A 173,887-nucleotide genomic window follows, 5' to 3' on the forward strand; every position below is an offset into this window, starting at 1 on the left:
CCGGCGCCACCGAAAAGCTCAAGCCCACCGCGTGCCCGGGCGTCGGGTACGGGTCCTGCCCGACGATCAGCACGCGGACGTCGTGGAACGGCTGCTGGAACGCCCGCAGCACGTGTTCACCCGCCGGCAGGTAGGTCCGGCCCGCGGCGATCTCCGCGCGGAGGAACTCCCCCATCGCGGCGACCTGCGGCGCCACCGGTTCGAGGGCTTTCGCCCAGCCTGCCTCGACGATGTCCTGCAGCGGTCGTGCGGTCACGGCCCGCGAGCTTACCGGGCGTGGCCGAGGTCACCCGAGCGGGTCGAGCCGTCGCAGTTCGGTCCGGAACCGCTGGGCCCGCCGGACGTACGAATCGACGACGAGAGCGATGTTCTCCGCGCTGAACGACTTGTTCTCCCGCACCTTCCCCGGCACGCCCAGCGCGATCTCGCCGGTTTTGACGTGAGCACCGTACGAGAGCACCGCGCCCGCGCCGACCATGCCGCCGTCCTCGATCACCGAGCCGTTCAGCACCACCGAGCCGGACGCGATCAGGCAGCCCGTGCCGATCGTCGCGCCCTCGACGTGCACCGCGTGCCCGATGGCCGACGACGGCCCGAGGATCGTCGGGTGCCGTTCGGTGCAGTGCAGGACGCAGCCGTCCTGGACGTTCGAGCGCTCGCCGATCTCGATGTACCCGTGGTCGCCGCGCAGGACCGTCTGCGGCCACACCGACGCGTGCGCGCCGATCCGGACGTCGCCGATCACCGTCGCGTCCGGGTGGACGTAGGCGTCGGGGTGGATCGTCGGCTCGAGATCACCGAGTGCGTAGATGGCCATGCCGCCTCCGGGTGACTGCGGTTTCACTTCCCGTGCGATTGGATCACGCCATCGCCGCGAACCGGAACGCCAGTACTCCGAGCACGGGCCTCGTGCTCCTCCTCGGCGCGCTGACCTGGTTGCTCAGCCTGCCGGTGGCCTCGCCCGCCCTGGCGAACGGCCTGGCCGGGACGCCGCCGATGGGCTGGAACAGCTGGAACCAGGTCCGCTGCTACGACCTCACCGAGGACGTCGTGCGCGAAGCGGCCGACGCGCTCGCCGCCACCGGTCTGCGTGACGCGGGTTACCAGTACGTCGTCGTCGACGACTGCTGGCAGGCACCCACCCGGGCCGCCGACGGCTCGCTGCGGGCAGACCCGAAGCGGTTCCCGCACGGCATCGCCGACCTCGCCGACTACGTCCACTCCCGCGGCCTGCTGTTCGGCATCTACGCCGTGCCCGGCAGCCGCACCTGCGCGATGGCCAACGACGCCTACCCCGCCTCCGGCATCGGCTCGCTCGGCCACGAACGCCAGGACGCCGAGACGTTCGGCCGCTGGGGCGTCGACTACCTCAAGTACGACTGGTGCAACGCCGGCACCGTCGACGGCCTCGACCGGAAGGCCGCGTTCGAGAAGATGCGCGACGAACTGGCCGCGCTGCCCCGCCCGGTCGTCTACGCGATCTCCGAGTACGGCGTCTCCAGCCCGTGGACATGGGCGCGGCCGGTGGCGAACCTCTGGCGCACCACGGACGATCTGGTCGCGACCTGGGATTCGGTGCTGGCGACGATCGACCGGCAGGCCGGGGTCGCCGTCCACAGCGGCTCCCCCGGCGGCTGGAACGACCCGGACATGCTCCAGGTCGGCAACGGCACGCTCACCGCCGACGAGGCACGCGCGCACTTCAGCGTCTGGGCCGTGCTGAACGCGCCGCTGTTCGCCGGCACCGACCCGGCGAGGCTGAGCGGCACCGACCTCGCGACGCTGGGCAACGCCGAGGCGATCGCCGTCGACCAGGACTTCGCGGGCAGCCAGGGGCGGCGGCTCGACGCGGGTCCCGGCTACCAGGTGTGGGGAAAACCGTTGAGCGGCGGCGGTTTCGCGGTGGTGCTGCTCAACACCGGCAGCACCACCGCGACCGTCTCCGCGTCGATCCCCGGGTCGTGGGCCGTGCGCGACCTCTGGGCCCACCGGGACGTCGGAACCGATGTCTCGGCGACCCTGCGGCCCCACGCGGCGGCCCTGCTGAAGCTCACACCGAGGTGAGGTCCTTGCCGAAGCAGCGGCTTTCCGGCTCGTTCTTGTAGATGCCGAAGTGCGGGATCTCCGTGTAGCCCGACGAGGTGTAGAGCGCGATCGCTTCCGGCTGCTTCGTGCCGGTCTCCAGGACCGCGCGCTTGCGGCCGGACAGCGCCGCCGTGCGTTCCAGCTCGAACAGGATCATCCGCGCGAACCCGCGTCCGCGCGCCGCGTCGGAGACGTACATCCGCTTGAACTCGGCGTCGCCGGGCCGGAAGTCGGGCTCGGGGCCGTCGTGGGCGCGCCACGCCCCGCAGGCGACCGCCTCCTCGCCCTGGTAGCCGACGAGGAACAGGCCCTGCGGCGGGTCGAAGTCCGCGGGGCTCATCGGGGTGGCGTCCTCGCTGCCGTAGCGCTCGACGTACACCTGCTGCACCGCGGCCATCAGCTTGGCCGCGTCGGGGTGGTCGTAGGGGACTGGAACGATTCTCACGCTTCCGGAGCCTAGATCAGCGCCAGTGCGTCCATCCGCCCTCTCGCGAAAACGGTTTCCCGTCGACGGTGATCCCGGAGCCGGCCATGGTGACGACGCCGATGGTGCGCCAGCCCTCCGGCAGCTCGGTGAACGGCGGGAACGTGGCCGCCAGCGCGTGGTCCTCGCCGCCGGTGAGCACCCAGTCCAGCGGGTCCGCGCCGAGGGCGGCGCCGACCTCGGTGAGCCGGGCGGGGATGTCGAGGTCGGCGGTGCGGACGTCGATGCCGACGTCGGAGGCCTCGCCGAGGTGGCCCAGGTCGGCGAGCAGGCCGTCGGAGACGTCGATCATCGCGGTGGCCCCGGCGAGGGCGGCACGCGGGCCGGCCTCGTAGGGCGGCTCCGGGCAGCGCTGGGCGTTGACGACGCCGACCGGCGACCGGAAGCCGCGGCCGAGCACGGCCAGGCCGGCCGCGGCCCAGCCGAGCCGCCCGTTGACGGCGACGACGTCCCCGGGGCGGGCGCCCGAGCGCGTCACCGGTTCGCGGTCGCCGAGGTCGCCGAGGGCCGTGACGCTGATCACGAGCTGGTCGGCGCGGACCATGTCGCCGCCGGAGACGCCGACGCCGGCGCGTTCGGCCTCGGCCCACATGCCGTCGGCCAGCCCGGTGACGACCTCGCGCGGGGTGTCGGGCGGGCAGGCGAGCCCGACCAGGACGGTGGTCGGGGTGGCGCCCATGGCGGCGATGTCGGCCAGGTTGACCGCGACGGCCTTGCGCCCGACGTGCTCGGGCGAGGACCAGTCGAGCCGGAAGTGGACACCCTGAACGAGGACGTCGGTGCTCGCGACCACCCGGCCGTCCGGGGCCGCGACGACGGCGGCGTCGTCGCCCGGGCCGAGCAGCGTGCCCGGGGGCTGGCGCCGTCCTTCGGTGACGGCTCGGATGAGCGCGAACTCGCCGGTCTCGGCGACCGTTCCGTCGTTCGGTGACACCGGTCACCTCTGCTTTCTCTACCGGGACAAAGATCGATCACCGATAGTCGGATGCCCTATGTTTTTCCCTGAGCTGGCGATACGTTGCTGATGACGTTCCTACCTTGAGAGACAAGATCCCGACGAAAGGGCGCGCCGTGGTCCACGCATACATCCTCATCCAGACCGAGGTCGGCAAGGCGGCCGCGGTGGCTGCCGAGATCTCCAGCATCCCGGGTGTGACCAGCTCGGAGGATGTCACCGGACCGTACGACGTCATCGTCCGCGCGACCGCCGACAACGTCGACCAGCTGGGCCAGCTCGTGGTCGCGAAGGTGCAGAACGTGGCGGGCATCACGAGGACGCTGACCTGCCCGGTCGTCCACCTCTGACCCCGCGGTCCGGGGGTCGTCCCCCGTGCCAGGTCACTGTGGTGTAGTGGCCGGGTGCCTGAATCCGACACCGGAGCGCCCCCCAAGGTGGTGCTCGTCACCGCGGCCGCGCTCGCCGTGGCGCTGGCGGTCGCCGTCGCCGTGTTCGCCCTGACCCGGCCTTCCCTTCCGGACTCCGCCGGGCCGCTGCCGCTGGTCCCCGTGCCGGCGCCCGCCGCGGGGTCGCCGGGCTGCACGACGCTGCTGGGCGCGGTCCCGACCGAGCTGACGTCCAACGGGACCTCTCTGAAGGTGCGCGCCTTGGCGGCCCCGGCGCCGCCCGCGACGGTCGCCTGGGGCGACGCCGATCCGGTGGTCCTGCGGTGCGGCCTGGACCGTCCCCCGGAGCTGACGCCGACGGCGCAGCTGCGGCTGGTGAACAAGGTCCAGTGGCTGCAGGTGCCGGGCGAGGACGCGTCGACGTGGTACGTGGTGGACCGGGAGGTCTACGCGGCGCTGACGGTGCCGGACAGCGCCGGAACCGGGCCGTTGCAGGCCGTTTCGGACACCGTGGCCGCGAAGCTGGCTCCGCGGCCGCTGCGGTTCGGTTAGCGGAGGCCGGTTCCGCGGGCGATCGCCGTCTCGACGAGGGTGGTCAGCAGGGTCGGGTAGTCCATGCCGGTGACCTCCCACATCTTCGGGTAGGCGGACTTCGTCGTGAAGCCCGGCATGGTGTTGACCTCGTTGATGATCAGCTCGTGGTCTTCGGTGACGAAGAAGTCGACGCGGGCCAGCCCCTGGCAGTCCAGCGCCCGGAAGGCGTCGACGGCCATCGCGCGGAGCTTCTCGGTGAGGGCGTCGTCCAGCTTGGCCGGGATGTCGAGCTCGGCGTCGTCGCCGAGGTACTTGGTTTCGAAGTCGTACCAGGCGTTTTCGTCCTCGGACAGCACCCGGATCTCGGCGGGCAGCGACGCCTCGACGTGGCCGTCGGGGAATTCCAGGACCCCGCACTCGACCTCCCGCCCGATGACGGCGGCCTCGACGAGCACCTTGGGGTCGGTGGCCCGGGCGAGCTCGATGGCGGCGTCCAGCTCGGCCCAGCCGGTGACGCGCGAGATGCCGACGGAGCTGCCGGCCCGGGAGGGCTTGACGAACACGGGCAGGCCGAGCCGGTCCCGGCCGGCCTGTTCCAAAGTGGACTGCTCCCGCTTGAGCGCGGCGTACTCGCCGACCGGAAGCCCTTCGGCGGCAAGGAGTTTCTTGGCCGTTTCCTTGTCCATGGCGGCGGCGCTGGCGAGCACCCCGGGCCCGACGTAGGGGATGCCGGCGAGTTCCAGGAGGCCCTGGATGGTGCCGTCTTCGCCGAAGGCGCCGTGCAGGACGGGGAAGACGACGTCGACGCGGGACAGCATTTCGGCCTCCCGCCCGGGTTCGACGGCGATGAGCCCCTGGCTGGAGGGATCCCCGGCGAGGACGAGCCCCTTGCCGTCGTCGACGGACGGCAGTTCGCGGCCGCGGATGGCGAGCTGGGCGGAGTCGCCGGTGCCGAGCACCCAGCGGCCCTCGCGCGTGATCCCCACCGGCACGGCCTCGAACCGCTCGGGGTCGAGGTGCCCGAGGACACTGCCGGCGGAAAGGCACGAGACGGTGTGCTCGCTGCTGCGCCCACCGAACACGACGGCCACCCGGATCTTCTCGCTCATGGTGAGCCACCGTACCCGGTGACCTCGGCCAACAGCCGAGCCCGGTGCGCCGGGTGGGCGGTACCGGACGACGAACGCAACCGGTGACGGACCTGGCACGTCCAGTGTGTCGAGGGCACGAGTGGGGCCTCAGCGCAGCAACGCCACCAACGCCGGCAAGGCCGCCACCAACGCCTCCCGCGAACACCCGGCGTACCCGATCGCCACCCCGTGCGCCGACGGCTCGCCGGCGAAGTGCCGCGCCAGCCCGTCCAGCCGGATCCCCCGCCGCTCGGCCGAAGCGATCACCGCGGCCTCGACCGAAGCCGACGAGAACGGCACCACCAGGTGCGCCCCGGCGTCATCGCCGCGCACCGGAATGCCCGCCGACGACAGCGCCCCCGCCAGCAACGTCCGCCGCTCCGCCATCTCCCGGCGCAGTTTTCGCAGGTGACGCCCCAGATCCCCGTTCCGCGCGAACTCGTACAGCACCCGCTGCCCCGCCGGTGACGGCCGCGTCCCCGTCGAATCCCGGTAGGCCAGCACCGCCGAGGTGATCGCCTCCGGCGCCACCATCCACCCCGCCCCGAGCGTCGGCGTCAGGATCTTCGACGTCGTCCCCAGGTGCACCACGACGTCCGGGGCCAGCGAAGCCAGCATCGGCAGCGGCGCCACGTCGAACCGCAGCTCGCCGTCGTAGTCGTCCTCGATGACCAGCATCGACGACGCCCGCGCCCGCTCCACCAGCGACACCCGCCGTGCCGCGCTCAGCCTGCTGCCCATCGGGTACTGGTGGGCCGGCGAGCAGTACACCGCCCGCGCGCCCGGGGGGATCTCCTCCGGGCACAGCCCCTCCTCGTCCACCGGCACGCCCACGACCCGCATGCCCGCCCGGCGGAACGCCTGCACCGCCCGCTGGTAACCGGGTTCCTCGACCGCGACGACGTCCCCGCGCTCCAGCACCGCCGCGGCCAGCTCGACGACCGCCGCCGTCGTGCCGCCGGTCGCCAGAACCGAGCCCGCCGCCAGGCCCCGGTGGCGCAGCAGGTGCTCCGACACCGTCGCGCGGTACTCCGGCAGCCCCGCCCGGTGGGCGCGGACCAGCGGCTCCGGGTCCGCCGCGGCCCGCCAGGCGCGGCGCCAGGCCGCCCGGTCCAGCCCCGCCGCCCACGGTGTGCCCGGGCCGAGGTCCAGCAGCGGCGGCGTGGCGGCCTCGGGAGCGGGAACCGCGGGCGCCGGGACTTCGGCGGCGGAGGAAGAAGGCGGCGTCGTCACGTACGTGCCGGAGCCGTGCCGTCCGGCGATCCAGCCCTCGGCGTGCAGCTGCTCGTAGGCCGCCGACGTCACCGTGCGGCTGACGCCGAGCCGGCCGGCCAACGCGCGGGTCGAGGGCAGCCGGTCGCCGCCGCGCAGGTGGCCGCTCGCCGCGGCTTCGCGCAGCGCGTCGGCCAGCTGGACCGCCAGCGGCGTCACCGCCGAGCGGTCGAGGCTGACCGGGAGCGCGGTGTCGGCGTGGGACACGGGACCTCCTCCGAGTGGACTTCCCAAGTGTACGAGAAGTGGCCGTTTCGCGAGGCCACTGTGCCGGGAGACGCTGGTCGCATGTTGTCGACCACGCCCCGCACCACGCTCGGCCGCAAGAAGCACCGCGCCGTCACCGACCGCTCCGCGCTGCACGCCGTCCTGGACGAAGGCCTGATCTGCCACCTCGGGGTCGTCCGCGACGGCGTGCCGCTGGTCCTGCCCACCGGCTACGGCCGCGACGGCGACACGCTCTACCTGCACGGCTCGACCGGCGCGGCCAGCCTCCGCACCGCGGCGCACGGCCTCGACGTCTGCGTGACGGTGACGCTGCTGGACGGCATCGTCTACGCGCGTTCGGTGAACAACCACTCGATGAACTACCGCAGCGCCGTCATCCTCGGCCAGGCGAAGCCGGTCCTCGACGCCGAAGCGAAGACGCACGGGCTCAAGGTGCTCACCGACCACCTCGCGCCGGGCTCGTGGGAGCACGCGCGCGAGGTCAACGCCAAGGAGTTCGCCGCGGTGTCCGTGCTCGCGCTCGACCTCGCCGAGGCGTCGGTCAAGATGCGCGCCGAGGGCCCGGACGACGAGCCCGAAGACGTCGCCGCGGACACCGCCTGGGCCGGCGTGCTGCCGGTGCGGACGGTCTACGGCACGCCCGAGCCGTCCGCCGACCTCTCCCCCGCCTGGACCACGCCGGAGCACGTCACCGCGCGAGCGGCAACCGGACGGTGAACACCGTGCGGCCCGGCTCCGAGCTCACCGAGACCGTGCCGCCGTGCGCGGCGACCAGGGACTGGACCACCGACAGCCCGAGCCCGGTCCCGCCGTTGCCGCGGGTGCGGGAATCGTCGACGCGGAAGAACCGGTCGAAGATCCGCTCCTGATCCGCCGGAGCGATCCCGGGCCCGGTGTCGATCACCCGCACCTCGGCGAAACCACCCGAAACCGTCACCGCGACGTGCACCGACGTCCCGGGCGGGGTGTGCACGGCCGCGTTGGCCAGCAGGTTGTCCAGCACCTGCCGCAGCCGCACCGGGTCGGCGTCCACGAAGGCCGTCGAAAGCGCCGTGGTCAGCGGGTGGTCCGGCCGGCCGGCGGCGAACGCGTCCGCCGCGTCCCCGGCCGGCTCGGCCAGATCGATGCGCTCGGGCCGCAACGGCGTCTCGGCGGCGCGGGCGTCCAGCCGGGCCAGCAGCAGGAGGTCGTCGACGAGCACGGTCATCCGGGCGGTCTCCTCGCGGATCTTCGCCAGGTGCGCTTCGCGTTCGGCCGGCTCGTTCGCCGCGGCGTAGCGGAAGAGGTCGGCGTACCCGCGGATCGACGTCAACGGCGTCCGCAGCTCGTGCGACGCGTCGGCGACGAACCGGCGCAGCCGTTCGTTGGCCTCGGTCTTCGCGGCCAGTGACGTGTCGATGTGGGCCAGCATCACGTTGAACGCCGTCCGCAGCTCCTCGACTTCGGCGCCGCCGCCGGTGCCCGAAGCGCGCACCGGCAGGTCCGGGTTCGCCGTCAGGTCGTGGGAGGCGATGTCGTGCGCGGTACCCGCCATGTCGGCCAGCGGACGCAGGCCGCGGCGCAGCACCAGCCGTCCCACGACCACCAGCACGGCCAAGGCGAGGGCGAACGCGCCGACCTCGACCCAGACCAGCTGCCGGACCGTGCCGTCGAGGTCCTTCTGCGGCGCGGCCGACAGCAGCACCGAATCGGTGTCGACCGGGCACGCCCGCACCCGGTACGGACCGTCGTCGCGCAGGTGGATGGTCCGGGTGACGTCGCCGTTCACCGCCTCGGCCGCGATCTTCGCCAGCTGCCCGGCGTCTCCCGGCAGCTTGCCGCCGGACTCGGGGACGGCGACCCCGCCGTGGATCTTGTACAGCGCCGAGTACCACGAGTACACCGACTGCGGCGAACCGTGCGTCTCGCGCAGCAGCGGCAGCTGGGTGTTCTGGCTCTTGGACAGCTGCTCGTCGAGCCGCCGGTCGAGGTAGCCGTGCATGATCCCGACCGTCGTGACGCCGACGGCCGCGAACACCACCAGCGCGAGGGCGCCGAGGCCGAGGGTGATCCGGGTGCCCAGCCGGGTGCGCCGCCAGGCCCCGTACCACCGGCGGAGGGCGCCCGTCACCGGTGGGCCTGCCGCACGACGTACCCGACGCCGCGGACGGTGTGGATCAGCGGTTCGCCGCCGCCCGCGTCGACCTTGCGCCGCAGGTGCGAAATGACCAGTTCGACCACATTGGACCGGCCGCCGAAGTCGTACTCCCAGACGTGGTCGAGGATCTGCGCCTTGGTCAGCACCGCGGGCGAGCGCCGCATCAGGTAGCGCAGCAGCTCGTACTCGGTCGGCGTCAGCTCGGCCAGGCGCTCGCCGCGGCGGACCTCGCGGGTGTCCTCGTCCAGGGTCAGGTCGCCGACCCGCAGCACGGCTCCGCGCGCCTCGGGCTGGTGCGCGAGGCCGGCGCTGCGCCGCAGCACCGCCCGCAGCCGCGCCATCAGCTCCTCGACCGAGAACGGCTTCACGAGGTAGTCGTCACCCCCGCGGGTGAGCCCGGCGATCCGGTCGGCCGTCGCGTCCTTGGCCGTGAGGAAGACCACGGGCACCGCGTTGCCGCCCTCGCGCAGGCGGTCGAGCACGGTGAAGCCGTCGAGGTCGGGCAGCATCAGGTCGAGCACGACGATGTCCGGCCCGAACTCCGCGGCCCGGCTCAGCGCGGCCTGGCCGGTGCCGGCCGTGACCGCCTGCCAGCCCTCGTACCGGGCGACGGTGGCGACGAGGTCGGCGATGTGCGGCTCGTCGTCGACGACGAGCAGGCGCACGGGGTCGGGAGTCTGCACCCCCGCATCTTCTCCCGCCGCGCGCGGCCCGGGCGAGCGGAGACGGCGGCCGACAGGATTCCGACAGCCGGCACCCAGCCTCGCCACAGGACGGGTGGCGAGGCTGGCCTTCGTGAACCGAACCGAAGGGGGATCCGTGTGACCACCATGACGCAGACCGCCGAGGCCGCGCGCCCGGCGATCCGCCCCCGGATCGCCGCGAAATCCGGCCTCTTCCTCTTCCTCGGCGCCAACGTGGCCGCCGTCACCGTCCTGTTCGTCCAGGCCGGGGTTTCGCAGAACGTGCTGATCACGATCGGCAGGCTCGCCGGGATGTACGGCGCGCTGGCGATGGCGTTCCAGCTGCTGCTGGTGGCCCGGCTGCCCTGGCTGGACCGGCGGCTCGGGATGGACCGGCTGACCACCTGGCACCGCTGGACCGGCTTCACGATCCTCTGGACCCTGCTGGCGCACCTGGTGTTCATCACCATGGGCTACGCGGAGGTCACGGACAAGGGCGTCGTCGACGAGCTGGTCGAGATGGCCAGCACCCTCGAAGGGATCCTGCGGGCGCTGGTCGCCTTCGCCGTGATCCTCATCGTCGGTGCGGCCTCGGCGAAGTTCGCGCGCAAGCGGCTCGCCTACGAGACGTGGCACTTCATCCACCTCTACACCTACGCCGCGGTGCTGCTGGCCTTCACGCACCAGATCGCGCTGGGTCAGTCGTTCGCCGGTTCGGAGACGGCGAAGGCGTACTGGTGGACGCTCTGGCTCGGGGCCGGCGCGGCCGTGCTCGCCGGGCGCGTCGTGCTGCCGCTGTGGCGGAACCTGCGCCACCAGCTGCGCGTCACGGCGGTGGTGTCCGAGTCCCCGGACGTCGTCTCGGTCTACATGTCCGGCAAGCACCTGGACAAGATGCCGGCCAAGGCGGGGCAGTTCTTCCTGTGGCGGTTCCTGACCAAGGACCGTTGGTGGCAGGCCAATCCCTTCTCGTTGTCGGCCGCGCCCGACGGCCGTTCCCTGCGGCTGACCGCGAAGGCGCTCGGCGATTCCAGCGCCGGGCTGCGCAACCTGCGCGTCGGCACGCGGGTGTTCGCCGAAGGTCCGTACGGCGCCTTCACGACGATCCACCAGCGGCGGCCCAACGCGCTGCTCGTGGCGGGCGGTGTCGGGATCACGCCGATCCGCGCCCTGCTGGAGGACATCGACGGACACGTCGTCGTGCTGTACCGGGTGCGGTCCCAGGCCGACGCGGTGCTGCTGCCGGAGCTGAACGAGCTGGCCAAGGCGCGCGGCGCCAGCGTCAGTGTCCTCACCGGACCGGACCAGGCGGTCGGGCCGCGCGGGGTGATGCTCGGGCCGGCGAACCTGCACATGATGGTGCCGGACGTGCACGAGCGGGACGTGTTCGTCTGCGGCCCGCCGGGGATGACTTCCGCGGTGCTGCGCAGCCTGCGCGAGCTGCGCGTGCCGAACGCCCAGGTCCACGCCGAACGTTTCAGCCTCGCGGCCTAGGGGGAAGCTGCTGTGAAGAAGACCATCTTCGTCGTCGCGCTGTCGATAGCCGGGTTCATCTCGGTCTGGCGGTTCGAGCCGGGGCCGGTGCACAACACCGCCGCCGTCGCGCAGGCGCCGCCGCCGCCGAGCACCACCGCACCGTCCACATCGGCCGCTCCGGCGACCACCGTTCCGGAGGCGCCGGCCACGTCGTCCGAGTCGCCCACGCCGTCCACTTCGGACTCGCCGGCCACGAGGAACACCCCGGCCGAGACGGTGACCACCCAGGGCAGCGCCGAGTCGAGCCGGTACGGCACCGTGCAGGTGCAGGTGACCTTCACCGGCTCCCGGCTCACCGCCATCACCCTGCTGCAGGCCCCGGACAGCGGCCGGTCGCTCACCGCCCTGCCGAAGCTGCAGGAAGAAGCGATCAAGGCGCAGAGCGCCGACATCGACACGGTGACCGGCGCCACCGAGACGAGCGAGTCCTACAAGACGTCGCTGCGGGCCGCGATCGACGCGAGGGGAAACCGATGACCACCCGCGTCGAACAGGTGATGGGCCTGCCGATCTCCCTCGACCTGCGTGACGAAGGCGACTTCGCCGAGGTCGTCGACGAAGTCTTCGCGTGGTTCTCCGACGTCGACGCCCGGTTCAGCCCGTTCAAGGAGGACAGCGAGGTCAGCCGGTACGACCGCGGCGAGCTGACGGCCGCCGAGCTGAGCGACGACCTCCTCGAGGTGCTGGAGCTCTGCGCGTACTACGAGCAGCTCTCCGGCGGCGCGTTCCGCGCGCGGCTGCCCGGCCGCGGCCTCGACCCGTGTGCGGTCGTCAAGGGCTGGGCGGTGCAGCGCGCGGCCGACATGCTGAAGGCCGAGGGCGCGACGACGTTCTGCCTCAACGCCGGCGGCGACGTCGTCACCGCGGGCGAGCCGGAGCGGGGCCGCCCGTGGCGGGTCGGGGTGCGCCACCCCGAGCAGCCACTGGCGGTGTGCGCGGTGCTGGAGTCGCGCAACGGCGCGATCGCGACGTCGGCGGCTTACGAGCGCGGCTCCCACATCCTCGACGGCCGGTCCGGCGCCCCGGCGACCGGCCTGATGAGCGTCACGGTGGTGGCCGGCGACCTCGTCACGGCGGACGCGCTGGCCACGGCGGCGTTCGCGATGGGCGAGGAAGGCATCACCTGGGCGGCGGACCGGCCGGACTGCGAGATCCTCATCGTCGACGACAGCCGCCGCGTGCACCGGACGGCGGGGCTGGCACTGGCGTCGTAAAACGGTTCGCCCTCCTCGGGCGGCTGGGCCAGACTCGGCGGCACCCGACTTCGAGGAGTGCCATGCCGTCGTCCGTGCTGAACGTGTCCGTCGACTGCGCCGATCCGTACGCGCTCTGCCGGTTCTGGAGCCAGGTGACCGGAAAGCCGATGCCCGAAACCGATCAGCCCGGGGACGACGAGGTCGGCTTCGAGCTGAACGACGGGACGAACCTGCTGTTCCTCCGCGTGCCGGAGCCGAAGACGGTGAAGAACCGCCTCCACCTGTGCCTGCAGCCGGACATCCCGCGCGATGAGGAGGTCGAACGGCTCCTCGGCCTTGGCGCGACGCTGTACGACGACCTCCGCAACCCGGACGGCACGGGCTGGGCGGTGCTCGCCGATCCGGAGGGCAACGAGTTCTGCGTGCTGCGGAGCGCGGCCGAGCGCGCGGCGACGTCCTGACGGACTCGTTCGCGGTCGAGACCGGCTGAATAGGGTGGCGGCATGGCCCGTCCCCTGATCGCCGTCGCCACGCTGGGCGGCACCATCTCGATGGCCCCGGTCGACGGCGACGGCGGCGCCGTTCCGCGGTTCGGCGCGGCCGAGCTGCTCGGCGGGCTCGGCGATCTGCCGATGGACGTGCTGGCGGAAACCCTGGCCGGGATCGGCAGCGCGTCGCTGGACTTCGCGACGCTGCTGCGGTGCCGCGACTGGGGCCTGCGCCAGGACGCCGACGGGTTCGTCGTCGTCCAGGGCACCGACACGCTCGAGGAAACGGCGTACTTCCTGGACCTGCACTGGCCGTCGGAGATCCCGGTGGTTATCACCGGGGCGATGCGCAACGCCGGCCTGTTCAGCCCGGACGGCCCGGCGAACCTGCGCAACGCGCTCACGGTGGCGGCCGATCCGCGCAGCCGCGGCCGGGGCGCGCTGGTCACGCTCAACGACGACGTCCACGCCGCGCGCTGGGTGCGGAAGGCGCATTCGAGCCACCTGGACAGTTTCTCGTCGGCGCCGGCGGGGCCGCTGGGCATGGTCGTCGAGCACGCGGTGCACTGGTTCCACCCGGCACCGCCGCGGCTGCCGTCCCTCGACGGCGACGACTTCGGCGGCCTGGTCCCGGTGGTCGAAGCGGGCTTGGACGACTCGGGCGCGGTGCTCGCGTCGGTGGCCGCGCAGCCGGAGGTCCGCGGGGTCGTGGTCGCCGCGACGGGCGTGGGACACGTTTCGGCCGCCACGGCCGACGTGATCGCCCGGTTGGTGACCTCGATGCCGGTGGTCGTCGCCTCGCGGACCGGCGCGGGCCCCACGCTGCGGTCGACGTACGGCTTCCACGGTTCGGAGTCGAGCCTGATCGCGATGGGCGCGACGATGGCGGGCTGGCTGGACGCGCGGAAGTCGCGGATCCTGCTGCACGCCCTGCTGGCGTCCGGCGCGGACCGGGACCGGATCGAGCGGGAGTTCCGGGCTCGCGGCGACCTGGACTGAAGCGGTCAGTCCCGGATCGGCCCGGCCACCGGGTCGAGGTGGTACGGGCGCATCGCGCGGCCCGCGTCGCGGTAGACGTGGAGCGAGATCGCCGGGTCCGGGCCGTCGTTGCGGACCTCGTGCACGTACCCCGGCCCGAACACCCGCGACTGCCCCGCCGAAAGCGCGTGCAGCTCGGTGACCGCGCGGCCGTCCGGGGCGCGGCGCGCCACGGCCTCGGTCAGGTGGCCGGCGACCACGGTGAAGGCGCCGCTGGCGAACGCGTGGTCGTGCAGGTCGGTGCGCTGGCCGGGCAGCCAGCTCATCAGCCACACCTCCTGCTGCTCGTCCTCCGAAACCAGCGCCGCGAACCGCTCGTCGGGGTCGTAGCGCAGGAGGTGCTTCCAGCGGTCGCGGTCGGCGGCGACCTCGAGGGCGACGCGCACCGGGTGGCGCAGCGCGGGGTTTTCGGGACGCAGCAGGGTGTTGTCCGGAACGGCGAACATGAGGGTCCTCACGCAGAAGATAAGGGTGTCGAGCTGGGCCGGGGCTGGGTTCACCGACAACAGCGACACGCGCGCACGCTCGCGCGGAGGCCCATGCGGCCCCGCGGCTGAGTCATGGCGTGCGCGAACATGCGACCAGAGTCCCAGCCGCGTTCCGCCCGGTCAAGACGTCTCACCTGACGGGAGAACGCCGGGCGATCAGGACCACTCGTGCTTCTGCGACCGTCCCAGCAGCTCGGCGCCGGCCTGGCGCGGGTCGACGCCCTCGTGGCAGACGCGGTGCATGGCGTCGGTGATCGGCATGTCGACCCCGAGGCTCTGCGCCAGCGCGCGGATCGACGAGCACGACATGACACCCTCGGCGACCTGCCCACCGGCCGCGGCCTGCGCCTGTTCGAGCGTCTCGCCGCGGCCGAGGCGTTCGCCGAAGGTGCGGTTGCGCGAAAGCGGCGACGAGCAGGTCGCGACCAGGTCGCCGACGCCGGCGAGCCCGGCGAAGGTGAGCGGGTCGGCGCCCAGCTTCGCGCCGAGCCGGGCCATCTCGGCCAGGCCGCGGGTGATGAGCGTCGCCATCGTGTTGGTGCCGAGGCCGAGGCCGGCGGCCATCCCGGTGCTGAGCGCGATGACGTTCTTGCAGGCCCCGCCGAGCTCGCAGCCGACGACGTCGGTGTTGGTGTAGGGGCGGAAGTAGGAGTTGGCGCAGGCGCGCTGGACCGCGACGGCGCGTTCGTGGTCGGCGCAGGCCAGCACGGACGCGGACGGCTGCCCGGCGGCGATCTCCTTGGCCAGGTTCGGCCCGGTGACGACGACGACCTCGCCGGGGTCGATCCCGACGATCTCGCCGATCACCTCGCTCATCCGCTTGAGCGTGCCGAGCTCGACGCCCTTGGCCAGGCTGACGAGGATCGCGCCGGGCGGCAGCAGCTCGCGCCACGCCGTCAGGTTCGCCCGCAGGCTCTGGCTGGGCACGGCCAGGACGACGGCCTCGGCGTCGTGCAGTGCCTTCGCGGGGTCGCTGGTGGCGGTGACGTTCTCCGGCAGGGACACGCCGGGCAGGTAGGCGCCGTTGGTGTGCCGCTCCCGGATGTCCTCGGCGACCTGTTCGCGGCGCGCCCACACGGTGACGTCCCGCCCGGCGTCGCCGAGCACCTTGGCGAAGGCGGTGCCCCACGAGCCGGCCCCGAGCACGGTGACCCGCTGCACGTCGGCGCGCATCAGGCGGGATCCCCCGGCTTCGCGGCGGGCGGTTCCTCGTGCCGGATTTCGGCGAGGAGCCGGGTCACCTCGTCCATCATGACCTGGGTGACCTCGCGCAGTTTCGTGGCGCTGCGGGTGTTGCCGCCGCGGTAGGCGGACAGGTCGAGCGGGTCGCCGACGAGGTGGGTGATCGTCTTGCGCGGGAACGGCGTGAACTTCTTCGTGTAGCCGTTGAAGATCTGGCTGGTGCCCCACCGGGCGACGGGGATGATGGGGACGTCGTTCTGCAGCGCGAGCCGCGCGGCGCCGGTGAAGGACTCCTTCGGCCAGCCGTCCGGGTCCTTGGTGATGGTGCCCTCGGGGTAGATGACGACGATCTTGCCCTGTTCGAGCGCATCGTGAGCGGCCTTGAGGCTGTCCCCGGCGGCGGCCGACCCCCGCGAGACGGGAATCTGCCCGGACCCGGAGACGATCGGGCCGAGGATCGGCGCCCGCGTCAGGCTCTCCTTGAAGAGGAACCGCGGAACCCGCTTCTGCCGGTGCACGAAGACGGCGTCGACGGCGGGATCGAGGTGCGAGATGTGGTTCATGACGAGAAGAGCGGGCCCCTGCCGCGGGATCTTCTCGGCCCCGACGTAGACCCGCCGCGCGATGCCGGTCAGCGGGTAGAACAGTACGGCGGCGAGCCCCACCCAGAAGCCGCCCTTTTCACGCCGGGCCACGATCTCCTCCTCCACGCGTCACGTCGGGCCCTGATCCTGCCGCGCCGGGCTCGGAGCAGTCCAGGGAGGGTCGGTTGAAGGGGGGTGCGGGGGTTCTGACCTGGTCGGGGGTGGGTGCGGCAGTGAACTCGGACACCCACGCCCGGAGGCCGTCCACAACCCGCGTCGCCTGTGGACAACCCGCCCCGCCCCCGACGACCACCCCGGCTTTCGGGTAAAGATGGACACGTGGACGTGGACCTGGTCGTGCCGATGAAACACCCCCGCGACGGCAAGTCGCGGCTGCGCGGCGCCGTCGACCCCGCCCGGCACCCCGGGCTGGTCCTGGCGCTCGCCGCCGACACGCTCGCCGCCGTGGTGGCGAGTGCGCAGGTCAGGCGCGTCCTGCTCGTCGCCGCCGATCCCGCTGCCGTCGCCGAGCTGGGCGAGCTCGGGGTCGAGATCGTCGCCGAACCCGCCGAAAAGACCCTCAACGCCGCCTTCCGCCACGGTGCGGCCCTGCTCAAGGCCGACGATCCGGGCGCCGTCGTCGGTGCGCTGCAGGCCGATCTCCCCGCCCTGCGCGCCGTCGATCTCACCGCGGCGCTCGCCGAGGCCGCCGGGCGCCGGGCCTTCGTCGCCGATCGGCAGGGCACCGGCACCACCCTGCTGCTGGCCGCCGCCGGCGGGGCGCTCGATCCGCGGTTCGGGCCCGGGTCGGCGCGGCTGCACGCCGCGTCCGGGGCCGTCCCCCTGTCGCGGCCGCTGCCGACCCTGCGCGGTGACGTCGACACCCCGGATGATCTCGCCCACGTCCGCGCCCTCGGTGTCGGGAAACACACCGCCGCCCACCTCGGCGAACCGGCCGCCATCCCGCGCTGAGCTGTTCATCTGACCTTCACCACGGTCCGCGCAATTCCGCGTCACGTAGTGAAGAATGGGGGCCGTGAGCACAGAAGACGGCGGCACGCCCGCACCGCGGAGGCGACGGAACCCGGCCAACGGATCTTCGGAGGCGGCGGCGAAGAAGACGACGACCGCCAAGAAGGTTCCGTCGAAGTCGACCGCGCGCGACACCGCCGCCCGTGCCACCGCCGGCAAGGCCAGGGCGAGCAAGACCACGGCCGCCGCGGCCACGCCGCGGCGGCGCAGCGCCACGCACGGCAACGCGCGGGCGGCCGAGGAGTTCCGGGCCGTCCCGTCGGCGCCGCCCGCCGTCACCGCCGCGCCGACCGCCGTCGAGACGCTGCCCGACGACCGGTACTTCAACCGCGAGCTGTCGTGGCAGGACTTCAACGCCCGCGTGCTCGCGCTGGCCGAGGACGAGTCGCAGCCGCTGCTGGAGCGGGCGAAGTTCCTCGCGATCTTCGCGTCCAATCTGGACGAGTTCTACATGGTCCGCGTCGCCGGCCTGAAGCGCCGCGACGAGACCGGCCTGCTGGTGCGCAGCGCGGACGGGCTCACCCCGCGCGAGCAGCTCGGCTACATCGCCAAGCGCAACCAGGACCTGGTCGAGCGGCAGACCGGTGCGTTCGAGAAGCACCTGCGCCCGCAGCTGGCCGAGCAGGACATCCACATCGTCGGCTGGGCCGACCTGGCCGGCGCGGACCAGCTGCGGCTGTCGAGTTACTTCTCCGAGCAGATCTTCCCGGTCCTGACGCCCCTGGCCGTCGACCCGGCGCACCCGTTCCCCTACATCTCGGGCCTCTCGCTCAACCTCGCGGTGACGGTCCGCGACCCCGAAGGCGGCACCGAGCGCTTCGCCCGGGTGAAGGTGCCGAGCAACGTGCCGCGCCTGATGCGCGTCGAGACCGAGCGCACCAGCCGGACGGCGACGTTCCTGCCCCTCGAAGAGCTCATCGCCGCCCACCTGGGTGAGCTGTTCACCGGCATGGACGTCACCGAGCACCACGTCTTCCGCGTCACCCGCAACGCCGACTTCGAGGTGGACGAGGACCGCGACGAGGACCTCCTGCAGGCCCTCGAGCGCGAACTGGCGCAGCGCCGCTTCGGCCCGCCGGTGCGCCTCGAGGTCGCGCAGGACATGAGCGAGCACATGCTCGAGCTGCTGCTGCGCGAGCTGGACGTCGACCCGGCGGACGTCGTCGAGGTGCCCGGCCTGCTCGACCTGACCTGCCTGCACCAGCTGTCCGCTGTGGACCGCAAGGAGCTGAAGGACCGGCCGTTCGTGCCGGCGACCCACCCGGCGTTCGGCGAGCGCGAGACGCCGAAGAGCGTCTTCGCGACGCTGCGCGAGGGCGACGTGCTGGTGCACCACCCGTACGACTCGTTCTCGACCAGCGTGCAGCGGTTCATCGAGCAGGCGGCGGCCGACTCGAAGGTCCTGGCGATCAAGCAGACGCTGTACCGGACTTCCGGTGACTCCCCGATCGTCGACGCGCTGATCGACGCCGCCGAGGCGGGCAAGCAGGTCGTCGCGCTGGTCGAGATCAAGGCGCGCTTCGACGAGCAGGCGAACATCACGTGGGCGCGGACGCTGGAGCGCGCGGGCGTGCACGTGGTGTACGGCCTGGTCGGGCTGAAGACGCACTGCAAGGTGTCGATGATCGTGCGCCAGGAGGGCTCGACGATCCGGCGCTACTGCCACATCGGCACCGGCAACTACAACCCGAAGACCGCGCGGCTCTACGAGGACATCGGCCTGTTCACCGCCGACCCGAGCATCGGCGCGGACGTCACCGACCTGTTCAACGTGCTGACCGGCTACTCGCGGCAGGACACCTACCGGACGATCCTGACCTCGCCGCACGGGATCCGCCGCGGCATCGTGCGCGCGATCGGCGAGGAGATCGAGCTCGCGCGGGCCGGGCAGCAGGCCGGGATCCGGATCAAGTGCAACTCGCTGGTCGACGAGCAGGTCATCGACGCGCTCTACCACGCGTCACAAGCCGGGGTCCCGGTCGAGATCGTGGTGCGGGGCATCTGCACGCTCAAGCCCGGCGTCGAAGGGCTGTCGGAGAACATCCACGTCCGGTCGATCCTCGGCCGGTTCCTGGAGCACTCGCGGATCTTCAACTTCCGCGCGGGCGGGACGCACTGGATCGGCAGCGCGGACATGATGCACCGCAACCTGGACCGGCGGATCGAGGCGCTGGTGCGCGTCAAGGACCCGAAGCTCATCGCGCAGCTCGACAACATCTTCGATTCGGCGCTGGACCCGGCGACGCGCTGCTGGGTGCTGACCGCCAGCGGCGAGTGGTCGCCGTTCCCGGCGGACGGCTCGCGCGTGCGTGACCACCAGCTGGAGCTGGCGAAGCTGCACGGGGCCGCCGGATGACCCAGGAGGTACGGGCGGCCGGCGCGGTGCTGTGGCGCGTCGCCGGGGGCGCGACGGAGGTCGCGCTGGTCCATCGCCCGCGGTACGACGACTGGTCGTTCCCGAAGGGGAAACTCGACCCGGGCGAGACGATCGCCGAGGCCGCGGTCCGGGAAATCCGGGAGGAGACCGGTTTCACGGCGGTACTGGGCCGCTACCTGGCCCGGACGGCGTACCCGGTGCCGTCGCGCGACGGCACCGGGACGGTGCCGAAGACGGTCGACTACTTCGCCGCGGAAGCGGTGTCCGGCGGGTTCTCGCCGAACGACGAAGTCGACGAGCTGCGCTGGCTGGAGCCGACGGTCGCGGAGAAGCTGCTGACGCGCCCGGAGGACGTCCGGGTGCTGCGGACGTTCTGCGCGCTGCCGGTGGGGTCGACGACGCTGCTGCTGGTGCGCCACGCGAAGGCGGGCAAGCGCGACGGGTGGTCCGGCGACGACGACCTGCGGCCGCTGTCCGAGGCGGGCCTCCGGCAGGCGGCGGCGCTGCGCCGGGTGCTGGCGCTGTTCGGTCCGGACCGGGTGCTGTCGGCCCCGAGGCTGCGGTGCGTGCAGACGGTCCACGGGGTGGCCGAGGACGTCGCGGCGGAAGTCCGCCACGAGCCGTTGTTCTCGGAAGAGGGCTACTGGCCGGACCCGGTCCTGGGCGTCGCGCGGCTGCTGGCGGTGGCCGGGGACGGCGGAACACCGGTGGTGTGCAGCCAGGGCGGCGTGATCCCGGACCTGGTGAGCGCGTTGGCGGATCGCGACGGCGTGGAGCTTTCGGCCGCGCGCGGCGGCGTGGTGCCGAGCAAGAAGGGCTCGTTCTGGGTCTTGTCGTTCCGCCCGCCCACGGCCTCGGAAGGCCCGGTGCTGCTGGCGGCGGACTACCACCCGAGCGCGCTCCCGGCGCCCTCCCCCAGCCGCTCCTGAGCTCCGGCCCTCGCCGCGGGGACGGCGCTGTCACGACGAGACAGCGCCGTGACAGTCGATCTTGGTGTACTTACCCCGGGTCCCGCTGGGCTGCGCCGGGCTAGGGGTACGGCGCATCCCCGGGCGAGGGGGTTTCTGCCGGCACCGTGGCCAGCAGGGCCTGCACCTCCGCGGCGCGGGGGTCGCCGAGGCGCTGGCTGACGGTCAGCGCCTCGGCCCAATGGCCGCCCGCCTCCCGCTCGCGGCCCGTGCGGCGCTTCAAGCGGCCCAGGGTGATCTGAACGTCGATCGTGCCGTAGTCGGCGTTCAATTCTTTCAGTTCCGCGAGCGCGTCGAGGCCGGCTTGCTCCGCTTCGGCGTGCCTGCCCGCTCCTTCGAGGGCCTCGGCGACGTTCCCGAGCGCGAGCGCCGCGTGGTAGCGGTCGCCGAGTTCGGCGAAGGCTTCGTGGGCCGCCTGGGCCGCTTCGGCGGCGTGGTCGTAGTCACGCAGGCCGATGCGGCTGGCGCTGACGTTGAGGAGCGCGTGCGGCACGAAGGTGCGCTGGCCGTGGTCGCGCGCGAGGTGGACGGCTTGCAGCGCGTGCCGTTCGGCTTCGGCGTACTCGGCGCGGACGTAGTAGGCGCCGGCGAGGTTGGACAGGATCGCCACCGTCAGCGCGGTGCCGTCGCCGCCCTCGGACGCGGCGCGCGCTTCCTCCAGCGCCTCGAGCGCCTTGTCCGGCTGGAGGGTGCGCAGGTAGGCGGAGCCGAGGTTGTTGGCGCTGTACTGGAGACCGGTGCTGTCGCCGGCGTCGCGGGTGGCGGCGACGGCCGTGCGCGCGGTCGTGATCCAGTCGTCGCGGTCGTGGCGCTCGGCGAAGAAACCGCGCAGGAGCCACGCCAGTTTCCAGGCGTGCGCGGTCCAGCCGCGGGCGGCGGCGATGCCGACGAGCGCGGTGAGGGCCTGGCGTTCGGTGGTGTACCAGGCGATCGTCTGCTCGTGCTGTGCGAAGCGGACGGCGGGCAGCGGCGCCGGGTCGAGCGTGATGTCCTCGGTGAGCAGGTCGGGGCGGACCAGTTTGTTCGCTTCGGCGACGCTGACCAGGTACCAGTCGACGAGCCGGCGCAGCGCCGCCGCGCGCTCGGCCTCCGTCGATTCGGTTTCGACGAGTTCGCCCGCGTAGACGCGCAGCAGGTCGTGGAACTGGTAGCGGTCGGTGCCGGGCTGGTTCAGCAGGTGGGCGGCGGCGAGCTGGTCGGCGAGCTCACGGGCTTCGCGCAGGCCGGCGCCGGCGAGCGCGGCGGCCGAGGTCAGGCTGAAACCGTGCCCGGGGTGCAGGCCGAGCAGCCGGAAGAAGCGCGCCGCGGCCGGGCGCAGCGCCTTGTACGACCAGGAGAACGCGGCGCGGAGGTCGGTGCCGGCGTCCTGCGGGTCGCGCAGGGTGTCGAGCCGCAGGCGCTGGTCGCGCAGTTCCTCGACGATCCCGGCGAGCGAGACGCCGGAGAACCGGGAAGCGCGTTCCCCGGCCAGCGCCAGTGCCAGCGGCAGGCGGCCGCAGAGCTGGACGAGTTCGGCGACGGCGTCCGGTTCGGCGGCGACGCGCTGCGAGCCGACGCTGCCGGCGAGCAGCGCGGTGGCGTCGCGGTCGTCGAACGAGCGCAGGGCGATGCGGCGAGCGCCGTCGCGGGCGACGAGGCCGCGCAGCTGGTTGCGGCTGGTCACCACGACGAGGTTGCCGGGCCCGGGCAGCAGCGGCCGGACCTGGTCGGCGTCGCGGGCGTTGTCGAGCAGCATGAGGGTGCGGCTGCCGGCCAGCCTGCTGCGCAGCAGCGCCGAGCGTTCCTCCACAGTGGAGGGCAGCGTCTCGGCCGGGACGCCGAGGGCGCGCAGGAAGCCGGCCAGCGCGGCGCCGGGCGTAACCGGGGTGTCGGCGGAGTGGCCGCGCAGGTCGAGGAACAGCTGGCCGCCGGGGAAGCGCTCGCGGACGCGGTGGGACCAGTGCACGGCCAGCGACGTCTTCCCGACACCCGCGGTGCCTTCGATGACGACGATCCCGGACGCGCCGCCGGGCGGCAGCCGGTCGAGCTCGGCGAGTTCGGGGCCACGGCCGGTGAAGCCGGCGACGTCGAAGGGCAGCTGCCGCGGAACGGTGTGGACGGCCGGATCGGTGTCGGCGGCCAGCAGTTCGGCGTGCAGCCGCCGGAGGTCTTCGCCCGGCTCGACGCCCAGTTCGTCGGCCAGCAACGCCCGCAGCCCGGCGTACCGGGCCAGCGCCTCGGCGCGGCGCCCGGACCGGGCGAGGGTGCGCACCAGCCGTTCCCACAACGACTCCCGCAGCGGGTGCTGGGCGACGAGGTCGGTGAGTTCGGCGACGAGCCGGGCATCGGGGACGAGCCCGGTGTCGAGGTCGATGCGCTGCTCGACGGCGAAGAGGTACCGCTCGGTCAGCAGCGGCCCCCATTCGGCGGCGAGGGCGGGCGACCCGACACCTTCGAGCGGAGCCCCACCCCAGCCGTCGAGCGCGGCGGTGAGCAGTTCCCGGCGCCGAGCGGGTTCGGTCGCGGCGGCGGCCCGGTCGAGGGTCTGCAGGAAGCGCAGGGCGTCCACCCGGGACGGGTCGACGACGAGCCGGTAACCGTCCGGTTCGGTGACGACGGTGTCTTCGCCGCAGAGCCGGCGCAGGCGCATGACGTAGGTTTGCAGGCTGCCGCGGATGTGCGCGGGCGGAGTCTCCCCCCACACCCCCCGCGCGAGAGCATCGATCGAAACCAGCCGCCCGGCGGCGAGCGCGAGCGTGGCGAGCAGCGCGCGCTGCCGCGAACTGGTCAGCACGACCGGCGAACCGTCGACGAGCACCTGGAACGGGCCGAGCAGCCGGATGTCGATGGTGGTCGCCCCCAGGTTCGCCTCGCCCACGACCGGCCCCGCCGGACGCGGGCCCGAGGAACGCAGCGTGGCATCACTCGGCCGGGCGCTCAAGCAACTTCGCGAAATTGGGCGGTACCGGTCCCGGGCCGGGCGTTGGGCCGGCCGGGTGACCCACCGTCCCGTCCCGGCCGGCCTGGGGTAACTCTCCGCCGTACACAGGTCGGGCAGCGGGGAAGTCGGTTGGCGCGCATGGACGGTCGGCCCACGTATGCCGGCGGTCGGCCTGCGTACCCGGAGGATCGGGTGCCTTGCCGGGCGTTCTTTCGCGAACTCCCCGGCTCGGATCACTCGCCTCAGCAGTCGGTTCGCCCATGCTCTGCCTCGATCCGCGCCCCGACCGACCTTTGCGGTACACGAGCCGACCGTCCAGGTACACGCGCCGCCCTCGCGATACGCCAACCGTCCGTCCAGGCACGCGGGTCGGCGTTTCCGGTCCATGAGCCGACCGGCTGGGTAAGCGGCTTGCCCCTTCGGGCGGGTCGAGGCACTTCTGCCGCAGGGCCCGGACATGCGCCAGGGCCCCGCGCACGTCGCGCGGGGCCCTGGCGAAAAGCTGCTCGTCTAGCAGGGGGTCGCCCCCTGGGGGTCCCCCGGATTTCACGTTACCGGAGGGGTACGACAGTTTTGGGCGGGTCAGTCCTTCTTCGCCGCGGTCGAGGTTCGCCTCGCCGGGGTCTTGGCCGCGGTGGTCTTGGCCGCGGTGGTCTTCGCCGCCGTCGTCTTGGCCGCGCTGGTCCGGCCCGCCGGGGCCTTGCGGGCCGTGGTCGTCTTCGCGGCGGTGGTGGTCTTCGCGGCGGCGGTCTTCGTCCCGGTCGCCTTCGCAGCGGTGGTCTTCGCAGCGGTGGTCTTCGCGGCGGTCGTCTTCGCAGCCGGAGCCTTCGCCGCCGTGGCCGACTTCGCCGCCGTGGCCGACTTCGCCGCCGTGGCCGGCTTCGCCGTGGTCGACCTCGTCCGCGTGGTCGCCGGCTTGGCCGCCGTCGTCTTCGGAGCAGCGGTCGCCGGCTTGGCCGCCGCCGTGCGGGTGCGCGTCGTCGCCGCCTTCGGGGCCGCCGCCGCCGTCCGGGACGTTGTTGTCGTGCGCTTGGCCGGGGTCGCCTTCGGCAGCTTCTTCGCTCCGGAAACGACGTCCTTGAACGTGGTTCCGGCGCGGAACGCGGGCACGTTCGTCTTCTTGACCTTCACGGCCTCACCGGTGCGCGGGTTGCGGGCCGTCCGGGCGGCGCGGGCGCGCTTCTCGAACACGCCGAAGCCGGTGATGTTGACCTTCTCGCCCTTGTTCACCGTCCGGATGATGATGTCGACCAGACCGTCGACCGCCTCGGAAGCGGCCTTCTTGTCGCCCAGGCGCTCGGTCAGCGCCTCGATCAGCTGGGCCTTGTTGGCCATGTCCAGTCCTCCAGGAAGGCTCCACGGCCGCGTCGGCCGACTAGCGACACGGTATTACCAACGCAGCACAAATTCCAAACGGCACGCGGAACTTTCCCTTGTCCCGGGACGGGTTCCGCCTCGCGTGCCGCCCGGTAAAAGGGGCTCGCGGAGGGCCGTTCGGCAGCGGAAGAAGCAACCTGGAAAAGGGGCGGGATCCCCTGTCACACAACGGATCCCGCCCCTTTCGAACACTCAGCCGGCGGTCACCGGCGTCGTCGTCGGCTTCCACGACGGGCGGCTCGCCTCGAAGGTGTCGATCTCACCGGCATGGCGCAACGTGAGAGCAATGTCGTCGAGGCCTTCCAGCAGCCGCCAGCGGACGTAGTCGTCGATCTGGAAGGGCGCGGTGAAGTCCTTGGCCCGCACGGTCTTGGCCTGCAGGTCGACCGTGACCTCGGTGCCGGGCTCGTTCTCCAGCAGCTTCCAGAGCAGCTCGACGTCGTGCTGCTCGCACTGGGCGGCCACCAGGCCGCCCTTGCCGGAATTGCCGCGGAAGATGTCGGCGAACCGGGCGGAGATGACGACCTTGAAGCCGTAGTCCATCAGCGCCCAGACGGCGTGCTCGCGGGAGGAACCGGTTCCGAAGTCCGGCCCCGCGACCAGCACGCTTCCGTTCCGGAACGGCTCCTGGTTGAGGATGAAGTCCTCGTCACCGCGCCAGGCGGCGAACAGGCCGTCTTCGAAGCCCGTCCGGGTCACCCGCTTGAGGTAGACCGCCGGGATGATCTGGTCGGTGTCCACGTTGGACCGGCGCAGCGGGACGCCGACGCCGGTGTGCTGGGTGAACGGTTCCATGGCTGTAGCTCCTCGGGTGGGTCAGCGGGCGGCGGTCAGCAGGTCTTCCGGCGACGACAGCGTGCCCCGGACGGCCGTGGCGGCGGCCACCAGCGGCGAGACCAGGTGCGTCCGGCCGCCCTTGCCCTGCCGGCCCTCGAAGTTGCGGTTCGACGTCGACGCGCTGCGCTCGCCCGGCTTCAGCTGGTCCGGGTTCATGCCGAGGCACATCGAGCAGCCGGCCTGGCGCCACTCCGCACCCGCCTCGGTGAAGACCTGGTCGAGCCCCTCGGCCTCGGCGGCCTTGCGGACGCGCATCGAGCCGGGAACCACCAGCATCCGGACCGAGTCCGCCACTTTCCGACCGCGCAGCACCTCGGCCGCGGCCCGCAGGTCCTCGATCCGGCCGTTGGTGCAGGAGCCGAGGAAGACCGTGTCGACGGCGATCTCGCGCAGCGGCGTGCCGGGCTTCAAGTCCATGTAGGACAGGGCCTTTTCAGCGGCGATGCGGTCGTTCTCGTCCGGGATCGTCTCCGGGTCGGGCACCTCGGCGCCCAGCGGGAGGCCCTGGCCGGGGTTGGTGCCCCAGGTGACGAACGGCGTCAGCTCGCTCGCGTTCAGGTGCACCTCGGCGTCGAACTCGGCGCCGTCGTCGGTGCGCAGCTGCCGCCAGTTCTCCACCGCCGCGTCCCAGTCGGCGCCCCGCGGCGCGTGCGGGCGGCCCTTGAGGTACTCGAACGTCGTCTCGTCCGGGGCGATCAACCCGGCGCGGGCGCCGGCCTCGATCGACATGTTGCAGACGGTCATCCGGGCCTCCATCGAGAGCGCCTCGATGGCCTTGCCGCGGTACTCCAGGACGTAACCCTGCCCGCCGCCGGTGCCGATCTTCGCGATCACCGCGAGGATGATGTCCTTCGCCGTGACGCCGGGGCGCAGCTCGCCGTCGACGGTGATGGCCATCGTCTTGAAGGGACGCAGCGGCAGCGTCTGGGTGGCCAGCACGTGCTCGACCTCGGACGTGCCGATGCCGAAGGCGATGGCGCCGAACGCGCCGTGCGTCGAGGTGTGGCTGTCGCCGCAGACCACGGTCATGCCGGGCTGGGTCAGGCCGAGCTGGGGGCCGATGACGTGCACGATGCCCTGCTCGGCGTCACCCATCGGGTGCAGCCGGACCCCGAACTCCTTGCAGTTGCGGCGAAGGGTGTCGACCTGGGTGCGCGAGACCGGATCGGCGATGGGGAGCTCGATGTCGACGGTCGGGACGTTGTGGTCCTCGGTCGCGATGGTCAGGTCGGGGCGGCGCACCGGCCGCCCGGCCAGGCGGAGGCCGTCGAAGGCCTGCGGGCTGGTGACTTCGTGCAGCAGGTGGAGGTCGATGTAGAGCAGATCCGGTTCGGCGCCTTCGCCTCGGCGCACGAGGTGGCTTTCCCACACCTTCTCCGCCAGCGTGCGGGCCTTGCCGGTCGGGCTGGTCATCTCCGGCTCCTTCCACGGTTCGTCGTCGAACTCGGGCGCGCACCTGCGAGATCGGGGTGCGAGCCGCGAAGGAGGGCGCAGCTCGAGTTCAGGGTTTCCCAGATGCTGGACTTCCCAAAGTGCGGGACGCTAGTATCGGGTCGTGGGACAGCATAGCGGTATCGGAGTACTCGACAAAGCAGTGGCCGTCCTGCAGGCGGTCGCGGACGACCCCTGCGGCCTCGCGGAACTGTGCACGCGGACGGGTCTGCCCCGGGCCACCGCGCACCGGCTCGCGGTCGGCTTGGAGGTGCACCGGCTGCTGCGCCGCGGCCCGGACGGGCGCTGGCGCCCCGGTACCGCGCTGGCCGAGCTGGCGGGCGGTTCGACGGACCCGTTGCTCGACGCGGCGGGTGTGGTGCTGCCGAAGCTGCGCGACGTCACGGGCGAGAGCGTCCAGCTGTACCGGCGCGACGGCGTCCAGCGCGTGTGCGTCTCGACGGCGGAGCCGCCGAGCGGCCTGCGCGACACGGTGCCGGTGGGGTCCCGCCTGCCGATGACGGCGGGCTCGGGCGCGAAGGTACTGGCGGCCTGGGCGGACCCGCACACGCAGCGCACGATCCTGGCGGACGCGGTCTTCGGCGAGCGGACGCTGCTGGAGGTCCGGCGGCGGGGCTGGGCGCAGAGCGTGGCGGAGCGGGAGCCGGGCGTGGCGAGCATTTCGGCGCCGGTGCGCGATTCGGCGGGCACGGTGGTGGCGGCGGTCTCGGTGTCGGGGCCGATCGAGCGGATCGGCCGGAAGCCGGGCGCCCGGTGGGCGGCGGACCTGCTCGCCGCGGCGGACGCGTTGCAGGAACGGCTCTGAGGTCGCCGGCCCGGCTCCATTGCGCCGGGCAGCCGCACCTGACACGGTGACCCGATGCTGAATCAGGTGGCCGACGGCGTGTGGGTGCGGCAGAGCGACTGGGTCTGGAGCAACACCACCGTCGTGCGCACGGACGACGGGCTGGTCCTCGTCGACCCAGGGATCCACGGTTTCGAGCTCGAGCAGCTCGCCGACGACCTCGACCGCCTCGGGATGCCCGTCGTCGCCGGGTTCTCGACCCACCCCCACTGGGACCACCTGCTCTGGCACCCCCGCTTCGGCGACGTCCCCCGGTACGCCACCGCCGCCAACGCCCGCACGGCCGGGGAAGCCCGCGAACGGGCCCAGGCCATGGCGAAGGAAACCGCGCCGGACATTCCCCTTGAACCGATCGCGCTGCTCACTCCGCTCCCCGCGGACGAGAACCCGCTCCCCGGCGAGATCATCGAGCACGACGCCCACGCCGTCGGGCACGCCGCCCTCCTGCTCGCCGATCGGGGTGTCCTCGTCGCCGGCGACCTGCTCTCCGACGTCCTGATCCCGCTTCCCGACCCGCGTCGCCCCGGTCAGGACCAGGCCTACCCGGCCGCGCTGGATCGGCTGGAAGAAGCCGCCCGGCGGGTCGATGTCCTCATTCCCGGCCACGGCGCCGTCGCGCGGCACGACGAGATCGCGGCCCGCTTCGCCGTCGACCGGGCCTACCTCGAGGCCGTCGCGCGCGGCGAAGAACCGGACGACCAGCGCTGGGGCAAGCGCACCTGAGCCGTTCGGGTGACCCTGCCGGAAGTCGCGTATTCGGTGACGGCGGCCACGTCTCCTCATAGTCGGCACACTCGAGGGGGATGACCACCATGAACACCGAACTGAATCGCCGGGCGATGGCGATGCTGCGGGCCGTCGGGGCCGGGCGGGCCGAACTCACCTGCAGCTGTGAACCCGACCTGCGGGTCGACGGCCTGCCCTGCTGCGACCAGGCCACCGCGCACCAGCTGGCGCGGGCCGGGCTGATCCGGCCGGCCCGGGTCGTCGCCGTCGGGCAGTGGACGCGGGCCGAGCTCACCGCCGCCGGCCTCCGGGCGCTCGGCGGCGGTCTCGCCGCCGCCTGACGCAACCTTCCGGCCGTCTCGCGCGTTTACCGGCAAAACGCGAGGGGGAACCACCATGAAGATCGCCGCCGCTCTGCTCGGCGCCTGCCTGCTGCTGACCGCGTGCAACAGCCGCACGGGGTCGCCGCCGCCCGCCCAGAACCCGAACCCGATCACGGTCCAGACCACCATCCCGGTGTCGCCGGTCGCCGATCCGGCCGCCGTGCGCTGGATGGACGGCTTCTGCTCGGCCATCCACGGCTACCGGGAGCGCACCAACCGGGAAGCCGAGCCCAACCAGCCGACACCCAACTCGATCGCCGAGTCGCAGAAGCAGCTCAGCGCGACGCTGGGCGGCATCGCGGCCCGCACGGGCGAGGTGGTCGAGAAGCTCACCGCGTTGCCGCCCGCGCCGGTGCCGCTCGGCGAGACCGTGCGGCAGGGCTTCCTCGCGAAGTTCACCAAGGCCCGTGACCGCGCCACCGAGGCGAAGGCCAAGCTCGACCGCGCGAAGCGGGGCAACGAAGCGTCCCAGAACCCGGCCGCCGCGGCCGTCGAGCAGGCGCAGGCGGACGTCGACGGCACGTACGACCCGGTCGGCGCCGTGACGGCGTCGCCCGAACTGATGGTCGCGTCCGCGAACGCGCCCGGCTGCAAGGCCTGACGCACGAGCCGGGCACCGGCTGCCGGCTTCGTCATGCGTCGGGTCCGCTCGGCGCATGACGAAGCCCGCTCGGAGTTTCCTCGCCGCTGGCGATTGGCCTCAACCATTTCCCCGGCTCAGGCGTGGAAGGAGCACCAACGAGAGGGGACGAGCCATGCTGAAGAAAACCCTGATCGGCCTGATGGCCGCGAGCGCGGTGACGCTCACGCTGTCGGCCCCGGCGAGTGCGGCCGACGAGGTCTGGTGGAGCCTGACCCCGAAGGTCGAACCGGGCGGCCGGATCACCGCGGACGTGTACGCGGGGCTGGGCCACGGGTGCACGCCGTCCGCGCCGGTCAAGTCGGCGGGCTTCACCGCTCCGATCAAGATGGGCGGTGTGGGCAACTGGGGCCACATGAGCGGCAGCACGACGGCGATCAAGCGGCCCGGCAAGTACACGGCCTCCTTCCCGTGCTCGGACGGCCGGAAGGCGGTCGGCTCCTTCACGATCACGGGCACACCGCCGCCCACCTCGCCGAAGCCGCCCACGACGAAGCCGAAGCCGAAGCCGGCCAAGCCCGCCAAGCCCACGAAACCGCAGGTCGCGGTCAAGCCGGCCGGCGCACCGCAGACCGGGGACGGCTCGCTGGGCTGACCCTCCACACAGGACACCCCGGGGCGGCGCGTTCCCCAGCCGCCGCCCCGGGGCCCGGCGCGCGCCTGCCGCCGCCCCAGGCCCAGCGCCTGCTCCTGCCGCCGCCCCGGGTCCGGCGCATTTTCCTGAGCCTGCCGCCGCACCGCGCCCAGGCGCCTGCCCCTGGCCGCCACCCCGGACCCAGCACCTGCTCCTGCCGCCACCCCGGGCCCGGCGCGCGCTCCTGCCGCCGCTGTCGTGGCAGAGCCGGCGGAGGCGGGTCAGCGGGCCGCGGCCAGCCGTAGCGCCCGGTAGACGAACTGCTGGTCGCCGAGCCGGTGCCGCAGGTCGCGCTCGAGTCCAGCGATCGGGTAGAGGTTCTGCGGTGCCCGGGAGTCCTTGTAGGCGACCGACGCGAACCGCCCCAGCACCGACTGGGTGACGTTCGCCAGCTCGGCGACCTGCTCGCGGCCGAGGTGCGGCGCCGCCTCCACCCGCACCACCCCCGACCACGGCGGGCCGCCCACCGACGGCAGCCGCAGGTACCACGAGTGCCGGACCCACGTCGTGCCCATCAGGAACACCGGCGTGCGCTGGTGCGCACCGAGCCGGCCGACCATCGCGTTGAGCTCGCCGGGCAGGTACGTCGTCTGGTGGCTCTTGATGAACCCGACCGCCCGGTCCAGGTGCGCGCGGCCGCGCAGCGGGCCGTCCACCACGAGCAGGTCGTCGCGCACGTGGCCGTCGATGGCCGTGCGCGCCCGGATCGCCGTCTCCAGCTCCGTTTCGGCCAGCTGCTCCTGCAACGCCGAGGACAGCACCACCGGCAGCGGCTTGTCCTCCTTGGCCGCCGCCCGGTGGGCCGTGTAGATCCCGGCCGGGGTGGCGATGTCGTCGGCCTGCGGGGCGACGGTGAACAGTCCCCGCCGGACGTCGGTGCCGACGACGTGCGCCTGTCCCTCGCAGCAGCACACGACCCCCGCCGCGTAGGACGCGCAGATGCCGATGGACGCCGAGTTCGTGCCGGCCGGGTCGTCGATCCAGACGCGCGCGTCGATCCGCCGGACGCCGTCGACGAACAGCACGGCTTGCGGCGGTGTCACCGGCGACGGGTCGATCGGCGCCCATTCGGCTTCGGGGACCTCGACGTCGAGTTCGACCTCGGCCTGGGAGCGGCCGAGCTCCTCGGCCTCCATCGAGCTGCCGTAGCCCGGGTCCCAGGCGTCGATGCTGAAGTGCATCCCGGCGACCGCGGTCATGCGCCCTCCCTGGCGATGTGCGAGCCGGTGCCGTCCCGGGTGACCAGGAACCGCACCGGGACGCGCTCGGCGAGCGCCGGCACGTGCGTGATCACCCCGACCATCCGGGAGCCGGACGCGGCGAGGTTTTCCAAAGTGGACGCCACGACGTCGAGGGTGGCCTCGTCCAGCGTCCCGAAGCCCTCGTCGAGGAAGATCGACTCCAGCTTGGTCGCCCCCTCCGCCGCCATGGCCCCCAGCTGCGAAGACAGCGCGAGGGCCAGGGCGAGCGACGCCTGGAACGTCTCGCCGCCGGACAGCGTCTTCACCGGGCGCCGGGCGTCGGCCTCGTTGTGGTCCACCACCAGGAAGTCACCCTTGTCGTGGGTCAGCTCGAACTGCCCGCCGGACAGCTCCAGCAGCGACGCCGACGCCTCGGCGACCAGCGTGTCGAGCGCCCCGGCGATCAGCCAGCGCGGGAACTTGTCCGAGCGCAGCAGGTCCGCGAGCAGCCGCGCGACCTGGGCGTCGGACTCCGCGGCCGCGATGTCCTCGTGCAACCCCGCGACCCGCCCCACGCGCCGCTGCATGTCGGCGTGGTCGGCTTCGGCGCGCGCCCGTGCGGCCGCGACGGCGACCGGGACGCGGTCGCGCACCGGCCCCTCCGGCAGGACGATCCCGAGCGCGGTGACGTCGGCGGCGACCGCGCGTTCGGCCGCCTGCAACGCTTCGACGGCTTCGCGCTCGGCGGTCGTCGCGACGGCCAGGCGTTCGCGGTGGTCTTTCGCCTGGCCGGCGGCCCAATCCGTGAGCGCGGTCCAGGCGTCGAGGAGGCTCTCCCCGTCTGTGGCAACCGGGGCTTCGCCCCGGGCCGGGGGTTCCGCCACCCGGACCCCCGAAAACCCGTCGATCGGCGGGGCGCCGAGCCCCACCAGCGGGTCGCGCGCCCGGAACAGTTTCTGCCGCTCCGCCTCGACCTCCTTCGCGATCTTCGCCTGGTTGTCGGCGGCTTGTTTCGCGGTCGCGCGGGCCGTCCTCAGCCCGGCGTCGGCCGTCTTCGCGGCCTGCTCGAGTTCCGCGACGCGGGCGAGCCGCTCGGCGACCACGCCCGCGGACGGCGCGCCGTCGAGGGCCGCGGTCAGTTCCGCCTGCCGGCGCCGGGCGGTCGCCAGTTCGGTGTTCGCCGACTGCTCGGCCAGCCCCGTGTCGACCGCGCGGGTGCGCCGCTGCTCGGCGTCCCGCTCGGCGGTCCGGAAGTCTTCCGCCGCGACGACGGCTTCCTTGCCCGCGGCTTCCGCGGCCGCTTCGAGCGCGGCCACCGCGGTGCGCCGCTCTTCCAGCGCGGCGGCCGCCCAGGTGGTGAGGCGCTGCCAGCCCGCCGGGACGTCGTCGCCGTCGAGGGCGGGCGCACCCAGCTCCACCAGGGGATCGCGCGCGGCCCGCAACGCCTCCCGTGCCGCCGTGAACGACTTCGCCACGACATCGGCGGCTTGCTGCGCCGCCGCGCGTTCGGCACGGGCCGCGGCCAGTTCCGCGTCGGCGGCCCGCGCGGCTTCGGCGACGCGGGCGCGGCCGTCGATCGTCGCGGAGAGCCACTCGCCGCGTTCGCGCACGGCGGTGACCAGAGCCGCGTAGTCCTGCTCGGAGAAAGCGGCCTCGACCGGCCGCCGCAGCACGGCCGACTCCGGGGGGCCGGCGACCGCGGCGAGCACCGCGCGCAGTTCTTCCGCCTGCGCGGCCGCCGACGCGGCCGAGTCGGCGTCGCGGTCCACGGCCCGTTCCAGCTTGCGCACGCCCGATTCGGCCGCCGTGCGGCCGCGTTCGGCGTGCTCGGCGCGTTCGCGGGCCTCGGCGAGGTGGGCGTGCCCGACGGCGTCCGGCAGCGAGGCGACCTCCTGCTCGCACACCGGGCACGGGTGCCCGACGGCGAGCCCGGCCCGCAGCACCAGCGCCTGCCCGGTCCGCTCGGCCTCGGCCAGCGCGCTCTTCGCCGCGGCGAGTTCGGCGTCGGCGGCGGCGAGGGCCGCGCGCGCGGTTTCGAGCTCGGCCCGGCGAGCGGCCTGCTCCGGCGCGGCTTTGCGCTGCGCGTCGCAGATCGTGTACAGCGTGCGGGCGTCGGAGCGGGCGGCCGCGAGCGGAGCGACGTCGGGCTGCGCTTCCAGGGCCTGGCGTGCTTCGGCGTCGGCGGCCTCGGCCGCCCGCAGGCGCGCGTCGGCGGCCGCCGTGCGCTTCGCCACCCGCGCCGATTCCGCCGACAGGTCCCCGAGATCCGCCGGCGGCCGCAGGTCGGCGAGCCGGTCGCGGTCCTGCCGGGCGCGGGCGGCTTCGGCGGCGGCGTCCTCCGCCGCCCTGGCTGTCTTGTCCCGGTTCTCGCGGGCCGCGTCGAGAACCGACACCGCTTCGCTCGCTGCCGTGGCGGCAGCCTTCTTGGCCTGCTTCGCCGCTTTCGCCGCTTCGCCGAGACGCGGGAGGGCCTTCTCGGTGTCGGCGAGTTCGGTGCGAGCCGCCCGGACGCGTTCCAGCTCACCCCGGTCGGGTGCCGCCGCCAGCGCGGCGCGGGCGGCTTCGTCCGCCGTTTCCGCCGTCTCCAGCGCGGACCGGGCGGCCGTCGCCGTGTCCGCCGCGGCACGACGCCGGGTTTCGAGGTCTTCGACACCGTCCGGGCGTTCTACGGCGTCGAGGACTTCCAGCTCCGCCGTGAGCGTGGCGACGCGCCGGCGGGCTTCGTCGTGCGCGCGGGTGGCGTCGTTCAACCCCGGCAGGGCCGCGTTCACCCGCGCGTCCAGTTCTGCCAGGGCCGTCATGCGGGCGGCCAGCCCGGCGACGGCTTCCTCGGTGGCGTCGGCGTAGCTGCCGAGCTGTTCGGCGAGGACGGCGGCGCGCTGCTTCTGCTGCTCCGCCGTCACGCCGGCCCGGCGGCCGATCCGCTCGTAGACCTCCAGGCCCAGCAGCTTGATGAGGATCTTCTGCCGGTCGGCGGCCTTGGCGTGCAGGAACTCCGCGAAGTCGCCCTGCGGCAGCGCCACGCAGGTGCAGAAGTGCTTGAACGTCAACCCGAGCAGGCGTTCGACCGCCGGGGTGACCTCGGAGTCCGCGGCGACGGCTTCGGCGTCGTCCTCGGGGCCGCCGAGCGCGGCCGGGTCGATGAGCCGTTCCAGGCGGACGTTCTTGACGCTGACCGTGGGTTTCTTGCCGCCGCTGCGCCGGACTTCGCGCACCACGTGGTAGCGCGCGCCGCCGGCGTCGAAGACCAGCCGCACGGTCGCGCGGTTCACCGTCGGCGCCAGCGCGGGCGCGACGAGGCCTTCGTGGTCCCAGCGGGCGACCGAGCCGTACAACGCGAAGGTGAGCGCGTCGATGACCGTGCTCTTGCCCGCGCCGGTCGGCCCGACGAGCGCGAAGTAATCGGTGTCTTCGAAGCTGACTTCGGTCTTCTCGCGGAAGGAGGCGAAGCCGGTCATCTCCAGCAGCACTGGCCGCATGTCACACCCCGCTCGTCTCTTCGTCGTGCAGCCGCGCGAAGAGCGCCTGCACGCGCTTGTCCTCGACCGTGCGTTCCGCGCAGTAGGCCGCGAACAGCTCCCCCGGCGAACGGTCCGCGACCGCGCGGTCGCCGCCCGAGGTCGTCACCGGCGCGGCGAACTCCGGGTCGATGCGGATCTCCAGGGCGTTCGGCAGCGCTTCCTGGATCTCCTCGCGCAGCCCCGCCCTGGTCGCTTCGCGGATGTACACGCGGAGGTAGTCGTCGCCGAACTCTTCGGCGCGGCCGGTCAGCTCCGCCACTGTGCCGTGGACCGTCCGCAGCTTCCGCCCCGCCGTCAACGGGATGTCGGTGATCTTCGCCGGCGTGGTGGGACTCACCTCCACCGACAGCACCACGCTGGTGTTGTCCTGCTCGCCGAAGTCGACGGCGAACGGCGAACCGCTGTAGTGCACCGGGCACGCGGCGGGCAGCGACTGGCGCCGGTGCAGGTGGCCCAGCGCCACGTAGTGCGGGTCGGCGCCGAACGCCGTGGCGGGCACGTGGTACTCGAAGATGGACTGCGCCGCGCGTTCCCCGCCGCCCATCGTCCCGCCGGTCACCGTCAGGTGCGCCATGACGAGGTTGACCGCGCCGGGGGTGAACCCCGTCTTGAGGTGCTCCAGGATGTCGCGCACGCGCTGGTCGTACTGGCCGACGTTGTCCGCCGGGGTGCCGGCGAGCAGCTCCGCGGCGCGGACCGCGTAGCGCTGGGAAAGGAAGGGCAGCACGGCGACGTTGACGCGTTCGCCCGTCGAACGCGCGTCGAACGAGACGACGCCGCCGTCGTGGACCGGGCGGGGATCGCCGGTGAGCTGGATGCCCGCGGCCCGCAGCAGCGGCCGGTACGCCTCGAACGTCGCGGCGTGGTCGTGGTTCCCGGCGATGGCGATCACCTCGGCACCGGTTTCGCGCAGCGCCATCAGCGCCCGCACCACGAGTTCCTGCGCGGCCGCCGACGGCGCCGACGTCTCGTAGAGGTCACCCGCGACGAGGATCGCGTCGAACCGCTCGTCCCGCGCGATCCGGACGATCTCGCCGAGCACGGCCCGCTGCTCGTCGAGGCGGTTGCGCCCCTTGAGCGTCTTGCCGACGTGCCAGTCGGAGGTGTGCAGGAACTTCACACTTCGTCCTTCCGTTCGGGTGGTGGGCGGTGGGCTCAGAACGGCGGCGGGTCGTCGCCGAAGGGGTCACTGCCGCGCGAAGGGAGGCCGGCGAAGGGATCGCTCTTCTTCGACGTGGCTGTCGTCGTCGGGATCGTCCCGGCCTCGGAAAGCCGCGTGGCCCAGGCGGGGAACGGGAAGCCGACGGCGATCGGCACCGGGATCTCCGGCTGGCTCACGAACATCGTGCCCGGCGTGGCCAGGGTCGCGCGGACCCGCTGGCTGGCCGGGAGGAAGCCGTACTCGGGCCGCGATGCCTCGGCGGCGTCGAGGCGCCCGACGATGCGGACCGAGCTGTTGCTGACGATCCGGCGCTCGACCTCGCTCGCCGTCTGCTGCGCGCCGATCAGGATGACGCCGAGGGAGCGGCCGCGTTCGGCGATGTCCAGCAGCACCTCCTTGATCGGGCTGCTGCCTTCCCGCGGCGCGTACTTGTTGAGCTCGTCCAGCATGGTGAACAACAGCCCGCCGGGGCCGGCCGCCTCCTTGCGCGCGGTCTCCGCGGCGAGCGTCACGCCGACGACGAACCGCTGCGCGCGCTCGACGAGGTTGTGGATGTCCACGACGGTCACCTGCTGGTTCTCCGTGGACAACTGGCGGGCCGGGTGGTCGGCGAGGTCGCCGCGGATCAGGCCGGAGAGGGCGCGCTGGCTCGAGCGTAGGCGGCGGATGAAGGCGTTGACCGTGCCCGCGCCGGTGACCGCACCCGCCCAGCTCGCGCGGGTTTCCTCGTCGGTGACGCGCTCGCAGATGACGTCGATGAGCTCGGCGTAGGTGCGGCACAGGACGCCGTCGACGTTCGCGGCGCCGTCCTTGCCCGCCGGGGTGCTGTCGAGGCGCAGGCGGTTCGCGACCTGGTGGATGACCATCGTGTACTGGTTGCGCTCGTCCTCGGCGTCGGCGAAGACGTAGGGCAGCAGGTCCTTGGCGCAGAACTCCGCGATGGTCCACCAGAACGCGCCGACGCCCGAGGTCCGCCCGGTCACGTAAGGCTTCCCCGTGGTGTCCGACGGCGTGGGCGGCGCGTAGAAGCCGACGGACGCGAAGGGCTCGGCGGGCAGGCCCAGCCGGGCGTACTCGGCCTTGAGCTTTTCGTCGAGGTGGACGTTCGGGGTGTCGAGGAACAGCAGGTCCTCGCCCTTGACGGAGAAGACGAGGGCCTTGGCGTTGTGGGCGTTGGGCAGGGCGCCGCCGCGGAAGATCGAGTGCAGCAGGAACAACGCGAACGACGTCTTGGTGGCCACGCCGGAGACACCGCTGATGCTGACGTGCGCGCCGCGGGTGCCGTCGAGGAAGTCCATGTTGAGGTAGACGGGTTCGCCGTCCCGCCCCAGGCCGACCGCCACCTGGCGGGTCATGTTGTCGAAGTACAGCGCCTGCGCGCGATCCTCTCCCACGGCCCGCTCGACCCGGCTGCCCGGCCTCGGCGGCACGTAGCACTCGGGCTCGACGCGGGTGGTGGCGATCTCGGCGATCTCCTGCACCTGGGCGGGCAGGACCCCGTCGGAGATCAGGAAGACGTCGCTGCCGAAGCTGGCGCCCTCGTGCCGCGCGGTCACCTGCGTGACGACGCCGTAGGAGGTGACTTCGCCGAGCCCGGGCAGTTCCCGGCGCGTGACGACGACGTCGTCGAGCTGCAGGTAGGCGCCGGGATCGATGGCCACGCAGAACTGCAGCGGCGTCGAGTCCTCGGTGCCGGCCACCCGGCCGACCACGGTGGTGAGCGTCTCCTGGTCCACGGTTCTCCCTGTCCGCCCGGGGCTTCCTCCCGCGGCAGACTAGCCCGCCGGTACGACAGTCCCGCGCCCAACACGGCGTTGCCGCCGACGGCGTCGCCGCAGGCCACGACTGCGCCGAACGAGTGAGCTCACCCTTCGGGGAGGACCTTTCGCGCCCGCCGCGGACGTTCCGCTTGCGCCGCAACACCGTGCCGGTGGGGTCGCGCCGGGCGGGCGCGGCGTTACGGGCTCCGCTTCCGCCTGCCGCCACGGCGAAGCGGTGCCGGGAGGGGCCCGCGATCCCCCGCCGCTGCGCGGGATCGGGCCGGGGTGGGCTCGGACACACGCCGCGACACCCCGCTCCGGCGTGTCGCGGGAAAAGTTCTCCGGAAGGGCCTCGGGTCCTTTATGGACGACCACTGTGGACGGCGTCGGTACCGCATTTTGCCTGTTCAGAGGCGTGACGGGGGTCCGGCCCGCGCGCCGGGCGGCGTCCGGCGGTGGGCCGCCGGGGGCCGGAACCCGCCCCGGCACAAGGAAATATTTCGACCCCCGGTTGGATTTTGTGCGGTATTGGTAATACCGTGTGCAGTGTCGGCCGAGATGGGCCGTGACTAGTAGTTCCACTATGGAGGACTGGAATGACGAACAAGGCCCAGCTGATCGAGGCGCTGTCGGAGCGTCTGGGCGACAAGAAGGTGGCTTCGCAGGCCGTTGACGGTCTGGTGGACATCATCATCCGGACGGTCAACAAGGGCGAAAAGGTCAACATCACCGGCTTCGGGGTGTTCGAGAAGCGCGCCCGCGCCGCTCGCACCGCCCGCAACCCGCGCACCGGTGAGGCCGTGAAGGTCAAGAAGACCAACGTGCCCGCCTTCCGCGCCGGCACCACGTTCAAGGACGTCATCTCCGGCACCAAGAAGCTGCCCAAGGCGACCCCGGTCAAGCGTGCCTCCGCGGCCACCACCAGCACGCGGGCGACCGCCACCAAGACCGCCGCGGCCGCCGCGCCGGCCAAGGCGACGACGACCCGCACCACCCGCGCCGCGGCGGCCAAGCCGGCCACCACGCGCTCGACGACCACGCGGACCCGCGCCACCGCGGCGAAGCCGGCCACCAAGGCCACCACCGCCACCAAGGCGGCCCCGAAGACCACCGCGTCGAAGACGACGGCGGCCAAGGCCACCACGGCGAAGGCGACCACCACGCGCGCCAAGACCGCCGCCGCCAAGCCGGCTGCCGCGACGAAGACCGCCGCGGCCAAGAAGCCGGCCGCCGCCAAGGCCCCGGCCAAGCGCACCTCGGCCGCCAAGAAGAAGTAACACCGGCGACCCTCGGAAGGGCCCCGCACCTGCCTGGTGCGGGGCCCTTCCGGCGTTTGGGGGGCAGGTAGGTCGTGGCCGGCCAGGCGGGGATCGGGCCGGTGGAGTCGGCGGTGAGCTTCAGGCGGCCTCGAGCGGGCCACGGCGGTTCCGGCGGCCAGGGCGGGGGAACTCATCCGCCTGGCTCGCGGGTTTCGGCAGCCGGGCCGGGAAGACCCCACCGGACACCTGACATCCCGGCCACCGGGCCAGGGAAGCCCCTCCCAGCACCCGCAGTCCGGCAGCCGGGCGAGGAGGACCCCGCCGCACTCGCAGACCTGCAGCCAGGCCAGAGAAGCCCTCCCCGCACTCGCAGACCGGCAACCAGGCCAGAGAAGCCCCTCCCGGCACCCGCAGACCGGCACAACCAGGCCAGAGAAGCCCTCCCCGCACCGCAGTCCGGCAGCCGGGCGAGGAAGACCCCGCCGCACTCCCACGTTCCGAGGGCCGGCCACGGAACCCATCCCCGGGCCGCCGCCAAGCCGACAGCGCCCCCACCCGCCTGAGAGCCCGCTCCCGGGCTCGCCACGCGCATTCCGCCTCGCCGGACCAACGACCGGCCCCGAGCCCCCTCCGGCGACTTGAACGCCGCCCACGCCGATTCCGCCGCGGATTCCCGGAACCGGTCCCGGTCACCGGCTCACCCGATCCTCCCCCGGCCCCCGAAGAATTCACCGGCGCCACACGTTGGGGTGAACGCCCTTCACCCCTTTTCCCGCCGCGGGCCGCCGACGGTTGCCGTCGGGGCTGCGCGGGTAGCCACGGGGTGAACTCAATCCGACCCAAGGAGTCGCGATGACGGCGAACGAAAACCGGCCCGAAGCGGACCTCGCCCACAGCCGGCAGCTCATCAAAGAGGCCAAAGAAGCCGCCCAGGAGGCGCACCTGGCCGATCCCGCCGAAGGGGCCGCCGACGAGGCGCTCGCCACCGATCCGCCCTACCACCACGGCGAGCAGGGCACCACGCCGTCCGGAAACTAGATTCCCGGCCGCATTCCGCCGGTATTGCCGCTCCTCGCCGCCGCCGGGCGAAAGCCGCGAACGGCGGCGGCCCGGTCCTATCCGGACCGGCACGGGCCGCCGCCGTTCCGGCTAAGACGAGGAAATTGCCGTACGTCTCCCCGGGTGGATACACTCCACCGAAGAACGCCGACCATTGTGTAACTTGTCACACGTCGCGCGTTCCCCGCACGCACATCCAGCTGAGGAGCATTCACGTGGCCCAGAAAGTCCTCGTCGAGATCCTGGACGACATCGACGGCACCACCGCCGCCCAGACCGTTCAGTTCGGCCTCGACGGCGTCACCTACGAAATCGACCTTTCGGACCAGAACGCCGGCGCCCTGCGCGACGAACTGGCCCGCTACATCGCGGCCGGACGGCGCATCGGCGGCCGCAAGGTCCGCGTCGCCACCGGGCAGTCGACCACGACCAGCACCACCGACCGCGAGCGCAACCAGCAGATCCGCGCCTGGGCCAACGCGAACGGCTACGAGGTCTCCGAGCGGGGCCGGCTGTCCTCCGAGGTGATCGCCGCCTACGAGCAGGCCCAGGTCGACGAGACCGAGACGCCCGCCGCGCCGGCGCGCAAGCGGGCGCCGCGCAAGAAGGTCGCCGCCGCCAAGAAGTAACGCGGGTGGCCGGGAGATCACTGGGGAGAGATCACGGCACGGTCGGCGGCGAGGGCTGAACCCTCGCCGCCGGCATTCCGCGCCGGACGTGGGTGGCGTCACACCCCGCGTTGTCAGGAATTGTCAGTGCGTTTTCACGCCGCGTTTCGCGGAAAGCCTCACCCGCGCAGCGCCGGTCCGATCCAGCGGCGGACCAGAGCGCGCAGCTCGTCGTCGGTGAGCGGCGGGGTCGACGGGTACTGCAGGAACGACAGGAACAGCCGCATCAGCACCTCGGCGAGGCCTTGCAGCTCCTCGTCGGTGGCGATCCCGGCGCCCGCCCAGTCGACCGGCAGGTTGCGCAGGATCCGCGCGCCGAAGGAGAACGCCAGCGGCGAAACGACGCCGTCGGTGAAGAAGTCCGCTTCACCCGCCTGCAGGAGCAGCCCCATGCGGGGTTCCCCGGGCAGCGTGCGGACGGCGAAGACCACGGACTCCACCGCGGCTTCGGCGGCCGTGCCGAACGTGGCCAGGTGCCGCTCCATCCGCCCGGCGAACTCTTCGACGCCGGCCAGCGCGACGGCGCGCAGGATGTCCTTCAGGCCCGGGAAGTAGCGGTAAACGGTCTGCCGGGTGACACCCGCCTCGGCGGCGACGTCGGAGAGGCTCGTCTTGGCCAGGCCGGCGCGATCGAGGCACGCCGTCGCCGCTTCGACGATCCGGCGGCGTGCCGCGTCTTCGGTGCCGGGCGGGTTGCCCTGCCATCCGTGGTGCCCCATGCCACCCATCTTCCCCGAGGTGGGCACTCAGCCCGGGACAGGGGCGCGGTCCTTCCGGTACAGCGCGACCAGCAGCAGGCCGGCCCCGGCGAAGCAGGCGAGCGCGTACAGGCCGCTGCCGATCGGAGCGCCGTCCGCGGTGACGCCGTCCTTCGCGGCCAGGTACGCCGGGAGTGCCCCGAGCCAGAAGACCGCCATCCCACCCAGGTAGGCCGCGGGGTAGAACCGCGTGAAAGCCGGCAAGGGCTCGCGCGGCTCCCCGGATCGCAGGTGCGCCACGACGATCCGGACGCCGGCCAGCCACAGCAGGCCCAGTTCGACGCCGAGGACCCAGGCCCGGGCGGGGGTGTTCTCGCCGGCGAAACCCGCCGGGATCCCGGCGATCGCCATGGCCGGCGGGGTGAGGACGCCGGCCAGCAGGACGCGCGGCGTCAGCCGGCGTGGCGGAGGACCACCCGTCAGGCGGACGACGAGGTAGGTCAGCGCGGCCATCGAGACGGAAGCGAACAGCAGCATGCTGTTCAGCGGCACCGACGCCAGCGCCGGGTGGTTGACGATCGCGTTGCCGGGGTTCCAGGCCCACCACTTCAGCTGCGGGCCGAGGTGGTCGAAGACTTCGTAGAACACCTGGCAGACGAAGGCGACGGCCGCCGAACCCCGCAGCGCCCCGCGCCGGAAGAGCCCGAGCGACCGCACGACCTCGTAGGCGAGCTGGCTGATCACCGGGTAGAACGCCACGATGTAGAGCGGCAACCGGTCCGCCATGAACTGCACGGTGAACCGGTTGTGGGCGAAGATGAAGCCGTACAGCCGGTCGAGGCCGAACCACTCCGGGAAGTACAGCGGCGGCTCGGTGACGAAGAGGTAGACCAGCGAGGCCCACCACAGCGCCAGGTTCACCGGATCGCCCGCGCGGTGGCGGCGGAGTGCGTGCGCCAGAGCGAACACCGCGCCGCCGACGATCAGCACCTCCAGCAGCGGCATCGTCCAGTGGGCGAGCGCCCACGGCGGCCGGACCGACATCACCGGCGAGACGTCGTGGCAGTCGAAACCGAGGTCGCGCGTGACGGCTTCGGCGTCCGGCCCGCACGCCGTGCTCATCGCGCGGCCGCCGTGGCCGTCGAATAGTCCGTGGCCGGCGGCTCGGCCTGGGGGTCGAAGCCGGACGGGACCCGGTGCCGGCCCAGCGCCGCGCGGACGCGGTAGCGCACCAGGCCCGCGAGCACCCGCGGGTTGCGCAGCATCCGCCCCAGCGATTCGTCCAGGTTGAACACCTTGGCGAAGTGTTCGTCGACCACCTCGTCCTCCCGGGCGGCGCCGACGACGAGGCTGAACGCCGGGGCCGACACCGCCGCGACGAGACGCCGCCGCCACTCGGGCAGCTGCTCGGTGCCCACCGCGCACGCGTAACCCTGGTCCCGCGCCATCGCCAGGCGCCACGGCACGCGAAGCAACCCACGTTGCGCGGCGAAGAAGCGCGAGGAGAACTTCGCGTCGAGCCGCTCGGCGCGGGAAAGGTGCTCGCGCAGCAGCAGGGCCGAAGCCGACGCGGAACTGATTCCCTGGGCGTAGAAGGGGTTGAACGCGCAGATCGAGTCGCCGACGAAGACCAGCCGCCGCGCCCGCGTGCGCAAGCGGTCGTAGCGCCGCCACTTGTTGCCGGTCGAGCGGGTGAGGTGGACCGGCGAGACGGGCTCGCAGCGGTCCATGGCATCGGCGAACAACGGCGTCCGCACCCGGCGCGCGGTTTCCGCGAACGCGTCGGTGGTGCTGGGCATCTCCAGTCCCCACGACCCCATGCAGGCGATGACGCGGTTGCCCTCGATCGGGAAGAAGTTGACCAGGAACTCGTGCTCGGCGGGGTGTTCGCCCTTGTCCGGCGTCGGCATGATCACCAGGTGCCGCCACCACCAGGACGCGGGACGTTCGGCGGGCAGGTCGTACCAGCGCGAGATGTAGGTGACCTTGGCGTCGAGCGTCCGCACCGGCGGCTCGGGCCAGCCGGCCGCCGCGAGCCAGCCGGAGACCGGGGAACCGCGGCCCATGGCGTCCACCACGAAGTCGGCGTCGACGTGCTCGTCGCCGTCGGCGGTGAAGCGGACGCCGGTGACCTCGCCGTCGGCGGTGGTCAGGCCGCGCACCGCGACCCCCTCGCGGACGACGACGTTCGCCAGCTCGCGCACCTTGTCCCGCAGCACGCGCTCGATGAGGATCCGCGAGCCGTAGATCATCGTCATGGCACTGCGTTTGCGGGCCGACCAGCCCGCCCCGTCGAGGTAGGCGGCGTCCATGGACGGCATCAGCAGCAGCCCGCCGGCCGCGATGAGGTCGTCCTCGAACCCGGGGAACAGCGCGCCGATCGCGCGCCGCCCCGAGTTCAGCAGGAAGTGCGGGTGCTTGCTCTGCGGCACGCCGCGGCGGTGTTCGGCGCCGTCGGGCAGTTCGTCGCGTTCCAGCACCAGCACGCGACCGAAGTACGGGGCGAGCGCTCCGGCCGCGCACAGGCCGGCGGCACTGCCTCCGAGGACGACGGCGGTCTTGCCGAGCCGCATGCGGATCAACTCCCGTCATTCATACAAACACACATCGAATGTATGAATGACCACCGACGGGTGTCAAGCCCCGCCGGCGTCCACAGTGGACATGTTCGTCCGGTTCGCCGGAGATTTCCGGATGCGGCGCGGAATGCCGATCGGGAATTCGACGACGTCGGTTGCCAACCGCGGAACTCAGCGTCTAAGCTCATTCCAGCATCAATGTTAGCGTTAACACTCTGCAGTGCCGCAGGGAGGTTTTCATGCTGCTCATCGTCGCCGGTTCACCCTGAGCGTTCGCTCCGCTCCTGATCACGGGCCCGGCCCCCCGGCCCTCACCCCGCGTTCCGGCGGCCCGGTCCATTTTTCTCACCGGTATCCGGAATCGCTCCGCCCTGCGCTTTTCCCGGTCCCCACCTCGAAACGGAGAGCTTTTCATGTTCGGCGCAGCACCACCCGCGCGCTGTACGCGTCCTACAACGGTCTGCTGTACCAGCTGAAGCGGGCATCCGACGGCGCCGTCGCCAACGTCGGGCTGCTGGCCGCCGGCGGGTACGCCAACGCGGCCACGCAGGACACCTTCTGCGCCGGCAGCACCTGCGTCATCAACGTCATCTACGACCAGTCACCGCGCCACAACGACCTCTTCGTCGAACCCGCGGGCACGGCGGGACCGGCGAACTCCGGCGTGCCCGCGGACGCCCTGCCCGTGACGGCGGGCGGCCACGCGGTGTACGGCGCCTCCTTCTCCGGCCGCATGGGCTACCGGCACACCTCGGCCTCGGGAGTCGCCGTGAACGGCCAGGCCGAAGGCATGTACATGGTGACGTCCGGGACGCACGTCAACGACCGGTGCTGCTTCGACTACGGCAACGCCGAGGTGACCATCGCCGACACCGGCAACGGCCACATGGACGCGATCAACTTCGGCACCGAGTGCTGGTTCTCGCCGTGCTTCGGCCAGGGCCCGTGGGTGCAGGCCGACCTGGAGAACGGGCTGTTCCAGTCCGATGCCGGACCGAGCGGGAACAGCGGCTACACCGGCAACACCGCGCCGTTCGTGACCGCGTTGCTGAAGAACAACGGGCAGAACTTTTTCGCCACGAAGGACGGCAACGCCCAGTCCGGCGGCCTCGCCACCCGGTACTCGGGACCGGAGCCGAGCCGGCCGGGGTACTCGCCGATGCACCAGGAGGGTTCGATCGTCCTCGGCACCGGCGGCGACAACAGCAACGGCTCGATCGGGTCGTTCTTCGAAGGCGTGATGACCAGCGGTCTGCCGACCGACGCGGCCGACAACGCCGTGCAGGCCAACGTCGTTTCGGTCGGCTACGGCGGGCCGAGCCCGGTGGCCGGCGGCACGCTGAACCCCGGCTCGACGATCTCCCTGCGCGCCACGACGGCGTGCTGCACCACGCGGTACATCCGGCACCAGTTCGACGACGCCGTCACGTCGGTGGTGAGCTCCGCCAGCTCGGCCCTGGACAAGAGCGACGCTTCCTGGATCGTGCGCCGCGGCCTGGCGAACCCGTCGTGCGTGTCGTTCGAGTCGCGCAACTACCCGGGTGACTTCCTGCGCCACTACAACTACCAGCTGCTGCGTCAGCCGATGGACGGCAGCGCGACCTTCCGCGCCGACGCGACGTTCTGTCCGCAGGCGGGGAAGAACGGCCAGGGCACGTCGTTCGCTTCGTACAACTACCCCGACCGCTTCATCCGCCACTACGACAACACGGTGTACATCGCCGGCAACGGCGGGCCCAACACGTTCGACGCCCCGGCTTCCTGGGCCGACGACGTGAGCTGGGCCGTCAACGCTCCCTGGACGCCGTAACCCGGCCGGGCGGCCCGCGGAACCGTTCCCCCGTGCGGTTCCGCGGGTTTCCCGCCCCACGCGCCCGGGTAGTCACCGGCTGCGAGGAGGAGGGCGGGCCATGACCGACGACGAACCGTCCACGGCCGCGCGGATGCGTGCGGTGGCCGCGGAACTGGGGCTGCAGCCGGAGGACACGCGCTCCCACACCGGCGACTTCGCGGGCGGGCAGATCCGCTTCGCGGGCTTGGCCGGCGAGCGCGAACCGAGCGACTACCTGCTGCGCTGGACGCCCGGCGAAGGCTGGGAGCTCACCGAGGAGGACGGCTCGTCCGGGTCGATGCGGGCCGTCGCCGCTCTGCCGGGTACGCGGCCGTCCGAGGCGGTCGCCGACTTCGTCCTCACCGCCCTGTCCGGCCGCGGGGAACGCCCGGTGCGCCGCTCGGACGAGCCGGGCGTCACCGGCCTCCGGCTCAGCGACCCCGGTAGCCGCGGGAGCGCATGATGAGCCCGTCCCGGACAGTCGTCGCGTAGACCTCGCCGAACCCGAAGGTGCGGCCGGACCCCCGTCTGTTGTGGACGAAGCGCCCCGGCGGACATCCACCCAGACCGCGACCGGCCGTCCGCTGACACACCGTGACGCCTGACCGCCTCGGCCACCCCGTCGGACGCAGTGCGGGTCCGCGCGGACCGGCGATACTCGACGTGGGCGGGAGGGGATGGGCGTGGACGAAAAAGGGACGTTCGGCGGCGAACTGCGACGGCTGCGGCAGGCCGCCGGCCTCTCCTTGGCCGGTCTCGCGGCCCGCGTCCACTACAGCAAGAGCTACCTCAGCAAGATCGAGAACCAGCTGATGCCGCCGAACGCGGCGCTCGCGGAAGTGTGCGAGACCGAACTGGACGCACCCGGTGTCCTGACCGCGCTGCTGCCCGCCGAGCCGTCCCCGCGGCGGCGCCGGACGGCCCTCGATGTCACCCCCTCGGGGCTGCCTCCGGCGACCACTCTGTTCACGGGCCGGGCCGCGGAGCTGCGCGCCATCCGGGAAGCGCTCCGCGGCGAAGCCGAAATCTGCGTCGTCTCCGGGCTCGGCGGTGTCGGCAAGACGGCCCTCGCCGTCCGGTGTGCCCACCGGCTCGAAGGGGAGTTCGCCGACGGGTGCCTGTTCGTCGACCTGCGCGGGCTCGGCGAGCCCGCCGTCTCGCCGTCGGCGGTGCACGACCGGGTGCTGCGGCGCCTCGGCGTCCCGGCGGAGAGCATCCCGGCCGATCCGGAGGACCGCGCCACCGCGTACCGCGCGCACCTGCGTGAGCGCAGCATCCTGCTGGTGCTCGACAACGCCGGCAGCGCGGCCCAGGTCCGGTCGCTCCTGCCCGGCGGGCCGGGCTGCCGGGTCCTGGTCACCAGCCGCTCACGGCTGACCGCGCTCGACGAGGCCACGCACGTCCCGGTCGACGTGCTGCCGCTGCCGGCCGCCGTCGAACTGTTCGCCGTCCTGATCGGTGCGGATACGGCCGGGGAGGACGGCGTCCGGGTCGTGGAGCGGTGCGGCCGGATCCCGCTGGCCATCCGGATCGCGGCCGCGAGGCTGCGCGCCCACCCCGCGTGGGACATCGGTGAGCTCGACCGCCGGCTCGCCGACGAATCCGCCCTGCTCGGCGAACTGGACGACGGTGAACGCAGCCTCGCGGCCACGTTCCGGCTGTCCGTACGGGATCTCGAGCCCGCCGAAGCGCGGCTGTTCGGCCTGCTCGCCCTGCACCCCGGCGCGGGCTTCGACGTCGCGGCGGCGAGTGCGCTCGGCGGGCTGGCGGCCCGGGACGCCGACCGGCTCCTCGAACGGCTCTACAACGCCCACCTCCTCGTCCAGCCGGCCGCGGACCGCTACGGCTTCCACGACCTGGTGCGGGCCTTCGCCGGCACGCTGCCGGAAGCGCGTGCGGACGGCCGCGAAGCACTGCGCAGGCTGTTCGACCACTACCTGTCGACCGCCTCGGCGGCGGACCGGCTGATCACGCCCGGGCGGTTCCAGGTGGCCGGCGGGTCGACGGGCCCAAGCCTCGACGACGCTTCCTCGGCCACGCGGTGGATGCGCGCGGAGCTGCCCGCTCTCGTCGCCCTCACCCAGGTGGACGACCCCGCGCTGGACGTCCACCGCTGGCAACTCGCGTTCACCCTGCGCGGGTACTTCTACCTGGCGAAGGAACTCGACGCGTGGCTCGAGACGCACACGGCCGCCCTGGCGGCCTGCCTGCGGCTGGGCGACCGCCGGGCCGAGGCGCTCACCCGCAACAACCTGGGCATGGGCCTGACCGGAGCCCGGCGGCTGACCGAGGCCGCGGAACAGCACCAAGCGGCCCGCGCGCTGTTCGACGCCTTGGGCGACCGGCACGGCGTCAGCGACTGCCTGGCCAACCTCGCGGCGGTGTTTTCGAGACAGGGCCGGTTCGCGGAGGCGCTCGCGCACCAGCGGCAGGCACTGGAGTACTACTCGGCCGCCGGCCTCACCCGCAACAGCGGCATCACCCTGCGGAGCATGGCCACCGCCCACCTGGCCCTCGGCGAGGTGGGCGAAGCCGTCCGGTGCGCCGAAGAAGCGCTGGATCTCGCCCTCGAACGCGGGCACGACCTGGACATCGCCCAGGCCGCCAACGCACTGGGCGCCGCACGGGAGCGGGCGCAGGACCACGCGAACGCCGAGCCGGCCTGGCGCCGCGCCCTGGCGCACGGCGAGCGGTGCGGCAGCGTGCACGAGCAGGCCACCGCCCAGTGGGGCCTGGGCCGGATGGCGCTGGCAGCCGGCCGGACGACCGAAGCCGGAACGTTGCTGCGCACCGCCCGGGAGCTTTTCGAACTGGTGAAATCCCCCCACGCGGACGCGGTGGCGGAATCGCTCGCCGCACTGCGCCGTTCGTGATGACCGCATCCCCGCCGGTATCATCTCGGTGACCCGGTCACGGCGAAGATCGAAGCGGAGTTGCGCGGCAGGCACCAGCTCTTCCTGCCGGACGACGAGAGCGACGCGGTCCGCCTCGACGGCCAAGGGAAGCGCGCGAACCGGACCCGGCCCACCGGTCAGCGTTCCCATGAGCCCGGCAAGCTGGCAGTCGAGCCAAGACATCGCAGGTCTACCGCACGCTCCTGGCATAGCCACCTGCACTCACGCCGAACTCCCGCCGGAAGTGCCGGTTGAGCTGGCTCTGGTCACAGTAACCAAGCTCGGCGGCGGTCTCTGCCACGGATCGTCCCGCTGCCAGCATGGATTTGGCGCGCGCCAGGCGCAACAGGGTCCGGTAGTGGTGTGGTGGAACCCCGTAAGCCTGCCGGAAGCTCCTGATCAAGTGGCGTTTGCTGCAACCGGCGACTGCCGCGAGGTCGTCGAGCTTGATGTTGGAGTTCAGTTGACTGTGGAGCATCTCCCGTACTTGGCGAAGCGATCGAGGACGAAGTGTCGGACTCGCTGCGCCAAGAGCATCCGCATGCCGGGTGAGCAGGACGTCCAGCAGGCGGATCAGCGACGACTCGAGATCCAGCTCGTCCTCGCCGTGCGCCAAATCCCTGTGCAGCGCCGCGATGCCGTCGAAGAGGCCGCGGTCCGAATAGGTCACCCCGTGAAAGCGCGGCCGGCCTGTGCCGACCGGCATGAGGTCGGCGTCGAGGAACATCAGCTGCACGATGGCCTGGTCGTCAGCGGCGGCTTTGTCCTGTTCGAGGCAGCTCACGACCTCATGGGGCTCGATCACCGTCACCGCGCCGGGGACAGGGGGGCTCTGGGTTCGCCCGAGGTACTGAAAGGGGGGTGCGGAGCCGCCGTGCGTGATCTTGACGGTGTACCCGCCGTTCACAGCGGTCGGGAAGTCACCATCGGCAGCGCGCACAACCAGGCTCTCGACTCCGAACCGTGCTCTTCTGCGACGCCCCTCGGTTGCGGACTCAGCCATGTCACTTTCGCCCTAGTTCGGCTTGTTCGAGGGATCCTACAGTTCCGGGTAGACGCGGGACGAATACCTGACGAGATCTGTGCACCGCCGCGGAGATCGCCGTCCACACCGACCCAGGTGCCGGGCGGCCGTCCCTGTCCCATCAGGCTCGCGGCCACGACCGCCGATTCCATGCCTACCGCCAGTTACGACTGGCGCTGTATCGACACCGATCTCGAAAGGGCTCCGATGAGCAAGCCGTACAGCGACGCCGCCGACATCCCGGTCAACGCGTCGCAACCCGTCCTCGCCTACCACCCGGTCACCCTCGACGTTCCCGGACGGCCCGTGCCGCTGGCGGTCAAGGTGTCGATCCCCGCGACCGGCACCGACCTGCCGCTCATCCTCCTGTCCCACGGGCACGGGCCGGCGAACTTCCTGTCCTCCTACAACGGGTACGGGCCGCTGGCGAACTTCTTCGCCGCCCACGGGTTCGCGGTCATCCAGCCGACCCACCTGGACTCGACGGCCCTCGGTCTGCGCGACACCGACCTCAAGGACGCGCCCCTGTTCTGGCGTGACCGCGCCACCGACATGCACCACATCCTCGACCGCCTCGACGACATCGAGGCCGCCGTACCCGGTCTTGCCGAACGGCGGATCGACCGGGACCGTGTCGGTGCCGTAGGGCACTCCATGGGCGGCAACACCGTCTCCCTCCTCCTCGGAGCCCGGATGCTGGACCCGGAGGACGACCGGCCGAAGGACCTCTCCGACTCTCGTGTCAAGGCGGGAGTGCTCATCGGAGCTCCGGGCATCGGCAACGACGAGCACTTCGCCGAGTGGGCCAAGACGAACTACCCGGTGCTGTATTACACCGACTTCGAGCAGATGACAGGCACCGGCCTGATCATCGTGGGCGATCAGGACCTCAACCCCCACTTCTCCAACCGGCTCAGCTACCGTGCCGACGCCTACTCGGCCAGCCCCGGCGGCAACAAAACCATGGTGACCATGTACGGCGCTGGTCACATCTTCGGTGGCATATCCGGATATGACGCGGCAGAGACGGACGACGAGAACCCCGAGCGCGTGGCGACTCTGCGGGCGCTCGTGTGGGCCTACTTGCGCAGCCAGCTCTACTCGGGCGACCCGTCCTGGAAGGACGCGGTGAATGCTCTGGAGAACGGTGAAGACCCGATGGCCATGGTCGAAACGAGGTAGTTCCGCGAGGTGGGCGGCGGTGCGACGGCCGCCGCCCACCGCACTTCATCGCACCGGGACCTTCCACCCAGCACGGATCGCACAGGAGCAACCGCCATGTGGACCACGTTCGCCGCGACCGTCGGCGGAAGCGCAGCCGGCCTCACCGGCCTCACCTTCATCGTTGTCGCCTTCCGCTTCGACGTCGTCGCCACCTCCCGGGAATACCGCAACCGCGCCGCGCAAACCGTCTCCCTGTTCCTGACCACCACAGTCACCGCGTCGCTGGTCACCCTGCCGCAGCCGACCTGGGCCCTCGGGGTCGAGCTGCTGGTCGCCGCGGCGGCAAGCGCAAGTCTGCTCTCGGTGCTCGACTACGCAGCCCGCCGTGGCACGTCCCGGCATGCGCGGCCCGTCCTCGTCGTCGCGCTCGTCGCGTTCACGGCAGGTATCGCCGCCGCCGGACTGTTCGCCACCCTCGGCTCCACCAACGGAATGGGCTTCTACGCCGCGAGTTCGCTGCTCGGCCTCATGTGGGGCGTCTACGGGACGTGGGTCTTCCTCACGCAGGCGGGCACAGATCGGAGCAACGCGGTAGCCAACGTGCATGACCAGCCCGGCACCGTGCCGGCCGCTTGACCGGCCCCACACAGTGAGGCGGTGCGGGACGGCTGCTGCTACCAAACCAAAAAGCTCGGCTGACCTGGGTCAGCCGAGCTTTGGTGGTCACTGCTGGTACCCCCGATGGGATTCGAACCCACGCTACCGGCGTGAGAGGCCGGCGTCCTAGGCCGCTAGACGACGGGGGCTTAGGATCTTCCCTGGTTTCCCAGGGGCTTTTCGGTTTTTCTTGCTGGAGAGAACCTACCAGAAGCGATTTCCCGCTTCGCAGGGGGGTCACTCTCCGCAGCTGGGGTACCAGGACTCGAACCTAGACTAACTGGACCAGAACCAGTCGTGCTGCCAATTACACCATACCCCAGTGAGGTACCGCTCCGGCTGGCCGGTTCAGCACCGCACGAGGAGAAATACTAGAGCACGCCGTTCCGGACCGTGAACGCGGGGGTGCCACTGCGGCGCTGGGCCGGGACGCCGATCGTCGCGTACTCCGAAACCAGCAGCTCAGGCAGCTCCGCGAGGCCGGTCACCGTGTGGACGCCCTCGGGGGCGCGCTCGCCGATGCGGTCACGGTCGAGCCAGACCGCGCCCAGGCCCGCGTCGCGGGCGCCGATCGCGTCGGTGTCCAGTTTGTCGCCCACGTGGACCGCCTGGGCCGGCGCGCAGCCCAGACCCAGGCACACCGTGTGGAACATCACCGGGTCGGGCTTGGCCACCCCGAGCTCGCCGGCGATGGCGACGTGGTCGAAGAACGGCGCCAGGCCGAGGTCGGCGATCTTCTTCCGCTGGTGACCACCCGAGGCGTTCGTCACCGCGGCCAGCATCAGCCCGGCGGCGCGCAGCCACTCCAGGCAGTCCAGGACGTCGTCGAACAGCTGCCACGAGTGGTCGAGCAGCTCTCTGCGGCGCCGCTCGAACGAGCTCACCTGCTCGGCGTCGGCGAGGATGCCGATCTCGGCGAGGAAGCAGTCGGTGCGCCGCTGGTGCATCGTCGCGTAGTCCAGTTCGCCCGCGACGACGAGGGCGACGTGCTCTTCGGTGATGAGGTCCCACAGCGGCCACAGGTCACCCCGGCCGGTGAGGATGTGGAGGCTCCGGCGGATCGCGGCGGTGCAGTCGATGAGCGTGTCGTCGATGTCCAGGCACACCAGCCGGAGCTCGGGCGGCGCCCAGGGCTCGGACGCCGCCGCGGCGGGCGAAGCGGTTCGCGAAGGGGTCCGGGGTGCCAGGGCGAAATCCACCCAGTGAGGCTAGGGCAACCGCCGCGTTCGCGACGCTGCCAAAGAGGTGATTGCCGCTCCTCTGTTCCGGCGCACCGGCTCTACTCCCAGTTGGCGAACCGTCCCCGATCGGTTATCCGGCCGCACGGGCCGCCGACGCCGGCTCCACCGCCGAGGAAATCGATTCCTCGGCGAAACCCCTTGTCCCGCTTGGAAATCCGCTCCGTCCACACGGGCACCTCCCCATACCGCCGCCGGAGCCACGCGAAGCCGGAACACCTTCGACCGACTGTCGCGTTTGGACGGTACTCGGCAACCGGCTCGCGGCGACGTGACCGTCGCCCGATCAGCGTATCTCCGGTCGCACCCCTTGACGCGGATGCCGGACGGGTGCATCCTCAGGTTATTCAACACGCGATGAATAAGGGAGATGGTCGAGATGACCGAGCGCACGACCTGCGTCGTCATCGGTGGCGGGCCGGCCGGGATGGTCACGGGGCTGCTGCTGGCCCGGGCCGGCGTCGAGGTGACGGTGCTGGAGAAGCACGCCGATTTCCTGCGGGACTTCCGCGGGGACACGGTCCACCCGTCGACGCTGACGCTGCTCGACGAGCTGGGCCTCGGCGAGAAGTTCCACGCGCTGCCGCACAGCGAGCTGCACTCGGCCGGGTTCCCGCAGGAAAACGGCGAGATGATGAAGCTGGCCGACTTCACCCGGCTGAAGGTGGCGCACCCGTACATCGCGATGGTGCCGCAGTGGGACTTCCTCGACCTGCTCGCCGAAAGCGCCCGCAAGGAGCCGACGTTCGTCCAGCGGATGGAGACCGAGTGCACCGGCCTGGTCCGCGAGCACGGCCGGGTCGCGGGCATCACCTACCGCACGAGCGCGGGCGAGACCGGCGAAATCCGCGCCGACCTGGTGATCGCCGCCGACGGCCGGTGGTCGCTGGCCCGCCGGGAGGCCGGCCTGGTGCCGCGGGAGTACGACTGCCCGTTCGACGTCTGGTGGTTCCGGCTCTCGCGCCGCGAGAGCGAGGAGGGCGCCATGCTGCTGCCGAAGATGCGGGACCGCCGGTTCGCCGTGCCGCTCCCCCGCCCCGGCTTCTTCCAGATCGCCTACCTCAGCCCGAAGGGTGCCGACCTGGGCGCGAAGGGCATCGAGGACTTCCGCCACAACGTCACGCAGATCCTGCCCGAGTTCGCCGACCGCGTGCACGAGCTCGAGTCGATGGACGACGTCAAGATGCTCGACGTGCGGCTCAACCTGCTGCGCAAGTGGCACGTCGACGGCCTGCTCTGCATCGGCGACGCGGCGCACGCGATGTCGCCGATCGGCGGGGTCGGGATCAACCTGGCGGTGCAGGACGCGGTCGCGGCGGCGACGCTGCTGGCCGAGCCGCTGCTGCGGGGCCGCCCGTCGGAGGCGGACCTGGCGAAGGTGCGTGCGCGCCGGCTGGCGCCGACGATGCTGGTGCAGGGCCTGCAGCGACTGCTGCACCGGACCGTGATGCGCGCGGTGATGGCGGGCAGGCGCAACGGCCCGCCGGCGCCGATGATCAAGCTGTTCGCGCGGTTCCCGCGGCTGTCGTACTTCCCGGCCCGGCTCCTCGGCCTGGGGCTGCGGCCGGAGCACGCTCCGGCGTTCGCCCGGCGGCCGATGGAGCCGGCGGCGCGGGGTTAGACGTCTTCGACCGGGTTGGTCAGGGTGCCGATGCCCTCGATGGTGATCGAGACGCTCTGGCCGCCCTCGATCGGGCCGACCCCTTCGGGGGTGCCGGTGAGGATGATGTCGCCGGGCAGGAGCGTCATGACGCCGGAGACGAACTCGACCAGCTCGGGGATCTTGTGGACGAGGTCGGACGTGCGGCCGTCCTGCTTGAGCTCGCCGTCGACCTCGGCCCGGAGCGACAGGTCGGACGCGTCGACCGACGTCTCGATCCACGGGCCGATCGGGCAGAAGGTGTCGAAGCCCTTGGCGCGGCCCCACTGGCCGTCGGACTTCTGCAGGTCACGGGCGCTGACGTCGTTGGCGATCGTGTAGCCGAGGACGACGCTCGCGGCGCGGGCGGCGGGCACGTTCTTCACCGGCTGCCCGATGACGATCGCCAGCTCGCCTTCGAAGTCGACGCGGCCGATGCCGGACGGCCGCCGGATGGCCGCGTTCGGCCCGATGACCGTCGTCGACGGCTTGATGAACAGCATCGGCTCGCTGGGCACGTCGTTGCCGAACTCGGCCGCGTGCTTGGCGTAGTTGCGGCCGACGGCGATCACCTTGGACGGCAGGATCGGCGCGAGCAGCCGGACGTCGGCCAGCGGCCACCGCTTTCCGGTGAAGTTCGGCTGGCCGAAGGGGTGTTCGGCGATTTCGAGGACCTGGGCGTCGTCACCGTCGCCTTCGATCGAGGCGAACGCGACACCACCGGGATGAGCAATTCGGGCTAGGCGCACGTAGCCAGTCTACGTGCGCCCCTCCCGTGCTCTAGGCCACGGTGGTGCTCTTGTGCACGAGCGCGTCGCACAGGGCCAGCCAGCTGGCCTCGACGATGTTGCCGTGCACGCCGACCGTGGTCCACTCGCGTTCCCCGTCGGTGCTCTCGACCAGCACGCGCGTCACCGCGTCGGTGCCGGGGTTGCCCTGGAGGATGCGCACCTTGTAGTCGGCCAGCTCCACACTGTCCAACCAGGACAGGTGCGGCGACAGTGCCTCCCGCAGGGCGGCGTCGAGGGCGTGCACCGGCCCGATGCCCTCGGCGGTGGCGATGACGCGCCGGCCGCCGACGTGCACCTTGACCGTCGCCTCGGCCATGACCTCCCCGTCCGGGCGGTGGTCGAGCACCACCCGGTAGGACTCGAGCGCGAACGGCGCCTCCGCCGGGTCGTCGGCCTCCTGGCGCAGCAGGAGCTCCAGGGAGGCGTCGGCGGCCTCGAAGGACCAGCCTTCGGCTTCGAGCCGCTTGACCTTGGTGATGGCGCTCGTCAGCGCTTCGGGCCGGCCGGCAAGGTCGACCCCGAGCTCACGTCCCTTGAGCTCGAGGCTGGCCCTGCCGGCCATCTCGGTGACCAGTACCCGCATGTCATTGCCGACGGAAGACGGATCGATGTGGTTGTACAGCAACGGATCCACCTTGATCGCGCTCGCGTGCAGTCCTGCCTTGTGGGCAAAAGCCGACGCCCCTACGTAGGCCTGGTGGGTGTAGGGGGCGAGGTTCGCGATTTCGGCAAGGGCATGGGAGACCCGGGTGAGCTCGGCGGCGCCTCCGGTCGGGAGGACGTCGAGGCCGAGCTTGGTCACCAGGTTTCCCGTCACGGCGAAGAGGTCGGCGTTGCCGGCCCGCTCCCCGTAACCGTTGGCGGTGCACTGGACGTGCGTCACGCCGGCCTGCACCGCGGCGACGGAGTTCGCCACGGCGCAGGAAGTGTCGTCCTGACAGTGGATCCCGAGCCGGAACCCGGTCTTTTCCTTGACGCTCCGGACGGTCTCGGCCAGCCCGAGCGGCAGCTGGCCGCCGTTGGTGTCACAGAGCACGAGGACATCGGCACCCGCGTGGGCGGCGGCGTCGAGGACCCGGAGCGAAGTTTCGGGGGAATACGCGTAACCGTCGAAGAAGTGCTCGGCGTCGAGGAAAACGCGCCGGCCCTCCTTGGTCAGGAATTCGACGGTGTCTTTCACCATCGCACAGGCTTCGTCGACATCGACGCGCAGAGCGCGTTCGATGTGCCGCAGATCGGATTTCGCGACGAGGGTGATGACGGGTGCTTCGCTGTCGAGCAGGGCCCGGACCTGCGGATCGGCGTCGGCGGTGGCGCCGGCCTTGCGGGTGGCCCCGAAAGCGACGAGCGCCGCGTGTTTCAGCTTGAGCTCGCCTTTCGCGGCGCGGGCGAAGAATTCGGTGTCCTTGGGGAGCGCCCCGGGCCAGCCCCCTTCGATGAACCCGACCCCCAGCTCGTCCAGCAGCCGCGCGACGGCGAGCTTGTCCTGGACGGAGTAGGAGATGCCCTCCCGCTGCGCACCGTCGCGGAGGGTGGTGTCGTAGAGGTGGAAGGCGTCGCCGAGCGGGGTATCGGCGGGCTCCTTGCGGGTCACGGTCTTCTCCTAGCGTTTCCGAGGCAACAAAAAAACCTCCCGCATGGGTGCGAGAGGTTGCGCGCCGGGGGCTCTTGTGGAGCTATCGTCCGGCGCGCTCGTCGATAATGATGGCGAAGTTGGTCACGGTCGCATCATGCCACAGGCGTTCTGGGGAAGTCCACAAACTGGGTCAAGCTCCCACCATCCGGGAATCGGTCGTGGCCTTTCCGGTGATTCCTGATCAAGGATCTGCATCCGGCGCCCCCACCAGACATGCCCCACCGCACCCTGGGGGCTGACCCCGGTCCAGTCTATCGGCGACCACCGACGAAACCGGCCGCAAAGCCGTCCGGCGGCCGGCTTGCCCACAGCACGGTCATCTTGTGGACAAGTGGGCCGCACGGCCGACGGCACTGCCGTGAACGACCCATCCAGGGCGCCAGAGGCCCTGAACGACTCATTCAGGACACCGAAGGTACGAGTCATTCACGAGCCCCGCCCGGCGACAAAGCAACACGGCGCGAAAAAGCCCCGCACCCCCAAGGAGGGCGCGGGGCTTTCCCGAAGAATCAAGCAGTACGCACGTTCGACGAAACCAGCGCCGCCAGCCGGTCACCGATGGCCTGGGTGGCGCCCGGCGAAGCCTGGTCCCGCGTCGCCAGGTCGAACGCCACGGACGCCTCGATCCGCCGGGCCGCTTCCTTCTGGCCCAGGTGGTCCAGCAGCAGCGCCACCGACAGCACCGCGGCCGTCGGGTCCGCCAGCCCCTGGCCCGCGATGTCCGGCGCCGAACCGTGCACCGGCTCGAACATGCTCGGGTTGCGGCGGGTCATGTCCAGGTTGCCGCTCGCCGCCAGGCCGATGCCGCCCGTCACCGCGGCCGCGAGGTCGGTGATGATGTCGCCGAACAGGTTGTCCGTCACGATCACGTCGAACCGGGACGGGTCCGTCACCAGGTGGATGGTCGCCGCGTCCACGTGGGAGTACGCGACCGTCACGTCCGGGTGCTCGAGCGAGACCTCTTCGACGATCCGCGACCACAGCGACCCGGCGAACGAAAGCACGTTCGTCTTGTGCACCAGCGTCAGGTGCTTGCGCGGCCGGGCCTCGGCGCGGTTGAACGCGTCCGCGACCACGCGCCGGACGCCGAACGCCGTGTTGACGCTGACCTCTGTCGCGATCTCGTGTTCGGTGTCTTTGCGGATCAGGCCGCCGGTGCCCGCGTACGGGCCTTCGGTGCCTTCGCGCACGACGACCATGTCGACGTCGCCCGCGTCGGCCAGCGGTCCCCGGACGCCCGGGTACAGCCGCGCCGGGCGCAGGTTGACGTGGTGGTCCATCTCGAACCGCAGGCGCAGCAGCAGGCCGCGCTCGAGGATGCCGCTCGGCACCGTCGGGTCGCCGACCGCGCCCAGCAGGATCGCGTCGTGCTGGCGGAGCTCGCCGAGGACCGACTCGGGGAGCAGCTCGCCGGTCGAGTGCCACCGAGCCGCGCCGAGGTCGTAGTTCGTGATCTCCGCCGTCGGTGCTACTTCGCCGAGCACCTTCAACGCCTCGGAGACCACCTCGGGCCCGATCCCGTCTCCTGGGATCACCGCGAGCCGCATCCACACACCTCCGTCGACCGGACCACCGGCCGCACCGATGGCCCACCGCAACAAAACGCCAGCAGCCGGAAGGTTACCGGCCGTAGACAATCCGCCGTAGCCGCACCACCCTTATGCCGCATCCTCCCACGGGGTGAGACACCCAATCGGGTGAACGTGAGCGGGGCGCCCCCGGCGGAAATCCGCCGGAGACGCCCCTGGTCCTGCAGAAATCGATCTTGCGCCCGCCTAGCGGCGACCAGCCCCGATCGGCTGACGCTCGTTCCCCGGCCGGGCGCCCTGCGCGGTGTCCACCTTCACCACGTTCGCCCGGTTGCCCGCCGCGTTGTGGTGTTCGATGGCCAGCAGCCCGAGGGCGTTGTCGGCCGCGGCCGAAGCCGCGTTCCGCGTCACGACCAGCGCCGTACCCGGCTTGGCGACATAGCCCAGCGCGGCGTCGCCGCCGCCCTGCACCGCGTAGCCCGGCGCGAGCGCGTCGAACGAAAGCGGCGTGCCGACGTAGTCGATCAGGCCGTTGGTCGTGCCCGGCGCGACGTAGAAGCCGCTGACCCCCACCGTGTAGGAGATGCGGTGGCTGTCGGCGCTCGCGTCGATGCCCAGCGCGGCCAGCGAAACCGGCAGCGTGAGCACGTTCGTGTCGAACACGTTGGTGTCCACGTCGCCGAGCTGGCCGTTGACCGCCTGGACGTCGACGGTCGGGAAGCCCGGGGTCAGCGCGACCGTGTTGGCCAGGAGCACGTCGGTCGACGTCGCCTTGGTCACGTAGGTCTCGAAGTCCGGCTGCCCGTCCCCGGTCGTGTCGATGTCGACGAACGGCGAGGTGTTGCTGCCGATGTTCGCCCAGTCGCCCCAGGTGGACAGGCCGAACGCGAGGATCGCGTTCTCCGGCTCGCCCTGGGCCTTCGCCAGCGGAGCGGTCGAAGCCGCGCCGATGTAGCGGAGGTCGCCGCCCTTGGCCGTCTTGTTCAGCGTGCAGTCGGTGACCACGTCCGCGTCGCACTCGGGCAGCTGCGGGGACTCCGCCTGCAGCTCGAGCACGCTGATCAGCGAGCGGTAGCGCTGCGCGCCGGTCCCCTGGTCGACGCCCTTGCCGGTCAGGTTCAGCACGGCCTGGGTGGCGTCCGGGGCGAACTTCACCGACGGCGGCGTCGAAATCGTCGACACCGGCTTCGGCGCGGAGTAGACCGACACCCGCAGCGGCACCTTGGCCCCGCTGACCGGCGTGAAGGCGACGCGCCCGGAGGCGTCCGCGACGAACTGCCGGGCCAGGCCGGCCTGGGTGGCCTGCATGGTCGGGTCCATGACCTTGCGCAGCGCCTTCGGGTCGGTGATCTTCAGCGTCACCTTGACCTTGGCGGTGCCGCGCGGGGTCAGCTTGACCGCCGGCTTGTCCACTGTGTACTCGACGCCCGGCAGCGCGGTGACCGCCTGGTAGGCGACGGAGTACTCGGCGGGCGTGACGCCCTTGTTGACGAGCTTGATCGTCTTCGACAGCGTCACCGGACCGGCCGCCTCGACCGTGCCGAAGCTGACGCTCACCGCGCCCGGGTCGTCGACGACGTAGGCGAGCACCTGGTTGTCCAGCGCCGCCTTCGCGTCGATCCGGCCGCTGCCGACGCGCTGCGGCGCGTAGGTGTGGCCCGCGCCGTCGGAGAGGTCGTGGCCGGCGGTGTCGATGACCGACGCCTTGACCTCCTCGACCGACCAGTCGGGGTGCGACTGGCGGATCAGCGCGGTGATGCCCGCGGTGTGCGGGGCGGCCATCGACGTGCCCGAGAGCACGGTCCGGCCGTTGCCGCTGCCGCGGAACGCCGAGGTGATCGTGTCACCGGGGGCGGCGACGTCCGGCTTGACGGCCGGACCGCGGGTGCCGCGCGAGGTGAACGAGCTCGGGGTGTCCACGATCGTCTTGTCGTAGGTCTGGATCGAGGCGCGGCCGGCGCCGTAGAGCCGGACCTGCAGCGTGCCCGCGGTCAGCGCCGCGCGCAGCGTCTTCGTCGCGGACCCGGTGAACTGGAACATCGGGATCGCCGCGTTGCCCGCGATACCCGCGCTGAAGTGCTCCAAAGTGGACGAGAGCAGCGCGCCCTTGGCCCCGGCGGCCTGCGCGTTGTTGGCACGGGCGGCCGAACCGCAGGCGCGGGTCGAGTCGTTGTCGTCCCACTCCAGGAACACGAACTTGCCGGCGGCCTTCGCCTTGTCCTCGGCCGAGTACGGCGCGCAGCCCGCGGCGTTCGCCGCCGAGAGGGCCACGACCGGCACGGTCAGGTTCAGGGTGTCGTAGCCGGTGTAGTTCTGGCTGTACTGGCCGGTCTTCTGGCCCGCGGCGGTCGAGGGGGCCTTGACCTCGGCGGCGTCGCGGAGGATGCCCGCGTCACGCGTGCTGGCGACGGTGAGCGCCTCCGGGGTGTTCCCCGGGGAGCCGGCGACGTCGTTGATGTCGCCGCCGTTGCCCGCGGAAATGACCGGCAGCACGTTGTTCGCGGCGAGCTTGCGCACGAACAGCGAGTCCGGGTCGTCGGGGGCGCCGAAGTCGGAGCCGAGCGAGAGGTTGACGACGTCGAGGTGGTCGGTGAAGTCGCCGTCGCCGTCCGGGTCGAGCGCCCAGTCCAGTGCCTGCGAGGTGACGTTCGTCGAGCCGGCGCAGCCGAACACCTTGATCGCGTAGAGCAGCGACTTCGGCGCCGTGCCCGGCCCGATCCGCATCGCGTCGACCTTCTTGGCGTCCAGCTTCTTGTAGTCGCCCTTGAAGGTCTTGCCGTCCGCGGTGACGCCGAAGCCGCCGATGGTGCCGGCGACGTGCGTGCCGTGCTCGCCGCAGGCCAGCGGGTTCGGGTCCGGCTTCGGGGTGGTCTTGCCCGCCGTGGCGGCGTCGTAGTCGTCGCCGACCAGGTCGGTGCCGCCGACGACCTTGGCGCTCGGGAAGAGCGGGGTCGGCTGAGTGCTGTCGATGCTCTTGTAGGCGGCCTGCGTGCCGGGGCCGCCGAAGTCGGCGTGGGTGTAGTCGATGCCGTCGTCGATGACGCCGACGCGGACGCCGTCGCCGAACTTGCCGGTCTGCTGCCACGCGGTGAGCGTGTTGGTCAGCTGCGCGGCGCTGGCGTTGGTGCGGGTCTTCGGCACAACCGTGCGCACCGCGATGACGTCCGCCCGCTTCGCGACCTCGCGCAGCTTCGCGGCGTCGGCGGTGACGACCACGCCGGGAACGGCGTTGGCGGTCTGGGTGACGACCTGCGGTTTGGCGTCGGCCGCCCGCAGCTGCCCGAGGACGGAGTCCACGGCGGCGGCGGTGTCGGCCTTGGCGGCGCGGGCGGCCCGCTTCGCCTGCTCCTTGCCCTGCGGCTGCGTGGCGGTGAACGCGTCGACGGCCGGCTTCTTGGCCAGTTCGACGAACGCGGTGACCCGGCCCTGCGCGGCCCCCAGGCGCGGCGACAGCTTCCCCTGCAGCTTCGCGTCGTCGATCTTGGCGGGTGCGACGCCGTCCGCGAGCTGGGCGCCCTGTGTCTGATCAGGACTTGCGCTCGCGACCGGCGCCCCGAGCGCGGCCGCCAGAACGACGGCGAAGGCCGCCGTCGTGGCGCGCGCGGGGAGGCGGGATCTGCTCATGAGTCGGCCCCTTACCCGAGGTCTGGACCCGAACCTGCCTGCCGCTCCTGACACCCCCGACGGTGAAGCGCGGCACAGCGTCGTGCCCTCGACGACGCGTGGTTCAACCTCGCGCAGAGAACCTAATCCCCCAAAACACCTACTTACGTAGGCAAAGGACTCCGTTATGTAGTTGTGATTGCGCACGAGGGCCCCCTGCCGGGTGACAGGGGGCCCTCGAAAGAGTTACGTCAGTTGAAGTCGACCGCGCGGATCGTGTGCGCCCCGACCGAGGCGCCGATCGGCTCCAGCAAGTGCGCGTCGATGTGGCGGTCGACGCGCAGCAGCATCACCGCGTCGGAACCGTCCGTCGTCTGGCTGATCTGGGCGGCCTCGATGTTGATGCCCGCCTCGCCGAGCAGCGTGCCGACCCGGCCCATCACGCCCGGGCGGTCCGGGTACTCGACCAGCAGCACCGTTCCCTCGGCCCGCAGGTCGAAGCCGCGGCCGTTGACCTCGACCAGCTTCTCCACCTCGTCCAGGCCGGTCACCGAACCCGACACGGTCAGCGCCGAGCCGTCGGAGTGGACCGCGCGCACGGTGACCAGGCTGCGGAACTTCGGGCTTTCCGGCTCGGTCTCCAGCTCGACCTGCACGCCCAGCTTCTCCGCCAGCTGCGGCGCGTTGACGAAGGTGACCTGGTCCTCGACCACGCCGGTGAACACCCCGCGCAGCGCCGCCAGCTGCAGCACGCCGGTGTCCTCGTTGGAGATCTCGCCCTTGACCTGCACGGTCACCGACGTCGGCGACGTCGGGTTGAGCGCCGTCAGCAGCTGGCCCAGCTTCTGGACCAGGGACAGGTACGGGCGGACGTGCTCGCCGACCGCGCCGCCGCCGGAGACGTTCACCGCGTCCGGCACGAAGTCGCCGCGCAGGGCCAGCAGGACCGACTTCGCGACGTCGGTGCCCGCGCGGTCCTGGGCCTCGGCCGTCGAAGCGCCCAGGTGCGGCGTCACGACGACGTTCTCCAGCTCGAACAGCGGGCTCGACGTGGTCGGCTCGGTGACGAAGACGTCGACGCCCGCGCCGCCGACGTGGCCCGAGCGCAGCGCCTCGGCCAGGTCTTCCTCGACGATGAGGCCGCCGCGGGCGGCGTTGACGATGATGACGCCCGGCTTGGTCTTCTTCAGCGCCTCGGCGTCGATGAGGCCCTTGGTCTCCGGGGTCTTCGGCAGGTGGATGGAGATCGCGTCGGCGCGGGTCAGCAGCTCGTCGAGGGTGACGAGCTCGATGCCCAGCTGCGCGGCGCGGGCGGCCGAGACGTAGGGGTCGTAGGCGATGAGCTTCGTGTCGAAGGCGGCGAGGCGCTGCGCGAACAGCTGGCCGATCTTGCCGAGCCCGACCACGCCGATCGTCTTGCCCTGCAGCTCGACGCCGGAGAACGAGCTGCGCTTCCACTCGCCGCCGCGGAGGCTCTGGTCGGCGGCCGGGACGCGGCGCGCGACCGCCAGCAGCAGGGCGACGGCGTGCTCGGCGGCGGAGACGATGTTCGACGTCGGCGCGTTGACGACCAGGACACCGCGCTCGGTCGCGGCGGGCACCTCGACGTTGTCGAGGCCGACGCCGGCGCGGGCGACGACCTTGAGCTGCGTGGTGGCCGCGAAGACCTCGGCGTTCACCTGGGTGGCGGAGCGGACCAGGAGCGCGTCGGCGCTCTTCACCGCCTCGAGCAGCGCGGACCGGTCCGTGCCGTCGACGTGCCGGACCTCCACCTCGTCACCGAAGACACTCAGCACGGAGGGGGCGAGCTTCTCCGCGATGAGGACGACGGGTTTGCTGGGCTTGCTCACGATGCGGCTCCCACTATCTGGTCACATTCCAGGACGCTCTGTGTCGACAAACGGTCAAAGCACGTCGTTGTGCCCCGGGTCGAGCGGAGTTTAACGCGCTGGCGGGGCCTGTGGCTTCTCCCGGTGTTAACTCGCCCGCAATCCCTCGAAAACAAGCGCCAGCAGCCGCTGCTGCCTCCTTCGCCGGGCAGGTACCCGCCCGCCCAGGATGTCGCGTGCAGCAACAGAAGCAGTTCGTCCGCCGTGACGTCCCCGCGGAGCTCGCCCGCCCGCTTCGCGCGTTCCACCAGCTGGGAACCCGCCTCGCGCATCGTGTGGCACGACTCGTACAACCGGGACGATTCGTCGTTGAGGGCGTCGGCGGTGAGCTCGACCAGGCCGCGGAACGTGCCCGTGGCGTCCCCGAGCCCCGCCAGCCAGGTCTGCAGGGCCTGCAGCGGCTCCGGGTGGTTCAGCAGCTCCCGGGCCCGCTCGGCCTGAGCGTCGAACCGGGCCCGCAGGAGCGTCTCGAGCAGCGCGTCCCGGGTCGGGAAGTGCCGGTACAGCGTGCCGATTCCGACACCGGCCCGACGCGCGACCTCCTCGAGGGACGCCTCGACGCCGTGCTCGGCGAAGGCGCGTTGGGCCTCTTCGAGGAGGCGCTCGTAGTTGCGGCGGGCGTCCGCGCGCATGGGTTTGACGTCGGTCATCGCCCTTTCGACTTTACCCGGTAGCCAATCGGAGGCTGCCTCCGTATATTACCGGAGGCAGCCTCAACTTACTGGGAGGAACCGAGGATGACCCTGGTCGAAGACACGCGGGCCCGGCTCGGCGCCGTCGGCGCCTGGTTGCCGAGCGCGCCCCTGCAGCCACCTCCGGCCGCCGAGCGGGCAGCCACCCGCCGGCTCGCCGACGCCGGGTACCGCTCGACCTGGAGCGGCGAAGGCCCCGGCACGCGGGAGGTGTTCGCCCATTTCGGCGATCTGCTCGCTTCGGTGCCGGATATCGTGCTCGGCGCCGGCATCGCCAACCTGTGGTTCCGGCGCGGCGCGACCGCTCAGAAGGGCGGCACCACCCTCGCCCACGCCCATCCGGACCGGTTCGTGCTCGGCGTCGGCGTCGGGCCGGCCTTCCAGGCGGCGAAGCTCGGCGAGGCGTACCACCCGATCGACCGGATGCGAAGCTATCTGTCCGAAATGGACACCGAAGCGACGGAAAATCCGCCCCCGGTGGCGTTTCCGCGCGTGCTGGCCGCGGTCGGGCCGCGGATGCCGGCCCGCTGCTCGGCAGCCGCGAGGACGCCCGGGAGAGCATCCGGCGGCGGGTGGCGCTGTTTCGCGAGCACCAGGTGACGGCCTACCTCGCCGGGTGGAAGCGGCTCGGCTACACCGATTCCGACATCACCGGCCCCAGCGACCGGCTCGTCGACGACCTCGTCCTCTGGGGCGACGCCGCCACCATCGCCCGGCGCCTCGCGGAGGTCCTCGACGCGGGCGCGGACCAGGTCCTGCTCACCCCGTCGGCGCCGACGTTCGATTCCGTGGTGGACGTGCTGGTCGAGCTGGCCCCGGCGGTGCGGCGATGAGCGTCGGGATCTGGCGGTTCTTCGACGGCGCCCCGATCGGCGTCGTGCGCGAAACGGCCGAGGAATCGGAGGAGCTCGGCTTCGACGCGCTGTGGTTCGGCGAGTACGCCGGCCGGGACGCGTTCACGCAGGCGGCGCTGATCCTGGCGGCGACGTCCCGGCTGACCGTGGCCACCGGGATCGCGCGGTTCGACCGCCGCGCGCCGATCACGGCGGAGGCGGCGACCCGGGCGCTCGGCGAGGCCTACCCGGGCCGGTTCGTCGCCGGCTTCGGCGGCCACCTGCCCGGCGCGCGGCCGGTTCCGGCCATCCGCGCCTACCTCGACGGGATGGACGAGGCCGCGCTGCCCGCCCTGCCGCCGCCGTCGCCCCGGCCCCGGCGGCTGATCGCCGCGCTCGGTCCGCGAGTGCTCGACCTGGCGGCCGAACGCACCGACGGCGCCCACCCGTACTTCGTCCCGACGGAGCACACGGCGATGGCCCGCGAACGACTCGGCCCGGGCAAGTACCTCGCCGTCGAACAGGCGGTGATCCTGGACGCCTCGCCGGAGGCAGCGCGCGAAGCGGCCCGCGAGCACGTGGGCCTGTACGTCCGGCAGGCACCGCACCACCAGGCGAACCTGCGTCGCCTCGGCTTCACCGACGCCGACCTCGCCGACGGCGGCAGCGACCGCCTGGTCGACGCCATCGTCGCCACCGGCGAGCAGGCGGCGGCCGATCGGATCCGAGCCCACCTCGACGCGGGTGCCGACCACGTCTGCGTCCAGGTCCTGGCCCGCACCCCCCAGTCCTACCGCCGCCTGGCCGACCTCCGCCCCTGACGAAACGGACGACACGCGTGCCTACGCGGACGACACGCGCACCTGAATGGACGACACGAAGCCAGAAGCCCGCGCACCGTGTCGTCCAGCCAGGTACGCGTGTCGTCCGGCCAGGTACGCGTGTCGTCCGGCGCGGTACGGTGGGGACCATGGGCACGCAGCCCGCGAAACCCAGCCTGGACCAGCTGCGCAAGCGCGCGAAGGATCTCGCGCGCGCCGAAGACGTCGAGCTCGCCGAAGCGCAGTTCCGGATCGCCCGGGACCACGGCTTCCCGAGCTGGCCGAGGCTGCAGGCGTACGTCAAGCGCGTCACCGAGCACGGCGAAACCCTGCAGCACCCGTACCACCAGGACGTCGGGTACTACGCCGAGCGCGCGCTCGGGCTGCTCGCCTCGGCCGAGGACGGCACCCCCGGCTCGCGAGAACCGTTCGACCGGTGGGACCAGCCACGCACCCGCGACGGCGCCCGCGCGGTCGTCGCCCGGGAGCACGGTTTCGTTTCGTGGAAAGCACTCCGCGACCACGTCAACTCTCTTGTGGACAGTGGTGAACCGTTCGCCCGCGCGTACCGGGCGATCGAGGCCCGGGATCCGGAGCAGCTCGAAACGCTCCTGGGCGCGTTCCCCGAACTCGTCGACGCCCGCGGCACCAACGGCAACGACCTGCTCGGCATGGCCGGCGCCACGCACGACGAGCGGCTCAGCCGGATCCTCCTCGACCACGGCGCCGACCCGGGCCGCGGCAACGTCCACGGCTGGACGCCGCTGCACCAAGCCGCGTACAGCAACCTGCCGCGGCTGCTCGACCTGCTCCTGGCGCACGACGCCCCCGTCGACGTCCCGGCCCGTGGCGACGGCGGCACTCCCCTGATCGTCGCCCTGTTCTGGGGTCACCGCGAAGCCGCCGAACGGCTCGCGGAACACAGCCGCGCGCCGGGCAACCTGCGGGTGGCAGCCGGGCTCGGCGACGTCGGCCTGCTCGACGAGCTCCTGGCCACGGGCCGCGGCGGCGTCCACCGCGGTTTCTACCGTCCCCACAGCGGTTTCCCGCGCTGGCGGCCGACGGACGACCCCGCCGAAGTCACGAACGAAGCCCTCGCCTGGGCGGCCCGCAACGACCGCACCGAAGCCCTGCGCGCCCTGGTCGCCCGCGGCGCCGACGTGAACGCCGACGTCTACCGCGGCACCGCGCTGGCGTGGGCGGCGGCGCAGGGCAGGCTCGACGCCGTCCGCGTACTCCTGGACCTCGGCGCCGACGTGAACCTCCGCGGCACGTTCGGCGGCCCGCACCACGGCGAGGGCGTCACGGCCCTGCACCTGGCCGCGCAGTCCGGGCACCTGGACGTCATCCGGACGCTCGTCGAGAACGGCGCCGACCGGGATGCGCGGGACGCGATTTTCGGCAGCACTCCGGAGAAGTGGGCGGAGGTGTGCGGGCAGCCGGCCGCGCGCGACCTGCTCCGGTAGACAACCGGAGTGAGTAGTCCGTATCGTTCCAGGCGGACTACCGACTCCGGTTGCCCTCTGGGAGGACTTCATGACCACACCCCGCGACGTCTTCGCCGCGCTGTCCGACGGAATCAGCGAAGGAAGATGGGACGAGCTTTCCGCGCTCTACGCCGAAGACGCCGTCGTCGAACACCCGCAGGCCGTGCCGCGGCCGACGCGCATCACCGGCCGCGCGACCGTCCACGAGCGGTTCACCGGCGCGCTCGCCGGCACCCTGCGGCTCAAGCGCAAGAACGTCGTCATCCACGAGACGACGGATCCCGAGGTGATCGTCGCCGAGTACGACTACGACGCCGAATCGGTGACGACCGGGCGGACCATCCCGACAGCCAACATCCAGGTGCTGCGGGTCTCGGGCGGCCTGATCGTCCACTCCCGCGACTACCACGACTACCTGGGCTCGCCGTCATCCGCGACGGCGTCGACCAGCTGGTCAAGGCCTACGAGCAGGCGCCGCCGCGCGAGCTGTCCCCGGCCACGCCGGAGAGCGCGGGCACGGTGTTCGAGCGGCTCGTGCACGGCGTCGCCGGCGGGCGCTGGGACGAGCTGCCGGAGCTGTACGCCGAGGAAACGCACGTCACACACCCGTTCCTGCCGGGCTCGGGGGTGCTGCGCACCCGCGACGAGCTGCGGGCGCACTTCGCGGCGGGCAAGGCGATGAACCCGGGGTTCACCGTCGCGGACCTGGTCACCTACCAGGGCACCGATCCGGAGGTGCTGATCGGCGAATTTGCCTACCAGGGCACCTACGGCGGGAGGCCGGTCCGGATCGCGAACATCTTCGCCATGCGGATCTCGGGCGGCCTGATCGTCGAATCCCGCGACTACGGCGACCACCTCGGCATCGCCGGCGACTCCGGCCGGATCCCGGAACTGGCGGCGAAGCTCTAAGCCTCGGCGAGGTCCTCGGGCAGGTCGAACTCGCCGTCGCGGACGCCCTTGACGAACGCGTCCCACTCCCCCGGCGTGAAGACGAGGATCACGCCGTCCGGCTTCGCCGACTGCCGCATCGCCGTGTAGGTGACGCCGTCGGTGTGCTCGATGAAGGCGTACTCGACGCAGTCGTCGAGCGTGACGCCTTCGGGCTCGGCCCGGATCCACTCGGCCTTCGTGAAGTCGAGGTGGTGCCGGATGTGCGCCTTGTCGTCGACCGGCTGATCACTCATGTCACCAGCGTAGCGACCCGGGCACCGAACGCACTGAAGGGGACGCCCGCGACGGGCGTCCCCTTCAGCGTCCTGCCGGAAAAGCTCAGGCGGTTTCGGTGATCGGCCGGTCCACCCACGACATCAGGTCGCGCAGCTTCTTGCCGGTCGCCTCGATCGGGTGCTGGTTGCCCTGCTCCTCGAGCTTGGTGAAGTTCGGCCGGCCGGCCTCGTCCTCGGCGACCCATTCGCGGGCGAAGGTGCCGTCCTGGATCTCGCCGAGGATCTTCTTCATCTCTTCCTTGACCGCCGGCGAGATGACGCGCGGGCCGCGGGTCAGGTCGCCGTACTCGGCGGTGTCGGAGATCGAGTAGCGCTGGCGCGCGATGCCGCCCTCGTACATGAGGTCGACGATCAGCTTCAGCTCGTGCAGCACCTCGAAGTAGGCGATCTCCGGGGCGTAGCCGGCCTCGGTGAGCACCTCGAACCCGGTCTGCACCAGCGCGGACGCGCCACCGCAGAGCACGGCCTGCTCGCCGAAGAGGTCGGTCTCGGTCTCTTCCTTGAACGTCGTCTTGATGACGCCGGCGCGCGCGCCACCGATGGCGGCCGCGTAGGAGAGGGCGAGCGCCTGGGCGTTGCCGGACGCGTCCTGCTCCACGGCGATGAGCGCCGGGACGCCCTTGCCGTCGACGAACTGGCGGCGGACCAGGTGGCCCGGGCCCTTCGGGGCGACCATGGCGACGTCGACGTTGGCCGGCGGCTTGATCAGGTCGTAGCGGATGTTGAAGCCGTGCCCGAAGAAGATCGCGTCGCCGTCCTTGAGGTTCGGCGCGATGTCCTGCTCGTAGATGAAGCGCTGCTTGGTGTCCGGCGCCAGGATCATGATCAGGTCGGCCTCGGCCGACGCCTCGGCCGGGGTGAGCACGCGCAGGCCCTGCTCCTCGGCCTTCGCCCGCGACTTGGACCCCTCGGGCAGGCCGATGCGGACGTCGACGCCGGAGTCGCGCAGGCTCAGCGAGTGGGCGTGGCCCTGGCTGCCGTAGCCGATGACAGCGACCTTGCGCCCCTGGATGATCGAGAGGTCGGCGTCGTCGTCGTAGAAGATTTCCACTGCCATGGGGGTTACTGCTTCCTTTCCTGACTTACAAAGTTTTCAGCGAGGCGAAGTTGCGGTGATCGAGCGGGCGCCGCGACCCACCGCGACCATGCCGGACTGGACCAGCTCGCGGATGCCATAGGGCTCCAGCATCCGCAGCAGCGCGCCGATCTTGTCCGACGTCCCGGTCGCCTCGACGGTGAGCGCCTCCGGGGACACGTCCACCACCTTCGCACGGAAGAGCTGGACGGTCTCGAGGACCTGGCTGCGCACGGTGTTGTCGGCGCGCACCTTCACCAGCAGCAGTTCGCGCTGCACGGCGGTCGACTGCTCCAGCTCGACGATCTTTATCACGTTGACCAGCTTGTTGAGCTGCTTCGTCACCTGTTCGAGCGGTAGCTCTTCCACGGCGACCACGATCGTCATGCGGGACACCTCGGGGTTTTCCGTGGGCCCGACGGCGAGGGACTCGATGTTGAACCCGCGGCGGGAGAACAGGCCCGAGACGCGCGCGAGCACACCGGGCTTGTTCTCGACCAGGACACTCAGCGTGTGGACGCTCATCTCAGCGCTCACCTTCTCCAGCGGCTTCCGCGGCGGCCTCGGTCGTCTCGACCGAAACCTCGTCGTCGTCGAACAGCGGCCGGATGCCCCGGACCGCCATGATCTCGTCGTTGCCGGTGCCCGCGGCGACCATCGGCCACACCTGGGCATCCTTCCCCACGACGAAGTCGATCACGACGGGGCGGTCGTTGATTTCCATCGCGCGGCGGATGGTCGCGTCGACGTCTTCCTTCGTCTCGCACCGCAGGCCGGCGCACCCCAGCGCCTCGGCCAGCAGGACGAAGTCCGGGATGCGGTGCTTGTGCGTGCCGAGGTCGGTGTTGGAGTACCGCTCCGAGTAGAAGAGGTTCTGCCACTGCCGGACCATGCCGAGGTTGCCGTTGTTGATGACGGCGACCTTGATCGGCGCGCCCTCGATGGCGCAGGTGGCCAGCTCCTGATTGGTCATCTGGAAGCAGCCGTCGCCGTCGATCGCCCAGACCTGCTTGTCCGGGACGCCGAACTGCGCGCCCATCGCGGCGGGCACCGCGTAGCCCATGGTGCCGAGGCCGCCGGAGTTGATCCAGGTGCGCGGGTTCTCGTACTTGACGAACTGCGCGGCCCACATCTGGTGCTGGCCGACACCCGCGGCGTAGACGGCGTCCGGGCCGACGAGCTCGCCGATCCGCTCGATGACGTACTGCGGCGACAGCGACCCGTCGTCGGGCCACTCGTAGCCGGCCGGGTAGTTCTTGCGCCAGTCGTCGGCCTGGGTCCACCAGTCGGCCAGGTCGGGCCGGCCGCTGTGGTCGAACTCGGCCTTCACGGCGGTGATCAGCTCGCCGATGATCTCCTTGCAGTCGCCCACGATCGGGACGTCGGCCTTGCGGTTCTTGGAGATCTCGGCCGGGTCGATGTCGGCGTGCACGATCGCGGCGTCCGGCGCGAAGGAGGACAGCTGCCCGGTGACCCGGTCGTCGAACCGGGCGCCGAGCGCGATCAGCAGGTCGGCGCGCTGCATGGCGGCGACGGCGGCGACCGTGCCGTGCATACCGGGCATGCCGAGGTGCTGCGGGTGCGAGTCGGGGAACGCGCCGCGCGCCATCAGCGTGGTGACGACGGGGATGTTCGTCAGCTCGGCGAGCTGCTTCAGCTGCTCGTGCGCCTCCGCCTTGATGACACCACCACCGACGTAGAGCACCGGGCGCCGCGACTTCGCGATCAGCTTCGCGGCTTCGCGGACCTGCTTGCCGTGCGGGCGCAGCGTCGGGCGGTAGCCCGGCAGCCGCAGCTCCGTCGGCCAGGAGAACGAGGTCATCTCCTGCAGCACGTCCTTGGGGATGTCCACCAGGACCGGGCCGGGCCGGCCGGTGCTCGCCAGGTGGAACGCCTCGGCGATCGTCCGCGGGATGTCGATCGGGTCGGTGACGAGGAAGTTGTGCTTGGTGATCGGCATGGTGATGCCGCAGATGTCGGCTTCCTGGAACGCGTCGGTGCCGATCAGCGCGCGGGACTGCTGGCCGGTGATGGCCACGACCGGGACCGAGTCCATGTTCGCGTCGGCGAGCGGGGTGACCAGGTTGGTCGCGCCCGGGCCCGAAGTGGCCATGCAGACGCCGACCTTGCCGGTGGCCTGCGCGTAGCCGGTGGCGGCGTGGCCGGCGCCCTGCTCGTGGCGGACCAGGACGTGCCGGACCTTCGTCGAGTCCAGCAGCGGGTCGTAGGCGGGCAGGATGGTGCCGCCCGGGATCCCGAAGACCACCTCGGCGCCGACGGCCTCGAGCGAGCGCACGAGGGACTGGGCGCCGGTGACGCGCACCGGCGTTCCCGCCGGTGGGGCCGGCTTCGGACGTGCTCCGGGCGTTCCGGGCGTCGGCCCGGGCTTCGCGTCGCTGCGCGACGTCGCACTGGTCATCGGATCTGCCTCGTGGGTCTCGGTGTCACTCGTTCGGGTCGGTTTTGTGCGGTGGGGCGGGGAATTGCTTCCCTAGGGCAACAAAAAACCCTCGCCGACCGTAAGGTCGCACGAGGGTTCGCGCGTCGACGCAGCGGAAAGTCTTCCCTAAGCGTCGACGCGCTTGGGAAGTACGAGGCCGGTCAGCGGTGTCACGGCGATGACGCTAGACCGAACGCCATGCGAGTGTCAACTCTGCGGGATGGTGTGTCCGGATGGTGGACACGGGCGCGGCGCACGTCACGTCGTCGCGACCCGGGTCCGGGCCGGCCGGGCGCGCGGTGCACCATTTCCGGGTGGCCGAAAAACAGCAGGACGAGGGCCGGAAGGCCGTCTTCCGCGTTCCCCGCACGTCCTTCATGGCGATCGCTCTCCTGACGGTCTGCGTGACGCCGATCGCGCTCGGGGAAATCCCGTACCTGCAGTGGCTCTACCTCTTCCCGATCGCGCTGGCGGTGTTCGTGATCCGCCACCGCACGGTCGCCACGCGCTCGGGGCTGGCCGTCCGCACGATGTTCGGCCACCGTGACATCCCGTGGTCGGCGTTGAAGGGACTCGCGATCACGAAGAAGGCGCGGGTGCGGGCGGTGCTGAAGGACGACACGAAGGTGCCGTTGCCGACCGTGCGGACCCGGCACCTGCCGGTGCTGTCCCTGGTGAGCGAAGGGCTGGTCGCGGACCCGAGCGGGGTGCTCGAGACCGAGGACATCAAGCCCGGGACGTCGGAGAACTCGGCCGGTGAGTAACCCGGTCCCCGCCCCGCCGCCACCCTCAACGGACGGGCTTCGCCCGACTGCGTAAATTGGTCCTACCAGTTTCGCCGGCCATCCCCTGGGAGTTCCCGTGCCGCCTCTCCGTTCCCGGACCACCACCCACGGCCGCAACGCGGCGGGCGCGCGCTCGCTCTGGCGCGCCACGGGCATGACCGACAGCGACTTCGGCAAGCCGATCGTCGCGATCGCCAACTCCTACACGCAGTTCGTGCCGGGTCACGTGCACCTGAAGGACCTCGGCGAGATCGTCGCCGGCGCGGTCAAGGAAGCCGGCGGCGTCGCGCGCGAATTCCACACGATCGCCGTCGACGACGGCATCGCCATGGGCCACTCCGGGATGCTCTACTCGCTGCCCTCGCGCGAGATCATCGCCGACTCGGTGGAGTACATGGTCAACGCGCACCAGGCCGACGCGCTGGTGTGCATCTCCAACTGCGACAAGATCACCCCGGGCATGCTGAACGCCGCGATGCGCCTGAACATCCCGGTCGTGTTCGTCTCGGGCGGCCCGATGGAGGCCGGCAAGGCGGTCGTCGTGGGCGGCGTCGCGCAGGCCCCGACCGACCTGATCACCGCGATCGCGGCGTCGGCGAGCAGCGAGGTCGACGAGGACGGGCTCGCGATCGTCGAGCGTTCGGCCTGCCCGACCTGCGGTTCGTGCTCCGGCATGTTCACCGCGAACTCGATGAACTGCCTGACCGAAGCCCTCGGTTTGTCACTTCCCGGCAACGGCTCGACGCTGGCGACGCACGCCGCGCGCCGCGCGCTGTTCGAGGAGGCCGGCCGCACGGTCGTCGAGCTGTGCCGCCGCTGGTACGAGGAGGACGACGCCTCGGTCCTGCCCCGCTCGATCGCGTCGAAGGCGGCGTTCGAGAACGCGATGGCCCTCGACATGGCCATGGGCGGCTCGACGAACACGGTGCTGCACGTCCTCGCGGCCGCCCAGGAGGGCGAGGTCGACTTCACGATCGCCGACATCGACGCGATCGGCCGCCGCGTGCCGTGCCTGTCGAAGGTGGCGCCGAACTCGGACTACCACATGGAGGACGTCCACCGCGCGGGCGGAATCCCGGCGATCCTCGGCGAGCTCTACCGCGGCGGGCTCCTCAACACCGACGTGTGGTCGGTGCACTCGCGTGACTTGGACTCCTGGCTTTCGGCCTGGGACATCCGGGCTTCTTCTCCTTCCGAGACCGCCTTGGAACTCTTCCACGCGGCGCCGGGCGGAGTCCGCACGACGGAGGCGTTCTCGACGTCGAACCGCTGGTCGTCCCTGGACACGGACGCGGCGGAGGGCTGCATCCGCGACGTCGAGCACGCGTACACGAAGGACGGCGGCCTGGCGATCCTGCGCGGGAACCTCGCGGAGAACGGCGCGGTGATCAAGGCCGCGGGCATCGACGAGGACCTGTGGCACTTCGAGGGCCCGGCCCGGGTCCTGGAGAGCCAGGAGGAAGCGGTGTCGGCGATCCTGAAGAAGGAGATCCAGCCGGGCGAGGTCCTGGTGATCCGCTACGAGGGTCCGGCGGGCGGCCCGGGCATGCAGGAGATGCTGCACCCGACGGCGTTCCTGAAGGGCTCGGGCCTCGGCAAGAAGTGCGCCCTGATCACGGACGGCCGGTTTTCGGGTGGATCATCGGGCATTTCGGTGGGCCACATCTCCCCCGAGGCGGCGGCGGGCGGCCTGATCGGCCTGGTGGAGAACGGCGACCGCATCCTGCTGGACATCCACGAGCGCCGGCTGGAGCTGCTGGTCTCCCCGGACGTCCTGGCCGAGCGCCGCGCGAAGATGGAGGCGTCGGAGCGGCCGTGGCAGCCGAAGGACCGCCAGCGCCCGGTGACGGCGGCTTTGCGCGCGTACGCCCGGATGGCGACGTCGGCGGACACGGGTGCGGTTCGCGACGTGAACAAGTAGGTCCTGGCTGAGTCGAGAAGGCCGTCCCGGTGTCCGCCGGGGCGGCCTTTCGGTGCCCATCTCCGCCGCCCGGCTGCCACCGCTGATCCGGGGCGGCCACGCGGCCGGTGCGCAGCCACTCCCCGAACACCGCCCACCCCTTGGGGGACCCCCGGTTTCAACGTTACTCGCGCCCACCGACGATTCCGGCCCCGCGAACCGCAGTTGTCCACAGGCCCGCTCCGAATCCCGGAGTTGTCCCCAGGCCCCTACCGTGTCAAAACAATGACCACCACGGCGGCCGCCGCGGCGAGCAGCAGCGAAACCAGCCCCAACGGCAACGGCCGCTTCCGCCAAGGCGTGTTCCGCTCCAGCGAAATCGGCCCGGCCCCGGTGAACAGCAGGCTCAGCGCGACCGCCGCCAGCAGCAGCTCGAACTCGAACCCCTGGCCGGTCCCCTCGAAAAACCCTCCGTGGAACTTCGCGTACACGGCGTTGGCCGCCACCCCGAGCAGCCCGGCCGCGGCCAGCGGCGTGAACAGCCCGACGATCAGCAGCACCCCGCCACCGACCTCGGTGACGCCCGTGATCCACGAAAGCAGCGTCGTCTGCTTGTGGTAGCCGTACGTCTCCAGCACCCGCGCGAACCCGCCGATGCCCGGCCCGCCGAACAGGCCGAACAGGTGCTGCAGCCCGTGCGCGCCCATCGTCACGCCGAGCGCCAGCCGCAGGATCAGCAGCCCGAGCCCGAGCCCGCCCTGGCGCGGCGTGTCGTCCGACCGATCGTCCTCGACGCCCGACAGGAGGCTGGTGGGCTGCTGCGAAACGTCGTCTCCACTGCTCACCCGCGCAGGTTAGGGGATCGCCGGGGGCCTGGCGAGCGCAATGAGGCCGGAACGACCCTCAGTACTCGCCGTGCACGAGGTTGTCCGGCAGCTCGCCGCCGGCGTACCGGGCGATCTCGGCCGCGGCCACGGCGTACGACCGACCACGGACCCCGCGCACGGCCCCGCCGACGTGCGGGGTCAGCAGCAGCCCCGGCGCCGTCCACAGCGGGTGCCCGGGCGGCGGCGGCTCGGGATCGGTGACGTCGAGGGCGGCCCGCAGCCGGCCCGTGGTCAGTTCGGCGACCAGGGCGCCGGTGTCCACGACGGCGCCGCGCGAGACGTTGACCAGCACCGCGCCGTCGCGCATCCGGGCCAGGAACTCCGCGTCGGCCATCCCCCGCGTCCGGGAGGTCAGCGGCACCATCAGCACCACGACGTCGTGCAGCTCGAGCAGCCCGGGCAGGTCCCGCACGCCGTGCACGCCCTCCCGCGCGGTCATCCCGACCATGGTGCAGCGCGCGTCGAACGGCTCGAGCCGCCGCCGCAGGTGCCGTCCGAGGTCGCCGGCGCCGACGATGAGCACGCGCTTGCCCTGCAGCGTCTCCGCCGTCTGCCGTTCCCACCGGCCTTCGCGCTGCGCCGCGGCGAAGACGTCCAGCTTCCGGTAGATCGACAGCAGCGCGGCGACGACCCATTCGGCCGTGCTCCCGCCGTGCGCGCCGCGGCAGGTGGAGAGCAGGACGCCGTCGGGCACCTTGCCGACCCAGTCCTCGGCGCCGGCGGACAGCAGCTGGATCAGTTTCAGGTTCGGCAGCGTGCGCCACAGCTGCTCCCCCGGCGGGTGCTTGCCGGGGATGAGCACCTCGGCCTTCGAGGCCTCGGGCGGCACCGGCTCCCCCCACTGGTAGCGCACGGGCAGGACCCGCGGAACCTCGGCGAGCACGGTCATGCCCTCGTCGTCGGGCACCAGCACGGTCAGCGTCATGATCCCCAACGTAATCGAGGAGTACTCACCCATGGTTCACGCACCGGCCCCTAGGCTGGGGGATCATGCGTACCCGCTACCGCTCGGCCCTGCTGGCGATCTTGGCCTGCGGCGTCCTGCTGCCCGCCGGGTGCGCGCGGTTCGACGACACCGCGGCGGGCCAGACGTTCACCCCCGCGCCCGTCGCCAGCCCCGAGTCGCCGCCCGAGGTCCAGGGCCCCGGCGCGGAGTCCGGCGGCGACGGCAAGCAGGCGCGGCCCGGCTCGCCGACCACCCCCGTGCCGCCGCCGCAGGGCTGCAAGGACTTCGACCCTTCGGTCATCACGACCTGCCTGGACACCGTCGCCGCGGTGGCCGGCCTGCCGGGCGACGGCTCCGCGCCGAGCGCGCTGGCCGGCGAGCGCAAGAGCGGCCGGGTCATGCTGGCGACCGGCGGCAAGGACGCCACGGACTTCGCGAAGCTCGACGTCCAAGCGGCCGGGGACGGTGGCCTGACCGGCCTCGCGGTGTCCCCGTCGTACGTCGAGGACCAGCTGGTCTTCGCCTACATCACGACCCCGGCCGACAACCGGGTCGTGCGGTTCGCCAAGGGCCAGTCGCCGAAGCCGGTGATCACCGGGATCCCGAAGGGCGCGTCCGGCAACCGCGGCACGATCAGCGCGGACAACCGGGGCGCGCTGCTCGTCGCGACCGGCGACGCCGGCAACCCGACCGCCGCGGCCGACCCCAGCTCGCTCGCCGGGAAGCTGCTGCGGATCGACACCTCCGGCAAGGCCGCGGCCGGCAACCCGGGCGGCTCGCTGGTGGTGGCGGCCGGGCTCCACGCACCGGGCGGGGTGTGCGCGTCGGCCGACGGCGGCCGCGTCTGGGTCACCGACCGGCTCGCCGACAAGGACGTCCTCTACCGCGTGCAGGCCGGGCAGCCGCTGACGACGCCCGCGTGGACGTGGCAGGACAGGCCCGGCGTCGCGGGCTGCGCGGACTTCGCCGACGCGAGCGGCTTCATCTCGGTCGCCACCTCAGTGGCCGGCAACCTCCAGGGCGTGCCGGTGTCGAAGGAAGGCGCCGTCACCGGGCAGCCGCAGGTCCGCCTGGACGGGAGGACCGGCACGCCACCGGTGACGTTCGGGCGGCTGGCCGGGATGAGCATGATCAACCCGCAGCTCGCGGTGGTCGGCACGATCAACAAGGACGGCGGCTCGCCGGTGTCGAGCGACGACCGCGTCGTGCTGATCGCGCCGACGACGTCCGGCGGCAGCGACGGCAAGGACTGACGCCCGGCCTGCCGCGCTGCCGGCCGGCCCGGCTCAGGCCAGGGGTTTCAGCTCCACCCGCCGTCCCTCGGCCGACGACGTCAGCCCGGCCTCGGCCACCTGCAGCCCACGGGCGGCCGAGAAGAAGTCGTAGCGGTGTTGCCGTCCGGCGACCACGTCCCGCACGAACTCCTCCCACTGCGCCTTGAAGCCGTTGTCGAACTCGGCGTTGTCCGGCACGTCCTGCCACTGGTCGCGGAACGGCTCGGTCGCGGGCAGGTCGGGGTTCCAGACCGGCTTCGGCGTCGCCGAGCGGTGCTGGACGCGGCAACGCCGCAGCCCGGCGACCGCGCTGCCCTCGGTGCCGTCGACCTGGAACTCGACGAGCTCGTCGCGGAAGACCCGCGTCGACCACGACGAATTGATCTGCGCGATGACCCCCGACTCCAGCTCGAAGATGCCGTACGCGGCGTCGTCGGCCGTCGCGGCGTACGCCTCGCCCTGCTCGTCCCAGCGACGCGGGATGTGCGTCACGGCCTTGGCCGTCACCGCCGAAACGCGGCCGAAGAGGTTCTCGAGCACGTAGTTCCAGTGGCAGAACATGTCGAGGACGATCCCGCCGCCGTCCTCGGCGCGGTAGTTCCAGCTCGGGCGCTGCGCCTCCTGCCAGTCGCCCTCGAAGACCCAGTAGCCGAACTCGCCGCGCACCGACAGGAGCCGCCCGAAGAATCCGCCGTCGATCAGCCGCCGGAGCTTGAGCAGCCCGGGCAGGAACAGCTTGTCGTGCACGACGCCGTGGCAGATGCCGGCGTCCCGCGCAAGCCCGGCCAGCTCCAGCGCCGCCGGCAGCGTTTCGGCCAGGGGCTTCTCCGCGTAGACGTGCTTGCCCGCGGCGATCGCCGCGCGCACCGACGGCTCGCGCGACGACGTCAGTTGCGCGTCGAAGTAGACGTCGACGTCCTGGAGCGCCGAGTCGGCGTCGGTGGTCCACGCGGTCAGGCCGTGCCGGTCGGCGAGGTCCTTGAGCTTCGCGGCGTTGCGCCCGGCGAGGATCGGCTCGAGTTGCACGCGGCTGCCGTCGGGCAGGGCGACACCGCCCTGTTCGCGGATCGCCAGGACCGACCGGAGCAGGTGCTGCCGGTAGCCCATCCGGCCCGTCACGCCGTTGAGCAGCACTCCGATGCTGGACTGGTTCATCTCTGCAAGCCTTCCTGGTCGAGCGGGATGTCGTATTCGGTGCGGCGGCCACACATGCCGTAGCCGTCCGCGTTCGACGGCGTCGCGACCCGCAGGCCGGACTCCTCGAGGTGGCTCCCGTCGCCGTCGGCGAGTGCCTTGAGGTGCGCACCGGTCAGTTCGGCGGCCCGCAGTGCCCCGGCCCGCCAGCGCGGTACCCACTCTGCGACCTTCGGCGCGACGAGCGCGACGGCCGCGCGGTGGAACGCCCGCAACGGCTCCGGATCGCCGTCCTCCAGGGCCTCGCGCAGCGGCAGGAACCCGCGAATCGCCAGATCACGACGTTGCCGCGCGGCATCGTCGGTTTTCGGCAACGCCGCCGCCCCGGCGTAGGCGGCCGCGTCGGCGAGCACGTCGGGCGGGAACGTGAAGACGGCGTCCCCGACCTCCGGCAGCCCGCTGTTCTGCATGAGGACCGTGACGCGCAGACCGTCCTCCTGCACCATCCGGTGCACGGTGCCGGGCGCGAACCACGCGATCACCCCGGCTTCCAGCGGCGTCTCGGCGTAGCCGTCGACGCTCAGCGTCTGGACGGCGCCCCGGCCCCCGGTGACGACGTAGGCCTCGGTGCAGGCGAGGTGGACGTGCGGGCTGCCGCCGCAGACGCCGTCCTCGGCCGCCCAGTCGTAGGCGCGCAGGTGCGAGACGCCGATGCCACCGGGGAGTGGAAAAGCGGTCATGACCAGCCATGCCCTTCGAGGTAGCGGGTCACCCGGTCGCGGTCCCAGGCCCCGTCGGCGACGACGATCCGGTAGCGGTAGGCGAAGCTCTCGCCCGGCGGCAGCTCGAACTCGTCGAAAAACGCCCACGAGAAGGCGACCATGGGTGTCTCCCGCGAGCGGACGAACCAGTGCGACTCGTGGATCGCCTTGTCGTTCTCGGGCGCGTGCGCGAAGACGAGCGTCGAATGCGCGTCGACGCCGTCGTGCTCACCGACGAACGCCAGCCACGGCGCCTGCGCGCCCATCATCGCTTCGCCCTCGAGCTCGCCGGGCCCGAACACCTGGCCCCCGCCGAAGTCACGGGGACCTCGCCAGTGCAGGCCGGTGTAGCCGGCCCGCTCGCGGCCGGCGGTGGTCGGGCTGCCGAACACGAGCGGGACCTCGCGGAGGTTGGCCAGCTCGATCGCCCAGTCGAGCGCCCAGGAGCCCTCGTCCGGCTCGACCGAGTGGACGACGATGTCACGCCGCTCCCGCGCCCATTCATCACCGCCGTTGGCGACCCAGGTGAGGTCTTCGGCGAAGCCGAGCCGATCGCGCTCGACGGTGAATTCGGCGAACCCGTCGTGCCGCATGGAGCCGACGCGGTCGGGCAGCTCCTGGTACCAGTCGCCGGGGACGTAGGTGTGGCCGCCCCAGAAGTTCTGCCCGGACAGGTGGCTCGCCGTCATCTGCAGGCCCTTGTGCCACCGGTGGTCGGCGGGCCGGTACCCGCTGACCGGCCGGCCGCCAAGGGTCCGCAGCGGGTGGGCGTAGGGCTTGCGAGCCTCGTAGGCCGCCGGGTCGGGCTTGTACACATAGGACATCAGCTGGACACCGCCCGCCTCGACGGCCACGTGCTCGCCGTGCCGGTGGGTGACCGTGATCGTCGCGCTCATCCCCGTGCTCCTGTCCGGGGCCGGCTGCCGGCCATGGACCGGTAGAAGGCGTCACCCGGCCCGATCTCGCCCCGGCGCACGCCGAGCCCGGTGGAAGCGGACTTGTACAGCGCGGCGACGAACTCCAGCACCCGCCGCCCGTCATCCCCGCTGCACGGCGGCCGCCGCCCGGCCCGGTAGGCGGCGAGCACCGGCGCGAACGCGGCGGCGTGCGAGCTGCCGACGTCGGCGGCCGGGGTGTGCCACCGTTCGACGGCCTCTTCGGCGACGTGCGGGGCGGCCGTGTAGCGCCAGTCCTTGACGCCGTACCCGTAGAGGTGGGTGAGCTCCGCGGTGGCCAGCTCGCAGTCGATCCGGATCCGGCTGACCTCGTCCGGCGAGAGGACGCTGTTGACGACGGTCGCGAGCGCCCCCGACTCGAACCGCACCAGTGCGGTGGAGACGTCTTCGGTCTCGACGTCGTGCACCAGCCGGGCGGTCATCGCGCGCACCTCGGCCCAGTCGCCGAGCAGGTGGAGCAGCAGATCCATCTGGTGGATGCCGTGCCCCATGGCCGGCCCGCCGCCCTCGGTCTCCCAGCGCCCGCGCCACGGCACCGCGTAGTAGGCGGCATCGCGGTACCAGGTGGTCTGGCAGTGCGCGACGAGCGGGCGCCCCAGCTCCCCGTCGGCGAGCAGCTCCCGGAAGTGCGCGGCGGCCGAGCCGGACCGCTGCTGGTAGACGAAGGCGGCGTACGGCCCACCATCCCGCTCGGCGGCGGTCATGTCGTCATACTCGGCGAGCGACCGGCACGGCGGCTTCTCGCACCAGACCCACGCCCCGCTCCCGAGCGCCTGCGTGGTCTGCTCGACGTGCAGGCTCGGCGGCGTGCAGATCGAGACGAGATCCGGCTCCTGCTCGGCGAGCAGGGCGCCCAGGTCGTGGTAGGGCTGGGCATGGACGGTCCCGGCGCAGAACGCGGCCACCCGCGCCTCGTTGACGTCGGCGGCCGCCACGATGTCGACGTCTTCGTGGTGGGCCTCGAAGGCGGTCCGGTGGCTTTCGGCGATGGCCCCGGTCCCGACGACGGCCACCCGTAAGCGCTTTCCCTGAGCCAACCCGGGTCTCCCTCCACGGCTCCGGCGCCCCAGCAGCACCGATCCGCGCGGCCCGCCCACCGACGCCGGCGGCGGGATCCGCTTCTCCGACCGTTCCAGAAAGCGCTTTCTGCTGCAACGGCCAGCCCCGATGTCAACGTTGTCAGCGAACGCGATCCACCGGTCGGACGACTCACGCACCCGGTCGAAAATTCTCCAGCGGCAGAGCTCTCACCGAAGCGGCCTGCCCGCGAACGTCAGCCCGTCTTGTCGCGGATCTTCCGCGGCTGCCGGGTCTCGGCCCGCATCGCCCGCATGTCCAGGAAAGCGGCAACACCGGACACCAGCGCCGCGAACAACCCGAGGAACCGGCCCAGGCCGGGTCCGATGGCGACCCCGGCGGCCTCGAAGATGCCGCGCTGGTCGGCGTCGAACTCCCAGTCCAGGGTGAACCAGCCCAGCACCATCAGCAGCAGCGACGCCGCGGCGACCACCAGCCACAGCTGCGGCAGGCCGCTGACGCGCAGGGTCCGGATTCGCCCGAAACCGACCACGGCCAGCCCGGCCAGCAGCAACGGCAGCGGCGGACACCAGGCGAAGAAGCTCGAGTGCCACGCGTCACGGACGACGTCACCGCGGGGCAGCTGCGCGAGGACGTCTTCGATGTCCGGCTTCGTGGCGGTGAGCGTGGTCCACGGCAGGAACGTCGAACCCAGCGCGAGCAGCCCGGCCGCCAGGCCGAGCCACTCGCGCCAGGTGACGCTTTTGACGAAACCCGACTTTGTCATGAAAACGGTCAGGAACCGACGCGCTCGATGATCAGCTCACGGACTCGCTTGGCGTCCGCCTGCCCCTTGGTCGCCTTCATGACCGCGCCGACGATGGCACCCGCCGCGGCGACCTTCCCGCCGCGGATCTTGTCCGCGACGTCCGGCTGCGCCGCCAGGGCCTCGTCGATCGCCGCGAGCAGCGCCGAGTCGTCCGAGACGACCTTCAGCCCCCGCTTCTCGACGACCTCCCGCGGCTCGCCCTCGCCGGCGAGCACGCCCTGGACGACTTCCTTCGCCAGTTTGTTCGTCAGTTCGCCGGACGTGACGAGCCCGATCACCTCGGCCACCTGCGCCGGGGTGATCGCCAGCTCGGCCAGCTCGACCTCGCGGGCGTTGGCCTCCTGGGCGAGGGTGTTGACCCACCAGCCGCGGGCGTCGTCCGGCGACGCACCGGCCTCGACGGTCGCCGCGACGAGGTCGACGGCACCGACGTTCAGCAGGTCACGCAGGGCTTCGTCGGAAAGCGACCATTCCCGCTGGATCCGCTTCCGCCGCTCCGAAGGCATCTCCGGCAGCGTCCCGCGCAGCTCCTCGACCCATTCACGCGACGGCGCGATCGGGACCAGGTCGGGCTCCGGGAAGTACCGGTAGTCCTCGGCGGTCTCCTTCGTCCGGCCCGGCGACGTCGTGCCGTCGGCCTCCTGGAAGTGCCGCGTCTCCTGCTTGATCGAACCGCCCTCGGCGAGGATCGCCGCCTGCCGCGTCATCTCGTAGCGGACGGCACGCTCGACGCTGCGCAGCGAGTTGACGTTCTTCGTCTCGGTCCGGGTACCGAACTCGGTCGCGTCCTTCGCCATCAGCGAAACGTTCGCGTCGCACCGCAGCGAGCCCTGGTCCATCCGGACGTCGGACACGTCGAGCGCCCGAAGCAGGTCGCGGAGCGCGCTCACGTAGGCCCGCGCGACCTCGGGCGCCCGCTCACCGGTGCCTTCGATCGGCTTCGTCACGATTTCGATCAATGGCACGCCGGCCCGGTTGTAGTCGAGCAGCGAGTGCTCGGCACCGTGGATCCGCCCGGTGGCGCCGCCGACGTGCAGCGACTTGCCGGTGTCCTCCTCCATGTGCGCGCGCTCGATCTCCACGCGCACGACCTCGCCGTCGTCGAGCGTGACGTCGAGGTAGCCGTTGAAGGCGATCGGCTCGTCGTACTGCGAGGTCTGGAAGTTCTTCGGCATGTCCGGGTAGAAGTAGTTCTTCCGCGCGAACCGGCACCACTCGGCGATCTCGCAGTTCAGCGCGAGCCCGATCCGGATGGCCCCCTCGACGGCCTTGCCGTTGACGGCCGGCAGCGCCCCGGGCAGGCCGAGACAGGTCGGGCAGACCTTCGTGTTCGGCTCGCCGCCGAACTCGTTCGGGCAGCCGCAGAACATCTTCGTGTTCGTGTTGAGCTCGACGTGCACCTCGAGCCCGAGCACGGGGTCGAACCGCTCGACGACGTCGGCGTAGTCCATCAACTCGGCCACGGCAGTCACTTCGTTCCTCCCAGCTCCGGGACCTTGTGGATGAGCGCTCCGCCGGCAGCGGCGTCACGGGCGGCCTCGTAGGCGGCGCCGACCCGGTAGAGCCGGTCGTCCGCGAGCGCCGGGGCCATGATCTGCAGCCCGACGGGCAGCCCGTCCTCGTCGGACAGCCCGCTCGGCACGCTCATCGCGGCGTTGCCGGCGAGGTTCGACGGGATCGTGCACAGGTCGGCGAGGTACATCGCCATCGGGTCGTCCACGCGCTCGCCGATCTTGAACGCCGTGGTCGGCGTCGTGGGCGAAACGAGGACATCGACCTGCTCGAAGGCGGCCTCGAAGTCACGCGTGATGAGCGTGCGCACCTTCTGCGCCGAGCCGTAGTAGGCGTCGTAGTAGCCGGACGACAACGCGTAGGTGCCAAGCATGATCCGCCGCTTGACCTCGGGGCCGAAGCCCTTCTCCCGCGTCAGCGACATGACCTCTTCGGCGCTGTGCGAGCCGTCGTCGGCGACGCGCAGGCCGTAGCGCATAGCGTCGAACCGCGCGAGGTTCGACGAGCACTCGCTGGGCGCGATCAGGTAGTACGCGGGCAGCGCGTAGACGAAATTCGGACAAGACACTTCGACGACGTCGGCGCCGAGCGCCCGCAGCTGCTCGACCGCGGCCTGGAACGATCGCAGCACGCCCGGCTGGTAGCCGTCGCCGCCGAACTCCTTCACCACGCCGACCTTGACGCCCTTCAGGTCACCGTTCGCGCCCTGGCGCGCAGCGGCGACGACGGGCGGCACCGGCGCGTCGATGGACGTCGAGTCCCGCGGGTCGTACCCGGCGATGACCTCGTGCAGCAGGGCGGCATCGAGCACCGTCCGCGCGCAGGGCCCGGCCTGGTCGAGCGAGGACGAAAAAGCGACAAGGCCGTAGCGGGACACCCCGCCGTAGGTCGGCTTGACCCCGACGGTCCCGGTGACGGATCCGGGCTGCCGGATCGACCCACCGGTGTCGGTGCCGATGGCGATGGCGGCCTCGAACGCCGCGATCGACGCCGACGAGCCACCGCCCGACCCGCCCGGGATGCGGGCGTGGTCCCACGGGTTGTGCGTCGGGCCGTACGCCGAGTTCTCGGTCGACGACCCCATGGCGAACTCGTCCATGTTCGTCTTGCCGAGGATGACGACACCGGCCTCGCGCAGCTTGCGCGTCACGGTCGCGTCGTACGGCGGCAGCCAGCCTTCGAGCGTTTTCGAACCACAGGTCGTCGGCACGCCCTCGGTGGTCAGGACGTCCTTGAGCGCGAGCGGCACGCCGGCCAGCGGCGACGCGGGCGCCTTGCCGTCGGCGAGCCCTTCGTCGACGGCCTTGGCCGCGGCCAGCGCGCCCTCGGTGTCGACGTGCAGGAACGCGTGGATGTGGTCGTCGACCTCGGCGATCCGGTCCAGGTGGGCCTGCGTGACCTCGACCGCGGACACCTCGCGCGAGTGGATCTTCTCCGCCAGCTCCGCGGCGGTCAGCTTGATGAGCTCGGTCACTGCTCTTCCCCCAGAATCCGCGGCACCCGGAATCGGCCCTCTTCGGCGGCCGGCGCACCGGCCAGCGCCTGCTGCTGCGTGAGCCCGGGGACGACGACGTCCTGTCGGAAGACATTCGTCAGCGGCACGGCGTGCGACGTGGGCGGCACGTCGGCGGCGGCGACCTCGCTCACCTTGGCCACCGAGTCCAGGATCTGGTCGAGCTGGCCGGCGAAGACGTCGATCTCGTCGTCGGTCACGGCCAGCCTGGCCAGCTTCGCGAGGTGCGCGACCTCGTCTCGGGAAATGTTGGGCACGCGGGTGACTCCCGGGTTGTGCTGTGCGGGTTGTCTCGGAAGCTGCAAGTCTATGGTGGCGGCGTGGGCGGACTCGACTGGGTTACGCCCGGCGCAGGCCGGCTGCCGTCCGGCGACGCTCACCTCCCGCCCGGCGGACAGCAGGTCCCACGAGCCGGGCGGGTCTGTCACAATCGGCGACCGGCATCGAGCGTCCCACGGCAAGGCTGGGACGCCAGAGGTGAGAGGGGCGCGTGGTGTCGTTCCTGATCCGGGTCCTCCTTCCGGACAGCCCGGGGACCCTCGGCGCGGTCGCCACGGCGCTCGGCACGGTAGGCGCCGACATCCTCAGCGTGGACGTCGTCGAGCGCGGCAGCGGAGTCGCCGTCGACGACCTGGTGGTCGAGCTCCCGTCGGGCCGCCTGCCCGACGCGCTGATCACGGCGGCGGAGAGCGTCGAAGGCGTCGAGGTGGACGCGGTCCGGCCCTACGCGGGCGTCCTGGACACCCACCGTGAGCTCGAGCTCGTCGAGGAGATCGCCGCACAGCCGAAGTCCGGCCTCGACATCCTCGCCGAGGGCGTACCCCGCATCGTGCGCGCGGGCTGGGCGATGATCGTCGAGCATTCGGAGACCGGCGCGGTCCGGCTGGCCTCGTCGAGCGCGGCCCCGGAGACCCCCATCACGGACCTGCCCTGGCTGCCGCTCGAACGCGCGACGGTCCTCGACAGCGAGGAAGCCTGGATCCCGGAGACGTGGAAGGAGCTCGGCACCGAGCTCGCCGCGACCCCGCTCGGCAAGCCGGGCAAGGCGCTGCTGGTCGCCCGTCCGGGCGGCCCGAACTTCCGCGCCGCCGAGGTCGCCCGGCTCGCCCACCTCGCCGGCATCGTCGCGGTCGTCCTCGACGGCTAGCGTCCAGTCACCTCACGTCGTCGAAAGGGACGAGCCCACCGGGTTCGTCCCTTTCGCGACAAGGCCCAGGTCAGACGTCGATCTGGTAGGCGACGAGCGTGATGTGCGGAAACGGCCGCCAATCGCGCTCGGCCAGGCGCGTGAACCCGAGGCGCTCGTAGAGCCGATGCGCGCTGTGCATCCGGTCGAGGCTGCTCAGGACCACCTTCCGAAGCCCCAACGCGCGAGCCCGGTCGAACACCGCCTTGATCAGGGCTTCGCCGATACCGCGACCACGCGCCGACGGCGCCACCGCCAGCATCCGGAACTCCAGCTCGCCCGGACGCGAAATCTCGGCGTACTCGGACCCGGGGTGCACGATGGTCACGGTGCCGACCACCTCCCCCGCCCCATCCACGGCCACGAGGACCTCCGCCTCCTCGACCCGCCGCGCGACGTCCCGCAACTTGGCGTCGTAACCGACATCGTCGGCCAAGTGGCCGTCGGCCTCATAAGCCAGCACCGTGACTTCGCCCGCGGCGGCGTACTCCTCGACCCGCGGCGGCCGGATCTCGACATCACCCATCCGTTCCCCCAGTCTCGTCTTCGGCGGTTTCCTCGCCGACCGGCAGCGCCACCTCCCGCGCCGCGTCGGGGCCCTGCTCCAGCAGGACGCGGAAGCCGGCTTCGTCGAGCACCGGCACCTTGAGCTGAACCGCCTTGTCGTATTTCGAACCAGGCGAATCCCCGACGACGACGAACGCGGTCTTCTTCGAGACCGACCCGGCGGCCTTGCCGCCGCGCGCCATGACGACTTCCTTGGCCTCGTCGCGCGAGAAGCCGTCGAGCGAGCCCGTCACCACGATCGAGAGACCCTCGAGGTGGCGCGGGATCGACTCGTCGCGCTCCTCTTCCATCCGCACGCCGGCGCGTCGCCACTTTTCGACGATCTCGCGATGCCAAGCCACCTCGAACCACTCCTGCGTCGCGTGGGCTATGGTCGGGCCGACGCCATCGACCGCCGAAAGCTCCTCTTCGGTGGCCTGCTCGATCCGCTCGATCGAGCCGAACTCCCGGGCCAGCGCCTGCGCCGCGGTCGGCCCGACGTGCCGGATCGACAGGGCGACCAGCACCTTCCACAGCGGCCGGTCCTTCGCCGCGTCGAGGTTGGCAAGCAGCTTCCGCGCGTTCGCCGACAACTCGCCCGCCTTGGTGCGGAACAGTTCGACCTCGGCGAGGCTGTCCTCGTTCAGGTCGAAGATGTCGCCCTCGTCGGCGACGACCCGTGCGTCGAGCAGCGCGTTCGCCGCCTCGTACCCCAGGACCTCGATGTCGAACGCGCCGCGCCCGGCCAAGCTGAAGAGGCGCTCCCGCAGCTGGGCGGGACAGAAGCGGCTGTTCGGGCAGCGAATGTCCTTGTCGCCTTCCTTCTGGTAGGCGAGTTCTGTGCCGCAGGCGGGGCAGTGCGTGGGCATGACGAATTCGCGTTCATCGCCGGTGCGCGCGTCCACCACCGGCCCGAGGACCTCGGGGATGACGTCGCCGGCCTTTCGGATGACGATCCGATCGCCGATCTTCACACCCTTGCGCTTGACCTCCTCCTGATTGTGGAGAGTCGCCCGCGCGACGGTGGACCCCGCGACCTTGACCGGCTCGGTGACCGCGAACGGGGTCACCCGCCCGGTGCGGCCGACGTTGACCTGGATGTCCAGCAGGGTGGTGATCGCCTCTTCCGGCGGGTACTTGTAGGCGATTGCCCACCGCGGCGCGCGCGACGTCGTGCCCAGCCGTCGCTGCAGCGCCACCCGGTCGACCTTGATGACCACGCCGTCGATTTCGTGCTCGGCGTCGTGCCGGTGTTCACCCCAGTAGGCGATGTGCCCGGTGAGCTCTTCGGCCGACGTCAGGACCTTACTGTGCGGCGACACCGGGAGCCCCCAAGCGGTCAGCGCGTCGTACGCCTCCGACTGGCGCTGGGGCTCGAAACCTTCGCGCTTGCCGAGCCCGTGGCAGATGAGCCGCAGCCGGCGCTCACGAGTGATCTTGGGATCCTTCTGCCGCAGCGAGCCGGCCGCGGTGTTGCGCGGGTTCGCGTACGGCGGCTTGCCCGCCTCGACCATCTTCGCGTTCAGCTCGAGGAAGTCCTCCACGCGGAAGAAGACCTCGCCACGCACCTCGACCAGAGCGGGCACGGGGAACTGGTCCGTGCCGGTCAGCGTCTCCGGCACCTGATCGAGCGTGCGGACGTTCAGCGTGACGTCTTCGCCGGTCCGGCCGTCACCCCGGGTCAGCGCCCGGGTCAGGTGGCCGTTTTCGTACAGGAGGTTGATCGCCAGGCCGTCGATCTTCAGCTCGGCGAGAAATTCCGTCTGCCCGACTTCCTTCTCGACGCGCTCCACCCAGGCGAGGAACTCGTCCCGGTCGAAGACGTTGTCCAGGCTGAGCATGCGTTCGAGGTGATCGTGCGCGGTGAACTCGGTCGAGAACGTGCCGCCGACCCGCTGGGACGGCGAATCAGGCGTGACCAGTCCGGGGTACTCGTCCTCGAGCCCCTGCAGCTCGCCCAGTAACTCGTCGAACTGCCCGTCGGAGATGATCGGCGAGTCCAGGACGTAGTAGCGGAACTGGTGGTTCCGCAGTTCCTCGGCGAGGGCGCCGTGGCGCTCGCGCACGTCCGCTGGGACGTCGGTGACGTCCTCGGCGTCCACCACCTCAACCTGGTCCTGGGGAAGTTCGGTGCTGCTCACGGGTGGTAACCCTAGCCGGAGGTACCGACATTTTCGTCCGGTCCGCCGCCCAGCCCACGGACCAGTTCACGGAACTCCAGAAGAGTGATGGCACCCGCCGGTTCGGCCTCCGCGGTCTCGACGCGCCGTAACCGTTCAGCGGCGAGCCGTTCACCCAATGTCGCGTCGAGTGGCAGGAAGGTCATGGTCCGCCGGGTCGCGTCGTCTAGGTAGCCGAAGCGCGGGTGGAAGACGGCGACGTCGACCACGTGCTCGTCGTCGTCCACCTGCGCGACGACCCGGACATCGGCCAGCGCGATCCGGTGCTCGCCGAGGTTCACGGTGACCTCGGTCGGATCGGGCACCGGCGGGACCGAGTCGTGGTACTCCCAGATCGCGTCGTCCGGCGGCGCGGCTGCGCGCCACGCGTCGGTGAACGGCCGCACTTCGGGATCTTCCTGACCGGTCACGACCAGGGCGTAGATCGCCTGGCGGCCACGCTCGAGCGAGAAGTGCAGTCGCGGGTGCAGTGACTCCACCAGCTGGCACAGCTCGTGCTCGACGCGGTGTGGTTCGCCCTCGCCCAGTGCCGCGCTGACCATCGGGAGCAGCTCGAACCAGCCGTGCCAGAACGCCTCCGCGGCAGCCGCCGGATCGTCCGGCACAGGCTGCTCGGGCCACGCGGTGCGCGGGTCGGGCGGATCGGCGGCGGCGCTCTTGCGGCGGAACAGACGCATGGTTTCGGGTGGTCCTCGTTCGGTCGGCTACCTCGACAACGCTACTTGCCGGCCGCGGCGGACGTCGGCGAGTTGCCGGATTCCGTCACCAGCCCTCCGGCGGTTCGACGAAGGCTTTGCCGAGGTCACGAGTGAGCGAGAGGGCCCGGCGCATCCATTCCGGCGTCGCGCCGGCCAAACCGCAGGCGGGGGTCGGAACCGCCCGTTCGGCGAGGACGCTGCGGTTGAAGCCGAGCCGGTCGGCCAGCCGGAACGCCGGCTCACCGACGTCCTTCAGACTCGGCGAGGCCCCCGAGACCGTTGCCGGCACCGCGCCCAGGAAGAGCGTGGCCCCGCCGTCCCACACCTCGCCGATCTCGTCGAGGAACTCGGCAGAGGCGCCGTCGAGCGCGGCCAGGTCGAAGGCCAAGGCGTCCGCACCCGCCTCGCGCAGCAGCGCCAAGGGCGGTTTCCCGGCGCAGCAGTGCAGGATGACCGGGCGGTCGGTGATCCGTCGAGCGCCCTCGATCACGGTGTTCAGCAGCTGCCGGGCCTCGGGCTCCGGCACCGCCGGGACGCTCCCGTAACCGGACGGCGTCGACAGCCCGCCTGCCAGCACCGCGGGCAGCGACGGTTCGTCGAACTGGACCACCACCGGCGCGCCGGTCCTGGCCCGCACTTCCGCGACATGTTCGGCCAGGCCGTCCAACAGGGACGACGTGAAATCCCGCAAGGCCCCGCGATCGGTGAGCACCCGATGGCCCCGGGGCAGTTCGATCCCCGCGCCGAGCGTCCACGGCCCGGCCAGCTGGACCTTGAAGACCGGCGGAACCACGCCGGCCTTTTCACGCGCCTCCTGCACGGCGTCGAGATCCCAACGAAGCAGATCGACGGCCCGGCGATGCTCGTGCCCGGGCCGGGACGCCACGCGATAGCCACTCGGCACGACGTCGACAGCCAAGTCGACGAGCAGCGCGGCGGTCCGGCCGAGCATGTCCGCGCCGACGCCACGGTCCGGCAGCTCGGGCAGATGCGGGAAGTCGGGCAGCTCACCGAACACGACCGCGGCCGCTTCGGCGGGATCATTGCCCGGCATCGAGCCGATCGCCGTCGCGGCTCCACTGGGCCAGATTCGCTCACTCACGACCACCCATTCTGGTCGACCCTCGCGCGCCGGCACCGGGCGGGGCGCCCGGATGCGGACATTCACCGCATATCCCTTGACTGGCACCATGAGCGCGTTCACGGCGATAGGCTGACCGGCCATGACGAGTTCGCCACCGCAGCCGGGCTGGTACCCGGACGCGCGGGATCCCCGTCTGCACCGATGGTGGGACGGCCAGGCCTGGACAGCCGACACCCGGCCGGCTTTCCCCTCCCCGCCACCGAGTGATTCCGCGCCGATCGAGCTGGACATCGAACGCGGCCACGACCCGGCCCGGATCCAGAACCAGGTCAATCGCGCGACACGCGGCCGAGGTGGCACGCACGCCGGGGGCGGCACCCTGTTCACCGAGCCGGTCCTCGTGGTCAACCAGCGCGCCAAGCTGATCGAGATGGCCAACGAGTTCGGCGTCTTCGACCAGCACGGCAACCAGCTCGGCGGGGTCGTCGAGGTGGGCCAGAGCACGCTGAAGAAGGCGATCCGGCTCCTCACCAAATACGACCAGTTCCTGACCCACAAGTTCGAGGTTCGCGACACCAACCACAGCACTGTGCTCAAGGTGACCCGGCCGGCGAAGGTGTTCAAGTCCCGGTTCCTCGTCACCAGGGCCGACGAGACGCCGATCGGCGAGATCGTCCAGGAGAACGTCTTCGGCAAGATCCGGTTCGGCTTCATCGCCGACGGCCGCTCGGTCGGCGGGATCTTCGCCGAGAACTGGCGCGCCTGGAACTTTTCGATCCGCGACCACGCCGGCACCGAGGTCGCCCGGGTGACCAAGACCTGGGGCGGTTTCCTCAAAGCCGCATTCACCACGGCCGACAACTACGTCGTGGAAATCCCCCATCCGCTGCCGGATCCGCTCGCCAGCATGGTGGTCGCCGCGGCCTTGACGATCGACACGGCCCTGAAGCAGGACACCGACTGACCGAGTGACCGGAGTCTCATCTCCTCCCGGTGGACAGCGGGCCCGGCACGGCTCAGCCTGAAGAAAGGCCGGGACGCCGCAGTCTCGCCCGGGACGGAGGTCACCGTGGAACCGTTGCCGGAAAGCAGCGACAGGAACTGGACCGAACCCGGAATCTACGAGGTCTCGTCCGGCGTCTACCGGATCCCGTTGCCGCTGCCCAACGATGCTCTGCGCGCGGTCAACGTCTACGCGGTCACCGACGGCCGGAAGCTGGTTCTCGTCGATTCCGGGTGGGCGCTGACCGTGGCCCGCCAACAGCTCGCCGAGGCCCTCAGCGGGATCGGCGCGCAACTCGCCGACGTCAGCGAGTTCCTCGTCACCCACGTGCATCGGGACCACTACTCGCAGGCGGTGGTCCTCCGACGTGACTTCGGTTCGAAAATCGCGCTCGGCCAGGACGAAGAGCCATCACTGAAGGCATCGGGCAATCCTGATCGCCTGCCCATGGAAGCCCAGGTCGACCTCTTGTTCCAGGCGGGAGCCGGCGAAGTCGTGGAAGCGCTGGCCCGGCAGTTCGGCACCAGCCGCCGGCACACCGAAGCCGACCTCTGGGAAGCACCCGACGAATGGCTGACACCAGGTCCGCGGCCGATCCTGCCCGGGCGCGAATTCGAAGTCGTCGCCACTCCGGGCCACACGTCCGGGCACGTCGTCTTCGTCGACGACACGGCCAACCTGTTGTTCTCCGGCGACCACGTCTTGCCGCACATCACGCCCTCCATCGGATTCCAGCCGGTGCCGGCCGAGCTGCCGCTCAACGACTTCATCGAATCCCTTCGCCTGGTGCGCGGCATGCCGGACCGCCGCATGCTGCCCGCCCACGGCCCGGTGTCCGAAAGCGTGCACACTCGCGTCGACGAACTGCTGGACCACCATCGTCTGCGGCTCGAGACGACGGCCGCGCAAATCGCCGCCGGGGCGACCTGTGCGTACGAGGCCGCACACCGGATCGGCTGGACCCGCCGCAACCGCAAGCTGTCCGAAATGGACTCCTTCAATCAGATGCTCGCGGTCCTCGAAACCGCCGCACACCTGGACCTCCTGGTGTCGCAAGGGAAACTGAGCTCCCAAGCTGTCGACGGAGTTCGTCGTTACGCGCTGACCTGAGGCGTACGCGACCGACACCGCCAGTAGCCACCTCATCGCAGTTAGGTCCACCGTCCGGCCTCCTGCATACTGGGTGAAATGGAGGTCATCAGACGTGCCCGGGCAACGGACATCGAGGCGCTCGTGCGCTTGTTCGACGCACCGGGCGAGCCGTTGGCTGCCGCACTCCGGGACCTCATGACCACCCGCACGTCACTCTGGTGGTGGCCGAGGACGACGACGGTGTCGCCGGCACCGCACAGCTGACCGTGCTTCGCGGTCTCGCCTGGGACGGCGCACCTCGCGGCCTGCTCGAGGGCATCCGCGCGGTGCGGCGCGGAGTGACCAGCGCACTCCTGACCTGGGGCATCGACGAAGCCCGCCGGCGCGGCTGCAAGCGCATCCACCTCGATTCGGGACTCAACCGCGGCGACCTACGAGACTTCTACGCACGCCTCGGTTTCGAGTACGGCTACCAAGGATTCACCCGCGTCCTGTGATACTGACGCCGTGGCCGACTACACCATCCGCAGGGCACGGCGAGAAGACATCGATGCGATCGTGCGCATGCTGGCGGACGACCAGCTCGGCGCCACCCGGGACGATGCCGGCGACCTCGAGCCGTACTTGCGCGCCTTCGACGAGATCGACACGGACCCCAACCAGGTTCTGGTGGTCGTCGCGATCGACGACAAGCCTGTCGGCACCTTGCAGCTGACGATCATTCCTGGTCTCGCCAGGCGCGGCGCGACTCGCGGTCAGATCGAGGCAGTGCGGATCCACGCCGACCATCGAGGCACCGGCCTGGGAGCCGACCTCGTTCGCTGGGCGATCGACGAATCACGGCGGCGCGGGTGCGCCCTCGTGCAGCTGACGTCGGACACCTCCAGGACGGACGCGCATCGGTTCTACGGGCGCCTCGGCTTCATACCCAGCCACACGGGGTTCAAGCTCAAACTCTGACCATCGGCGGCCGCTACCCGCACCGAGATACCAATTGTCCACTTCGGACATAGAACCTCCCAGCTCGGACATCCACACACGCGAACGATCCACAAACAATGGGGGTTCGTCAAGCGAACGGTACGAACGGTCCGTTCGTGCGCTTTTGATGACTTTCCTCGTGAACCGTCGTACCGTCGGATTCATGACACCTTCACAACCAGTCCGCAAGCTCGTCCCGTCATCTGTCCAGAGCGCCGACGGTGAACTCCCGTTCGTGCTCCGATCGGTCCGCGCCGACCCGAACACGTTGCAGCGCATGAAAGACGACCAAGTCGTCGGTCTGATCCGCGATACCGACGCGGAGATCTCGAAGCTGCAAGCCTTGCAGCTGAGAGCGATCGCGGATCTGAGCGTGCGCCGGAGACGGGCGCCCAGCGCGTCGTCGGAAGTCGCACTGGCCTTGTCCATAACGGAACACCGCGCCAGTGCGATCGTTTCTGCGGCCAACGCCCTAATAGCCCGTCTCCCCCGCATGCTGAACCTGATGGACGACGGCCGGCTCGACCTCTATCGCGTCATGAAGGTCACCGACGCGACGGCATGGCTTTCGGGGGAACACGCTCGCGTCGTCGACGCGACGCTCGAGGACCGGGTTCCGGGCCGGAACGCGACCCAAGTTCGCCGAGCCGCGACTTACGCGGCCGCACAGGTCGATCCTGAGGGTGCTGCGCTTCGCACGGAGCGAAAGCTCGTCGAGCGGCGCGTCACCGTGCACCACCAGGACAGCGGAGTGAGCCATCTGTCGGTCAACAGCGCGCCGACCGAGAAGGCCACCGCCGCCTATGCCCGCGTCGACCAGGCCGCCCGGGCGTTGAAGACGCCGGACGAACCCCGAACGCTGGATCAGCTCCGGGCGGACGTGGCCATTGATCTGCTGCTCAGCGGCACCGGTGGCCCGAGCGAACGCACCGAGGTCTTCCTGCACATCGACCTGGCCACCTACCTTGGCCTCAACCAGACCCCCGCCGCGCTGGCGGGTCGCGGACCCATCGCGGCTGCCCTCGCTCGCCACATCATCGGCGGGCCTGACACGACGCTGCGCCGGGTTCTCACCGACCCGCGGACCGGTCATGCGGTCGAGCTGTCTCCGACGCGTTACTCGGTCGAGACGAACGAGTTCATCCGGGTTCGGGACCAGGAGTGCCGACAGCCCGGATGCAGCCGCCCCGCACAGAGATGCGGGATCGAAGCGACTCGCATGAAGGGCGCGGCGGACCAGGCCGTCACGTTCTGCTCGCGGCACAGCAAGCTGCGAGGACAGCCTGGGTGGGACTACGAAGTCACCTCGGACGGCACCCTCAACGTCGCGACGCCGTCAGGACAGGTGCTTTCGACAACACCACCGTCGATGCACCCCGTCCGCCGACGGGCGAACCGGCTGTGGAAGAAGCCACGGAAGTGACCGATGATCAGCGGGTGCCCGAGATCTTCGCGCTGCCGAGAACGACGTCCCCGCCCTCGGAATCGGGGCGGTAGAGAACGACGACCTGACCAGGAGCGACTCCGCGCAGCGGCTCACGCAAGTGCACCGTCATGGTGTCGTCGTCCACCTCGGCGACCGCGTCCACGATGCCCCCGTGGGCCCTGACCTGGACCACGCATTCGGTGGGTTCGGTCAACGGCCGGCCACTGGGCCAGATCGCCCGGTCGGCCTCGATCACCTTGACGCCGAGCCCGGCCACGGAGCCGACCTTGACGGAGCCCGACACCGGTTCGAGCGACAGGACGTACCGAGGACGGCCATCCGGTGCCGGGGCGTCGATGCCGAGGCCCTTGCGCTGGCCGACCGTGAACCCGTGAACCCCGGTGTGCCGGCCGAGGACCGCGCCCGTTTCCGCGTCGACGAGTTCGCCGGGACGCTGCCCCAGCCGGTTCTCCAGGAACTTCTTGGTGTCGCCGTCCGGGATGAAGCAGATGTCGTGACTGTCCGGCTTGTTGGCAACGGACAGGCCTCGTCGCTCCGCCTCGGCACGCACCTGGGTCTTCCAGGAGCCGCCCAGGGGGAACATGGCGTGGCTGAGCTGCTCCGGAGTCAGCGAGGCGAGGACGTACGACTGGTCCTTGCCGCTGTCCGCGCTACGACGCAACTCAGGCACACCGTCCACCACGGAGAGGCGCGCGTAGTGGCCTGTCGCGACCGCGTCGAATCCGAGCGCCATCGCCTTCTCGAGCAGCGCCTCGAACTTGATCTTCTCGTTGCAGGTGACACACGGATTCGGGGTGCGTCCGGCAGCGTATTCGCCGACGAAGGTTTCGACGACCTCTTCAGTGAATCGCTCGGCGAAGTCCCAGATGTAGAAGGGGATTCCGAGGATGTCAGCGGCCCGCCGGGCGTCGTGCGAGTCTTCGATCGTGCAACACCCGCGCGAGCCGGTCCGCAAGGTCCCCGGCTTGGCCGACAGGGCCAGGTGCACACCGACGACGTCGTGCCCGGCGTCCACCGCGCGCGCCGCGGCGACCGCCGAGTCCACTCCTCCGCTCATCGCGGCCAAAACCCGCATTGCCTTACACCTCTTGCTTCTGGGTCTGCTTGCGCATTCCGGCGAGGCCGGCCTGCCGGGCGCGCATGACGACGCCACCGATCTCCGCAGCCACGGCCTCGACGTCCGCTGCAGTGGATGTGTGGCCGAGGGAGAAACGAAGGGAACCGCGAGCCGCCGCCGGATCGGCCCCCATGGCGAGCAAAACGTGGCTCGGCTGAGCAACGCCTGCAGTGCACGCAGATCCCGTCGAGCATTCGATGCCCTTGGCGTCGAGCAGCATCAACAGGCTGTCGCCGGCACATCCGGGGAAGGTGAAGTGGGCATGGCTCGGCAGTCGCTGGCCCTCTCCACCGTTGAGCACGGCGTCGGGTACCTCGCGTCGGACGGCCTCGACGAGGCCGTCTCGGAGTTCCTCGACGCGCTTCGCGTATTCGGCTCGGCCCCCGACGCTGATTCGCACCGCAGCCGCGAAGCCCACGATCGCCGGGACGTCCAGCGTGCCGGAGCGGACATTGCGCTCCTGACCTCCACCGTGCAGCAGGGGTGCGCAAGGTACGTCGCGGCCGAGCAGAAGCGCGCCCACGCCGAATGGACCACCGAGTTTGTGCCCGGTCAAGGTGAGCGCAGCGACGCCGCTGGCGGCGAAGTCGACCGGAGCAGCGCCGACAGCCTGCACCGCGTCGGTGTGGAACGGGATATCGAACTCGGCGCAGACGGCCGCCAGCTCGGCGATCGGGTTGATCGTGCCGACCTCGTTGTTCGCCCACATCACGGTGGCCAACGCCACGGTCTCGGGGGCCTCGGCGATGGCGGCCCGGAGTACATCAGGTTGCACTCGCCCCTGGCTGTCCACGTCGAGCAGAGTGACCTCGGCGTCGCTGTGAGCCTCGAGCCATTCGACGGTGTCGAGCACGGCGTGGTGCTCCGCGGCGCCGCACAGGATGCGGCGGCGCTGCTCCTGCTCGCCGCGGCGAGCCCAGTAGATGCCCTTGATCGCGAGATTGTCGCTCTCGGTTCCCCCACCGGTGAAGATCACCTCGGAGGGCCGGGCGCCCAGTGCCTCGGCGATGGTTTCGCGGGCTTCCTCGACCATCCGGCGAGCCCGGCGGCCCGAAGAGTGCAGCGCCGAGGCGTTGCCCACGGTGGACAGCGCCTCGGTCATCGCCGCTATGGCTTCGGGCAACATCGGAGTGGTCGCCGCGTGGTCGAGATAGGTCATCGCTGTTCCAGGGTAGTCCGCTCCAGCGCGTGACGAAGCCCACCCTGGTCGTCGAAGTGGGCTGTCACACCTTTGACGGCCACCGCCCGGTCAGCCGGACACCCGTCATCGCCAGCGCCACCGAGGCCACGGTGAGCAGGGCCATCGCCGGCGACGGGTCGAGAACCGAGCCGACCACACCGAGCAGGACGCCGCCCAGGCCGATGAGCAGGGCGCAGCCGACCCAGTCGGCGAGCTGAACCGCCGAGGTGTTGAATCCGCGCTCGCCTTCGGGCGAGTAGCGGAGCAGGAGGACGGAAATCGCGGGCATGGCGATCCCCATGCCCGCGCCGCCGACCGCGCATGCCACAAACGCGACCCATCCGGGGAACCAGGGCTGCGAGACCAGACCGAAGCCGACCAGGCCCGTCGCGACCAGCCAGAACCCGGTGCGCAGCGATGCCTCCCGCGACCACTCGAGGTATCGGCCTTGCACGGCCGACGCCGCGGACCAGCCCAATGCCGTGATCGTCAGTGGCAGGCCGGCAAGGGCGGGGCTGTAGCCGTGGACCGCGCTCATCGTCAGCGGGAGGTACGCCTCCATCCCCGCGTAGGCACCGGCGATCAGGGCACGGGACGCAACGACCGTCGGCAGGCCCGGACGAGAGGTCAACGTCCCGGCCGGCAGCAGCGTCCTCAGTGCGTAGACCAAAGCGACCAGCCCGACAGTGCCGTAGCCGAGCGCGACGAGCGACTGGTGCTGGGCTGCCCACGTCAACGCCGCGACGCCGAGCGCCGCGATGATCGCCTGAGGCACGCTTGCCCGCCGGCCGCCTGTGGCGGGTTCGTGCGCGGGCAAGCGCCGGACGACCACGACCAGCATGAGCACGCCGACAGCCAGGAACGGGACCAAACCGAGGAAGACCCAGCGCCAGCCGACGCTGACCGTCACGATCCCGGCCACCGAAGGCCCGATGACTGCCGGCAGGACCCAGGCGGCAGCGTTCGCGGCGTAGATGACCGGACGTTCGTGGTCGGTGAAGGTCAGCGCGATCAGGAGCGAGACCGACACGAGGAGCAGTCCCGAGCCGAAGCCCTGCAGCGCGCGGCCCAGCAGGAGCATTGGCATTCCGCTCGCCGTCCCCGCGACCACGAGGCCGGCCGCGAACAGCGCGGGCCCGGCGAGCAGCGCCGGTGCCGGGCCGCGGCGGTCGCCGATCCGGCCCGAAAGCACCGTCGCGACCACGCTCGAGATCAGGAAAAACGTGAAAGGCCACGAGTAGAGCGACTGCCCGTGGAGGTCGGCGACGAGGGTGGGCATCGCCGTCGCCACGCCCATGCTCTCGAACGCGACCAACGTGACCACGAGCAGCAGCGCGATCGTGGTCAGCCGGTGGTCCGCACTCCAAAGCACACTTCGGCGAGGGGGTGCGGAGTCGATCGTCGAGGCCATGATCACCAGCGTGCAACCTCCACCCCGCTGGAAGTCAAGGTCATTCAAGCGGAGCGGTGCGCCACCGGTTCGAGCGGCAGGTCGCGGGCCAGCGCCGCCGCCTCGCCGCGGGAACTCACGTCCAGCTTGTCGAGGATGTTGCGGACATGGAACTTCACCGTGTGCTCGCTGAGCTGCAGTTGTTCGGCGATCTGCCGATTGCGCAGGCCCTGGGAGATGCCCGTCAGGACCTCCAGTTCGCGCGGGTTGAGCCGGTCGATCGGACGTAGCTCCGGCGGCTCGGCCACGCCGAGCGGGAGGACCGCGGTGACCGTCGTGCCCCAGCCCGGCACGGCGTCGACCTCCCAGTGGCCGCCCGGGGCCGTGAGCCGCTCGGTCAGGCCTCGGGGCGGGATCGCGTCGGCGACTTCGGGGCAGTCGTCGCGGACGGTGATCCGCAGCACCGATCCGTCCGTGCGCCACGACGCCCTCAAGCGCGTGGTCGTGGGACGGTCCAAGGCGGCGAGCACCAGGCCGCGGGTCAGCGTCCGTGCCGTGTGGGCGATGTCCTGCGGGAGGGCCGCGTCGCCGACCGGGTCAGCGAGGTCGATGTCGACCTCGGTGTGCCGGACCAGGTCGGCCAGCTGGGTCCTGAGGGCGGCGAATGCCGCGTCCGCCTGCTCCGCCGAGAGGGCTTGGTCGCGGTCGACGACGCCTTTGAGCTCCAGGAGCGCGTCGGCGGCGAGGTCGACCGCGGTGCGGCGGGCGACGGCGTCGGAGAGCCGGCCGGAGCGAAGAACCGACAGGAGCGTGACCAGGGTCGCCGCGTGCGTCTGGCCGAGGTCGGTGATCGCCTGGGCGCGTGCGGAGGCCGCGGCGAGGCTGCCGGCCAGGACGTCCGGGCCCGGGTCCGTCGCCCGCTGGCCCGCGTCGGTGCTGACGATGTGCCACAGCCGGGCCGCCAGTTCCAGCTCGGCGGACGGCGGCTCCGCGGCCTCAGGCACCACCGCGATCACCGCGCCCCGGCCGACGGCCGGCGTCGAAGCGAGCAGCACCAGCCGGCGCTCGACGCCACCGAGCACGCCGTCGGTCACCAGGGCCTTGCCCGGCTCGCTGCGGTCGACCAGGCGCTGCATCTCGACGCTCGTCACGGCCTGCGCGATGCCCTCGTCGCCGATGGCCTTGAGCGGGCTGCGGGGACAGTCGCCCGTCTGCATCGCCGCCGCGCGGTGCGGGATCAGTCTGCCCAGCTCGGCGGTGAACCGGCTGAGCAGCTGGGGCCGCGGGGCCGACAAGAGCCGTTCGACGACGTCCAGCACGTGTCGCGGATCCGACCAGGAAGCGTCCATGGCCACCAAGGTAGGCGCGACCGGACTCCGGCGACCTGCTCATCCGGCTAGTGAACACTGCTCGTCCGGGCGGTTCGGCGCCGCCGCCGGGCGAGTTGACTTCCGGGGGAGGACATTCGAACCGAAGGTCACGAACCAAGGAGCGAGAAACCACCATGCGAGCGATCACCTTCTCCGCATACGGCGGGCCGGAAGTTCTGCAGCTGTCCGACGTCCCGGCGCCCGAGCCGGGCCCGGGGCAGGTGCGGCTGGCCGTCCGGGCCGCCGGGGTCAACCCGATCGACTGGAAGATCCGCAACGGCGCCATGCAGCAGAACTTTCAGGTCCCGCTCCCGCACATCCCCGGCCTCGAGGTCGCCGGCGTCGTCGACGCTGTCGGGGAGGGCGTGGACTTCGCCGTCGGCGACGAGGTGTTCGGCTGGTCGGAGACCGGTGCGTACGCCGAGTACGCGCTCGCGAAGACGATCGCGCCGAAGCCCGCGAGCCTTTCCTGGGCGGACGCCGCCGCGTTGCCGGTCGCCGGCGAGACCGCTCTTCGCGTCCTCGGGCTGCTCGGAGTCCGCGAGGGCGAGACGCTGCTGCTCCACGGCGCCAGCGGCACGGTCGGGCGCTTCGCCGCCCAGGTCGCCGTCGCGCAGGGGGTGACCGTCATCGGGACCGGGGGAAGCCGGAGCCTCGACGACCTCAAGTCGCTGGGCGTCGTGCCCGTCCTCTACGGCGACGGCTGGGTGGAGCGGGTTCGCGAGGTGACGTCCGGGCCGGTGGACGCCGTGTTCGACGCCGCCGGGCACGGGGTGCTGCCGGGGTCCGTCGAACTGCGGGGCACCAAGGACCGGATCGTCACCATCGCCGATGCGGCCGCGTTCGAGCTGGGGATCCCGTTCTCCAGCGGGGGCGAGCAGACCCGTGAGGTCCTCACCGGGATCGCCGGCTGGGTGACCGACCGCGGGGTCGGCATCGCGCAGGGCAGGAGCTATCCGCTGGCCGAGGCGGCCGCGGCGCAGGTCGAGAGCGAGGGCGGGCACCCTGGCGGAAAACTGACCATCGCCGTCAGCTGACCATCGGGGACCCGGCCACCGCGGCATGTCCCAATCCGGGCCTGTCGCCGGATCGCGGCGACAGGGCCCGGATCACTTCGCGGGAGGCGAAGCCAGTGGGGCCGTCTGGCGGCGCGGCGTCCGGCGGCGCCGCTGCGCCGGGATCTGCACCGTGCCCAGCGCGGAATGGACCGCCGACTCGGCGAGGGCGGCCAGTTCACGGCGGGTTTCCGCACGGCCAGGGGCGATTTCCGGGCAGATGTGGATTTCGAGCACCAGGCCGCGCAGAGCCGCGACCCGGCGCAGGGACGCGATCAGCGACTCCGGCCCGATGAACGCCGGGCGGCTGGTCTCGCGGCCGTCGGCGAGGCGGTACCGCAACGCGATCGGGCGCACCGGGACGCCGCCGTCGATGGCCGCCTGGAACGTCGCCGTCGTGAAGCGGCCCGAAGCCAGGCCGCACCACGTCGTGCCCTCCGGCGTCACGCTGACCAGCGAGCCCGTCCGGAGTGCGTCGGCCAGCGACGCCATCGTGGCGGGCAACGTCGTGAGCCGCTCGCGGTCGAGGAAGATGCTGCCGCCGCGGCGGACCAGGCCGCCGAGCACCGGCCAGCCCGCGATCTCCTTCTTGGCCAGCGCGCGCATCGGCCGCATGGCGTTGATCGCGACGATGTCCAGCCAGGAGATGTGGTTGTTGACCACCAGCGCGCCACGGCCGGCGGGCGCGGTCAGGAAGTCGCCGCCGCCCCGGATGTCCAGCCGGACGCCGAACGCTCGCAGCATGCCGCGGAAGATCAGCTGGAGCAGGCGCTCCCGGCCCGGCGCGACCAGCAGCAAGGGCGCCGACGCCAGCGCCGCGAGGACGACCGAGATCGCCGCCGCGAAGCGCAGGACCCGGCGGGGGAAACCGACCACCGGGTCGTCGGAGGTGAGGCAGCCGTCGCCGCACGGCGACGCCGGCATCCAGGCGTGGCTCATCCCTGGGCCCCGAGGAAGAACTTGAGGTACCGCTCGTCGACGTTCTGCAGGTCCAGCAGGACGAAGAAGTCCGCGACGCCGAAGTCGACGTCCAGCGCGGGCGGCCCGCACACCTTGGCGCCGAGCCGGACGTACCCCTTGATCAACGGCGGCAGCGCGGAACGCGCCGGGCGCTCGATGCCCGAGGCGTCCCACGGGATCAGCGGCGCGACGCGCGTGGCCTCGTCGGAGTAGTGCTTGGCGCGCAGGATGTCCCACACGCCGGCGGCGAAGGAGCCGTCGTCCACCAGCGGGACGGACGCGCAGCCGGCGAGGTAGCGGTGGCCGGAGAGCAGCATGTAGCGGGCGATGCCGGCCCAGACCAGGCTCACGACGGCGCCGCTGCGGTGGTCCGGGTGCACGCACGACCGGCCGGTTTCGACCAGCGACGGTCGCAGGCCTTCGATTGCCTTCAGGTCGAACTCGCTGTCGGCGTAGAGCTTCCCGGCTTGGACGGCGCGTTCCGGCGGCAGCATGCGGTAGCAGCCGACGATGTCGCCCGTGTTGTCGTCGCGGACCACCAGGTGGTCGCAGAACTCGTCGAACTCGTCGACGTCGAGACCGGGCCGCGGGGAGTGGAGGCGCGCACCCATTTCCTCGGCGAAAACCCGGTGACGCAGTTTCTGCGCCGCGACCACTTCGTCGTTCGCGTGCGCGACGAGAAGCGAGTACCGGGGAGCGTCGGCGGGGAGCTTCGCACCCGCCTGATCAGTGCTGACGAGGAGCTGTGACGTCGTCATGGTCAAGGTGTACCTGCGCGGAGGGAGCCGCGGAGAGTGCCATCCGATGACTGGTTAGTGCATGTTCGGTGAATGGCGGGTTCTCAGGCTCTTCTCAGGTCCCGAAACACGCAAAGGGCCTCCCGGGGTCGACCCGGGAGGCCCTTCGACGAGGCTGGGATCAGCCCTTGCGCTTCTCGACCGCCTCGGTCAGCTGCGGCGCGACGTTGAACAGGTCGCCGACGATGCCGAAGTCGGCGATCTCGAAGATCGGCGCCTCCGGGTCCTTGTTGACGGCGATGATCGTCTTCGACGTCTGCATACCGGCGCGGTGCTGGATCGCGCCGGAGATGCCGAGGGCGATGTACAGCTGCGGCGAGACCGTCTTGCCGGTCTGGCCGACCTGGAACTGCGCCGGGTAGTAGCCCGAGTCGACAGCCGCACGCGAGGCGCCGACAGCCGCGCCGAGCGAGTCGGCCAGCTTCTCGACGACGTCGAACTTCTCCGCCGAGCCGACACCGCGGCCACCGGAGACCACGATGGACGCCTCGGTCAGCTCCGGCCGGTCGCCGCCGGTCACCGGCTCCACGCCGGTGATCTTGGTGGCCTTGGCCGCGTCGACGGCGGGGAGCTCGACGGTCTCCTCGGCCGCCGCGCCCTCGGCGGGCTCGGCCTCGACCGCGCCCGGGCGGATCGAGACGACCGGCGCGCCCTTGGCGGACTTGGACTTGACCGAGAACGCGCCACCGAAGATGGACTGGTCGATGACGCCGTCGCCGTTGACGCCCACGGCGTCGTAGATCAGGCCGGAGCCCAGTCGCACGGCCAGGCGGGCGGCGACCTCCTTGCCCTCACCGCTGGCGGTGACGAGCACGGCCGCCGGGGACGCCTGCTGCGCGAGCGCGGCGAGCACGTCCACCTTGGGCGTGACCAGGTAGTTCGCGGCGTCGTCGCCCTCGGCGACATACACCTTGGCGGCGCCGTGCGACGCCAGTGCCTGCTTCGCCTTGGCGGCGGTCCCGGTCGGGCCGACGACGACGGCCGACGGCTCACCGAGCGCGCGGGCGGCGGTCAGCAGCTCGAGCGTGACCTTCTTGACCTCACCGTCGACGTGGTCGACGAGGACGAGTACTTCAGCCATGGTTCTACTTCCTCCTCGAAGAGCCGTTGTCAGATGAGCTTCTGGCCGACCAGGTACTCGGCGACCTTGGTGCCGCCGTCGCCCTCGTCCTCGACCTTCTCGCCGGCGGTGCGCGGCGGCTTCGGCGAGGCTTCGGTCACGGTGGACCACGCGTTGCCGAGGCCGACCTCGCCCGCGTCGATGCCCAGGTCGGCGATGGTGAACGTCTCGACCGGCTTCTTCTTCGCGGCCATGATGCCCTTGAAGGACGGGTAGCGCGGCTCGTTGATCTTCTCGCCGACGCTCACGATCGCGGGCAGGCTCGCCTCGAGGTGGGTCAGGCCGTCCTCGGTCTCGCGGGTGGCCTTGATCGTCGAGCCGTCGACGGTCAGCTCACGCACGTAGGTGACCTGCGGCAGGCCCAGCAGCTCGGCGAGGATCGCCGGGATGGCGCCGCCGCGGCCGTCGGACGACTCGTTGCCGGCGATGACCAGGTCGAAGCCCTCGACCTTGCCGATCGCGGCGGCGAGCACCTTGGCGGTGGCGATCGCGTCCGAGCCGTGCAGCGCCTCGTCGGAGACGTGGATGGCCTTGTCGGCGCCCATGGACAGCGCCTTGCGGATGGCGTCGGTCGCGCGGTCCGGGCCCACCGAGATCACGGTGACCTCGCCCTCGCCGGCTTCCTTGATCTTCAGCGCTTCTTCGACGGCCTTCTCGTTGATCTCGTCGAGCACGGCGTCGGCGGATTCGCGGTCAAGGGTGTGGTCGGACCCGTTGAGCTTCCGCTCCGAGTAGGTGTCCGGTACCTGCTTGACCAGGACGACGATGTTGGTCATGGGTCTGCTTCGACCTCCCGGTTCGTGGCCCGCGGACGACCACGGGACAGTGCTCTACTGGCCGGTAGATTAGGGCCAATCGGCGCGCAGGACCCGTCGAGGTGACGCCATTCACCTGGATGCGCAATTTAATGGGACTATCGTCCCGGTAGTTGACCGGTCACCCCATCCGAACCACCGTTCGTCCGATCGGCCCAACCACGGCCTACTCGCAGTGGATGTCAGGCATTAATCTCCCCGACCATGCCCGCGCGCATCGCCGTCGTCACCGACTCGAGCTCCTGCTTGCCCGACCTCGTCGCCTCCCGGTGGGCGATCGGGGTCGTCCAGATCCAGCTGAACCTGAGTGGTCAGTTCGACGACGAGAACCGCTTCGACCGCCGCGAGGTGATCGACGCCATGAGAGCCGGGCAGTCGATCGTCACCGCGCCCCCGGATCCGGGGGCGTTCTTCTGGACCTACCAGGAAGCGGCCGCCGCCGGCGCGACCGCCATCGTCAGCATCCACCTCTCCGGCCGCATGTCCGACACCGTCCGCGCGGCCCGGGAGGCCGCCCAGCAGGTCCGCATCCCGGTGCACGTCCTGGACAGCCGGACCACCGGCATGAGCCTCGGCTTCGCCGCCGTGTCCGCCGCCCGCGCCGCGGCGGCCGGCGCGGACGCCGGCCGGGTCATCGAAGCCGCCGAACGCCGGTGCAGCACGAGCACCGAGTTCATCTACGTCGACACCCTCGAGTACCTCCGCCGCGGCGGCCGCATCGGCGCCGCGCAGGCCATGCTCGGCAACGCCTTCTCGATCAAACCGCTGCTCACCGTGAAGAACGGCGAGGTCGCACCGCTCGCCCGCGTCGCCGGCACGCGGCGCGCGCTGGCCAAGATGGTCGACCTCGCGGTGAAGAAGTCCGGCGGCTTCCGCGCCGACATCGCCGTCACCCGGTTCGGCGCCAGCGACCACGAACTGGAGATCGGCAGGCAGATCGAGCGCCGGGTGCCCGCGATGGTCGAGAGCATGGTCGTCGAAGCGAGCACGGTCATCGGCGCGCACCTCGGCCCCGGCGCGCTCGGCATCACGGTGTCACCGGTGGGCTGACGCGCCGCGCCGGGAGCAGCAGGACCACCAGCGGCAGCAGTACGCCGAGGCCGGTCGTCCCGATGACGAGCACCTGGTCGATCCGCTCGAAATGCGCGACGTGGCCGAGGTGGTAGAGGAAGTGCGGGACGCCGAACAGCAGTGCGGAGACGGCGGCGAGCCGCGCCACCGCTGTGGTGCCGATCACGGCGGCCCCGAGCAGCAGGGCCGCGAGGCCCAGGTTGAGGCCGCCGAAGTCGCGCAGGAGGTGCTCGTTGAACGGCCCGTCCATCGCCACCCAGCCGGTGCGAAAGGCGGGAAAGTCCTGGTAGAAGCCGGTCGGCGAGACCAGTGGCCAGATTCCGACCACGGCCTCGGCCAAGCCGAAGACGACGAGCAGGACGCGGGTGATGGTTCGTTGCATGACGACGGAACGAGACGGCGGCGCCGGACGTGACACCCGCTAGGGTCGCGGAGGTGACCACCCCAGCCACCCGGGCCGAGGCGCTGCACCTGACCGGCGAGCGGACCGTCCCCGGCCTCGCCGAGGAGAACTACTGGTTCAGGCGCCACGAAGCCGCGTACCTCGCCCTGCTCCCCCACTGCGCGGACGCGACGGTGCTCGAAGCCGGCTGCGGCGAGGGCTACGGCGCCGGCCTCCTCGCGACCACGGCCCGCCGGGTGCTCGCGCTGGACTACGACGTCCCGACCACCGAGCACGTCGCGCGCCGCTACCCCGAGGTCGCCGTCGCGCGGGCGAACCTGGCCTTCCTCCCGCTCGGCGACGGCGCGGTCGACGTCGTGGCCAACTTCCAGGTCATCGAGCACCTGTGGGACCAGGCCGGGTTCCTCGCCGAGTGCCGGCGGGTGTTGTCGCCGAACGGCAAACTGCTGGTCACGACGCCGAACCGGCTGACGTTCACCCCGGACAGCGACACGCCGCTGAACCCCTTCCACACCCGCGAACTGGCGCCGTCCGAGCTGGCCGGGCTGCTCACCGACGCCGGCTTCGACGTCGAATCACTGCATGGCCTCCACCACGGCGAGGCCGTGCGCGCGCTCGACGAGCGGTACGGCGGTTCGATCATCGACGCCCAGCTCGACGTGGTCATGGGCAAGCTCCCGGGCCAGGCCGAGTGGCCGGACGCCCTGCTCGCCGACGTCGCCGCGATCGAGGCCACCGGCTTCGACATCCACGGCGACGACCTCGACGCGAGCCTCGATCTGATCGCCGTGGCGGTGCGCCGATGAGCGAGGGCACCTTCTGCCTCGTCCTGCACAGTCACCTGCCGTGGCTGCCGCACCACGGGAGCTGGCCGGTCGGCGAGGAGTGGCTCTACCAGGCGTGGGCGCACTCCTACCTGCCGATGGTCGAGCTCCTGGAGCGCTTCGCCGACGAGGGCCGCCACGACGTGCTCACGCTGGGCGTGACGCCGGTGCTCGCCGCGCAGCTCGACGACCCGTACAGCATCCGCGCGTTCCACGACTGGCTCGGCCACTGGCAGCTGCGCGCCCAGCACGCGGCAACGTTGTGGCGCGGCGACCCGCTGCTGCGCGAGCTCGCCGCGGCCGAACACCGGACCGCCGTCCGCGCGGCCGACGAGTTCGGCACGCGCTGGCGGCACGGCTTCTCCCCGATCCTGCGGTCCCTGGTCGACAATTCGACCATCGAGCTGCTCGGCGGCCCGCTGGCCCACCCGTTCCAGCCGCTCCTGGACCCGCGGGTGCGCGAGTTCGCGCTGACCGCCGGTCTCGCCGACACGGCCCTGCGGCTCGGGACGCGGCCCGAGGGAATCTGGGCACCGGAGTGCGGCTACGCGCCTGGTCTGGAAAACGACTACGCGGCCGCGGGCGTGCAGCGGTTCCTGGTCGATGGCCCGTCGCTGCGCGGCGAGACCTGGGCCGCGCGACCGGTCGGCGGCACCGACGTCCTCGCGTTCGGCCGGGACCTCGAGGTCACCTACCGCGTCTGGTCACCGAAGGCCGGCTACCCCGGCCACGCCGCCTACCGCGACTTCCACACCTGGCAGCACGAGGTCGGCCTCAAGGCGGCGCGGGTCACCGGCAAGACGGTCGAGCCGCAGGACAAGGCGCCGTACGACCCGGCGCTCGCCGCCGATGTGCTGGGGACACACGTCAAGGACTTCGTCGAGACAGTCGTGACGCGGCTGCGGTCGCTGAAGCGGCAACACGGGCGGGAGGCGCTCGTGGTCGCCGCGTACGACACGGAGCTGTTCGGCCACTGGTGGCACGAAGGTCCGGCCTGGCTGGAGGGCGTGCTGCGCGCACTTCCCGAGGCCGGCGTGCGGGTGACGACGCTGAAGGGTGCGATGGAAGCCGGCCACGTCGGTGCGCCGATCGACCTGCCCGCGTCGTCGTGGGGGTCGGGCAAGGACTGGCGGGTCTGGGACGGCGAGCAGGTCAAGGACATGGTCGCCGCCAACAGCGCGTTGCAGGACCGGCTGCTCGGCCTGGTGCGGGGACTGGACCGGACGGCACGGGACGTCGTCGCCGACCAGGCCGTCGCCGAGGCGATGCTGGCCCTGGAAAGCGACTGGGCGTTCATGGTCACCAAGGACTCGGCCGCGGACTACGCGCGTCGTCGCGCCGCGGTCCACACCGAGCGCTTCGACACGCTGGCCGGGCTGCTGCGCCGCGGCGATCGCGCGCGGGCCGCGGAGCTCGCCGCGGCCTACCGCGCCGACGACGGACCGTTCGGGCACCTCGACACCCGGGCGCTGAAGCACGACTGAAAGGGACCCGCCGGATGGGAATCCACGAAATTCCGCTCAAGACCCTCGACGGGCGGGACAGCTCGCTGGGCGAGTTCGCGGGCAAGGCGCTGCTCGTGGTCAACGTCGCGTCGAAGTGCGGCCTGACCCCGCAGTACTCCGGTCTCGAGCGGCTGCAGGAACGCTTCGGCGAGCAGGGCTTCTCCGTCGTCGGGTTCCCGTGCAACCAGTTCGCCGGTCAGGAGCCGGGCAGCGCGGACGAAATCCAGACGTTCTGCTCGACGACCTACGGCGTCACGTTCCCGCTGTTCGAGAAGATCGACGTCAACGGCGAAAACCGGCACCCGCTCTACGCCGAGCTGACCGAGACCGCGGACGCCGAGGGCGCGGCGGGCGACGTCCAGTGGAACTTCGAGAAGTTCCTGGTCGGCGCCGACGGCGAGGTCCTGGCGCGGTTCCGGCCCCGCACCGAGCCGGAGGACGAGACGGTCGTCAAGGCCATCGAGGCGGCGCTGCCGGCTTGATTTCACGGCAGGATCCACCTCCTGGGCCGCTGGCTGCGTTGGTGGATCCCGCCGGTGCCGGGGCGCCGGCCGGTTTCGCGACGGGCCGTGGTCGAAATCAGGACGAGCCCGCGTCGATCACCGCTCGCGCGCACTTCGCCACCACGGCCGGGTCCACCTTGACCAGGCGACGGTCGTAGGTCAGCAGCCCGTTGACCTCGTTTTCGACGTCCGTCGTCTGGGTGTAGACGGCGCCGGACAAGCCGCGCTCCGCCACCACGCGCTCGAGGGCGGCACTCACCTCGGCGTAGCGCTCGGTGAGCCGCTCCGGCGTCGGCGTCATCTCGTACGCGTTCGGCGGACCAGGCCAGCGGTGGTCGTCCAGGACGAGACCGAGGCCGCCGTACTCGCCGTCGACGATAGCGCGGCCGTCGGTCACCGACGGCGTCCCCGGGCCCACGTACGTGTGGTCGTCGTAGACGTCGCCCGCGCCGCTGTCCGGTCGCGAGAAACAGCAGTTGACCCCGCTGTTCGCGATGACCAACCGCGTCGGGTCGAGGGCTTTGACCGATTCCGCGACACGGGCGGTGTCGAACTCGCCCCAGCCCTCGTTGAACGGAACCCAGCCGACGATCGAGGGAACCGCTTGCAGCTGCGTCACCATTTCGGCCAGCTCCGCTTCGAAGCGTTCGCGTGCCCGCGGGACCGGGTCCGGCGCGATTCCGGGTGGTCCGTCGAACGACACCGTCAGCGACGGCATGTCCTGCCAGACGACCAACCCCAGCGTGTCGGCCCAGAAGTACCAGCGGGCCGGCTCGACCTTGACGTGCTTGCGGACGAAGTTGAAGCCCAGCTCCTTCGTCTTCTCGAGGTCGAAGCGCAGGGCATCGTCGGTGGGCGCGGTCGAGATGCCGTCCGGCCAGTAGCCCTGGTCGAGCGGTCCGTGCAGAAAAGTGACACGGCCGTTGAGCGCGATCCGCGGGCGCCCTTGCCCGTCCGGGACCAGGCCGATCGTCCGCAGGCCGGCGTAGCTGCCGACCTCGTCCGAAATCGCACCACGCTCGTCGAGCAGCTGGACACGCAGCGCGTAGAGGTGCGGGTCGTCGGGCGTCCAGAGGCGCGGTGAAGGGACGTCGACGCGCACCGCGGCCCCGGCCGGGCCCGATGCCCGAGCCACCTCGACGTCGTTCGCCGAAATGACGACAACGACCTGAGCACCGCCGGTGACCTGCGGGAACACCGTCACACCGGTCAGGTCCGGAGTGAGGTCCACGCGCTCGACCCGAGTCTCCGGGACCGGCTCGAGCCAGACCGTTTGCCAGATTCCGGACGACGGCGTGTAGCAGATCCCACCGGGCGCGTTGCGCTGCTTCCCGACCGGGAAGGGCTCTACGTCGGTGCGGTCCTCGGCGCGGACGGTCAGCTCCTGCGGTCCCGCGGCACGCAGGACGTCGGTGATGTCCGCGCTGAACGCCGTGTAGCCGCCTTCGTGCGTCGCGACGAGCTGGTTGTTGACCCAGACCTTCGCCGTCTGGTCGACCGCGCCGAAGTGCAGGAGGACCCGCGAGCCGCGCCAGTCGGCGGGGACCTCGAAAAGACGCCGGTACCAGAGGACTTCGTCGCGTCGCCGAATTCCGGACAACGCCGATTCCGGCGGGAACGGGACCAGGATGCGCTCGGCGTAGCCGGACGGCCGTGGCTCATCCGGCGACGACGGCCAGCCCGCGTACTCCCAGACGCCGTTGAGACTGAGCCAGCGAAGTCGCGTGAGCTGGGGTCGCGGGTACTCGGGCAGCGCGTTGTCCGGAGCGACGTCGCCGCTCCACGGCGTCGGCAGGGGCGGGTCGAGCCGGCGCCAGCCGCGGTCCTCGGGAGAAGTCATCCCGGTCGATGCTGGCAGAGATCGCGACCTCTGCCAGTGATCGAGATCACATGTGAACACTTCGCGAGCACGGGCGCGTCGAGGCCTTCTGACTCGCGAGTAACCTCTGCCCATGCGAGTGCTGATGCTGTCCTGGGAGTACCCGCCCGTGGCCATCGGGGGCCTGGCCCGGCACGTCCACGCGCTCGCCACCCACCTCGCCCGCCAGGGCCACGACGTCGTCGTCCTCTGCCGGCACGCTGCGGGCACCGACGCCGGGACGCACCCCCGCACCGATCGGGTCGTCGAAGGCGTGCGGGTCATCCGGGTGGCCGAGGACCCGATGCACGTGACCTTCGAACGGGACCTCGTCGCTTGGACGCTGGCCATGGGGCACGCCATGATCCGCGCCGCGCAGGACCTGCTGCGCACCTGGCAGCCCGACGTCGTCCACGCGCACGACTGGCTGGTCGCCCACCCGGCCATCGCGATCGCCGAGGCCGCGCGGGTGCCGCTGGTCGGCACGATCCACGCGACCGAAGCCGGACGGCATTCCGGCTGGCTGTCGCACCCGCTGAACCAGCAGGTCCACTCGGTCGAGTGGTGGCTGGCCAACCGCGCCGACGCGCTGATCACCTGCTCCCAGGCCATGCGCCGCGAGGTCGCGCACCTCTTCGAGGTCGAAGCGGCCGACGTCACGGTGATCCACAACGGCATCGAGGAGCGCGGCTGGCAGGTGCCCGCGGACGAGATCGCGCACGCCCGCGAGGTCTACAGCCCGGCCGGTGCGCCGTTGTTGCTCTATTTCGGACGACTCGAGTGGGAGAAGGGCGTGCAGGACCTGCTGGCCGCACTCCCCCGCATCCGGCGCCGCCACCCGGGCACCCGCGTGGTCGTTGCCGGAAAAGGACGACACTTCGACGAGCTGGTCGAACAGTCGCGGAAGCTGCGGGTGCGGCGCGCGGTCGACTTCGTCGGGCACCTGTCCGACCGCGACCTCCGGGCGGCGCTGGCCGCGGCCGACGCCGTTGTCCTGCCGAGCCGGTACGAGCCGTTCGGCATCGTCGCGCTGGAGGCCGCGGCCGCGAAGGCGCCGCTGGTCGCCTCGACGGCCGGCGGGCTCGGCGAGGTCGTGGTCCACGGCGAGACCGGGCTGGCGTTCAGCCCCGGCGATGTCGCGGAATTGGCCAACGCGGTGACGACGGTGCTCTCCGACGCCGAGGCTGCGGCCGAGCGCGCGCGGGCCGCGCAGTCCCGGCTGGCCGCGGACTTCGACTGGGGCCGGATCGCCGAAGCGACCGCCGAGGTCTACCGGCGGGCGAAGCCGGGCGAACCGGTCGAGCTGCCCCGGCCGAAGATCGCCACCGGGAACGCGTTCGAACCGGTCCCGGCCGAGATCCCGGAAATCTAGGCAGCCGCCGCTCAGAACCGGCAGGGCCGGAAGCAGTCCGGACCGGACGGGACGGCCGTGGCCGAAAATCCGTCCACGGCGACCGCGAGCGAAAAGACGACGATGAGGGCGGCGATGACAGCTCTCAACCTGCTAATCATGGGAACTCCTCGGGGAACGGCGGCGCGATCGGCGCCTCGCAGCGAGCATCCGCGCCGCCTCCCGGGGAAACAATAAGCGGAACAGCACGGACCGGTACGTATTCGCCTTCCGTGATCGGTTCGTCCGGTTCACCGGGTTCCGGTCAGCAACCGGACCCGGACGCGTTCCCGCAGCGGGCCGTGCGGGGTGACCGCCGCCCGGATGCGCTCGATGAACGCCGGCCTCGCGTCCGGGCCGGGCAGCTGCTCCGGGCTCATGGCCGAAAAAAGACCACCGGCGATTTCCTCGACGCTCAGCGGCGCGGAGTACTCGACGACCGTCGAGTCCACGGCGTACCCGGCGGCCGCGAGGGCCTTCGCGTACCGCTCCTGGCTCGCGTCGTCCGTGCCGCAGGTCCGGTGCAGCGGAGTGCCCAGGTAAGCGGAGGCGACCTCGCGCAGCGCGGTCGACCACGCCGTGTCCTGCAGCCACAGCGGTTCGCCGTTGGTCACCACCGCGACACCGCCGCCGGGACGCAGCAGCGGCCGGACCGCCGCGAACAGCCGCTCGTGGTCCATCCAGTGCAACGCCTGCGCCACCGTCACCGCGGCCAGGCGGCCCGGCCCGAGCGCCGCCGTCAGCGCGCCGACGTCGGAATCCGCGCCGAGCAGCCAGCCGACATTCGGCTCCGCCGTCGCCTGGCGGGCTTGGGCCAGCATCGCCGGTTCCGGGTCCATGCCCAGGACCGCTCCGACGCGAGGCGCCAGGGCCCGGGTGAGCTGGCCGGTGCCGCAGCCGAGGTCGAAGACGACGTCGTCGCGGGTCAGCGTGAACGTCCTGGTCAGCTCGTCCGCCACCTCGGGCGGGTAGCCGCGGCGGAACCGCTGGTAGTACTCGCTCACTTCGCCGCCGAACGCCGATGTCGTCATGGCCCAAGCATGCCCGGGGCCCAACCCCGCCGGACGTCGTTCCGCCGAGAGCGGACTCAGAAGATCGGCAACAGCAGGCCGTGCTCGGACTCCGGCCGCGGGCCGAAGATGCGGCGGTCGGCTTCGGTGATCGGGACGTCGTTGATGCTCGCTTCGCGGCGTCGCATCAGGCCTTCGTCGCTGAACTCCCACAGCTCGTTGCCGTAGCTGCGAAACCACTGACCTTCGGCGGTCCGGGACTCGTACTGGAACCGGACGCCGATGCGGTTGCCGCGAAAACCCCACAGTTCCTTGCGCAGCGCGTAGTCCAGCTCGCGCGCCCACTTTCCAGTCAGGAATTCGACGATCTGCGCGCGCCCGACGACGTGCCGGTCGCGATTGCGCCAGACCGAATCCTCCGTGTACGCCAGCGAGACGCGCTCCGGGTCGCGGGTGTTCCACGCGTCTTCGGCGGCCTGGACCTTCTGGCGGGCGGCGTCCTCGTCGAACGGCGGGAACGGCGGGCGCGGGGTCATGACAGCTCCTTCCGACCGTGGAGAACGTGCGTTCTCCACGGCTCCCGCTAGACTAGAGAACGATCATTCTCAGCGCCAGGGGCAGGTGACATGGATTCCACGGAGGCGACCGACCGGCTGCTGGAGGCCGCTGAGGACCTCTTCTACGCCCACGGCGTGCAGGCGGTCGGAATGGACGCCGTCCGGGAACGCTCCGGCGTCTCGCTCAAGCGGCTCTACCAGACGTTCCCGGCAAAGAACGACCTGGTCGAGGCGTACCTGCTTCGCCGCGACGAGCGCTGGCGGGGGTCGTTGCGCGATTTCGTCCACGTCCGCGGCGACGATCCGCTGGCCGTGTTCGCGTGGCTGAAGAACTGGTTCGCCGAGCCCGGCTTCCGCGGCTGCGCGTTCGTCAACTCCTTCGGCGAGTTCGGCGAACCCGCTCCGGGCATCGCCGCCGCGATCCGCAAGCACAAGGACGAGGTGCGGGCGTACCTGCGTGGTCTCGTTCCCGACCAGAACCTCGCCGACCAGCTGTTCTCGCTCATGGAAGGCGCGACCGTGCTCGCCGCGATCACCGGGGACCCCCGCGAGGCGGACACGGCCGGGGAAGCCGCGAAAGTCCTGCTGAAAGCACTCGTGTGAGTGACAACTCTGCGTAACGAGCTGCCGTCGGCGGCCGACTACCTACCACTCCGTACACGGCTGAGGAATGGAGTCGGCGCATGGAAACCTTCGTCTTGGCGGCCGACGCGCAGGTGGTACCCGACTGGCGCGTGCTCGGCTGGGGCCTGGTCGCGGGCGCGGGCGCGACCCTGGTGATGGGCTGTGTGCTCGGCCGGCTCGCCAGGCGGGCCCCCGGTGCCGAGCTTCCCGGCGGCGCCCAGTGGAAGTTCACGGACAGCTGGGCCAGCAATCTCACGGCGCTGACCGCCGCGTTCGCCACTTTGCTCGCCGCGTTCTCCGGGAAGCTGGACGCGGCGATCTCGGCCGGGGCTTCGACGGCTTTCGCCGTGGCGTCTGCGTTCTACGTCGCTGTCGCCGCTTGTGCGCCGATCGCTTATACCGTGGGACAGAAGGAGAAGACGGCACGCAAGGCGCCGACGGACCCGATGGACCATCTCGTCGGCAGTCCGCGCGGTCTCGTCGCCGGCGCGTGCCTGACGCTGTTGTCGGTCTTCTCGTCGCTGGCTTCGGTCATCTTCGTGCTGGTGTTCGGGGCGAAGGGTGCCCTCTACGACCTCAGCTGGATTGCGGTGGTCATCCTGCTGGCGATGGCGACTCTGGTCGCCATCTACGCCTTCCGGACGGTCCGGTGGTTGCTCACGCCACGCGGGCGAGGCGCCACGCTGCCGGGCATCACCGGTTTCACCTGCTGCGAACCGCCCGAGGCCGTGACGCGACGGGTTTTCCTGCTGTGAAAGACATGAACCGGTCCGGTGACGGGGAGCCGCCGTCACCGGACCGGTCCGGACCCACACCATCCCAACAGTGTGGAATCCGGCCTCCCCTCGTCAGGTAGGGGAGGCCGGGGCCCTGCTACCGGGCGTCCGTGAGGTACCGCGCGTAGGCACCCGTGGTGAGGAAGCTCGGCAGCTTCTCGCCCAGCGCGGTTTCGGTGAAGATCTCGTACGCGTCGTCGAGGCGGTTGCCGTCGCCGAGGTCGGCGCGCACCGAGGCGAGCTCGTCGTCCAGGAATTCGACCGCCAGCTCGCGGGTCAGCGCCGTGCCGTCCTCGAGCTTCGTGCCGTTGCGGATCCACTGCCAAACCTGGCACCGCGCGATCTCCGCGGTGGCCGCATCCTCCATCAGGTTGTGGATCGCCGCCGCGCCGGTGCCGCGCAGCCACGCGTCGACGTAGCGGAGCGCGACGTTGATGTTCGCGCGCACGCCCGCCTCGGTGACCTCGCCGCCGGCGCTGGCCACGTCGAGCAGGTCCTCGGCGGTGACGTGGACGTCTTCGCGCAGCTTGCCGAGCTGGTTGGGCCAGCCGCCGAGCACGCTGTCGAAGACCTCGCGGCAGACCGGGACCAGGCCCGGGTGCGCGACCCATGAGCCGTCGAAACCGTCGCCGGCCTCGCGTTCCTTGTCGGCGCGGACCTTCTCGAGCGCGGTCGCGTTGATCTCCGGGTCCTTGCTCGGGATGAACGCGGCCATGCCGCCGATGGCGTGCGCGCCGCGCTTGTGGCAGGTCTGCACCAGCAGCTCGGTGTAGGCCCGCATGAACGGCACGGTCATGGTGACCTGCGCGCGGTCCGGCAGGACGAAGTCGGCGCCGTGCGCGGCGAAGTTCTTGATGAGGCTGAAGATGTAGTCCCAGCGGCCCGCGTTCAGGCCCGCGGCGTGCTCACGCAGCTCGTAGAGGATTTCGTCCATCTCGAACGCGGCGGTGATCGTCTCGATCAGCACGGTGGCGCGGATGGTGCCGCGCGGGATGCCCAGCTCGCGCTGCGCCAGCAGGAAAACGTCGTTCCAGAGACGCGCTTCGAGGTGGTTCTCCAGCTTCGGCAGGTAGAAGTACGGGCCGGCGCCGCGGGCGATCAGCTGGCGCGCGTTGTGGAAGATGTACAGGCCGAAGTCGACCAGGCTCGCCGACACCGGGCGGCCGTCGATGCGGATGTGCTTCTCGACCAGGTGCCAGCCGCGGGGCCGGGCGACGATCGTCGCCGGGTCGTCGCCGATGGTGTAGCGCTTGCCCGCCTCAGTGGTGAAGTCGATGTTGCGGCGGATGGCGTCGTAGAGGTTGAGCTGGCCGTCGATGACGTTGTGCCACGTCGGCGACGTCGCGTCCTCGAAGTCCGCCAGCCAGACCTTGGCGCCGGAGTTCAGCGCGTTGACCGTCATCTTGCGGTCGGTCGGGCCGGTGATCTCGACGCGGCGGTCCTCCAGGCCCGGCGCGGTCGGGGCGACGTGCCACGACTCGTCGTCGCGGATCCGGCGGGTTTCGGGCAGGAAGCCGAGCGGCTTCTCGCCCGACTGCAGTTCCTCACGCCGCGTGCGGCGGGCGTCGAGCAGCTCGCGCCGGCGTCCGGCGAACGTGTTGTCCAGCTTGGCCAGGAAGTCGAGTGCCGCCGGGGTCAGGATCTCCGCGAACCGGCCCTCGACCGGGCCGGTGACCTCGATGCGGTAGTTCAGCCGATCAACCATGGGGTGCCTCCGCGAGCTGTGGGCGGGGAAGAACAAAAGGGGAGGGTCGCGGCCTGACGACGGTGGGGGGTGCCGCCGTCAGGCCGCGGCCGGGGATCAGTGGAACTGGGCCTCTTCGGTGGAGCCCTTGAGCGCCGTGGTCGAGCTCTCCGGGTTCAGCGCCGTCGCGACGTTGTCGAAGTAGCCGGTGCCGACCTCGCGCTGGTGCTTGGTCGCCGTGTAGCCGCGGCTCTCCGAAGCGAACTCGCGCTCCTGCAGGTCGACGTAGGCGGTCATGCCTTCCCGGGCGTAGCCGTGCGCCAGGTCGAACATCGAGTAGTTCAGCGCGTGGAAGCCGGCCAGCGTGATGAACTGGAACTTGTAGCCCATGTGGCCGAGCTCGCGCTGGAACTTCGCGATCGTGGCGTCGTCCAGGTGCTTCTTCCAGTTGAACGACGGCGAGCAGTTGTAGGCCAGCATCTGGTCCGGGAACTTCGCCTTGATCGCCTCGGCGTACTTGCGCGCCACCTCGAGGTCCGGCTCGGAGGTCTCCATCCAGAGCAGGTCGGCGTACTGGGCGTAGGCCAGGCCGCGCTCGATGCAGGGCTCGATGCCGTTGCGGACCTCGTAGAAGCCTTCGGCGGTGCGGCCCCCGGTGAGGAACTGCTGGTCGCGCTCGTCGACGTCGCTGGTCAGCAGCGTCGCGGCCTGCGCGTCGGTGCGGGCGACGATCAGGGACGGCACGTTCAGCACGTCCGCGGCGAGGCGGGCGGCGTTCAGCGTGCGCTCGTGCTGCTTGGTCGGGATCAGCACCTTGCCGCCGAGGTGACCACACTTCTTCTCGGACGCGAGCTGGTCTTCCCAGTGCACGCCCGCGGCGCCGGCCGCGATCATGCCCTTCATCAGCTCGAACGCGTTGAGCGGGCCACCGAAGCCGGCCTCGGCGTCGGCGACGATCGGGGCGTACCAGTCGATGTCGGTGTTGCCCTCGGCCCAGCTGATCTGGTCGGCGCGGCCCAGCGCGTTGTTGATGCGGCGGACCACGGCCGGCACGGAGTTGGCCGGGTACAGGCTCTGGTCGGGGTAGGTCTGGCCGGCCAGGTTGGCGTCGGCCGCGACCTGCCAGCCGGACAGGTAGATCGCCTGCAGGCCCGCGCGGACCTGCTGGACGGCCTGGTTACCGGTCAGGGCGCCGAGCGCGTGGATGTAGTCCTCGGTGTGCAGCAGGTCCCAGAGCTTCTCCGCGCCGCGGCGGGCCAGGGTGTGCTCCTCGACGACGCTGCCGCGCAGCTTGATCACGTCTTCGGCCGAGTAGGAGCGCTGCACGCCCGCCCAGCGGGGGTCGCTCGCCCACTGCGCGGCCAGCTCCGCGGCCGCCTGCTTGGCCTGTTCCGTCATCGGATCTCCCGGTGTTGCGAAGTTTGCGATTGCTCGCCTTGCTTGGTCTGACCCTGACATGCCAGCGAAAACAAGGTCCAGTCGTCCAAGTTGCCAATTTGTGCGAAGGGTCCGTACGCTCTTTGCAAAGGTTGCGAATCAGCTGGTTCGCAGGTGATCGAAAATCCGCGTTCTTGACCGTTCACGTAACCGTTCAGGACCGGAAACCTTCCGGAAAGGGAGGCACGAATGGAGAAGACTTTCGCCGGCGCGCGGTTGCGGCACCTTCGCGAAAGCCGCTCGATGAGCCAGGCGGACCTCGCTCGTGTGCTGGAGATCTCACCCAGTTACCTCAACCAGATCGAGCACAACGCGCGCCCGCTGACCGTGCCGGTGCTGCTGCGGATCACGCAGGCGTTCGGCGTCGACACCGAGTTCTTCGCCAACAACGACACCTCACGCCTGGTCGCCGACGTCAAGGAAGCCCTGCTCGACGAGGTCCTCGGCGTCGACGTCACGACCAGTGAGCTCAACGAGCTCGCCACGAACCTCCCGGCGATCGCGCAGGCGCTGGTCAAACTGCACCGCAGCTACCGCAGCGCCGTCGAGAGCACCGCCGCCCTGACCACGGAAAACGGCCTGGGCCTGCACGGCAGCGCCGCCGCGCCGCTGCCGCACGAGGAGGTCCGCGACTTCTTCTATGAGCGCGAGAACTACGTCGCCGAACTCGACGAACGCGCCGAGAAGATGGCCGCGGACATCCCGCTGCAGCGCGGGCAGGTGCTGGGCGCGCTGAAGGAACGGCTTTCGCAGCGCTACGGCGTCGAGGTGACCAGCGAGGGCATCGACGAGGCCGCCGGCCAGCAGCACCGCTACGAGCCGATGACGCGGGTGCTGCGGCTGGCGCCGAGCCTGCGGGTCGGGCAGCAGGCGTTCCGGATGGCGTCGCAGATCGCGCTGCTCGAGTACGACGACTTGATCACCGAACTGGCCGATTCGTGGGCGTTCTCCGGCCCGGCCGCCCGGTCTCTCGCCCGTGTCGGCCTGGCGAACTACTTCGCCGGGGCGCTGATCCTCCCCTACGGGCCGTTCCTGGCCGCGGCCGAACGGTTCCGCTACGACATCGAGCGGCTTTGCGACCACTACGGCGTCGGCTTCGAGACGGTCTGCCACCGGCTGTCCACGCTGCAGCGGCCCAAGCAGCGCGGGGTGCCGTTCTCGTTCGTGCGCGTGGACCGGGCCGGGAACATGTCGAAGCGGCAGTCGGCGGCGGGGTTCCACTTCTCCCGCGTCGGCGGGGCCTGTCCGCTGTGGAACATCTACGAGGCGTTCACCCAGCCGGGCAAGATCCTCACCCAGATCGCGACCCTGCCCGACGGCAAGAGCTACTTCTGGGTCGCGCGGACGGTGTCGCGCAACATCGGCGGCTACGGCAGTCCCGGCAAGACGTTCACCGTCGGCTTGGGCTGCGAACTCCGCCACGCCGGACGGCTCGTCTATTCGACGGGCCTCGACCTGGACGAGCCGGCCGCCGCGACACCCATCGGGATGGGCTGCAAGGTCTGCGAACGGCCGGCCTGCTCCCAACGCGCGTTCCCCACGATCGGCAAGCAGCTCACCGTGGACGAGAACACCAGCACCTTCGTCCCCTACCCGGCGGTGCCGAAAGGCTGATCAGCCGAAGACGTGCGCGGTCCACTCGGTCTCGTCCCGGCCGAGCGAGGTGATCCTGCTCAGCAGTTCCTTCGCGGTGATGCCCATGGCCTTCGGCTGGTCGAACGCGACGCAGACCTTCAGGGCGTTCTTCGTCTCGCACTTCTGTTCGCCGACGCCTTCCAGGGGGCCGCCCGGGGGTAGGACGTTGATCGTCGCCAGCCCGCCGTTCACCGAGTACTGCAGCACCAGCCGCCAGGGCACGCCGTCCCGGTCGGGGCGGCGCGAGAGGTAGCCGTCGGTGAGGTGGAACGTGTCCGGCAGGCTCGTGATGCGCAGCGGCAGCGGCACCGCCCGGTTCGCGAACGTCACGCCGGCGGCCACCCGGGTCAGCACCTCCTGCAGGTCCGGGACGGCGAGGTAGTACGCGTGCAGCCGGGCCCACCGGCCGTCCGGGGTCCGCCAGTTCAGGTAGCTCTCGCCGTGGTTCAGCGGGTCGTTCGGGTCGGTCGTGAGCCAGTGGCCGTCGCGGCCGCCGATCCGCACGGGGATCCGTGTCGCCTGTCTGCCCAGGCCAGGCGGGTTGTTCGGCTCCTGGTCGTAAACCGACAACCAGATCATCGGCGCCAGCTCGCCGCGGCCGATGGCCAGCGCGGTGTCGCCGTGCGCGCCGACGGCGTACTCGATGCCCTTGATCTGCTCCGGGAGCCAGCCGAAGCTCGCCTTCGCCACGATCGGGTTGTCGGTGGGTGCCGGCGCGACGGACGCGGGCGTGGACGATGCGACCACCGGCGCCGTCGCTACTGGCGGGGCCGGCCGCAGCACCGACACCGCCGTCACACCGCCGGCCGTCACGACCGCGGCACAACCGAGGACCAGCGCCGTGGTCCGCACGCGACGACGGCGCCGCCCCATCCGGCGGGCGCGGTCGATATCGAGCCGGGGCGGCGGGGCGGGCGTCTCGGCCAGTTCCTTCAGCTTGGTGGCCAGCTCGTGGTCGGTCATGCTCGTCCCTCCCGGATGGGTTCGCGCAGCAGCTCGCGAAGCGCGTCCACGGCCTTCGCGGTCTGGCTCTTGACGGTGCCTTCGGAACAGCCCAGTGCCCGCGAGGTCTCCGCGACCGGGAGATCGCAGAAGTAGCGCAGAACGACGGTCGCGCGCTGCCGGGCGGGCAGCCGTTCCAGCGCCGCCCGCAGGTCCAGGGCCGATTCGACGTCCGCGCCGGGTCCGGGCGAGTCGTGGTCGTTTTCACGCAAATCCACCCGCCGCCACCACGACGTCCGCTGTTCGGCCAGGAAGGTGTTGACCAGCGTGCGGCGCGCGTAGCCGTCCACGTTGTCGGCGCGGGAGGCCCGCGGCCAGTTCGCGTAGAGCCGGGTGACCGCCGACTGGACCAGGTCGTCGGCCCGGTGCCAGTCGCCGCAGAGCAAGTACGCGACCTTGCGCAGCCACGCGGCCCGCGCGGTCACGTACTCGGTGAATCCCGCGTCCATCGGCGCCCCCATCTCGTTCGACACCCCTTTGATGCGCCCGGAGGCCCGGACGGTTGCCCGGGAGGCGCGAGTCGTAGATTCACCGGGGTGCACGACATCGACACGGTGACCGCGGCGACGATCGAAAAGGCCGCCGAGCGGCTGGCCGGGGTGGTGACCCGGACGCCGCTGGAGCCGAGTGCCCGGCTGTCGTCCCGGGTGGACGCGCAGGTCTGGGTGAAGCGTGAGGACCTGCAGACGGTTCGGTCGTACAAGATTCGCGGCGCCTACAACTTCATCGTCCAGCTCGACGAGGACGTCCGCGCGCGAGGCGTCGTCTGCGCCAGCGCCGGCAACCACGCCCAGGGCGTTGCGTACGCGTGCCGGCGGCTCGGGGCCAACGGCCGCGTCTACGTTCCCGGCACCACGCCGCGGCAGAAGCGGGAACGCATCGCGACGCTCGGTGGCGCGCACATCGAGGTCGTCGTTGTCGGCGAAACGTACGAAGACGCCTTCGCCGCGGCCAACGAGGATGCCCAGCGCAGCGGCGCGACCCTGGTGCCCGCGTTCGACGACGTCCGCACCGTCGCCGGCCAGGGCACGGTCGCCCTCGAGGTGGTCGAGCAGCTGAGCTTCGTCCCCGACGTCGTGGTCGTGCCCGTCGGCGGCGGCGGGCTGCTCGCCGGGGTCGGCAGCTGGCTGCGGGAGCGGCACCCGGAGGTCCGGATCATCGGTGTCGAACCCGCGGGCGCGGCCTGCATGGCCGCGGCCCTCGAGTCCGGGCACCCGGTGCGGCTGCCCGCGCTCGACTCGTTCGTCGACGGCGCCGCCGTGCGCGAAGCCGGCTCGGTCACCTATCCCCTCGTCCGCGAGAGCGGCGCCGAGCTGACCGCGGTCGCCGAGGGCGCGGTGTGCACCGAGATGCTCGCGATGTACCAGTCCGACGGGATCATCGCCGAACCCGCGGGCGCGCTCGCCTCGGCGTCGCTGGGCACGGTCGTCGACGTGGAGCCCGGTCAGACCGTCGTCTGCCTGGTCTCCGGCGGCAACAACGACGTCAGCCGTTACAGCGAGATCCTCGAACGCTCGCTGATGCACGAAGGGCTGAAGCACTACTTCCTCGTCAGCTTCCCTCAGGAGCCCGGCGCGCTGCGGCGGTTCCTCGAGCAGGTCCTCGGGCCCGAAGACGACATCACGCGCTTCGAGTACGTCAAGCGCACCAACCGCGAGAGGGGCCCGGCGCTGGTCGGCATCGAGATCGCGCGGCCGGCCGACCTGCCCGGGCTGCTGGCGCGGATGGACGCGAGCCCGCTGCAGGTGGAGCGGATCGAGCCGGGCAGCCCCCTGTTCCACTTCCTGCTCTGAGCGCGTGGTCCACTAGGTGGATGGTGAAGGTCGACGGAGTCCGCAGTGTCGAGGCGTTGCGCGAAAAGGTCCACGAGGGTGCGGAGCCCGAATACCTGCTGTTCTACGGGCACACGCCCTCGAAGTCGGGGCGGGTGACGGCGAGCTGCCTGAGCCAGTGGTGGGCCGACCCGTTCGAGGCCGACGGCGTCGTCTACCCGACCGCCGAGCACTACATGATGGCCGGCAAGGCCGAGCTGTTCGGCGACCACGAGAAGGCCGAGCTGATCCGGGCCACGCCCGACCCGAAGACGGCGAAGGTGCTCGGCCGCGAGGTCGCCGGGTTCGACGCCGCCACCTGGGAGCGGCACCGGTTCGACATCGCCGTCGACGGCAACCTGGCCAAGTTCCGCGCCCACCGCGACCTGCGCCGGTTCCTGCTGGGGACCGGAGACGCGGTGCTCGTCGAGGCGTCCAAGAAGGACCTCGTCTGGGGCAGCGGGCTCGCGCGCGAGGAGAAGAACGCGACCAAGCCGGACTACTGGCGCGGCCTGAACCTGCTCGGCTTCGCGCTGATGGAGGTCCGCGACCAGCTGCGGGCCCGCATCTGACTCAGGGCGCCGGAACCGGCGCTCCCGCGCACGACGCCGAGGTCGTCCGGCTGGTGTCGAAGAAAGTGACCACGGCGTCGGCGCAGGGCAGCGACGAGAGCGAGCCGTGGACGTCGTCCTCGATGGTCATCAGCGCGCCGCCGATCCGCTGCCGCATCGCGAGCGCCCAGCCGATCGGGGTGACGGGCTCGTAGAGGTGACCGGCCAGCTGCAGCGGGCTTGTCCCGTTTTCGAACGACCACGGCCGGGCGGCCAGCGGCCAGCCGACGCACAGTTGTTCGTAGAAGCCGTAGCCGCCCGCGACCGGGAGGCGCTTCATCCGGTCGAGGCGGTGCTGCCAGACGGTCTCGAAGTCGCGTGGGCTCGGCGACTCGTTGCAGAGCAGCGCCGTCTGCTGGAAGTGGTTGAACGCGTACGGCTCGCCGTCCCAGCCCAGTCCGGCCCTGGTCGGTTTTCCGACGACGGGCGTTCCGCCGTCGCGGATGGCGGCGAGCTGCTTCGCCAGGCCGGCCCACTCGCGGCGCGGGTTGGCGAGCATGTCGTTGACCGTCGCGCCGTGCTCGTCCCGCAGTCCGAGCAGGGCCTTCGCGACCGCGGGCTCCGTGGTCCCGAATCGGTAAACGGCGTCGTACCTGGCGATCCACGCCGCGAAGTCGTGGAAGGTGTTCTCGCCCGCCGTCGCCTGGCCGTCGTCCATCGCAGTGACGTTCAGGTCCGGCGGCATGACGGAGTCGAGCAGCATCTCGCCGACGTGGTCGTCGAAGAGCGACCGGTACTGCGCGCCGAGCGCCGTCCCCCACGAGACGCCGTAGTAGCCGATCTTGTCCTCGCCGAGCGCGACGCGGATGCGGTCCAGGTCGCGGGCGATCGTCGGCGTGGTCAGATTCCGGACGAAGGCCGGGTGGGCCTCGACGCACTCGCGGTTGGCCGCGGCGGCGCGTTCGGCGGCTTCGCGGGCCTTCTCCTTGTCGGTGATACCTGGCTCGGGGAACTCGGTGGGGCACGGCAGGTCGGCGCTGTAGCCGACGCCGCGCGGGTCGAACCCGACGAGGTCGTGGTGGACGCCGAGGCCGCCGGCGTGGCTGCCGGCGATGCTGCCGGGCATGGTGAGGCCGGACTGGCCGGGCCCGCCCGGGTTCATCAGGATCGCGCCGGTCCGGGGGCCGGTCGCCCGGATCCGGCTGACGGCGATGTCGATTTTCGGACCACCGGGGTCGGCGTAGTCGAGCGGGACCGGGACGAGCGCGCACTCGGTGCGGTGGTCGCCGGGGTCCCAGCCCTTCGCGACGGTGGCGCAGAGCTGCCAGGAGAGCCCGTCAGCGGCGGCGACCGCGGGGACGGCGGGCAGCAGCGCCGCGGCGGTGAGCAGCGGGACGGCGAACCGGGTGATCGACATGGGCTCAGGCTGCCGAGACCGGACGCGGCGGAGATCGGCCGATCAGCCGATGATCACCGCCGAACGGCCGGGAACGAACGTGACCGCTTTTCGACCACACGGAAATCGCAGGTCAGAGCATCAACCGCCGGGACACTCGCCGCCAGGAGGAGCAGGGTGGGCAAGGCGGCTTCGCGGAATTCCCCCATGCCACCATGTCGCGAAAAGCGACCACGCGGCCCGAGTGGTCCTACTGCTCGCCGAGGGTCTTCTGCAGGGCCTTGTTCGCCTTGCGGGCCATGTCCGCGATGGCCTCCCGACGCGCGGCGTCGGCCGCGTAGTCGTCTTCGCGGTTGCGGACCACTCGGGCCGGCGCGCCGACCGCGATCGAGTAGTCCGGAATGTCACCACGGACGACCGCGTGCGCGCCCAGGACGCTGCCGCGGCCGATGCGGGTGCCCTTCAGCACGCTGACCTTGGTGCCGAGCCACGTGTCCGGGCCGATCCGGACCGGGGACTTCACGATGCCCTGGTCCTTGATCGGCACGTGGATGTCCGAAATGACGTGATCGAAGTCACAGATGTACACCCAGTCGGCCACCAGCGTGGCCGCGCCGAGCTCGATGTCGAGGTAGCAGTTGATCACGTTCTGACGGCCGAACACGGACTTGTCGCCGATCCGCAGCGAGCCCTCGTGGCAGCGGATGGCATTGCCGTCGCCGATGTGGACCCAGCGGCCGATCTCCAGCCGCCCGTAGCCGGGGCGGCAGTGGATCTCGACGTTCTTCCCGAGGAAGAGCATCCCCCGCAGGATGATGTGCGGGTTGGCGAGCCGGAACTTGAGCAGCCGGTAGTACCGGACCAGGTACCAGGGCGTGTACGCGCGGTTGCGCAGCACCCAGCGCAGCGAGTCGGCGGTCAGGAACTTCGCCTGACGCGGGTCGCGGCGGGCGCGGCGCCAGGCCCGCACCCGCGACAGCGCGGGCGCACCCCACATCGACGTCATGCCCGTGACCGTAACCTGTGTACGGGACGGGTTCGCAGGCAAGGGGAGCTGGATGGGCACGAAGCTGATCATCGACACCGACCCGGGCGTGGACGACGCGCTGGCGATCGCGCTGGCCGCGCTGTCCCCGGACGTCGAACTGCTGGGTGTGACGTCGGTTTTCGGCAACGTTCCCCTCGACCGCACGACGTCGAACGCGCGCCGGCTGCTGGAGCTCTTCGGCCGCGCCGACGTGCCCGTGGCCGCCGGGGCGGCGCGGCCGCTCATCTACTCCAAGCCGCGTGACGCGAAAGAGGTCCACGGCGGCGACGGCCTGTCGGGCCATTCCTACACGCTGCCCGAGGCGAGCCGTCCGCTGGAGGAGCGGGACGCCGTCCGGCTGATGCTCGACCTGCTCGAAACCGCGGACGAACCGGTGACCATCGCCCCGATCGGGCCGCTGACGAACATCGCCGCGCTGCTCGCGGCCCACCCGGGCGCGGCGGCGAAGATCGCGCGGCTGGTGATCATGGGCGGTGGCGTGACGTTCGGCAACAGCACGACCGCCGCCGAGTTCAACATCTGGAGCGACCCCGAGGCGGCCCGGCGGGTGCTGGTCGAGGAGGACGTCCCGGTCGTGCTGGTGCCGCTGGACCTGACCCACCGCTGCGCCGTCGACGCCGAATGGCTGGCGAAGCTCGCGTCGTCGGGGCCGATCGGCGCCACCCTCGAAGGACTGACCTCGACCTACCGGCAGCACTACACGCGCGTCTTCGGCGAGGACCGGATGGTCATGCACGACGCCGTCGCGGTCGCCGAGGCGATTTCGCCCGGCATCCTGCACACCGAGACCTACCGGGTCGACGTCGACTGCGGCCTCGGCCCGGCGCGCGGCCAGACGCTGGTCGACCGGCGGCGGCTCGGCGAGGACGATCCGCAGTTCTCCCCCGGCCGGCCGATCGAGGTCGCCATGGACACCGACCTCGACGGCCTGCGCGGCTTCGTCCTCGACCGGCTCACCGGAGCGGCCCGGTGAGCGAGGAGCCCCAGGTCGCCCCGGCCGAAACGCCCGAAGTGCCCGAGGCCGCCCCGGCCGAAACCCCCGCTCCGCCCGCGCCCCGCCGCCGGAAGCCCGTGGTCGTGATCGCGGCCGCGGTCGTCGTCGCGGGGGCCCTGGTGGCCGGCATCCTGCTCGCGCCGAAGCAGCAGGAGACCACGAACGCCGCCGCGATGGTGCCACCGGCGTCGACGACGTCGCCGAGGCCGTCCCCGCCGCCGTCGACCACGCCGACGGCGATCTCGACGCCGCCGAAGGTGCCCGAAGCGAGCGAGTTCGACGCCTGGGCGTCCAAGACCAGCCAGTGGCTCGACATCCCGTTGCGCGCGATGGTCGGCTACGCGAAGGCGACGACGAAACTGAGTAAGGACGTCCCCGGGTGCCACCTGTCCTGGGTCACGCTGGCCGCGGTCGGAAAAGTGACCACGGACCACGGCCGGGCGCGGGGCGGGCAGCTCGGCACCACCGGCGTCCTGGACAAGCCGCTCGGCACGATCGAGGTGCGCGACTTCTACGACAAGGTCGTCTCGACGGCGAACGCCGCCGGGCCGATGCAGCTGTCGCCGGCGATCTGGGGCAAGTACCAGGCGAGCGCGTCCGGCGGGAAACCCGATGTCCAGAACATCGACGACGCCGCGCTGACCACGGGGCGCGCGCTGTGCGCCGACGGCCACGACCTGTCCCAGGGCCAGGTGTGGTGGGACTCGGTCGGCACGCTGCAGCCGGCGCCGCTGTTCCTGCACCGGACGCTGGCGACGGTCAACGTCTACGGCACGGTCGGCCAGGGCTCGGCGCCGCCGAACCCGGCGGTGCTGAGCGCGGTGAACTTCGCGATCGACAAGATCGGCCTCCCCTACATCTGGGGCGGCAACGGCACCGGCGGCAACGACCCGGGCTTCGACTGCTCGGGCCTGACGACGGCGGCGTACGGCAGCGCGGGGATCAAGCTGATGCGCACCGCCGACACGCAGTTCCGCAGCGTGCCGCACGTGACCGACCCGCAGCTGGGCGACCTGATCTTCTACGGCGAGCCGGCGACGAAGATCCACCACGTCGGTCTCTACATCGGCAACCAGCAGATGATCGACGCGCCCCAGACCGGCCAGGCGGTCCAGGTCCACACCTACCGGCGGCCGGGCGACGACTACGCGGGAGCGGGCCGCCCGACGGCCTGAGCCGTGGTCGCGCGGACGACGAAAAGGATTGGACGCCGTCACGGCCGGGCCGGTACCTTGCCCGAGACCGTGACACCGCCCGAGGAGGTGAGACCCATGAACGCTGGATCGATGTGGGTGCTCCCCCGCCAGTCACGGCCGGGCGATTGACGTAGGTGTCGCCGGGAGCGCCTCGAACTCAAGGCACTCCCGAAAGGCACCACCCATGGATTCTTCGCCGATTCCCACCGAGCCGTCGCCGGACGTGATCATCGCCGGCTGCGGGCCGACCGGCGCGGTACTGGCCGCCGAGCTTCGGCTGCACGGCGTGCGGGTGCTCGTCCTCGAGCAGGAAACCGAGCCCGCGTCGTTCGTCCGCATCGTCGGGCTGCACATCCGCAGCCTCGAGCTGATGGCCATGCGCGGGCTGCTGGATCGCCTCCTCGCCCACGGACGGCAGCGTCCGGCGGGCGGCTTCTTCGCCGCGATCCCCGCACCACCGCCCCGTGACCTCGATTCCGCGCACGCCTACCTGCTCGGCATCCCGCAGCCGGTGATCGTCAGGCTCCTCGAAGAACACGCGGCCGGCCTCGGCGCCGAGGTCCGGCACGGCCGCGCCGTCGCCGGTTTCGAGCAGGACGACGAGGGCGTGACCGTCGAGCTGGCCGACGGCGAACGGCTGCAGGCGCGCTACCTCGTCGGCTGCGACGGCGCGCGCAGCACCGTGCGCAAGCTGAGCGGCATCGGCTTCCCCGGCGAGCCCTCGCGGACCGAGACGCTGATGGGCGAAATGGCGGTGGCGGCGCCGCCGGCGGAGATCGCCGCCAAGGTGACCGAACTCGGCGAGAGGCACCGGCCGTTCTGGCTCAGGCCGGTCGGCGAAGGCGTCCACAGCGTGGTCGTCCCCGCCGCGGGGGTCGCCGATCGCGCGGAGCCGCCCACCCTCGACGATTTCCGGCAACAGCTGCGAGCCGTCGCCGGAACCGACTTCGGCGTGCACTCGCCCCGCTGGTTGTCGCGATTCGGCGACGCCACCCGGCTCGCCGAGCGGTACCGGACCGGACGGGTGCTGCTGGCCGGCGACGCGGCGCACATCCACCCGCCCACGGGCGGGCAGGGTCTCAACCTGGGCATCCAGGACGCCTTCAACCTCGGCTGGAAACTGGCCGCGCGCATCCGCGGCTGGGCCCCGGAACCGCTGCTGGACACCTACCAGGCCGAACGCCGTCCGGTCGCCGAGGAAGTGCTGGACAACACCCGGGCCCAGATGGCGCTGTCGTCGCCCGAGCCGGGCTCGCGGGCCGTGCGCCGGCTGCTCACCGAGCTGATGGGCTTCGACGAGGTGAACCGCCACCTGATCGGGAAGATCACCGCGATCGACCTTCGTTACGATTTCGGCGACGGCCCTGACCTGCAGGGCCGTCGCCTGCGCGACATCGACGTGAAGCAGGGGCGCCTCTACGACCGGCTGCACCACGGCCGTGGTCTCCTGCTGGACCGCACGGAACGCCTGACCGCCGGCGGCTGGTCGGACCGGGTCGACCACCTCGCGGACCCCACCGCGGCCCTGGACGTTCCGGCCCTCCTCCTGCGCCCCGACGGCCACGTCGCCTGGGTCGGCGACGACCAGCGGGACCTCGACGACCACCTCGCCCGCTGGTTCGGCGAGCCCGCCGCCTCACCTCTCCGGTGACGCGGCGGGCAGGGTGTGGAGGCGGGCAGGCACCTCCGGCGTGAGCCGGCGGCGACGTTGTCCTCCGAATGACCAGAGGTGCGATGACCAGCACCTGTGGTCCCCACGCGAGCCGCACCCGCACCGGCCCGGTCCGCCCGGGCGGCGGCGAGCACCTTCGCGTGCTCGTCGCCGCCCGCTCCCGCCTCGGGTTCGCGTGGTGGCCGCACACGGACCACATCAGGTCCGGCTCGCCGCTGTTTCCCGCACCCGCAGCGACGGCGCCAGGAAGACGATGCCGAAGGTGACCACGACCGCCGACGACAGAGCCCAGTGCAGGCCGACGCGGGTCGCGAGCGCGCCGACCAGTACCGGCTCCAGCAGGAAGCCCAGGTAGCCGCAGGCCGCGACGGCGGCGACCGCCCGGCCCGGCGCGTCCGCCTGCTTGCGGCTCGCCACACTCCACGCGATCGGCACGATCCCGGCCACGCCGAGCCCGACGACCGCGAAGCCGAACACCGCCGCGACCGGCCACGGTGCCGCGAGGACCACGGCGAAGCCCAGCACCGCGACCGTGGCCGCCACGCGGACGAACCGGACCGCGCCCGTCCGCGCCACGACGCGGTCGGCGACCAGGCGGACCGCGATCATCGTCCCGGAAAAGGCGAAGTAGCCGAGTGAGGCGAGTGCGGGCGTCGCGCCGGTGACGTCGGCGAGGTAGACCGCGCTCCAGCTGTTGACCGCGCCTTCGGCGACGAATCCGCAGAAAGCGACCACGCCCAGCGGCACCAGCGCCCGGCTCGGCCACGCGAACGCCGCGCCGCCCTGGCCGGGGTCGGCGCCGCCGAGGAACCGGGTGCGGGCCGCCCACAGCGCGAGCGCGAGCAGCGCCGCGCCGGCGATCGGGAAATGGACGGTCACCGGGACGTGGGTGGCTTCCATCAGCGCGTCGACGCCCGAGCCGGCGAGGCCGCCGATGTTCCAGAAGGCGTGGAAGCCGGCGAAGATCGGGCGCCCGTAGCCGTCCTCGACACGGGCGGCGTGGGCGTTCATCGCGACGTCGAGCAGGCTGTTGCCCACGCCGAGCACGACCAGCGCGGCGAAGAACACCGGCGCCGACCACGCGAGCGCGACCAGCGGCAGCCCCGCGCACAGCACGACGGCGCCGAGCACGACGGCCGCCCGGCTGCCGATCCGGGTCAGCAGCGCGCCCGCGCCCAGGAGCGCGAGCACCGATCCGGCGGCGAGGCCGAACAGCCCGGTCGCCAGCTCGGCGGTGCTCAGCCCGAGCCGCTCCTGCACCGCGGGCACCCGGGCCAGCCACGTCGCGAACGCGGCGCCGCACACCGCGAACACGACGGAAACCCCCAGCCGAGCGCGCTTCAGCTCCCCAGTCACCCCGCCACTCTACGGATCTTGGGCCGCGGCGACCCGCCTGTCCAGGTCCCCGGGGGCCGGCTTCGGGGCAGCCCATCATGACCCCACGGCCGCCGTCACCCGGCCTACGGTGGCGGGGTGAAGTCTTTGAGCCACGACCGGCTGGCCGGCGCCCTCGTCGCCGAAGCGGACCGGTTCGGGACGACGATCGCGGGCGCCGCCCCGGACGTGCGCGTCCCCACGTGTCCAGAGTGGACACTGCGGGACCTGACCTGCCACGTCGGAACCGCCTACCACAAGTCCGCCGCGATCATCGCGAGCCGGCCCACGGGTTACGTGCCGTTCGAAGCCGTCACGATCGACGAGCCGCCCGCGTTCGACGCCCTCGGCGGCTGGCTGCGCGACGGCGCGGAGCGGCTCGTCGCCGCGGTGGCCGAGGTCGGCCCCGAGACCCCGACGTCGACGTGGACACCCGACCGGCGCGCCGGGTTCTGGACGCGCCGGCTGACCCACGAAACGGTCGTCCACCGCGCGGACGCGGCTTTCGCGACGGGCACGCCGTACGACGTCGACGCCGACCTCGCCGCGGACGGGATTTCCGAGGGCCTGGATCTGGTGGCGATCTTCTCGCGCCGCCCGAACCCGGCACTGGATCGAACGTCGCTGCACGGCACGGGCGAGACGCTGCTGTTCCGCGCCACCGAACTCTCGGTCGGCTGGCTCGTCCGGCGGACGCCGTCGGGGGTCGACGTGAGCAAGGAAGCCGCCGAGGCCGACGTCGTCGTCGAGGGCCGCGCCGCTGATCTGATGCTCGCCCTGACGGGGCGCATCGCCGCGGACGACCCGCAGCTCTCCGTGTCCGGCGACGCGGCCCTGTTCACGCACTGGCGGGAGAACACGCGCTTCTAGCCACGGTGGCCGGGGCACCGCGAGGCTTGACGGCCGTCGTATAGTCGATTCCGACTAATAGGGAGCGACTAGTGCCACCACGCAAGGTCCGGAACACCCTCGCGCTGGCCCTGCTGGGCCTGCTGCTGGAACGCCCGATGCACCCGTACGAAATGGCGTCCACGCTGCGCGAGCGACACAAGGGCTCGACGTTCAAGATCAACCCGGGTTCGCTCTACGACACCGTGGAGTCCCTGGCGAAGCACCGCTGGATCGAGCCCGTCGAGACGGTCCGGGAGGGCAACCGGCCGGAGCGGACCGTCTACGCGCACACCGAACTCGGGCGCCAGGAGTTCGTCGCCTGGCTCGACGAGCTCGTCCGAGAACCGGTCGCCGAGTACCCGAAGTTCGTCGCGGCGGTGAGCTACCTCGGCGCGCTCGGCCCGGAGCGCGCCGCCGACGCGCTGGAGGAACGCGCCCGCCACCTCACCGAACGCATCGACGGCGCCGAAACGGCGCTGGCGGAAACCGTCGGCAAGGGCGCGCCACGGCTGTTCATGATCGAGGTCGAGTTCGTCCGGCACGCCTGGCGCGCGGAGCTCGACTGGGCGCGCCGGACGGCCGCCGAAATCCGGTCCGGCGCCCTGCCGTGGCCCGAAAACTTCTGAGGGGAAAACCATGCCCGATCCCGACGTCCTCGTCGCCGGCGCCGGCCCGGCCGGCCTGCTGCTCGCCGCGGAGCTCGCGCTGGCCGGCGTCCGCACCACGATCGTCGAACGGCAGCCGGAGCGGCCGCCGTACTGCCGCGGCTTCAACCTGAACGCGCGGGCACTGGACCTGCTGGCCCGCCGCGGCCTGGCCGAAGGGCTGGTGGCCGAGGGACATCGCGTGCCGCACGCACCGGTCACCGGCCTGCCCGGCCCGCTCCTGCTCGACGGTGCGGCGACCGACCACCCGTTTTCGCTGGGCATTCCGCAGACCCGCGTCGAAGAGGTCCTGGAGGCCCGTGCGCTCGACCTGGGCGTCGAAATCCTGCGCGGCCACGACCTGCGCTCGTTCACGCAGGCCGCGGACAGCGTCAGCACGGTCGTCCACAACGGACGCTTCGGCCGGACGATCCGGTCGCGGTACCTGGTGGGCTGCGACGGAAGCCGCAGCACGGTGCGCAAGCAGGCCGGGATCGGTTTTCCCGGGACCGACGCGCGCTGGTACGCCCTGCTCGGCGACGTCGAATGCGAGCTGCCCTACGGGCCTTCAGCGGGCCCCGACGGGCGAAGCGTATTCGTCATCCCGCGGCCGGGGTACGTCCGGATCGTGGTCCGGGAAGACGACCCGCCGTCGGACAAGGACACGCCGGTCACGCTGGAGAGGCTGCGGGCCCAGGTGGACGCGGTCCTCGGCCGCCACGTCGAGCTGCGCGCACCCCGCTGGCTGAGCCGCTTCGGCGACGCGGCGCGCTTGGCTTCCCGGTATCGCGAAGGCCGGGTGCTCTTGGCGGGCGACGCGGCCCACATCCACCCGCCGGCGGGAGCGATCGGCGTGAACGTGGCCCTCGACGACGCGTTCAACCTGGGCTGGAAACTGGCGGCGACGGTGCGGGGGACGGCACCGGAGGGCCTGCTGGACACCTACCACGACGAGCGGCACGCGGCGGGCACGCGGATCCTGGCGAACACGCGGGCCCAGGTGGCGCTGGAGGAAGCGGGCGACGAACCATGGGCGGACCTGATGCGGCGCGTGGCGGCACACCCGGCGGGGAACCGCGCGCTGGCGGAGATCATCACGGGACTGGACGCGTGCTACGAGCCGGGCGGGCACCCATGGCTGGGCCGGCTGGCTCCGGACGTGCCGCTGCGGGTTTCGGGGACGGAGACGCACTTGGCGGCCCTGCTGCACACCGGGCGGCCGGTGTTGCTGGACCTGACGGCTTCGGGTTCGTTCGGGGTGTGGTCGGCCGGAGTGGAGGTGGTCGCCGCTTCGAGTCCGTCCACTTCGGACATCGACGCGGTGCTGCTGCGGCCGGATGGGCATGTCGCGTGGGTGGGTGCGCCGGGCTCGGGTGAGGCCGGGCTGGCGGCGGCCTTGCGCCGGTGGGTGGGGGATGTTCCGGTGCCGGCATCCGCCTGACCGCGGGGGCCGGGGGGTTCGGGGAAGTCATGGTTCTGCGCCGGTGGCCATGGCAGCTGGTCCGGCGTCGGCGGACAAGCTGGTGACGCCGAACCCGATGTGGCGGCATTCGCCTGCCCCTGGAGGGCGGGGCCGCACACTCCCCCGCCCCTCGGCGGTTTCTAGGGGTGGTTGCAACACCTGAGTGTTCAGGGAGTTGCAGACGTCCAGACGAGATCGGGACCGGGCCCCGCTGGGCATGGTTTGGGGTTCAGGTCGGCGTGGCCGGCCGTTGATCGGGGAGCGGGTCGCCTCCTTTGCGCTAGTGAATGCAGGTGTAGGCGCCAGGGAAGCGGCTCGGCGGGTCGGGATCAACTATCGGACGCGGCTCCAACGAGAACACCAACGGGCTCTGCGGCAGCACTTCCCCAACAGCACCGACCCCAGCGTCCACACCGCCGAGCACCTCGACGCGGTCGCGGTCGAGCTCAACGACCGGCTCCGGATGACCCTCGACTGGGACAGCCCACCGAACACACGACACAGCCACTCAACACCACCCACCCACAGCAGTGTTGCAACGACCGCTAGAAACCGCCCTTCCCTAGGAGCGTCCCCAATTCCAGTCTATCGGCGGCCTCCGACAAAACCCGGAAAACGACCCCCGCACACCCCGGCGATCCACAACCCGGCCGCGTTGTGGACAACGGTCAGCGCGGGCGCTCCAAGACCGCCCGCTGCTCCACCCGCCCGTCCAGGACGAACTTGCTGTGCAACGAAAACCCCAGCTTCTCGACCACCCGGGCCGACGGCTTGTTCGCCGGCTCGTACACCGCCAGCAGGCGGTCCGCCCAGCCCGACTGGAAAGCCTTGTCACGCACCGCCGTTGTTGCTTCCGTGGCGTACCCGCGGCCCCAGCCCGAGGGGGCTATCCACCAGCCCATCTCCACCGCCGGTGCTCCCAGGCCCGACTCCGCCGCGTCCCGCCGGACCAGCGACACCACTCCGTCGAACGAGCCCGGTGCCGCCGAGACCGCGAACCAGCCGAAGCCGTGCGAAGCCCAGTGCGCGAGCGTTGCTCGGTGCTTGACCAGCGTGTGCTCGTGGCTCCACGGCTCGCCCGTCCCCACGTAGCGGACCGTCTCGGGCAGCTGGGCCAGTGCGTACAAGTCGTCGAAGCGGTCTTCGGTCCACGCGTGCAGCGTGAGCCTCTCCGTGGTGATCAGCACCGCCGTCAGTCTAGTGTCCGGCCAGCAGTGCGGCGATCCCGTCGAGCTGGCGGTGCAGCCCGAACTCGAACACCTCGTCGAGGTCGACGTCCTCGACGCCGGTCATCACCTCGGTCAGCGTCGGGAACCGGCCCGACTCGAGGAAACCGTGCAGCAGCGCCATGTCCGCCGCCAGGCGCTGGTCGCCCGTGATGCCCGTGTCCTGCTCGGCCTGGACCTCGAACGCGTTGCTCGCCGCCAGGCCGCCCACCCAGCCGTTCAACGTCATGATCACCTGCAGCTTCACACGTCGCTTCAAGCCGGTTCCGGCCAGCGCTCGCAGGGACCAGTCGACCAGCCGCAAGCCCGCCGCCAGCACCGGCGGGCGGACCAGGGAATTCAGCAGGATCGGCGCCAGCCACGGGTGACGGCGGTACGCCAGCCACTGCGCGCGGGCGGCCAGCTCGAGGCGCGGACGCCACTGCGCCGGGCCCGGCTCCGGCAGCTCCGCCTCCCCGAGCGCGACGTCGGCCATCAACCGGAGCAGCTCGTCCTTGTCCGGCACGTGCCGGTACAACGCCATCGGCCCGACGCCCAGCTCGGCCGCCAGCCGCCGCATCGACAGCGCCGCGAGGCCTTCGGCGTCGGCCAGCGCCATCGCCGCCCGCACCAGCGCGTCGCGGCCCAGCGGTGGCTTGACCGGCGTCCGGTCGGCCACCACCGTGCCGCTGCCCGGCACCGCTCGCACCCAGCCCTGCTCGCCCAACGCGGCCAGGGCCTTCGCCGCGGTCGCCATCGCGACGCCCCACTCGCGGACCAGCGCGCGGGTCGACGGGACGCGGTCGCCCGGCCGCAGCTCGCCCGCGGTGATCCGGCGGCGCAGGTCCGCCGCGATCCGCAGGTAGGGCGCCTCGGCCACGCACCCTCCGTACTAGAACACTTGCCCACCGAACCTAGAACGGTTTCAGGGTACTCCCCCAATATCTGCGGCGAAGATTGTCGGCTGCGAACCCCGCGAAATACGGTGCCGATACACCGTACGAAACAGGGGGACGCATGACGACGACCGAACTCCGCCGCCCGAAGCCGTGGGTCCTCCCGCTGGGGCTGCTCGTCACGGCCTTCCTGGCCTTCTCGCTGCCGCCCTACCTCGGGCTCGACTCCGCCCGGTCGCGGATTCCGGCCCCGACCGGCTGGTACTACCCGGTGCTGGTGACGCACATCGGCTTCGCGACCATCGCCATGGTGACCTGCGCGCTGCAGATCTGGCCGTGGCTGCGGCGCGAACACCCGGCCGTGCACCGCCGCACCGGGCGCGTGTACGTCTTCGCCGGCGCGATCCCGGCGTCGATCGCCGGTTTCGTGATCGCGCTCGCGGCGCCGTTCGGGCCGGTCGGGGCCGTGTCGAACGTCCTGCTCGCGACGCTGTGGTTCGGCTGCACCGTGCAGGGCTACCGGCTGGCGCGGGCACGCCGGTTCGGCGAGCACCGCCGCTGGATGGCCCGCAGCTTCGCGCTGTGCATGTCGATCATCAGCAACCGGATCTGGGGCGTGCTCTGGGCGGCCGTGCTGACACCGCAGCTGGACACGACCTTCGGCGGCAGCGAACTGGCGCTGGGCCAGGCGATCGCGGGGATCACCACGTGGACCGGCTGGGTGCTGCCGCTGCTGGCCGCCGAGTGGTGGCTCGGCCGGGGACGCCGGCGCGCGGTCGCGTGAGCCACGACGCACCGCCGGCCGGACGCGCGTCCGGCCGGCGGGGTGCTCAGTCTTCGACCAGCTCGATCGAGTCCACGACGTTCGGGTAGAACGCGACGTGGTCCTTGATCGGCGCGACCGCGTCGTACGGCTTCTCGTACGTCCAGACCGCGTTCTCGCCCTTCACGTCGCCCGCGCTGAGGCTGTAGTAGCTCGCCTCGCCCTTGTACGGGCAGTACGTCCCGTGGTCGGTGCGCTCCAGCACGCCCGCGTCGACGTCGGCCAGCGGGATGTACTGGACCGCCGGGTACGTGGATTCCTGCAGGGTGAGCGCGTTGCGGCTGTCCGCGATCACCCGCCCGCCCGCCTTGACCACCACGCGGGCCTTCGTCGGCTCGACGGTGATCGGGTGGTCCGGGCCCGGCTGCAGAACCTGCTTCGCCATGTCAGCTCCCTGAGAGTTCCGTGTCCCAGGAGCAGCGCGCCGGGCCCGGCCGATATTCCGGGATCAGGGCAGGTAGTACATCGGGTTCGGCAGCTTGACCGGACGCAGCGCGTAGCCGCCTTCGAGGTCGCTGAACTGGTCACCGAGGTTGAGCACGATCTTCGCGCCGGTCGCCTCGATGTGCGCCCGCGTGCCCGACTTGTACTGGACCGTGGTGCAGGTCAGCCCGCACGGCAGGTAGTCCGGCGCGGTCGTCTTCGGCTTGAAGAACGCCCCCGCCGGGGCCGGGTAGCCCTCGTTGGCCAGGTTCTTCAGCGACCGCGGCCCCTGGAACTCGTTGCGTCCGGTCAGGAAGTAGACCTTGACGCCGCGCTGCGCCGCCCAGTTGGCCAGCTCCAGCACCGGCTTGTTCGCGACGAACGTGCCGTTGTCGATCGCCTGCTGCTGCTTCACCGGGTCGAAGCCGAAGTCGTTGTCGGCCTCCCAGCCGTAGGTGACCTCGGACGTGTCGTCGACGTCGAGCACGACCGCCGGGTTCTTCACCCGGCCCAGCTGCTGCTGCAGGAAACGCTTCGCGTCCGAGACGATCCGGTTCGTGTCCTTCACGAACCGGCTCGTGTCCGAATAGTGGTGTTTCCCCGCGGCGTCGAGGTAGTCGCCGTAGTACGCCTTGACGTCCAGCTTCACCTGGCCGATGTTGGCCGGCTCCTTCGACCGCGCGGCGGTCGATTCGTCCGATCCGGCCAGCGCGGTGGCCCCCGAGGCGACGGTGGCGCCGATGGCCGCGGCGGCGGCGAGCTTGACGAGACCTGACCATTTTCCGGACACGGCGAACCCTCCAGTGGAACTTGACGACCCGGGGAACCTACGTCAGGTTCACGTGGAGTTCCACCCCTCGAAAGTTTCCGTTCACGTGATTCTTTCGGCACGGCACAGGAACGCCACCGGTGACCGCCCGATCCGCGTCAGCACCACCGACGCTTCCGCGGCACCGCGCGGCTTCAGGCGTCTCCGCAGCGCGTCCGGGTCGACGTCCAAGCCCCGCACCAGGATTTCCAGCCGCCCGACGTCGTGGCGCTTGAGCACGCCCTTCAGCGCCTTTTCGGTGTACGGCCCGTGTTCCAGGACGCGGAAGGCCCGCACTCCCGGTGGCGGGGTGTCGCCGGTCAGGTACGCGATGCGTTCGTCCAGCTGCCACAACCCGTGCCGGGCCGCGTAGTGGCGCACCAGGCCGGCCCGGACGACGGCGCCGTCGGGGTCGACGATCCACTCCCCCGGCTCCCGGGCGGGCAGCTCGTCCGGCTCGGCGTCGGTGACCGTCCACTGTGTCCCGTCCGAGCGCAGCACGGTCGCCCTGCGGGTGACGCCGGTGCCCAGGCCCCGCCACAGGCAGGATTCCCGCACCTGGCCGTCCAGGGACACGAGTTCGACCTCCTCCGCCCACGGCGTGAGCGCGAAGTCGAGACCGGGCGCGCACTTCACGGACAAGGCCCGCCCCGGGTAGGCCTCGACCAGCCCGTCCAGCGGCGGGGCGAAGTCGGCGGGCTTCCACGCCCGGCGTCCGGCGGCGTCGCGGCGGGCCGGGTCCGCGACGACGACCCCGGACCGGCTGACCGGCCGCAGGGCGTCGGCCCGCGCGAGCCCGAACACCACGCCCGCCGCGGTCCCGTTGTACCGCGCCATTTCCAGCCGCACCGGGTCCACATCGGACCCGAGCGCGCGCCGCGCCACCCGCGCGATCTCGACGAGGTCGGCGCCCACCGAGCACGTGACGTCGTGGACGTCGAGCCCGGCGAGACGGGCGGCCCGGTGGCGCGCGACCACCGACGCGCTCGCCTGCTGGAGCGCGTCGGAAGTGAACAGCCAGTCCACACCGGACAGCTTGCCGACGGCTTTCCGCCGCAGCAGCGCGGTTTCCAGGACGGCGGCCGCGTGCGACTCGCCCACAAGACGCCGGACGGCCGCGACGGACGTGATCGGGTCGGTCAGCGGCAGTGCCGAGACCTCGGCGAGCGCCGCCGCACCCGCGCCGGAACGCAGGTAGGCGACGTCGCCGAGGCTGAACGAATAACCCAACTCAGGACGGCCGCTTGGTCCCGGTGATCATGACGTTGTAGAACAGCTCCCGCGGCAGGATCTTCGCCAGCACCTTCTTGTCCACGGCGGACAGCCGCAGCCACAGGTGGTAGGCGAACATCCGCCAGCGCACGGTCAGCTTCTCCGGCGGCACCGCGGCCTCGAACGTCCGGATCGGCCAGCCGGCCAGCGCGGCGGCGAACTCCTCGGTGACCGCGCGGACGTCCTGGGCGCCTGCCCCGCGGGCCCACGACTCCAGCTCCGACGGGTCGAAGGTGTGGATGTCGACCACGGCCTCCAACGCGGCGGCGCGCGAGGACTCGTCGAGTTCGGACTGCGGACGCCGCCAGCCGCGCAGCGCGGGCAGCTTCGTCACGCGGGTCGTCAGGAACCAGGTGAACTGGCCGAGCTTGCGGGCGTAGAAGTCGCCGACCTTGGTCGGCTCGCCGGCGAAGACGAACCGGCCGCCCGGCTTGAGCACGCGCAGCACCTCGCGGAACGCCGCCTGGACGTCCGGGATGTGGTGCAGCACCGCGTGCCCGACCACCAGGTCGAACGTGTTGTCGTCGTACGGGATGCGCTCGGCGTCGGCGACCCGGCCGTCGACGTCGAGGCCGAGCTTCTCGGCGTTGCGCAGCGCGACCTGGACCATGCCGGGCGAGAGGTCGGTGACCGACCCCTTCTTGGCGACACCGCCCTGCATGAGGTTCAGCAGGAAGAAGCCGGTGCCGCTGCCCAGCTCCATCGCGTGCTGGTAGGGCTGGCCGTCCTCGCCCGCGACGGCGTTGAACACGTCGGTGGCGTAGGAGATGCAGCGCTCGTCGTACGAGATCGACCACTTCTCGTCGTAGGTGCCGGCTTCCCAGTCGTGGTACAGCACGTTCGCCAGCTTGGGGTCGGCGTAGGCGGCCTGGACCTCTTCGGCGGTGGCGTGCGGGTTCGGCGCCGGGTCGTTCACGTCGGTCAAGGCGTCATTTCCCTTCGAAAGAGGCCTTGCCGGGCCCGTTTTCGATGAACGACTTCATGCCGTTCTGCTGGTCTTGGGTCGCCCAGAGGGCGGCGAACAGGTGCGATTCGAGCTTGAGCGCGTTCGGAAGGTCCATGTCGAGACCGCCGTCGATGGCCGCCTTCGCCGCGCGCAGCGCCACGGCCGGACCGTTCGCGAACTGCGCGGCCCACTTGTGCGCCGCCGCGTAGACGTCGTCCGGGGCGACGACCTGGTCGACGATCCCCAGCGCCAGTGCCTCTTCGGCCTTCACGAACCGTCCGGTGTAGACGATGTCCTTGGTCTTGCTCGGGCCGATCAGCCGGGCCAGGCGCTGGGTGCCGCCCGCGCCGGGGATGACGCCGAGCTGGATCTCGGGCTGGCCGACCTTGACGTTGTCGCCGGCGACCCGCCAGTCGGCGGTCAGGGCGAGTTCGAGGCCGCCGCCGAGGGCGTAGCCGGTGATGGCCGCGACGACCGGCTTCGGGATGTTCGCGACGGCGGCGAGGGTGCCGGTCAGGGTGGCGCCGAACTTGGCGATCTCCGGGTACGTGCGGGTGGCCATCTCCTTGATGTCCGCGCCGCCGGCGAAGGTCTTCTCACCGCCGTAGAGGATCACCGCGCGGACGTCGTCGCGCTCGGCCGCCTCCTTGGCCAGCTCGGCGAGCTCGGCGGTGACCTGGGCGTTCAGGGCGTTGACCGGCGGCCGGTCGAGCCGGATCGTGCCGACCCCGTCCTTGACCTCCAGGGTTACGAACTCTCCCACGCCCATCCTCCTCGTTGACGATCTGCCAGCACGCTACCGGTCGGTAGGGACAGCCTAGCGACGGCGAGCGAAGAAGCGATCCCCGGAACGCTCCAGTACGAGGTCCTGGTCGAACGTCTTCGACAGGTTTTCGCTGGTGATGACGTCGTCGACCAGGCCGGACACCACCGCGTGGCCGTCGCGCAGCAGCAGCGCGTGGGTGAACCCGGGCGGGATCTCCTCGACGTGGTGGGTGACCAGGACCAGGGCCGGCGCGTCGGGGTCCATCGCCAGCCCGGACAGCCGGGCCACCAGGTCTTCGCGGCCGCCCAGGTCGAGCCCCGCGGCCGGCTCGTCGAGCAGCAGCAGCTCCGGGTCGGTCATCAGCGACCGGGCGATCAGCGCGCGCTTGCGCTCGCCCTCGGACAGCGTGCCGAAGGTGCGCTCGGCCAGGTGCCCGATCCCCATCGCTTCGAGCAGCTCGGTCGCACGCGCGGTGTCGAGGGTGTCGTAGGCCTCACGCCACCGGCCGAGCACCGCGTAGCCGGCGCTGACGACGACGTCCTTGACCAGCTCGTCGCCCGGCACGCGCTGGGCGATGGCGGCCGAGGTGAAGCCGATGCGGGGGCGCAGGTCGAAGATGTTGACCCGGCCGATGCGCTCGCCGAGCAGGTCGACCTCGCCGGTGGTCGGGTGCAGCTCGGCCGCGGCGAGGCGCAGCAGGGTGGTCTTGCCCGCGCCGTTCGGGCCGAGCACCACCCAGCGCTCGTCCAGTTCCACGGTCCAGTCGAGGCCGGCGAGGAGGTCGTTGGTCCCCCGGCGGACGCCGACACCGGCCATCCGGACCACGAGGTCGTCAAGTTCGCTGGGCTGGATCGGGTCGCTCACGAGGCCCATTCTGTCTGCCGTCGCGCGCGCGTGCGCACCCGCCCGGGTGAGATGGTGAACACGCAGGTCGGCGTGTGTTCCACGACATGGAACGCCGCGACCCGGGAGCCCGCGGTGTGGCACCATCCGAGCATGTCCGCCGACGCGCCCGTGATCCCGGTGACCCGGGGCTCGTTCTGGCGCCGTCGCACCATCGACCTGCTCCTCGTCGCTTCGGCCGGGTGTACCCGGGCGCGGCTCCGCTGATCCCTCGCGTCCTCGGCGACGCGTGCGGTGCCGCGCTGCCCCCGCGTCCCGATCACTTCGCGTCCGAGGAGCACCCGCGTTGACCACGTCCCTGGTTCGTCCGCCCGTCGAAATCCACCCGCAGCTGACCGACCCGCTGCTGCCCGGGCTGCTGCACCCGTCGCGGCTGCTCTGGACGCCGCGCGAGCTCGCCGGCCTGACCGCCACCGTCACCACCGAACTGGCCGCGGGCCTGCGCGGCATCCTGCGGTTCGACGAAGACCGCCGCTGGTGGGCGCGGCTGGCGCTGACCGACGGCGTCGAGCTGTGGCTGCTGTCGTGGCTGCCCGGCCAGCACACGAAGCCGCACGACCACGGCGGTGCGTCCGGGTCGTTCACCGTCCTGCAGGGCGAGCTGGGCGAGGAGTACCGCTACCCCGGCGGCCCGATCCGGCGCCGGACGCACGTCGCCGGCCAGGGCCTCGGCTTCGGCGCCGGCCGCGCCCACCAGGTGACCGGCCTCGGTGACCAGCCCGCGGCGAGCGTCCACGCGTATTCGCCGCCGCTGGTGGCGACGCGGGAGTACGCCTCGCTCGCGGACGTCCCGGCGGAAATCCCGCCGCTGCCCGCTATCGTCCGATCATGAGCGCTGTCGATTCACTGCTGGCCTCCGCCCGGTCGGGCCTGGACCGGGTGACGCCGGTCCGGGCCCGCGAACTGCAGGAGGCGGGGGCGCTGCTGGTCGACATCCGGCCGCTGGCGAACCGCGCCGCCGAAGGCGAGATCCCGGGTGCGGTGGTCGTCGAGCGGATCCACCTGGAGTGGCGGCTGGCGCCGGACAGCGACTGGCGGCTGCCTTCGGTGACGCCCGAGACGACGGTGATCGTGGTGTGCAACGAGGGCTACTCGTCGAGCCTGGCCGCGGCCGACCTGCAGCGGCTGGGCCTGCCCGGCGCGACCGACCTCGAAGGCGGGTTCCGCGCGTGGGCTGCCGCCGGCCTGCCCGTGCAGGCCGGCGGCAGCCCCGCGGTGCCTTAGCAGCCCCCGTTTTCCACGCTACCGGAGGGGACCGACAGTTCTAGCCGGCCAGCGCCGGGGCGATCCGCTCGGTGAACAAGTCGATGCCCGAACGGTCGTAGGCGGCTTCCGGGAAGTTGAGGATCGCGTACGCCATGCCGCGCTTGCCCAGCGCGGCCAGGTGCTCGGCGACCTGCTCCGGCGTGCCGACCGTCGGGCCGCTCGCGAAGGTGGCGACCGCCCGCTCGGCGTCCTGCGCCGGGACGTACTTCTCGTAGTGCGCCTTCAGCCAAGCCACCTTCTCCTGGACGTCGCTCTCGGTTTCGCCGAGGACGACGCTCAGGTTGCCCGAGCGCACGATCGCGTCGAAGTCCGTGCCGACGTCCTTGCAGTGCGCCGCGAGGATCTCCGACTTCCGGGTGAACGTCTCCGGCTCCGGGTAGAAGTTCGTGTACCGCGCGTACTTCGCGGCGATCCGGAGCGTCTTCTTCTCGCCGCCGCCGGCGATCCACAGCGGGATGCCGCCCTCCTGCGGCGGCAGCGGCCGGAGGATCGCCCCGTCCGTCCGGTAGTGCTTGCCATCCAATGTGGACGTCCCGGTCGTCCAGAGGTCACGCATGATTTGGACACCTTCGTCGAGCTGGCCGAGCCGCTCGCCGGCGGACGGGAAGCCGTAGCCGTAGGCCCGCCACTCGTGCTCGTACCAGCCGGCGCCGATCCCCATCTCGACCCGGCCGCCGGAGATGAGGTCGGCGGTCGCGGCGACCTTCGCCAGGTAGGCGGGGTTGCGGTAGCCCATGCAGGTGCACATCTGCCCGAGCCGGACGGTCTCCGTCGCGGCGGCGAACGCCGAGATCAGCGACCACGCCTCGTGCGTGGCCTCCTCGGTCGGGACCGGCACGGTGTGGAAGTGGTCGTAGACCCAGATCGATTCGAAGGGGCCCGCCTCCGCGTGTTTCGCGAGGCCGAGCATGGTCTTCCAGTGGTCCGCGGGGTCGATACCGGCCAGGTCCAGCCGCCAGCCCTGCGGGACGAACATTCCGAAGCGCATGCCTACAACTTAGCTTCGCTCAGCGTTGGGCGCGGCGTGATTTCCCGGCTGGAGCAGCTCCAGGTCAGGCCAGGACGACCCGCGCCAGCTCCGCCGGGGTCGCCAGCAGGCCGTGCTTCGGCAGCACCCGGACCGTGTACCCGATCGACCCCGGCCGCGGCAGCTTCACGCGGGCGGCGAACGCCCCGATGCCGTCGGCGGTCATCGGGACCGTCACCGGATCGCGGAGCTCGTCGTCGTCGGCCACGTGGCCGACCACCGCCTGGATGTCCACTTCGGACGGGTCGAGGCCGGCCAGGTCGATGCGGGCCCGGATGGTCACCTCGGTGCCCACCACCAGCGGCTCGGTCGCCTCCACCAGCAGCTCCGAGTCGAAGATCCGCAGCCGCGGCCAGGACACCTCGAGCTTCGTGCGGTAGTCCGCCAGCGACAGGGCGCCGCGGTAGCCGTCGCCCGTCGCGGCCGCCACCGTGCGGGCCGCCGGCAGGTAGCCGTTGTCGACGTACTCGCGGACCATCCGGGACGCCTGGACCCGCGGGCCGAGCGTCTCCAGCGTGTGCCACACCATCGACAGCCAGCCGGTGGGCACGCCGTCGTCCGAGCGGTCGTAGAACAGCGGCGCGATCTGCTGGCCGAGCAGCTCGTACAGCGCCGCCGCCTCGAGGTCGTCGCGGCGCAGGGGATCCGCGACGCCGTCCGCGGTCGGGATCGCCCAGCCGTTGCTGCCGTCGTAGCACTCGTCCCACCAGCCGTCGCGGATCGACAGGTTGAGCCCGCCGTTCAGCGCCGACTTCATCCCCGACGTCCCGCACGCCTCCAGGGGCCGCACCGGGTTGTTCAGCCAGACGTCGCAGCCGCGGTACAGGTACCGGGCCATCGACATGCCGTAGTCGGGCAGGAAGACGATCCGGTGCCGGACGTCCGCGCCGTCGACGAACCGGACGATCTGCTGGATCAGCTGCTTGCCGTTCTCGTCGGCCGGGTGCGACTTGCCGGCCACGACGACCTGGATCGGCCGCTCCTCGTGCAGCAGCAGCGCGCGCAGCCGCTCGGGGTCGCGCAGCATCAGCGTCAGCCGCTTGTACGTCGGGACGCGGCGGGCGAACCCGACCGTGAGCACGTCGGGGTCGAACACCGAGTCCACCCAGCCCAGCTCCAGCGGCGACGCGCCCCGCTGCAGCCACGCGGCCCGCACCCGGCGCCGCACCTCGTGCACCAGCTTCTCGCGCAGGTCACGACGCAGGCCCCACAGCTGGGCGTCGGAAACGCCGTCGCGCAGCGGCCCCTCGCCGACGTCGAGCCCCCACTCCCGGCCGAGCAGCGTGCTCAGCTCGCGCGCCACCCACGTCGGGCCGTGGACGCCGTTGGTCACCGACGAGATCGGCACCTCGTCGTGGTCGAACCCGGGCCACAGCCGGGAGAACATCTTGCGCGTGACCCGCCCGTGCAGCTGCGAGACACCGTTCGCGCGCTGCGCCAGCCGCAGGCCCATGTGCGCCATGTTGAACAGGCCGGGGTTGTCCTCGGCGCCGAGCGCGAGCACGCGGCGCGGGTCGATGTCGGGCACCAGCCGTCCGTCGGCGAAGTAGCGCTGCACCAGGTCGACCGGGAACCGGTCGATGCCCGCGCTGACCGGGGTGTGCGTGGTGAACAGCGTCCCGGCGCGGACCGCCGGCAGGGCCTCGTCGAAGGAGAGGCCGTCGGCCTGGACGATCTCGCGGGCGCGCTCCAGCCCCAGGAATCCCGCGTGTCCCTCGTTCGTGTGGAACACCATCGGCTGCGGGTGCCCCGTCAGCTCGCAGTACTTCCGCACCGCGCGGAACCCGCCGATGCCGGCCAGGATCTCCTGCCGCAGCCGGTGGTCGGCGTCGCCGCCGTAGAGCCGGTCGGTGACGCCGCGCAGGTCCTCGTCGTTCGCCTCGGTGTCGGTGTCGAGCAGCAGCAGCGGCACGCGGCCGACGCGCGCCTGCCAGATCTGCGCGCACAGCTCGCGCCCGCCCGGCATGGCGACGCCGATCAGCACCGGCCGCCCGCCCGCGGTCAGCAGCTCCAGCGGGAACGCGTTCGGGTCGATCACCGGGTAGTGCTCGACCTGCCAGCCGTCGAGCGACAGCGACTGCCGGAAGTAGCCGTTGCGGTAGAGCAGCCCGACGCCGACCATCGGCACGCCCAGGTCGGACGCGGCCTTGAGGTGGTCGCCGGCCAGCACGCCGAGGCCGCCGGAGTAGTTCGGCAGCGCTTCGGTGACGCCGAACTCCATCGAGAAGTAGGCGACCGCGGACGGCAGGTCCTCGTCTTCGCGGCGCTGGTACCAGCGCGGCTCCGACAGGTACTGCTCCAGGTCTTCGGCCGCGGCCCGGGCGCGCGCGAGGAAGTCGTCGTCGACGGCGAGCTCGTCGAGCCGGGCCGGCGGCAGCGCGGTGAGCATCCGCAGCGGGTCGCGCACGGCGTTGAAGAGCTCGGCGTCCATCGACGCGAACAGGTCGCGGGTCGGCGGGTGCCAGGTCCAGCGCAGGTTGGTGGCCAGCGCGCCGAGGCCCGACAGTGAATCCGGGAGGCTGGCGCGGACGGTGAACCGGCGGACTGCACGCATGGGAAGCGACGATATCGGGCCGTGGGCCGCGCTGCGCAGGGAGGAGTTCGGGGATTACGTGCACGCTCCGCGTATGCCCTGGGTATGGTCCTGCCCGTCGGGTACCGGGGCACGAGAGCGAGTGGAACAGAGATGATCCCAGGGGGAGGACGGCGGGCGCTGGTCGCGCTGCTGGCCGTCGCGGCGGTCGCCGTGAGCGGGTGCGACAGCAAGGGCGGCGGCACGGGCGGCGGGCCGGTCCAGGACAACGGCGCCGGATCCGTGTCGGGGCTGCCGGTGACGCACTTCGAGAGCGGCCTCAAGCCGGACGCGCCGAAGCCGAAGCTGAACGTCCGCAACGCCGACGGCGGCGAGGACGACAAGCTCGCCACCGCCGCGATCGACGACGTCCAGACGTACTGGGGCGAGATGCTGCCGGCCAACTTCGGCGAGCAGTTCGAACCGGTCAAGTCCCTGCTGTCCTACGACGCGCAGAGCGACACCGAGGAAACCGGCTGCGGCAGCGTGAAGAAGCTCGTGAACGCGTTCTACTGCCCGGTCGACGACTCGGTGGCGTGGGACCGCGGCGTGTTGCTGCCGATGCTGCGCCAGCGGTTCGGCCCGATGTCGGTGGTCGTGGTGCTCGCGCACGAGTTCGGCCACGCCGTCCAGTACCGGCTCGGCGACAAGGCGGGGATCGCGAAGAACACCCCGACCGTGGTCAAGGAGCAGCAGGCCGACTGCTTCGCCGGCGGCTACTTCCGCTGGGTCGCCGAGGACAAGAGCAAGTTCTACCGGGTGTCGACGTCCGAAGGCCTGAACCAGGTGATGGCGTCGATGTTCCTGATCCGCGACCAGGCCGGCACCAGCGCCGCCGACAAGGGCGCGCACGGCACGGCGTTCGACCGCACCTACGCGTTCCAGGCCGGGTTCGAGAAGGGCCCGAAGGAGTGCGCGGGGATGAACACCGAGAACGTCAAGGCCCGGCTCACCGAGCGCCCGTTCGACAAGGGTGACAAGGGCAAGGGCGACGCGAAGTTCAACGCCCAGACCGTCGCGCTGCTGAAGAAGAGCCTCGACGAGGCGTTCAAGGGCGCCGGGGTCGCCGCGCCGGAGATCACCGACGGCGGCAGCTGCCAGACCACGCCGCCGGCGTCGTACTGCCCGGACGACAACACCGTCAGCATCGACATGGCCAAGCTGGCCCAGCTCGCCCAGCCGATCGACCGCCAGGCCGAGATGCAGGGCGAGGACCCGGGCGGCATGGGTGACTTCGCGGCGTTCTCGGAGGTCGCGGCGCGGTACGCGCTCGGCATCCAGAAGGGCGTCGGCGCGTCGATCGACAACGCGAACGCGGGCCTGCGCACGGCGTGCCTGGTGGGGGCGTGGGCGGCGTTCACCAACCGCCCGGGTGACCTGCGGCTGTCGGCGGGCGACCTCGACGAGGCCATCGCGGACCTGCTGCAGCCGGAGAGCCTGGTCTCGGCGGACGTCAAGGGCAAGCGCCCGGACAGCGGTTTCGACCGGGTCGAGGCGCTGCGCAAGGGCTACCTCGAGGGCTCGTCGGTCTGCTCGAAGTCGTACGCCTGAGCACGGCACGCGAAAGGGGCCCCCACCGCGGTGGGGGCCCCTTTTCCGTGGGCTCAGAAGAGGGCGCTCGCCAGGTCGCGGCGGGCCTTCATGACGCGGTCGTCGGCCGGGTCGAACAGGTCGAACAGGGCCACCAGGTGCTCGCGGACCCGGTTGCGATCCTCGCCCGCCGTGCGGCGGACGGTGTCGACCAGGCGCTTGAAGCCCGCCTCGACCTCGTTCGCCGCGATCTCGAGGTCGGCCGCGTCGAGCTGGGCCGCCAGGTCCGACGGGTCCGCGTCCGCCTTGGCGCGGGCCTCCGGGTCGGCGTTCTCGGCGCGGGCGGTGAACTTGACCTGGGCCAGGGCGTTCTTCGCCAGTTCGTTCGCCGGTTCGACGTCGAGGATGCGCTCGTAGGCGGCCTGCGCGGCGGCGAAGTCGCCCCGCTCGAAGGCCTCTTCCGCCTCGGTGAAGCGCGGGTCCTCCGGCTCCTCGACCGGGCCGCCTGCCGCCTCGGCGTCGCGGATGCCCGGCAGCTTGTCGCGCAGGGCGTCCAGGAGCGCGTTGATCCACTTGCGGATCTCGGGCTCGGGCAGCGCGCCCGAGAACGCGTCGACCGGCTGGCCGCCGGCGATGGCGACGATCGTCGGGATGGACTGCGCGCCGAACAGCTGCGCGATCCGCGGGTTGGCGTCGACGTCGACCTTCGCCACGACCCACGCGCCGCCGGACTCGGCGGCCATCCGCTCCAGGACTGGCGACAGCTGCTTGCACGGGCCGCACCACTCGGCCCACAGGTCGACGACCACGAGCTGGCGCAGGGACCGCTCCACGACCTCGGCCTGGAAGGTGGCCTCGGTGACATCGATCACGGCGCCGCCCGACGCGGGCCGCGGCGGGCCGTCGCCGCCACCGGACGGGCCGGCGGGCGGGGCCGGTTGCCGTTGCGCCGCTTCGGCACGGGCCTTGAGCGCGGACAAGTCGACCGCGCCGGACAGGGCGGCGGACAGGGCCGCTGACTTCGCTGCAGATCCGCGTGGTTGTGTCACGCTTCCATCCTGGCACGCGCACCGGAGGAGTTTCACCGGTGCCCGGCCCGTCCGCTTGGCAGGACGGCACCGCTGGGGCAGGCTCGGCCGGTGCACATCCGGCGTGACGTGAAGGTGGGCTTGTCGGTGGCGGCCGCCGTCGTCTGGATCGGCGCGGTGACGCTGCTCATCGTGCGCGAACCGGACCCGGGCGCGGCCTCGCCCGCCGAACTGCGCGACCGGCTCACCGCCGCCCTCGCCGGGCACGACGCCGACGCCTTCGCCGGCCTCCTCGACTACCCCGGCTCGGGCGGCGACGACTTCGCCAAGGACTACGTGTCGGTGCTCGCCGGCCGCGGGGTGCACGACGTGCGCGTCGAGCTGGGGCCGGACGCCGGCGCCCCGACGAGGGCGACGGTCTCGGGCGCGCTCGGCGACGGGAAGCCGTTCAGCTACCCGCTGACGGTGACGAGCGAAGACGGCCGGTGGACGGTCGCCTTCACCCCGCCCCTCCCCTGACCGCGGTCGTGAGTGGCGGGCGCCAACCCGCCTTGCCATTCACGAGCCGTCGCGGAGGTGCGCCTCGACGCGGTCCACCTTGGCTTCGAGCTGGCCGGAGAAGCCCGGCCGGATGTCCGCCTTCAGGACCAGGCCGACGCGGGCCGAGCCTTCGCCCGCGGCCTCGACCGCGCGCTTCACGACGGCCATGACCTCGTCCCACTCGCCTTCGATGTTCGTGAACATCGCGTTGGTCGAGTTGGGCAGGCCGGACTCGCGGACCACCTTCACCGCGCGGGCCACGGCTTCGCTCACCCCGCCGTCGGGGTCCCCGCCGGACGGGCTGACGCTGAACGCGACGATCATGCTCGGAAGTCCCTTCTTCGGTGGTCATTTCCGCCAGTCGTGCGACACCCGCCGGTACCCGCTGGTAACTTCGCGTGTCATGAACCGTCCGCTGCCGTTCGACCCGATCGCCCGCGCGGCCCGGATCTGGGAGGACCGCATCGGGCCCTCCGGGACCATGGCCGCGGTGACCGGGGTGATGCGGGTCCAGCAGATCATCCAGTCCGCGGTGGACGGCGCGCTCAAGCCGCACGGCTTGACCTTCGCCCGGTACGAAGCACTGGTGCTGCTCACCTTCGCCCGCAGCGCCAGCCTGCCGATGCGGGTGATGGGCGAGCGGCTCCAGCTGCACCCCACCAGTGTCACCAACATAGTGGACCGGCTGGAGCGCGACGGGCTCGTGAAGCGGGTCCCGCACCCGACCGACCGCCGCACGACGCTGGTGGAGATCACCGCCGAGGGCCGGGCACGCCGCGAGGCCGCGACCGAAGCCGTCACCGCCATCGACTTCGGGCTGAACGGGCTGACCGAGCGGCAGACCGAGCAGCTGACGGACCTGCTGACCAAGGTGCGCCGCGCCGCGGGGGACTTCAGCGAGTAGCGGAAAGGGCCCGCACCGGTGGGTGCGGGCCCTTTCTCACGTGCCGGGATCAGGCGGCGACGGTTTCCTTCGCCTGGAACAGGGCGACACCGCCGTGGGACAGCCGCTGCGGGCCGTCGAGCTTGCCGTTGCGCAGCGCCCACTTCTCGAACAGCCAGGTGAACAGCGGCGGGATGCTGGCCAGCAGGGCGAGGACCAGGGTCTTCGGGCGCCAGCCGAGCGGCTTCGCCACGGACAGGGAGATCACCACGTAGAGGACGAAGACCACGCCGTGCACCATGCCGAGGACGGGCACGCCGCCCTCGCCGGAGGAGTGGACGACGTACTTGAGGAACATCCCGACCAGCAGCCCGGCCCAGGAGAGGGCTTCGGCTACCGCGGCCACGCGGAACGTATAAGCGGCCTTGCTGGACACTTCTTCCTCCTGTGGGGTCTCACCACGTTGGTACTGGCACACGCTGTGCTGGCACAAAAGAACGCCCGGCACACCGTCCAAGGCGGACTTGCCTTGTACGTCAACGGCGATGTCGGACGTGGTGATACCCAGTGTGAGGCGTGACGGCCCTCACGGGAACACCGGGGGCCGTGACGGTGCTCACGGCCGTGGTCCACTGTGGTCTGAACCACGGCCGTGAGCGGGCGGGGCCTGCTCCCCGCGGCTACTCCCCGCAGGGCGAAGCCGGGGCGGACGCGGGTGACGTCCCCCACTTCGCCGCCGCGTCGGCGGTGAGCCCGAAGTCCAGCGTCGCACCGCGTTTCAGCTGGTCCACGCCGACGTAGACGCGGTCACTGGGCTTCGCGTCCACCCGGAGGGACGACACGTACTGCAGCTTCGAGCCGTCCGCGCCCGGTGCCTGGATCGTGACGGCGCGCCCGTTCTCGAGGTGCAGGACCGATTTCGCGAAGCGCGGGGCGTTGAGCACGAAGTTCCCAGTCCCTGGGACAGCGGGGTACAGGCCGAGCGCGCTGAAGACGTACCACGCCGACATGGTGCCCAGGTCGTCGTTCCCGGTGACGCCGTTGGGCGCGCCGGTGAACAGCGTGTGCGCCGCCCGCACGACCGTGGACGTCTTCGCCGGCTGCCCGGTGAGCGCGTACATCCACGGTGAGTGCAGGTCCGGCTCGTTGTTCGGGTTGTAGCGGAACTGGTCGTAGTAGTCGTACGGGCCGACGACCCAGTTCTCGCGCACCGCCGTCGCCGGGTTCTTGACGAGTTCGTCGTAGGCGAAGAAGTCGTCGAGGCGCTTGCCGGTGGCCGCCGGGCCGCCCATCCGCCGCACGAGGCCGGGCACGTCCTGCTGTACGAGCCACTGGTACTGCCAGGCCGTGCCCTCGTGGAAGCCGTCCTGGCTCTGCGGGCTGTACGGCTTGTCCGCGGGCGAGAACCACGCGCCGCCGAGCACCTTCGGCCGGAAGAAGCCGGTGAAGCCCCGGTCGGTCAGCGATTCGTCCCACAACGTCCGGTAGGTCCGGCCCTTCGCCGCCAGCGCCGCGGCGTCCTCCTTCTTGCCGAGCGCGGCCGCCATGAGCGACAGCGAACAGTCACCGAGCGCGTACTCCAGGGTGGCCGAAGCGCCGTGGTTCGGGTCGGTGTCCTGGCCCTTCTTCGGGAAGTCCGGGTCGTACTGGACGAACCCGTCCTTCTGGTAGCTCGCGTTGCCCGAGCGGCCCTGGAACGGCGACGACGCGGGCGGGATCTCGCGCGAGTTCTGCAGGAGAGCCTGGTAGGCGTGCATCTCTTCGCCCGACAGCGCGCCGAAACGCCAGAGGTCGACCAGGAACGGCGTGACCGGGTCACCGGTCATCGTGTTGGTCTCCTGGCTCGCGTACGCCCACCGCGGCAGCCAGCCGCCCTGGTCGTGGATGGCCAGGATGCTCTTCGCGATGTCCCGCGCCCGGCCCGGCCGCAGCAGCGCCAGGAGCTGGTTCTGCGTGCGGTAGGTGTCCCACAGGGAGAAGAAGTCGTAGTACGTCCAGCCGGCCGCGCGGTGGATCTTCTTGTCGAAGCCGTAGTAGCGGCCGTCGGCGTCGTTCGCCGTCAGCGGCTGCAGCAGCGCGTGGTAGAGCGAGGTGTAGAACACCGTGCGGTCGTCCGGACTGCCGCCCTTGATGTCCACAGAGGACAGCTCACGCCGCCACGTGCGCTGGACGGCGTCCTTCGCCGCGTCGAACGACCGGATGCGCTCGGACGCCAGGTTCACCCGGGCCCCGGCCGCGTCGACCTGCGAAATCGCGGTGGTCGCCGTGACCTGGCCGCTGCCGGGGAAGGTCAGCCACGCGCCGCGCAGGCCCGCGCCGCCTTCGGACGCGCGGGAGCCGGGCGTGCCGCCGGTGGGCGACCAGGTGCCGAACGCCTTGAACGGCTTGTCGAACTTCGTCGTGAAGTACGTCGTGTAGGCCTTGCCGCCGCAGAACGCCTGCGACTCGACGGTGCCCTCGACCGTCCGGTCGTCGACGACGCGGACGCTGCTGCCGGTCACCGGTTCCTTGTCGTTGGCCTGCCCGACGTTGACGAAGACGTTGGCGTCACCCGGCTTCGCGAACGTGTAGCGCTCGACACCCGCCCGCGTCGCCGCCGTGGTCTCGACGTCGACGCCGCCGTAGCCGGTCAGGCGCACCTTGTAGTAGCCGGGCCGGCCGACCTCGCCGTCGTGGGTGAACGGCGCGGCGTACCGCTTCTGGTCGAACGTGTCCGGGCGAGTGGTGTCGAACGCCTTGCCGGGCCCCACCTCCCCGGTCGTCGGCAGGGTCGAGACCAGGCCGCCCTGCTCCCAGCAGCCCGCGCCGGACAGGAAGAAGTGCCCGAAGCCGCGGATCGCGGTATCGGTGTAGCGGTAGCCGGCGTAGTGCGAGGTGATCGGGCTGACCTGCGTCATCCCGAACGGCGCCGAGGCGCCCGGGAAGGTGTTGCCCTCGTCCTGCGTGCCGATGAACGTGTTGACGGCGTCGAGGGCATCCCCGCCGGCCGCCTGGGCCACGACGGGACTCACCCCCGTCGCCACCACGGCGAGCGCGAGGGCGCCCGCCAGGACCTTGCTTTTCACCAGAACTTCCCTCCGGAGAACAGGAAAGGCCGCCCGCGCGGAACGCGGGCGGCCTTTCAGGAACGGATGATCACGCGCCGACGGCGATCGCGAACACGTGCAGGGCGCCGCCGCTGACGTTGGACGGCAGCGTCACGCTCGCCACGGTCTTGCCCGCGGCGAGGGTGACCGGGTTGGTGGCGAACACCATCGTGCGGATCTGCTGCGGGTCGCCGCCCGAGGCGTTGCGGTACGGCGTCGACAGCACGATCCGGTTGCCGAACGCCGGCTGCGCGCCGCCGCCGCCGAGGGTCCAGTCGGAGAACCCGACGGTGGCGGTGGACGTGCTGCCGTCGGTGTAGGTGACGGTCAGCGTGCCCGAAGCGTTGCCGTTGGACGCCGAGCCGAGCAGCGCGAGCCGTCCGGACCCGGTGACGTTCACGGTCTGGCCGCCGGCGATCACGTTGTCCGGGTCCCCGGCCGGGAACGACGGCCAGGTGAACTTCAGCCCGTCACTGGTGACCGTCCCGCCCGGGGCGGCCCCGGCCGCGGCCAGTGCGTCGGCCGAGTAGCTCCAGCCGCCGCCGTCGAAGTTCGCCGCCTCGGGCTTCGCGTCCGGCGAGATGCCGGCGTTGTTCACCGTGGCCAGCCAGCTGTTCGGCTGCGCCACGAGCACCGTCAGCACGGCCTGCGAAGAGGCCACGCCGGGCGCGGAGAACGTCACCGGGATGCGCCGGGCCCCGTCGGCGAGCCCCGCCGGGACGCTCACCGTGAGCTCGGCCTGGGCCTTGCCCCCGGCCGGCACCGCGATGCTGCCGGTCGCCGGGGCCAGCGTGATCCCGTCGACGCTGCCCGCCGAGTACGTCCAGCTCCGGGCGGTGCCGGAGAGGTCCTGGACGCCCACCGAGACCTTCGACGTCGACCCCGCCGGGGTCACCGCCCGCGCCGGGTTCACGAACGACAGGCTCGGCTTCTCCTGGTCCCGGAAGGACGGCGGGGCGTCCGCCGGTGCGCTGCCCCACGCGGTCGGGGTCGCCGACAGCGCGAAGTCGAGGTTGGCGCCGGTGGACACGAGCGCCTCGGGCAGCCACGCCTTGGCCGCGTCCCCGCCGTTCACCTTCAGGCCCGCCACGTAGTCACCGGTGCCCGACGTGGAGACGGTGATCTTCTTGCCCGCGCCGGTGGTCAGCACGGCCTTGCCGAACAGCGGCGTGTTGAGGACGAACTCGGCGCGGCCCGGGATCTCCGGGTAGATACCGAGCGCGGCCCAGACGTACCAGGACGACATCTGGCCGAGGTCGTCGTTGCCGATCAGGCCCTCCGGACGCGGGTTGTAGAGCTCGTTCATCGACCGCCGGACGATCGACTGCGTCTTGGCCGGCGCGCCCGCGTAGGAGTACACCCACGGGGCGTTCGAGTTCGGCTCGTTGCCCATGAACGCGTACGGCTCCTGCGTGCCCGCGTTGAGCTTTGTGAAGAAGGTGTCCAAGCGGGACTGGACCGCGGTGTTGCCGCCGAACGCGGTGACCAGGCCACCGAGGTCGTAGGGCACCATCCAGTCGTACTGGGCGCCGTTGCCCTCGACCCAGCCCTGCGAGCTCGCCGGGTCGTAGGTGCCGGCGAAGGAGCCGTCGGCGTTGCGCGGCTGCAGGTGGCCGGTGCCCGGGTTGTAGAGGTTCTGCCAGTTCTGGGCGCGCTTCATGAACGTCGTGTACGTCGCGCTGTCGCCGAGCCTCTTCGCGAACTGGGCGATGGCGAAGTCCGCGCTGGTGTACTCGAGCGTGTCGGCACCGGCACCCGGGACGTACCCGAGGTTCTGGTAGTCCTCGAGCCCCGGCCGCTCGGTGTAACCCTGGGTCGGCTGGGTGGCGCCCTTGATCATGAGCAGCAACGCCTTCTGGGCGTCGAAGTCCCGCGCGCCGAACGCGTACGCGCTCGAGACGATGATGTGGTACGGGTCGCCGTTCATGACGCCGGTGTAGTCGTTGGCGACCGTCCAGCGGTCCCAGGAGCCGCCCTGCTCGGCGTAGGCCATCATCGACCGGACGATGTCCGAGGTCTCCTTCGGCGCGATCGTCGCCAGCAGCGGGATCTCCGAGCGGTAGATGTCCCAGCCGGAGAAGTTGGTGTACATCGCGTGGCCCTTGTCGGCCGTGTGGATCCGGCCGTCGAAGCCGATGTACTGCCCGTTGACGTCGGAGAACACGTTCGGCTGGATCAGCGAGTGGTAGAGCGAGGTGTAGAACGTCGTCCGGTCGGCGTCCGCGCCGCCGGTGACGGCGATCTTGCCGAGCTGGGTGTTCCACGCCTTGCGCGCGTCCGCCGCCACCGTGTCGAACGACTTGCCGGTGTTCTCGGCCTTGAGGTTGGCCTTCGCGCCGTCGACGGACACAAAGGACAGTCCGACCTGGACGTTCACCTGGGCGCCGTTGAGGTTGGCGAAGGTGACGTACCCGCCGCTGCCCGGGCCGCTGACCGTGGTGTTCTGCGGCGCGGCCTTCGCCGGGCGCGCGATCGAGGCGTCGACGCCGTTGGGCTGCGCGACCTTCGCCTTGGCCCCGCCGGTCTCGGCGGCCTTGTTCGGCGTCACGGCGCCGTTCTTCCAGGTGCCGATCGACGCGAACGGCGTGTCGAACTTGGCCGAGAAGTAGACCCGGTAGCTGTTGCGCGCCCCGCAGAAGCGGCCGCTCGTGGCCCAGCCGCTGATGGTGTCCTTGCCGATGGTGATCGACGCGTCGTCGGTGCCGTTGACCGAGCCGGAGGTGTTGACCAGCAGCGTCGAGGACGCGCCGGCCGGGTAGGTCAGCCGCGCCGAGCCGGTGCGCTGGGTCGCGCTGAGCTCGACCTTCGCGCCGCTGTCGAGGGTGACGTCGTAGGCGCCGGCGGTCGCGTGTTCGTTGGCGTGCGAGAACTTCGACGTGTAGTGGGCCGGGTCGGTCGCCGGGGAAGTCGTCACTTCACCGACATAGGGGATGAACGGGATGTCCTGGTAGGTCGAACAGCCCGCGCCGGAAAGGTGCGTCAGGCTGAAGCCGGTCAGGGCGTTGTCGTCGTAGAAGTAGCCGCCCGGCTGGGACTTCACCGTGTCCGGACTCCACTGCACCATGCCGAACGGCGCGACCGCGCCCGGGAACGTGTTGCCCGCCCCGCCCCCGGTGCCGTGGTCGGCCCCGCCGGGCCGGGTGCCCACGAAGGGGTTGACCCACTTCGCGAAATCCGTCGTCGTAGCCGCCGCGGCGGGCACAGCGGGAGCCACCGCTGCGGTCACCGCCAATGTCAGGAAGGTCAAACCGGCTCTGAAGCGCAATCGCGCCATGGCCATCGCCTCTCACCTCGTCAGCGCGACCGTGTCATGACAACCTTGTCGCGCAGTCGGTCGAACCCGGCCACCTTGGGCAGCGGCTAACCAGACAGTCAAGAGAGCCGTCAAGACCTGTCCGCTTCCGGACAGCGGCATCAACCGTCTGTCCTACGCCATCGGTAGCCGAATCGGCACAATCCCCGCGTCAGGCGTTGACAAGCCCCGGCGCCGTGGCGTTCAATCCCCGTCACTATGACAACGTTGTCTCCTCTGGGCCGGGACCGGGACGGCAGCACGCGCACCGCGAGCAGGCGGGCCACGATGAGCGACGTGGCCCGGCTCGCGGGCGTGAGCATCAAGACCGTCTCGCGCGTGGTCAACGACGAACCGGCGGTGCACCCCGACACCGCCGAGCGGGTCATGGCGGCCATCGAGCAGCTGGGGTTCCGGCGCAACCTGGGCGCGCGGAACCTGCGCCGCGGGTCGACGACCGGCACGATCGGGCTGATCGTCGAGGACGTCGGCAACCCCTTCTACTCCGAGCTGAACCGCGCGGTCGAGCGCATCGCGACGTCGTTCGGGCGCCAGGTGCTCACCGGCTCGTCCGAGGAGAACTCCGACCGCGAGCGCGAGCTGGTCCTGGAGTTCTGCGCGCGGCGGGTGGACGGCATCCTCGTCGTCCCCGCCGGTCTGCAGCACGGCTACCTGGTGCCGGAGATGCGCGCGGGTACCCCGGTGGTGTTCATTGACCGGCCGGCCGGCGACATCGTGGCCGACACCGTGCTGGTGGACAACCTCGGCGGCACCATCGAGGCCGTCACGCACCTGGCGCGGCACGGGCACCGGCGGATCGCGTTCCTGGGCGACAGCCCGGACATCTTCACCGCGGCCGAGCGTCTGCGCGGGTTCCGCGAGGGCTGCGTGCGCAACGGCATCACCTACGACGAGGCGCTGGTCTCGATGGGGACGCCGACGCCGGACGCGATCGGCAACGCGGTCAAGCGGCTGCTCGACGGCCCGGACGCGGCCACCGCGGTGATCGCCGGCAACAACCGGGTCGCCGTGCACCTCCTGCGCGCCCTCGCGCACGCCGAGCGACGGCCGGCGATGGTCGGGTTCGACGACTTCGAGCTGGCGGACCTGCTGAACCCGCCGGTCACCGTGGTCGCGCACGACGTCAGCGCCCTGGGCCACGCCGCGGCCGAGCTGCTCTTCGCCCGCGTCCAAGGAGACCAGTCCCCGCCCAGAAAGGTAGTCCTGCCCGTGCATCTCGTCGCCCGTGGTTCCGGTGAGGTCGCCCCGTGACCCTCGAACCGATCCGGCTCCCCGCCAACCAGCCGCCGCAGTTCTACCGCGGCGGCGACGCCATCGCGGCGCTGCGCGGCGCGTCTTCGGACAAGAAGTTCGGCCCGGAGGACTGGGTCGCCTCGGCGACCACGATGTTCGGCCAGGAGACCAACGGCCTCACCCGCCTGCCCGACGGCGCCTGGCTGCGCGACGCCGTCGAGGCGAACCCGAACGGCTGGCTCGGCGCGAAGCACGTCGAGGCGCTCGGGACGTCGACCGGACTGCTGGTGAAGCTCCTCGACGCGGGCCAGCGGCTGCCGGTGCACTTCCACCCGGACGACACCTTCGCCAAGCGGCACTTCGACTCGCACTTCGGCAAGACCGAGGCGTGGATCGTCGTGGGCACCTACGGCGACGACCCGCGCGTCTACCCCGGCTTCAAGGAGACGCTGTCGAAGGCGACCGTGTCCGAGTGGACGCGCGAGCAGGACGTGCCGTCGATGCTGGGCGCGCTGAACAGCGTCCCGGTGACCGCCGGCGACACCGTCTACATCCCGGCCGGGCTGCCGCACGCGATCGGCGAGGGCGTGTTCGTGGTCGAACTGCAGCAGCCGACGGACTTCTCGCTCACCATCGAGTGGCGCGACTTCCTCGCGTCGCCGGAGAAGGGCCACCTCGGCCTCGGCTTCGACACCGCCATCGAGGCGCTCGACACCTCGGGCTGGGACGCCGAACGACTCGAGAGCATCATCAAGCGCACGGCGGCCGACTCCGCGTCCACTGTGGACCTGCTGGCCGGCGGGTCGGAGCGGTTCTTCCGAGCCGAACAACTGCGGACCGACAACTTGACAACGTTGTCACTCGATCCGTCCTTCGCGGTCCTGGTCGTCCTCGACGGCGAAGGCACCCTGCGGACCGAGCACGGCGGCGAGCACGCGCTGGCGAAGGGCGACACCTACGTCGTCCCGTTCGACGCCGGCCAGACCGAGCTGTCCGGCACGGCGACGGTGATCCGCTGCCGGCCGCCGGCGCCGGAAGAGAGGCACGGATGAGCGAAATCCTCCTGGACGCGGTCGACCTCACGAAGCGCTACGGATCCGTCGAAGCCCTGCGCGGCGCGTCGTTCCAGGCGCGCGCGGGCGAGGTGACGGCGCTGATCGGCGACAACGGCGCCGGCAAGTCCACGCTGGTCAAGTGCCTCTCCGGCGCGGAACAGCCGACGTCCGGGAGGATCCTGCTCGACGGGGCCGAAGTGCGCTTCGACTCCCCCACCACGGCCCGGCGGCTGGGCATCGAAACCGTGTACCAGGACCTCGCCGTCGCCCCGGAGCTCGACCCGGCGGCCAACCTGTTCCTCGGCCGCGAAATCCACCGCAAGGGCATCCTCGGCAAGCTCGGGATGCTCGACAAGGCCGAGATGCGGCGCCGGGCGGTCGAGGAGTTCCAGCGCCTCGGCGTGACGCTGCAGAGCACCGACGTCCCGATCGGGTCGCTCTCCGGCGGCCAGCGGCAGAGCGTCGCCGTGGCCCGCTCGGTCGTGTGGGCGTCGAAGGTCGTGTTCATGGACGAGCCGACGGCGGCGCTGGGTGTCGTGCAGCGGGAACGCGTGCTCGACGTCATCAAGAAGGTGCGCGACAAGGGCATCGCCGTCGTGCTGATCAGCCACAACATGCCCGAGGTGCTGTCGGTCGCCGACCGCGTCGAGGTGCTGCGGCTCGGCAAGCGCGTCGCCCGGTTCACCGGCGCGGACACGAAGCTCGAAGACCTCGTCGCCGCGATGACCGGCGCACTCGTGCAGGAGGAGGCGGCGTGAGCGTGTCCAGTCCCCCGAAGGACATCCAGGAAGCCCCCGACGCGGGCTTCGGCAAGCGGCCGCTGGGCAAACGCCTGGCCGGCGCCAACACGTTCTGGATCGCGCTGGTCCTGGTCGCGCTGATCATCGTGTTCAGCGCGATCGCCCCCGGCGAGTTCCCGACGCTGTTCACCTTCCAGACGCTGCTCATCGAGACGTCGGTGCTGCTGGTGCTGTCGGTCGGGATGACGTTCGTGATCATCACCTCCGGCATCGACCTGTCCGTCGGCTCGGTGCTGATCTTCGCCGGCATGGTCGCCGGCAAGGTCATGGAGGCGATGTCCGGCGGCAACGCCTCGGGCGCGGGCTGGGGCGTCATCACCGCCGGCCTGGTCGCCGCGGTCGTCGCCGGGACGGTCTGGGGCCTGGTCAACGGCTTCCTCATCGCCGTGGCGGGGATCCCGCCGCTGATCGTCACCCTCGGCACCATGGGCGCCGCCCTCGGCGCGGCCTACCTGCTCAACAACGGGTCCGACGTGCGCAGCGTGCCGGTGGTGCTCAACCAGACCCTCGGCTACGGCACGTCGTTCGGCGTCGTGCCGAACCTGGTCATCGTCGCCGTGGTGATCACGCTGATCGGCGCGTGGCTGCTGCACACCACGAAGTTCGGCCGGTACACCTTCGCGGTCGGTTCCAACGCCGAGGGCGCGCGGCGCGCGGGCATCGGCGTCACCCGGCACCTGCTCAAGGTGTACACGCTGACGGGTTTCCTGGCCGGGATCGCCGGGTTCCTCTCGCTGGCGTACTACGCGTCGACCACCATCTCGGCGCACACCACCGACAACCTCAACGCCATCGCCGCGGTCGTGATGGGCGGGACGAGCCTCTTCGGCGGCGTCGGCTCGGTGCTGGGCACGGTGATCGGCGTGTTCATCCCGGCCGTGCTCAAGAAGGGCTTCAACATCACCCACGTCCAGGACTTCTGGCAGATGATCGCCGTCGGGGCCGTGCTCATCGCCGCCGTCTGGTTCGACCAGCGGCGCCGTCGCCGTCGCAACTCCCGCTGAGTTTCCCGAGTACAAAGAGGTGCTTATGAAGCTGACCAAGACTCTCACCGCCATGGGTGCCGTGGTCTCCGCGGCGGCGCTGCTGACCGCCTGCGGGTCCGGCACGGTCGGGCAGACCGGGTCGAGCGACTCCGCCAAGCCGTCGGGCAGCAAGAAGCTCGCGCTCATCCCTGGCGTGCAGGCCGAGCCGTTCTACATCTCCCTGCAGTGCGGCGCGGAAGCCGAAGCGAAGAAGCTCGGCTACGAGCTGACCACCCAGGCGCCGCAGAAGTTCGAGGCGGCGATGCAGACCCAGCTCGTCAACGCGCTCGGCTCGAACCCGCCGGCCGCGCTGCTGATCGCCCCGACCGACGACACGGCGATGCTCGCGCCGATCCAGCAGGTCAAGAACCGCGGCGCGAAGATCGTCGAGGTCGACACCTCGCTGAAGGACACCGGCGTGGCCGTGTCGTCGGTGTCCTCCGACAACGCCGCGGGCGGGAAGCTCGCCGCGCAGACGATGGCGAAGCTCGCGGCCGGCAAGAGCGGCTCGGTGCTGGTGCTCGACACGATCGCCGGCACCTCCACGACGGCAGCCCGCGCGAAGGGCTTCGAGGACGAGCTGAAGAACACCCCGAACCTCAAGTCGATCGGCGTCCAGTTCACCCAGAACGAGCCCGACCAGGCCGCGTCCAAGGTGACGGCGGCGCTGTCGTCGACGCCGGACCTGATCGGCATCTTCGCCACCAACCTCAACACGGGAGAAGGCGCGGCCACCGGCCTGCGCAACGCGGGCAAGGTGGGCGCGGTCAACCTGATCGGCTTCGACGCGAGCCCGTCCGAGGTCGAAGGCCTCAAGAACGGCCAGTACCAGGCCCTGATCGCCCAGGACCCGGCCGCGATCGGCACCCAGGGCGTCCAGCAGGCGGTGGCGGCCATCGAGGGCAAGCCGGTGACGCGGAACCTCACCGCGGAGCTGCACTCGATCACCAAGGCCGACATGGACGCCAACTCGCAGTACTTCTACAAGCAGAGCTGCTGATCGCCGTCCGTCAGGGTCCTGTGCGCGGCACGCCCGCGTTCACAGGGCCCTGACCAGCGTTTTCACCGCCGGTGAACCCGGCCTGCCGGTCACCGCGGTGGGAGAACCGCTCACCGCACCGCCCGGTTGCCCGGACCGGTGTCCCGCGTCACACTCATCTGCACATGCATCTGCACCGACGGATGCATGTTCGCAGGGAGGGTGCGATGTTGTACGAGCGGCCGGCTTTGCACCGGACGATCTTCGCCGTGGACGTCGAGGGCTACGGTGACCAGCGCAGGACCACACCACACCGGCTGGCGTTGCGCCAAGGGCTGTACCGCGCGCTCTGCCGGGCGTTCGACGACGCCGGCGTCCCGTGGTCGGCCTGCCGGCGCGAGGACTGCGGCGACGGCGTCTTCGTCCTCGTCCCGCCGGATATCCCGAAGGGGCTCTTCGTCGAGTTCCTGCCCCCGGCGCTCGCCGTCGCGCTGCACCGGCACAACCGCACGCACGACCCCGGGGCCCGGATCCGGCTCCGGATGGCGCTGCACGCGGGCGAGGTCGCCTACGACGACCACGGCGTCACCGCGCCGGCCATCAACCAGACGTTCCGGCTGCTGGAGGCGAAGCCGCTGAAGGAGGCGCTCAAGGCGTCGCGCGGCGTGCTGGCGCTGATCACGTCGGCGTGGTTCTTCGACGAGGTCGTCCGGCACAGCGACGGCCTCGACCCGACGACGTTCCGGCCGGTGCCGGTGGCGGTCAAGGAAACCCGCACGACCGGCTGGATCTCGCTGCCGGACCGGCCGTACCCGGCGAACTCGAGCCTGCTGGGCAACGTGACGGCGATCGACCACTACCGCACCTGGCGCCGCTTCCGCCGCCACGCCCAGGTGCTGGCCGACCGCGGCGGCCTCGGGTAGCCGTAGGATCAACTGCCCTGGACACCGCCCGCCGAGGGGAGGCCCGACCGTGCACCTGCGCCCGGCGTCCCGCGCCGACCCGCTGCCGGTGCTCGCCGCCGCCCGCCGCATCACCGACGACCTGCGCGACGGCCTGTCCGGCATGCCCGCGCGCCGCGCCGCGCACCGCCTGCGCCGGCTCTTCGGCTTCCCGGGGCTCGGCCTCACCGACCTGTCCGGTGCCCTGCTGTGGTCGGGGCGGCCCGGGCCGGACGCGGTCGTCGCGACGGTGCTCGAGAGCGTGCTCCACAGCGAAGAACCCGGCTCGGCGCCGGACGTCCTGGTGCTGCCGCTGCACGTCCGCGACGAGCTGGCCGGCGCGCTGCTGGTCGTCGGGGACGTCCGGGACGCGGTCGCGGCCCAGGCCGCCGACCTCGTCGTGCAGGCGCTGGAGCGGGGACGGCTCGAGGCGTCGGCGGAACAGGCTGCCCAGGCCGAACTGCGGGCGCTGCGCGCGGAGATGTCGCCGCACTTCGTCTACAACGCCCTGACGGTGATCGCGTCGCTGGTGCGGTCGGATCCCGACCGGGCCCGCGACCTCATGCTCGACTTCGCCGACTACACCCGCTACAGCCTGGCTCGCCACGGCGAGTACACCGTCGTCGCCGAGGAGTTCCGCGCGATCGAGACGTACCTGGCGCTGCAGAAGGCGGTGCTCGGCGAACGGCTGCGCGTCCAGGTGCGCGTCGCGCCGGAGATCCTCGCCGTCGCGGTGCCGTACCTGGTACTGGAGCCGCTGGTGGAGAACGCGATCCGGCACGGCATCGAGCCGCGGTCGGGCACCGGGCAGGTCCAGGTGCACGGCCAGGCGGAAGGGAACGACTGCGTGATCTTCGTCGAGGACGACGGGGTCGGCATGGATCCGAAGCGGGCCGCGGACATCCTGGCCGGGCGCACCGGCGAGGACGACGCCGCCGGCCTCGGATTGGCCAATGTGGACAGACGGCTGCGGGACGTCTACGGCGCCTGGTACGGCCTCACCGTGGAAACCGAGGTCGGCGCGGGCACCCGGGTGATCGTGCGGGTGCCGCGGTTCCAGCCGGGGGTGCTGCCGTGACGGGGCTCCGGGTGCTCGCGGTCGACGACCTGCCGCCCGCGCTGGACGAACTTTGCCGCATGCTGCGCGAAGCGCCCGAAGTCGGCGAAGTCGTCGGGGCCGGTGATGCGCTGAAGGCGTTGAAGCTGCTTCAGGCCGATCGCTTCGACGCGGTGTTCCTCGACATCTCGATGCCGGGCCTCGACGGGCTCGAACTGGCGTCGCTGCTGGCGAAGCTGAGCGAGCCGCCGGTGATCGTGTTCGTCACCGCGCACGACGGCCACGCGGTGACCGCGTACGGCATCGGCGCCGTCGACTACCTGCTCAAGCCGGTCCGCACCGAACGGCTGGCCGCGGCCTTGGCGAAGGTCGTGCGGATGGCGGCCCCGGCGTCCCGGCCGATCCCGGACGCGATGGCGGCGCTGCCGGTCGAATCGGGCGGCCGGACGCGGTACGTCCGCCGCGACGACGTCCTGTTCGTCGAGGCCCACGGCGACTACGTCCGCCTGCACACGCGGGGCGGGGTCCACCTGGTGCGGATGCCGATCTCGCGGCTCGAGGAGTACTGGGAGGGCACGGGGTTCAGCCGGGTCCACCGCGGTTTCCTGCTGGCCGTGGGGGCGGTGCTGGAGCTGCGCAGCGACACGGCGGGCGGGCTGCTGGCCCACACGGAGGCCGGCGACGTCCCGGTCAGCCGCCGGCACGCGCGGGACCTGCGCGACCGGCTGCTGGAGGCGGCGCAGCGCGGCCAGCTCGGATCGGACGCGCGATGAGGGCCCACCTGCGGACCGACGCGCCCGCACGCTCGCCCCGACGGCCCGCGATCGGCCGCAACCGGCAACCCCGCGCCGCCGCGGCCCGGCCGGGCCCGCGATGAGCAGGATCCGCCGGGTCGCCGTCACCAGCCCGCAGACCCGCCTCGCCCACGCCCGGCGCCGCTCGCGCGGCCGCTGGCGCCAGCCCCGGCTCCCGGCGGCCGACACCCAGCGCGCCACCGCGCTCTACACCGCCCAGCGCCGTCGCGGCATCCCCGCGCTGGCCCTCATGTTCGCGCTGCTGCTCGGCCTCCCCGGCGTCTTCGCGGCCTTCCCGGCCCTGGACTCCGTGCGGCTGCTGGGCATTCCGCTGTCCTGGCTGATGCTCGCGGTCCTCCCCTATCCCGCGATGGCCCTGCTGGCCCGCTGGCAGCTGCGCCGCGCCGAGCGCGTCGAGGACGAGTAGTGGGCGTCGCGCTCGCCGTCGCGCCGGTCGTGCTCGTGACGCTGCTGATCGGCGTCCGCGGGGTCGCCGCCATGCGCACGACGTCGGACTTCCTGGTCGCGTCCCGCCGCATCTCGCCGCTGGTGAACTCGGCCGCCGTCTCCGGCGAGTACCTGTCGGCGGCCTCCTTCCTGGGCGTCGCGGGGCTCGTCGTCAAGGACGGCATCGGGGCGCTGTGGTACCCGGTCGGCTTCACCGCCGGCTACATCGCGATGCTCGTGCTCGTCGCCGCGCCGATGCGGCGGTCGGGCGCGCTGACCGTCCCCGACTTCGCCGAAGCCCGGCTCAACTCGCCCGCGCTGCGCCGCCTGGCCGCGGTGGTCATCCTGGTGATCGGCACCATCTACGTCGTCCCGCAGTTCCGCACCGCCGGCCTGGTGCTCGCCGCGGTCGGCGGCACCCCGTACTGGGTCGGCGTGGTGCTGGCCGGCGCGGCGGTCAGCGTCACCCTGGCGCTGGGCGGCATGCGCGCGGCGACGTACGTGCAGGCCTTCCAGTTCGTCCTGAAGCTGCTGCTGTTCCTCATCCCGGCGATCTGGCTGGTGCTGCAGGCCGGCGCGGTCAACCGCACCGACGCGCTCAACCCCGTCGAGTTCACCCACTTCGCCCGCGAGACGCCGGTGCGGTTCGAAGTCGACGTCACCATGGAGATCCGCGAACCGACGCCGGTGCGCCGCAACGGCGTCGTCGAAATCCTGCCGCCGGGCGAGTTCACCGCGCACAGCCAGGACGAGGTCGTGTTCGGCACGGGCGCGGCCGTCCCCGCGGTCCGCGGCGGCGCCGCACTCGGCGGCCCCGACTGGCAGCGGCCGCTGCTCGACCTCGGCGACCAGGGCTACCCGCTGCTCGGCACCTGGGCCGTGCTCGTCGCGACCATGCTCGGCACGATGGGCCTGCCGCACGTGCTGATGCGCTTCCACACCAGCCCGGACGGCCGCGCCGCGCGCCGCACCGCCGCGATCACCGTCGCCCTGCTCGGCGTCTTCTACCTCTTCCCCGGCGTCTACGGCGTGCTCGGCCGGGTCCTCGTCCCCGGGCTGTACCTCTCGGGCGCGACCGACACCGTGGTCGTCGCCCTGCCGGCCCAGGTGGACAGCGGCTGGGCGGGCGGGCTGTTCACGGCGCTGCTGACCGCGGGCGCGTTCGCCGCGTTCCTGGCGACGTCGCTCGGCCTGCTGCTGGTGATGTCCGGCGCGCTGGCCCACGACCTCGTCCCCGGCGGGCTGCGGCGGCTGCGGATCGCGGTGTTCGGCGTCGCCGGGGCGATGGTGCTGCTGGCGCTGCGCTCGGCCGAGCTCGACGCCGGCGTCCTGGTCACCTGGGGCTTCACCGTGGCCGCGTCGACGTTCTGCCCGCTGCTGGTGCTCGGCATCTGGTGGCCGCGGCTGACCGCGACCGGCGGGATCGCCGGCGTGCTGACCGGGCTGGTGGCCTCGTCCGGCTCGATCCTGTTCGCCCTCGCCGGGCCGCCGCTGCGCGGCTGGGTGGCGATCCTGGTCCAGCAACCGGCACCCTGGTCGGTACCGTTGGCGTTCGGCGTAATGGCACTGGTCTCGCTGCGGGGCAGACCCCCCGGCTGGTCGACGGCGGCGATGCTGCGCCTGCACCTCGACGAACCCCGTTCGACCGGGCCGCGCGACCGTTCGTCAACCGTTCGTCGTCTGGCGAGGCTGTTGAACCGCTGAATCTTCACGTGCGCCTCACCCGTCCCTACGGTGTCGCACGTCACTTTCCGCAGCGTCGCAGGGAGCAGCGATGAGCACGACGGACACCGGCGGGCCCCCGGAGACCTCAGAGACGATCTGGGAACGCGCCCACGAAAGCACCGAGTTCCGGGAACTGCGCAGCCGCCTGCGCCGGTTCGTCTTCCCGATGACGGCGGTGTTCCTCCTCTGGTACCTGCTGTACGTGCTCCTCGCGGACTACGCGCACGGCTTCATGAGCACCAAGGTGCTCGGCAACATCAACGTCGGCCTGATCTTCGGCCTGCTGCAGTTCGTCTCGACGTTCGTGATCACCGGCCTCTACGTCCGGTACGCGAACCGGAAGCTCGACCCGGTCGCCGAGAAGATCCGTGAGGACATCGAAAAGGGCGCTGTGAAGGAGCACGAATGAGCATGACCCTCGCCGCGAGCGTTGAGGGCAGCAACTCGCTCCTCAACATCGGCATCTTCGCCCTCTTCGTCATCATCACCCTGGTGATCGTGTTCCGGGCCAGCCGCAACACGAAGACGGCTTCGGACTACTACGCCGCCGGCCGCGCCTTCACCGGCCCGCAGAACGGCATCGCGATCTCGGGTGACTACCTGTCGGCGGCTTCGTTCCTCGGCATCGCCGGCGCGATCGCGATCAACGGCTACGACGGGTTCCTCTACTCCATCGGCTTCCTGGTGGCGTGGCTCGTCGCGCTGCTGCTGGTCGCGGAACTGCTGCGCAACACCGGCAAGTTCACGATGGGCGACGTCCTGGCGTTCCGGATGAAGCAGCGCCCGGTGCGGGCCGCGGCCGCGACGTCGACGCTGATCGTGTCCTTCTTCTACCTGCTGGCGCAGATGGCCGGCGCCGGCGGTCTCGTCGCGCTGCTGCTCGGCGTCGAAGGCACCGGCGCGCAGGCGCTGGTGATCGCCGTGGTCGGCGTCATCATGATCGCCTACGTCCTGATCGGCGGCATGAAGGGCACCACCTGGGTGCAGATCATCAAGGCCGCGCTGCTCATCGTCGGCGCGCTCGTGATCACCCTGTGGGTGCTCGGCAAGTACGGCTTCAACTTCTCCCAGCTGCTGCAGGCCGCCGTCGACAAGGCGGGCAAGGCCGGGCAGACGCTGCTCGGCCCGGGCAAGCAGTACGGCGCCACCGGAACGTCGAAGCTGGACTTCCTCTCCCTCGGCATCGCGCTGGTGCTGGGCACCGCGGGCCTGCCGCACGTCCTGATGCGCTTCTACACGGTGCCGACGGCCCGCGACGCGCGGCGCTCGGTGGTCTGGGCGATCGTCCTGATCGGCGTGTTCTACCTGTTCACGCTGGTGCTCGGCTACGGCGCCGGTGCGCTGGTCGGGCCGGACACGATCAAGAAGGCCCCGGGCGGGGTCAACTCCGCGGCGCCGCTGCTCGCGCTCGAGCTGGGCGGGCCGGTGCTGCTGGGCCTGATCTCCGCGATCGCCTTCGCGACGATCCTCGCGGTGGTGGCCGGCCTGACGATCACGGCGTCGGCGTCCTTCGCCCACGACGTCTACGCGAACGTCGTCAAGCGGGGCAAGACGTCGCCGGACTCGGAGGTGAAGGTTGCCCGGATCACCGCGGTGGTGATCGGCATCCTCGCCATCGGCGGCGGCATCCTGGCCAACGGGCAGAACGTGGCGTTCCTGGTCGCACTGGCCTTCGCGGTCGCGGCGTCGGCGAACCTGCCGACGATCCTCTACTCGCTGTTCTGGAAGCGGTTCAACACCCAGGGCGCGCTGTGGTCGATCTACGGCGGCCTGGCCATCACGATCGTGCTGATCGTCTTCTCGCCGGCGGTGTCCGGCAAGAGCACGTCGATGTTCAAGAACGCGGACTTCGCCTGGTTCCCGCTGAGCAACCCGGGCATCGTCTCGATCCCGGCGGCGTTCGTCCTGGGCTGGCTGGGCACGGTCCTGTCCAAGGAGCACAACGAGAAGAAGTACGCCGAGATGGAGGTCCGCTCCCTCACCGGTGCGGGCGCCGAAAAGGCGGTCGTCCACTAACCGCCACCGACCCCGAAGGCCGTCGCGAGGGTGTTCCCGATCCCCTCGCGGCGGCCTTCGGCCATCAGTACGGCAGCTTGCCCTCCGCGACGCCCGCGAGAGTGGCTTCCAGCTGCTTCCGGAGGTAGTGCCAGAGCCCGCCGCCCAGCGAAATCCTCGCCACCCCCAGCTCGGCGAGGCTTTTCAGGCCGGGGCTGCCCGGCCACGCGGTCACGTTGACCGCACCCCCGGTGCCCCGCACGAACTCCGCGATCAGCTCCGGCGTCCGCAGGTGGATCGGGTAGACGCAGTCGGCGCCCGCTTCGAGGTAGGCCTTCGCCCTGGCGACGCCCGCGTCGAGCGCTTCCTCCGGGTCCACGCCGCGGAAGGAGTCGACCCGGGCGTTGATCACCAGGCCGTCACCCGCCGCCTCGCGCAGGGCGGCGATCCGCTCCGCCTGCTCGCCGACCGGCCGGACGTCGCCGGTGGCGTGGTCGGTGTCCTCGAAGTTGCAGCCGACAGCGCCGGCGTCCAGCAGCCGGGCCGCCAGCTCGGCGCCCGGGAGGCCGTAGCCCGACTCGGCGTCGACGGTGACCGGGACGCCGACCGCCTTCGCAATCCGCGCGGCGGCGGCGAACATCTCGTCCGCGGGCGCCTGCTCGCCGTCAGCGAACCCGAGCGCGGCCGCCACGGCGACCGAGCTGGTCGCGACGGCGGGGAACCCGGCTGCCTCGACGAGCTTCGCGGTGTCGGCGTCCCAGGCGTTCGGCAGGACCAGCGGCTTGCCGGGGACGTGCAGCGCCTTCAGCGCGGCTGCGCTCACGCGTCCCGCTCCGGCAGCGGCGTGTGGCTGGTGATGGTCATCCGGTTCCAGCTGTTGATCGCGATGATCTCCCAGGCGACGGCCTGGTACTGCTCCTCGGTGAACACCTTCACCGCCTGCTCGTAGACGTCGTCGGGCACGGTCTGCGTCGCGGACAGCTTGGTCATCGCCTCGGTGAGGGCGAGGGCGGCCTGCTCCTGCTCGGTGAACAGGTCGGTCTCGCGCCAGCCGTCGAGCACGAACAGCCGCCGCGGCGACTCGCCCAGCCCGAGCGCGGCGCGGGTGTGCATGTCGAGGCAGTACGCGCAGCCGTTGATCTGCGACGCGCGGGTCTTCACCAGTTCCAGCAGTTTGGGGTCGAGCCCCGCGTTGGCGCCGGCCTTGTTCACCTCGGCCTGCAGGTTCGCCATCGCCTGGTAGAGCTCGGGGGCGCCCCCGAGCGCGATTCGCTTGCTCATGGCGTCCACGCTAGTGCGAACTGGTCCACGGGTATGGTCCAGTCACATGACGGATTCGTGGTCCAGTTCGGGGCTCGACGTCCACCTCGGCTGGCAGCCCGCTTCCGGCCGGGCCGGGCTCGCGGCGGCGATCCGCGCGGCCATCCGGGACGGCCGGTGGCAGGCGGGCGCGGCGGTGCCCTCGACCCGCGCGCTCGCCCACGACCTCGGCGTCGCCCGCGGCACGGTCACGCGCGTGTACGCCGACCTCGCCGCCGAGGGCTACCTGCGCACGGCCCAGGGCGCGCCGACCCGGGTGGCGACGGCGGGATCGCTGCCCCAGTCCGCGCCGCGTCCGGTCCCGCGCGACCCGGCCCCGCGCTGGGACCTGCGGCCGGGCCGCCCGGACCTGACGGCGTTCCCGCGGCAGGCGTGGCTCACCGCGACCCGCCGGGCCCTGCTGCGGACCCCGGCGTCGGCCTTCGGCTACGAGGCGGAGCTGGGCGCGCCGGAGCTGCGGGACACCCTCGCCGGCTACCTGGCGCGGGCGCGCGGAGTGGTCGCCGACCCGGCGCGGATCGTGGTGTGCCACGGGTATTCGCACGCGATCGCGGTGGTCTCCCGCGCACTGTCCGGTCTGGGCGTCGGGGAAATGGCGTTCGAGAACCCTTCGCTGGCGATGTACCGCTCGATCGCGGCGGCGCAGGGCCCGCGGATCGTCGGCGTGGACGTCGACGGCCACGGCCTCGACGTGTCCGCGGTGGACAGTCCGGCGGTGGTCGTCACCCCGGCGCACCAGTACCCCACCGGCGTCACCCTGGCCCCGCCGCGCCGCGCGGCACTGGCCCGCTGGGCGAGCGATGCGGGGGCGTTCGTACTGGAGGACGACTACGACGGCGAGTTCCGCTTCGACCGCCAGCAGGTCGGGGCGTTGCAGGCACTGGCGCCGGAGCGGGTGGTGTACGCGGGCACGGCCAGCAAGACGCTCGCCCCGGCGCTGCGGCTCGCGTGGCTGGTGCTGCCGCGCTCACTGGTGGAGCCGGTCCGCGCGGCGATGGCCGACAGCGGTTCGCGCCCGGCGATGCTGAACCAGCTGGCCCTGGCCGAGCTGATCGACTCGGGGGCTTACGACCGGCACGTCCGCCGCAGCCGCGCGGAGTACCGCACCCGCCGCACCCGCCTCCTGGCCGCCCTGCCGGATTCGGTGCGCCCCCACGGCATCGCGGCGGGCCTGCACCTGCTGCTGATGCTCCCCCCGGACGGCCCCTCGGAGGCCACGGCCCTGGCCGCCTGCCGCCGCCGCTCGATCGGCCTGGAAGGCCTCTCCGGCCACTGGATGACCCCCAACCGCCCGGGCGGCCTCATCGTCGGCTACGCGGCAACCCCGGCCCACGCCTTCACAGGCGCAACCCAAAACCTGGTAGAAGCCCTAGCCGAAGTAACCCCCTAACCCCACCCGCCCCACTGCATCCCACCCA

General features: G+C 71.5%; 160 protein-coding genes, 2 tRNA genes and 3 pseudogenes (1 of these 165 cut by a window edge). 78 read left to right on the forward strand and 87 right to left on the reverse strand.

Features of this window, described 5'->3' with window-relative positions; genetic code table 11:
• Both DV20_RS15500 and DV20_RS15505 read right to left on the reverse strand, forming a co-directional pair.
• Positions 1 to 256 carry the 5' end (the start) of a uracil-DNA glycosylase gene (locus tag DV20_RS15500; RefSeq protein WP_043780688.1) on the reverse strand. 422 nt of this gene lie to the left of the window's left edge, so 256 of the gene's 678 nt are visible here — the first part of the coding sequence; its start codon is at positions 254 to 256; its stop codon lies off the left edge, out of view.
• Positions 257 to 286: 30 nt separating this feature from the next.
• Positions 287 to 817 (reverse strand): gamma carbonic anhydrase family protein, encoded by a 531-nt coding sequence (locus DV20_RS15505; RefSeq protein ID WP_043780689.1) that lies wholly within the window; start codon positions 815 to 817, stop codon positions 287 to 289.
• Between the two features lie 92 nt (positions 818 to 909).
• Between DV20_RS15505 and DV20_RS15510 the strand changes: the two genes are divergently transcribed.
• Positions 910 to 2,064, forward strand: a complete 1,155-nt coding sequence (locus tag DV20_RS15510) for a glycoside hydrolase family 27 protein (RefSeq protein WP_235190851.1) — start codon at positions 910 to 912, stop codon at positions 2,062 to 2,064.
• On the opposite strand, the gene DV20_RS15515 is transcribed toward DV20_RS15510, so the two are convergent.
• Both DV20_RS15515 and DV20_RS15520 read right to left on the reverse strand, forming a co-directional pair.
• The gene (locus tag DV20_RS15515) at positions 2,051 to 2,530 is read right to left on the reverse strand and encodes a GNAT family N-acetyltransferase (protein WP_043780692.1); all 480 of its coding nucleotides are present in this window, start codon (positions 2,528 to 2,530) and stop codon (positions 2,051 to 2,053) included. The genes DV20_RS15510 and DV20_RS15515 overlap by 14 nt on opposite strands.
• A gap of 16 nt (positions 2,531 to 2,546) precedes the next feature.
• Complete coding sequence (locus tag DV20_RS15520; RefSeq protein ID WP_043780693.1) at positions 2,547 to 3,503, reverse strand: thiamine-phosphate kinase; 957 nt, start codon at positions 3,501 to 3,503, stop codon at positions 2,547 to 2,549.
• A 137-nt stretch (positions 3,504 to 3,640) separates the two neighbouring features.
• Here DV20_RS15520 and DV20_RS15525 point away from each other — a divergent pair, with 137 nt between their 5' ends.
• Together DV20_RS15525 and DV20_RS15530 are read left to right on the forward strand one after the other, a co-directional pair.
• The gene (locus DV20_RS15525; protein ID WP_043780695.1) at positions 3,641 to 3,874 is read left to right on the forward strand and encodes an Lrp/AsnC family transcriptional regulator; all 234 of its coding nucleotides are present in this window, start codon (positions 3,641 to 3,643) and stop codon (positions 3,872 to 3,874) included.
• Positions 3,875 to 3,928: 54 nt separating this feature from the next.
• Complete coding sequence (locus DV20_RS15530; protein WP_200876433.1) at positions 3,929 to 4,465, forward strand: DUF3515 domain-containing protein; 537 nt, start codon at positions 3,929 to 3,931, stop codon at positions 4,463 to 4,465.
• Here DV20_RS15530 and DV20_RS15535 read toward each other — a convergent pair.
• Both DV20_RS15535 and pdxR (DV20_RS15540) read right to left on the reverse strand, forming a co-directional pair.
• On the reverse strand, positions 4,462 to 5,556 hold the full coding sequence (locus DV20_RS15535; RefSeq protein ID WP_043780697.1) for a D-alanine--D-alanine ligase family protein: 1,095 nt from the start codon (positions 5,554 to 5,556) through the stop codon (positions 4,462 to 4,464). The two genes, DV20_RS15530 and DV20_RS15535, sit on opposite strands and share 4 nt — an antisense overlap.
• Before the next feature lie 129 nt (positions 5,557 to 5,685).
• A complete protein-coding gene (gene pdxR, locus DV20_RS15540; RefSeq protein WP_043780699.1) occupies positions 5,686 to 7,056 on the reverse strand; it encodes a MocR-like pyridoxine biosynthesis transcription factor PdxR in 1,371 nt (456 codons plus the stop codon).
• An 81-nt stretch (positions 7,057 to 7,137) separates the two neighbouring features.
• On the opposite strand from pdxR (DV20_RS15540), the gene DV20_RS15545 reads away from it, so the two are divergent.
• Positions 7,138 to 7,794 (forward strand): pyridoxamine 5'-phosphate oxidase family protein, encoded by a 657-nt coding sequence (locus DV20_RS15545; protein ID WP_043780701.1) that lies wholly within the window; start codon positions 7,138 to 7,140, stop codon positions 7,792 to 7,794.
• Here DV20_RS15545 and DV20_RS15550 read toward each other — a convergent pair.
• A complete protein-coding gene (locus DV20_RS15550) occupies positions 7,766 to 9,187 on the reverse strand; it encodes a sensor histidine kinase (RefSeq protein WP_043780703.1) in 1,422 nt (473 codons plus the stop codon). The two genes, DV20_RS15545 and DV20_RS15550, sit on opposite strands and share 29 nt — an antisense overlap.
• Positions 9,184 to 9,897, reverse strand: coding sequence for a response regulator transcription factor (locus DV20_RS15555; RefSeq protein WP_043780705.1), 714 nt, complete (start codon positions 9,895 to 9,897; stop codon positions 9,184 to 9,186). Before DV20_RS15555 ends, DV20_RS15550 begins: the two co-directional genes overlap by 4 nt.
• Positions 9,898 to 10,044: 147 nt before the next feature.
• Here DV20_RS15555 and DV20_RS15560 point away from each other — a divergent pair, with 147 nt between their 5' ends.
• The 5 genes from DV20_RS15560 to DV20_RS15580 all read left to right on the forward strand — a co-directional run bounded on the left by DV20_RS15560 (position 10,045) and on the right by DV20_RS15580 (position 14,116).
• Positions 10,045 to 11,391, forward strand: a complete 1,347-nt coding sequence (locus tag DV20_RS15560) for a ferredoxin reductase family protein (protein WP_043780992.1) — start codon at positions 10,045 to 10,047, stop codon at positions 11,389 to 11,391.
• A gap of 12 nt (positions 11,392 to 11,403) precedes the next feature.
• On the forward strand, positions 11,404 to 11,910 hold the full coding sequence (locus DV20_RS15565; protein WP_043780707.1) for an FMN-binding protein: 507 nt from the start codon (positions 11,404 to 11,406) through the stop codon (positions 11,908 to 11,910).
• Complete coding sequence (locus DV20_RS15570; RefSeq protein ID WP_043780710.1) at positions 11,907 to 12,647, forward strand: FAD:protein FMN transferase; 741 nt, start codon at positions 11,907 to 11,909, stop codon at positions 12,645 to 12,647. Before DV20_RS15565 ends, DV20_RS15570 begins: the two co-directional genes overlap by 4 nt.
• A gap of 62 nt (positions 12,648 to 12,709) precedes the next feature.
• The gene (locus DV20_RS15575; protein ID WP_043780712.1) at positions 12,710 to 13,090 is read left to right on the forward strand and encodes a VOC family protein; all 381 of its coding nucleotides are present in this window, start codon (positions 12,710 to 12,712) and stop codon (positions 13,088 to 13,090) included.
• Positions 13,091 to 13,132: 42 nt separating this feature from the next.
• Positions 13,133 to 14,116, forward strand: a complete 984-nt coding sequence (locus DV20_RS15580) for an asparaginase (protein WP_043780714.1) — start codon at positions 13,133 to 13,135, stop codon at positions 14,114 to 14,116.
• Between the two features lie 5 nt (positions 14,117 to 14,121).
• Here the strand turns inward: DV20_RS15580 and DV20_RS15585 are convergent, their stop codons facing one another.
• From DV20_RS15585 to DV20_RS15595, 3 genes are all read right to left on the reverse strand, one after another.
• Positions 14,122 to 14,601: a cysteine dioxygenase gene (locus tag DV20_RS15585; protein WP_043780715.1), complete on the reverse strand. Its 480-nt coding sequence runs from the start codon at positions 14,599 to 14,601 to the stop codon at positions 14,122 to 14,124.
• A gap of 198 nt (positions 14,602 to 14,799) precedes the next feature.
• Complete coding sequence (locus DV20_RS15590; RefSeq protein WP_043780716.1) at positions 14,800 to 15,816, reverse strand: NAD(P)H-dependent glycerol-3-phosphate dehydrogenase; 1,017 nt, start codon at positions 15,814 to 15,816, stop codon at positions 14,800 to 14,802.
• Positions 15,816 to 16,535, reverse strand: coding sequence for a lysophospholipid acyltransferase family protein (locus DV20_RS15595; protein ID WP_043780717.1), 720 nt, complete (start codon positions 16,533 to 16,535; stop codon positions 15,816 to 15,818). Before DV20_RS15595 ends, DV20_RS15590 begins: the two co-directional genes overlap by 1 nt.
• Before the next feature lie 213 nt (positions 16,536 to 16,748).
• Here DV20_RS15595 and cofC point away from each other — a divergent pair, with 213 nt between their 5' ends.
• The 3 genes from cofC to DV20_RS15610 are packed head-to-tail and all read left to right on the forward strand — an operon-like array spanning position 16,749 to position 20,747.
• Positions 16,749 to 17,381, forward strand: coding sequence for a 2-phospho-L-lactate guanylyltransferase (gene cofC / locus DV20_RS15600; RefSeq protein ID WP_043780718.1), 633 nt, complete (start codon positions 16,749 to 16,751; stop codon positions 17,379 to 17,381).
• A 55-nt stretch (positions 17,382 to 17,436) separates the two neighbouring features.
• Positions 17,437 to 19,797, forward strand: a complete 2,361-nt coding sequence (locus tag DV20_RS15605) for an RNA degradosome polyphosphate kinase (RefSeq protein WP_200876434.1) — start codon at positions 17,437 to 17,439, stop codon at positions 19,795 to 19,797.
• Positions 19,794 to 20,747 carry an NUDIX hydrolase gene (locus DV20_RS15610; RefSeq protein WP_043780724.1) on the forward strand — a complete coding sequence of 318 codons (954 nt, stop codon included), beginning with the start codon at positions 19,794 to 19,796 and terminating at the stop codon, positions 20,745 to 20,747. Before DV20_RS15605 ends, DV20_RS15610 begins: the two co-directional genes overlap by 4 nt.
• A 100-nt stretch (positions 20,748 to 20,847) precedes the next feature.
• On the opposite strand, the gene DV20_RS15615 is transcribed toward DV20_RS15610, so the two are convergent.
• From DV20_RS15615 to leuC, 4 genes are all read right to left on the reverse strand, one after another.
• On the reverse strand, positions 20,848 to 23,643 hold the full coding sequence (locus DV20_RS15615) for an AfsR/SARP family transcriptional regulator (RefSeq protein WP_152603725.1): 2,796 nt from the start codon (positions 23,641 to 23,643) through the stop codon (positions 20,848 to 20,850).
• Positions 23,644 to 24,288: 645 nt separating this feature from the next.
• On the reverse strand, positions 24,289 to 25,041 hold the full coding sequence (locus DV20_RS15620; protein ID WP_043780725.1) for an HU family DNA-binding protein: 753 nt from the start codon (positions 25,039 to 25,041) through the stop codon (positions 24,289 to 24,291).
• A 234-nt stretch (positions 25,042 to 25,275) separates the two neighbouring features.
• Positions 25,276 to 25,878, reverse strand: a complete 603-nt coding sequence (leuD, locus tag DV20_RS15625) for a 3-isopropylmalate dehydratase small subunit (protein ID WP_043780727.1) — start codon at positions 25,876 to 25,878, stop codon at positions 25,276 to 25,278.
• A gap of 21 nt (positions 25,879 to 25,899) precedes the next feature.
• Positions 25,900 to 27,333: a 3-isopropylmalate dehydratase large subunit gene (gene leuC, locus DV20_RS15630; protein ID WP_043780728.1), complete on the reverse strand. Its 1,434-nt coding sequence runs from the start codon at positions 27,331 to 27,333 to the stop codon at positions 25,900 to 25,902.
• Positions 27,334 to 27,475: 142 nt separating this feature from the next.
• Here leuC and DV20_RS15635 point away from each other — a divergent pair, with 142 nt between their 5' ends.
• From DV20_RS15635 to DV20_RS15655, 5 genes are all read left to right on the forward strand, one after another.
• Positions 27,476 to 28,177, forward strand: a complete 702-nt coding sequence (locus DV20_RS15635) for an IclR family transcriptional regulator (RefSeq protein WP_004560682.1) — start codon at positions 27,476 to 27,478, stop codon at positions 28,175 to 28,177.
• A 54-nt stretch (positions 28,178 to 28,231) separates the two neighbouring features.
• Positions 28,232 to 28,939 (forward strand): MBL fold metallo-hydrolase, encoded by a 708-nt coding sequence (locus DV20_RS15640; protein ID WP_043780729.1) that lies wholly within the window; start codon positions 28,232 to 28,234, stop codon positions 28,937 to 28,939.
• Positions 28,940 to 29,028: 89 nt separating this feature from the next.
• Positions 29,029 to 29,283 carry a hypothetical protein gene (locus DV20_RS15645; protein ID WP_084093506.1) on the forward strand — a complete coding sequence of 85 codons (255 nt, stop codon included), beginning with the start codon at positions 29,029 to 29,031 and terminating at the stop codon, positions 29,281 to 29,283.
• A gap of 55 nt (positions 29,284 to 29,338) precedes the next feature.
• Positions 29,339 to 29,926, forward strand: coding sequence for a hypothetical protein (locus tag DV20_RS15650; RefSeq protein WP_043780733.1), 588 nt, complete (start codon positions 29,339 to 29,341; stop codon positions 29,924 to 29,926).
• A 154-nt stretch (positions 29,927 to 30,080) separates the two neighbouring features.
• On the forward strand, positions 30,081 to 30,560 hold the full coding sequence (locus tag DV20_RS15655) for a hypothetical protein (protein ID WP_043780737.1): 480 nt from the start codon (positions 30,081 to 30,083) through the stop codon (positions 30,558 to 30,560).
• 260 nt (positions 30,561 to 30,820) lie between these two features.
• On the opposite strand, the gene DV20_RS15660 is transcribed toward DV20_RS15655, so the two are convergent.
• Genes DV20_RS15660 through DV20_RS15675 form a run of 4 tightly spaced genes read right to left on the reverse strand, consistent with a single transcriptional unit; the run spans position 30,821 to position 38,199 of the window.
• A complete protein-coding gene (locus DV20_RS15660; protein WP_043780740.1) occupies positions 30,821 to 31,798 on the reverse strand; it encodes a hypothetical protein in 978 nt (325 codons plus the stop codon).
• The gene (locus DV20_RS44040) at positions 31,795 to 35,259 is read right to left on the reverse strand and encodes an AAA family ATPase (RefSeq protein ID WP_167344381.1); all 3,465 of its coding nucleotides are present in this window, start codon (positions 35,257 to 35,259) and stop codon (positions 31,795 to 31,797) included. Before DV20_RS44040 ends, DV20_RS15660 begins: the two co-directional genes overlap by 4 nt.
• Position 35,260: 1 nt before the next feature.
• The gene (locus tag DV20_RS15670; RefSeq protein ID WP_043780742.1) at positions 35,261 to 36,421 is read right to left on the reverse strand and encodes an exonuclease SbcCD subunit D; all 1,161 of its coding nucleotides are present in this window, start codon (positions 36,419 to 36,421) and stop codon (positions 35,261 to 35,263) included.
• A gap of 35 nt (positions 36,422 to 36,456) precedes the next feature.
• Positions 36,457 to 38,199 (reverse strand): ATP-binding protein, encoded by a 1,743-nt coding sequence (locus DV20_RS15675; protein ID WP_043780744.1) that lies wholly within the window; start codon positions 38,197 to 38,199, stop codon positions 36,457 to 36,459.
• Positions 38,200 to 38,819: 620 nt separating this feature from the next.
• Between DV20_RS15675 and DV20_RS15680 the strand changes: the two genes are divergently transcribed.
• The 3 genes from DV20_RS15680 to DV20_RS15690 all read left to right on the forward strand — a co-directional run bounded on the left by DV20_RS15680 (position 38,820) and on the right by DV20_RS15690 (position 41,170).
• Positions 38,820 to 39,500, forward strand: coding sequence for an HU family DNA-binding protein (locus DV20_RS15680; RefSeq protein WP_043780745.1), 681 nt, complete (start codon positions 38,820 to 38,822; stop codon positions 39,498 to 39,500).
• 834 nt (positions 39,501 to 40,334) lie between these two features.
• Positions 40,335 to 40,520: a hypothetical protein gene (locus DV20_RS15685; RefSeq protein WP_043780747.1), complete on the forward strand. Its 186-nt coding sequence runs from the start codon at positions 40,335 to 40,337 to the stop codon at positions 40,518 to 40,520.
• 236 nt (positions 40,521 to 40,756) lie between these two features.
• Positions 40,757 to 41,170 carry a histone-like nucleoid-structuring protein Lsr2 gene (locus DV20_RS15690; RefSeq protein WP_043780749.1) on the forward strand — a complete coding sequence of 138 codons (414 nt, stop codon included), beginning with the start codon at positions 40,757 to 40,759 and terminating at the stop codon, positions 41,168 to 41,170.
• A 158-nt stretch (positions 41,171 to 41,328) separates the two neighbouring features.
• Here DV20_RS15690 and DV20_RS15695 read toward each other — a convergent pair whose 3' ends face one another.
• The 3 genes from DV20_RS15695 to DV20_RS15705 are packed head-to-tail and all read right to left on the reverse strand — an operon-like array spanning position 41,329 to position 44,480.
• Positions 41,329 to 41,928 carry a TetR/AcrR family transcriptional regulator gene (locus tag DV20_RS15695; RefSeq protein ID WP_043780751.1) on the reverse strand — a complete coding sequence of 200 codons (600 nt, stop codon included), beginning with the start codon at positions 41,926 to 41,928 and terminating at the stop codon, positions 41,329 to 41,331.
• Positions 41,929 to 41,955: 27 nt separating this feature from the next.
• Positions 41,956 to 43,029: a hypothetical protein gene (locus DV20_RS15700; protein WP_043780753.1), complete on the reverse strand. Its 1,074-nt coding sequence runs from the start codon at positions 43,027 to 43,029 to the stop codon at positions 41,956 to 41,958.
• On the reverse strand, positions 43,026 to 44,480 hold the full coding sequence (locus DV20_RS15705) for an NAD(P)/FAD-dependent oxidoreductase (RefSeq protein ID WP_043780755.1): 1,455 nt from the start codon (positions 44,478 to 44,480) through the stop codon (positions 43,026 to 43,028). The genes DV20_RS15700 and DV20_RS15705 overlap by 4 nt, the downstream gene beginning before the upstream one ends.
• Before the next feature lie 226 nt (positions 44,481 to 44,706).
• On the opposite strand from DV20_RS15705, the gene DV20_RS15710 reads away from it, so the two are divergent.
• The 3 genes from DV20_RS15710 to DV20_RS15720 all read left to right on the forward strand — a co-directional run bounded on the left by DV20_RS15710 (position 44,707) and on the right by DV20_RS15720 (position 49,190).
• The gene (locus DV20_RS15710) at positions 44,707 to 46,296 is read left to right on the forward strand and encodes an alpha-L-arabinofuranosidase B (RefSeq protein WP_235190852.1); all 1,590 of its coding nucleotides are present in this window, start codon (positions 44,707 to 44,709) and stop codon (positions 46,294 to 46,296) included.
• Positions 46,297 to 46,396: 100 nt separating this feature from the next.
• Positions 46,397 to 46,780 carry a DUF6292 family protein gene (locus DV20_RS15715; protein ID WP_051736013.1) on the forward strand — a complete coding sequence of 128 codons (384 nt, stop codon included), beginning with the start codon at positions 46,397 to 46,399 and terminating at the stop codon, positions 46,778 to 46,780.
• A 220-nt stretch (positions 46,781 to 47,000) separates the two neighbouring features.
• Positions 47,001 to 49,190, forward strand: coding sequence for a helix-turn-helix domain-containing protein (locus DV20_RS15720; protein WP_160169732.1), 2,190 nt, complete (start codon positions 47,001 to 47,003; stop codon positions 49,188 to 49,190).
• 211 nt (positions 49,191 to 49,401) lie between these two features.
• On the opposite strand, the gene DV20_RS15725 is transcribed toward DV20_RS15720, so the two are convergent.
• On the reverse strand, positions 49,402 to 50,214 hold the full coding sequence (locus DV20_RS15725; protein WP_200876435.1) for a helix-turn-helix domain-containing protein: 813 nt from the start codon (positions 50,212 to 50,214) through the stop codon (positions 49,402 to 49,404).
• A 228-nt stretch (positions 50,215 to 50,442) separates the two neighbouring features.
• On the opposite strand from DV20_RS15725, the gene DV20_RS15730 reads away from it, so the two are divergent.
• On the forward strand, positions 50,443 to 51,417 hold the full coding sequence (locus DV20_RS15730) for an alpha/beta hydrolase family protein (protein ID WP_043780757.1): 975 nt from the start codon (positions 50,443 to 50,445) through the stop codon (positions 51,415 to 51,417).
• A 96-nt stretch (positions 51,418 to 51,513) separates the two neighbouring features.
• A complete protein-coding gene (locus tag DV20_RS43115) occupies positions 51,514 to 52,035 on the forward strand; it encodes a hypothetical protein (RefSeq protein ID WP_051736015.1) in 522 nt (173 codons plus the stop codon).
• A gap of 94 nt (positions 52,036 to 52,129) precedes the next feature.
• Here DV20_RS43115 and DV20_RS15740 read toward each other — a convergent pair.
• From DV20_RS15740 to DV20_RS15750, 3 genes are all read right to left on the reverse strand, one after another.
• Positions 52,130 to 52,205 (reverse strand) — tRNA-Glu (locus tag DV20_RS15740).
• Between the two features lie 101 nt (positions 52,206 to 52,306).
• A tRNA-Gln gene (locus DV20_RS15745) sits at positions 52,307 to 52,378 on the reverse strand.
• Between the two features lie 49 nt (positions 52,379 to 52,427).
• Positions 52,428 to 53,162 (reverse strand): HAD family hydrolase, encoded by a 735-nt coding sequence (locus DV20_RS15750; RefSeq protein ID WP_043781005.1) that lies wholly within the window; start codon positions 53,160 to 53,162, stop codon positions 52,428 to 52,430.
• Between the two features lie 511 nt (positions 53,163 to 53,673).
• Here DV20_RS15750 and DV20_RS15755 point away from each other — a divergent pair.
• Positions 53,674 to 54,915 carry an FAD-dependent oxidoreductase gene (locus DV20_RS15755; RefSeq protein ID WP_043781006.1) on the forward strand — a complete coding sequence of 414 codons (1,242 nt, stop codon included), beginning with the start codon at positions 53,674 to 53,676 and terminating at the stop codon, positions 54,913 to 54,915.
• Here DV20_RS15755 and DV20_RS15760 read toward each other — a convergent pair.
• The 6 genes and pseudogenes from DV20_RS15760 to DV20_RS15785 all read right to left on the reverse strand — a co-directional run bounded on the left by DV20_RS15760 (position 54,912) and on the right by DV20_RS15785 (position 65,031).
• Entirely contained in the window at positions 54,912 to 55,682 is a 771-nt protein-coding gene (locus tag DV20_RS15760; RefSeq protein WP_043780758.1) for a fumarylacetoacetate hydrolase family protein, read from the reverse strand. The genes DV20_RS15755 and DV20_RS15760 overlap by 4 nt on opposite strands.
• 31 nt (positions 55,683 to 55,713) lie before the next feature.
• Positions 55,714 to 57,318 (reverse strand): citramalate synthase, encoded by a 1,605-nt coding sequence (cimA, locus tag DV20_RS15765; protein ID WP_043780760.1) that lies wholly within the window; start codon positions 57,316 to 57,318, stop codon positions 55,714 to 55,716.
• A 551-nt stretch (positions 57,319 to 57,869) separates the two neighbouring features.
• A complete protein-coding gene (locus tag DV20_RS15770) occupies positions 57,870 to 58,907 on the reverse strand; it encodes a 3-isopropylmalate dehydrogenase (RefSeq protein ID WP_043780763.1) in 1,038 nt (345 codons plus the stop codon).
• A 228-nt stretch (positions 58,908 to 59,135) separates the two neighbouring features.
• Entirely contained in the window at positions 59,136 to 62,513 is a 3,378-nt protein-coding gene (locus DV20_RS15775; RefSeq protein ID WP_043780766.1) for a S8 family serine peptidase, read from the reverse strand.
• A 230-nt stretch (positions 62,514 to 62,743) separates the two neighbouring features.
• Positions 62,744 to 64,342, reverse strand: coding sequence for a phosphoglycerate dehydrogenase (gene serA, locus DV20_RS15780; RefSeq protein WP_043780767.1), 1,599 nt, complete (start codon positions 64,340 to 64,342; stop codon positions 62,744 to 62,746).
• A gap of 126 nt (positions 64,343 to 64,468) precedes the next feature.
• A pseudogene (locus tag DV20_RS15785) lies at positions 64,469 to 65,031 on the reverse strand (TetR/AcrR family transcriptional regulator).
• Between the two features lie 87 nt (positions 65,032 to 65,118).
• Here DV20_RS15785 and DV20_RS15790 point away from each other — a divergent pair.
• The 6 genes and pseudogenes from DV20_RS15790 to DV20_RS47190 all read left to right on the forward strand — a co-directional run bounded on the left by DV20_RS15790 (position 65,119) and on the right by DV20_RS47190 (position 69,126).
• Positions 65,119 to 65,673: an LLM class flavin-dependent oxidoreductase gene (locus DV20_RS15790; RefSeq protein WP_235190853.1), complete on the forward strand. Its 555-nt coding sequence runs from the start codon at positions 65,119 to 65,121 to the stop codon at positions 65,671 to 65,673.
• Positions 65,646 to 65,906, forward strand: a complete 261-nt coding sequence (locus DV20_RS46590; protein WP_235190854.1) for an LLM class oxidoreductase — start codon at positions 65,646 to 65,648, stop codon at positions 65,904 to 65,906. The genes DV20_RS15790 and DV20_RS46590 overlap by 28 nt, the downstream gene beginning before the upstream one ends.
• Complete coding sequence (locus DV20_RS15795; protein WP_043780769.1) at positions 65,903 to 66,727, forward strand: TIGR03620 family F420-dependent LLM class oxidoreductase; 825 nt, start codon at positions 65,903 to 65,905, stop codon at positions 66,725 to 66,727. The genes DV20_RS46590 and DV20_RS15795 overlap by 4 nt, the downstream gene beginning before the upstream one ends.
• Positions 66,728 to 66,876: 149 nt before the next feature.
• Positions 66,877 to 68,193 carry an ankyrin repeat domain-containing protein gene (locus DV20_RS15800; RefSeq protein ID WP_043780770.1) on the forward strand — a complete coding sequence of 439 codons (1,317 nt, stop codon included), beginning with the start codon at positions 66,877 to 66,879 and terminating at the stop codon, positions 68,191 to 68,193.
• Between the two features lie 70 nt (positions 68,194 to 68,263).
• Positions 68,264 to 68,548 (forward strand): annotated as a pseudogene (locus DV20_RS47185) (nuclear transport factor 2 family protein); the annotation flags it as partial.
• Between the two features lie 185 nt (positions 68,549 to 68,733).
• A complete protein-coding gene (locus DV20_RS47190) occupies positions 68,734 to 69,126 on the forward strand; it encodes a nuclear transport factor 2 family protein (RefSeq protein WP_326938490.1) in 393 nt (130 codons plus the stop codon).
• Here the strand turns inward: DV20_RS47190 and DV20_RS15810 are convergent.
• The 4 genes from DV20_RS15810 to DV20_RS15825 form a co-directional block, all read right to left on the reverse strand.
• Complete coding sequence (locus tag DV20_RS15810) at positions 69,123 to 69,401, reverse strand: DUF397 domain-containing protein (RefSeq protein ID WP_043780771.1); 279 nt, start codon at positions 69,399 to 69,401, stop codon at positions 69,123 to 69,125. The genes DV20_RS47190 and DV20_RS15810 overlap by 4 nt on opposite strands.
• A gap of 85 nt (positions 69,402 to 69,486) precedes the next feature.
• The gene (ilvC, locus tag DV20_RS15815; RefSeq protein WP_043780773.1) at positions 69,487 to 70,500 is read right to left on the reverse strand and encodes a ketol-acid reductoisomerase; all 1,014 of its coding nucleotides are present in this window, start codon (positions 70,498 to 70,500) and stop codon (positions 69,487 to 69,489) included.
• Positions 70,501 to 70,536: 36 nt separating this feature from the next.
• Positions 70,537 to 71,043 carry an acetolactate synthase small subunit gene (gene ilvN / locus DV20_RS15820; protein WP_003080760.1) on the reverse strand — a complete coding sequence of 169 codons (507 nt, stop codon included), beginning with the start codon at positions 71,041 to 71,043 and terminating at the stop codon, positions 70,537 to 70,539.
• Position 71,044: 1 nt separating this feature from the next.
• Complete coding sequence (locus DV20_RS15825) at positions 71,045 to 72,937, reverse strand: acetolactate synthase large subunit (RefSeq protein WP_043780775.1); 1,893 nt, start codon at positions 72,935 to 72,937, stop codon at positions 71,045 to 71,047.
• 335 nt (positions 72,938 to 73,272) lie between these two features.
• Here DV20_RS15825 and DV20_RS15830 point away from each other — a divergent pair, with 335 nt between their 5' ends.
• Together DV20_RS15830 and ilvD are read left to right on the forward strand one after the other, a co-directional pair.
• On the forward strand, positions 73,273 to 73,722 hold the full coding sequence (locus tag DV20_RS15830) for a PH domain-containing protein (RefSeq protein WP_200876436.1): 450 nt from the start codon (positions 73,273 to 73,275) through the stop codon (positions 73,720 to 73,722).
• Positions 73,723 to 73,819: 97 nt separating this feature from the next.
• Positions 73,820 to 75,664 carry a dihydroxy-acid dehydratase gene (gene ilvD, locus DV20_RS15835; RefSeq protein WP_043780778.1) on the forward strand — a complete coding sequence of 615 codons (1,845 nt, stop codon included), beginning with the start codon at positions 73,820 to 73,822 and terminating at the stop codon, positions 75,662 to 75,664.
• Positions 75,665 to 75,912: 248 nt separating this feature from the next.
• On the opposite strand, the gene DV20_RS15840 is transcribed toward ilvD, so the two are convergent.
• Positions 75,913 to 76,488, reverse strand: coding sequence for a DoxX family protein (locus DV20_RS15840; protein ID WP_043780780.1), 576 nt, complete (start codon positions 76,486 to 76,488; stop codon positions 75,913 to 75,915).
• A gap of 58 nt (positions 76,489 to 76,546) precedes the next feature.
• Complete coding sequence (locus DV20_RS15845) at positions 76,547 to 77,455, reverse strand: NAD(P)-dependent oxidoreductase (protein ID WP_043780781.1); 909 nt, start codon at positions 77,453 to 77,455, stop codon at positions 76,547 to 76,549.
• A gap of 65 nt (positions 77,456 to 77,520) precedes the next feature.
• On the opposite strand from DV20_RS15845, the gene DV20_RS15850 reads away from it, so the two are divergent.
• Positions 77,521 to 78,729 carry a PQQ-dependent sugar dehydrogenase gene (locus DV20_RS15850; protein WP_043780782.1) on the forward strand — a complete coding sequence of 403 codons (1,209 nt, stop codon included), beginning with the start codon at positions 77,521 to 77,523 and terminating at the stop codon, positions 78,727 to 78,729.
• Positions 78,730 to 78,762: 33 nt separating this feature from the next.
• Here the strand turns inward: DV20_RS15850 and DV20_RS15855 are convergent, their stop codons facing one another.
• The 8 genes from DV20_RS15855 to gatC all read right to left on the reverse strand — a co-directional run bounded on the left by DV20_RS15855 (position 78,763) and on the right by gatC (position 86,729).
• Positions 78,763 to 79,905: a Gfo/Idh/MocA family protein gene (locus DV20_RS15855; RefSeq protein WP_043780783.1), complete on the reverse strand. Its 1,143-nt coding sequence runs from the start codon at positions 79,903 to 79,905 to the stop codon at positions 78,763 to 78,765.
• Positions 79,902 to 80,624: a cupin domain-containing protein gene (locus DV20_RS15860; RefSeq protein ID WP_043780784.1), complete on the reverse strand. Its 723-nt coding sequence runs from the start codon at positions 80,622 to 80,624 to the stop codon at positions 79,902 to 79,904. The genes DV20_RS15855 and DV20_RS15860 overlap by 4 nt, the downstream gene beginning before the upstream one ends.
• Positions 80,621 to 81,541, reverse strand: a complete 921-nt coding sequence (locus tag DV20_RS15865; protein WP_043780786.1) for a DUF6807 domain-containing protein — start codon at positions 81,539 to 81,541, stop codon at positions 80,621 to 80,623. Before DV20_RS15865 ends, DV20_RS15860 begins: the two co-directional genes overlap by 4 nt.
• Positions 81,538 to 82,614: a Gfo/Idh/MocA family protein gene (locus DV20_RS15870; RefSeq protein ID WP_043780787.1), complete on the reverse strand. Its 1,077-nt coding sequence runs from the start codon at positions 82,612 to 82,614 to the stop codon at positions 81,538 to 81,540. The genes DV20_RS15865 and DV20_RS15870 overlap by 4 nt, the downstream gene beginning before the upstream one ends.
• 260 nt (positions 82,615 to 82,874) lie before the next feature.
• Entirely contained in the window at positions 82,875 to 83,405 is a 531-nt protein-coding gene (locus DV20_RS15875; RefSeq protein WP_043780788.1) for a hypothetical protein, read from the reverse strand.
• An 8-nt stretch (positions 83,406 to 83,413) separates the two neighbouring features.
• Entirely contained in the window at positions 83,414 to 84,919 is a 1,506-nt protein-coding gene (gene gatB / locus DV20_RS15880; protein ID WP_043780791.1) for an Asp-tRNA(Asn)/Glu-tRNA(Gln) amidotransferase subunit GatB, read from the reverse strand.
• Positions 84,916 to 86,433, reverse strand: a complete 1,518-nt coding sequence (gene gatA, locus DV20_RS15885; RefSeq protein WP_043780793.1) for an Asp-tRNA(Asn)/Glu-tRNA(Gln) amidotransferase subunit GatA — start codon at positions 86,431 to 86,433, stop codon at positions 84,916 to 84,918. The genes gatB and gatA overlap by 4 nt, the downstream gene beginning before the upstream one ends.
• The gene (gene gatC / locus DV20_RS15890) at positions 86,430 to 86,729 is read right to left on the reverse strand and encodes an Asp-tRNA(Asn)/Glu-tRNA(Gln) amidotransferase subunit GatC (protein ID WP_043780795.1); all 300 of its coding nucleotides are present in this window, start codon (positions 86,727 to 86,729) and stop codon (positions 86,430 to 86,432) included. Before gatC ends, gatA begins: the two co-directional genes overlap by 4 nt.
• Before the next feature lie 236 nt (positions 86,730 to 86,965).
• Between gatC and DV20_RS15895 the strand changes: the two genes are divergently transcribed.
• Positions 86,966 to 87,619, forward strand: a complete 654-nt coding sequence (locus DV20_RS15895; RefSeq protein ID WP_043781008.1) for an ACT domain-containing protein — start codon at positions 86,966 to 86,968, stop codon at positions 87,617 to 87,619.
• A gap of 70 nt (positions 87,620 to 87,689) precedes the next feature.
• Here the strand turns inward: DV20_RS15895 and DV20_RS15900 are convergent, their stop codons facing one another.
• The 4 genes from DV20_RS15900 to DV20_RS15915 all read right to left on the reverse strand — a co-directional run bounded on the left by DV20_RS15900 (position 87,690) and on the right by DV20_RS15915 (position 92,184).
• Complete coding sequence (locus tag DV20_RS15900) at positions 87,690 to 88,184, reverse strand: GNAT family N-acetyltransferase (RefSeq protein WP_043780796.1); 495 nt, start codon at positions 88,182 to 88,184, stop codon at positions 87,690 to 87,692.
• The gene (gene ligA, locus DV20_RS15905) at positions 88,177 to 90,345 is read right to left on the reverse strand and encodes an NAD-dependent DNA ligase LigA (protein ID WP_043780797.1); all 2,169 of its coding nucleotides are present in this window, start codon (positions 90,343 to 90,345) and stop codon (positions 88,177 to 88,179) included. Before ligA ends, DV20_RS15900 begins: the two co-directional genes overlap by 8 nt.
• A gap of 11 nt (positions 90,346 to 90,356) precedes the next feature.
• The gene (locus DV20_RS15910) at positions 90,357 to 91,061 is read right to left on the reverse strand and encodes a hypothetical protein (RefSeq protein ID WP_043780799.1); all 705 of its coding nucleotides are present in this window, start codon (positions 91,059 to 91,061) and stop codon (positions 90,357 to 90,359) included.
• A gap of 85 nt (positions 91,062 to 91,146) precedes the next feature.
• A complete protein-coding gene (locus DV20_RS15915; protein WP_043781011.1) occupies positions 91,147 to 92,184 on the reverse strand; it encodes a uroporphyrinogen decarboxylase/cobalamine-independent methonine synthase family protein in 1,038 nt (345 codons plus the stop codon).
• 121 nt (positions 92,185 to 92,305) lie between these two features.
• On the opposite strand from DV20_RS15915, the gene DV20_RS15920 reads away from it, so the two are divergent.
• The 5 genes from DV20_RS15920 to DV20_RS15940 all read left to right on the forward strand — a co-directional run bounded on the left by DV20_RS15920 (position 92,306) and on the right by DV20_RS15940 (position 96,665).
• Entirely contained in the window at positions 92,306 to 93,130 is an 825-nt protein-coding gene (locus DV20_RS15920) for a phospholipid scramblase-related protein (protein WP_043780801.1), read from the forward strand.
• 105 nt (positions 93,131 to 93,235) lie between these two features.
• Entirely contained in the window at positions 93,236 to 94,279 is a 1,044-nt protein-coding gene (locus DV20_RS15925) for an MBL fold metallo-hydrolase (RefSeq protein ID WP_043780802.1), read from the forward strand.
• A gap of 203 nt (positions 94,280 to 94,482) precedes the next feature.
• Positions 94,483 to 94,758 carry a GNAT family N-acetyltransferase gene (locus DV20_RS15930; RefSeq protein ID WP_235190855.1) on the forward strand — a complete coding sequence of 92 codons (276 nt, stop codon included), beginning with the start codon at positions 94,483 to 94,485 and terminating at the stop codon, positions 94,756 to 94,758.
• 10 nt (positions 94,759 to 94,768) lie between these two features.
• A complete protein-coding gene (locus tag DV20_RS15935; protein WP_043780804.1) occupies positions 94,769 to 95,221 on the forward strand; it encodes a GNAT family N-acetyltransferase in 453 nt (150 codons plus the stop codon).
• A gap of 184 nt (positions 95,222 to 95,405) precedes the next feature.
• Positions 95,406 to 96,665, forward strand: a complete 1,260-nt coding sequence (locus DV20_RS15940) for a DUF222 domain-containing protein (protein ID WP_043780806.1) — start codon at positions 95,406 to 95,408, stop codon at positions 96,663 to 96,665.
• Positions 96,666 to 96,672: 7 nt separating this feature from the next.
• On the opposite strand, the gene mnmA is transcribed toward DV20_RS15940, so the two are convergent.
• From mnmA to DV20_RS15960, 4 genes are all read right to left on the reverse strand, one after another.
• Entirely contained in the window at positions 96,673 to 97,764 is a 1,092-nt protein-coding gene (gene mnmA, locus DV20_RS15945; protein WP_043780808.1) for a tRNA 2-thiouridine(34) synthase MnmA, read from the reverse strand.
• A gap of 4 nt (positions 97,765 to 97,768) precedes the next feature.
• A complete protein-coding gene (locus DV20_RS15950) occupies positions 97,769 to 98,965 on the reverse strand; it encodes a cysteine desulfurase family protein (protein WP_043780811.1) in 1,197 nt (398 codons plus the stop codon).
• Positions 98,966 to 99,029: 64 nt separating this feature from the next.
• Positions 99,030 to 100,397: an MFS transporter gene (locus DV20_RS15955; RefSeq protein ID WP_043781013.1), complete on the reverse strand. Its 1,368-nt coding sequence runs from the start codon at positions 100,395 to 100,397 to the stop codon at positions 99,030 to 99,032.
• A 44-nt stretch (positions 100,398 to 100,441) separates the two neighbouring features.
• Positions 100,442 to 101,725 carry a helix-turn-helix transcriptional regulator gene (locus tag DV20_RS15960; RefSeq protein WP_043780814.1) on the reverse strand — a complete coding sequence of 428 codons (1,284 nt, stop codon included), beginning with the start codon at positions 101,723 to 101,725 and terminating at the stop codon, positions 100,442 to 100,444.
• Positions 101,726 to 101,880: 155 nt separating this feature from the next.
• Between DV20_RS15960 and DV20_RS15965 the strand changes: the two genes are divergently transcribed.
• Positions 101,881 to 102,783 (forward strand): NADP-dependent oxidoreductase, encoded by a 903-nt coding sequence (locus DV20_RS15965; protein ID WP_043780816.1) that lies wholly within the window; start codon positions 101,881 to 101,883, stop codon positions 102,781 to 102,783.
• A gap of 72 nt (positions 102,784 to 102,855) precedes the next feature.
• Here DV20_RS15965 and DV20_RS15970 read toward each other — a convergent pair whose 3' ends face one another.
• The 4 genes from DV20_RS15970 to DV20_RS15985 all read right to left on the reverse strand — a co-directional run bounded on the left by DV20_RS15970 (position 102,856) and on the right by DV20_RS15985 (position 106,454).
• Positions 102,856 to 103,740 (reverse strand): lysophospholipid acyltransferase family protein, encoded by an 885-nt coding sequence (locus DV20_RS15970; RefSeq protein WP_043780817.1) that lies wholly within the window; start codon positions 103,738 to 103,740, stop codon positions 102,856 to 102,858.
• Complete coding sequence (locus DV20_RS15975; protein WP_043780818.1) at positions 103,737 to 104,519, reverse strand: GNAT family N-acetyltransferase; 783 nt, start codon at positions 104,517 to 104,519, stop codon at positions 103,737 to 103,739. The genes DV20_RS15970 and DV20_RS15975 overlap by 4 nt, the downstream gene beginning before the upstream one ends.
• 160 nt (positions 104,520 to 104,679) lie before the next feature.
• Positions 104,680 to 105,639 (reverse strand): electron transfer flavoprotein subunit alpha/FixB family protein, encoded by a 960-nt coding sequence (locus DV20_RS15980; protein ID WP_043780820.1) that lies wholly within the window; start codon positions 105,637 to 105,639, stop codon positions 104,680 to 104,682.
• A 29-nt stretch (positions 105,640 to 105,668) separates the two neighbouring features.
• A complete protein-coding gene (locus tag DV20_RS15985) occupies positions 105,669 to 106,454 on the reverse strand; it encodes an electron transfer flavoprotein subunit beta/FixA family protein (protein WP_043780821.1) in 786 nt (261 codons plus the stop codon).
• A 243-nt stretch (positions 106,455 to 106,697) separates the two neighbouring features.
• Here DV20_RS15985 and DV20_RS15990 point away from each other — a divergent pair, with 243 nt between their 5' ends.
• Entirely contained in the window at positions 106,698 to 107,543 is an 846-nt protein-coding gene (locus DV20_RS15990; protein WP_043780823.1) for a DegV family protein, read from the forward strand.
• Here the strand turns inward: DV20_RS15990 and DV20_RS15995 are convergent.
• Positions 107,521 to 107,946: a hypothetical protein gene (locus DV20_RS15995; RefSeq protein WP_043780824.1), complete on the reverse strand. Its 426-nt coding sequence runs from the start codon at positions 107,944 to 107,946 to the stop codon at positions 107,521 to 107,523. The genes DV20_RS15990 and DV20_RS15995 overlap by 23 nt on opposite strands.
• A 53-nt stretch (positions 107,947 to 107,999) precedes the next feature.
• On the opposite strand from DV20_RS15995, the gene DV20_RS16000 reads away from it, so the two are divergent.
• The 3 genes from DV20_RS16000 to DV20_RS16010 are packed head-to-tail and all read left to right on the forward strand — an operon-like array spanning position 108,000 to position 110,778.
• Positions 108,000 to 108,773: a class I SAM-dependent methyltransferase gene (locus DV20_RS16000; RefSeq protein ID WP_043780826.1), complete on the forward strand. Its 774-nt coding sequence runs from the start codon at positions 108,000 to 108,002 to the stop codon at positions 108,771 to 108,773.
• On the forward strand, positions 108,770 to 110,275 hold the full coding sequence (locus DV20_RS16005; RefSeq protein WP_043780827.1) for a 1,4-alpha-glucan branching protein domain-containing protein: 1,506 nt from the start codon (positions 108,770 to 108,772) through the stop codon (positions 110,273 to 110,275). The genes DV20_RS16000 and DV20_RS16005 overlap by 4 nt, the downstream gene beginning before the upstream one ends.
• A gap of 14 nt (positions 110,276 to 110,289) precedes the next feature.
• Positions 110,290 to 110,778: a glutathione peroxidase gene (locus DV20_RS16010; protein WP_043780829.1), complete on the forward strand. Its 489-nt coding sequence runs from the start codon at positions 110,290 to 110,292 to the stop codon at positions 110,776 to 110,778.
• A 97-nt stretch (positions 110,779 to 110,875) separates the two neighbouring features.
• On the opposite strand, the gene DV20_RS16015 is transcribed toward DV20_RS16010, so the two are convergent.
• Positions 110,876 to 112,639 carry a glycoside hydrolase family 2 protein gene (locus DV20_RS16015; RefSeq protein WP_043780831.1) on the reverse strand — a complete coding sequence of 588 codons (1,764 nt, stop codon included), beginning with the start codon at positions 112,637 to 112,639 and terminating at the stop codon, positions 110,876 to 110,878.
• A 112-nt stretch (positions 112,640 to 112,751) separates the two neighbouring features.
• Between DV20_RS16015 and DV20_RS16020 the strand changes: the two genes are divergently transcribed.
• Positions 112,752 to 114,029, forward strand: a complete 1,278-nt coding sequence (locus DV20_RS16020) for a glycosyltransferase family 4 protein (protein WP_043780832.1) — start codon at positions 112,752 to 112,754, stop codon at positions 114,027 to 114,029.
• 11 nt (positions 114,030 to 114,040) lie between these two features.
• Here the strand turns inward: DV20_RS16020 and DV20_RS46995 are convergent, their stop codons facing one another.
• The 3 genes from DV20_RS46995 to DV20_RS16030 all read right to left on the reverse strand — a co-directional run bounded on the left by DV20_RS46995 (position 114,041) and on the right by DV20_RS16030 (position 115,593).
• Positions 114,041 to 114,169 carry a hypothetical protein gene (locus DV20_RS46995; RefSeq protein WP_268747426.1) on the reverse strand — a complete coding sequence of 43 codons (129 nt, stop codon included), beginning with the start codon at positions 114,167 to 114,169 and terminating at the stop codon, positions 114,041 to 114,043.
• Positions 114,170 to 114,298: 129 nt separating this feature from the next.
• Entirely contained in the window at positions 114,299 to 115,078 is a 780-nt protein-coding gene (locus DV20_RS16025) for a class I SAM-dependent methyltransferase (RefSeq protein WP_043780833.1), read from the reverse strand.
• Positions 115,079 to 115,134: 56 nt separating this feature from the next.
• A complete protein-coding gene (locus DV20_RS16030) occupies positions 115,135 to 115,593 on the reverse strand; it encodes a nuclear transport factor 2 family protein (protein WP_043780835.1) in 459 nt (152 codons plus the stop codon).
• A 90-nt stretch (positions 115,594 to 115,683) separates the two neighbouring features.
• On the opposite strand from DV20_RS16030, the gene DV20_RS16035 reads away from it, so the two are divergent.
• Both DV20_RS16035 and DV20_RS16040 read left to right on the forward strand, forming a co-directional pair.
• On the forward strand, positions 115,684 to 116,217 hold the full coding sequence (locus DV20_RS16035; protein WP_043780837.1) for a TetR/AcrR family transcriptional regulator: 534 nt from the start codon (positions 115,684 to 115,686) through the stop codon (positions 116,215 to 116,217).
• 80 nt (positions 116,218 to 116,297) lie between these two features.
• The gene (locus tag DV20_RS16040) at positions 116,298 to 116,993 is read left to right on the forward strand and encodes a hypothetical protein (protein ID WP_043780838.1); all 696 of its coding nucleotides are present in this window, start codon (positions 116,298 to 116,300) and stop codon (positions 116,991 to 116,993) included.
• A 118-nt stretch (positions 116,994 to 117,111) separates the two neighbouring features.
• On the opposite strand, the gene aceB is transcribed toward DV20_RS16040, so the two are convergent.
• Positions 117,112 to 118,719, reverse strand: a complete 1,608-nt coding sequence (aceB, locus tag DV20_RS16045) for a malate synthase A (RefSeq protein ID WP_043780840.1) — start codon at positions 118,717 to 118,719, stop codon at positions 117,112 to 117,114.
• Positions 118,720 to 118,815: 96 nt separating this feature from the next.
• Complete coding sequence (gene aceA / locus DV20_RS16050) at positions 118,816 to 120,096, reverse strand: isocitrate lyase (protein ID WP_043780842.1); 1,281 nt, start codon at positions 120,094 to 120,096, stop codon at positions 118,816 to 118,818.
• A 228-nt stretch (positions 120,097 to 120,324) separates the two neighbouring features.
• Here aceA and DV20_RS16055 point away from each other — a divergent pair, with 228 nt between their 5' ends.
• Positions 120,325 to 121,749, forward strand: coding sequence for a short-chain fatty acyl-CoA regulator family protein (locus DV20_RS16055; RefSeq protein ID WP_043780844.1), 1,425 nt, complete (start codon positions 120,325 to 120,327; stop codon positions 121,747 to 121,749).
• Here the strand turns inward: DV20_RS16055 and DV20_RS16060 are convergent, their stop codons facing one another.
• Positions 121,750 to 122,733 carry a hypothetical protein gene (locus DV20_RS16060; protein ID WP_043780847.1) on the reverse strand — a complete coding sequence of 328 codons (984 nt, stop codon included), beginning with the start codon at positions 122,731 to 122,733 and terminating at the stop codon, positions 121,750 to 121,752. It lies immediately after the preceding gene.
• Positions 122,730 to 123,221: a SigE family RNA polymerase sigma factor gene (locus tag DV20_RS16065; RefSeq protein ID WP_043780848.1), complete on the reverse strand. Its 492-nt coding sequence runs from the start codon at positions 123,219 to 123,221 to the stop codon at positions 122,730 to 122,732. The genes DV20_RS16060 and DV20_RS16065 overlap by 4 nt, the downstream gene beginning before the upstream one ends.
• An 87-nt stretch (positions 123,222 to 123,308) precedes the next feature.
• On the opposite strand from DV20_RS16065, the gene ilvA reads away from it, so the two are divergent.
• Together ilvA and DV20_RS16075 are read left to right on the forward strand one after the other, a co-directional pair.
• Entirely contained in the window at positions 123,309 to 124,565 is a 1,257-nt protein-coding gene (ilvA, locus tag DV20_RS16070) for a threonine ammonia-lyase IlvA (protein ID WP_043780849.1), read from the forward strand.
• Between the two features lie 20 nt (positions 124,566 to 124,585).
• Positions 124,586 to 125,155, forward strand: coding sequence for an NADAR family protein (locus tag DV20_RS16075; RefSeq protein WP_043780850.1), 570 nt, complete (start codon positions 124,586 to 124,588; stop codon positions 125,153 to 125,155).
• 1 nt (position 125,156) lies between these two features.
• On the opposite strand, the gene DV20_RS16080 is transcribed toward DV20_RS16075, so the two are convergent.
• Both DV20_RS16080 and DV20_RS16085 read right to left on the reverse strand, forming a co-directional pair.
• Complete coding sequence (locus DV20_RS16080) at positions 125,157 to 126,551, reverse strand: alpha/beta fold hydrolase (protein WP_043780852.1); 1,395 nt, start codon at positions 126,549 to 126,551, stop codon at positions 125,157 to 125,159.
• A 229-nt stretch (positions 126,552 to 126,780) separates the two neighbouring features.
• Positions 126,781 to 127,536, reverse strand: coding sequence for an acyltransferase (locus DV20_RS16085; protein ID WP_043780854.1), 756 nt, complete (start codon positions 127,534 to 127,536; stop codon positions 126,781 to 126,783).
• Between the two features lie 52 nt (positions 127,537 to 127,588).
• Between DV20_RS16085 and DV20_RS16090 the strand changes: the two genes are divergently transcribed.
• The 3 genes from DV20_RS16090 (at position 127,589) to rox (ending at position 131,419) form a co-directional block, all read left to right on the forward strand.
• Positions 127,589 to 128,551: a nucleoside hydrolase gene (locus tag DV20_RS16090; protein WP_043780856.1), complete on the forward strand. Its 963-nt coding sequence runs from the start codon at positions 127,589 to 127,591 to the stop codon at positions 128,549 to 128,551.
• A 98-nt stretch (positions 128,552 to 128,649) separates the two neighbouring features.
• The gene (locus DV20_RS16095) at positions 128,650 to 129,747 is read left to right on the forward strand and encodes a C40 family peptidase (protein WP_043781015.1); all 1,098 of its coding nucleotides are present in this window, start codon (positions 128,650 to 128,652) and stop codon (positions 129,745 to 129,747) included.
• Positions 129,748 to 129,952: 205 nt separating this feature from the next.
• On the forward strand, positions 129,953 to 131,419 hold the full coding sequence (rox, locus tag DV20_RS16100) for a rifampin monooxygenase (protein WP_043780857.1): 1,467 nt from the start codon (positions 129,953 to 129,955) through the stop codon (positions 131,417 to 131,419).
• A gap of 219 nt (positions 131,420 to 131,638) precedes the next feature.
• Here the strand turns inward: rox and DV20_RS16105 are convergent, their stop codons facing one another.
• Complete coding sequence (locus DV20_RS16105) at positions 131,639 to 132,796, reverse strand: MFS transporter (protein ID WP_043780859.1); 1,158 nt, start codon at positions 132,794 to 132,796, stop codon at positions 131,639 to 131,641.
• A gap of 117 nt (positions 132,797 to 132,913) precedes the next feature.
• On the opposite strand from DV20_RS16105, the gene DV20_RS16110 reads away from it, so the two are divergent.
• The 4 genes and pseudogenes from DV20_RS16110 to DV20_RS46595 all read left to right on the forward strand — a co-directional run.
• Positions 132,914 to 133,684, forward strand: coding sequence for a maleylpyruvate isomerase family mycothiol-dependent enzyme (locus tag DV20_RS16110; protein WP_043780861.1), 771 nt, complete (start codon positions 132,914 to 132,916; stop codon positions 133,682 to 133,684).
• A gap of 71 nt (positions 133,685 to 133,755) precedes the next feature.
• Positions 133,756 to 134,331 carry a PadR family transcriptional regulator gene (locus DV20_RS16115; RefSeq protein ID WP_043780862.1) on the forward strand — a complete coding sequence of 192 codons (576 nt, stop codon included), beginning with the start codon at positions 133,756 to 133,758 and terminating at the stop codon, positions 134,329 to 134,331.
• Positions 134,332 to 134,341: 10 nt separating this feature from the next.
• Complete coding sequence (locus DV20_RS16120) at positions 134,342 to 135,790, forward strand: FAD-dependent monooxygenase (RefSeq protein WP_043780864.1); 1,449 nt, start codon at positions 134,342 to 134,344, stop codon at positions 135,788 to 135,790.
• A gap of 362 nt (positions 135,791 to 136,152) precedes the next feature.
• Positions 136,153 to 136,298, forward strand: a pseudogene (locus DV20_RS46595) (IS30 family transposase); the annotation flags it as partial.
• A 181-nt stretch (positions 136,299 to 136,479) separates the two neighbouring features.
• Here DV20_RS46595 and DV20_RS16125 read toward each other — a convergent pair.
• Both DV20_RS16125 and DV20_RS16130 read right to left on the reverse strand, forming a co-directional pair.
• A complete protein-coding gene (locus DV20_RS16125; RefSeq protein ID WP_043780865.1) occupies positions 136,480 to 136,998 on the reverse strand; it encodes a GNAT family N-acetyltransferase in 519 nt (172 codons plus the stop codon).
• A gap of 10 nt (positions 136,999 to 137,008) precedes the next feature.
• The gene (locus DV20_RS16130; RefSeq protein WP_043780867.1) at positions 137,009 to 137,896 is read right to left on the reverse strand and encodes a TetR/AcrR family transcriptional regulator C-terminal domain-containing protein; all 888 of its coding nucleotides are present in this window, start codon (positions 137,894 to 137,896) and stop codon (positions 137,009 to 137,011) included.
• 137 nt (positions 137,897 to 138,033) lie between these two features.
• Between DV20_RS16130 and DV20_RS16135 the strand changes: the two genes are divergently transcribed.
• Positions 138,034 to 138,696, forward strand: coding sequence for a DUF2306 domain-containing protein (locus tag DV20_RS16135; protein WP_043780868.1), 663 nt, complete (start codon positions 138,034 to 138,036; stop codon positions 138,694 to 138,696).
• Between the two features lie 46 nt (positions 138,697 to 138,742).
• Here the strand turns inward: DV20_RS16135 and DV20_RS16140 are convergent, their stop codons facing one another.
• The 6 genes from DV20_RS16140 to DV20_RS16165 form a co-directional block, all read right to left on the reverse strand.
• Positions 138,743 to 139,120, reverse strand: coding sequence for a DUF427 domain-containing protein (locus tag DV20_RS16140; RefSeq protein ID WP_043780871.1), 378 nt, complete (start codon positions 139,118 to 139,120; stop codon positions 138,743 to 138,745).
• Positions 139,121 to 139,183: 63 nt separating this feature from the next.
• Positions 139,184 to 139,948 (reverse strand): HAD family acid phosphatase, encoded by a 765-nt coding sequence (locus DV20_RS16145; protein ID WP_043780873.1) that lies wholly within the window; start codon positions 139,946 to 139,948, stop codon positions 139,184 to 139,186.
• Between the two features lie 81 nt (positions 139,949 to 140,029).
• The gene (locus tag DV20_RS16150) at positions 140,030 to 141,196 is read right to left on the reverse strand and encodes a class I SAM-dependent methyltransferase (RefSeq protein ID WP_043780874.1); all 1,167 of its coding nucleotides are present in this window, start codon (positions 141,194 to 141,196) and stop codon (positions 140,030 to 140,032) included.
• Between the two features lies 1 nt (position 141,197).
• Positions 141,198 to 142,163, reverse strand: a complete 966-nt coding sequence (locus tag DV20_RS16155) for a class I SAM-dependent methyltransferase (protein WP_043780876.1) — start codon at positions 142,161 to 142,163, stop codon at positions 141,198 to 141,200.
• Between the two features lie 4 nt (positions 142,164 to 142,167).
• Positions 142,168 to 142,947: an enoyl-CoA hydratase/isomerase family protein gene (locus DV20_RS16160; RefSeq protein ID WP_043780877.1), complete on the reverse strand. Its 780-nt coding sequence runs from the start codon at positions 142,945 to 142,947 to the stop codon at positions 142,168 to 142,170.
• 54 nt (positions 142,948 to 143,001) lie between these two features.
• Positions 143,002 to 143,823: an ABC transporter ATP-binding protein gene (locus DV20_RS16165; protein WP_043780879.1), complete on the reverse strand. Its 822-nt coding sequence runs from the start codon at positions 143,821 to 143,823 to the stop codon at positions 143,002 to 143,004.
• A gap of 316 nt (positions 143,824 to 144,139) precedes the next feature.
• Between DV20_RS16165 and DV20_RS16175 the strand changes: the two genes are divergently transcribed.
• Together DV20_RS16175 and DV20_RS16180 are read left to right on the forward strand one after the other, a co-directional pair.
• Positions 144,140 to 144,685, forward strand: a complete 546-nt coding sequence (locus DV20_RS16175; RefSeq protein WP_043780882.1) for a cysteine dioxygenase — start codon at positions 144,140 to 144,142, stop codon at positions 144,683 to 144,685.
• On the forward strand, positions 144,682 to 145,077 hold the full coding sequence (locus tag DV20_RS16180) for a rhodanese-like domain-containing protein (RefSeq protein WP_043780884.1): 396 nt from the start codon (positions 144,682 to 144,684) through the stop codon (positions 145,075 to 145,077). Before DV20_RS16175 ends, DV20_RS16180 begins: the two co-directional genes overlap by 4 nt.
• Positions 145,078 to 145,117: 40 nt before the next feature.
• Here the strand turns inward: DV20_RS16180 and DV20_RS16185 are convergent, their stop codons facing one another.
• Positions 145,118 to 146,107, reverse strand: a complete 990-nt coding sequence (locus DV20_RS16185) for an LLM class F420-dependent oxidoreductase (protein ID WP_043780886.1) — start codon at positions 146,105 to 146,107, stop codon at positions 145,118 to 145,120.
• Between the two features lie 64 nt (positions 146,108 to 146,171).
• Entirely contained in the window at positions 146,172 to 148,700 is a 2,529-nt protein-coding gene (gene glgP, locus DV20_RS16190) for an alpha-glucan family phosphorylase (RefSeq protein WP_043780889.1), read from the reverse strand.
• A 132-nt stretch (positions 148,701 to 148,832) separates the two neighbouring features.
• Here glgP and DV20_RS16195 point away from each other — a divergent pair, with 132 nt between their 5' ends.
• Positions 148,833 to 150,269, forward strand: coding sequence for a neutral zinc metallopeptidase (locus DV20_RS16195; RefSeq protein WP_043780892.1), 1,437 nt, complete (start codon positions 148,833 to 148,835; stop codon positions 150,267 to 150,269).
• A 53-nt stretch (positions 150,270 to 150,322) separates the two neighbouring features.
• On the opposite strand, the gene DV20_RS16200 is transcribed toward DV20_RS16195, so the two are convergent.
• Complete coding sequence (locus tag DV20_RS16200) at positions 150,323 to 151,297, reverse strand: tetratricopeptide repeat protein (protein ID WP_043780894.1); 975 nt, start codon at positions 151,295 to 151,297, stop codon at positions 150,323 to 150,325.
• Positions 151,298 to 151,387: 90 nt separating this feature from the next.
• Between DV20_RS16200 and DV20_RS16205 the strand changes: the two genes are divergently transcribed.
• Positions 151,388 to 151,795, forward strand: coding sequence for a hypothetical protein (locus DV20_RS16205; RefSeq protein WP_084093500.1), 408 nt, complete (start codon positions 151,388 to 151,390; stop codon positions 151,793 to 151,795).
• Between the two features lie 39 nt (positions 151,796 to 151,834).
• On the opposite strand, the gene DV20_RS16210 is transcribed toward DV20_RS16205, so the two are convergent.
• Entirely contained in the window at positions 151,835 to 152,140 is a 306-nt protein-coding gene (locus tag DV20_RS16210) for a thiamine-binding protein (RefSeq protein ID WP_043780896.1), read from the reverse strand.
• Positions 152,141 to 152,219: 79 nt separating this feature from the next.
• Between DV20_RS16210 and DV20_RS16215 the strand changes: the two genes are divergently transcribed.
• Positions 152,220 to 152,720, forward strand: coding sequence for a MarR family winged helix-turn-helix transcriptional regulator (locus DV20_RS16215; RefSeq protein ID WP_043780897.1), 501 nt, complete (start codon positions 152,220 to 152,222; stop codon positions 152,718 to 152,720).
• 49 nt (positions 152,721 to 152,769) lie between these two features.
• On the opposite strand, the gene DV20_RS16220 is transcribed toward DV20_RS16215, so the two are convergent.
• The 3 genes from DV20_RS16220 to DV20_RS16230 form a co-directional block, all read right to left on the reverse strand.
• A complete protein-coding gene (locus DV20_RS16220; protein WP_043780900.1) occupies positions 152,770 to 153,135 on the reverse strand; it encodes a DUF3817 domain-containing protein in 366 nt (121 codons plus the stop codon).
• Between the two features lie 244 nt (positions 153,136 to 153,379).
• Positions 153,380 to 155,767, reverse strand: coding sequence for a GH92 family glycosyl hydrolase (locus tag DV20_RS16225; protein WP_043780902.1), 2,388 nt, complete (start codon positions 155,765 to 155,767; stop codon positions 153,380 to 153,382).
• A 67-nt stretch (positions 155,768 to 155,834) separates the two neighbouring features.
• A complete protein-coding gene (locus tag DV20_RS16230; RefSeq protein WP_084093510.1) occupies positions 155,835 to 159,059 on the reverse strand; it encodes a GH92 family glycosyl hydrolase in 3,225 nt (1,074 codons plus the stop codon).
• A gap of 306 nt (positions 159,060 to 159,365) precedes the next feature.
• Here DV20_RS16230 and DV20_RS16235 point away from each other — a divergent pair, with 306 nt between their 5' ends.
• The 12 genes from DV20_RS16235 to DV20_RS16290 all read left to right on the forward strand — a co-directional run bounded on the left by DV20_RS16235 (position 159,366) and on the right by DV20_RS16290 (position 171,170).
• Positions 159,366 to 160,349: a LacI family DNA-binding transcriptional regulator gene (locus tag DV20_RS16235; RefSeq protein ID WP_043780905.1), complete on the forward strand. Its 984-nt coding sequence runs from the start codon at positions 159,366 to 159,368 to the stop codon at positions 160,347 to 160,349.
• Positions 160,346 to 161,383 carry a class I mannose-6-phosphate isomerase gene (locus DV20_RS16240; RefSeq protein ID WP_043780906.1) on the forward strand — a complete coding sequence of 346 codons (1,038 nt, stop codon included), beginning with the start codon at positions 160,346 to 160,348 and terminating at the stop codon, positions 161,381 to 161,383. The genes DV20_RS16235 and DV20_RS16240 overlap by 4 nt, the downstream gene beginning before the upstream one ends.
• The gene (locus tag DV20_RS16245) at positions 161,380 to 162,144 is read left to right on the forward strand and encodes an ATP-binding cassette domain-containing protein (RefSeq protein WP_043780907.1); all 765 of its coding nucleotides are present in this window, start codon (positions 161,380 to 161,382) and stop codon (positions 162,142 to 162,144) included. Before DV20_RS16240 ends, DV20_RS16245 begins: the two co-directional genes overlap by 4 nt.
• Positions 162,141 to 163,190, forward strand: a complete 1,050-nt coding sequence (locus tag DV20_RS16250) for an ABC transporter permease (protein WP_084093501.1) — start codon at positions 162,141 to 162,143, stop codon at positions 163,188 to 163,190. Before DV20_RS16245 ends, DV20_RS16250 begins: the two co-directional genes overlap by 4 nt.
• 25 nt (positions 163,191 to 163,215) lie before the next feature.
• Entirely contained in the window at positions 163,216 to 164,211 is a 996-nt protein-coding gene (locus DV20_RS16255; RefSeq protein ID WP_043780910.1) for an ABC transporter substrate-binding protein, read from the forward strand.
• Positions 164,212 to 164,417: 206 nt separating this feature from the next.
• Positions 164,418 to 165,113, forward strand: coding sequence for a hypothetical protein (locus DV20_RS16260; protein ID WP_043780912.1), 696 nt, complete (start codon positions 164,418 to 164,420; stop codon positions 165,111 to 165,113).
• A gap of 49 nt (positions 165,114 to 165,162) precedes the next feature.
• Positions 165,163 to 166,209 (forward strand): sensor histidine kinase, encoded by a 1,047-nt coding sequence (locus DV20_RS16265; RefSeq protein ID WP_043780915.1) that lies wholly within the window; start codon positions 165,163 to 165,165, stop codon positions 166,207 to 166,209.
• The gene (locus tag DV20_RS16270; RefSeq protein WP_043780917.1) at positions 166,206 to 166,961 is read left to right on the forward strand and encodes a LytR/AlgR family response regulator transcription factor; all 756 of its coding nucleotides are present in this window, start codon (positions 166,206 to 166,208) and stop codon (positions 166,959 to 166,961) included. Before DV20_RS16265 ends, DV20_RS16270 begins: the two co-directional genes overlap by 4 nt.
• 100 nt (positions 166,962 to 167,061) lie before the next feature.
• A complete protein-coding gene (locus DV20_RS16275; protein ID WP_043780919.1) occupies positions 167,062 to 167,409 on the forward strand; it encodes a hypothetical protein in 348 nt (115 codons plus the stop codon).
• Positions 167,409 to 169,133 carry a sodium/solute symporter gene (locus DV20_RS16280; RefSeq protein ID WP_043780921.1) on the forward strand — a complete coding sequence of 575 codons (1,725 nt, stop codon included), beginning with the start codon at positions 167,409 to 167,411 and terminating at the stop codon, positions 169,131 to 169,133. Before DV20_RS16275 ends, DV20_RS16280 begins: the two co-directional genes overlap by 1 nt.
• Positions 169,134 to 169,203: 70 nt before the next feature.
• Positions 169,204 to 169,563 (forward strand): DUF485 domain-containing protein, encoded by a 360-nt coding sequence (locus DV20_RS16285; RefSeq protein ID WP_043780922.1) that lies wholly within the window; start codon positions 169,204 to 169,206, stop codon positions 169,561 to 169,563.
• A gap of 2 nt (positions 169,564 to 169,565) precedes the next feature.
• Positions 169,566 to 171,170: a solute symporter family protein gene (locus DV20_RS16290; protein WP_043780925.1), complete on the forward strand. Its 1,605-nt coding sequence runs from the start codon at positions 169,566 to 169,568 to the stop codon at positions 171,168 to 171,170.
• 64 nt (positions 171,171 to 171,234) lie between these two features.
• Here the strand turns inward: DV20_RS16290 and DV20_RS16295 are convergent, their stop codons facing one another.
• A complete protein-coding gene (locus tag DV20_RS16295; RefSeq protein WP_043780926.1) occupies positions 171,235 to 171,972 on the reverse strand; it encodes an isocitrate lyase/PEP mutase family protein in 738 nt (245 codons plus the stop codon).
• Positions 171,969 to 172,430, reverse strand: coding sequence for a carboxymuconolactone decarboxylase family protein (locus tag DV20_RS16300; RefSeq protein ID WP_043780928.1), 462 nt, complete (start codon positions 172,428 to 172,430; stop codon positions 171,969 to 171,971). The genes DV20_RS16295 and DV20_RS16300 overlap by 4 nt, the downstream gene beginning before the upstream one ends.
• A 46-nt stretch (positions 172,431 to 172,476) precedes the next feature.
• Between DV20_RS16300 and pdxR (DV20_RS16305) the strand changes: the two genes are divergently transcribed.
• On the forward strand, positions 172,477 to 173,859 hold the full coding sequence (gene pdxR / locus DV20_RS16305; protein WP_043780929.1) for a MocR-like pyridoxine biosynthesis transcription factor PdxR: 1,383 nt from the start codon (positions 172,477 to 172,479) through the stop codon (positions 173,857 to 173,859).
• Positions 173,860 to 173,887 lie beyond the last annotated feature (28 nt).

This window comes from Amycolatopsis rifamycinica, assembly GCF_000695625.1.
GTDB lineage: Bacteria > Actinomycetota > Actinomycetes > Mycobacteriales > Pseudonocardiaceae > Amycolatopsis > Amycolatopsis rifamycinica.

Excerpts from the sequence above, each read along its gene's own strand:
- DV20_RS15505 (WP_043780689.1), bottom strand. The coding sequence starts at position 817 with ATGGCCATCTACGCACTCGGTGATCTCGAGCCGACGATCCACCCCGAC.
- DV20_RS15535 (WP_043780697.1), bottom strand. The coding sequence starts at position 5,556 with ATGAGCGAGAAGATCCGGGTGGCCGTCGTGTTCGGTGGGCGCAGCAGC.
- DV20_RS15545 (WP_043780701.1), top strand. The coding sequence starts at position 7,138 with ATGTTGTCGACCACGCCCCGCACCACGCTCGGCCGCAAGAAGCACCGC.
- DV20_RS15560 (WP_043780992.1), top strand. The coding sequence starts at position 10,045 with ATGACGCAGACCGCCGAGGCCGCGCGCCCGGCGATCCGCCCCCGGATC.
- DV20_RS15570 (WP_043780710.1), top strand. The coding sequence starts at position 11,907 with ATGACCACCCGCGTCGAACAGGTGATGGGCCTGCCGATCTCCCTCGAC.
- DV20_RS15575 (WP_043780712.1), top strand. The coding sequence starts at position 12,710 with ATGCCGTCGTCCGTGCTGAACGTGTCCGTCGACTGCGCCGATCCGTAC.
- DV20_RS15580 (WP_043780714.1), top strand. The coding sequence starts at position 13,133 with ATGGCCCGTCCCCTGATCGCCGTCGCCACGCTGGGCGGCACCATCTCG.
- DV20_RS15585 (WP_043780715.1), bottom strand. The coding sequence starts at position 14,601 with ATGTTCGCCGTTCCGGACAACACCCTGCTGCGTCCCGAAAACCCCGCG.
- DV20_RS15590 (WP_043780716.1), bottom strand. The coding sequence starts at position 15,816 with ATGCGCGCCGACGTGCAGCGGGTCACCGTGCTCGGGGCCGGCTCGTGG.
- DV20_RS15605 (WP_200876434.1), top strand. The coding sequence starts at position 17,437 with ATGGGGGCCGTGAGCACAGAAGACGGCGGCACGCCCGCACCGCGGAGG.
- DV20_RS15610 (WP_043780724.1), top strand. The coding sequence starts at position 19,794 with ATGACCCAGGAGGTACGGGCGGCCGGCGCGGTGCTGTGGCGCGTCGCC.
- DV20_RS15620 (WP_043780725.1), bottom strand. The coding sequence starts at position 25,041 with ATGGCCAACAAGGCCCAGCTGATCGAGGCGCTGACCGAGCGCCTGGGC.
- leuD (WP_043780727.1), bottom strand. The coding sequence starts at position 25,878 with ATGGAACCGTTCACCCAGCACACCGGCGTCGGCGTCCCGCTGCGCCGG.
- leuC (WP_043780728.1), bottom strand. The coding sequence starts at position 27,333 with ATGACCAGCCCGACCGGCAAGGCCCGCACGCTGGCGGAGAAGGTGTGG.
- DV20_RS15640 (WP_043780729.1), top strand. The coding sequence starts at position 28,232 with ATGCTGAATCAGGTGGCCGACGGCGTGTGGGTGCGGCAGAGCGACTGG.
- DV20_RS15645 (WP_084093506.1), top strand. The coding sequence starts at position 29,029 with ATGAACACCGAACTGAATCGCCGGGCGATGGCGATGCTGCGGGCCGTC.
- DV20_RS15650 (WP_043780733.1), top strand. The coding sequence starts at position 29,339 with ATGAAGATCGCCGCCGCTCTGCTCGGCGCCTGCCTGCTGCTGACCGCG.
- DV20_RS15655 (WP_043780737.1), top strand. The coding sequence starts at position 30,081 with ATGCTGAAGAAAACCCTGATCGGCCTGATGGCCGCGAGCGCGGTGACG.
- DV20_RS15660 (WP_043780740.1), bottom strand. The coding sequence starts at position 31,798 with ATGACCGCGGTCGCCGGGATGCACTTCAGCATCGACGCCTGGGACCCG.
- DV20_RS44040 (WP_167344381.1), bottom strand. The coding sequence starts at position 35,259 with ATGCGGCCAGTGCTGCTGGAGATGACCGGCTTCGCCTCCTTCCGCGAG.
- DV20_RS15680 (WP_043780745.1), top strand. The coding sequence starts at position 38,820 with ATGACGAACAAGGCCCAGCTGATCGAGGCGCTGTCGGAGCGTCTGGGC.
- DV20_RS15685 (WP_043780747.1), top strand. The coding sequence starts at position 40,335 with ATGACGGCGAACGAAAACCGGCCCGAAGCGGACCTCGCCCACAGCCGG.
- DV20_RS15695 (WP_043780751.1), bottom strand. The coding sequence starts at position 41,928 with ATGGGGCACCACGGATGGCAGGGCAACCCGCCCGGCACCGAAGACGCG.
- DV20_RS15700 (WP_043780753.1), bottom strand. The coding sequence starts at position 43,029 with ATGAGCACGGCGTGCGGGCCGGACGCCGAAGCCGTCACGCGCGACCTC.
- DV20_RS15705 (WP_043780755.1), bottom strand. The coding sequence starts at position 44,480 with ATGCGGCTCGGCAAGACCGCCGTCGTCCTCGGAGGCAGTGCCGCCGGC.
- DV20_RS15715 (WP_051736013.1), top strand. The coding sequence starts at position 46,397 with ATGACCGACGACGAACCGTCCACGGCCGCGCGGATGCGTGCGGTGGCC.
- DV20_RS15725 (WP_200876435.1), bottom strand. The coding sequence starts at position 50,214 with ATGGCTGAGTCCGCAACCGAGGGGCGTCGCAGAAGAGCACGGTTCGGA.
- DV20_RS15730 (WP_043780757.1), top strand. The coding sequence starts at position 50,443 with ATGAGCAAGCCGTACAGCGACGCCGCCGACATCCCGGTCAACGCGTCG.
- DV20_RS43115 (WP_051736015.1), top strand. The coding sequence starts at position 51,514 with ATGTGGACCACGTTCGCCGCGACCGTCGGCGGAAGCGCAGCCGGCCTC.
- DV20_RS15755 (WP_043781006.1), top strand. The coding sequence starts at position 53,674 with ATGACCGAGCGCACGACCTGCGTCGTCATCGGTGGCGGGCCGGCCGGG.
- DV20_RS15770 (WP_043780763.1), bottom strand. The coding sequence starts at position 58,907 with ATGCGGCTCGCGGTGATCCCAGGAGACGGGATCGGGCCCGAGGTGGTC.
- DV20_RS15775 (WP_043780766.1), bottom strand. The coding sequence starts at position 62,513 with ATGAGCAGATCCCGCCTCCCCGCGCGCGCCACGACGGCGGCCTTCGCC.
- DV20_RS15790 (WP_235190853.1), top strand. The coding sequence starts at position 65,119 with ATGACCCTGGTCGAAGACACGCGGGCCCGGCTCGGCGCCGTCGGCGCC.
- DV20_RS15795 (WP_043780769.1), top strand. The coding sequence starts at position 65,903 with ATGAGCGTCGGGATCTGGCGGTTCTTCGACGGCGCCCCGATCGGCGTC.
- DV20_RS15800 (WP_043780770.1), top strand. The coding sequence starts at position 66,877 with ATGGGCACGCAGCCCGCGAAACCCAGCCTGGACCAGCTGCGCAAGCGC.
- DV20_RS15810 (WP_043780771.1), bottom strand. The coding sequence starts at position 69,401 with ATGAGTGATCAGCCGGTCGACGACAAGGCGCACATCCGGCACCACCTC.
- ilvC (WP_043780773.1), bottom strand. The coding sequence starts at position 70,500 with ATGGCAGTGGAAATCTTCTACGACGACGACGCCGACCTCTCGATCATC.
- ilvN (WP_003080760.1), bottom strand. The coding sequence starts at position 71,043 with ATGAGCGTCCACACGCTGAGTGTCCTGGTCGAGAACAAGCCCGGTGTG.
- DV20_RS15825 (WP_043780775.1), bottom strand. The coding sequence starts at position 72,937 with ATGACCAGTGCGACGTCGCGCAGCGACGCGAAGCCCGGGCCGACGCCC.
- DV20_RS15845 (WP_043780781.1), bottom strand. The coding sequence starts at position 77,455 with ATGACGCTGACCGTGCTGGTGCCCGACGACGAGGGCATGACCGTGCTC.
- DV20_RS15850 (WP_043780782.1), top strand. The coding sequence starts at position 77,521 with ATGCGTACCCGCTACCGCTCGGCCCTGCTGGCGATCTTGGCCTGCGGC.
- DV20_RS15855 (WP_043780783.1), bottom strand. The coding sequence starts at position 79,905 with ATGAACCAGTCCAGCATCGGAGTGCTGCTCAACGGCGTGACGGGCCGG.
- DV20_RS15860 (WP_043780784.1), bottom strand. The coding sequence starts at position 80,624 with ATGACCGCTTTTCCACTCCCCGGTGGCATCGGCGTCTCGCACCTGCGC.
- DV20_RS15865 (WP_043780786.1), bottom strand. The coding sequence starts at position 81,541 with ATGAGCGCGACGATCACGGTCACCCACCGGCACGGCGAGCACGTGGCC.
- DV20_RS15875 (WP_043780788.1), bottom strand. The coding sequence starts at position 83,405 with ATGACAAAGTCGGGTTTCGTCAAAAGCGTCACCTGGCGCGAGTGGCTC.
- DV20_RS15900 (WP_043780796.1), bottom strand. The coding sequence starts at position 88,184 with ATGGGTGATGTCGAGATCCGGCCGCCGCGGGTCGAGGAGTACGCCGCC.
- DV20_RS15910 (WP_043780799.1), bottom strand. The coding sequence starts at position 91,061 with ATGCGTCTGTTCCGCCGCAAGAGCGCCGCCGCCGATCCGCCCGACCCG.
- DV20_RS15920 (WP_043780801.1), top strand. The coding sequence starts at position 92,306 with ATGACGAGTTCGCCACCGCAGCCGGGCTGGTACCCGGACGCGCGGGAT.
- DV20_RS15940 (WP_043780806.1), top strand. The coding sequence starts at position 95,406 with ATGACACCTTCACAACCAGTCCGCAAGCTCGTCCCGTCATCTGTCCAG.
- mnmA (WP_043780808.1), bottom strand. The coding sequence starts at position 97,764 with ATGCGGGTTTTGGCCGCGATGAGCGGAGGAGTGGACTCGGCGGTCGCC.
- DV20_RS15950 (WP_043780811.1), bottom strand. The coding sequence starts at position 98,965 with ATGACCTATCTCGACCACGCGGCGACCACTCCGATGTTGCCCGAAGCC.
- DV20_RS15955 (WP_043781013.1), bottom strand. The coding sequence starts at position 100,397 with ATGGCCTCGACGATCGACTCCGCACCCCCTCGCCGAAGTGTGCTTTGG.
- DV20_RS15960 (WP_043780814.1), bottom strand. The coding sequence starts at position 101,725 with ATGGACGCTTCCTGGTCGGATCCGCGACACGTGCTGGACGTCGTCGAA.
- DV20_RS15965 (WP_043780816.1), top strand. The coding sequence starts at position 101,881 with ATGCGAGCGATCACCTTCTCCGCATACGGCGGGCCGGAAGTTCTGCAG.
- DV20_RS15970 (WP_043780817.1), bottom strand. The coding sequence starts at position 103,740 with ATGAGCCACGCCTGGATGCCGGCGTCGCCGTGCGGCGACGGCTGCCTC.
- DV20_RS15975 (WP_043780818.1), bottom strand. The coding sequence starts at position 104,519 with ATGACGACGTCACAGCTCCTCGTCAGCACTGATCAGGCGGGTGCGAAG.
- DV20_RS15980 (WP_043780820.1), bottom strand. The coding sequence starts at position 105,639 with ATGGCTGAAGTACTCGTCCTCGTCGACCACGTCGACGGTGAGGTCAAG.
- DV20_RS15985 (WP_043780821.1), bottom strand. The coding sequence starts at position 106,454 with ATGACCAACATCGTCGTCCTGGTCAAGCAGGTACCGGACACCTACTCG.
- DV20_RS15990 (WP_043780823.1), top strand. The coding sequence starts at position 106,698 with ATGCCCGCGCGCATCGCCGTCGTCACCGACTCGAGCTCCTGCTTGCCC.
- DV20_RS15995 (WP_043780824.1), bottom strand. The coding sequence starts at position 107,946 with ATGCAACGAACCATCACCCGCGTCCTGCTCGTCGTCTTCGGCTTGGCC.
- DV20_RS16005 (WP_043780827.1), top strand. The coding sequence starts at position 108,770 with ATGAGCGAGGGCACCTTCTGCCTCGTCCTGCACAGTCACCTGCCGTGG.
- DV20_RS16010 (WP_043780829.1), top strand. The coding sequence starts at position 110,290 with ATGGGAATCCACGAAATTCCGCTCAAGACCCTCGACGGGCGGGACAGC.
- DV20_RS16015 (WP_043780831.1), bottom strand. The coding sequence starts at position 112,639 with ATGACTTCTCCCGAGGACCGCGGCTGGCGCCGGCTCGACCCGCCCCTG.
- DV20_RS16020 (WP_043780832.1), top strand. The coding sequence starts at position 112,752 with ATGCGAGTGCTGATGCTGTCCTGGGAGTACCCGCCCGTGGCCATCGGG.
- DV20_RS46995 (WP_268747426.1), bottom strand. The coding sequence starts at position 114,169 with ATGATTAGCAGGTTGAGAGCTGTCATCGCCGCCCTCATCGTCGTCTTT.
- DV20_RS16025 (WP_043780833.1), bottom strand. The coding sequence starts at position 115,078 with ATGACGACATCGGCGTTCGGCGGCGAAGTGAGCGAGTACTACCAGCGG.
- DV20_RS16030 (WP_043780835.1), bottom strand. The coding sequence starts at position 115,593 with ATGACCCCGCGCCCGCCGTTCCCGCCGTTCGACGAGGACGCCGCCCGC.
- DV20_RS16035 (WP_043780837.1), top strand. The coding sequence starts at position 115,684 with ATGGATTCCACGGAGGCGACCGACCGGCTGCTGGAGGCCGCTGAGGAC.
- DV20_RS16040 (WP_043780838.1), top strand. The coding sequence starts at position 116,298 with ATGGAAACCTTCGTCTTGGCGGCCGACGCGCAGGTGGTACCCGACTGG.
- aceB (WP_043780840.1), bottom strand. The coding sequence starts at position 118,719 with ATGGTTGATCGGCTGAACTACCGCATCGAGGTCACCGGCCCGGTCGAG.
- aceA (WP_043780842.1), bottom strand. The coding sequence starts at position 120,096 with ATGACGGAACAGGCCAAGCAGGCGGCCGCGGAGCTGGCCGCGCAGTGG.
- DV20_RS16055 (WP_043780844.1), top strand. The coding sequence starts at position 120,325 with ATGGAGAAGACTTTCGCCGGCGCGCGGTTGCGGCACCTTCGCGAAAGC.
- DV20_RS16060 (WP_043780847.1), bottom strand. The coding sequence starts at position 122,733 with ATGACCGACCACGAGCTGGCCACCAAGCTGAAGGAACTGGCCGAGACG.
- DV20_RS16065 (WP_043780848.1), bottom strand. The coding sequence starts at position 123,221 with ATGGACGCGGGATTCACCGAGTACGTGACCGCGCGGGCCGCGTGGCTG.
- DV20_RS16075 (WP_043780850.1), top strand. The coding sequence starts at position 124,586 with ATGGTGAAGGTCGACGGAGTCCGCAGTGTCGAGGCGTTGCGCGAAAAG.
- DV20_RS16080 (WP_043780852.1), bottom strand. The coding sequence starts at position 126,551 with ATGTCGATCACCCGGTTCGCCGTCCCGCTGCTCACCGCCGCGGCGCTG.
- DV20_RS16085 (WP_043780854.1), bottom strand. The coding sequence starts at position 127,536 with ATGACGTCGATGTGGGGTGCGCCCGCGCTGTCGCGGGTGCGGGCCTGG.
- DV20_RS16090 (WP_043780856.1), top strand. The coding sequence starts at position 127,589 with ATGGGCACGAAGCTGATCATCGACACCGACCCGGGCGTGGACGACGCG.
- rox (WP_043780857.1), top strand. The coding sequence starts at position 129,953 with ATGGATTCTTCGCCGATTCCCACCGAGCCGTCGCCGGACGTGATCATC.
- DV20_RS16120 (WP_043780864.1), top strand. The coding sequence starts at position 134,342 with ATGCCCGATCCCGACGTCCTCGTCGCCGGCGCCGGCCCGGCCGGCCTG.
- DV20_RS16135 (WP_043780868.1), top strand. The coding sequence starts at position 138,034 with ATGACGACGACCGAACTCCGCCGCCCGAAGCCGTGGGTCCTCCCGCTG.
- DV20_RS16140 (WP_043780871.1), bottom strand. The coding sequence starts at position 139,120 with ATGGCGAAGCAGGTTCTGCAGCCGGGCCCGGACCACCCGATCACCGTC.
- DV20_RS16165 (WP_043780879.1), bottom strand. The coding sequence starts at position 143,823 with ATGGGCCTCGTGAGCGACCCGATCCAGCCCAGCGAACTTGACGACCTC.
- DV20_RS16180 (WP_043780884.1), top strand. The coding sequence starts at position 144,682 with ATGAGCGCTGTCGATTCACTGCTGGCCTCCGCCCGGTCGGGCCTGGAC.
- DV20_RS16185 (WP_043780886.1), bottom strand. The coding sequence starts at position 146,107 with ATGCGCTTCGGAATGTTCGTCCCGCAGGGCTGGCGGCTGGACCTGGCC.
- glgP (WP_043780889.1), bottom strand. The coding sequence starts at position 148,700 with ATGCGTGCAGTCCGCCGGTTCACCGTCCGCGCCAGCCTCCCGGATTCA.
- DV20_RS16195 (WP_043780892.1), top strand. The coding sequence starts at position 148,833 with ATGATCCCAGGGGGAGGACGGCGGGCGCTGGTCGCGCTGCTGGCCGTC.
- DV20_RS16210 (WP_043780896.1), bottom strand. The coding sequence starts at position 152,140 with ATGATCGTCGCGTTCAGCGTCAGCCCGTCCGGCGGGGACCCCGACGGC.
- DV20_RS16215 (WP_043780897.1), top strand. The coding sequence starts at position 152,220 with ATGAACCGTCCGCTGCCGTTCGACCCGATCGCCCGCGCGGCCCGGATC.
- DV20_RS16230 (WP_084093510.1), bottom strand. The coding sequence starts at position 159,059 with ATGGCGCGATTGCGCTTCAGAGCCGGTTTGACCTTCCTGACATTGGCG.
- DV20_RS16235 (WP_043780905.1), top strand. The coding sequence starts at position 159,366 with ATGAGCGACGTGGCCCGGCTCGCGGGCGTGAGCATCAAGACCGTCTCG.
- DV20_RS16245 (WP_043780907.1), top strand. The coding sequence starts at position 161,380 with ATGAGCGAAATCCTCCTGGACGCGGTCGACCTCACGAAGCGCTACGGA.
- DV20_RS16255 (WP_043780910.1), top strand. The coding sequence starts at position 163,216 with ATGAAGCTGACCAAGACTCTCACCGCCATGGGTGCCGTGGTCTCCGCG.
- DV20_RS16260 (WP_043780912.1), top strand. The coding sequence starts at position 164,418 with ATGTTGTACGAGCGGCCGGCTTTGCACCGGACGATCTTCGCCGTGGAC.
- DV20_RS16275 (WP_043780919.1), top strand. The coding sequence starts at position 167,062 with ATGAGCAGGATCCGCCGGGTCGCCGTCACCAGCCCGCAGACCCGCCTC.
- DV20_RS16285 (WP_043780922.1), top strand. The coding sequence starts at position 169,204 with ATGAGCACGACGGACACCGGCGGGCCCCCGGAGACCTCAGAGACGATC.
- DV20_RS16290 (WP_043780925.1), top strand. The coding sequence starts at position 169,566 with ATGACCCTCGCCGCGAGCGTTGAGGGCAGCAACTCGCTCCTCAACATC.
- DV20_RS16300 (WP_043780928.1), bottom strand. The coding sequence starts at position 172,430 with ATGAGCAAGCGAATCGCGCTCGGGGGCGCCCCCGAGCTCTACCAGGCG.
- pdxR (WP_043780929.1), top strand. The coding sequence starts at position 172,477 with ATGACGGATTCGTGGTCCAGTTCGGGGCTCGACGTCCACCTCGGCTGG.